This is a genomic window from Humitalea sp. 24SJ18S-53 (assembly GCF_050632385.1).
Taxonomy (GTDB): domain Bacteria; phylum Pseudomonadota; class Alphaproteobacteria; order Acetobacterales; family Acetobacteraceae; genus Humitalea.
This window is the reverse complement of sequence record NZ_CP192599.1, coordinates 57,672-285,291: the sequence shown is the minus strand read 5'-3', so window position 1 is coordinate 285,291 and position 227,620 is coordinate 57,672. Positions and strand designations below refer to the sequence as shown.

Here is a 227,620-nt window from a genome sequence, read left to right as displayed (position 1 = left end):
ATGGGCCGCGTTTCGTCAGCCTGGTCGCCGGGCTGGGCGGGCTGCTGGCGCTGCACCGGCTGTGCCGGGATGCGGCGGGGCGGGTACCGGCGCTGTTGGCGACGGCGATGGCGGCGTTTTCGATCCCGCTGCTGCCCTATCTGCATCTATTCGCCATGGAGTCCTTCGTCTTCGCGCTGGTCGCCTATGGCTGGTGGCGGGTGCGGCGGGCGGGGGAATCGGCTGCGGGCGATGTGCTGACGGCGCTGGTGCTGGTCGCCATTCCCTTTGTGCATCTGCGCGGGTCGGTGGTGGCGGCGGTGCTGTATGGCTTTTTGGTCTGGCCCAGCCTGGTGCGGCGCGATGCCGGGCGCCTGGCGCTGCTGGCGGTGCCGGGGGCGGCCGGGCTGGGGCTGCTGATCGCGATGAACCTGGCGGTGTACGGCGTCGTCACCGGGCCGGTGAATTCGGCGCGCCCTCCCCTGCCCTGGGGCTGGATCGAGGTCCTGCCCATGCAATTGTTCAACGTGCGGCACGGGTTGCTGGCCTATGCGCCGGTCTGGATCCTGGGCATGGCCGGGCTGATCGCCGGTGCCGTGTCGGGCAACCGGCTGGCGCGGCAGGGGCTGCTGCTGGCCCTGGTCGCGGCGCTGACCGGGGTCGGGGTCAATCCCGGCGAATGCTGGCCGGCGCGGTTCTGGGTGCTGTCGGTGCCGATGCTGACGGTCGGACTCGCCTTCTGGATTTCGCGCGAACGCGGCTGGGTGATGCGGGTCCCGGGCGCCGTGTTGGTGGCGCTGACCCTGGCCAATAGCGCGATGTTCTTCGCCGACCCGAACACCTTCCTGGACAACCGGCAGACCACCGTCACCTACCAACTGCTGTTCGACCGCGGCCTGCCGCTGCATTTTGGCCTGCTGCTGCCGGTCGAGATCGACCAGCCGGCGCAGGTCGCGACGGTGCGCGCCTTCCTGCTGGGTTTCGGGGCCTTGCTGGGGTTTGGCGTGCTGGCGGGTTTGCGTCCGGGCTGGCGCTGGGCGCTGCCGATGGTGCTGGTGCTGGCGGTGGGGGCGGAATTGGCGCGGGTCAGCGCCATGCCCGCCACGGGCTTCGCGCTGCGGCAGGGGGATGGCGGGGCGGAGGTGACGCTGGCCGCGCCGCAGCCGCTGCGGGCGCTGCAATTCGGGCGGGGGCTGGAGGCCTGGTACCTGGATCAGCTCCAGATCCTCGCGGTGCGGACGACGGGCGCCGATGGCGGCGCGCAGGCCGCCATGGGGCCGGCGAACCAGGTGGTCCCGCTACGCTGCGCCGGGGCGCTGGCCGCCGTCGCGCTGTCCAGCCCGACGGGGCTGGATGTGGCGGGGCAGACGGCGTTCCGGCTGCGGCTCTACGCGCCGGAGTCGGTGCTGGAACGCTGGGCGACGCGGCAGGGTATCGCCTGCTAGCCTCCTGGCCGCTTGCACCCATAGGGCGGCAGCCAGCAGAACCAGTCGATCCGCGTCCGCGCCGCCAGCGGCTGGGCCGGGCCGCGCTCCATCCCCGGCCAATCGGCCAGCGGCAGCACGAAATCCCGCCGCAGCCCGATCGCGCGAATGCCCGTGCCGAAGGGGACCAGCCGCATCTCATAGATATTGCGCATCGGCCCGGCGGCGTCGGTGATCGCCAGCGGCGCGAAGTAGGTTTCCGCCCAGCCGGGCGATGGCCCCGGCAGGTCCAGCGCCCGCACCGCCTGCCCGGGGGCGGCCGGCACGGCATCGATGCGGATGGCCAGGACCAGCAAGCCCGCCACGACCGCGCCCGCCGCCCAGGCGCGCGGCGCGGCCCGCAGCCCGCGCAGCCCGACCACGGCGATCAGCGCCAGCCCGGGCATGAACCACTTCCAGTAATGCACATTGCCGTAGCGCCAGAGCCCCGTCGGCAGCAGGTCGACATAGGCGACGTACAGCGCCAATTGCGCGACCACGACCAGGACCAGCAGGCGCATTGCCGACCCGGCCATCAGGGCGAAGGGCAGGCCGATGACGCTCAGCGCGATCCAGGGATGGCGGGCGATCAGCCCGGTGCCGTCGCCATACCAGCCGCGCGGTTCCACCAGCAGCACATAGGCTTTCCAGCCATAGGCATGCAGGTCGAAGCCCAGGGTCGCGGAATGCAGCATGTAGGGTGAGGCGGCGACACCATGGATCGCCACATGCACCGCGATCGCTGCAAGCCCGCCGGCCGCGCCGCCCGCCACCAGCCAGGCGACCCGGCGCAGGACCGCGCCGCGCTGGTCGGGCTGGCGCCACCACAGGGCTGCCTCGTGCAAGCCGACCACGGCCAGGATCAGGGCCGGCACCACGAGGTCGGAGGGCCGCAGCAGCAGCACCGCCGCCGGCAGCGCCCCCAGCAGCAGCGGGCGGGCGCGACCGGCCAGGTGATCGGCCGCCAGGACCAGCATGGCCCAGAGGCAGACGGCGGTGGGCGTGGTGCTCCAGGGCACCGCCCAGGCATCCAGCATCCGCCAGTCCAGGAGGGTCACGCCTGCAAAAACCGCCCCGGCCACCTGCGGCCCGACGCCGACGCGGCCGGCAAAAGCCATGAACAGCCGCGCCGTCGCCAGCAGGCAGGCGAGGTCCACGAAGAAGAACGGGTGCGTCCGGAAGGCGCGCGAGAACGGCGCGCCGAGCAGCGCGTAGCCCGGCGGATACCAATGCTCCGCCGAGGCCAGATTCCGCCCGGCAAAGGCCCGCAGCGACTTCAGGTAGAGCGACTGGTCCCACCAGCCCCACCAACCGAGCGGATAGTCGATATTGTTCCCCGGCAGCGCCGGATGGCCGAGGTAGGCCGCCACATAGGCAAGGACCAAGGCCGCCGCGAGCCAGCCAAGGCCGCGCGGCCAGACCAATGCCATCAGCCCAGGCACCGTTCCAGCATTTCGGCCGTCCGGCCATTGGCGATGGTGGCGGCCAGCGCGTTCCAGGCGGGGCTGCCGATGCGGGCGAAGGCGTGGTCGGCCCCCGGGTAGACATGCGCCGCGATCAGCGGATTGCCCGCGACCCCGGCCAGGATGGCGGCCTGGGCGGCGGGGGGGACGAACTTGTCCGCCTCGGCGATGTGCAGCAGCAGCGGTGCCGAGATCTTTGGGACATCGGCCAGCAAGCCCTCCAACCCGACGCCGTAGTAGGAGATGTTGCAATCGGCATCCGACCCGGTCGCCATCCTGAAGGCGAGCCTTCCGCCGAGGCAGAACCCCATGGTGCCGACGCGGCCATTGGCGCCCGGCAGCTTGCGGGCGACAGCAAGGGTGGCCGTCAGATCCTCGATCCCCTTGGCCTGGTCGAACTGCCCGAACAATTGGAAGGCGCGCGCCAGTTCGGGTTCCACCGTGTCGTTCAGGTCAAGCCCCGGCTCGATGCGCCAGAACAAATCGGGCGCCACGGCAAAATACCCCATGTCGGCGACCCAGTCGCAGAGCGCCCGCATCGCCTGGTTCACGCCAAAGATTTCCTGGATCAGCACCACGGTCCCGCCGCGCGGGGTTTTGGGTTCCGCCAGGTAGGCGCCGAAACTGCCGCTTCCGTCGGTGGCGGCGATGGTCAGTTGGGGCATGCGGGCTCTCCTGTCGGCTCTGGTCCAGTTTGCGACAGATGGGCGCCGGGGTCACGACAGGGGCGGCGTTTACAGGTTCTCCGGCGTGAAGGGCATTTTGCGCGGGCGGACGCCCAGCGCGTCATGAATGGCATTGGCGAGTGCGGCCACCGTTGGCCCGAAAGAGGGTTCGCCGGCGCCGAGGGGGCGTTCCTCGGGCCGGTCGATCAGCCGGACCTCGACCTTCGGGACCTCGGAAAAGCGCAGGATGGGGTAGGCGTCCCAGGTGTCGCTGGTGACGCGGCGGCGGTCGAAGCGGACGGCTTCCTTCAGCGCCTGGCTGGTGGCGTGGATGGCGCCGCCTTCCAATTGGTTGGTGGTGCCGTCGGGGTTCACGATCTCGCCCAGGTCGGCGGCGACCCAGAGGCGGCGGGCGCGGATGATGTCGGTGGCCTCGATCTCGGCCACCACGGCGCACCAGCCGCCGAGGTTCTTGTAGCGCGCGACGCCCATGCCCATCCCGAAGCCGTCGCGGCGGGCGCGGGTGGTCCAGCCCGCCATCTCGGCCGCGGCGCGCAGGACATCGGCGGCGCGGGTGTCATCCAGGTGGGCGAGGCGGAAGGCGAGAGGGTCCTGCCCCGCCTGGGCCGCCAGTTCATCCATGGTGGATTCGATGGCCCAGACGTTCAGCGGCGCGCCCAGGCCCCGCATCGCGGAGGTGCGGATCGGCATCGCCGTCACCCGGCGCTTGCCCACGCGCAGGTTGGGGATGCGGTAGAAGGGGATGGCGTTGCGATGCGCGCCGCCGCCGGTTTTTAGGGCGCCATCGATCGCGGTGGGTATGGCAAAGGGTTCGGCCAGGTTGGCGGCGGCCAGCAGGGTGGGCAGCGGCCCACGGCCGGGACGCGACGAATGGCCGTTGCTGGCGACGTCCAGCCGGAAGCCGGCGATGGCCCCGGCGGGGTCCAGGCCGGCCGAAACCTCCACCCGCATGGCGGAGGAGAAGGGCGACCAGCCCAGTTCATCGGCGCGCGTCCACATCAGCCGCACCGGCACGCCGGGGGCCGCGCGGGCGGCCAGGGCCGCATCCAGCGCCACGTCATCGGCGCCATTGTGGCCGTAGCAGCCGGCGCCCTCGGCATGGTGGATGAGGATCGCCTCCTCCGGCATCCGCAGCGCCTTGGCCAGGTCCATCCGCAAATTGTAGGGGCCCTGGGTGTGCGACCAGATTTCGACCGTGTCGCCATGCCATTGCGCGATGGCGCAGCACAGCCCGATGGAGGCATGCGCGACAGGCGGGCGGAAGAAGGTGGCGGTGACGCTGGGCGCGCCGGGTGCGTCGCCAAGTTCGGCGACCGGTTCCAGCGCGTCGGGGGCGTCGCGCAGCCAGTCGGACAGGGCGTGTTCGTCGGGCAGGGTGTCGCGCTCGGTCCAGATTGTGTCGCGTGCGAGCCGCGCCAGGGCGCGGTCCACCAAGTATTCGCTGGGTGCCAGCACGGCCAGGAAATCGCCGTCGCGGGCCAGGGTGGCGCCGGGTGGGGCGACCGGGTCGGCGGCCAGGGTCGCGCCGCGCGACGGCGGGCGCAGCACGCGGGCGGAGAGCATCCCCGGCATGCGGATGTCATGCAGGAAGCGCGCCTGGCCGAAAATCTTGGCGGGCAGATCGACGCGCGGAATGGCCTGGCCCGCGATGCGCCTTGCGGTGGCCGGCTTCGCGCGCGAACCGGGGGTTGCGTCGCAGTCCAGCAGGGCGCGATCGGCAAAAGCCCAATAGGAGCCGACCGGCCCGGACGGGCCGATGAAGGCGCCGTCCTCGACGCGCAGAGCCTCGACCGGGACGCCGGCCGATTGGGCGGCGACCTGCAAGAAAATGGCGCGAGCCTCGGCGCAGACATGGCGCAGGGCGGTGCCGCTGTTCTGCACCGACAGGCTGCCGGAGGTCACACCCTCATCCGGGCTGCCGGGGGTCGAGACGGCGCGCACCGCGACGCGGGACAAGGCCACGTCGAGTTCGTCCGCCGCGATCTGCGACAGCGCGGTCAGGATGCCCTGGCCGATCTCGACCTTGCCGGGGCTGATGGTGACGGTTCCGTCGCTGGCGATGTTCAGCCAGCGCGACAGACGGGGATTGGCGTCCAGGCTGCTGGGGAGGCTCATTCGGGCTGGATCCCGGCGATGCGGATATACTCGCGGCGCTTGTCGATATCGGCGCGCAATTGGGCGTCGTAATCGGCGATGCTCATCGCCGCGACCTCGGCACCCACGCGGGCGAAGGCTTCGCGCGTCGCCGGTTCGGCCAGGATGCGATTGATCTCGGCATGCAGGCGTTCGACGATCGGGCGCGGCGTCGCGACCGGCGCCATCACGCCGTTGAAGCCGATCATCTCATACCCCGGCAGGGTTTCGGCGACGGTCGGCACATCGGGCAGCAGGGCGGAGCGTTCGGTGCCGGTGGTCGCCAGGGGGCGGACGCGGCCGGACTGGATCAGCCCGGCCATGGTGGCGATGCCGTCGAACATCATCGGCACCTGGCCGCCGGCGATGGCGTTGCGGGCATCGCCCGACTGGCGGAAGGGGATGTGCTGCACCTCGATGCCCGCCATGTGGCGAAACACCTCAAAGGCGATGTGGTAGGGGGTGCCTGGCCCCGCCGAGGCGTAGTCCATCTGCCCCGGGCGCGCCTTGCACAGCGCGATCAGTTCGGGGAGCGTTCGCGCCGGCACGTCGGCATTCACCACCAGCACCTGCAAGGTGCGGTTCAGCGCCGCGACCGGGGCGAAGTCCCGCATCAGGATATAGGGGCGGTTGGGCATCAGGGTTTCGTTGGCGGTATGCGTCACTGTCAGCATCATCAGCGTGTGGCCGTCGGGCGGCGATTTCGCCACGAGGTCCGTGCCGATGATGCCGCCGCCGCCGGGCCGGTTCTCGACGACGAAGGGCTGGTTGAAGGCGCGGGACAGTGGGTCGGTCAGCAGCCTGGCAAAGGTATCGGCGCCGCCGCTGGCGCCGAAGGGGATGATGATCCGCACGCCGCGATTGGGCCAAGGCGCCGGCGCCTGCGCCATCGCCGCCTGCGGTAGTGCGGCGGCCAGGGCCGTGAGGACGGTGCGGCGTGTCGGCATGGCGTTTCTCTCCGATTGATTATGACAAATCTGGCACGAAGGCGCGGGGGCCGGAAGGCACTTGACGCAACATGCCTGGCTGAAACATGATCCGCTGATCAGGACCAAGTCCTGCAATGCGATACCAAAACATCGCTTCGGAGGATTGCCTTGTCCCAGACCCGCGCCGGCTTCGCGTTGGCCGTCGATATCGGCGGCACCTTCACCGACGTGGTCCTGCGCGGCCGCGACGGACGCGCCGTCACCGACAAGACCCTGACCACGCATACCAACCTGCTGGAGGGGTTTTTTCGCGCGGTGGATTTGGCGCTGGGCCGCGCGGGAGTCGCGCCCGCGCAGGTCGATGACGTGACGGTGCATGCGACCACCCTGGTCACCAACGCGGTGATCGAACGCCGCGGCCCGCCGACCGCGCTGCTGACGACCAAGGGTTTTTGCGATGTCCTGACCATCCGCAACGAACACCGCTACGACATGTTCGACCCCCAGATCGTGTTTCCGGAACCGCTGGTGCCGGATACGCTGACCTGGGGGCTGGACGAACGCATGTTTGCCGATGGCAGCGTGTCGCGCGGGGTCGATGTGGCGGAAGCGACCGGCATCGCGCTGGCGATGCGGGCGGCGGGCGTGCGCGCGGTCGGCATCTGCCTGCTGAACGCCTATCGCAACCCGGCCCATGAACGCGCGGCACGGGATGCGATCAACGCAGCGGCGCCGGAGATTCACGTGTCGCTGTCATCGGATGTGTCGCCGCAGATCCGCGAATATCCGCGGACCTCCACCACCGTGATGAACGCCTATACCCAGCCGCTGGTGGCGCCCTATCTGGATGCGCTGGCGGCGGAACTGACGCGGCGCGGCTTTCCGAACCGGCCGCTGATCATGCTGTCGAACGGCGGCGTCGTCGGCACGCGGGTCGCCGGTGCGTTTCCCGTGCGCATGATCGAAAGCGGCCCCGCCGCCGGTGCCCTGGCGGCGGTGCATTTCGCCGAGTTGCTGGGGCTGGACCGGCTGCTGTCCTTCGACATGGGCGGCACCACCGCAAAAGCCTGCCTGATCCTGGACCGCAAGCCGCTGGTCGCCGGTGATTTCGAGGTGGACCGCCGCTATCGCTTCAAGCCGGGCAGCGGGCTGCCGATCACCGTGCCATCGGTGGATATGATCGAGATCGGTGCCGGGGGCGGGTCCATCGCCCAGGTCGATGCGCTGGGCTTGCTGAAGGTCGGGCCGCGCAGCGCGGGGTCGGAGCCTGGCCCCGCCTGCTACGGGCGCGGCGGCAGCAACCCCACGGTCACCGATGCCGACGTGCTCTTGGGGCTGCTGGATGCCGAGCGCTTCCTGGGCGGCGACATGCCGCTGGATCGCACCGCCGCCGAGGCCGTGCTGGCGACGCTGGGCCAGGGCCTGGGCGTCGATGCCATCACCGCGGCGCGTGGTGTGTTCGAGGTTGTGTGCGAACAGATGGCCGGTGCCGCCCGCGCGCATGCCACCGACCGGGGCATCGACTGGCGTGGATTGCCGATGCTGGCCTTTGGTGGCGCGGGGCCGGTGCATGCGATGCGGGTCGCGGAATTGCTGGACTGCCGCAGCGTGGTCTTCCCGCCGATGGCCAGCGTCTTGTCGGCCTTTGGCACGCTGGTCAGCCCGGTGCGGCTGGACATGGTGCGCAGCATGCTGTCCGGGTTGGACACGCTGGATTGGGCCGCCGCGACCGCGCTGCATGACGCGATGGTCGCCGAGGGGCTGGGTGCCCTGGCCGAGGCGGGTGTCGCGGCATCGGCGGCGCAGTTCGCGCTATCGGCCGACCTGCGGTATCGCGGCCAACAGAATGAGGTGACGGCGGATATTCCCGCCGGCGTGCTGGCCGGGCGCGATGCCGCGACCCTGCGCGCGGTGTTCGAGGATGCGTATTTCCTCCTCTATGGCATCCGCCTGGATGATGTGCCGGTGGAGGTCGTCACCTGGCGCCTGTCGGTCAGCGGGCCGAACCCGGCATCGACCCCGCATCCCGCCCCCGGGGGCACGCCAGCGGCGCCACGCACGCATCGCCGCGTCGCGGTGGAAGCGGCAGCACCCAACATGCCGGTGTTCGATCGCGCATCCTTGGCCGTGGGGCAGCGTATCGCGGGGCCTGCGATCATCGAGGAACGCGAGACAACCTTGGTGATCCTGCGGGGGTGGGACGCCGCGGTGCATGCGTCGGGCGCCATCATCGCCACGCGGTCGGAAGGGTGAAGACCATGGACGGTATCGAGCTTGAAATCCTCTGGTCCAACCTGATCGCGACCGTGTCCGAACAGGCGCGCGCGCTGCAACGCATCGCCTTCAGCCCGATCGTGCGGGAGGCCGGGGATCTGGCGACCGCGCTGTTCGACCGGCACGGGCGGATGGTGGCGCAGGCGGTGACGGGCACGCCCGGGCATATCAACAGCCTGGCCGCCGCCGGCATTCATTTCGTGACGGCATTCCCGCCCGACACGCTGGCGCCGGGCGATGTGCTGATCACCAACGATCCCTGGCTGACGGCGGGGCATTTCTTCGACATCACGGTGATGACGCCGGTGTTTCGCGGCGGGCGCTGCATCGGCTTTTTCGGCAGCACGATCCATCACACGGATATCGGCGGCTATGGCGTCGGCGCCGGGGCGCGGGATGTGCACGAGGAGGGGCTGTGGATCCCGCTGGCGAAGCTCTACGAGAAGGGTGTGGCCAACACGCTGCTGCACGCGATCATCCGCCGCAATGTGCGCACGCCGGATCATGTGGCCGGCGATCTTTCGGCGCAGGTCGCATCGGGTCGCGTGGGGGCCGAGCGGCTGAATGCGCTCTGCGACCGCCATGACCTGTCCGACATCGAGGCGCTGGCCGACCAGGTCATCGCGCGATCGGAAGCCGCGACCCGCGCCAGCATCCGTGCGCTGAAGGGCGGCACCTTCCACGGTGAAAGCGTGTTTGACGTGCCGGGCGGGGAGAAGATCACCTTGCATGCGGCGGTGACGGTCGATCCCGTGGCGGGCGGCATCACCATCGACTTCGCGGGATCCTCGCCGCAGTCGGCCATCGGCATCAACGTGGTGCTGAACTACACGGCGGCCTATGCCAACTTTGCCATACGATCCTGCCTGGACCCCGACCTGCCCAATAATTTTGGCAGCCTGACGCCGGTGACGGTGATCGCGCCGGAGGGCAGTATCGTGAACTGCCGCTACCCGGCCCCGGTCAATGCGCGGCATGTGGTCGGCATGTATGTGCCGATGCCGGTGTTGAAGGCGTTGCACCAGGTCATGCCGGACCGGGTGCTGGCGGAGGGTTCGGGCGCGGTCTGGACCATCCAGATCCAGGGCCAGGACGACCAGGGGCGGGCCTTCACCTCGTCGATGTTCAACTATTCCGGCGGCATGGGCGCGCGGCGGGAAAAGCCCGGGCTGTCGGCCACCTGCTACCCGACCGGGGTCGCGGCGGTGCCGGTGGAGGTGCTGGAGGCCGCGATGCCCATCGTCTTCACGGCCAAGGAGTTGCGCCGCGGATCGGGCGGCGCCGGGCGGCAGCCTGGGGGGGATGGGCAGCGCATCGGCTACCGGATGCGCACCGCCGCCCCCTGGCTGCTGAACGTGGTCGCCAGCCGCACCGAACTGGGCCCCGAGGGGCTGGAGGGCGGGGCACCGGGCCAGGCCGGGCGCTTCCTGGTCAATGGCCAACCGCGCAGCGAAGCGCGCAAGATGCTGATGCAGCCGGACGACGACGTGCTGATGGAAACACCGGGCGGTGGCGGCTACGGTCAATAGCGACGCCCGGCAAGGGCGCGGGGGAGACACAAGAATGATCGCACGACGCGGCGCATTGCTGGGGATGCTGGCGGCCCCGGCCCTGGTCCATGCCCAGGGCTTCAACCGGCCCATCCGCTTCATCATCGGCTTTGGTGCCGGGGGGGCGGGCGACATCACCGTGCGGATGCTGGCCCCGCATATGCAGGCGGAGATCGGGCAGCCCATCGTGGTGGAAAACCGCCCCGGCGCAGGCGGCATCGTCAGCGCGGAAATGGTCGCGCGCGCGGCCCCCGATGGGCACACCATGTACCTGCTGACCACCAGCAACATGGCGGCCCCGGCATTCTACCGGACCATGCCCTTCGACGTGACCAAGGATTTCGCGCCCGTCGGGCGGATGGTCTGGTACGACCATGTCATCGCGGTCACGCCGACATTGGCCGTGCGGAACCTGACCGAGTTGATCGCGCTGGCGCGGCAACAGCAGGGGCGGTTGAACATCGCCTCGATCACCGCGGGCAATGCGCAGCATCTGGGCGTGGAATTGTTCCGCGCCATGGCGAATGCGCCGATGACCACCGTCACCTATCGCACCACGCCGGAACTGGTGAACGCGCTGGCGAGCGGGGAAGTCCAGGTCGCCGGCGAGCTCTTGGCGCCATTGCTGCCGCAGGTGGAGGCAGGACGGGTCAGGCTGCTGGCTGTCGCCGCGCCCACGCGCTTCCCAAACCTGCCGGACGTGCCGACCAGCGCGGAATCGGGCATGCCCGAGTATATCGGGCGGTCGTGGAACGCGATCGTCTTCCCCGCCAATACCCCGCGCCCGCTGGTCGATGCGATGAACCGCGCGATCCGCCGGGCGCTGGCGGTGCCGGATATCCGCACCCGGCTGCTGGACCTGGGCGGTGTGCCGGAGGCGTCCTCGCCGGAGGAACTCGGCGCGATGATCCCGGCCGAGGTCGCCGCCTGGGGCCGGATGGCGCAGCTCGCCGGGATCGAGAAGCAATGAGCGAGGCCGCACTGCGCGACGATCTGCTGCACGCCTATCATATTCTGGACGCGGATGGCCAGGCGAGCGGCATCGCGGGGCACCTGACGGCGCGGCTGCCGGGGGCGGATCGCTTCTGGTCGCATCGCTGGGGCGTGGGGTTTGACGAGGTCCGCGCCGATGGGCTGATCGAGGCGGATTTCGACCTGAAAACCTTGCGGGGCGAGGGTCGCGTCAACCCGACCCTTCATATCCATACGCGCATCTACCGCACGCGTCCGGATGTGACCTGCATCATCCACACCCATGGCAAGGCCGGCGTGGCCCTGGGCTGCACCGGCATGGTGCTGGAACCGATCACCCAGACGGGTGCGATCTTTTGCGACGACATTGCCTTGTTCGATGAGTTTCACGGCATCGTGCTGGACACGAACGAAGGCGATGCGATCGCCGCCGCCCTTGGCCCTCGTCGCGGCCTGTTGCTGAAGAACCATGGCGCGCTGGTGGTGGGCGCTTCGGTGGCCGAGGCCTGTATCGGCATGACCGTGCTGGAATGGGCCGCCGATGTGCAGTTGCGCGCCGCCGCGGCCGGGCCGCTGCAGCGGCTGGATGTCGCGGCCGCGGCGCAATCGAAGAAATTCCTGCTGGATGCCGACAATCTTGGCCTGCGTTGGGCATTCCTCAAACGAAAAATCGGCCGATCAAGGCCGTTCCTGGGAGCGAGCGCATGATCCGCCTGATCCTCTGTGCGCTGCTGATGGCAGCGCCCGCGATGGCGCAGACGCGCTATCCCGACCGTCCGATCCGCTGGATCATCGGCTTTGCCCCGGGCGGTGTCGGCGACACCACGGCCCGCCTGGTCGCGCCGAAATTGTCTGAGGCGCTGGGCCAGCCCGTGGTCATCGAAAACCGCCCCGGCGCGGGCGGCATCGCCGCCAGCGATACCGTGGCGCGCGCGACGCCGGATGGACACACGTTGTTGCTGGTGACGGCGACGGCGGCGACCGCGCCGCATCTGTTCCGTACCCTGCCCTATCACCCGATCAACGATTTTACCTTCGTCAGCCAGATCGCCTTCTTCGACCATATCATCGTGACGGGGGCGACCAGCCCGTTCCAGACCCTGCAGGACCTGATGACCAGCGCGCGGCAGAATCCGCGCAGCGTGAACCTGGGCTCGGTTTCCGCCGGCACGGCGCTGCATCTGTCGCTGGAATTGTTCCGCTCCATGTCGGGCATTCCGGCCGAGATCGTCACCTACCGCTCCACCGGCGAATTGTTGAATGCGGTTGCGACCAACGACATCCAGGCGGCGATGGAGGTCGCGGCCACCACCTTGACGCAGATTTCCGGTGGCCGTCTGCGGGCGCTGGCCGTCACCTCACCGGCGCGCATCCCGGTGCTGCCCGATGTGCCGACGGTGCGCGAAAGTGGTTTGCCCGACTACATCGTCCGCACCTGGAACGGCATGGCCGCGCCCGCGCGCACGCCGCGCCCGATCGTCGATCGGCTGAACGCGGAGGTGAACCGCATCATGGCGCTGCCTGAGATCCGCGACCGCCTGTTGCCGCTGGCCGTCACCCCGGCGGCCGGCACGCCCGAGGATCTGCGCGACCTGCTGGTGCAAGAAACCGCGCTCTGGGGCAATGTCATCACCGCTGCCGGTATCGAGAAGCAATAGGAGGCCCGCCATGCAGATCCCCACCATCGACTGGAACGCCATCCCCTGGACCACCGTCCGCCCCGGTGTCGAACGCAAGGGGTTTACCGGCGCGGGCGCGACCGTGGCGCTGCACCGCCTGCACCCGGGGCATGAACCCAAGCCGCACAATCACCCGAACGAACAGATCGTCTACATCATGGCCGGCACCATCGATTTCCATATCGAGGGCGAGGTGCATCGCCTGACCAGCGGCGGGTTGCTGGTGGTGCCGCCGAACGCGATGCACCACGGCGTGGTGGTCGGGGACGAGATCGTCCTGAACCTGGATGTCTTCACCCCGGCGCGGCCGGAATACGCATGAGCCTGTCGGTCCGCCTGGGCGGCATCACGCTGAAGAACCCGGTGATCGTCGGGGCCGGCGATCATGTGATGACGGCGGGCGGCATCCGTGCCGGGCTGGCGGCCGGCGCCGGGGCGGTGGTGGCGAAGTCGATCAACGAAAGTGAAGCGGCCAAGCGGCAACTCGACGGGTCGGACCATGTGCTGCTCGACAGCCGCTGGCAAAAGCTGCCGTGGGATTTCGCGCCGCCGCCCGATGCGATGGTCTTTGGCCGGTCGGGGCTGCACCAGATGGACAGCGATGCCTGGATCGCCGAGATCGCGGCGCTGGACCGGGAGGCCGCCAAACTCGGCGCCTATGTCATCGGATCGATCATCCTGGCGGATCTGGAGGTCGCGGCCGACCTGGCCGCGCGGATGCAGGCCGCCGGGCTGCGCGTGCTGGAATTGAACATCGGCGCGCCGCATGGCGATGAGGCTGTGCCGGGCGCCATCGTGCAGGAACGCGCCGCCGGCCGCGTCCGCGCCATCACCGAACGCATCCGCCGCGCCGTGACCATCCCGCTGTGGATCAAGCTGACCGGCCAGAGCGAAGACGCCGCCGCCCTGGCCCTCGCGGCCAAGGACGGCGGCGCCGATGCCGTCATCGTCATGGGCCGCTTCATGGCGCTGGTGCCGGATATCGAAACCCGCAAGCCCATGCTGGGCACGGCGGGCGCCATCGGCGGGCCGTGGTCGCTGGCGCTGACCTGCCGCTGGCTGGCGCAGGCGCGCAAGAAACTGGGGCCTGGTTATCCGTTGCTCGGCACCAATGGCGCGCGGGATGGGCTGGATGTGGTGCGCTTCATGCTGGCGGGCGCGCGGGCGGTGGAAATGACCAGCGCGGTAATGGCCGGCGGCTTTGGCGTGGTGTCGCAGGCGGTGCGGGAGATCGGCGATTATCTGGCCCGCACGGGTGGCACGGCGGAGGACCTGATCGGCGTGGCGGCCGATGCGCAGGTCGGCTACGGCGTGCAGCCGGATCGTCCGGGTTACTGGCGGGATTTCGTGCCGGTCGAATCCCGCGAATAGCGGTCCGACCCCAGGCGGCGGCTGATCGCGGCCGCGGCCTCGCGCAGCAACAGCAGTTGCGCGGGGGCTGGCGGGTCCTCGACGAATTGTTCCGATCCGACCAGGCCGATGCTGCCGACCAGCACGTCATCGGCGGCGAACAGGGGTGCTGCCAGGACGTTGATGCCCAGAAGGGTTTCCGACGGCGCGGTTTCCCACAGCCGGTCCCGCACCAGGGCCAGCCTTGCGCGGATCGCGGTCGCGTCGGTCATCGATGCGCGGGTCAGCGGGGCCAGCGTGCCGGAGAGGCTGCGTTCGCGCGCCTCGTCGCTCGCAAAAGCCAGCATCAGCCGCCCCTGCGCCGAGCAATGCGCGGGCGGGCGGTTGCCCGGTTTCACCGTGATGCTGACCTTGTTGTCGGCTTCCAGCGCATGCACCACCAGCGGCGCGGCGCCGGCCGGGACGGAGAGCAGCACGCTCTGCCCCGCGGCGTCGCGCAGGCGGTGCATCTCCGGTTCCGCGATGCGCTTGAGGTCGAATTGCTCGCCGGCCGCCTGGCCGATTTCGAACAGGCGCCAGGTCAGGTGGTAGCGTTCGGTCGCCGGGTCCTGCGCGACCAGGCCGGCCAGGCGCAGGGTCACCAGGTGGCGGTGCATGCGGCCCTTGGGTTCGCCCAGGGCGCGGGCGATGTCGGTCACGCGCAGGGGGGCGCCGGCCAGGGCCAAGGCCTCCAGCACGCGCACGGCGACCAGCACGGATTGCACGGCGACGGTGCGGCTTTCTGGCGTTTCGCTCATCCTATGGCGGCGATACCGCCCGTCAGGCGGGGCGTCCAGCGCCGATGAAGGCGGTGACATCGGCGACGACCGGCGCCGTGCCACGGAACAGCGGCATCATGGCCAGGATGGTGCCGACATGGCCGACGCCGGGATAGAGCCGCGTCTGCGCCTGGCCGCCGGCTTCCGCCACGCGGGCGGCCAGCGAGAGGGTGTTGCGCGGTTCGACCGTGGTGTCGTCGGTGCCGGTCGCCAGCAGCAGCGGCGGGGCGCCGGCATCGACGAAGGTGATGGGTTGGGTCTGGCGCTGGTCGCTGGCGCCGGAAAAAATCGCGCGGGTGCGGCGATACGCGGCCGGGTCGAAATCATAGGGGCCGGACAGGCCGATGGCGCCGGCCAGCCGCCCGCGATCGCCCCCGGCGGCCGCCAGGTAGGCCGGGTTCAGCGCCAGCATCAGCGCGATATGCGCGCCGGCGGAATGCCCGGCGACAAAGACCGGGCCGGCGTCCTGGCGCTGCGCCCAGGCCAGGGCGGCGGCGCCATCCTCGACAAAGCCGGGGAAGCCGACCTCGGGGAAGAGGCGGTAGTCGGGGATGATGACGCGGGCGCCCTGCGCGCAAAAGGCCTCGGCGACGAAGCGGTAGTCGGCGCGGGCGCCGCTACGCCAGCCGCCGCCATAGAAGAACACCACCAGCGGGCCGCGGGCGGCGGCGGGTTCGTAGATGTCGAGTTGCTGGCGCGACCCGGGACCATAGGCCGCTGTCCGCCGCCGCAGGTCGCCCTGCGGCACGGTCGCGTCCAGCACCCGCAGCGGCGAACAGGCGGTGGTCAGGGTGGCCCCCAGAAGGGCCGCGCGGCGGGACAGCATCATGGTGCCATTACGTGCGGGGTGGGCCGCCGGATGCAAAGCGTGCCTTCAGCGGGATCGCCGCCAGCGACAGCGCGGCCAGCCCCAGCAACGCCCCCAGGATCTGCGGGGTCAGGATGCTGCGCAAATCCAGCGTGCCGCCCGCATCCAGCACCGATCCCAGCCCCGCGCCCGACAGGCTGAACACCGCCGTCGCCGGCAGGATTCCGAAGAAGGTCGTCAGCGCATAGACCGGCAGGCGCACGCCGACGAAAGCCGGCACCAGGTTGACCAGGAAGAAGGGGAAGAGCGGCACCAGCCGCAGCACCAGCAGGTAGGACCAGGCGTTGCGCCTGATGCCCTCGGCCAGCGTTTTTGCGCGCGGGCCGAAGCGGTCCAGGGCGGCGGCGCCGAAGATCGCGCGGGCGAAGAGGAAGACCAGGATGGCACCGATGGTCGCCCCGATCGTCGTCAGCACCGTGCCGAGCAGCGCGCCGAACAGGAAGCCGCCCGCCAGGGTCAGGAACACCGCCCCTGGGACCGATAGCGCGACCGCGCCGATATAGACCGCGACATAAGCCAGCGCCGCGCCGACAAAATTCGCGGCGACCCATGCGGTCAAGGCCGCGCGATGGGTCCGCAAGGTGTCGAGCGACAGCCAATCCCCCGCCCCCGCCGCGCGCAGTGCCAGCACGATGGCGACGACAGCGACCGCGAGCCAAAGCCTGCGGTCGCGGATCATGCCGGGGTATTGCCATAGGCCTCGGCCATCTGCGCGATGTCGCGCAGTTTTTCGGCGAAGAGCGACCAGTCGTCGGCCTCGGCGATGGGGGCCCAGATCGCCTCGACCTCCTCGATCAGCAGCGTGCAGGGTTTTCCGCGGGCGAAGTAGGGGTGGTCCACCAGGCCTTCCGGCAAATAGCCATCCAGCGCGGCGCGGAAGGCGTCGAACCCGGCATAGGCATCGGTCGGGCGGCGCAGAGCCCCGCCGCGCCAGTCGAAGAAGGCCTGTTCATAGGGCACCTGGCTTTCCAGCAAGGCGTCGTGGAAGGCCAGCACCAAGGCGGCGTCGCGCGTTGGCCCCTGCGAACCGAGGCCAAGGCGGCGCAGCACCGCCGCGCGAAAGGCCGCGTGGAAGGCATCGGCGAAGCTGGCCAGTGCGGCTTCCAATCGCGGCTTCAGCGTTTCAGCCAGCGGCAGCAGGCAACCGCCCAGCCGCGCGAGGTTCCACACCAGCGTCTCCGGCTGCCGGCCGAAGGCGTAGAGCCCGCTGTGATCGAAATAGGCCGCCGTGAAATCGGGCTGATAGGTCGGCAGGAAGCGCCAGGGGCCGTAGTCGAAGGATTCCCCGGTGATGTTGATGTTGTCGGTGTTCAGCACGCCGTGGACGAAGCCCGCCGCCATCCATTGCGCGCCCATTTTTGCGACGCGGGCGCAGACCTCGGCGAAGAATGCCGCTGCACGATCCTCGACATCGTCCCGCCACACGTCGGGCATGTAGTTGCGGATGCTGTGGTCCATCAGCCGCAGCAATGCCCCGGCGTCGCCCAGATAGGCCTGGCGCTGGAAACTGCCGATGCGGATGTGCGAATGGCTGAGCCGCACCAACACGGCGGAGCGTGTCGGCGAAGGCTCGTCGCCGCGGCGCAGCGCCTCCCCCGTCTCGATCAGGCTGAAGGATTTGGAGGTCTCGACCCCCGCCGCTTCCAGCAGGCTGGTCGCCAGGACTTCGCGCACCCCGCCCTTGAGCGTCAGGCGGCCATCGGCGCCACGCGACCAGGGGGTCTGGCCGCTGCCCTTGGTGCCGAAATCCAGCAGCCGCCCGTCCACCAGGTCATGCGCCTGGGCGAACAGGAAGCCGCGCCCGTCGCCGAGGTCGGGGTTGTAGGACCGGAACTGGTGCCCGTGGTAGCGCAGCGCCAGAGGGGTTTCGAAACTGCCCGGCAGCGGCTTGAAACGACCAAAATGGTCGATCCATTCGGCGTCGGTCAGCCCGTCCAGCCCGACCCGGGCCGCCCAGCGCTGGTCGCGGTGGCGCAGGATATGGCTGGGGAAGACGGCGGGTTCGACGCGATCGAAAAAGGCGTCGCCCAGGTCGGCATGGCGGGTCGAGGCGCGGAGTATCGGCATGCCCGCCATGTAGGTGGCCGGGCCGCGCGGCGCTACGGGCCGCGCTGGCGGTCCAGGAAATCGCGGAAGGCGGCGAGCGCGGCCTCGCTGACGAAATGCTCGATGCCTTCGGCGTCGCCCTCCGCCGCTTCGCGCGGGACGCCGACCGCCAGCAGCAGTTCGACGACCAGCCGGTGGCGGTCGCGGACCCGTTCGGCCAGGGCCTGCCCGGCTTCGGTCAGGAAGACGCCGCGATAGGGCTTGGCATGGGCCAGGCCCTCCCGCTTCAGCCGGGCGATGGTGTTGACGGCGGTGGCATGGGCGACGCCCAGGCGGCGGGCGATGTCGATCGGGCGGGCCTCGCCCTCGGTCGCCAGCAGGTCGGCGATCAGTTCGACGTAATCCTCCAGCAGCGCGCCGGCCTGGGCGCGGCGGGCACGGGCGTGGCGGGCGGCCTCGGCGGGGCAGGTATCGATCTGCGGCTCGGTCATGCGGGGTGGCGGGGCGGTGTCGGTCACGGAATCCATGGCCCCAGAATGAGCCCCGGCCCCGGCCGGGGCAACCGCTCATTCCCTGGGCTTGCAAAAGTATAGCCGAGACTACATCCTGATGATGCTTCATGAAGCTATACCATCGCAGCGATTTGGGGGGCCTTGCCTGATGCCGTCTCGTGTTCTGGGAATGCTGCTCATCACGCTGCTGGCCACGGCGCCCGCCCTGGCCCAGGCCCCGCCCAAGCGGGTGGTCACCACCTTCACCATCCTGCAGGACATGGCGCAGAACGTCGCCGGCACCGCGGCCATCGTGGACAGCCTGACCGCCCCGGGCGCGGAGATCCACGAATACGAACCCACCCCGCTGGACGTGGTGAAGGCGCAGGCGGCCGACCTGGTGCTGTGGAACGGCATGGGGCTGGAACGCTGGTTCGAACGCTTCTTCACCCGCGTGCGGAATGTGCCGAGCGCGATCCTGACCGAGGGGATCGAGCCGATCGGCATCGCCGAGGGCCCCTACCTGCGCCAGCCCAACCCGCATGCCTGGATGTCGCCCGCCAATGCGGTGATCTATGTCGAGAACATCCGCCGTGCACTGGGGCGCATGGACCCGGCGAATGCCGCCGTCTTCGACGCCAATGCGGCGCGCTACACCGCCGAACTGCGGGCGCTGGACGGGCCGATGCGCGAACGCTTGGCCCGCATCCCGGCCGAACGCCGCTGGCTGGTCAGTTGCGAGGGGGCGTTTTCCTACCTCACGCGCGACTATGGGATGCGCGAACTCTACCTCTGGCCGATCAATGCGGAGGAAGAGGGCACCCCGCGCCAGATCCGCCGCGTGATCGACACGGTGCGGCGCGAACGCATCCCCGTGGTGTTCTGCGAAAGCACGGTGAACGAACGCCCGATGCGCCAGGTGGCGCGGGAGGCGGGGGCGCGCTTCGGCGGCGTGTTGTTCGTCGATAGCCTGAGCCCGCCCGACGGCCCTGCCCCGACCTTCCTGCGGCTGCTGGACCTGAACGCGACCCGCATCCTGGCGGGGTTCGCCGCCCGATGAGCGAGGCCCTTTCCGTCGATGTCTCAGGGCTGACCGTCGCCTATGCCAACGGCCACGTCGCCCTGCGCGACGCCAGTTTCCGGCTGGAGGCGGGCAGCGTCTGCGGCCTGGTGGGCATGAACGGCAGCGGCAAGTCCACCCTGTTCAAGGCGATCATGGGGCTGGTCGAACCGGCGGCCGGCACCGTGCGGATCGCGGGCGCGCCGGTGCGCCAGGCACAGCGGGCCAACTGGGTCGCCTATGTGCCGCAGTCCGAGGATGTGGACTGGGCCTTTCCGGTCAGTGTCGGCGATGTGGTGATGATGGGGCGCTACGGCTTCATGTCGATCCTGCGCCTGCCGCGCGCCGCCGACCGGGCGGCGGTGACCGAGGCGCTGAAGCGCGTCGGCATGCTGGACTTCCGCGACCGGCAGATCGGCGAATTGTCGGGCGGGCAGAAGAAGCGCGTCTTCCTGGCCCGCGCCCTGGCCCAGGGCGGGCGGGTCATCCTGCTGGACGAACCCTTCACCGGCGTCGATGTGACGACCGAGACGGCGATCATCCAATTGCTGCGCGGGCTGCGGGCGGAGGGGCGGATCGTGCTGGTGTCCACCCATGACCTCGGCTCGGTGCCGAATTTCTGCGACCAGGTGGTGTTGGTGAACCGCACCGTGCTCGCGGCCGGCCCGACCGATGAGGTGTTCACGGCCCAGAACCTGTCGCGCGCCTTTGGCGGCACCTTGCGCCAGCATAGCGTCGGCGCGCGGGCGGGCCAGGCGGCGACGGTGGTACTGACCGATGACGAGCGGCCCCTGGTGATCGCCCCCGATGGGCGGGTGCTGGGGCGGTTGGTGACCGACGCATGATCGAGGCGCTGCTGATCCCCTTCCAGTACGACTACATGCTCTCGGCCATGTGGGTCAGCGCCGTGGTCGGCGCGGCCTGCGGCTTGCTGTCCTGCTACGTCACGCTCAAGGGCTGGTCGCTGATGGGCGATGCGCTGTCGCATGCCGTGGTGCCGGGGGTGGTGATCGCCTGGGTCGTGGGGGCGCCATTCGCCGTGGGGGCCTTCGTCTCCGGCATGATGGCGGCGGGGGTGATGAGTTTCATCCGCAATCGGACCCGGCTGCGCGAGGATGCGGTGATCGGCATCGTCTTCACCAGTTTCTTCGGCGCGGGGCTGTTCCTGCTGTCGATCTTCCCGAGCAATTTGCGCCTGCGGACCATCGTCTTCGGCAATATCCTGGGGATCGCCGAGGCCGACGTGGTGCAGATGCTGATCGTCACCGGGGGCGTGCTGGCGGTGCTGGCGGTACGCGGGCGGGACCTGATGCTGGTGACCTTCGATCCGTCGCATGCCAAGGCCATTGGGCTGAACCCTGGCCTGTTGGGGGCGCTGCTGCTGTCCTTGCTGGCGGCCATGGCCGTCGCCGCGATGCAGACGGTGGGGGCGGTGCTGGTCATCGCCATGTTGGTGACGCCGGGGGCCACCGCCTATTTGCTGACCGACCGCTTCGGCAAGATGTGCGGCATCGCGGCGGGGCTGGGGGCGGGCACCTCCTTTGCCGGGGCTTACCTGTCCTACTTCCTCGATGGCTCCACCGGCGGGACGATCGTGGTGTTGCAGACCCTGTTCTTCCTGGCCGCGATGGCCTGGGCGCCGCGCCACGGGGTGATGGCGGCACGCCGTGCCCGGCGCGTCGCCATGACGCCGAGTGCCGCAGAATGAACTGGCTCCTCGCCCCGCTCAGCCACGGCTTCATGCTGGAGGCCCTGGCCGTCGGCACCCTGGTCGCCGTCACCTGCGCGCTGCTGTCCTGCTTCATCGTGCTGAAGGGCTGGTCGCTGATGGGGGATGCGATTTCCCACGCGATCCTGCCCGGCGTCGTGCTGGCCTGGCTGATCGGGTTGCCGCTCGCCATCGGGGCCTTTGCCGCCGGGCTGGTCTGCGCCATCGGATCGGGCATGGTGAAGACCCATAGCCGGGTGAAGGAAGACACGGCGATGGGCGTGGTCTTCACCGGCATGTTCGCGCTGGGCTTGCTGATGATCTCCCAGATCACGTCGGACCTGCACCTGAGCCACATCCTGTTCGGCAATATCCTGGGGATCGAGCGCGAGGACCTGATCCAGACCCTGGTGATCGGCGGCGTGGCGCTGGTCCTGATCGGCGTGATGTGGCGGGACCTGCAATTGTTCTGCTTCGACCCGGGGCATGCGCGATCCATCGGGATCAATGTCTCGCGGTTGCGGCTGATCCTTCTGGTGGTTCTGTCGGCGTCGATCGTGGCGGGGGTGCAAGCCGTTGGCGTGATCCTGGTGGTCGCGCTGCTGATCACGCCAGGCTGCATCGGCTATCTGCTGACGGATCGCTTTTCGCGGATGACGGCGATCGCCATGGGATCGGCGGCGCTGTCCAATATCGTCGGCATCTTCATCAGCTACCACGCCAATGCCTCGACCGCCGGGTCTATCGTGCTGGTGCTGTCGGGGTTGTTCGTGCTTGCCCTGGTGCTGGCGCCCCGGCATGGGCTGCTGGCGCTGGGCCGGGCGCGGCGGCGTGCCTTGGCGGCAAGCGCTTCCGAACCCACATAAGGCGCTGTCCTCGAAGGCGGATTTCGCGATGTCCCTTCTGACCCAATGGCGGCGGCTGCCGCAACTCGTGCGATTCATGGCACTCAACGGCGTGCTCGGGTTCGGCATCGCCGCGCTGTTCGTGGCCGGCTTGTTGGCGGCCAACCCCGGGGATGCCCGCAATCTGCTGCTGGCGGCAGCCGGGCATTGGTGGCCGGCCGCAGTGCTGTGGTTCTTCCTGGGCCTGACCTTTGGCGGCGTGCAAATGGGAGTTGCCGTGATGCTGCTGGCCGAGCGGCCCGCACCGCCGAAGAGCGGGCACCCCGCGCCGCTGGTGCCGGTGCGGGTCGCCGCTGGGCGACGGCGTTAGTGGTCTGGGAAGTAATGGGGGAGGTTGCGCTTTGAAAGGGGCTTCGCCCCTCTCAAACTCTCCCCACCAAGGGGCCGTGGCCCCTTGGAACCCACGAGACTTGGTAAAATAAAGAGAGGGGCGTCATTGGCGCTCCATTGGCGATGGAAATGCCACGCCCCTCTCTTTATTTTACCAATATTCCGCCGGTCCAGGGGCGGCGGCCCCTGGTGGGGGAGGTGTGGAGGGGGTGTTCAGACCGGAGAGATGCTTGACGGGTGTTCGGAGACATCCCTGACGGGTCCGATTATCGTTTCTGGCCCGGTGATGTCCACCTCACCCAGCCTGAAGCGCATGAAGTGCAGGCTCAGCACGCCATCCCGCCCCGTCGCACGCAGCGCGATGTCCAGCCCGGCGAAGGCCTGCGACAGCCCGACCATCCTGCCATGCAGCTTGAAGCAGCCATTCGGCCGCACCCGGCGCACCAGGTCGGTCTGGTAGTAGTCGGGCGTCGGCAGCACCTCGGGAAAGCCCTGGCTGCTGGGCCGGTAGCGGCTCGCCGGCACGTCCATGCCCAGCGCCTCATGCGGGCGCTGTTCGTTGTAGACTGGCCGCCAGGCGTTGAACGCCGCCTGGCAGTCGTCCAGGTCGGCGAAGCGCCGGCCCTGCAGCACCTCCACATCCAGCGTGCGGTGGAACCGCTCGTCCTTGCCTTGGGTCTGCGGATGCCGCGGCCGCCCATGCAGGGTCGCCACGCCCAGCCGCATCAGCCAGACCTCGAAGGCGCTGCGCTGCACCGCCAGCCTGCCGGTATGGCCCGTGGCGCCCCAGGGTGAGCCATTGTCGCACAGGATGGCGCCGGGCAGGCCATAGCGGCGGAACAGCGCGGTCAGCCGACCCTGGACCTCGATCAGCGTCTCGCCAGCACAGGCGGCGATGCCCAGGGCGTAGCGCGAATGATCGTCCAGCACGGTCAGCGGGTGGCAGCGCCGGCTGCCGGCCGGGATGTGGCCCTTGAAGTCCATCTGCCACAGCTCGTTCGGGGCTGGGCGTTCAAAGCGGGTCAGGGCGCGATGCCGCTCGGCCTTGATCGGGTCGATCTGGCCGGCACGGCGCAGCACCTGCGTCACCGTCGATGGCGCCGGCACCCCCTCCACGCCCAGGTCGCGCAGCCGCCGCGCCAGCTTGCGCCCGCCCCAGCGCGGGTGCGCCGCGCGCAGGGCAAGCAGCTGCGCCTCGATCTCGGGCGCCACCCGCCTGGGGCTGTCGTGCGGCCGGCGCGAGCGCTCCACGAGGCCCGCATCGCCAACCTCGCGGTGACGCCGCAACAGGGTGAAACCGCTCTGCCGGCTGATGCCAAAGCGACGGCATAACGCCGCCACGCTGACATCGCCGACGCTGGCCAGACGGACGAACTCCCGACGGGTGTCGATCACAGATAACGCCTTCCAGGGCATCGTCCCTCTCCCGAGAAACCAAGCCCAAAAGCGTCAAGCATGTCTCCGAACAGGCGTCAGGGATGTCTCCGGTCTGAACAAGGGGGCGAAGCCCTCTCCACGGCGCAACCGCCCCCATGACTTCCCAGCCTGCTAGACCTTGTCCACCAGCACCGGCGCGTGCAGCGTCTCGGCCTCGCGCTTCAGCCGCAGGTAGGAGCGTGCCGAGAAGGGCAGCATGCCGCCGTAGATAAGGCCAGCGGCGGCGAGGGCGGCCCAGGGTTCCGCGACCAGCAAGGCGACGTAGCCGCCGATGCCCAGCAGAAGCGGCAGCACGACCGCGCGCGGCACTTTGAAGTTCTTGAAGGACCAGGTGGGCAAGGTGCTGACCAGTAGCGCGCCGACGACCATCAGCACCAGTGCCACGAAGATCGGATGGCGCAGGGCCTGGGCCAGCCCCGGCATGCCCCAGCCTTCGGCCATCAGGCTGGCAAAGACGGGGAACATGACCAGCCCGGCCCCGGCGGGTGCCGGCACGCCGGTGAAGAAGGATTGCGCATAGGCGGGCTTGGGTGCGAGGCCCGGCACCGCCTCCAGCGCCGCGTTGAAGCGCGCCAGGCGCAGCGCCATGCAGACGGCGAAGAGCAGGCAGGGCACGAAGCCCAGGCCCGGTGTGCCGTGCAGCGTCCAGAGATACAGGATGAAGGCCGGCGCGACGCCGAAGGAGAGGAAATCCGCCAGGCTGTCGAATTCGGCGCCGAAGCGGCTGGTCGCCTTCAGCAGGCGCGCGAGGCGTCCGTCCAGCCCGTCGATGATGGCGGCCACGACGATCAGCGCGGCGGCGCGGTCCCAGCGCCCTTCCAGTGCGAAGCGCATGGCCACCAGCCCGGCGCAGAGTCCGCACAGAGTCATGATGTTCGGGATCAGCCGGTTGAACGACAGCCCGTCGAACCGCGGGCGCACCCGGCGATGGAAGCGGCGGAAGCGGCGCGGGCCGCCTTTCGGTTCGCTGCCTGGCGGGGCGGGGGCGGTCATGATGCGCGGCTTTCCAGCTCGGCGATCACCGTCTCCCCACCGATCATGGTCTGGCCGACGCTGACCAGGGGGCGGACGCCGACGGGCAGATAGACATCGGTACGGCTGCCGAACCGGATCAGGCCGAAGCGGGCGCCGGCCTCGGTCACATCGCCTTCGCGGGCGAAGCAGAGGATGCGGCGGGCGACGAGCCCCGCGATCTGCACCACCGTCAGGTCCCGCCCATCGGGCAGCGCGATGGCGACGGCGTTGCGTTCATTGTCCTCGCTGGCCTTGTCCATGTTGGCCGAGAGGAACTTGCCGTGGCGATAGGCGATGCGGCGCACTGTGCCTTCGACCGGCCAGCGGTTGATGTGCACATCCATGACCGACAGGAAGATCGCCACGCGCCAGCGGGTCTCGGGACCCATGCCCAGTTCGACAGGCGGCACGGCGGGGCCGACCAGGACCACGCGGCCGTCGGCGGGGGCGATCACCAGGCCGGGGCGTGCCGGGGGCGTCCGCTCCGGGTCGCGAAAGAAATACAGGCAGAAGGCGACGAAGGCGGCACCTGGCCAGAACAGCCAGCCGCCGGCGATCAGACCGCCGATCAGGGCGACGGCGGCGCCGCCCAGCAGGAAGGGGGTCGCGGCACGGTGCGGCGGCGCCAACACCATTTGAAGACTTTGCATAAGGGCCATGATCGCGGTTGATCCTCTGTTCATCCTGTCCGGTCAACCCTGAAGCGATGATGGACCGGAATTCCCACGGCGGCATGCCGCAAATCGCACTCCTGCAGCGTGGTGATGCCACAAGTGGGGGCAGCAGTGACGCCGCGGCCCTGCCGCTCGGCCCGTTCAAGGTGTTCGAGGATGGGCTCGTGTCGCCGCTAACGCCGGGGCTGGCGCCACGGTTGCGCTTCGCCTGGCGCGGCCAGGCCTGCCATGCGGCGCTGGGGGACGGGCTGCACCTGGGGGCCGATGTGGGGCGGCTGCCCTCCACCGCATCGGGCGCCGACCGGGCCGCGGTGTTTGCCGCCCTGCCGGGCCTGCGCGTGGCGCTGCCGGCGGGCTGCCGGCTGCGGCTGCTGCCCGACCACCGGCTGCGGGTGGAGACACGGGCGCCGCTCGAAGCGCCATCCTCCGCGGTCAGCATGGTCGCGGCGATGGTGCGCTTCGCGCTCGCGCTCGATCCCTGGCTGGATGAGATGGAGGGCTGCCTGGTGACCGAACCCTCCGGCCGGATCCATGCCCGCGCTTAAACGGACGTCAGCCGCCGGGCACGGCGAAGATCTGGCCCGGAAAGATTTTTGAAGGGTCGCGGATCTGGTCGCGGTTGGCCTGGTAGATGACCGTGTAGCGAATCCCGCGCCCATAGGTGTTGCGCGCGATGCGCCACAGGTTGTTGCCGGGCTGCACCACCACGCGGCCATCCGCCAGCCCCCCCTCCGGCAGGCTTTCGCGGGCGAAGGGCAGTTCGATGCGCGAGGCGACCGCGCCGGCATTCGCCATCTGGTCCAGCCGAAGGGTGTGGCGGCCGACGGCCGGAACCTCGGTGGGCGTCAGCGCCCAGCGCCCGTCCTGCCCGGCCACGGCATCACCGGCATGGCGCTGATCGACATAGACGCGGACCGGCGCCCCCGGGGGCGCGGTGCCGGCGAAACGGATGGCACCCGCGCTGTCGTAATCCACGATGTCGAGCCCGAGTCGCGCCGGGGCCGGGGCGCGACCGGGCGTTGCGGCCTCGGCCCCGCCTTGCAGCAAGCGGGGCGCCGCGGGGGCGGTGGAGGGCGTCAGCAAGGCGACGATCGGCGCCCGGGCCGCGGGGGCAGGATCGGCGCCCGCCGCGGGGGCGGCCTCAGCCACCGCATGGGGGGCCGCGGCATCGGGGATGACGATCAGCACGCTGTCCCGCCCGGCGATATCCCGCCCATCGACCAGGCGTGCATGCAGCGTCAACTCGCGGGCCCCGGCGGCCAGCGGTTCGGCGGGCAGGATGACCCATTCGCCGCGCGCGTCGGCGCGGGTGCGGCCAAGTTCGCGCCCGCCGTCGAGCAGGCGCACCTCCGCCCCCGGCGCGGCGCGGCCGGCGATGACGGCGGTGCCGCGCGCGCCAACGCGTGCGACATCGAAACTGGGCGGGGTTGGGGCCGGCTGGGCGGCCGCGGCTTGCGTCGCGGCACTGGCCTGGGGTGCCGGTGTCGCCGCGGCGGGGGCCGGGGTGGCCTGGGTTGCGGCGCTGGGGGTCACGGCGGGCTGCGCCACGGCGGGCGCCTCCGTCCGCGGGGTGCTGGGCGACGGCGCTGCCCGGGCGGGGGACTCGCGGGCGGCCAGCGGCTGGTCCGGCGCCACCGGCCGGCTTTGCGGCGCCAACAGATTCACCGGCGGCGGGGATGCGTCCCGCCCCGCGTACCAGACGGTGCCGGCCACGAGCGTGGCCACGCCGGCCAGCCCGAATCCAACCAATTTGCCGATGCCACCAGGAACCATCATGGGTCTGTAACTAGGCCCTCGAAGCCCCGGGCGACAAGGGCGACCTCGCGGTAAGCCCTCGGAATCCCGTGATTTCCCGTATCGAACGGGCCCGTGTCGCATCGGTGGCGCGCTCGTGTAGGCTTATTCCATCGTGCAACAGCGAAGGCGCCCAAGCGGATGGCAAGACAGACTGCGGCGGAAGCCGATGCGCAGGTGAAGGTTTGGGATCCGTGGGTGCGGATCACGCATTGGGGGATCGTCGGGCTGCTTGGCCTGTCCTGCTGGTCGGCCTGGACGCACCGGATGGACCTGCATGTCACATCCGGGCTGTGCATGCTGGGTTTGGTGGTGTTCCGGATCGTCTGGGGCATCATCGGATCGGAAAGCGCCCGCTTCACCCGCTTCCTGAAATCGCCGCTCGCCGCCATCAGGCACATTCGCCACATCGGGCGGCGGGAACCGGATACCGAACCTGGGCACAATGCGGCCGGTGGCTGGATGGTCGCGGCGATGCTGGGGTTGCTGCTGACGCAGGCGGTCAGCGGGCTGTTCACCGACGACCAGATTTTTACGCGCGGCCCCTTGGCCCGCAGCGTGCCGGGGGCGGTCAGCGACTGGTTTTCGTCACTCCATATCCGCGTGGTCTACGTGATCCTGGCAGCGACAGCGCTGCATGTCCTGGCCATCCTCCTGTACCGCGTCCTCAAGGGTCAGGATTTGGTGCGGCCGATGATCACCGGCGTGAAACGCATGCCGGCCTGGGCTGCGAACCACGCGCCGCGGATCGCCCCCGCCTGGCTCGGGGCGATCGTGCTGGCCATGTCGGCGGCGATTGTCGTCGGCCTCGCCAGATTGGGGTGATGCGATCGCGGTGGGTGGCTTTCGCCGGGCGGGGGTCCGCCCGGCGGGCCGTCCCGCCGTCAGCGCCCCCGGAAAGGCCGGTGGCACGCACCGCAGGCACCGCCCAGGGCCTGGAACGCCTGCGCCGTCGCCGCCGCATCGCCGGCATTGACCGTCGTGCGCAACGTGTGCGCGGCGGTCAAGGCATTGGCGGCCGCACGATCGAACCCGGCGCGATCGGTCCAGATCGCCGGCAAGGCGCGTGTCTCGCCCGTGCCGGATCCGGCCGGGAAGCGGGTTGGGAAATCGCTGAAGAAGGTCACGATCTCATCCACGCGCGGGCCCAGCGTTCGCACGTCGCCGCGTGCATCCACGACAAGCTTGATCGCCTCCATATTGGCACCCACCCGCTTCAGCCCGTCCTTGCGCGCTGCGATGATATCGGCCTGCGCCCATGCGGTGCCGCCGATGGCGGCCAGTCCCAAGCCCAGGGCGAGCGTCCAAACCTTCAACCGAGACTGCATGTGCGTTCCTTTGCCGAATGGGGTGGCGACAGGATTGCACGTTACGTGCCGCCCGCGCACCCCACGCCCGCCCCATTGGACAATAGGGCCGCCGCACCCTTGCCGCCCCGGCAACGCTTCGCTATAGCCCCCCCTGCGTTCGGCGGGCCTCACGGAGTGTAGCTCAGCCTGGTAGAGCACTGTGTTCGGGACGCAGGGGCCGGAGGTTCGAATCCTCTCACTCCGACCAAATCCGCCAAGCGCCAGCAACCCCGTCACGGTCTCCGTGGCGGGGTTTGCTTTTTGGCCCCTGCCCCGCCGCGCACTGTCGCCGCATTGCAACACTGTTGCCGGATTACGCCCAAATGGTGGGCGTTTAACTTGCGCTCGCACGGAAATTGCTAGGATATGCCGTCAAGTGAAGCACAAGAGAGGTACATGCCCATGAAGACGTCGTTTTTTCTGGCTGCTGCACTTTCCGCAGGCATGGCGCTGTCAGCGCCTGCCATGGCGCAGACCGAAGTCGCAGCGCTGGACTCGACGGTCACCGTCACCCCGGCCGCGGCCACCGACTACCTGTTTCGCGGCATCAGCCAGACGCGTAACCGCCCCGCCGGCCAGTTGACGGTCGATGTCGAGCATTCCTCGGGCGTCTATATCGGCGGCTTCCTGAGCAACGTCGCCTTCGTCGGGACGAATGCGCGGCAGGAACTGGATGGCTCGGCCGGCTATCGCTTCGCCCTGGGCGACCTGAAGCTCGACCTCGGCGCGACCTACTACGGCTACCCGGGCTATTCGAACGAGGGCAGCAGCGGCGCGCCCGGCCGGTTCAACGCCAACCCGCTCGACTTCTTCGAGGCCATTGCCCGCGCCAACTACACCGTGGGACCGGCCAAGCTGCTCGGCACCGTCGCCTATTCGCCCGGCTACTTCGGCGATTCGGGCACCGGCTGGTACATCGAGGGCGGCGTCGACCTCGCCCTGCCCTATGAATTCACCCTGTCGGGTCGCCTGGGCTACCAGTGGATCCAGAACAACGTGCAGTTCGGCGCGCCCGACTACCTGAACTTTGGCGTGTCGGTCAGCCGCGAAGTCTACGCCGGCTTCATCCTGTCGGTCGGCTACTACGGCACCGACGTCAGCGAGACGCAGTGCGGCGGGCTGAAGGTCTGCAACAACCGCTTCATGGCGGCGCTGTCGCGCCCGTTCTGAGCGGGTCGTCGCAACCGCACGATAGGGGGCGGGGCGGAGGGAAACCTCCCCCCGCCCTTTTTCTTGTGGCCCTCAGTCGACCTGGCTGACCGGCGCGCGGCGCGGATCGCGCACCGCCCAGGCGATCAGTTTCAGCACCGGCCAGGTCCAGGCGAAGCCGGCGACGCCGAAATACGTAAACTCGACGAACCACGGCAGCCCACGCACATGGTCGCCAAGCGCCACCACGATCGCGACATAGGCGGTGAAGCCGGCGAGGCCGGCGATGATGGCAATCCAGGTACGAGACATCCGCGCCACATGGCCCGATCCGGGGTTCGCGCCAAGCCCGCCCTTGGGCGCATCCACCGGCCGAGGTTGCGCCCGGCGGTGGCCCCGGCCTATGCCATAGGCGGAAAGACCCCCACGGCGGCCGGCAAGCCGTTGCGACTGAACGAGGAACATGGATGGCCGATGCGATGACCCCCGCGATGGACCAGCACATGGACATCAAGGCGCATATCCGGGGCATCCCGGATTTCCCGAAGCCCGGGATCCTGTTCTACGACATCTCGACCCTGCTGCGGCATGGGCCGGCCTGGCAGCATACCGTGGCGCGCCTGTCGGCCATGGTGGCACCGCACCGCCCGACCCTGCTGGCGGGGATCGAAAGCCGCGGCTTCCTGCTCGCGGCGCCGGTCGCGGCGGCGCTTGGCATCGGCTTCGTCATGCTGCGCAAGCCGCGCAAGCTGCCGGGGGCGACGATCGGCCTGTCCTATGCCCTGGAATACGGCACCGACCGGATCGAGATGCAGGCCGATGCCATCACCAAGGGGGATCGGGTCGTGCTGCTCGATGACCTGCTGGCGACCGGCGGGACCATGGCGGCCGGCGTTCGCCTGCTGCGCGAGGCCGGGGCCGAGGTGCCGCTGTGCGCCGCGCTGATCGAACTCACCTTCCTCGCGGGGCGGGCACGGCTCGACGCCCCGTTCGAAGCCTTGCTGGCCTATGATGACTAGCGCCAGGCAAGCCCACCTCTGCCGCGACAGGCACGGATGACCGGGCGGCGGGCGCTGCTGGCTGCGATCGCTGCGGCCACGGCCGCGCCCCCGCTTCATGCGCAGACGGCCGATTCCGCCGTGCTCATGATCCCCGGCCCCGAAGGCGGGGGCTTTGCCGTCATCGCCACCCGGGCGGCGGCGGGGCTTGCGCGCAACATGCCCCATGCCGTGGCGCTGCGGATCGAGGCATTGGGCGGCCCGGATGGCGTCACCGCCGCCAATCGGTTCGCGACCACCGATGGGCCGGACGGACGATCGCTGCTGCTGCTGCCGGGGGCCGCGACGCATGCCCGGATGGTCGGCGACACGCGCGTGCGGTTCGACCCATCCGGCTGGATTCCCCTGGTGGCGCTGGCCCAGCCTGTCTGGCTGGTCGGGCGGGGGCCACGGCCGAATGGCAGCAGCCGGCCGGTACGGGTCGCCATCTCGGCGCCGGACCAGGCGGATGCGGTCGCCATCTTCGTGCTCGACCTGCTGGGCGTGCCGGCGATCCCCGTCCCCGGCGGGGGGCAGGAGGCGGCCGAGGAGGCCTTTCGCACCGACCGCGCCGATGCGCTGATGATCTGCGGGCCGCGCCCGGCGTTGCGTGTGGCGGCGCTCGGTGCCGAACCCTGGGTCCGCTTCGATGCCGTGGCCGAAGCGGCACCGCCGGCCTTCGCCGATCTGACGGCGGGCATGCCGGCCTCGGCGCGTGATGCCGGGCTGGCCGGGGCGGCGGCGCTGCGGTCGCGTGGGCTTGTGGTGCTGCCGGCGCTGACACCGGCGGACCAGGCCGCCGCCTGGCGCCGCGCGGCACAACGCTTTGCCGAGGAAGACGCGCGGGAAGCCGTGGAGGCAGGGTTCCGGCTGCTGGGGCCGGTGGAGGCGACGGCGCTGTTCGCGTCGCTTTGCGCGACGCCGGATGCCATTTCGATCTGGCGGGACTGGGCGGCCCGGCGGTTTGGGGCCAGGGCCGGCTAGACCGCGATGCGTTCGCGTTCGCTCACGCATCGCGGTCTAGCTTGTTGTTTTGTCGCGTGATTCAGCCCTTCGGCGCATGCGCGCCTACGGCCATCACGCTCTAGACCGGCCTCACACCAGACCCAGGCGCAGGCCCAGCTTCCAGATCGGCTGGATCAACAGGTTGCACAGGACCACCCGCGTCAGGTGGAAGCCCAGCACCAGCGGCACCGCCAGGTCCAGCGCCTTGGCCGTGATCGCCATTTCCGGCATGCCGCCAGGCGCCATGCCCAGCACCACCGCCGTGGGCGGCAGCCCAAAGCCCCAGCCGAGCGGCACCGCCAGCACCGCCAGCAGCACCGACAAGGCAAGGGTCGACAGTATCGACGCGATCAGCAGGCGACGCGATCCCAGCAAAAAGCGCTTCGTCAGCTTCAGGCCGAGCGTCATGCCCATGCCGATCTGCGCCGCATCGACCAGCCAGAGCGGCAGGCCGGACGGCATCAGCCCAAGGGCGCTGAGCCCGATCGTCATGAAGCACGGCCCGAGCATCCATGGGTTCACGAAGCCCAACCTGTTCGCCAGCACGGCCACGGCCGTGCCCGCCGCCAAGAGCACCGGCAAGCCCCAGGCGGTGACGTCCGGGCGCGGCGCGGAAAAGGCCCCATCCGCGGCATGTGGCGCGATCAGCGAGATCAGCGGCGGAAACACCAGCACCACCAGCACCATGCGCAAGGTCTGCGACAAGGTGACGCTGGGCCCATGCGCCCCGGCGCGTTGGCCGAGCACCGCCATGACCACGATCCCGCCCGGCACCGCGCAGAAGAAGCCGGTGCGGGCGTCGGTATCGGCCAGCCACATGAACAGCCGCGCGACCAGCAGGCCGGAGGCGATGGTCACGACCCCCGCGACCACCAGCGCGGGCAAGGCCCCCACCACCGCGACCATCACCGGCCCCGTGAAGGTCTGGCCGAGGCCGAGGCCCAGCAGCACGAGGGAAATGGGACGCGCGCCGGGCGGTGCCTCGGCCTCTGTCCGCCAGATCAGCGCCGCGGTGGCGATCAGCGAGCCGATCATCCAGGGCAGCGGAATATGCAGCAGCGAGAACAGCAGGCCGCCCGCCACGGCGGCCGCCGTGGTGTAAAGCATCCGCGGCCAGGCGGGAGGGGCAGTCGTCGGATCAGCCATCGGGGCGGATCGTCCGGCGATTGCTGCGCCGCGTCAAACGACGCGGGCGCGGGTCAGACGCTGAAGGAGACGCGTTGACCCAGAAGCCCCGGCATGGAACCCGTCCCGCCCGATAGCAGCCCGAGGATCGGGTTGGTCGGGGCGGCGGAATCGACCTGGTTGAGGTAGCGCACCGTCAGCCGATCCATCGCCTTGGGGTCGCTGAATGTCGCGGGATCCAAGCGGCGCGTCAGGATCGCCTTCTGCTTGTCGTAGTCCAGCAGGCCAAATTGTTCCGGCAGCCCAAGGCCGCCACGCACCACCTCGGTCAGCGCCTTGTCGGACAGGATCTGCGGGATGCTGGTCACGGCGCCGATGGTGCGCTTGAAGTAAAGCGCCGCGCGCATGCCGGGGTTGGCATCGCCCGAGGCTTTTTCGAAGCGGTTCACCATCGCTTTCTGCAGGATGCTGTCCACCAGGGCGGTGCTGCCCAGCGGCGCGTCGCTGCGCCCGGCGAAGGCGGCCGCGAGCTGGGTGTAGCGCGGATCGGCCATGCGATTGGCGAAGCTTTTCTCATCGTCCAGCGGCTCGGTCATGAGCTTGCGCAGGATCGCCTTCTTGTCGATCTCGCCTTCCAACTGGAAGGCTTCGAGGACGACGGAAAGGCTGCGCCGGTCCTTCAGCAGATCCTCCACCGTGGTGATTTTGGTGGCGCGTTCGCGCAGGCGCTCGGCATCTGCGGTGTTCGTCTTGGTCTCAGTGAAGCGCGTCTGCAGCGCATCGCCGGTCCGCTTCATCACGGCCCAGGCAGCGGGGGCACCAAGACCGTCGAGCATCGCCTGCCTCTCCTCTGTGTCAGGCCGAGGTGGCGAGACGATCCGCCAGGCGCGCCGGCGGCGGCATGGGACGTTCGGCCAGGGCCTGTGATTCAAGTGCTTCGATCATGTCGCGATGCAGGGCCATCAGCGGTTCAAGGCTGGCGTCCGTGCCGATGCGGGCCATCGCCTCCTTCTGCGCCCAGAGCCCGAGCGAGACGAGATTGCCGCGCAGATCCTGCGGCAAGGCGTTGCCGGGCGACAGCAGCCCGGCCAGCAGGATGGCCCAGAGATGGTGCGTCTTGTGCAGCGCATTCGTGCGGGCGCGCAGATCTTCATTGGCGCCGGCCAGCAGTCCATTGACGAAGCGGAAGGCCCGAAGCTCCGTCTCCCGCGGCGTGGCGACTGCGACCTGCGTGGCGGCGTAGCGTCTGGCGGACATTGGCTTCCCTTTTTGGAACGGCCTGTTGGGGGTGGCCGGGGCGGCGCGAACGCCGCCCCGCCGTGGTTCAGCGGAACAGGCTCAAGAGGCCCTGGCTCTGCTGATTGGCGATGGACAGGGACTGCACCGCGAGCTGCTGCTTGGTCTGCAGGCTGTTCAGGCGGGCGCTTTCCTCGGCCAGGTCCGCATCGACCAGCGCGCCCATGCCTTCCTTGATCGAGTCGTTCAGCTTGGCGGTGAATTCCTGCAAGCCTTCGACCTGGCGCAGATTGGCGCCGAGGTTGGCCAGGCGCGTGCCCATCAGGTCGATCGCGCCCTCGACCGCGGTGATCGCCGCGGTGCCGCCCGGCACGGTGCCGGCGGTGGCGCCGGTGATGGTGGTCGTCATCGCCGTGGCATTGCCGGCCACGACCAATTCGCCCGCGCTGCTGAGGCTGGCACTCAAGCCGTTCTCCTGCATCTTGGTGATGAGGTTCGAGACCATGGTCAGCGGCGAATCCGTCCCCGTGAACTGCACGTCGAACACATCCGTCGTCGCATTCGGCTGGGCGGTCAGTGCGGCCGAACCATCGTTGAACTCGAAGATCATCGTGCGACCGCCGGAGGTCACGGTCACTTGCTCGGCATTCGCGGGCGCGAGGGTGGAGTCGAAGGTCAGCTTGCGCGCGCCGGTCGTGGCGGTCAGGCCCGTCAGCGTCAGGCCGGCCGCGGTGCTGTTGGTGCCGGTGATGGCGGTGCTGGTGCCCTGGATGTCGCGCACGACGTTCAGGTTGGTGCCGGTGACACCCGGCACGCCGCCGACGCCCGCGGTCAGCAGGTTCACGCCGTTGAAGGTGGCGGTGCGGGCGAAAGCGTCGATGTTCGCGAGGGAATTCGTGATCTGGGTGTTGATCTGCGTCACGTCCAGGCCCTGCTGCTGGCCCTGGGTCACGGTCTGCTTCAGCTTGCCGAGTTCGTTGCTGATCGAGGTCGCGGCGTCGCGTGCGACCGTCAGGGCCGACTTGCCGAAGGCCAGGCTGTCCTTGACCGCCGACATGGAATTCAGGTCGGCGCGCATGTTCTGCGCGATGGCGAAAACCGCCGGGTCGTCGTTGGCCTTGTTGACGCGCAAGCCGCTTTCGATGCGCGACTGGGTATTGCCCATGTCCTTGCCGATGGTGGTCAGCGAGCGGATGGCGGCCATGGCGGCGCCGTTGGTGTTGATGGAGGACATATGCCCTCTCCTCTTTCAGGCTGTTCGCACCGGACGACTGGACATCTTGTCCTCCCCCGGCGCGAGGGGCACGGATCCTCCCGCAACCCCCATCCCCATCACGGCGCCTGGCGCCCGATGGGATGCACGGTTTATGAGACCGTGAAGGTGAATCACTCCTTAAGGCGACACGGAATTCTCGCGCCCCGACTCGGTGATGGAGATACGCGATACAGCGCCATCACCGACCAGCACCGAAGCCTCGTGCTGCATCACCCGCCGCACCAGTTTCAGCGCCGCATACATGTCGTCGGTCTCCGCCAGGGTCAGCGCACGGTCGAGCATGGCACGCGCCAGGGTCGAGGTCGTGGCCACCTGGAAATCCGCGATCAGCTCCCGCAACTGATCCATGGCGCCGTCGCGATCCTCTTCCGATCCGACATAGGCGCATTGCAGCGCGAAATAGATCCGGCGCGCCGGCGTATTGGCCGATTCCGGGGACATCACCTGCTTTCCGAACAGAAACCGCGCGCGGGTGGTGAGTTCGATTCGCGTGCGGCTGCGGAAGCGCATGGAGGCCCCGTTCATCACCATCAAATCATCCTGACGCAGTTCGATCACCAGCGTGGACATGGTTCGATTTTCCTATCGGTCCTGGTCGTGCGGCCCCTGCGGACCACAATCCCGCCCCATGCCGCATCCTGCGGCGCTGGCGGCCCCGTGTGAGCCGCCCCCGATCCGAAGCGGCGGCCGACAGCCGCTGCCCGAATCGATTGGTGCCGGCCTCGAAGGCGCCGGCACCGGACCCCTGGAGTCCCGTTGCCGCGATTGAACACCACCCCGCCTAACCGTGTGTGAACGGCGGTTGCAACGTGGCGGGCGCCCCAGCCGGGGTCAGCGGAACAGGCTCAAGAGGCCCTGGCTCTGCTCATTGGCGATGGACAGCGATTGCACCGCCAACTGCTGCTTGGTCTGCAGGCTGTTCAGGCGGGCGCTTTCCTCGGCCAGGTCGGCGTCGATCAGCGCGCCCATGCCTTCCTTGATCGAGTCGTTCAGCTTGGCGGTGAATTCCTGCAAGCCTTCGACCTGGCGCAGGTTGGCGCCGAGGTTGGCGAGACGGGTGCCCATCAGGTCGATGGCGCCCTCGACGGCGGCGATCGCCTCGGTGCCACCCGGCACGACGCCCGCCGTGGCACCCGTGATGTCGGTCGTCAGCGCCGTGGCGGCACCACGGACGATCACCTGGCCCTGCGTATTGAGCTGGGCATCGATGCCCGCACCCTGCATGCGGGTCATCATGTTGGAGATCATGGTGAGCGGGCTGTCGGTCGCGACGAACTGGATGTCGAACACGGTCTGGGTCGCACTCGGCTGCGCGACCAGGGGCGCGGACCCGTCGTTGAATTCGAAGACATAGGTGCGGCCACCGGAGGTGACGGTCACCTGTTCGGCATTCGCGGGCGCCAGCGTGTTGTCGAAGGTCAGCGATCGCGCGCCGGTCGTCGTCGTCAAGGTCGCGATGGCAAGGCCGGCCGAGGTGCTGTTGGTCCCCGTGATCGCCGTGCGCGTGCCCTGGATGTCGCGCGTCACGTCAAGGTTGGTGCCGGTGACACCGGGCACGCCGCCGACACCCGCGGTCAGCAGGTTCACGCCGTTGAAGGTGGCCGATCGCGCAAAGGCGTCGATGTTCTGCAAGGAGTTGGTGATCTGGTTGTTGATCTGCGCCGTGTCCAGGCCCTGCTGCTGGCCCTGGGTCACCGTCTGCTTCAGCTTGCCGAGTTCGTTGCTGATCGAGGTCGCGGCATCGCGGGCGACCGTCAGTGCCGATTTGCCGAAGGCCAGGCTGTCCTTGACCGCCATCATGCCGTTCAGGTCGGCGCGCATGTTCTGCGCGATCGAGAAGACGGCGGGATCGTCATTGGCCTTGTTGACGCGCAAGCCGCTTTCGATACGGGACTGGGTATTGCCCATGTCCTTGCCGATGGTGGTCAGCGAACGGATGGCGGCCATCGCGGCGCCGTTGGTGTTGATGGAAGACACGGGCTTTCTCCTTTCTAGAGTGTGCGAACCGGATGGCTGGACGTTCTGTCCAGATCCGGCACGGGCACCGCGGGTTTTTCCGCAGCCCCTGATCCCGGTCGCAACGTCCTGCGCCTGACCGGATGTCCCGCAGGATGCGGGGGGGTTGGTAAATGCGCCGCTTACATGTCTTCAGCGTCAGCGCAGAAACTTCGTAAGCGACAACTCGGAAATCATCGACAGCGCCTTCCACGACGCCTCAAGCCGCGTCCGCGTGTCCTGCAGGGCGGTGAGCGTGGCGGCGAGGTCCACTTCCTCAATGTCGGAAAGCTGCAACTTGAGTTGGACGGCGACATCGGCGTGGCTTTCGGCCGCGCGATCCATCTGCTGTTCGGCCGCACCGAGCGCGCCCTGTTCCAAGGCCAGCGCGCTGGTCGACGAGTCCAGGCCACGCTGCACCGTATCCACGATGGCCAGGTAGTCCGCGCGCGTCAGCGGATCCTGTGCCTGGGCCGGCACAAGGGCCGCCAGGGTCATCAAGCCGCGCAACAGGTCGCGCGACCAGGCGCCCGCGGTTTCCCCGGTCGAGGCGCCGGGTGTCGCGTTGCGGGCGGCGAAAAGACCGCTCTCCACCACGATGCCATCAGCGACGGGGACGCCACGGCGTGCTTCGGTGGCGCCCGCGCCGGTGGTCTGGAAGACCGAGAAGGGCGTGACGCCGGCGGTGTTATCCTGCGCCGCCGCCAGGGTCGCGGCATTCACCGCGGCGGCGCCGCCCGGCACCAGCCCCGCCACGGCCGCCGCGATCTGCGTCGCCATGCCGGAGGCGAGAATCCCGCCAGGGTCCGGGACCGGTGGATTGCGAACATCGCTGCCACCCAGCACATACTCGCCGGCATAGGTATTGTTCAGCAGGCCCGCGACTTCGTGCAACGCGGCCTGCGCCCCGGCCGCGGTCGCGGCGATCCGCGTCGGGTCGCCATCCACCAGCAACAGCGCCTGGGCGCGGAAATCATTCGAGATGGCGGTCAGCCGTTCCAGCGTGTCCTGCCCGACCGCCGCGCGCCCGAGTGCGCGGTCGATCGCCTCGCCATAGGTATCGCCGCGCACCAGCGCGCCACGCAGGCTGATCGCGCGCGGGGCCTCCACGCCGAGGTCGCCATAGACATCGGCACGACGCCCCTCCGAAGACTGGCGCGAGAGCAACGCGACCTGGCGTTCCAACGCGCCGGCGCCCTCGGTCAGCCGGGCCAGCGGCCCCGGCGCCATGCCACCGAGCGCGATCATCGCACGGCCGCCAGCAGCGTGTCGTACATCGTCTGCACCGCCGACATGACGCGCGCATTGGCGGCATAGGCGGTCTGCAAGGAGACGAGGGAGGCCATCTCCCGATCCACGTCCACGCCCGATCGTTCGCCGGCGCGTGCCTCCAGCAGCGAGAGGAAGGCGTTGCCGGTGCTCAAGGCCTCGGTCGCGGCCAGGCGGTCCGCGCCATGGGCGGCGACGAGGTTGGCCGTCTGCTCCTGCAAGGTTCGCGCGCCGGACAGTGTCGAGGAGAGCGTCCCGTCCGGCCCCAGGCCGCTATTGGCGAATCCCGGATGTGGCACGCCCGGTGCGGATTCCGCGCCGAAGGCCTGGATATCCACGCGGGTCAGCAGGGTCGCGAAACCGGCGGGGCCGGCCGCCGGGTTCGGCGTGAAACCCGCGACGGCATGCGTGCCGTCGCGGGCCAGCGCCGGGTTGGCGATGATCGCGGGATTGACCCGCAGCGTCCCGGCCAGGCCGATCCACCCGCCGGTGGCATAGGGCAAGGCCGGGTCGGGCACCGCCCCCGCGCCATCGACGAAGAGTGCCAGGCCCTGGGCATTCAGCCGACCGGCCACATTGGCGGCGGCGACATCGACCTCCGCCTGTTGGCGCGGCAGCACGCTGTCGCGCAGCGCCACGTGTTCGGCCAGGGTGCCGCCCATCAGCCGGTTCGTGACATCGACGCCGCCCAGCATCACCCCCGGCAGGGTGCCGCCCGCGCCATGCCAGGTGCCTGGCGCCACCGTGGCGGGGGCCAGCGAAAAGGGATCCTGCCGCCCGTCGGTCGGCAGCACGGTGCCACCACGTGCGATCAACAGCACGCCACCATCCGCCTGGCGGATGGCCTTGAGTTCCAACACCTCCGACAAGCCGCCGATGGCGGTGTCGCGCTTGTCCTCCATGGCCGCGGTGGACAGGCCGCGTGATTGCAGGGATTGGATTTCGCGCGTCAGGACGCCAATGTCCCGCAATCCGCTGTTCAGGGTGGCGACGTCCCGCTGCATCGCATCCTGCGATTCCTGGCGTGCTGTCTGGATCGCATCGCCGACGGCGTTGAAGCGTTCGGCCAGATCATTCGCGGCGGCGACGACGGCATTCTGCCGTGGCGCGTCGGAGGGGTCGGCGCGCAGCGCGACAAAGGCCGCATGCAGCGACGCCGTCAGGTCGCCCGCCGAATCACCGCCCCCGCCATCGCCGCCCGGCGTGCCGTGCGCGGCCTCCACCGGGCGCAGGATCGCCTCGCGCACGGCGGCGGCGGCGCGGCTGGCGCGCGTCACCTCGATCTGGGTCTGGAGTGCGGCGTCCACGTCGCGCTGCGCCTGCAGGCTGCGCACGCCGAAGGACAGGCCATCGGCCGTCAGCGCCCGCCCTTCCACGGTCTTGCGCGTAAAGCCCGCGACGGCGGCGTTGGCGACGTTCTGCGACGCCGCGCCCAACTGGCGATTGACCAGCGCCAGGCCCGATTGGGAGGAGGTGAGTGCGACGTCGAGGCTCATGGATCACTCCTCCCGCGACCGGCTCATCGCCGCATGTTCAGCGTGTCCTGCAGCATCTCGTCCGCCGCGGTCACGATCCGGGTGTTCGCGGTATAGGCGCGCTGCGCCAGGATCAGCTTGCTGAACTCCGAGGCGATATCGACGTTCGAGCGTTCGACCGAACTGGTGACCAGCTTGCCCGCGCCGGAGGATCCGGCATCCACGATCCGCGCCTCGCCACTTTCGGTCGTGCGGGTAAAGGCCTGGCCATCCTGGCGTTGCAACTTGTCGGGATCGTTGAAGGCGACGACCGGGATGCGCGCGACGACGCGGTTTTCTCCGTTGTCGTAGTTCACGGCAAGATCGCCATTGTCGCGCAGCGACACGCCGGCGTAGGAACCGAGCGGCACGCCATCCTGGGCCAGGTTGCGCACGCTGTATTCGGTGCCGGCGAATTGCGTGACGCCACGGGATTCGCCACGCGCGCCGAGGTTCAAGGTCAGCGCCTGTGGCCCCTGGCCGAAATCGGCCGTGAGGCTGACGGTGGCGCTATCGCCGACGGCGACCATGGTGCTGTTGGTCATGTTCACCGCCGCGCCGAAGGATTCGATCGTGCCCGCCGCGGCGGGCGGCACACCACCGGGGCCGAAGTTGACCAGGATGCCGCGCGCCGGGGGTGCCACCTCTCCCGGCATGGTGATGCTGAGCGACCACTGGGTATTGCTGAGTTTGGTCCAGGCCAGCGTCGCCTGCTGCGGCCGGCCGAGCGCGTCATAGATCGGCACCTGGCCGGACACGGTCGCATCCGCCAACTGGGCCGGCGTCGGCAGCGCGGGTGCGGGCGCCAGGTCGGCCGGCAGGTTCGCCGAAAGATCGATCGTGCTGGTCGGCACCGGGTTGTAGACAAGGTCGCTGACGCGGATCGGCACCATCTGCGTGCGATCGGGGTCACCCGCCTGGTCAACGTTCCAACCCTGCAGGAAATTGCCTTGTCCGTTGACGAGGTAGCCGTCCTTGTCCATGCGGAAGTCGCCGGCGCGCGTGTAGTATTGCTGCGGATCGAATTGCACGACACCGCCATCTGAACCGCGCGATTGCACGACGGAGAAGAAACCCTGCCCGGCCACGGCCATGGCCAGGGGATTGTCGGTCTGCTGCACCGTGCCTTGAAGGCTGTTGGTATAGTCGGGCCGCGCCTCCACCGAACCGGGCATGCTGATGCGGCTGGTGGAGCGGGTCAGGTAGTTCACGAAATTCGTGTCGATCCGCTTGAAGCCGACCGTCTGGCTGTTCGCCACATTGTCCGACACATGGCCAAGCGCCTTGGATTGCGCCGTCAGGCCGCTGATCGCAGTGGTCATCGCGCCGAGCAGGGACATCGGTCTGGGCTCTCCATCTGGCTGAGCGCGTCGGCTGGGTGATGTGCCGGGCGGCTGCTGTCCGACGGGCAGTGCGAGGCGCGTGCCAGCCCAAACAGGCCAATGGGCGGGCGGGATTGCCGGGCGACCGGCAAGCCCTGCCGGGGTTCGGCCCGGACCTGCCGCCCCGCCGGCCTTCGTCAGTGGCCCGGCGGTTGCGAGGCCGGTTGGCGACACGGCCGGCCCCCAGCCAGCCCCCACCGATCAGGCGGAGCACCATGCAGGCCGAAGCCATCGCGAACACGCCCCCCAGGGACCCGTCCAGGCGGCCGCTCCCGGCCGACGACGCGACGAAGGCCGGGCGCTTCGACCAGGCCCTGACGGCGGCCCAGGCGCGTCGCGACGCATCGCCGGGGGAATCGGTGCCTCGGGAAGCCGGCAGCACGGCGGCGAACCCCGAAGCAGATCCGGCCCCGGCGCGAGGGGGTCAGCCGATGCAAGATCCGCCGGTCGCGGAGGAGGCCTGCCCGACGCCACCACCCGTGGCGTTGCAGATTGATGCTTTGCCGCCAAGCACCGCCGCCACGATCCCGGCGAATGGCGATGCCATGGTCGATGACCTGGCAGCCGATGCCGCACCGGGCGAAGCCGTGGCATCGCCGATCGCCGCGGAAGCCGCGACGATGCCGCCGATCCAAACGACCACATCGCCGACCATCGTCGCGACCGTCCTGTCCACGCCGGCGCCCTTGGTGGCGACATCGCCGGAGCCGCCGGGCGGCGACGCCACGCCAAGGCTGGCGAATGCGCGCCAGCCGCAGCCCCGGATGCATCCAGGCGCGGCGCCGGAGGCGCGTGCAAGCCCAGCCCCGCAGGACGGCGCCGGTCCGACGCCGCACGTAGGCGCCATCCCCCCCTCCGAAGCAGGTCCAGTCCCAACGCCGCAGGCCGGCGCCAACCCAGCGCCGCAGGCGGGGCCGGGCAGCCCGGTCGTTCCGAGCGATGGGGCCGCCATTGTCGCACCACCACCGACGGTCGGCCTGCACGTGGCGGCGCCCCCTGCAATCCAGGTCGCGCCAGTCGTGCCCGGCATGGCCACGCCGGCGGCGCGGGTCGTGGACTCCGCCGCCAGCGCGCCGTCCGAACCGAAGCCTTTGCTGGAAACCCATGCGGTCCGGAATGCCCCCCCGGACGCCCAGGCGGTCGCGGGAGCGGCGCCCGCCAGGGCGGCGAAGCCACCGCCCCCAGCAGCGCCCGAGGCCACGACCGCCGCGCCACCAGCCGACCTGCCACGCAGCATCGAGACCAAGGCGGCGGCACCCTCCGCGCCGCCATCCCCTCCCCCGGCCATCGCGGCACCGCCCGCCGATGCGGCCGCCACGGCGGTTCAGCCGCCGCTCGGCAATGGCGACATCCGCGTCACTGTCGATGTCGCCGGTGCCGCCCTGGCGGCGCCACCAACCGCCGCCCCGACCGAGGCGCCAGCCGCGCTCCGGCCCGAGCCCCCCCAGGCCGTCGTCCCCGCGGCGCTTCCAACCCCGCCCAGCACCATCACCGCGACCGAACGACCGATCGTCCGGCCGCCGCGCCAAACCCCGGCCGGGCAGATCGCCCCGGTCGCCATCGCCCTCTCGCTCGGCGGCGAGGCAGGGGGCGCGATCACCGTCAGCCTCGATCCGATCGAGCTGGGTCGGGTGGATGTAAGGGTGGAGCGGATGGGCGATCTTGCGACCGTGCAGGTGGTCGCCGACCGGCCCGAAACACTGCAACTGCTGCAGCGCGACCATGCCACGCTGGATCGCGCGCTGGCCGAGGCCGGCATCGGCGGCGGCGGGCGCAGCCTGTCCTTTTCGCTCGGTGGGGAGGGGCGCGGCGGGCAGGAGCGCCCTCGCCGTCCCTCGGGCGCGGCCATGACCATCGCCGGCGGGCCTGGCCCCGCACCGGACCAGCGCGGGGCCAGCCGGCCGCGTGCGCTTCTCGACATCGCCGTCTGACTTTCACGCAGGAGCTGACCATGGCCTCGACCATCACCACCGCCACCAACCTCGCCTCGACCGGCACCTCGGCGGCGGCGGCCCCGACCGCGAACCTGTTCGGTGACTTCAAGACCTTCCTGACGATGCTGACGACGCAGTTGCAGAACCAGGATCCGTCGTCGCCGCTCGACACCAACCAGATGACGCAGCAATTGGTGCAATTCGCCTCGGTCGAACAGCAGATCGGGATGAACCAGACCCTGGGCAGCCTGGTGTCGCTGCAGCAGACGGCGCAATTGACCGCCGCCGGGCCGCTGATCGGCCAGCGTGTGGAGATCAGCGGCGACAGGATGCCGTTGCAGGGCGGCACGGGCACGCTGCGCCTGCCGGCCGCCGGTGCCGCGACGCAGGCCCGCGTGCAGGTCAAGGACGCCGCATCGGGCCGCGCGCTGTTCGAAACCCAGGTGCCGCTGAGCGCGCAGCCACAGGACTGGGTCTGGAATGGCCAGGACGCGAACGGGCGGCAATTGGCCGATGGGGCTTACCAGGTCACCGTCAGCGGGCTTGGCGCCAATGGCGGCGCGGTGCCGTTGACGGCCACGATCATCGGCACCGCCACGGCGGCCGAACGCCAGGACAACGACCTGAAACTGTCGCTCGGCGCCGTCAGCGTCGGCTTCGACCAGGTGCGCGCCGTGCGCGGTCGATGAGCCACCCCCGGCGTTAACCTGCTGGCAAGCCCGGACCGGCATAATTTGCCGGTGGCGTCTTCTTGGCGCCGGATCGGGAGCATCTGCATGGACTCGGGTCCAGTGGAGTTTGGCGCAAAACGCGCCGGGACTGCGGCGGTGTCGCCGTGACCGCGCTGTTGGCGCAATTGCGGGGGCTGGGTGCGCTGCGCCTGGGCGTCATGGCGCTGGTCGGTGCCGGGGTGCTGGGCCTGGTCGTCTGGTTCGGATTGCGTGCCGGGCAGCCGCCGATGGCGTTGCTCTATGCCGAACTGGATGCGCGTGACGCCGGCCTGGTGGTGGCGGCGCTGGAACGCCAGCGCGTGCCCTATCGGCTGGCGGCCGGCGGCAGCCAGATCTGGGCGCCGGAGGAACAGGTCGCACGGCTGCGGCTGACCCTGGCGCGCGAAGGCATGCCGGCCGGCGGCAGCGTCGGCTACGAGATCTTCGATCGCGGCGAAAGCCTGACCACCACACCGTTCCAGCAGGACGTGAACCGCCTGCGCGCGCTGGAAGGCGAATTGTCGCGCACGATCCGTGGCCTTGCCGGGGTTCGCGCGGCCCGTGTGCATCTGGTGCTGCCGCGCCGCGAACCCTTTTCGCGCGAACGGGGTGAGGCGCAGGCGAGCGTGGTCCTGACCATGCAGGGATCGCAGCGGCTGGATCGCGAGGGTGTGCAGGCGGTGCTGCACCTGGTGTCCATGGCCGTGCCCGGGCTGCGATCACAAAGCGTGTCGATCGTGGACAGTCGTGGCGAATTGTTGGCGCGCGGTGGCCAGGCGTTGAATGGACCAGCCGGCGCGGCGAACCAGGAGGAAGTGCGCCGCGCGCTCGAGATGCGGCTGGCACGCGGGGTCGAGGAAATGCTGGAACGCAGCCTTGGCCCGGGCCGCGTGCGGGCGGAGGTCTCGGCGGAGATGGATTTCGACCGCAGCCAAACGGTCGAGGAACGCTTCGACGCCGAGAACCACGTGCCGCGCAGCGTGCAGAGCGTGACAGAACAGAACCGCAGCGGTGAAGGCGGCGCGGTTTCGGTCGCCACCCAATTGCCGGCGGGTGAAGCCCCGGGCGGCGGCACGCAGTCCCAGGAAAGCCGTTCGGAGGAAACCACCAACTACGAGATCGGTCGCGTGACGCGGAACACCCAGCGTGAACACCCGGTGGTGCGCAGGCTCTCCGTCGCGGTGCTGGTCGATGGGGTCTGGGAGCCGCAGACCGGCGGCACCCCGGCCTTTCGCGAACGCAATGCCGAGGAGTTGCAGCGCCTGACGTCGCTGGTGCGCAGCGCCGTGGGCTTCGACGAACGGCGCGGCGACCGCACGGAAGTGGTCTCGCTGCGCTTCGTCGAGCCGGGCGGCGCGGGGGCCGATGAACCGGCGGGCTTCCTCGGGCTGTCCTTTTCGCCGGCGACCATGGCGCGGCTGATCGAAACCGGTGTCTTCGCTGTCGTGGCATTGGTCGCCCTGCTGCTGGTCGCGCGGCCGGTGATGAGCAAGCTGACGGCCAGCCTGGCGCCGCGTGGCGCGCTGGAAGGGCCTGGCGGCGGCAGGGCGGGCGTGGCCGGTGCGGGGCCGGTCGGCGCCGTCACCGGCCCCGACGGCGTGACCTTGCTGCCAGGCGCCAACCCATCGGGCGACGCACAGGCCGAGGACGACGCGATGGTGCAGGTCGCGAACATCGCGGGGCAGATGCGGGCGTCATCCCTGGCGAAAATGGCGCGCCTGCTGGACGCCCACCCGGATGAGGCGCTTGGCGTCATCCGATCCTGGTTGCAGGCGGAGCAGACCACATGAGCAACGGGCGCATGAGCGGACCGCAGAAAGCCGCGGCCCTGATCCTGGCGCTGGGCGACGAGCATTCGACGATGCTGCTGTCACGCCTGCATGAGGATGAGATCCGCGACCTGTCCCAGGCGATGGCCAGCCTGGGCGCGGTCGAGGCCACGACGGTCGAGGCCCTGTGCCAGGAATTCGCCGAACGCCTGGGTGCGGCCGGATCGCTGGTCGGATCCTACGACACGACCGAACGCATGCTGATGCGCTCCCTGCCCAAGGATCGCGTCAACCAGATCATGGAGGAAATCCGTGGCCCCGCCGGACGCACGATGTGGGAGAAGCTCGGCAACGTCAGCGAGGCCGTGCTCGCGAACTACCTGAAGAACGAATACCCGCAGACCGTCGCGGTGGTCTTGTCCAAGGTGAAGCCGGATCATGCGGCGCGCGTATTGGCCCTGCTGCCGGAATCCTTCGCCATGGAAGTCGTCATGCGGATGCTGCGCATGGAGAACGTCCAGAAGGAAGCACTGGAAGGCGTCGAGCGCACCTTGAAGATGGAGTTTATGTCGAACCTGGCCCGCAGCAGCCGGCGGGATTCGCATGAGGTCATGGCCGAGATCTTCAACAACCTCGACCGCCAGGCCGAGACGCGGATCATGGGCGCGCTGGAGGAACGCAATCGCGATTCCGCCGATCGCATCCGCGGGTTGATGTTCACCTTCGACGATCTGCAACGGCTCGATGCCGCGGGGATCCAGGTCCTGCTGCGCGCGGTGGAAAAGGAACGGCTGATCGTCGCGCTGAAGGGGGCCAGCCAGGATCTGAAGGACCTGTTCCTGAAGAACATGAGCGAACGCGCCGGGAAAATGCTGCGTGACGACATCGCGGCCCTTGGCCCCGTGCGGTTGAAGGACGTGGACGAGGCGCAGGCGGCGATCGTCGTCGCGGCCAAGGACCTGGCCGCGCAAGGGCAGATCAAGTTGACCGAGGGTCGTGACGAGATGGTGGCCTGAGATGGATGGTTTTGCGAGTTTGACACTTGGCAGCGCGCGGCCCGTGGCGCGCGCGACGGCAAGCCTGCGCCTGGGGATGCCGCTGCCCGACCTGGCCCAGCCGGTGCCGCCGCCCGCGCCCGTGGTGGACCCGGACGCCTTCGACCTGGACGCCTTGCTGGAGGAGGTGCGGCATTCGGCGCGGGAGTCGGGCTTCGCCGCGGGGCATGCGGCCGGGCTGGCCGCCGCGCGCGAGGACACCGCGGCGCATATGGCCGCCACGATGGCCGTCGTTCAGGCGGGGTTGGCCGACCTCGCCACCGGCACCGCCGCGCAGGTCGAGGCCGATGCGACGGCGGTTGCCCGGCTGCTGTCGCGTGCCGTCGATGTCGCCCTGCCCTATGCCGCCGCGCGCGATGCGCCGGGCCAGGCGGCGCGTGCGGCAGCGGCGATGGTGGCGATGCTGTCGCCCGGACGCGTGGCCCGCTGCCTGGTGGCGGCGCCGCTGGCGGAGGAGGTCGCGGCGCTTCTGACGGCGCGCGGCATCGCGTTGCAGGTCGAGGGCGACGCCGCGATGGCACCGGGCGATGCCCGGCTGGTTTGGGATGGCGGCGCGCTGGAAAGCGTCTTGGCGCAGCGGCGCGCCGCCATTGACGAGGTTCTGATGGCCTTCGGTCTGACCGATCACGAGGAGAGCGCAGCATGAGCGGTACCGATGGCTTCCAACCCGTGGAGAATGCGGCGGAGACCCAGCGCGCAGCCCCCTCCGCGAACCGCGACCTGGAGGCGGTCTATGACATTCCCGTGCAGGTCAGCGCGGTGCTCGGCCGCGCCACCATGCAGGTCAGCCAGTTGCTGAAACTGGGTCGCGGCGCGGTGGTGGAACTGGACCGCAAACTTGGCGAAGCCGTCGACATCTACGTCAACAATCGGCTGATCGCGCGTGGTGAGGTGGTGATGGTGGAGGACAACCGCCTGGGTGTGACGATGACGGAAATCGTGAAGTCGGATCGCGGGCTGTGACTCGGCTGCTGATCATTGGCGGGCTGGAGGCCGAACTCGGCATTGCCGCCCGCATCGCGACCGCGCGCGGCGCCCGGCTGCGCCATGCCGAGGGCGTTACTGCCGGGCTGACCATCTTGCGGGCCGAAGGCGCGGACCTGATCCTGTGCGACCTGCGGCATGATGTGCCGTGGCTTGTGCAATCCCTGGCGGCCGAACGCATCGTCTGCCCGGTGGTCTGCTGCGGTACGGATGATGATTCCGATGCTGCGGTCGCGGCGATCGCTGCCGGCGCCAAGGAATTCCTGCCTCTGCCGCCCGATGCCGATCTGATCGCGGCAATGCTGGCGGCGGCGGCCGGCGAGTCCGACGCGCCGATCCACGCCGATCCGCTGATGGTGGCCCTGCTCGCCAAGGCCGCGACGATCGCGCGCGCCGAGGCATCCATCCTGATTGGCGGTGAAAGCGGCACGGGAAAGGAGGTGCTGGCGCGCTACATCCACAGCCACAGCAAGCGCGCGCGTGGGCCCTTCGTCGCGCTGAACTGCGCGGCGTTGCCGGAAGCCTTGCTGGAAAGCGAGTTGTTTGGGCACGAAAAGGGCGCCTTCACCGGCGCGGTCGCGGCCCGTCGCGGCAAGTTCGAACAGGCTGAACACGGCACGCTGCTGCTGGACGAGATCGGGGAAATGGACCCGCGCCTGCAAGCGAAACTATTGCGCGCGATTCAGGAACGCGAAGTCGATCGCCTGGGCGGCCAAGCGCCGGTTAAAATCGACGTCCGAATCCTCTGCGCGTCGCATCGCAACCTGGCGGCCGAAGTCGCGGCCGGGCGGTTCCGCGAAGACCTGTATTTCCGGCTGAACGTCATCGCGCTGCGCATCCCGCCCTTACGCGAACGACGCGGCGACATCCTGCCCTTGGCCGAGCATTTTTCCCTCCGCTACGCCGATGCCAATGGCCTGCCGCGCCGCCCCTTCGCGCCGCAGGTCCGCGCGGCGCTGCTGACGCATCCCTGGCCAGGCAATGTGCGGGAGTTGGAGAACGCGGTGCATCGCGCCGTGCTGCTGGCCGAGGATGATGAGATAGGCCCGGACGCCATCGAACTGCTGGGCGCCATCGAAGCCCCCGCGCCGGTTGGTGTGGCTGCGCCGCAACCGACTGCGGCACCGCCGCCCGTCACTGCGCTGGTCGGGCGCACGGTGGAGGCCGTCGAACGCGAGTTGATTTTGGAAACCCTGGGCCATTGCCTCGGCAATCGGACACGGGCGGCGGAGATCCTCGGCATCTCGATCCGCACCTTGCGCAACAAATTGCACGAATACCGCGCCGCCGGGATGGCCGTGCCGCCGGTGCCGGGACAGGGTCCCTTCGCGCCCCTGCCCGCGGGGTTCTGATCCGGCATGGGGACGATCGCGCTACCTGTCTGGCTTTCGCGTTCGATGCCCGGCAGCGACGTCGGGCTGGCGCTGGGTGTCATCGCGCTGGTCGTGATGCTGGTGGTGCCGCTGCCTGGCGTGTTGCTGGATGCGGGGCTGGCGGTGTCCTTCACCTTGGCGGTGCTGGTGCTGATGGTGGCGCTGTTCCTGAAGCGACCGCTTGAGTTCACGTCCTTCCCCACGATCCTGTTGCTCTCCACCTTGCTGCGCCTGGCGCTGAATGTCGCGACCACGCGCGCGATCCTGACCCAGGGGCATGAGGGACCGACGGCCGCGGGGCACGTCGTCGCGGCCTTTGGCGGGTTCCTGATGGGCGGCGATGTGTTGGTCGGCATGATCGTCTTCGCGATCCTGCTGATCGTGAACTTCATGGTGGTGACCAAGGGGTCCGGGCGCATCGCCGAAGTCGCCGCGCGCTTCAGCCTCGACGCCATGCCGGGCAAGCAGATGGCGATCGACGCCGATCTTTCGGCCGGGATGATCCAGGAGGATGAGGCGCGCCGTCGTCGCAAGGATCTGGAGGAGGAAAGCGCCTTCTTCGGCAGCATGGATGGTGCCGCGAAATTCGTGCGGGGCGATGCCATTGCCTCGGTCATCACGACCGCGATCAACCTGGTGTTTGGCATCGGCATCGGCGTGTTCCGCCACGGGCTGCCATTCGGCGATGCGATCACGACCTTTTCCGTGCTGACCATCGGCGATGGGCTGGTGTCGCAGATCCCGTCACTGCTGGTGTCGATCGCCGCCGGCATCGTGGTGACCAAGGGCGGCACCGATGGCACAGCGGACAAGGTGCTGGTCGCGCAATTGGGCGGTGGCGAGAAACCGTTGATGCTGGCGGCCGGCGCGTCTGTGTTGATGGCGCTGCTGCCGGGCATGCCGATGCTTCCCTTCCTGGCCATCGCCGGCATGGCCGCGGCGGGGTCTGTCGCCGCGAAGCGTGCCGTGGCCGAAGCCGCGCGGGTGGAGGAACCGCCGCCGCCACCGCCGTATGAAGCACCGATCTCCGACACCTTGCGGACCGATCCGCTGCGGCTTGAACTTGGCTATGGGCTGTTGTCACTGGCCGCCGGCGATGCACCGCGCTTGTCGGAACAGATCAAGGCCCTGCGCCGCACCATCGCGGCCGAGATGGGGTTTGTCCTGCCTTCCGTCCGGATCCAGGACAATCTGGAACTGCCGCCCGACCATTACGCGCTGAAGGTGAAGGAAATCGAGGCCGCGCGGGGCCGCCTGCGCCCTCCCCTGGTCCTAGCGATCGACCCCAGCGGCAATGCGCCCGACCTCCCCGGCGAACGCTGCCAGGAACCGACTTTTGGCCTTCCTGCCCTGTGGATCGAGGAAGTGCGGCGTGAGGAAGCCCTCGCGCGCGGCTTCACGGTGGTCGATTCCGCGGGCGTGCTGGCGACGCATCTGACCGAGATCGTGCGCGAAAACATGGCCGAGCTGCTCTCCTATGCGGAGACGCAAAAACTGCTCGATGAGATGCCGCGCGAGCACCAGAAGATCGTGCAGGATCTGATCCCGTCGCAGGTGACGGTGGGCGGCGTCCAGCGGGTGTTGCAGGCGTTGCTGGCCGAGCGTGTGTCGGTGCGCGACCTGCCGACGATCCTGGAAGGCATGCAGGAATCGGTCGCGTCCGGCGCGCGCGGCCTGGCGGCCATGACCGCCACCGTGCGGGCACGCCTGGCGCGGCAGATCAGCGATGCCGCGCGCGGCACAAACGGCTATGTGCCGCTGCTGGCGCTGTCGCCGGAATGGGAAGCGTCCTTCGCCGAATCGATGCTGGGCACGGGGGAAGACCGGCAACTGGCGATGGCGCCGTCGCAACTGCATGGCTTCATGCAGGCGGTGAAGGAAGCCTTCGACACGGCGGCGCGCAACGGCGAACATCCGGTGCTGGTGTGCAGCGCCAGCATTCGTGGTCATGTGCGCGCCATTGTCGAACGCTTCCGGCCCGCGACATCGGTTCTGGCACAGACGGAAATCCATCCGCGTGCGCGTATCCGCACCGTTGGCACGATCTAGCCGCTTGCCGTCTTCATCCCCCCGTAACGCCGGCAGGATCAAGGTCAGCCCATGCGGCTGAAAACCTTTCGCGCGTCGCGCATGGCCATCGCGATGGCGATGATCCGGGAGGAGATGGGCGAGGACGCCGTCATCCTCGGGTCCGCCCGCGTGACCGGCGGGGTCGAGGTGACGGCGGCGCTGGAACCGCCGCCGCCGGCGACCGCGTCCCGGCTGCGCTTCGCGGCCCTGCCCGATGGTATTTCGCGGCCGCTGCTTCTGCTGGGGCCGTATGGGGCGGGCAAGACGCTGACACTCGCCAAGCTCGCCGCGCGGCTGACCATGGCCGGCGCACGCCCCCTTCTGATCGCGGCCGATGCGGAAAAGGCTGGGGCGGTCGCGCAGTTGGACGCTTTTGCGCGCGTGCTGGGCCTGGGCTTGGTCGTAGCGGGAACACCCGCCGCGCTGGCCCGCGCCCTGGCCAATCGCGCTCCGGACCAACCCGTTCTGATCGACACCGCCGGCGCTGACCTGCTGGACCTGGCCGCCGCCGAACGCCTGGTATCGCTGCGCCGCATTGCGGAGGCCGATGTGGCCCTCGTGCTGCCGGCGGGACTGGATGCGCAGGAGGGTGCGGACATCGCCCGTGCCGCCCATGCCATCGGCGCACGCTGGATGGTGCCGACGCGGCTTGATGCGGTGCGCCGCTGGTCAGGCTGGCTGACGGCGGCCGAGGCAGCGCCCCTGGCACTCGACCAGGCCGGCATCGGCACCGGTGCCGCCGATGGCTTGACGCCCCTGACCCCCGACTGGCTGGCCGCACGGCTGCGGCTGCCCGACCCCCGCTGCAAGGCCGCCGCATGATCCCGCTTCCCATCCCCGCTGGCCGCGTGATCGCCATCGCCTCCGGCAAGGGGGGCGTGGGCAAGACCTGGTTCGCCATCACCCTGTCCCAGGCCCTGGCGCGGCAGGGGCGGCGGGTGGTGCTGGTCGATGGCGACCTGGGGTTGGCGAATGTCGATGTGCAACTCGGGCTGAATCCGCCGCATGGCCTGGCCGATGTCTTTGTCGGGCGGCTGGCGCTGGATGCGGCGCTGGTCGAAGCGGGGGGCGTGGCGGTCCTGGCCGGGTCCAGCGGCAGCGGGGCGCTGGCCGCCGTCGATCCCGCGCCGATGCTGGCGATCCTGCGGCAGGCCGCGATCGGGCATGATGATGTGGTGCTGGATTGCGGCGCCGGGCTGGATGCGACGCCGCGCCGGCTGTCGGCTGCGGCGGATGTGCTGCTGGTGCTGGCGACCGATGAGCCGACCAGCCTGACCGATGCCTATGCCGCGATGAAACTCGCCTGGCGGGATGCGCCGGGGCTGGATGTGCGGCTGGTCGTCAACCGCGCCGTCGATGTGCGGGGCGGTGAACGCACCCACGCCGCCCTGGCCGCCGCCGCGCGCAATTTTTTGCGCCGCGACCTGCCGCTGGCGGGGATCGTGCGGGCGGATACCAAGGTCCCGGACGCCATCCGGCACCAGACGGGGTTGCTGGTGCGCCACCCCGGATGCGCCGCCGCCGAGGATGTGGTCCGCATCGCCCGCGCGTTGTGACCTACCGCCGCAACACGAAGAGCGTGCCGGCGACGGGCACACCCTTCTCCTCACGCAGCACCGCATCCTGCTGGATCAGCACAGAAAAACCCGCGGCGGCCGCCAGGGCCGCGACATGCGCCGGCGCGTGGCGGTAGCGCATGCCTTCACCCAGGGCGAAGGGTGCCACGTCGCCGGTCTCGATACTGAACGCCGCGATGCCGCCCGGCACCAAGGCCACCGCGATCTGTTGCAGCGCGGGGCCGAGGTCGCCCAGGTAGTTCAACACATCGACCGCGGCCACCAGATCCCACCCGCCGGCCTGCGGGGGCAGGAAGGCCAGCAGGTCGGCAGCATGCAAGGCGGCGTAGAGGCCCCGCGCCTCGGCCAGCGCCAGCATGCGCGGCGACAGGTCCACACCCTCCATACGCGCGGCAAAGGGTGCCAGTACCAGCCCGGACAGACCGGTGCCGCAGCCCAGGTCGAGCACGCGCAGCGCCCGCGCCGGGGTAACGCCCGCCGCCGCCAGGGCCGCCGCCAGCAGGGATGGCGTGCGGTAGCCGAGGTTGCCTTCCAGATCGGCGTCGAAGCGCCCGGCGTATTGGTCGAACAGCCCGCGCACATAGGCGGCCGGGGCGCGGTCCGGCGCCTCCCCCGCGCCGAGGGCCGCCAGGAGGAAGCGCGCCTGGGCGGCCATGCCGGCGTCGCGCCCGGCGCGGGCCAGCGCTTCGGTCGCGGCCTGGCGGGCGCCCTCGGCATCGCCGGCTTCCCGCCGCGCATGGGCCAGGGCCAGTCGCGGTTCGGCGGCGCGCGGGGCCAGGGCGATGGCGCGGGTCAATGGTTCCACGGCGCCGGCCGCGTCCCCCTGCGCCGCCAGGGCCTGGCCCAGGTTGCGCCAGGCCACCGCATCGCGCGGGGCGCGGCGCAGGGCCGCTTGCAGGAATTTGACCGCGGCCGGCAACTGCCCCGCCTCGGCCAGGGTCGCGCCGAAATTGGCCAGGAAGACCGCGCTCTCCGGCCGGGCGCGGACCGCCGCATCGGCGAAGCGCAGGGCCAGGGCCACGTCGCCCTGCTGGCGCGCGGCAACCCCCAACAGGTTCAGCGCGTTCGGATCGCCAGGCCGCGCCTGCAAGGCCGCGCGATACTGCGCCACCGCCCCGGGCAGGTCGCCGGCTGCGTGGCGTTGCGTGCCGCTTTTCAAAAGGGCATCCGGGTCGGGTTGCGCCATGGCCAAGTCTCGGCAGATATGGGGTGTCGGGGGACCATGCACATGGACGGGTTTATCCGCCAAGGGCGCGACCTGCGCGCCGATCTGTGCCGGGGTTTCGCGCTCTGGGCCATTTTCGTGAACCATGTCCCGGGGAACTGGGTCGGCTACGTCACGCCCCGGAACTGGTCGCTGTCGGATGCGACCGAGGCCTTCGTGCTGCTGGCCGGCTACGCGGCGGGGCTGGCCTATGGGCGGCTGATGGACCGCCAGGGCTGGCCCTATGCCGCCAGTCGCGTGATCGGGCGCGTCTTCACGCTGTATGTGGCGCACATCTTCCTGTTGGTCGTCTTCACCGCCCAGGTCGGCTATTCGGCCGCGGCGCTGGACAGCATGGCCTATCTGGACGAGTTGCACCTCGATCCCTTCGCCGACAATGCCTATCGGGCGCTGCTCGAAGCCTTGCTGCTGCGCTACCAGCCGTCGTTCCTGAACATCCTGCCGCTGTATATCGTGTTGCTGGCGATGTTCGCGGCCGCCTTGCCGCTGCTGCGGCATGCCTGGGTGATGCTGGTTCTGTCGCTGGCGCTGTATGTGGTGGCGCGGGAATGGCCGCTGAGCCTGCCGGCCTGGGGTGGTGGCGGCTGGTTCTTCAACCCGCTCGCCTGGCAATTGCTGTTCTTCTGCGGCTGCGCCATCGGCTACCGGCCGCCGGGGGGTGTGCCGATGTCGATCCCCTGGCGCCCCTGGCTCGGGTTTTTGTGCGGGCTGCTGCTCGCGGCGGGCTTCGCGGCGGTGGTGCTGCTGTATTTTCGCTGGGATTGGGCGCAGGCGACATTGCCGGAAGCGGTCGCGGGCTTTCTCGCCACCATCGACAAGACCTCGCTGCACCCGATGCGGCTCGCCTCCATCCTGGCCCTGACCTACCTGTTCGCGCATGCGGTGCCGCCCGACGCCGCCTGGCTGCGCGCCGGCTGGGCCAAGCCCATGGTGGTGATGGGCCAGCAGGCGCTGCCGGTGTTCTGCGCCGGCATCGCCTTCAGCTTCATGGGCCGCCTGGCCCTGGAACAATCGGACCGGTTGGCGATGCAGGTCGCGGTGAACCTGGCCGGCGCCGTGGCGCTGGTGGCGGTCGGTATTCTCACAGCATGGTACGGCGCTGAAAAACGAGCCGAAAATCAGCGCATTGTGACGAAACCTGCCTTGTCCCCGACGACACTCGCGGATACCCCTTGATCATGCGCCAGCTCCTGATGCTGCCCCTTCTGATGCCATTGCTGTGGGGCGCGCCCGCCGCCGCGGCGACCGACTGCGTCAGCCCCCCCGAACTGATCGACAGCGGGCCGTTGCCCGGGGTCGCGGCCGGCATCACCAGCGGCACCTTGCGGGTGCTGGCGGTCGGATCCGCCTCCATCCTGGGGTTGGGCACCTCCAGCCCCGCCGCCGCCTGGCCGGTGCGGCTGGAGGCGGAGCTTCTGGCGCGGCTGCCGGGCAAGGCCGTCACCGTCGCCGTCATGGGCGGGCGCGGGCTGACCGCGACCGACCAACTGGCGCTGATCCGCGACGCCATCCGCCAGGTCCAGCCCAATGTCGTCATCTGGCAGGCCGCCGCCACCGAGGCGATGCGCGGCTTTGAAGTCGCCGAACTGGCCGATGCCCTGGCCCGCGGGCTGACCCGGCTGAAGGCCAGGCCCTTCCTCGATGCCGTGCTGGTCGATTTGCAGTTCAGCCGCTTCCTGCGCGCCAATGCCGATATCGAGCCCTATCGGGAGACGTTGCGCGTCGCCTCCGCCGCCCATGGCGCGCCGCTGTTTCGCCGCTACGACCTGATGCAGTCCTGGGCCGATGCCGGCTCGGTCGATGTGGAACGTGCGTCGCGCGCGACCCGGACGCAGGAGGTGGACCGGCTGAACGCCTGCCTCGCGCAGGCCTTCGCCAGTTTCCTGCTCGACGGCGCGCGCGACGCGGGCGCCATCATCGAAGGCGCGTCGCCTCCGTGATCGGCGGGGCCAGGTTCAGGGCCCCTTCCAACCGGTAGCCGAGGTCGAGGTTCGACCGGCGCACCCAGACCTGGCGCAGGTCGAACAGCGGCACGCTGCACCCAGCCTCCAGCACCTTGCGCTGCGCCGTGGCCCAAAGCGCCAGTTGCGCCGGCGCATTCGCCTCCTGCCGCGCGGCATCGATCTCGGCATCGGCGGCCGAGCAATGGGCGAAGTTCAGGCTTGTCGTCGGGCGCCCCGGGCTGCTGGCGCTGTGGTAGAACTGCGTCAGGTAGCTATCCGCGACCGGGTAACGGGCGGCGCCGTAGAAGGTGAGTTGCGACAGGTCCTGGCGGATCTGCTGGTGGTAGGTCGTGTGTTCGACGACCGACATGTCCAGCCGGATATTGGCGCGGCGCAACTGCGCCTGGATCACTTCCATGATCGGCTGCTGTGCCGAGATGTTCGAGACGACGGCGCGCAGGGCAAGCCCGTTGGGGTGCCCGGCCTCCACCAGCAGCGCGCGGGCGCGGGCCGGGTCGGCGTTGAAGCGCGGCACGTCGTCGGTCGAGCCGAGGTAGCCGGGTGGCACCGGGCTTGGCCACACGGTCGCGACATCGGTGCCGACGAAGCGCGCGATCGCCACCGGGTCCACCGCATACTGGATCGCCCGGCGCAACCGCGGGTCATTCAGCGGCGGCACGTTCGCGTTGATCAGCAAGGTGCGGAATTCGCCCGGGCCGAAGACTTCGACCACGACATTCGGCACCGCGCGCATCCGCTCAACCCAACGCTGTTCGCGTCGCCCATAGATCAGGTCGAGTTCGCCGGCGACGAAGGCCAGTTCGCGCGTCTGGTCCGATGTGATGAAGCGCACGTCGATCGCCCGCAGCGCGGGGCGACCGCGGAAATAAGTGTCGTTGGCCAGCAGCCGCCCGCTGCCGGCGCCGACACGCTCCAGCCGGAACGGCCCGGTGCCCGGCGGCTGTGCGCCGGTATCGGCCTGGCGGGAGACGACCATGCCGCCATGGTAATTCGCGAACATCCCCAGCGCGCCAGGCACCAGCGTGCGCAGCTTTACGCGCAATTGCAGCGGTCCCACGACCTCGATCGTTTCGATCACGCGGTAGTCGGCGGCGAAAGCCGAGCGTTGCGGATCGGCCGCGCGACGCAGGCTGAAGGCGACATCCTCGGCCGTCAGCGGCTGGCCGTCGTGGAACAACACGCCGGGGCGCAAGGTGAAGTCGAAGGTCAGCCCATCGGCGGAGACCGTGAAGCTGGACGCCAAGTCGGGTTCCAGCTTCGCGGGATCGGCCGATCCCGGCGGGAAGCGCACCATGCCGTCATACATCCAGCCGACGGTGCCTTTGTCCTGCGTCGAGGTCGCGCGATGCGGGTCCAGGCTGCCGGCATCCTGGCCGGCGACCCCCACGCGCAGCGTCTGCGCGGCAACGGGTGATGCCAAACCAAGCAAAAGAAGCAACATCAGGCGACGCATGGCGATGACCCCGGACAATGGTGGATTGTAGCCTCGCGCACCCTGCCCCATGCTGGCAAATCATGATGCAGCAGACTGACCGCTATGATGTTGCCGTGCTGGGCGGGGGAATGCTCGGATCGGCGATCGCGTATGGCTGTGCGGCCGGCGGCGCGCGCGTGGCGGTGCTGGATGAGGGCGATGTCGCGCTGCGTGCGGCGCGCGGCAATTTTGGCCTGGTCTGGAGCCAGGGCAAAGGCGACAGCATGCCCGCCTATGCCGCCTGGACGCGGCGCAGCCTGGCGGGCTGGAGCGATCTGGCGGAACGCATGTCCGGCCTCGCGGGCCGCGATGTCGGCTATCGCGCCGCCGGTGGGCTGGTGTTCTGCCTGGGCGAAGCGGAACTTTCGGCGCGACGGGAACAGGTGCTGCGCCAGCACAACCAGGGGTTCGACGGCGTGCGTATCCTGGATCGCCAGGCACTGCGCGACCTGATGCCCGGCTGCCCGCTGGGGCCGGAGGTCATCGGCGCCAGCTTCCAGCCGGCCGATGGGCATGCCGATCCGCTGACCTTGCTGCGCGGCTTCAAGGCGGGGCTGCTGGCCGCGGGGGCGGCCATGCTGAATGGCGCCCCGGTCACGCGCATCATCGCCGAGGACCAGGGTTTTTGCATCCAGCGCGCCGATGGCAGCGCCATCCACGCCCGCCGGATCGTCGTGGCGAGCGGCTTGGGCACGCCGGCATTGGCGGCGCAGATCGGATTGAACGTGCCGGTGCGCCCGGTGCGCGGCCAGAACATCGTGACCGAGCGCCTGGCTCCGATCCTGCCGCTGCCGGCCAGCGCGCTGCGCCAGACCACCAACGGCACCATCCAGATCGGCGTCACCAGCGAGGACGACGGCAGCTATGCCCCCATCACCCGCGCGGAAAACCTCGCCACCATGGCGGCGCGCGCAATTCGCGTGATCCCGGCATTGGCGCGGGCGAATATCGTCAGGACCTGGGGCGCGTTGCGGCCGATGACGCCGGATGGCTTTCCCGCCTATGCCGAGAGTGCGGTCTATCCGGGGGCCTTCGTCGCCGTCTGCCATTCGGCGGTGACCCTGGCTGCCGTGCATGCGGGGCCGCTGGCGGCCGGGATCCTGGCCGGGCGATTGCCCGATGAATTGGCGCCGCTGCACCCGCGCCGCTTTGACGAGAAGGACGCGCATGTTCCGGCGCACTGAACCGACCGATTGCATGATCACCTGGGATGGCGCGGCGCTGCCGGCGCGGGCCGGGGAGCCGCTGGCCGTCGCCTTGCTGGCCGCCGGTATCACGCATTTCCGCGACACGGCGGTATCGGGTACGGCGCGCGGGCCTCTGTGCCTGATGGGCGCCTGTTTCGATTGCCTGGTGCAGGTGGATGGCGAGGCGAATGTGCAGGCCTGCATGGTGACGGTGCATGCCGGCCTGCGTGCCGCACCGCAGCATGGCGCGCGCGACCTGGATGATGCGGCATGACACCGGATGTGCTGATCGTCGGCGCCGGCCCCGCCGGGATGGCGGCGGCGATCGCGGCGCGTGGCCAGGGCCTGTCGGTGCTGCTGCTGGACGAGAATCCGGCGCCCGGCGGCCAGGTGTTTCGCGCGCTGGACCGGCGCGAAGCGGCCGATGCGCAGGAACGGCAGGGCAAGGCGCTGCTCGCCGGTTTCGCCGCTTGTGGCGCCGAGGTCAGGCACGGCGCGGTGCTCTGGGCGGTCGAGGACGGGCCCCGCGTGTTCTGGAGCGAGCATGGCGCCGCACAATCGGCGACACCCGGCCGGCTGATGCTGGCGACGGGTGCCACGGAACGGCCGCTGCCGATCCCGGGCTGGACCCTGCCCGGCGTGATGGGCGTGGGGGCGGCGCAGATCGCGTTGAAAACCTCGGCGCTGGTGCCCGATGGCCAGGTCTGGATGGCGGGACAGGGGCCGCTGATGTGGCTTTATGCGGTGCAGGCGCTGAAGAAGGGCGGACGGATCGCCGGCATCATCGACCTGGCGCCGCCCGGGCTGGTGGGGCGTGCGATGCGCCACCTGCCGGCGGTTGTGCGTGGCGCCGACTACATCGCACGCGGGTTGCTGTGGCAGCGCAGCGTGAAACGCGCGGGCGTGCCGGTGTTCTCCGCGCGGGATGTCGCGGCCGAGGGGCGCGATCGCCTGGAGGCGGTCCGTTTCGACGGCCAGCGCAGGCCCGCAGACCTGCTGCTGCTGCATGATGGCGTGGTGCCCAATACCCAGGTCACCCGTGCGATCCAGGGCTGTCGCCATGAATGGGCCGAGGGTTCCTGGCGCCCGGTGCTGGACGCCTGGGGCAATACCAGCATTCCCGGCGTCATGGTCGCCGGAGATAGCGGCGGCATCGGCGGCGCCGTGGCGGCGGCGCTGTCCGGCACCTTGGCGGCGCTGGACGCGGCCAGGCAGTTGGGCCGCATGACCGAGCATCAGCGCGACGCGCTGGCCAATCCCACCCGCCTGGCGCGCGGGCGGCACTTGGCGATCCGCCCGTTGCTCGACGCGCTGTTTCCGCCGCGTCCCTTCGGCGCTGTCGCGGATACCACCATCCTGTGCCGGTGCGAGGAAGTGTCGGCCGGAAGGGTGCGGGAGGCTGTGGCGCTGGGCTGCCTCGGCGCCAACCAGGTCAAGGCGTTTTGCCGTGCGGGCATGGGTGCCTGCCAGGGCCGGGTCTGCGGCCCGGCGGTGCATGGCGCGATCGCGGCGGCGCGCGGCGTCGCGGGCGATGCGGTCGAACCCTTCCGCACGCGCTTTCCGACCAAACCGCTGACCCTGGGCGAACTTGCGGCGCTGCACGGATGAACAGGGCGATCATCATCGGCGCCGGGTTGCACGGGCTGTCCACGGCGCTGCATCTGGCGCGCGCCGGCTGGGATGTGACGGTGCTGGAGCGCCGGCATGCCGGGCGGCATTCGTCCGGCATCAATGCAGGGGGCGTGCGCCGCCTGGGACGCGATGTGCGGGAAATCGCGCTGTCGGTGATCGCGGCGGACATGTGGGCCAACATCACCGCCCTGGTCGGCGATGGTTGCGGCTTTGTCGCCACCGGCCAGGTGAAGGTCGCGGAATCCGCCGCCGACATGGTCAAGATCGAAGCCCGTGCCAAGCAGGTGCGCGACCTGGGCTGGCAGCACGAGGAAGTCGTGGACGCCGCCGAATTGCGCCGCCTGGTGCCGGCCATCGCGCCGCATGCGGTCGGCGCGCTGGTCACGCGCGATGACGGCGCGGCCGACCCGATGCGCACGGTCATGGCCTTTCGCGGCGCGGTGCTGCGGGCGGGCGCGACGCTGATCGAGGGCATCGCCGTGCATGGCATCGCCCCTGCCCCGGGCGGCGGGCTGGTCGTCGACACCGATCGTGGCCCGATGGAGGCCGATCGCGTCGCCAATTGCGCCGGGGCCTGGGCGCCGGGTCTGGCACGGCTGGCCGGCGAGGAGATGCCCGGCATCGCCAAGGCCAGCATGATGATCGTCACCGAGCGCGTCGCGCACTTCTGCGCGCCGACGGTGGGTTCTGCCTCACGCGCGCTGTCGTTCAAGCAGACGGCCGCCGGCAGCGTCGTGATCGGCGGCGGCCACCAGGGGCGCAACAACCTGGTCACCGAGACGAGCATCGTGGACTTCCGCAACCTGGCCAATGCCGCGCGCGTCGCGACCGAATTGTTCCCGCGCATGAAGGGCGTCCGGATGGTCCGGTCCTGGTGCGGGATCGAGGCGATGCCACCCGACCAGATCCCGGTGATCGGGGAAAGCACCACCTTGCCTGGGTTGTTCCATTCTTTTGGGTATTCCGGCCACGGCTTCCAACTCGCCCCGGCAGCCGGTGCGGCGGTCGCGGAACTGATGGCGCGCGGGGCGACCAACATGCCCATCGCGGCCTTCACCCAAACACGCTTCCACACAACGGCGAGGGCAGCATGACCCAGGCGGCGCTCGACGTTATTGGCCTGCGCACGGAATTCCGCATCAACGGCCATTGGCGCGCTGCGGTGGATGGCGTGTCGCTGACGGTGCAGCGCAACCAGACCCTGGCCGTCGTCGGCGAAAGCGGCTGCGGCAAGAGCGTCACGGCGCTGTCGATCATGGGGCTGGTGCAGCCGCCGGGCGGGCGCGTCGCCGCCGGGCAGATCATGCTGGATGGCGTCGACATCGCGCATCTGCCGGAAAAGCAGAAGGAGAAGCTGCGCGGCGATCGCATCGGCATGATCTTCCAGGAACCCATGACATCGCTGAATCCGGTGATGACCGTGGGCGACCAGGTGGCCGAGGTCCTGCGCGTGCATCGCGGCATATCCCGCAGCGAAGCCATGGCCCGTGCGCTGCAGTTGTTCGAGGAAGTGAAGATTCCCTCGGCCGCACAACGGCTGCGTGAGTATCCGCACCAGTTCTCGGGCGGCATGCGGCAGCGCGTGATGATCGCCATCGCCCTGGCCTGCGACCCCGCGGTGCTGCTGGCGGATGAGCCGACGACGGCATTGGATGTGACGATCCAGGCGCAGGTACTGGGGTTGCTGAACGACCTGAAGCAGCGTCACGACATGGCGGTGGTCTTCATCACCCACAACATGGGCGTCGTCGCGCAGATCGCCGACCGGGTCGCGGTGATGTACGCCGGCCAGGTGGTCGAGGAAGCCACCGTCGAAGCCATTTTTGCCGCACCCGCGCATCCCTATACGCGGGCGCTCTTCGCGGCGATCCCGCGGCTGGATCTGGTGGACCAGGAACTCGCCGCGATTCCGGGCCGCGTGCCGGCGCTGGATGCGATGCCGCCCGGCTGCCGCTTTGCCGATCGCTGCCCGATGCATGTCCCAGCCTGCGACGCGCCACAGGCGCTGCGCCCGATTGCCGAGGGGCATGCGGTGCGCTGCCACCTTGCACATGCCTAAGGAGCCGATGCCGTGACTCCGGTCCGTCTGCTCGATCAGGATCGCCCGGCGCTCACCTTGCAGGTCGATGGCGCGCCCATCGCGGCCAAGCAGGGCGACACCTTGCTGACCGCGATCCTGACGGCCGGGCTGCACCATCTGCGCACCAGCGAATTCGGCGACGGCCACCGCGCCGGGTTCTGCCTGATGGGCGCCTGCCAGGATTGCTGGATCGTCGTCGAGGGTCGCGGCGTGCAGCGCGCCTGCACCACCCTGGCCGAGCCCGGCATGCGGGTGACACGCCGATGAAGATCGCCGTCGTCGGTGCTGGCCCCGCCGGCGTGCGCGCCGTGGAACGCCTGGTGCGGGCCGGCCACCGGCCGATCTGGCTCGAGGAAGGCCCCGCCAGCGGCGGCCGCATCTACCAGCGCCCGCCCGCCGGCTTTTCGCGTGACCATCGCGCGCTTTATGGGTTCGAGGCGTCGCGCGCCGAAAATCTGCACGCCACGGCCGATGCCTTGCGCGCCGCCTGCGACTGGCGCCCGGACACGCTGGTCTGGAATATCCGCCGCACCGAAGCGGTGATCGATACCCTGGAACGCGGCACGACGCGGCGCAGTGAGGCGTTTGACGCCGCCATCCTCTGCACCGGGGCGATGGACCGCGTGATCCCCCTGCCCGGCTGGACCCTGCCCGGCGTGACCACGATGGGCGGCGCGCAGGTGGCGCTGAAGACGCAAGGGATCGCTATCGGGCGTCGCGTCGCCTTCGTCGGCACAGGGCCGCTGCTGTGGCTGGTTGCGGCGCAATACGCCAAGGCAGGGGCGGAGGTCGTCGCCGTCGTGGACACCACGCCCTTCGCGACAAAACTGCGCGCGACGCCGAGGTTGCTATGGAGCACGTCGACCTTCCTGAAGGGCCTCTACTACGTCGCCTGGCTGCGCGCGAAAGGGATTCCGATCTTTGAGGGCGCGGAGCCGGTGTCGATCCTGGGCGATGACGCCGTTGCGTCATTGCGCCTGCACGGCAAGGACATCGCCTGTGACGCGGTGGCCCTGGGTTGGGGATTGAAACCGGAGGCGCAACTGGCCGATCTGGCCGGCGTGCCGTTCCGCTTCGACGCGGTGCAGCACAATTGGGTGCCCGAACGCGACGCCGCCGGGCGCACCGCGCGGGCGGGCATCTACCTGGCCGGGGATGGCAGCGGCATCGGCGGCGCCGATGTCGCGGAACTGGCGGGGGCGCGCGCGGCGCTGGCGCTGCTGCAGGACCACGGACAGGCGACTGACCAGCAGGACATCGACGCGCTGGACCGCCGCCTGCGCCATCAGGCGCGCTTTCGCGCGGCGCTGGAGGCGGCCTTTCCCTTCCCCGCGCATCTCGCCCGGAGCATGCCCGACGACACGATCCTGTGCCGTTGCGAAAGCATCACCGCCGGCGAATTGCGTGCCGCCGCCGATGATGCATCGGCCCTGGGCGCGGCCCCCGAGGTGAACCGCGCCAAGGCCTTCAGCCGCATCGGCATGGGCCGCTGCCAGGGGCGCGTCTGCGGCCCGTCCGGGGCCGAGGTGCTGGCAGGCGCCCTGGGATGCAGCGTGGAACAGGTAGGCCGGCTGCGCGGACAGCCGCCGGTCAAACCCATTCCGTTGGCGCTCGCATGACGACCGCGGCCGATGTGCTGATCCTGGGCGGCGGCGGCGCCGGGTGTTCGGCGGCGCTGCACCTGGCCCGTCGCGGCGTGCGCGTCATCCTGTTGGAACGTGGCTTGGTCGGCAGCCAGGCCAGCGGCGTGAACCACGGCGGCGTGCGCCAGCAGGGCCGTCACCCCGCCGAGTTGCCGCTCGCCATCCGCGGCCGTCGCATGTGGGACGACATGGCAGCACTGGTCGGCACCAATGCCGAGTTTGAGGCGACCGGCCATCTGAAACTCGCACGCAACGCGACCGAGGAAGAGGACCTGTTGCGCTGGAACGCGATGGCGGCGGAATACGGGATCGTCCCGCGCATGATCGGCCGCAACGCGATCCGCGCGGACCATCCGTATTTCTCCGACAGCGTCATCGCCGGCAGCCTGCTGGAAGAAGATGGCTCGGCCAATCCGCGCCTGCTGACGCCGGCTTTTGCAAAGGCGGCGCGCGCGGCTGGTGCGACCTTGCTGGAACGGCACCCGGTCACCGGCATGACGCGGGCCGGCGATGGGTTCGTCGTGGAAGCGGGCGGGAAAACCTTCACCGCCCCGATCCTGCTGAACACCGCAGGCTTTTGGGGTGGCGAGGTCGCGGCGCAGTTTGGCGAGGTCGTGCCCGTCACGCCGCTCAGCCCCAACATGATGGTGACCGAACCGCTGCCATTGTTCTGCGCCCATAACCTGGGCGTGGTCGGCGGCGATGTGTATCTGCGCCAGATCTCGCGCGGGAACGTCATACTGGGTGGCGGCCGTGGTGAGAGCGATCCGGCGATCCCGGCATCGCGCCCGCTGCCGGCGCCGACGTTCTCGGCCATGGAACGCGCGATCGAGATCCTGCCGCACCTGGCCGGCGCGATGGTGATCCGGTCCTGGACCGGCATCGATGGCGGCCTGCCCGACGCCTTGCCGGTGATGGGGCCATCGCACACCACGCCCGGCTTGTTCCATGCCTTCGGTTTTTCTGGGCATGGCTTCATGCTCGGCCCGGTGGTGGGCGCGGTGCTCAGCGAGTTGGTTCTGGACGGGCGCACGGATGTTGCGCTGGAAGGCTTCGACATCGGCCGTTTCGCACGGCAGGATGCGCCAGAGGCCGATATTTGGAAGACGCGGTTGGAATGACCACGAACGGAGAGATGGCGATGCGGTTCAAGACAGCCCTGATGGCGGGCGCCTTCGCGCTGATGGCAAGTTTTGCCCAGGCCCAAACGGGTCCCACGCTCCGCGTCGGCATGGCGGCGCAGGACATCGGCCGCATCGATCCGCATTTCGCCGTCAGCACGCCGGATCGCGTGCTGGTGTCATGGATGTTCAACGGGCTGGTGCGCTTCAAGCCCGGTTCCATCGATCCGGCTGGGATCGAACCCGACCTCGCGCAATCCTGGGAAAGCAGCCCGGATGGCAAGGTTTGGACGTTTCGCCTGCGGCCCGGCGTAAAGTTTCACGGCAACTTTGGCGAACTGACCGCCGATGACGTGGTGTTCAGCCTGAACAAGGCGGCGAACCCGCAGACCTCCGCCTCCTCCGCCGATTTCCGCGCATTCCAGAGCGTCGAGGCGCTGGACCCGCTGACGGTGCGGATCACCCTGCGTGAAAACGTGCCGAGCCTGCTCGGCCTCGTCACCGCCTATGCCGGCGGCTACATCGTCAGCCGCCGCGCGGTCGAGGAACGCGGTGCCGATTTCAGCCGCAACCCGATCGGCACCGGCCCTTTTGCGTTGGACCGCGTGACGCCGAATCAATCGGCGGAACTCGTGGCCCATGCGGGGTATTTCCGCGGTGCGCCGCAGATCGGGCGCATCTCCTACCGCTTCATCCCCTCCGACGCGTCGCGCGACCTGGCATTCCAGGCGCGGGAACTCGACCTGAACTACGGCCGCGCCGACCAGGCCTGGGTGAACCGCACGAAGCAGGTGCCGAACACCGTGGTCGACGTGTTCGAACCGGGCGAGCTGACGATCCTCAATCTCAACACCTCGATGCCGCCCTTCAACGACATCCGCATCCGCCAGGCCTTTGCCCATGCGGTGAACCGGCCGGAAATGGTGCGCTGGCGCGGCCCGGACGTGAGCCGTGAAGGGCAGAGCCTGGTGCCGCGTGGCTACCTGGGCTTCACCGCCGACAATGGCTTGCTGCCCTTCGACCTGGCCCGCGCCCGCGCCTTGCTGGCCGAGGCTGGCCACCCGAATGGCATCACCATCCGCGCCATCCACACGCAATTGCCGGAAATGCTGAGCGGCATGCAGGTGATCCAGGCGCAGTTGCGCCGCGCGGGCATCACGCTCGACCTGCAGGTCGTGGAACACGCGACCTTCCACCAGCAAATCCGCCAGAACCTGTCGCCGCTGGTCTATTACGCGGCGGCGCGCTTCCCGATCGCGGATATCTACCTGTCGCAGTTCTTCCACAGCCGCAGCATCGTACAGACGCCCACGGCCGTGACGAACTTCAGCCATTGCAACGTGGCCGATGCGCAGATCGACGCGGCCCGGGTCGAGGTCGACCAGGCCTCGCAGATCCGCCTGTGGCATGAGGCGCAGCGCCTGCTGCTGCAGAATGTCTGCGGCGTACCGGTGATCGAGACGCTGCTGGTCTTCGCCCGTCGCGACAACCTCGACTACGGCTACGAACTGCGTGGCAGCATGAGCCTGGGTCCGTTGATCACGGAGACGACGCGGCTCCGCTGATGCTGGGATTCGTCCTGCGCCGCATTTTGGCGGCGCTCCCCACCTTGCTGGCGGTGCTGACGCTGGTGTTCCTGATCGTGCGGGTGATCCCGGGCGATCCGGCGCTGGTGATCCTGGGCGACCAGGCGACGCCGGAGGCCGCGGCCGCGCTGCGCACGCGGCTTGGCCTCGATCGTCCACTATGGACGCAGTATTTCGACTTCATCATCGCCGGCATGACCGGTGATTTCGGGCGCAGCATGGTCACGGGGCGCCCGATCCTTGAGGAAGTTTCAGCAGTGCTGCCGCACACGCTGGACCTGACCTTGGCGTCCATGGTGCTGGGCATCGCGATCGGCATTCCCGCCGGCATCGTCGCGGCACTCAACCGCAATGGCCCCGTGGACGTGGCGGCACGATTGCTGTCGCTGCTTGGACTGTCGTTTCCGGTCTTTGTCTCGGGCATCTTCCTGCTGCTGGCGTTTTCGCTGCACTGGCGGTTATTCCCGGTGATCGGCAACGCGGATTTGTCCGACCCGATCGACCGACTGCATAAACTCGTGCTGCCCGCTGCGACATTGGGCCTGGTCATGGCCGCCTACATCACGCGCGTGACGCGCAGCGCGATGCTGCAATCCCTTGGCGAGGACTACATCCGCACGGCCCGCGCCAAGGGGGTGCCCTGGCGCCGCGTGGTCTGGGTGCATGGCCTGCGCAACGCCTCGATCCCCGTCGTCACCGTGGTCGGGCTCTATGTCGGCATTCTGATCGGCAATAGCGTGCTGACCGAGATCGTCTTCAACCGCCCCGGTCTGGGCAAGATCATCGTCGGCGCGCTGAACCAGCGTGACTACACGATGTTGCAGGGGCTGATGGTCATCTACTGCTTTCTGATCGTGGTGGTGAACCTGGTCACCGACCTCCTCTATGGCGTCCTCGACCCGCGGGTGAAGGCATGAGCGCCGCCGCACTCCGTCGCGCCGGTTCGAAGGCGCTGGCGAACCCGACGACCTTCGCCGGGGCGCTGATCTGCCTGCTGATCCTGGCGGGCGCGGTCTTGGCGCCGTGGATCGCGCCCTTCGATCCCACCGACCAGAACATCATCGACCGGCTGCAACCGCCGGGCGGCGAATACCTGCTCGGCACCGACCAGTTCGGGCGCGACGTGTTGTCGCGGCTGTTGTGGGGGGCGCGGATCAGCCTGACCGTGTCGCTCGGCGCCATCGCGGCGGCGGCGGTGGTGGGCGGCACGATCGGCATGGTGTCGGGCTATATCGGCGGGCGGTTCGATCTGTTCGTGATGCAGGTGATGGACGTGTTGTTGTCCTTCCCGAGCCTGATCTTGGGGCTGATCGTCGTGGCCTTGCTGGGGCCGGATCTGGTCAACCTGGTCTTTGCCATCGCGCTGACCGCCATCGCGCCCTTCGCCCGCATCGCGCGGGCGCCGACCTTGGCGCTGAAGGAACGCGCCTTTGTCGAGGCCGGGCGCGCGCTCGGCTTTTCCCACACCCGCGTGCTGTTTCGCCACATCCTACCGAACATCCTGCCGGAGGTGATGGTGATGGTCAGCCTGTGGCTCGCGACCGCCGTGCGCGTCGAGGCTTCGCTGTCCTTCATCGGGCTCGGCGTGAAGCCGCCGACCGCGACCTGGGGCGGCATGACGCGCGATGGGTTCGAGAACATTCTCGATGCCCCCTGGCTCGCCATCGCGCCGGGTGTCGCGATCCTGCTGCTGGTATTGGGGCTCAACATGGTGGGCGACGGATTGCGCGACGCCACTGATCCGAAACTGCGCGGCGAATGACCGAGGCCCTTCTACAGGTTAAAGACCTGTCCAAGCATTTTTCGGTCACGCGCGGCTTCCCCAAGCGGCGCACCATCACGGTGCGCGCGGTCGACGGTATTTCCTTCGACATCCGCCCCGGCGAGGCCTTTGGCCTGGTCGGTGAATCCGGCTGCGGCAAATCCACCGCCGCCCGGGCGCTGCTGCGGCTGATCGAACCGGATTCCGGGCGCGTGCTGTATCGCGGGCAGGATGTGACGGCGGCGTCCGGCGGCGATCTCCGCGTGCTGCGGCGAAAAATGCAGATCGTGTTCCAGGATCCGTATTCGTCGCTGAATCCGCGGCAGACCATCGGCTCGGCCCTGATCGAACCGCTGACCCTGCATGGCATCGCGCGTGGTGCCGCGGCGCGCGACCGCGCGGCGGCGTTGCTGGAAGAAGTCGGCTTACCCCCGTCGGCACTGGACAAGTTTCCGCACGAATTTTCGGGCGGCCAGCGGCAGCGCATCGGCATCGCCCGGGCGCTGACGGTCGAACCGGAATTGATCGTCGCCGATGAACCCGTCTCCGCGCTGGACGTGTCGGTTCAGGCACAGGTGCTGCTGCTGCTGCGCGACCTGCAACGGCGGCGTGGCCTGTCATTCCTGTTTGTCAGCCACGATCTTTCGGTGGTGCGCTGGTTCTGCGACCGGGTGGCGGTGATGTACCTCGGGCGCATCGTGGAGCAGGGGCCGGTGGACCGCGTGCTGTCGGCGCCGATGCACCCCTATGCGCGAATGCTGCGCGATGCCTCGCCGGTGCCGGACCCGGCCTTGCGCGGCGCGCTGCCGCGGATCGTCGGCGAATTGCCATCGGCCGCCGCGCCGCCATCGGGCTGCCATTTCCATCCGCGCTGCCCGTCGGCGATGCCGCGTTGTTCGGTCGAATCACCTGGCTGGACCGGCGTGCCGGATGGTGGCGTCGCCTGCCATCTGTATGCGCCGGACCACGCCACCACCGCCTGAGGTCACGTTTCATGTGGGAACCAAGCCTGCGTTACCCCGATCCCGCCATTCGTGCGCTGGATCCGCGCTTCGCCGCCTATCACCTGCCGCTGGCCGGGATCGAGCGCCTGGCGACAGGCTTTGGTTGGGCCGAAGGGCCTGTCTGGTTCGGCGATGGGCGCTACCTGCTGTTCAGCGACGTGGCCGGCGACCGCATCGTGAAATGGGACGAGACCAATGGCGCCATCAGCACCTTCCGTGGGCCATCGAACTTCGCCAACGGCAATACGCGCGACCGCCAGGGCCGGCTGGTCACCTGCGAACATGGCGGGCCGCAGGGCGGCCGCCGCGTGGTGCGCACGGAATACGACGGCACGCAGACGGTGCTGGCCGATCGCTTCGATGGCAAGCGGCTGAACTCGCCGAATGACATCGTGGTGAAATCGGATGGCTCGATCTGGTTCACCGATCCGCCGTTCGGCATCGACAGTCATTACCTGGGGCTGATGGCGCCGCAGGAATTGCCGGCCTGCATCTATCGGATCGACGGCACGACCGGCGAGGTTCGGATGGTGGCAGATGACGCGTTGGGTCCGAACGGGCTCGCCTTTTCGCCCGACGAGAGCCTTTTGTACGTCGTCGAATCCCGCGCGACGCCGCGCGCCATCCGCGCCTATGATGTCGTGGACGGCGGGCTGCGTCGCGGGCGCACGCTGATCGATGCGGGGCCCGGCACGCCGGATGGCTTCCGGGTCGATGTGCACGGCAACCTCTGGTGCGGTTGGGGCATGGGCGTTAACGCTCTGGATGGCGTGCGTGTCTTCGCACCGGATGGCGTGCCGATCGGGCACATCTCATTGCCGGAACGCTGCGCGAACTTGTGCTTTGGCGGCAGGGGGCGCAGCCGGTTGTTCATGGCGGCCAGCCATTCGCTCTATGCTCTATATGTGAACACCCAAGGCGTGGCGGGGGGTTAGAGCGTGATGGCCGTAGGCGCGAATGCGCCGCAGGGCTGAATCACGCGACACAACAACAAGCTAGACCGCTATGCGTGAGCGAATGCGAACGCATCCCGCTCTAGCGCCCCGGGAACAGCACATCGAAGGTGCGTGCCCCAAGCCCCGGCTCCGCGGGCGCCAACCACGGCGATACCGCCAGCGTGGTCCGCGCATCGGCGACACCTTGCGCCCAGCGGTCGTGCATCGTGCGGCGGCTGAACTCATAATCCTTCGATTGGCCCAGCGGTTCGCCAGGGCGATAGATGATCTCCACGATGTCCATCGTCGTGACACAGCCGAAGGCATACAGGAACCGCGCCGCCGGCGTATGCCGCAGTTCGTCGGGCAGTTGTTGCCACAGCTCGTTGATGTTGTGCCGCAGGTCGTGCATCCGCGCCATCGTATCGGTCGCGGCCCTGGTGCGGCTGCTGTAGCGCACGTCCTTCGCGCGCTCCATCACCTCGTCCAGCGTCGTCGGCAAGGGCCCGCGCGAGGCGAAGAGATCGACCTGGAACGTCAACCGGCTGCGCCGCGGCACGGTCGTCAGCACATATTGCAGCGGCGTGTTGGAAACGAGGCCGCCGTCCCAATAGTGTTCGCCGTCGATCTCGACCGAGGGAAAGCCTGGCGGCAAGGCGCCGCTGGCCATGATGTGCTCCGCCCTGATCTGGATTTTTGAGTTGTCGAAATAGGCGAAGTTGCCGGTTCGCACATTCACCGCGCCGACGCTCAGCCGCATCTCGCGCGCGTTGATGCGGTCGAAATCGACCAGGCGTTCCAGCGTGCCCTTCAGCGCGGATGTGTCGTAGAAACTTGCCCCTTCGGGCGTCGCACTCCATCCCGTCAGCGGGCGCGGCGCGAAGAATCCGGACTGGCCCAGGATGAGCGCGGTGGCGGCGCCGATGTCGCGATTGGCGGCGTCGAAGGCGCCCAGCGGCCCGGCGGGCGTCGTCACCGTTTCCCAAAAGCGCCGCAGTCGTTCGACACGGTGTTCGGGCGCGTTGCCGGCGATGATCGCGGCGTTGATCGCGCCGATCGAAATCCCGGCCACCCAATCCGGCAGGTAGTCCGAACCGGCCAGCGCCTCATACACGCCAGCCTGGTAGCTGCCGAGCGCGCCGCCCCCCTGCAGGACCAGCGCGACGCGCTTGTCGTAGGTGCTGGGTCGGGGCCTGGGGTCCGACATGTGAAACGCTCCACAGCGGCCACCGGGCCGAATACGGGCTGCCCCGGCGCAAGGCCGGGGCAGCCTGCGCCGTGCTCAGCCCTTGGCCAGGGCCTCGCGCAGCTTGGTTTCCTGCTCCTCGGTCAGGTTGGTGCGCAGCACCGTGCCGCCGAAATGCGCCATCGCGGGCAGGACCTTGTCGGCCGTGACCTTGCGGACCAGGACGCAGAGCGCGGCCTGGCCTGGTGTCAGGGCCGTCGCCGCATCCTTCATGAACTTGTCATCAATGCCGACGTCGGTGAAACGGCCGCTCAACGCGCCCGCACCGGCACCGATCGCGGCCCCCAGCAGCGGGTTCAGGAACAGCAGGCCGACCAGCGCGCCCCACATCCCGCCCGATGCGGCGCCCGCCGCCGTCAGGTTGATCAACTGGTTCAGCTTGACCGTGCCGTCGTCATGCCGGACGGCGACCACGGCGTCGCCGAGTTCGACCAGGTATTCCTTTTGCAGCTCGAACAGCTTCTTCCGCGCGGCTTCCGCCGTCGCTTCGCTGTCATAGGCAATGATGATGAGATCGGCCAAGGCGTCCTCCTGTTGTTGGATGACCCAAATTAACACGGATCGGCATCGGCACCACATGGGCCGGCCAGGCCTGTCGGTCGCGGCACTTCGGCAGGCCGCTGGTCGGCGCGTCACCCGTCTGTTCCGCAAGCACGGCGCCAACCATGGGACGCCGCTCCCCCCCCCCTCGAACGCGTCGCTGCCTCAGGCGCCTCCGCCCGGCAGATACGCGGCGCCCACCGCGGCCAATGCCCCGGTCAGGGCACCCCGCCAGTCCGGCTGTTCCAGCATCTCGATCGCCACCCATCCGTTGTAACCAGCGCGCGCCAGGGCGGCGCCGGCGGCGGCATGGCCGGGAATCGGTTCGGCGAAATCCACCAGCTTCGGTTGTGCCGCGTGAAAATGCGCCAGCATATCGGCCCCCTCGGACACCGCCGCCGCGATGTCGCCACCGCCCAGCGCCACGCAGGCGGTATCCAGGTGCAGCCGCACAGCCGGGTGGCCGACATGCCGCACCAGGGCAAGGGCCGCCCGCCACGTCATCAGGAAATCCGAGCCATAGGCCGCCGGCACCGGCTCCATCGCCAGCACCAGCCCCGCGTCGGCCGCGACGGGCGCGAGCAGCGCCAGCCGCTCCGCCGCCAATTCCATCGCCGTGGCTGGTGTCAGCGCGCCGCGCAAGCGGTTGTGGGGCGCCCCGAACACCGCGGTCGAAACGCCCAGCGCCTGGCCCACCGCGCCGACCCTGCGCAGGTGGTCCACCATCGCGTCGAACCCTGCCGAATCGCCCAGCAACTGCGCCCGCGGCACGCCGAAAAAAATCGCCTGCAACGACGAAGGCACCAGCCCATGGACATCGAGGCGCGCGCGGTAGGCGGCCAGATCGGCGGGCGTCAGGGCATCCCATGGCGCCATGCGGGTCGGCGCGACCTCAACCCCGCGCGCGTCGCAGGCGGCCAGCAGCGCCAGGGCTTCCTCCAGCGCCTCCGCGGGCCAGGCGAGGTTGGAGACGGCGATCACGCCACGCGCCCGCCGGCGCCAAGCCGACCGGTCTCGGCCGGCATCTGGGCACGGGTCATGCCCTTGCCACCGTTGCCGGCCGCCGTGCGCGGCAGGACGCGTTCCAGGATCCGCGCGCCGAAAGAGAGTCTGTCGGCAGGTCGCGCCTGTGCATCAATCGCGCCGCGTCGTGAAAACACCGCTCGAATCCGGCTGATTCGTATGGTGTGGCGGGCGGAAGCCGTGTTCCGGCGTGACATCAAGGAGGCGTGACAAGGAATGGCCTTTCCTGGTGGTGCTCCGTTCGTTGCCAATCGGCAGCCAGCATTGGGCAGGGACCCGCCGTCAGATCTCGTTCTCGATTCGCGTGCGCGGAATGGTGTCGGCGGCCAGCGACTGGTGGGATACCAGCCTCAGGTCGATGCCCTTGCCGTTGAGCCACTGCTGCCAATCGGCGGACACCGAGGCGCAGTCATCGACCTCCTCGGGGATGATGCGTGGCCGGTTGTACACCACGCCGCGATCATGCAGGAATCTGTTGCGCTCACCGATATCCTCGATCTCGCGCGACTGCCGGATGAACCGCACCACTTCGGGCGAGGTGGTGTCGTAGAAGTGCGGCATCTGCGGTGAATTGCGGACGCCCACGTCCCACCCGAGCGTCACCACCTTGGACACGCCCATGTGCTCGGCCAGATAGAAGCCGATCTCGTACAGCACGCCTGGTCCCCATGGGCGATTGAGAGTCTTGGAGAACATGTAGTCGTCGAACTTGCGCGACAGTGCGAGTTGGTCGTCCCGGCTCGATGGCCGTGGGATATCCAGTGCGATGTCGCCATCCAGGAATACCGGCGGATCATTGCGACCGGATTCGCGAATCACGACGGGTCGCGCACGGGCGAATTCGTAGCTGCGGAAATTCCACGAGTTGAGGACCAGGAAATCGCCCTGCGTCGGCACGTAGTCCAGCGCCTGCTTCAAGGCCACGACCAGTTTTCCGGCCAGCAACTGGTCAAGCTGGTCGGCGGTATACTCGGCCAGGGATGGCCCGCAGCCCAGGATGAACATCGTCTCGCCGGCATAGGCCCCGTGCAGGGCCTCGAACTTCGCTTCGAGCGATGTTCCCGCATCGATCAGCAAGGGCCGCAGCGTTTCGGTCGTCGTGTGCATGCGCGATCCTGTTCAACTCATGGAAGGGCAAGTCTTGCCTGGTCAGGCGAGGGCCGGTTCGGCCAGGCCGGTAAGCGCCCGCAGCCGCTGCTCGATCTGGATGCGCGCCGCATCGGGAATCAGCCCACCGATCGCCACGCGCAGGCCGGACCGCAGCGTCGCCGTCGTGCGCGTGCCCTGCAACACCGTCCCCGGCGCAAGGTTCAAGACCGTACGGAAGCCGCCCCGCTTCAATGCGTCGTCAAGGGCCGCACCATCGGCGACGGACAGGCCGGGGCAGACGACGACGCCGGTGCGGGCCGCCTGCAGGCCCTGCTTGCCGATCATGCCGTGCGGTGGCCCGTTCACCCGGACATGCGCGAAATTGATGGCCGGTTCGCGCGCGACGATGTCGGAGACCGGGATGCAAGGCACACGTGCGACGAGTGAGCCGTCGCGTGCCGGCACCGCCGACCAGTCCGGGAGGTCGGGCATGGCGCTTGAGACCTGGCGTGCAACCCATTCTTCGGGGACGACACGCCCGCCGGGATGGGTCGGTGACTCGAAGCGGAACCAGACGGGGCCGCGCACCGCGCCGATCACGTTCGGCACGATCTGGTGGCAGTCCCCGCGCATGCCGTTGGTGGTGTAGTGCTGCCGCATCAGGTTGATGAGGCCCGGCATCGGCTCGACCGCGATCGTGCGCACCGGCACGCCCACGCGGCGTGCGATCGCCGTCGCACGCGCGGTCCAGACCCCCCAGGCGGCTCCAAGTTCGAGCACCGTGAAGCCCCCGGTGCAGACCGAGGCCGCCATGACGCAGGCGGCGTATTCGAATAGCAGGTCGCTGACGACTGGATGACTTGTCCGCAAGCGGCCAGGTTTCGCCGGCCGCAGCGTTGCGAAAAAACTGGCGTCGGTCCTGACGCCGAGGAAGTCGATGTGGAAGCGGCCGTTGGTCTGACCAGACCAGGGCGTGATGTCGCCGATGTCCATCATGGGTCAGGAGTACATCCGCAGTTCGATGGTGTTGAACAATTCGCGAAACACGACCTCGGACGAAAGGGTTCTGCGCGCGAAATGCGTTGCGGCCGCTTCAAGCACGCGGCGGCGTTCCGGGGATTGCAGCAAACCGCCGACGACCTCGGCCATCTGGGGCATCTCCGCCACGATCACGGCCTCTTCGGCCCCCCGCATGCCACGGATGCCGACGGAGGTTGTCACCGTCGCACGGCCGTTGCACAGGGCTTCGATCAGCTTGATGGAGACGCCGGTGCCGACGTCGACGGGGTTGATGACCACGGCGGCCTGATCGTAGACGGCCTGGAGATCATCCACCCGGCCAAGAATTTCGACCCCTGGGGGCGCATTGGTCAATGTGTCACCAACGGTGCCCACGACCCAAAGGCGCGCGTCCGGGACCTGGGCCCGCAGGGCGGGCCAGGCGTCGCGGATGAAGCGGGCAATACCCTCAAGGTTCGGGGCGTAATTGTTGCCGATGAACAGGACGACGGGCGCCGGCTCCGACGTTCGGGGCTCAGCGACCGCCTTCGCGCCGTGACCGCACAACACGACATTGTTGCGGCCAGATGCGCTGATGATCTCGTCCTTTTCATCAGGCTGGATCGCGATCAGGTAATCCGCGACGGCCCAGGCCGCGAGTTCCACGGTACGATCCGACTGCATGCTGTCGTCGCCGAACATCGCCGCGTGCAGTTCGCCGCGACGATATTGGATATCGACCGTATCGAGGATGCGACACACGCTTGGCGGCATCAGCGCGAGCGCGCCGGCGGTCCAGACGAAACTGGCGATCACCACGTCGGGGTTGAGCCGCGACAGGAGGAATGCCGCCACCGCATCGAAGCGATGATCGGTCCGGCGGGAGATCAGATCCTCCGCATTGTCCGGCCGCGGTTCGGACAGGGCCTGCCCGAGCGCCTCGCTGATGACCTGGCTGGTGTCGCCCAGCCCTGCTTCATCCAGGCAAAGAACGCACATTTGATCGAGGCTGCTCTCAGGCACGCCCAGCCTGATGTCGAATGCCGCGGCGACGGACGGAACGCGCTCGACGGTCGGATTCGCGCCGGATGCCCGATCGAGCAGGACGGTGCGAAAGCCCATCGTCCGGAGATACTGTGCCATCGCCAGCAACCGTGTCGGACCACCGCCGAAAGCACGGGACATGTCGCCGGGGAAAACAAAAGCGATGGTCGGATCGGCTGATGCAGCGCCCGCCGCCGCCAGCATCGCGTCGAACGGGTCCCGCAACGCCGATACGTGATACGAAGGTGACAATGGCTCGTCGATCTGGGGCAGGTTGGCCGCCGGGACCGACAGGACGGCATCGGCAACGACGCCGAGGCCGTCAACCAACCTGGCCTCGACGACGACGGGGCGCCCGGGCTGCAGTGTGACCGCGTCGCACCAGACCCATTTGCAGAATCGTGCGTCGCTGGCGCGTTCCAGCCCCAGGCCCGCCACCTGCTGCGGCTGGACCGTCGCGGTCCGGCGCTGCTCCACGCCATTGACCAGCACACGCACGCGGGCGGCGGCGAAATGGCCGTAGAAGGCGCCGCTGACCTCAAGATGGGCGTTGGTCGGCGCGTAGCGGAGAGCGTTGATCTGGCCGAAGCCCGCCGCCGGCACCGTCACAGGCATCTCGTGCACGACGTCGAACGTGTACAGGGTCGATGGCCGCCGGAAGGTCAGGGTGATCTTCGATTTCGGCCTCACGAAGACCTGGAAGAACAGGCCGGCCTCGGCGAAACGAAGCGGCAGCAGCAACTCGACCTTTTGCGAAGCTCCAGCATTCGCTTTGCGCGCCGGCAGGAAGCGCGCGGCGGGTTGCAGCGCGAGCCGCCTGCCGTCGATGACAACGCCATCCAATTCCGGCTGCCCCACGCCGACCACCCTGCCACGCACGCGCAGAGTCTGGCCGAGTGCCGTGATATCGATGCTTTCGACGGAAAAATCGGCATCGAAGTCCGTCGTTTCCGGAGAGATCGTCACGCCACGGGCGGCGCGCAGCACCCCGTCGATCTCGAGAAACACCCGCCCGAGGAACGGCGGCTTCCCCTTCGGCAGCGGCAAGCGGAATGAATAGCCGCAGGCGGGATCAGGGCATTCGCCTGGATTCTTCAGCAGATCCTGCCGCAGATCAAACGCCGTCGTGGCATCGATGACGTCGTCCCCATCCCAGGCAAAGCGCGGCGCAAGGGCCGCCAGTGCGTCATGGGCAAAGCCGCGGATGAAGGCTTCCTTCCGCGTACGGTTCAGCACGACCTCGCTCACAACCAGTCGCGGGGGCTTCGCGACGACGGTTTCCACGACTTTCTCGCTTTGCATCAGACCCGAATTCCCCCCGCCACGGCCAAGCCGGCCGTGGTCCCAACAGGCGCGCCGGCACCAGGTCGCTGACATGGAATGACCACATCAGTGACCATAAGAGACGATGCGCCAACCCGCCGTGGCATCGGCAGGATTGTCATGCTCGCGGCATCAAACATCACAGTTTTGATATCGTTATCAATAAATACACGGGAAATCTTGAACGCCACGCTCTGGAAACCGCTACCGAATGATCTGGCGCCAATCATGCGTGATTTTCCCGGGTCTATTCGCGAGTTGATACAACGGAATTGCGTCAACAGTTTGCACGTCAGTGTTGCATTGCGCGTAAGCGTTACCACCAACCCGGCGGCTTGTGCAACGCAGCAAACCTCCAGGCGCACGGGCATTTGGCATCATCGGCCGACGTTCTCGCAGCGCGACCGCCTCCCGGTTGCTGGTTGTCCGTGGCGAAGTTAAGAGCGATCATGCCGCGATCGAACGACAGGATGACTGGATGCTGTCCCTTTTCGGCGTGTCGCTGACGCGGCCAGCCCATGCGACGGGCGCCGTCGCGCGCGCCCGGGCTTTGGCATCGTGCTGAAACTTGCCTATGTCACGGCCGCCGACGCCGAGATCGCCGACACTTGGCTACAGCGGAACCTGAGCGAAGGCGGCAAGCCCGTCCTGCTGGCCGAGGCCGCCGATCTGGGTTTCCTGGAGGCCTTGGCACAGCGCTTCGGCCTGCAGCATTTCGTGCTGCCCGGCGCGCCGCACTGGCCCGAAGCCCTGTCGCTGCGGCCGTTGCTGGCACGGATCAACGATCGCGGCGCCGAAGCTGCCTTCCTCTGTGCACCTGTGCCTTTCGGCATGGTCTTTCGCAGCAACGAGATCGTTCCATCCTGGGTGGAACACTTCGGGGCCGTCCGGGTATTGCACGAACTCGGCGTACGCAATTTCGAGTTTGTCGCGGGCGACGCGACGCATCGCGCGCAAATTCCGTATCTCGTCGATAATTTGATCGACCGCCACAAGGGGCAGCGCGCCTTCATCGTCGGCAATGGCCCGTCGCTGCGGCAGACCGACATGTCCCTCTTGAAGGACGAGATCACCTTCGGCTCCAACCGCTGCTTCCTCGGCTATGAGGATTGGGGCTACGCGTTCAAATATTGGGGCATCTCCGACCGTCTCCAGATTGAGATGTACCAGGAGGAATACGAACAGGGCATCGATCGGGACTCGATCAAGTTTTTCCCCTTCGAGTATCTCAACTTCCTTCGCGTCACGAACGCCTGCCCGATTCCGGTCGTGTCGGACCTGCGCTTCGGAAGTCCGACATCGTTGCGCTTCCCCTATTTCGCGGAGACGCCGAGCACGGTGTTCAACGCCTTCACCGTGACAATCACGCTCATCCAGATCGCGGCGATGATGGGATGCAATCCCATCGTGCTGGTGGGCGTGGACCACAGCTACCCCATCGCGCGCGCCAAACGCCGCGGCCAGGGCGAAGCGGCGGCGATCAACCTGACCCCCCTTGTCCCGCCCGAGGATCTGGTGCGCCAAAGCAAGCTCGGCTGGGATTTCTGGGAGGGCAATGCCGCGACCGGGGCAACCCACTTCACCAATGCCTACAGCAGCAACAAGGTCTTCGTACCGCCCCGCACGGCCTGGGCGGAGACAGCCTTTGAATATTGCCGGCTCTGGGGCGAACGCTATGGCGTGCAGATCGTGAATGCGACGATCGGCACGCATCTGACGAGCCTGCGCCGGGTGGATTTCAATTCGCTCTGGAGGTGACCTCCACCCTGGTCGCATGCGAATCCGCGAACGAAAATCGCGACACGCCACCCACACCTGCAACCCACCCTGGCGGAAAAGCGGCCAGCGATGCAATCTGAGCACTCGCAACATATCCAGGCGGCGGCAACGCTCCCGCCCGTAAGACAGGAGACCGCGAGTCTGCGCCGCATCGTTGTCATCAGCCCGCATGCGCCGATGGCGTCGTCGCATGGCGACCGCGCCCGATCGCATCAATTGGCGGCGGCGCTTTCCGGCCAGGCAGAGGTCACGCAGATCGTCCTGGGGGATGTGCTGACCCCTGCGGCGCGGCGTGCGCTGCGCCAGCGCGATGTGGTCCTGCTGCCCCGCCGGCCGTTCCACCCCGAGGTCCTGGCGGCCATCCTCGCCGAGGGTCAGCTCCCCCCGGCCGTGCCAGGCCTGTTCGAGGTCCCGCCCGACGCCCCATGCACCGCCATGCCGGATGCCACGTGGGACCGGCTGGCCGATCCATCCGCCCTGTTGCGCCACGTGCTCAACCCCCGCCGCCTGGAAAGGCTGCTTGGCCGGCTTCGCAAGCTCGGGCCGCAGGTGGTGGTGCTGGGCGGGGATATCGCGGGATTGCTGGCGCCGCATGTGGCGGGGCTCGGACTGCCGGTCGTCTGGCGCGTCCACGCCCATGACGCCAGCTTGCACGCCGACGCGGCGGCGCTGCTGCCGGACGGCTACGCCAGGCGATGGCACCTGGCGGCCGCCCAGGCCTTCACGGCCGCGGTGCGGATCGCGGCCCCGCATGTCCGCCAGCTTTGGGTCGCGTCGGCCGAGGATGCGGCGCGCTTCGGCGACGACATCCCCCACGACCGGCTGTGGCTCGTGCCGGATGCACGTGACGTCGACCTGCCCGGGGCCTCGCCCGAAGGCCCGCCGGAACAGGACCCGATCGCCGCCGCCCTGAACGCGCTCGGCCTGCCAGCGGCGCGCCCATCCCGTGCGGCAAAACTGCTGCCGGACGGTGAGGTCGCGCGCTTCAATCCCCGGACCCGGCTGCTCGACTGGCGCTTCCTGGTGCAGGACGCGGGGCCTTTCGCCGTCGCGCGCGTCATCACCGACACCGGCGAAAGCCCCCCCAACGCCTTCGTCACGCTGCACCCACGGCGGCGCGGCCTGACGGAGGTCGAGGTCCTCGCGGTGCTGCCGCGGGGGCTGACCACGGCGCAGCTCGCCGTATCGGTATCCGGCGGCGAAGGCCTGCTGCATCGCCCGCCAGCCTCGATCCCCGAGGAAGGCGCCGGGCTGATGGTGATGACCCCGGTCGGCGGGCAGCAGGTGGAGGTCCTGGCCTGGACCGATACCGCCGATCCGCGGTTCGTGCCCGAGCTGACGGCATGGCCGGTGACGACCACGCAGGTTCCCGGCGCGACCGTGCTGCGGGGCCGGATCCGGCTGCCGAACACGACGCGCGCGGTCGGCATCACGCCCGCGCCCCCCGAAGACACCCCCGGCCCGGACGCCGGCGTCGGGCAGGTCATGCGCAGCCCGGTGCCATGGACGCGCACCCCGCCCACCAGCAGCCGGCGCCTGGCCGCGATGGCGAACCGCCACCGTGGCGAAACGGCGTGGCTGATCGGCAACGGCCCCGGCGTCCGGGTCGAGGATCTGGACGCCCTGGAAGGCCGGCTGACCTTCGGCTTCAACCGCTTCCACCTGGCCCACGGCAAGACCCGGCTGCGGCCGCGATACACGGTCACGGGCGACCCGCAGATGATCACGGATTTCGGGCAGGAGATCGTCGATGAATCGGGCGGCACCGTCTTCGTCGCCGATGGGATCCCGCCCGCGCTGACCGGCGATCACATCTGGGTTCGGCAGATGGGCATTTCCCCCCCGCTGTTTTCGACCCGCCCCGACCGCCAGGTGTCTACGGGCGGATCGTCGGTCTACGTCGCCATGCAGATCGGCTATCTGATGGGCGTGCGGCAGTTCTTCCTCTATGGCGCGGATTTCCGCTTCGCCTTCACGACGACGGACGGCGCCGATGGCGCGCGTGCCGCATCGGGCGACGGCAATCATTTCATCGACGGCTACCGGGGCGGACGCCCCTGGCACCCGCCGGACCTGCGCGACATAACCACGGCATTCCTGACGGCGCGGCGCGTGATGGAAATAGAGGGCGGCTTCATCCGAAATGCGAGTCGAGGCGGATTGCTGGAGATCTTCGACCGCCAGCCCTTCGAGTCAGCCCTTGCGATCCGCTAGCGCCTTGGCCTCGCCCCTATGATGGGCCCGCTTGGCCTGCGGGTGGCGGTGCTCTGCACGCTGCGCGCGGATGACGCGCTGGTGGGCCGCGCGCTCATGCTGGCCCATGCGGTGGCCGCGTCCGGCGGCGACGTGCATCTCATCACGGACACCGCCCCGGATCTTGCCGCCTTCGATCCGCTGGCCCCGGGCGGCGTCAGCCTGCACCGGCTGGGCGATCCCCTGACCGGCCTTGCGCAGTCCCGCTTCGACTGGGTGATCGTGGTGCCGCCCGTGGACCACCAGCCAGGCTTCGCCGCGGCCTGTGGCGCTTTCCTGGCGGCCGTGCCCACCAGGGTCGCCGTGCTGCACAGGACGATGCCCAGCGGGCCGCATGATCCGCGGCAATGGGATGACGCGCGGCGGCTGTGCCTGTCCGGTGCGCTCGTCCTGTCGGACAGCGACGCCGCCGACCGGCAGGCGCGCGCGTTTTACGCCGCGCGCGACGGGCGGATCCGGTTCGAGGCGTGGCGCACGCCGGTCAACACACTCGCCGCACGCGGCTGCCTGGATGAGCCGAAGGACGGCAGCATCCTGGCCATCCTGCCCGATGGCGCGACGGACGCGCCGATCCTGTCAGACATCCCGCCGGACCTCCTGTCCGGCCGGACCTTGCGCGTGGTCGGGGCGGAGCGGCTGTCGCCGGCCAGCCGCGATGCCATCGCCGCGCATGTCGCGACCGTGCCGGACGCCGTGCTGGAATGGCCCGGCCCGGCATCGCCCGCCGAGGCGTTTCGCCGCATGGCCGCGGCCCAGGCGGTCCTGTGCCCGGCCACGACGACGGCGGCCGATGCCGCCTATGCCGGCACCGAAAGCGTCTGCTTCCCTGCGCCGGACCTGCGCGAGGCGGGGCTGGCGGCGGCGACCCATGTCGCGACCGGTCCGCTTGCCGCCGCCCTGGCGGAGGCCTTGCGCCAACCGCCCCGGCAAAAAGCCCTTCGCGCCATGGTCGAACCGGGCTTTGGCTTCGATGATGCGGCACTGCGCCTGGCCGATATCCTGTTGCGCGGCGCGGCGGCGATCCCGGCCGGGCCACCGCGCCGGGCACCGCCCGCGATCTTCGGCCCGCCGACCGCCAGCGCCGCCGCCCCCGTCGCATCGCCATACCCGCCGCGCGTGATCGGATGCCGGCAGTTCGCCGGCGACGGCGTGCTCGCCACCCTGGTCGCGCCGGTGCCGCCCGGCACCAACGGCCTGCGTGCGGAGGATGCGCAGGGCAGCGCCATCGCGGCCGTATGGCGCGTCACCACGGATCCGGCCGGCGCTGCCACGATGACCTGCCACCTGATGCTGCCGGACGGGGGGCCGGTGACGGTCACGCCGCTCTGCGACGACCTGGCCTGCGCCCCGCCCATCGATTTCCAGCCCGCGCAGGTCACGCCGGCCGATCCCTGGCGGCCGACCCGCTCCGGCATCGAATCCGAGGCGGTGGCCGGCGACCATCGCATCATCACCGGTTGGGTGGTGGCGCAGGAACCGCTGGGCGGGCTGTTCCTCGCCCCCGACTGCCAGCGCTGGTTCGGTGTCTCGGCCTTCACGCCGCGGCCAAAGATCATGTCGAAGCACGGCGGCTATCCCGTCGCGAAAATCGGCTTCGAACTGCGCGTGCCGCTCGACGCCACCCCGCACAAGACCGAGGCCCGGCTGCTCTGCGTCGCGCGCGATGGCACCGCATTGGACCTCTTGGTCGGCTGGCCGCCGCTGCCCGCCGAAAGCGCCGCATCCCCGGTCGGAGCCGTGGCATGAATGACATGACCCCGCCCTTGGCCGCGCCCGATCCCGAGACCTTCAACCCCAGCCCGGATCGGCCACTGCGCGTCGCGATCTTCGTGACCAACCCCCCCGGGGTCTATGGCGGCGGCCGCCTGGCCGCCTTCATCCTGGCCCAATGCCTGGCCAGCGTCGGGGCCGATGTCGCCTTCGTCACCAATGCCAGGCCGGTCTTCTACGACGACCTCAAGCATTTCGGGCATCCGGGACAGGTCGGGCTTTTCGTCACCAGGGATTTCCACACCGGGCTTCCGGACGGTGCCTTCGACATCGTCGTCATCATCCCGGGGCAGTCGCAGGACCGCCTGTTCTACATCGGCGCCCGCGGCTTCGCCCGGCGCCGCGGCGCGCGCCCCGTACTGTTCAACTTCGAAACACCCAACTGGTTCAACGCGTCATCGCCCGAAGCGCGCAGCGAAGACATGTGGCTGGAATGGCGGCGCTGCACCGAGGATGGTTGCCTCGTCCTCAGCAACTCCCAGCAATCCATGCATTTCGCGCAGTCCTACTACACCGACTTCCCGGACAGCACGCGGTTCGACTACTGGCACCAGCCCATCAACGTGCAGGCCCTCGCCCGCGTCGAACCGCAGTATCGCGAGAACCGCGTGGTCTGCTTCATCCGTGCGCGCGACCCGCACAAGGGCGGCCAGGACATCATCGACGTCCTGTCGGAGGATCTGCGCGGCTGGACGCTCTGCCTGATCGTCGGCAGCGCCACGCTCGACGAAGACTACCGCGACGCGATCTTCGCGGCGGCGGAGCCCTTCGGGATCAATATCGAGATCCGGCCCCTCCTGTCCGACAACGACAAGTTCGTCGAACTCAAGCGCGCGCGCATGCTGCTCTACCCCTCCCGGTTCGAGGGCTATGGCCTGCCGCCGATCGAGGCGCTGTCCGCCGGCACGCCCTGCGTCTGCTACGACCTGCCGGTCTTCCGCGAGGTCTGTGGCGACGCCCTCGTCGCCGCCCCCGTGGCCGACGTCGATGCCCTGCGCGATGGGATACGGCGCGTCGTCGACTCCGCGGCGGGCGATTGGGACCACCTCCAGCAGGCGGTGGCCTCCGTCGCCAGCATCCAGGCCTGCGGTGTCACCGCACTCCGCTCGCTGAACGATTTCCTGCGGACCCCCGCCCTGCCCTTGTCCCTGGGCACCCGTGGCGACGAGAAATCGCCGGCGCCGAACGCCGCGAACATCATGCGCGGCGGCTGGAAATACCTGCGGGAGCCGGGCTCGGCCGTGATCCAGGGCTGGGTCGCGACGAGCACGCCGCTGATCAGGCTGGAAGCCTTCGTCGGCACGCGTCCCCTTTGGGTGCAATCCGGCGTCGCCCGGCCCGATGTCATGAAGCGGCTGAACACCTTTCCGGTGCAGGACCCCGGGATCAGCATTCATTTGGGCCAGGACGACCTGGCCGCGCTGGACGCGGCCGGCAAGGGCGGCGTGCTGCTGCGGATTGTGACCGCCGATGGCGTGGTCGCGGACACGCTGCAACCCAAATGGGTCGGTTCCGCGCCGGGCGCCCCCTTGTTGCCACCACCCCTGCCCGACCGGCCCGACCTGCCACCGATCGGTGAGATCACCCGCGCCAGTTGCGACGAATACGGCGTGGTCGAATTCGACGGATGGGCGCTGGCACGCCCGGGCATCGAGGTCATTCGCTTCTGGTCGGGCGACCAGTTGCTGGGCGAGACCGTGCCGAACCGGGTGAACACCGGCATCCACAATCGCCACCGCGCCTATGGCGACGCCTTCGCGGGGCTGCACCTGGCGGCGCGCCTGCCGGAGGTATGCCTGGCCGAGGTGCCGTGGCGGGCCGAATTCCTGCGCGGCGACGACATGGTCTTCGCCCGCGGCGGGCATACCACGCCGCTGCGGCGCGCGCAGGCGACGCTCGGTGCCGATGTCGCCCTGCTTCCCACAGGGTTCCTGACCGACCGGACCCGCCCGCCCGTCGTCGCCCTGGTCGTGACGGATGCGGGCTTGCTGCAACCCCTCGCGGGGGCCGCACGGCGGGCGCTGCTGGCGCATCTGCGCCGGGCCGGCCACGAGATCCTGCTGATCCTGCACGGCAACCCGCATCGCTTCGCCGATGACCTGCCGCGCTGGCAGGCCCTGGCCGATGCGATCATCCTGGCGAATCCCCTGACGCCGCATCCCGGCGATACGGCGCCGCGCGCCGCGTGGGACCTGTCGTCATCGGCGCTGGAGGCCGTGCTCGCGGGCCTCACCGGTTATCCGGGCCGGTTGCGGCTCGTGCTTGGCGATGGGATCGGGCTGGCGCCTGCCCTTGGTATCCTGCGGGCGCAGGGCGGGTTGGCGCGGGCCATCCTGGTCGAGGCGACGCCACCGGATGCGGCGCTGGACATGGCGAGGCAGGACGACACGCGCCTGCTGCGCTTTGGCGCGGGCGATGACGCGCTGACCATCGGCTTCGATGCGCCTGGCCTGGCGGCCGAGGTGTCGCCGATCGCCGACCCGGCGCTCGACAAGGGCCCGGTCGTGGCGATCGACGCGACGGGTCCCGCGGTCGATGCGGCGCTGTTGCGCCCGATCCTGGCCGCGGCGCGATCCTTCGTCAGGTTGAAGCGCGCGCGCCTGGCGGTGGTGATCGACGCGCCACCCTTGGCCGCCGGCGCACAGTTGCGCGCGCGGCTCGGCCTGCCGCCCGAATGCCTGCTGCTGTGGCCACAGGCGGTCGCGGCCGCAGCACCTGGCCGGATCGCGACACTGATCATTCCGGGCCGTCACCCAACCGAGGGGCCGGTCACGGCCCTGGCGATCGCCCGCGGTATTCCACTGCTCGTCTGGAAGCCGGAAACGGCGCGCCCCGGTTTGCTTTCGGCGTTCCGCGCCACGGCGAAGGGGCTTGTCCCATGCGACAGCCCCGCCGAGTCAGGCCAGCACCCCTATGCGGCCTTCGATGATTTCCTGAAGGACGCGGCGGGGCCCTGACGCCCGCCGCGTCATCGGGCTTCAGGCGACGGCGTATTCCGCCTTTCCGACCAGCATATCCACGACCGTGGTGATCCAGATCATGTGCAGGCTCTCGACGATGTTGTAGGCGCGGGAGCCCACCCAGAAGTCGATATCGGCCAGGGCGCGCAACTGGTTGTCTGCCGCGCTGCCGGTGAAGGTCACCACCTTCATCCCGCGTGACTTCGCGTATTTCGCGGCATTGACGGCGTTCTTCGAATTGCCGGAGACCGAGATCAACACCAGCACGTCGCCGTCATCGCCATAGAACTCGACGGCCTTCGCCATGAAGTTCTCATAACCGAAATCATTCGACAGGCAGGTGATCAGGTTCGGTTCGTTGAAATCAACCGCCCGGACCTGGCCCTGCTTGGTGAAATCGACCGCACCATGGGAGGAAATCGAGGCGCTGGCCCCGTTCCCGGCGAACATCAGCTTGTTCCGGCCTGCCCGCACCGTCAGACAAAGATCGTGGAAGGCGACGAGGCGCGTCTTGATCTCGTCGGACACCAGCAATTTTTGATAAAGCGCGTAGTAGTCCTCAAGCCATGGTTCCCAAGCCATCATAAGTCTCCGAAAGCGATCAAAAAATGATCGTGGGTTGTGATTTTCCGCAAGCGGTCAGCACATAAAGCGACGCCCCGGTTGGGTGCCGTTCATGCATTCCCGTTTTCTCTTGGTGCAAAAACCATGCTCGAAAGTGCCGCTACACGCAATGCGGGAAATTCCGTGGTCTCTACGCGATCCACACCCGCCGCACCGCGATCAGTTGAAGAGCCGTTGCGGCCCATCACTGACCCGGAAGAGTCCTCAACTGCACTTTTTGCACCGCTATAGACAACTCCCGATCGTCGCTCTTGCCGTGACGTTTCGGTGAATCCGTGCGGATTGAATCGATGTCCAACCGCATTGTGGCGGCGTGGTTGATATGGCCCACCGGCGGCACCGCGATCAGGACGATACCGCTCTCCTCCCGCAGCACCGTCACCACCGTCCATTCACCGCCATCCAGCGCGACCCTGGTGGCGCCGAGAACATCGGGCGCCCGCGTGTCGAGGATGTGTAGCCGGACCTCGATGGGCCCTTTCAGCTTCGGGATGAACAGCGACGCGCGCGGCAAGGGGCCAATCCAACGGAAGGTGCCGCCCTTGCTGCTCTTTTCCTTGGCGTAGAAGCCCTCGGTCGAAAGGGCCTCTTCCATCGGGACAACGGCCTCGGTCGGCAGCACGATCGCTTCGGCCACCACGGGCGCGATGGCGGGCTTCGCCTCGGTCGCGCCCTGTTGCGCGGAACGGGCCGCGACCACGGGCGAAATCGCCTCGCCGCCGTGCCACTGCCCGGCCTGCACCGCCATCAGCCGTGCCTCCAGCATCGCCATGCGTTGCAGCATCCAGCCTGCCGCATCCTCGGGGCTCAGCCCGGCCAGGTCGTCCACATAGGATTGCAGCACACGCCGCTGCAGCGCCTGGTCGAATGGCGAACCGACGGGATCGGCGTCTTTCCACGCGATCCGGCGCGACAGCGCCGCCGCCAGCGCGTTCGCGGCATCCTGGAGTGAAGGGCTGCTCATCCGTCTTTCGTTCGCCATCAGCCGAGTGAGAGGGTAACGTCACATAGATCAACGCCCTGGCCAACCGCCTGCCCGGCGGCCACGCTGACGACCAGGTCGACCATCTCGGGCACGTCGCGCAGCCGGTGCCCCAGGTTGATCGACGCGCCGGCGGCCAGGTCGAATGCCTCGGTCATCACCAATTGGCGGGTCAGCGTGCCAAGCACGTCGATCTGCATCCGGAACCCGGGCGCGTTCTGCGGCAGCGCCCTCAGCCGCCCGGTCAGGCGCCGGCGCCCGGCCAGGGCGATGCCATGCCACACGGCGATGGCCGCGCCGCCGGTGGTCGCGCTCAGCCGCAGGGTTCCCTCGGCCTCCGTCCGCGGCCAATCCGGTTCGATCCCTTCGAGCCGCAGCCGACCGGATGCCGCCAGATCCGACACACGCAGCGGGGCGCGGCGCAGCAGCGCTGCGGCGTCGCCGACGCCGTAGCCCGCCTTGCGCATGGCATCGCCGCAGATGTCGAGGAACAGCAGCTTCTCGGGCGTGCTCCAGGCGACATCGGCCAGCCCCGGCCCCGCCGTGGCCGGGTCCATGCCGCTGCGTTCCGGCCAGGCCTTCAGCAGGTGCTGCTGGATCCGGGCGGCAACCGCATCGTCGAACCGTGCGAAGGCGCCAAGCTTGGCCAGGCTTTCCGCCGGCGTGTTCAGCAAGGCGCGATGGCCCAGCACGATGACCTGCGACGGACAGGCCGCGCGAAGGGCGACCCCGGCTTCCATCGCGGCCGTCCAGGACAGGCAGTGCTGCACGAAGTCCAGCCTGGGCTCCGTGCGCAACCGGCTGTTGACGGTCTGCACGCCATCCCGATGCAGGATCACCACGCGCGCCTTGGGCAGCTGCGGCAGGATGAACCGCAAGCCGGGCATGATCCCGGCCTCGGGCAGCCATTCCGCGGCGCGCAGCACTTGCTTGCCCCGCTCCGGCCCCAGCAGGTCCTCCAGCAAGGCCCGGGTGACACGCGGGGTCAGCCCGCTGGGAGGCGTTGGACGCCCGATGGCGGCGGCGCGCCGCGCGGCATTGCCACCCGCGGCCGCCAGCGCCGCGATTCGCGCCAGCTCGGCCAAGACATCGCGCTGCGGCACCCCAACGCCCAGCGCCTCCGCCAGCACCGTGATCCCCGACCGTGCGGGCCCGACGACGAACAGCACCGGCGCATCAATCATCGGGGGGGCTCCTGCGGACGCCGGCTCAGGCCGCCGGTTCGTGTACCAGCGGGTAAAGCGCTTCCGCCAGGGCCAGGTCCTCGGCCGTCTTGATCACATGGCCGGCCAGGCGGTTGAGGCTGCTCAGCCCGACCTTGCCGGCGTAGGTCGCGCATTGACCCGCCGCGGCGGCGGCCATGTAGGTGCTGCTGCGCCAGCCGGTGATCGACCAGGTGACACGCCGCACGGGCGGCAGGTCCTGCGAGTTGGTCTTCTCGGCCAAGGTGAAGTTCACGGGTTCGCCGCGGCAAAAGGCCTCCAGCGGCTCGTCGACCACGCTGAGCATCACGTCGAAGTCGCCGGCGATCATCTCCTGCGTGAAGCGCGTCACCTCCGCCACCGTCAGCAGGGGCGCGATGGAATGCACCTGGAACAGCCGCTCGCAGGCGTGCTTCTCGAGGAATTCGGCGACGAACTGTTCGCTGGTCGCGACATGATTGGCCAGCTCCTCGGGGCGCTTGTGGAAATGCGCGCCCTCGGCCACGGCGATCTCGCCAAAGGTGTCGTGTTCGGAATTGACCCAGACCTCGTCGAACACCCCGGCGGCGAGGCATTTGCGGACGGCATGGGCCAGCAGCGGGACGCCGCGCAGCGGCATCAGGTTCTTCTGCTTCAGGCGCTGGCTGCCCATCCGCGCCGGGATCATTGCGATGTTCTTCATGGTCGCCTCGTCAGGGTGCCCAGGGGCTCAGGAATCCAAGCGGGTCGGTGGCCGCGGCCAGCCCCGCGATCGCGGCGCGGCCCATCGCCACCACCGCCTCATTCGCGCTACCGCCGATATGGGCGGTGGCGATGAAATTCGGCAGGTTCAACAATTCGCTGTCCTGCGGCGGTTCCGAGGCGAAGACGTCGAAACAGGCGGCCGACAAGGTGCCGTCCATCAGGGCGGCCTTTAGCGCGACCTCATCCACCAGCCCGCCGCGGGCCGTGTTGATCAGCACCGCGCCCTTGCGCATCGCGCCCAGGCGCGGGCCGTCGATCAAATTGGCTGTGTCCGGCGTCGCCGGGATGTGCAGCGAAATGACGTCCGACCCGGCGACCAGCGCGTCCAGGCCGACACTCTCCACGCCGGTTTCGGCGCAGAAGGCGGCGATATCGCGAATGTCATGCGCCAGCACGCGCACGCCCAGGGCCCGTAGCATGCGACCCAATTCGCGGCCGACATGCCCGCAGCCGATCAGCCCGACCGTGGCGTCCGAAATCTGCCGCCCCTGGTATTGGCGCCAGATGCCGCCGCGCACTTCGGTCTGCGACGTGCTGACGCCGCGCAAAGCCGCGATCATGAAACACAGGGCCAGTTCCGCGACCGAACGGCGGTTCACGCCGCCGGTCCAGCCGACCTTCACCCCATGCCTGGCCGCGGCCCGCAGGTCGACGTTGTCGAGACCCACGCCGTATTTGCTGATGACGCGCAGCCCCGGCAGGGCAGCAAAAACCTGGTCGGTGATCTTTTCCAGCGCCACGACCGCCTGGTCATGACCGTCCAGGAAGCCGATCAACTCGTCCCCGGCCAGCGTGCGGCCGGTGTCGTTGAAGGTGACGTTCGGATAGACCGCCGCCAACTCGCCCCGCAGGATCGGGTGCTTTGAAAAGGACCGCGACAGGACCGCCACGCGCGGCGCGTTGGGCAGCGCCATTCAGGCTTCGGCCGCGAAGCGCATGGACACCGAGGAGTCCAGCGCGGGGAAGCGGGCGGTGACCAGCGTGCCGGTCGGCACGTCGATGTATCCCGTGCAGCTCCCCGAAGCGATGAACTGCCCGGCCTTCAGCGCGTAGCCACGCGCCAGGGCGGTGCGCACGAAGGTCAGAAGCGGCCCGAAGGGCCCGCCGTCGATCACGGCGCCGCCGCCGGTTACGGGGTCGCTGCCCTCGATCTCCAGGATGACGGGCGCATCGGTCAACCGCGCGGGATCGCCGAGTTTCTGGCCCGGCCCAACCACGAAGGATCCAACCGCGCCGACATCGGCGACCAGGCCGAAACCGCCGTGTGCGCCAAGGCCGACGAAGCGCGAACCGGGGATCTCGATCGACGGATGGACGGTGTCGATCGCCGCGATCAGCCCCGCCTCGTCCAGCCCCGCATCAGCGGCCGTCAGGTCGCGCGCCAGGCGGAAAGCGTATTCGCTTTCGACGCCACGCTGGCGGGCGGCGACGAAGGGCACATCGCCGCCATCGGGATAGATGCGGCTTTGCGGTATCGTGCCGAAAAACTGGCGTGGCAGCCCCAGGGTTGCGCGCACCTGCGCGATGGTCGCGCCCAGCTTGAAGGCCCCGATCGGACCCAGCTTGGGCGCGATGGCATCGACAATCCGTTCGGCGCCCGCAAGGTCCGTGGGAATATCGCCGGGTGCAGGCTCCACCACGTTCCGGGTATCAAAAGCAGCCGCAATACGGGCTGCCAATGCAGTGTCGTGTATCAAGGCCGCCACTCGCTCTTCAACGTTGTATGATTGCCACGCCGCTCGCCTCTCTGTAAAGCACAGGGGTCCTTTAGCCCACCGGGGTGATCTGAATTGCCTCACGCCGATCCCGACAAAATTGTTTCGCTTTTGGCGACCGCGGGCGAAGCGGTCCGAATCACGCGGGACTACCTGCGGCAACAGCGACAACGCCGCAGTGCGCCGGCCTCACAACTGGGCCGCGACATCAAGCTGCATGAAGACGCCGAATCGGAAGCGATGATCCGGGCGTTTCTGCGCGACCGCGCCGATCTGCCCGTGCTGGGTGAAGAGGGCGGCTGGGCCGGCCCGATGCCCGCGACCGATGGCCTGCACTGGGTGCTCGATCCGCTGGACGGGTCGTTCAACTACTTTCGGGGCGTGCCGCTCTATGCCGTCTCCCTCGCATTGTGCCGTGGGCGGGAGCCTCTTCTTGGCGCGATCTACGACCCCGAGCGCGACGAACTCTTCGCCGGCGGCGCGGGGCTTGGCCTGCGCGTGAACGGAAACCTGGTCGCCCAGCCCGCGCCGGCCCGGCAGATGCTGGCAACCGGCTTCCCGGCCAAGACCGAGGTGGCGGTGACCCTGGCCCGCCTCGGCGATCTGACCGCGGATTGGACGAAGATCCGCATGCTGGGTGCCGCCGCGCTGTCCCTTGCCTGGGTCGCGGCAGGCCGCCTCGATGGTTACACCGAGAGTGGAATCATGTGGTGGGACGTGGCCGCCGGCCTTGCATTGGCCCAAGGCGCGGGTGCCAGCACCGTGCTGTGCGACCGCGTGGCCGAGCATTCCGTGAACGTGTTGGTCGAACGCTGACCTCTGGCCCACTGAAGCCCGGCCAGATGGGCAGACCATGATTGGAGCAAAGCATATGGCGCATAACGTCGGTATCATCGGTTTCGGCAAGATGGGCCAGACCCGCGCCGCGGCACTGCAAACGGATGGTCGCGCGACCGTGGTGAAGGTCTACGATCCCCATCCGCCGAAGGATGTGCCCTTCGCCATCGCTGCCTCCGCGCAGGAGATCATCGACGATCCCAAGATCGGCATCGTCTTCATCTGCGCGACCAACGACGTGAACAAGTCGCTGACCATCGCCGCCCTGAATGCCGGCAAGCATGTGTTCTGCGAGAAGCCGCCCGCGTTCACCGCCGACGACGTGCGCGAGATCATCGCGGCCGAACGCGCATCGCGGCGAGTGCTGATGTATGGCTTCAACCATCGCCATCACGGCGCCGTCGTGAAGATGAAACAGATCATCGACAGCGGCACCTACGGCCGCGTGATCTGGATGCGCGGCCGCTACGGCAAGAGCGTCGACGGCGACTACCTGAAGACCTGGCGCGCCGACCCGGAGCGCGCCGGCGGCGGCATCCTGCTCGACCAGGGCATCCATATGCTGGATCTGTTCCTGCACATGGGCGGCGTCCCCTTCGACGATGTGCATGCCTATGTGTCCAGCCGCTACTGGAACATTCCCGGCATGGAGGACAATGTCTTCGCCATCATGCGCAACAGCGACACGGGTATCGAGGTGTCGTTCCATTCCACCATGACGCAGTGGCGGCACCTGTTCTCGCTCGAAGTCTTCATGGAGCGTGGCTACTGCGTGCTCAACGGCCTGAAAACCTCCTCCGGCACCTATGGCGAGGAAGAACTGACCATCGCGAAGAACCGCGCCACCGCGCCGGCCGCGAATTTCGATACCGAGGAGCGGATGCACTTCGCCATCGACACGTCATGGGCGCGTGAGGCGGAGCATTTCATGGATGCCGTGTCGCTCGGCATGCCCGTCACCATGGGCAATTCGCAGCACGCGCTGGACGTGATGACCTTGATCGACCGTATCTACGCGCACAACCACACACTGGCGCCGAACCTGCACGAGAAGTTGCAGATCGTCGGCCACGCCGACTGACGAAAAGCGGCGGCGCCGGACCGCGCCGCCGCTCAGGTCACGCGCGTTCCTCCGCCATGTGCGAGGAGCCGCCGCTCAACAGCAGCGCCTTTTCCGCGGCCTCCGCGGCGCCGTCCAGGTCGCCCGCCTCGGCCCGCAGATTGGACAGTTCCACGTAAGGGCCCGCATCTTGCGGTGCGATCGCGATGGCCTGCATCAGGAATCCCTCGGCCGCGGCATGATCCTTGCGCCGCGACGCGATGACGGCGCGACGGCGCAGGATGTTGACGCTTCCGCCGGGCGTCAGCGCATGCGCCGTCTTGGCCGCATCCTCCGCGGCCTCAAACTCACCCCGCAGCAATCGCAGCCCGGACAGATCGAAGTGCAGGGCCGGCTCCTCCCGTGATATCGTCATTGCCTGCTCGAGCAAGGCCACGGCGCGTTCGTAATTCTGCCGGCGCCCTTCCAACATGCTGAGTTGGCGCAGGAAATGCGTCTCGGTCCCTGAACTGCGTGCGACGGCGGCCTCGGCGGCTTCCGCCGCATCATCCAGCCTGCCCTCTGCCTGACGCAGTGAGGCCAGGTCGAAGTGCGGCCCGGCATCGGCTGGCGCGGCAGCCATGGCCTGACGAAGATGCTGCTCGGCGACAGCGAAATTGCGCCGTCGTATCTCGATCCCGGCGAGGCGCCGCAGGGCCGCCACCGACGCTTGCGGGCTGCGGGCGACCTCGGCCTCGGCGGCTTCGGCCGCGGCATCCCATCGGCCCTGTCCCGCCCGAAGCCGGGCCAGGTCGGCGTAGGAGGCCGGCTCATCCGGCGCCACCGCGATCGCCTGCGTCAGGAGTGCTTCGGCCTCCGCGGCATTATTGCGGCGAGCTTCGATAAACGCACGGCGGCGCAAGAGGTCACTGGAAGGGTCGGTGTGCAGGGTCTGGGCAACCAGCGCAGCCGCGGCGGCACCATCGAGATCGCCCTGTGCCAGCCGCAGACTGGCAAGGTCCAAATGCACGTCAGGATCATTGGGCGCTTCCTCGATCGCCCGCTCAATAAGCAGGATCGCCCGCGCCGTGTTCTTGCGCTGTGCTTCGATCAAACCGAGCCGCCGCAGAAAGGCGGTCGCGATACCCTTGTTTCGCAGGAAGGCGTCCTCGGCTGCCTCCGCCGCCCCGTCCAGGTCACCTTCCGCCATCCGCAATCCGGACACGTCGAAGTATGGCCACGGATCATCGGGCGCGCGCGACGTTGCGTCACGCAAGACCTGCTCAGCCGCGGCAAGATTGCCGCGCTGCTGCTCAATCCTGGCAAGGCGACGCAATGCGGGCACATGTGTTTCGGTACTGCATGCGACAGCGGCTTTCGCGGCCGACGCGGCACCATCCAGGTCGCCGTGCGCCATGCGAAGCCCAGCCAACTCGTAGTGCAGGCCGGCATGGTCCGGCTCGTGCAAAATGGCCTTTTCCAGCGCCGCACGCGCCGCGCTGACGTTCTTGCGCTGTTCCTCGATGCGCGAAAGCCGGCGGTAGAGGGGGCTCAGCTTCGGCGCATTGGCCGCCTTCGCACGCTGAATGGCCGCCTCGGCTTCCGCCACTTCCGCCGCAAGGCGCTCCGCCGATGCGGCGACGACATGGACGACCTCATCGGCCCCGCCCACCGGCTCCATCCCCAACTGGCGCGCCATGCGCTGGCGTGCGGCGGGTTTCAGCGTTTCGTAGTCGTCGAGCAGCAGGCTCAGGCATTCCGGCGTCTGCACCGCGGCGGCTTCTTCCGCGGTCCAGCCCATCTGCTGCTTGCCCAGGCTGTGGATCAGGTTGCGCGTCAGGCGCCGGATCAGCACCCATTCCGTCACCTGGTGCGACAGCAGCGCGATCGTCGCCTGGTCGGCCGCCTGCGCGAACTCCGCCTCCAGCTCCGCCGCCAGGCGCGCGAAGGCCGCATAGCGGATGTTGACGAAAAGCTGGCGTGACGCGCGGTAGTAGCGCGCCGCGCGCCCGGCCAGGCCGCGTTCGGCCAATGCGTCGTCGTCCTCGACGATGATGATCTCCGGCGGCGTCGGCAGGCGCGGCCGTGGTGGCGCCGGCGGGGGTTTTGGCGCGGATGGCTTGGCGTCGTTCGGCGCGGTCGCCTCCTCGATCCGGGGCGCTGCCTTGGCCGGCGGCGGCTTCACCTCGCCGCGGGGCACGGGCCTGGGTGTCGAGGCATCCGTGATGCCAAGCTGCTGCATCAGATCCTGCAGGTCGGCCTTGATCTCCTGCAGGTAGTCTTCCGTCTCCGGCAGCATCGCATCGATGATGCGCTTCAACCAGGATGGGATATGCGCCCGCACGGCCTCGGCGAAGTCGGCGAAATGCACCTGGCGCTGGTCGCCGTCCTGGAAGCGCAGGAATTGCCGATAGACCTCGGGCTGCGCCCCGAAGGAGGCCGGCAGTTCGATCAGCACCGTGCACAGCCTGGCCGCGAAGGTGAAGCCGTAGGTCGGCGCTTCCAGCGCCCAGCGGCGCCCTTCCACCAGCGCATAGACCTCCCCGTCGGAGATCACCGCCCCCAGGCCGACCGGGTTCATCGCCGGCATCGGCCGGGTCGAATCCGCGGCGCGGAATCCGTAGTGCAGGATCAGCCCGGCTGGCGTCACGACCCGTTCCACCCGGTCGAAGAACGCCGCCCCGAGCGGCGGCGCGAAGACGGTTTCAACCCCGGCGACCGCGGCATCGAGCCGCAGTTCGACCCCCTCCGGCAGGCGGAAGAAGCGCCGGCTCAGGCTCTGCATCACCCAGTCGGCGGCGACCGGCGGGTTGTCGGCATAGGGTGCGGCGACCGTGTCCTGGTCGAGCGTGTTGCCCATCAGGATGACCTCGGTCCAGTCGTGGCCCAGGTCGTGTTCGCCCTCGGCCCGGCACAGGGCGGTGACATCGACGACCTCGAGCCCGCCCTGCACCCCCGGGGCGCTCTGCCGCAGACGGCCATAGACGCCGTTGCGCTGGCCGATGACGATCTGCGACACGCGGCCGTCCTGGCAGGAGCGGTACATCAGGCCGAACTTGTTGGACGCGAGCGAGGCGACCTTGGCCCCCATGCCGAAATTGCCGTCCAGCGCCACGGTCTTGAACAGCGAGGAGGACAGGTCGGAGATCTTCAGCAATTCCTCCGGTGACAATCCGCGGCCGGTGTTCCACAGCCGCAGCTTCATCGCGTCGCCGACCGAACAGGCGCTGATGCGGACCTGGGGCGCGGCCCCGGTGGCGCTGCGTGCCGCCTCCAGCGCGTTCACGACCAGTTCGCGCAGCATCATCGTCTTGGGGCAACGCTCGATCGTGGAGGCGACCATGAAGGCCTCATCGGCGATGCGCAGCGGGACGACGACGGTGTTGGGGTGCATCGGCAGCAGGTCTCCAAGTTTCGGCACCTTCGGGATGGGCCCGAAGGACTGGCGTAGCGTCTGTTGGGATTTCTTGGCGCGGCTTTGTAGCAAGCGTTCGCCTGAGCTTTTACCCTGTCCGTGCTTGGCGCGTCCACCGGATTGCCGTGTCGCGGGGCCACGACCACGTGACACGGAGCTGCCCCAAAAATACCACATGGACCGGCGGGTGAGGTGTTTGCGCCGCGACCTGGGGACCGGTCGCCCTTGACTGAGGATCAGGCCGCCGCGGTCCTTCGGGCAAGACGTTGCGCCAGACCGATGGGGCCGGATGTCGCGCCGGTGTATGTTTTATTGCCGGCGCCAATTTTTGCGATGACGGCGCCCGTCGCGCGACGTCCATTTTTGTGGCCCGGCTGGTGGTTTGCGGCGCTACACGCGGATCTGTCGCGACTTGCCCCGCTGCACGTTGGAGGCGGCGTCGACCTCGATGCGGATGAACCTGTGCGTCGGCGGACTCGGCGTGCTGTTTCCCTCAGGTCCAAGCATGGTGATGTTTCAGGACGCCAATGGCGGCAGCCGCGATTCAGATTCTGTCTGGCTCTCGGCCGGGCCTCGGTTGTGCTCGCGCGTCGTGGCCAGAAACCGGGGCTGACGCTGCCGGAAGACCTGCCTATCGTCTCGCCCGCACGCGTCCTCGGGGTGGGCCAGCCGCATCGGCGTCTCGACGACAAGATCGGGCACCGGACCTGGAGCAAGGCCACCTGATTCGCCAGAATCGCGACCTTCCGATTTCCCTGGGACTCTTCTAGACTGTGCGGTGAGCGAAACATTGTTCGCTGGCCGAACTTCTGCGACGGGAGGGCGTGTGGCGCGGCGCCTCGGGATCATCGTCAACCCGATTGCCGGCATGGGTGGCCGCGTGGGGCTGAAGGGCACCGACGGGGCTGAAACCCTGTTGCGCGCGCGCGCGCTGGGCGCGGAGCCGATTGCCGCGGCGCGTTGCCTGCGCGCCCTGCGCCGGTTGATCGCCGAGGCTCCCTGCCAGATTCTCGCGCCCCCCGGCGCCATGGGTGGCGCCGTCGCCGCTGACGCGGGGCTGGCACCGACGGCCATCGACCTGCCCACGCAGGACGCCACGAACGCCGAGGACACCCGCCTGGCCGCGACCCGGATGGCCGCGGCGGGGGTCGACCTGATCCTGTTCGCGGGCGGCGACGGCACCGCGCGCGACGTCCTGGCGGGCGTGGGGCTATCGGTGCCGATCCTGGGCGTCCCCACCGGCGTCAAAATGCAATCGGCCGTGTTCGGCACCAGCCCCGAAGCCGCCGGCAGCATCGCCGCGCGCTTCCTGCGCGACGGCCCTGGCCGCATCAGGCTGCGTGAGGCGGAGGTGATGGACCTCGACGAGGCCGCCCTGCGCCAGGGCCAGGTCGTCGCCCGCCTGTTCGGCACGGCGATGGTCCCCGATGACGGCCACAGCATGCAATCAGCCAAGGCACCGTCATTGCCTGACGATGATGATGCGCTGGATGCCCTGGCCCGGCGCGTGGCCCGCGAATGGCCGGAGGATCGCCTGCTGATCCTCGGCTGCGGCACCACCACACGGCGCCTCAAGCGCGCCCTGGGCTTCGAGGGAACCCTGCTGGGCGTGGACGCCATTCTGGGTGGATACCCCGTGGCACTGGATGTGTCGGAGGCGACCCTGCTGCACCTGCTGGAGCGCACGCCGCGGGCCGCCATCGCGGTCAGCCCGACCGGCGGCCAGGGCTTCCTGTTCGGGCGCGGCAACCAGCAGATCAGCCCCGAGGCGATCCGCCGCGTCGGCCGCGACGGCATCATGGTGCTGGCCGGCGCGCGGAAACTCCTGGGGCTGCGACCCACGGTCCTGCACGTCGACACCGGCGATATCGCGGTCGATGCCATGCTGGCCGGGCACATCGCCGTCCATACGGCGCCCGGGCGGCAGATGATCATGAAACTGGTGACCTGACGCATGGGAGCAGACTGATGACGGCACATCCCTGGATGGCCAATTCAACGCCGGCGGCGAAGGCCGCGATGCTGGAGGCGATCGGCGCGCCCGATATCGCGTCGCTCTTCGCGCAGATCCCGGCCGCGCATCGTTTTCGCGGCACGTTGGACCTCCCCGAGGCCATCCCATCGGAGGTCGCGCTGAAGCGCCACATGCTGGGACTGCTGCACAAGAATCGTTCGGCGGAGGAGAATCTCTCCTTCCTCGGCGCCGGCATCTGGCAGCATCACGTGCCCGCGGTGGTGGATGAGATCGCCGGCCGCAGCGAATTCCTGACGAATGTCTGGGGCACGCCGATGACCGACCATGGCCGCAACCAGGTCTGGTTCGAATTCTGCTCCCAACTCGGCGAATTGGTCGGCATGGAATTCGTCGGCCTGCCCGTCTATTCCTGGGGCTGCGCGGCCGGCCACGCGGCCCGCATGGCGGCACGCATCACGGGACGGCGCGAGATCCTGGTGCCGTCCGACATGGACCCCGAGCGCCTGGCGGTGCTGCGGCAATATTGCGAACCGGAGGGTTCGGCTGGGCATATCGCGGTCGTGCCGCTGTCCGCCGATCCGGCGACCGGCCTGCTGGATTTTAGCGATCTGGCCAGCAAACTCTCCCCCCGCACCGCTGCTGTCTATTTCGAGAATCCGGGGTTTCTCGGCGTCATCGAAACCCAGGGCGCGGAGATCGCGCGGCTGGCGCGCGCGGCGGGCGCGGAGACGATCGTGGGGGTCGATCCGATCTCCCTCGGCGTGCTGGCGCCACCGGCCGACTACGGTGCGGATATCGTGATCGGCACCATCCAGACCCTGGGGATCCACATGCTCTGCGGTGGTGGTGCCGGCGGCTTCCTGGCGACCCGCGACGAGGAACGCTACGCCCGCGAATACCCGACATTGAACATCTCCATCGCCCCGACCACGACACCGGGCGAATGGGGTTTTGGGCTCTGCCTGTCGCATCAATCGTCCTATGGCATGCGTGAGGAAGGCAAGGACTGGACCGGAAACTCCGTCTACCTGCATGCCATCGCCGCGGCCGCCTACATGACCTTGCTCGGCCCGCGCGGCTTTTTCGATATCGGCGAACGCATCCTGCAACGCACCGCCCATGCGGCGCGCGTTCTGGCGGCCGTTCCTGGCATTCGCGTGCGTTTTTCCGACGGTGTCTTCAAGGAACTCGTGGTGGATTTTTCCGCGACCGGCCGCAGCGTGGCCGACATCAACCGCGCACTGCTGGCGCGGGGTATCTTTGGCGGGCGCGACCTGTCGCCGGATTTTCCACGCTTCGGCCAATCCGCCCTCTACGCCTTCACCGAAATCCATACCGAGGAGGACACACAACGTCTGGCCACGGCACTGACGGAGATCCTGGCATGACCACCTCGCCCAGGCTCTACCACCAGGCCCGCTGGCATGAACCGGTGGTGATGGAATTGGGCGCGCCGGGCCGGCGCGGGTTACTGCTGCCGGCGGCGGAACCCGCCGTCGCCGCGACCGGCGATGCCGCCTCCCTCGTGCCCGCCGCCATGCGCCGCGCACGCCCACCCGCCCTGCCCGAGATGACGGAACACGACACCCTGCGCCACTACCTGCGCCTGTCGCAGCAGGTGCTGGGCATGGTCGGCATCAGCCTGTTTGGCACCTGCACGATGAAGTACAATCCGCGCCTGTCGGAAGCCCTCGGCTTGCGCCCGCAGATGGCCGACCTGCATCCGTTGCAGGATCCTTCGACCCTGCAAGGCGTCCTGGAAATCATGTGGCGCTTCGACCACATCCTGCGTGCGCTGTCGGGCATGGACCGCTTCACCTTCCAGGCCGCAGGCGGCGCCGATGCCGCCTATACCCATGTCTGCGTCACGCGCGGATGGCTTTCCGCGCGGGGCGAATTGGGTGTGCGGGATGAGATCATCACCTCCATCCAGTCCCACCCCTGCAACCCGGCCACGGCGGCCGCCGCCGGCTTCAAGGTGATCACCCTGCCGCTGGAGGAAGGCGGCTACCCTTCGCTCGATGCGCTCAAGGCCGCGCTGTCGCCGCGCACCGCCGCGCTGATGATCAACAACCCCGATGACATGGGCATCTACAACCCACAGATCGTGGAATGGGTGCGCCTGGTGAAGGAGGCGGGGGCGCTCGCCTTCTACGACCACGCCAACTTCAACGGCGTGATGGGCAAGATCCGCGCGCGGGACCTTGGGTTCGATGCCTGCATGTTCATGCTGCACAAGACCTTTGGCGGGCCGAAGGGCGGCGGTGGGCCGGCTGTCGGTGCCTATGGCTGCTCCGCCGAACTGGAACCCTTCCTGCCACGCCCCTTGGTCGGGCGCGCCGATGATGGGCGCTTCACGCTTGACGTCCCCGCCGACAGCGTCGGCAAGGTACGCGAATTCATGGGCAATGTGCATATCGTGATGCGCGCCTATGCCTGGGCACGCGGCATGGGCGCCGCCGGCATCCACGAGGCATCGGATCTGTCGGTGCTGGCCAACAACTACATGCAGAAGGGCCTGGCCGCGATCCGCGGCGTGGCCCTGTCCAACCCCGATGTCACGGCGCCGCGCATGGAGATGACGCGCTACGGCCTGGGCCCGCTGAAGCAGGACACCGGGCTGGGAGTCGTCGAGGTCGGCAACCGCATGACCGACTACGGCGTCGACGCGCCCTGGCTGTCGCACGAACCCTGGGTAGTGCCCGAACCTTTTACGCCGGAGGCCGGCGAACTCTGGTCGAAGGAAGACATCGACACCTGGGTCGCGGTGGTCGCGAAAGTTTGCGACGAGGCCTATACGACGCCGGACATCGTCCGCGACGCCCCCCACAACGCCGCCATCGGCAAGATCGACGCCGAGGCCTGCGAGGACCCCGCCCGCTGGGCCACCACCTGGCGCGCGTTCCAGCGCAAGCGGGCGTGATCCTCCGCTGGCATGGGCCGCAGGGGGCGCGCGACCTGGCCTTCCAGCCGGGCCAATCCCTGGCGGCCGCGCTGACCGCCGCCGGTATCCTGGCCTTGCGCCAGACCCGGCGCGACAGCCCGGGGCGCGGCCTCTTCTGCGGCATGGGCGTCTGCCAGGACTGCCTGGTGGTGGTCGATGGAGAGCCGAACCAACGCGCCTGCATGACCAAGGCACGCGCAGGCCAGCAGGTCGCGTGGCAGCCCTATCCGGCGGCGGCTGCGACCGTATCGGCCGGCCCGATGTCGGACCCTCCACCGGTCGAAGCCTGCGAATTGCTCATCCTGGGCGGCGGCGCCGCCGGCCTGTCCGCCGCCATCACGGCGCGCCGCTGCGGGCTGGACGTGGTGCTGGTCGACGAACGCGCCGTCGCCGGCGGGCAATACTACAAGCAAGCGGCGCCGGGAGTGACAGCACTCGACGCGCAAGCACGCGAAGGCGCGGCACTGGTCGCGGCCGCCGAAGCATCCGGCGCCACCATCCTGCGCGGCGCCGAGGCCTGGGGCGCTTTTTCCGCCGACCGCATCGCGATCTTCGACGGCAGCCGCACGCGCATGCTGGCCCCCGCCGCGCTGATCGTCGCGACCGGCGCGCAGGAGGCCGGATTGCCCCTGCCCGGCTGGACCTTGCCCGGGGTGATGACCACCGGCGCCGCGCAGACATTGTGGCGCAGCTATCGCGTCACCCCGGGCCGCCGCGTGCTGGTCGCCGGCAATGGCCCGCTGAACATGCAGGTCGCATTGGAACTGGCCGCCGCGGGCTGTCACATCGTCACCGTCGCCGAGGCTGCGCCCCTGACCAACGCCGCTGCGACACTCGCGATGCTGCGCGCCGATCCGGGGTTGGCCCTGCGCGGTGCCGGACTGCTGGCACGCATGCGGCGGCACGGCATCCCGCTGCGGCGGGGCACGCACCTGCTGCGCGTGGACCAGCACGGCACCGCCCTGCGCGCGACCTTGGCGGACAACACATCCTTCAACGTGGATGCAGTGCTGATGGGCTACGGCTTCCAGCCCGCGAACGAGGTGCTGCGCGCCCTGGGTGCCGCGCATGACCACGATGCCGCGCGCGGGCACCTGGTCACCCGGCGCGACGCCGATGGGATGACAACGGTCGATGGCGTCTATGCGGCCGGCGATTGCGCCGGGCTTGGCGGCGCCCCGGCCGCGCGGGAGGAAGGCATCATCGCCGCCCTCGCCGTCGCGCGCCGCCTGGGTCGCACCCCACCCGCCGATAGGCGCGCCATCGCGCGCCTGGCCCGCCACCGCCGCTTCCAGGCCGCCCTATGGCGCTTTTTTGCTGCCCCACACCCCGGCGTTTCCCTTGCCGATGACACCACGCTGATCTGCCGCTGCGAGGAAGTGACCAAGGCCGAGATCGCCACCGCAATGGCCGATGGCACCCCCTCGATCGGCGAAGTCAAGCGCCGCACCCGCTGCGGCATGGGCCGCTGCCAGGGGCGCACCTGCGCCCCCATCCTTGCGGCCTGGTTGGCCGAGACGCAGGGCCGGCCGCTCGACGGCATGGCACTCTTCGCACCCCAGGCGCCGATCAAGCCCGTCGCCATCGCCGACATCGCCGCGCGATGATCTCCGCCGAGATCGACATCGCCGTGATCGGCGGCGGCATCGTCGGCATCTGCGCGGCGCTGGAATTGGCACGCGACGGCCGCGGCGTGCTGGTGCTCGACGACGGGCGGCACAGCGGCACCACGGCCAATGCCGGCAGCCTGCATGTGCAGATGCAAAGCCGCTTCTTGCGCCTGTATCCGGACCAGGTGCCGGGGCTGGAAGCGTCGTTGCCGCTGTATGTCGCGGCCGCGCGGCTTTGGGCGCGGCTGGCGCAGGATCTCGGCACCGACATCGAACTGCGCGCGACGGGCGGGCTGATGGTGGCCGAGGATGCGGCCTCGCTCGGCTTCCTCGCCGCCAAATGCGCGCGTGAGGCAGCGCTGGGCTTGCGCGTGCACATGCTGGGCGCGGCGGAACTGGCGCGCATCGCGCCCTACCTCGGCCCTGCCGTCATCGGCGCGGAGCTGTGCGAGGACGAGGGCAAGCTGAACCCCCTGCTGGCCAATGAGGCGCTGCGCCGCGCGGCACTGGCGGCCGGCGTGGTGCATGCGACCGAAACCCGCGTGACCGCGCTGCGCGCATCCGGGCCGGGCTGGGTGCTGGAAACCCCGCGTGGTGTGGTGCGTGCGGGCCGGGTGCTGCTGGCGGCCGGTGCCGGCACCGGGGCGCTGGCCGCGATGGTCGGCCTGCCTGTGCCGACGGTGGCGGAGCCGCTGCACATGAATGTCACCGAAGCCACCGCGCCGCTGATCGGCCACCTGGTGCAGCACGCCGAACGCATGATCACGATGAAGCAACTCGCCGCCGGCCAGGTGGTGATCGGTGGCGGCTGGCCCGCGCGCCTGGCGCCGGGGAATGGCCAGCCGCAGGTCGAGGCTTCCAGCCTGTTCGGCAACCTCGGCCTGGCGCAGCACCTGGTGCCCCGCGTCGGCCGGCTGCGCCTGATCCGCACCTGGGCCGGGGTGAACACCACGGCCGACGGCCAATGCATCCTGGGCGCGGCACCGGGGCGGCCGGGGCTGTTCTTCGCCGTGCCGGGGGATGCCGGCTACACGCTCGGCCCGCTGGTCGGGCGCATGGCGGCGGCGGCGATGCAGGGGCGGGACGCGGGCTTCGACATCGCGCGTTTTTCCGCCGCGCGATTTGGTTAGATCAGCCCAGGGCCGCCCGGATGCGCGACGCGGCGTCCAGCATCTCCGGCAGGAAGCGCAGGCGCAGATCATCCATCGGCACGCGGCTGGTCGGGCCACAAATGTTGATGGCACCCAGGGTCACGCCATCGCGATCCCGCACCGGCACCGACAGCGATCGCAGCCCCAGTTCCAACTCCTCATCCACCAGCGACCAGCCTTGGCGACGCGCCTGCTCCACCTGTTCGCGCAGCAGCGGCTTCGACGTGATCGTCCGCGGCGTGCGCGCCACCGGCACGCTGTCGTCCAGCACCCGATCCGCCGCAGCCGGCGACAGCCCGGCGAGCAACACGCGCCCGACCGAGGTGCAATACGCGGGCGTCTTGCTGCCGACCCGCAGGCCCACATTCACCAGGTGCAGCGACGACGGAATGTGCAGCACGTAGAGCACCTCGCCACCCTCCAGCACCGCGCCGTAGCAGCTTTCGCCCAGCCTCTCCGACACCTGCGCCAGGATGGGGCGGGCGACATCCCAGACGCTGGCGGCCGCCAGGATGGATTGTCCGAGTTCGAGCAATTTCGGCGTCAACGCGAAGCGCTTTCCATCGGACACCGCATAACCCGCCTGCACCAGCGTCAGCAGGAAGCGCCGGGCGCTGGCGCGCGACAGGCCGGTGGCCTCGGCCACCTCGCTCAGCGTCATGCGAGGGCGGCTGCGGCTGAACGCCTTCAGCACCTCGAACAGCCGCAGGACGGCGTGGATGATCTCCCGGTCGCCTTCACGTGGCTCAGTGTCGGGCAGGATGGGGGCGTGCTGATCCATGGGTCTTCCGATGTTCGTTCAGCGAACACTTTAACGAAAACCGCCCGCTCTGCGAATAGGCCCTTGTTCGCCGGGAAGGCATCATGTTCACTCTGCGGCACTGTGTTCGCACAGCAGCACGGCTGCTGGCAACGCCATTGGAGGGAGAGCCGGCCATGTCGATCCGCAGCACCGAGCATCTGACGCGCCGCAGCCTGGGCGGCCTGGCCCTGGGGGCCGCGGCGGCCGCACCCGGCTTCGCACAGGCCCAGGCGCCCACCACCCTGCGCTGGTGGTCGCCCCAGACCGCCCCCGCGCAACGCGAAGCCTACAACTTCCAGATCCGCACCTTCGAGGAAGCCAACCCCGGCGTGCGCGTGGTCTTCGAAGCCACGAGCGACGAGGGCTACCCGGCACAGATGGCCGCCGCCTTCGCCTCCGGCCAGGTGCCCTCGGTCGTCACGCACCTGCCGTCCTTCGCCGTCGCGACCTATTGGGACAACGGGCTGCTGGAACCGTTCAACGACGTGATCCAGGCTATCGGCCCGCAGAATTTCTACGAGGGCGCCAACCGCGTCTATGAAATCACCCCGGGCCAATATGCCGGCACCGGCATCGGCAATTCCGCGGCCAATATGCTGTGGATGCGGCGCGACCTGATGGAGCGCGCGAACATCGCCGCGGCCCCGCGCACCTGGGAGCAGTTGCGCGACGCCTGCCGCCGGATGCAGGGCGGTGGCGTCTTCGGTGCGCCATTGCCCTTCGCACGCAATTCGATGACCAGCCTGATCTTCGTCTGCTTCGTGCATGGCGCCGGCGGCCAGGTCTTCACGCCCGATCTGCAGGTCGCGGTGGACACCGACGCCTTCCGCAACGCGCTGGAATTCTACAAGTCGATGCGGGAATTCTGCCCGCCCGGCGCCAATGCCTATTCCTGGGGCGACAGCCTGACCGCCTTCGTCGCCGGCGCCACCGCCACCGGCATCTACGCCGGCCGCGTGATCGCCAATGTCGCGGCGCAGAACCCGCGCATCGCGCCCTTCGTCACCTGCCACGACTACCCGACCATATCGGCCGAGGTGCCGGCCTGGACCTTCAACGACTTCCCCTCGGTGATGATCCCGAAGGTCGCGCCGAACATCCCGCTGGCCAAGCGTTTCGCAGCACATCTGTTCCGCGCCGATGGCTATATCCGCCAGCTGCACGCGGCCCCCGGCCATGTGCTGCCGGTGTTGAAGACGATTTCCGCGATGCCGGAATACCAGGCCAACCCGCTGATCCAGGCCAATCGCGCCGCGGTCGACCTGATGAGCGAAAGGGCCGCCGCGGGCCACAACCTCGGCTGGGAAAGCAACACCCATCGCCCCAATACCAAGGCCGGCCAGATCATCGCGAGCCATGTCTTGGCCGAGGCGGTGCAACGCTATGTCATCAACAACGAACCGATGGCCCAGGTGGTATCGACGACCGCGCAACGGCTTGAGCAGTTGATGCGCGGCTGATGCCCGCGCCAAGCGCGGCCGGGCGAACGAATCCGCTCGACCGCAAGGATGCCTTGCTCGGCGTGATGCTGATCGCGCCGACAGTGCTGATCTTCTGTGCCGTGATCGTCTATCCGCTGGTGTCGGCGCTGTATCTCAGCCTGTTCCGCATCTTCACGCCGACCTTGCAGGGCAGTTTCGTCGGGCTGTCGAACTACACCGACCTTGCGGCATCGCCGGAGTTCTGGCGATCGCTGGTCAATACGGCGGTCTGGACGGTGCTGACCCTGACCTTGCAGATCGTCTTCGGTGTGGCCGCGGCGCTGATGCTGAACCAGGCGATGGTGATGCGCAGCCTGGCGCGCAGCCTGATCCTGTTTCCCTATTTCGTGTCCACCGTGGTCGCCGTCCTGGTCTGGCGATGGCTGTTCAACGACCTTTATGGAATCCTGAACCATCTCGCGATATGGACGGGCATCCTGTCCATGCCGCTCGACTGGTTGGGCAGCATGCCCAATGCGATGGTCAGCATCGTGCTGGTTGGGGCGTGGAAATACTTCCCCTTCGTCGTGATCGCCGTGCTGGCGCGGCTGCAAACCATTCCGGAACCGCTCTACGAAGCAGCGCGGATCGACGGCGCCGGCGCCTGGGGTCGCTTCACCGACGTCACCCTGCCGCAGTTGAAGGAGGTCCTTCTTGTCGTCATCCTTCTGCGCGCAATCTGGGATTTCAAGGAATTCGACCTGATCTACCTGCTGACCGGCGGCGGCCCGGTCATCGCGACGCAGACCCTGCCGCTGATGGTCTACAAGGAAGCTTTTGGCTTGAACGACATGGGGCGGGCCAGCGCCGTCGCGGTGGCGATGATGCTGGTCATGCTGGGGTTCATGCTGCTCTACCTGCGCGTGTCGCGCGATGGAGAGCGCAAGTGAAACGCAGTATGCTCGGCCGCATCGCCTTCAACCTGCTGGCCTGGTCGGTGGTCTTCGTCACCGCCTTCCCATTGGTCTGGATGGTGATCACCTCCATCAAGCCGCAGTTCGAACTCTTCCGCATGCCGCCGACCTTCTGGCCCGAAAGCGTGACCTTCGAACATTACATCCGGCTGCTGACCGAAACCCCGTTCCTGCTCTACATGCGCAACTCGCTGATCCTGTCCACCGCCACGACCATCCTGGTCGTCGCGGTCGCGACCCTGGGGGCGCATAGCCTGGTCCGCTTCCGCTATCGCGGTCGCGAGGCCCTGGCGCGGCTCGTGCTGTTCACCTACCTGCTGCCATCGGTCGTGCTGCTGCTGCCGCTGTACCTGATGATGGTATGGCTCGGCGTCGCCAATTCACTGCTGAGCCTGGTGATCGCCTACACCACCTTCGCCCTACCCTATGCGCTTTGGCTCCTGCGGAGTTTCATGCAGGGTATTCCCGATGACCTGGAAGCCGCGGCGCTGGTCGATGGGGCCACGCGGATGGGCGCCTTCTTCGACGTGATCCTGCCGCAGGCGCTGCCCGGCATCATCTCCACATCCTTGTTCACCTTCATCCTGTCCTGGAACGAATACCTCTACGCGCTGGTGCTGGTGAACACTGACAGCGCGCGCCCCCTGACGACCGGTGTCATGTCCATGCTGGTCAGCGCCTTCAACATCGAATGGTCCCTTCTGATGGCAGCCTCCGTCATGATGAGCCTGCCGCTCATCATCATCTTCGCTTTCCTGCAAAGCTATCTGACGCGCGGCTTCGGTGCTGGTGGTGTGAAGGGATGAGCGATACCCAATACGAAGTGCGATTCGACGGCGTCCAGAAAGCCTTTGGCGAATCCTATGCCGTGCGCGACCTGAACCTGACCATCGCGGGCGGTGAATTCGTCAGCCTGCTCGGCCCATCCGGCTGTGGCAAGACCACGACCCTGCGGATGTTGGCGGGGTTGGAATTCCCCACGGAAGGCCAAATCTCGATCGGTGGCCGCGTGGTGAATGAGGTCGCGCCCGGCGCGCGCGACATTGCCATGGTGTTCCAATCCTACGCGCTCTACCCACATATGACGGTCGCCGAGAACATCGCCTATCCGCTGAAGAAGCGCGGGGTCGAAAAGTCCGAACGCGGCCGTCGCGTCGCCGAGGTCGCCGACACCCTGCAACTGGGCGCCCTGCTCGCACGCAAGCCCCGTCAGCTTTCGGGCGGCCAGCAGCAACGTGTCGCACTTGGCCGCGCCCTGGTGCGCGATCCGCGCGTGTTCCTGCTGGACGAACCGCTGTCGAACCTCGACGCCAAGCTGCGCCACCATATGCGCGCCGAGTTGGTGGAATTGCATCGCCGTCTTGGCCGGACCTTCGTCTACGTCACGCATGACCAGCTTGAGGCGATGACCATGTCCAACCGCATCGCCGTAATGCATGAGGGCGTGCTCCAGCAATTCGGCACGCCATCCGATGTCTACGAACGCCCCGCGAACCTGTTCGTCGCGGGCTTCATCGGATCGCCCGGAATGAGCCTGCTGAAAGGCGAGGCGCGCGACGGCGCCTTCCGCAACCCGGCGGTGACCCTGCGCCTGCTGCAAGCGTCGGCATGCCAGGCCATGGTGCTCGGCATCCGGCCGGAGGATGTCATCCTCGGCCAAGGCCCCTTCACCGCCCGCATCCGCCTGGTCGAACCCACGGGCCACGAACAGATCGTCGCACTCGACCTGCCGGGCGGCGAGGCATTGACCGCGCGCGCAGCCCCCGACATGACCCTGCGCGCCGGCGAAACACTTGCCTGGGGCGTGCGCATCCCGCGCCTGCACATGTTCGATGCCGCCAGCGGCAACCGCCTGGCCGTCACACTCGCCGAATGAACAAGAGGAGAGTCTTCATGGACCGCAACAGCGTGAACTGGGCCGGGCCGATGCCCGCCGTCACGACCCCCTTCGACGCCAGCGGCGCCGTCGATCGCGATGGCTTCACCGCCAACATCAGCCGGCTGCTGGATGAAGGCGCGACCGGCGTGGTCGCCTGCGGCTGCACGGGCGAATTCTGGACGCTGTCGGCCGATGACCGCCGCACCCTCTACACGGCCACCGTCGAGGCGACGCGGGGCCGTGGCACCGCCATCGTCGGCGTCGGCTGCGTCAGCGCGGCGGAGACGCTGGCCTATGCGCGCATGGCCGCCGATGCGGGCGCCGATGGCGTGCTGGTGTTGCCGCCCTATTTCGTGAAGCTGACCGATGACGAGATCTTTGCCCATTTCGCCACCGTCTCGGCGGGGTCGCCGCTGCCGATCATGGCCTACAACATCCCCGGCAATGCGGTGAATGCGATCTCGCCCGCGCTCGCCGACCGCCTGGCCGCGCTCGACAAGATCGTGGCGATCAAGGAAAGCAGTGGCGACTGGAACAATTTCTACGCCACGCTGATTGCGGTGAAGGATCGGCTGCGCGTGTTCTGCGGCCCCTCCTCGGTCTTTGGCGTGCCCGCCGTCACCTTGGGCGCCGATGGCACCGTGGATTGCTTCCCGAATGTCTGGCGCGGCTGCACCGATCTTTTCCATGCCGCCAAGGCGGGACGCATGGAGGAAGCCGCGGCCCTGCAAGCGACCTGCCGCCTGCTGACCGATCTGTTCGTGACCGAGGGCCGCACGATCTACCCGGCGACCAAGGCCGCGATGGACCACCTCGGCTTCCCCGGCGGCGGCTCGCCCCGGCCGCCGCTGCAACCCTGCGTCGGTGAACCGCTGGAGGGGCTGAAGCGCGGCCTCGCGGCCCTCGGGATCGGAAGCTAGACCATGGACCTCGGGATACGCGGCAAGCAGGCCATCGTCTGCGCCGCCAGCAAGGGCTTGGGGCGCGCCTGCGCCGAAAGCCTCGCACGCGAAGGCTGCGACCTGACGCTCATCGCCCGCACCCTCGAACCGCTGGAACAGGCCGCGGCCGAGTTGCGCGCGCAGCACGGCGTGCGCGTCACCATCGTCGCCGGTGACGTGAACACCGCCGCGGGGCGCGACGCCTTGCTCGCCGCCTGCCCCGCCGCCGATATCCTGGTGACCAGCCCCGGCACGCGCCAGGTTCCCGGCGATTTCCGCACATGGGAGGAGGCCGAATGGCGCCGCTGGTGGGACGAACATTTCTACTCCGCCATCGACCTGATCCGCCGCACCGCGCCCGGCATGTGCGACCGCAAGTTCGGCCGCATCGCCAATATCAGTGTTTCCTTCATCAAGTTCCCGCAGGTCGGCTTCGCGCATAGCCATTCGGCGCGGGCGGGGCTGGCCGCCGCCATCGCCTCGATCGGGCGCGAATTGATCGGCCATAACGTCACCATCAACAGCGTCTGCCCCGGGCTGTTCGACACGGATGCGCTGCGCACCAATCTGCACGGCCATGCCAAGCGCGGCGGCGTGACCTATGAGGCGATCGTGGAAGATCGCCTCAAGGGCTGCCCCGCCGGGCGCTTCGCCGATCCGATCGAATGCGGCGACCTGGTGGCCTATCTTTGCAGCGCGCAGGCGGGCTTCATGACGTCGCAGAACATCGTCAATGATGGCGGTGTCTACCAGGGGCTGTTCTGACCATGCTGGAGCCCGCCGGCCGCGTCGTCGCCCTCTCCGGTGCCTCGCGCGGGCTCGGCGCCGCCATCGCCCGCCGGTTGCATGGGGAGGGCTATGCGCTGGCCCTGGGTGTACGCGACCCCAAGGCCTCGGCGACGCGCCTGGCGCTGCAAGGCGGCGCCGCCGTCACCTTCCATCGTTTCGACGCCACCAACCCGGCCGATGCGCCCGCCTGGATCGAGGCCGCTGTCGCTGCGCACGGTCGGCTGGATGCGCTGGTGAACAATGCCGGCATCCTGCGCCCCGTCACCTTCGACAACCCGAACGAAGCCGCGCTGGACGCGATGTGGGAGGTCAACGTCAAGGCCCCCTTCCGCACCATCCGCGCCGCCCTCCCGCATCTGCGCGCCGCGGGGCATGGGCGCGTGGTGAACATCGCCTCCACCGACGGCAAGCGTATCCGCGATGTCAGCGTGTCCATCGGCTACGCCATGTCGAAACACGCGCTGGTGGCGCTGACCCATGCGGCGCGTTTCGCGGGGCATGAGGCCGGGGTACGCGCGACCGCCCTCTGCCCCGGTGCCATCGATACCGAGCTTCTGGCCGGCATCCCCGGCGTCACGCCCGGCCCCGGGCGCCTGCAACCCGACACGGTCGCCGAGATCGTCAGCCTGCTGCTGCGCCTGCCGGACCAGGCGCATGTCGCGGAGATGATCGTCAACACCAGGCTCGAATCCACGCTCTGAGGAGACACCGCAATGCCCGATTTCCGCGTCGCAGCCTCGACCTTTCCCTTCCTGTATTCCCATTCCGGCCTCGGCGCCCTGCAGCACCTGGCGTCGCAGGGCTACCGCAATTTCGAGATGATGATCTTTCCGCCGCACCTCTGGCCGGCGGAGATGACCCCCGCCTCCAAGCGCGAACTCCGCGACTGGCTGGATGGCGAAGGTGGCGCGATCACCTCCTTCTGCTACCCGCTGCTCGACAACAATCCGAACAGTACCTGCCCGATCATGCGGCGCTACACGCTCGATAGGTACAAGGAGGCGATCGACCTCGCCGCCTTCGTCGGCTGCCCGCTGGTCTGCGCCATTCCCGGCCCGGTGAACTCGCTGATCAACCCGCCCGTGCCCTGGATGCGCGACTGGTTCGTGCGCGGCATGCAGGAACTGGTCGCCCATGCGAAGGGGTCGGGCACCGAGGTGATCCTGGAGAACGTGCCCTTCACCTTCCTGCCCACGGCGAAGGACATGCTGGACGTGGCGAATGAGATCGACGCATCCGTCGGCATCAACTTCGATGTTTGCAACAGCGCCTATATCCGCGAGGATGTGGTCGGCGCCATCCGCATGCTCGGTGCGCGCATCAAGAACGTGCATATCTCCGACACCGGGTTCGAGGCCTTCAAGCACGACCGCCTCGGCACCGGGATCGTCCAGCCCGGCCCCGCCGCGGCCGCCCTGCGGGACATCGGCTACCAAGGGCTGACCGTCCTGGAGATCATCACCGACGCGGCGCAACCCGGCACCGATCCCGATGGCGACCTGGCGGCCAGCCACGATATCCTGGCGGCCCATGGTTGGGAGAAGCGGCCAGGCTGACAGCCAGGTGGGGCCGAAACGGCCCTGCCCAAAAAAAAGCCGCTTGGCCGGCCGGCCCGATCCTGTAGCGTCCGTGCATCGTGAGAGTGCAGCCAGGAGCTTCAGCATGACCGAAGACGACCTTCGTCACTTGATCGGCCGCGTAAAGCAGGGCCGGCTGTCGCGGCGCGGCTTTGTGCGCCGGTTGGCGGCGGTCGGGCTGACGGCACCGATGGCGACGCAGATCCTGGCGATCGCCGGCGCCGCCCCGGCGGCGGCGCAGAGCGTCCCCGCCTACCGGCCGACGCGGCGCGGCGGCGGCGGCGCGCTGAAAATCCTGTTCTGGCAAGCCGCCACCCTGCTCAACCCGCATTTCGCCACCGGCACCACCAACCAGGAAGGCAGCCGCGTCTATTACGAGGCGCTGGCAGGCTGGGCCGGGGATGGCACGCTGCACCCGATCCTTGCGGCGGAAATCCCGTCCCTGGAAAACGGCGGGCTTGCCGCCGATGGCCGTTCGGTGACCTGGAAGCTGAAGCGCGGCGTGCAATGGCACGATGGCCAGCCCTTCACCGCCGATGACGTCGTGTTCAACTGGGAATACGCGCGCAACCCCGCCACCGCTGCGGTCACCGCCGGCACCTATCGCGACCTGACCGTCGTCAAGGTGGATGATTTCACGATCAGGGTGGAGTTCCAACAGCCGACGCCATTCTGGGCCAGCGCCTATGTCGGCTCGCAAGGGATGATCATCCCGAAGCATCTCTTCCAGGCCTATAACGGCGCCAATTCGCGCGATGCGCCGACCAACCTGCGCCCGGTCGGCACCGGCGCCTACCGCCATGTGAGCTTCACGCCCGGCGACACCATCCGCGCCGAGTTGAACCCCAATTACCACATGGACAACCGCCCCTATTTCGACACGCTGGAGATCAAGGGCGGCGGCGATGCCACATCCGCCGCACGCGCTGTCCTGCAAACCGCCGACTACGACTATGCCTGGAACCTGGCGGTGGAGGATGACATCCTCAAGCGGCTGGAGGAGGCGGGGCGCGGTAAGGTCAACATCGTCCCGGGCGGCGGGCTTGAATTCGTCCAGCTCAACGTCACCGATCCGAACGTGGTGGTGGATGGCGAACGATCCAGCATCACCACCACCCACCCCGCCTTCTCCGACCCAGCCGTGCGCCAGGCGATGGCGCTGCTGGTCGACCGCAATGCGCTGGAACAGTTCATCTACGGCCGCGGCGGCCCGGCCGTGGCGAATTACCTGAACAATCCGCCGCGCTTCCGCTCACCCAACATGCGTTGGGAATTCAGCGTCCAGAAGGCGAACGAGATCCTGGATGCAGCGGGCTGGGCGCGTGGGCGGGATAATATCCGCGCGAAGAACGGCGTGCGGTTGCGTTTCGTCTTCCAGACCTCGGTCAACACACCGCGCCAGCGCACCCAGGCGGTGATGAAGCAGGCGGCGCAACGGGCCGGCATCGACCTGGAACTGAAGTCGGTCACCGCCTCGGTGTTCTTCTCCTCGGACGTCGCCAATCCGGACACCTACACAAAATTCTACGCCGACGTGCAGATGTACACGACCACCATGCCGCAGGCCGATCCACAGGTGTTCATGAACCAGTATGTGTCGTGGGAGATTTCGTCCAAGGCCAACAACTGGCAGGGCCGCAACATCGTCCGCTGGCGCAATGCCGATTACGACGCGGCCTTCCGTGCGGCCGAGGGCGAGTTGGACCCGATCAAGCGCGCGGCCCTGTTCATTCGCATGAACGACCTTGTCGTCGGCAGCAACCACATCATCCCGCTGGTCGGCCGGCCCACCGTCAGCGGCAGCCTGAACACGCTGCACCCGGTGTTGAGCGGCTGGGACAATACCCTCTGGCTGATCGCCGACTGGTATCGCGACGCCTGAGTGGCGCAATACCTCCTCCGGCGGCTGTTGATCGCGATCCCGAGCCTGCTCGGGATCAGCGTCGTCCTGTTCACCGTGCTGGCGCTGGCCCCCGGCGATCCGTTCGAGGAATTGGCGACCAACCCCGCCATTCCGCCCGATGTCCGCGCCGCCCTGCGCGCCAGCCTGGGCATCGATGACCCCGTCTACCTGCGCTACTTTCGCTGGCTGGCGGCGATGTTGCAGGGCAACTGGGGGTTCTCCTTCGTCAGCCGGGTGAACGTCGACCAACTCATCCTGCAACGGCTGCCGACGACCTTGCTGATCATCGGCGCCTCGCAGATTTTGGCATTGGCCATCGCGCTGCCGGTCGGCGTATTTTCCGCGACGCGGCCGTATTCGGTCTTCGACCAGATCGCCAATACGCTGGCCTTCATCGGCTTCTCGCTGCCCACCTTCTTCACGGGGCTGCTGATGATCCTGTTGTTTTCGATCACGCTTGGCTGGCTGCCCTTCGTCTATCGCGCCGACATCGATGCCAGCGGCTGGCGCTGGTGGTGGGAACATGTGCGGCAGGCGATCATGCCGGTCCTTGTGCTCGGCCTGTTCCAGGGCGCGGCCTGGACGCGCTTCGTGCGCTCCGCGGTGCTGGACGTGGCGCGACTGGACCATGTCACCACGGCCCGATCCAAAGGCCTGCCCGAAGGGCGCGTCGTCACCCGCCATGTCGTGCGCAACGCGCTGATCCCGGTCGTCACCTTGGTCGCCTTGCAGATGCCCGCGGTCTTCGGCGGCGCCATCGTGACCGAGCAGATTTTCCGCGTCCCCGGCATCGGCTCGCTGCTGATCAGCGCGATCCTGGCCAATGACACACCCGTCATCATGGCAGTCACCTTCGTCTTTGCCTGCCTCGTGATCTTCTTCAACCTCATGGCGGATGTGCTCTATGGCTGGCTCGATCCTCGCATCAGCTACAGCTAGCCGCGCCACGGCGCGCCGCCCGTCGGTGACGCCGTGGCGCGAAGCCTGGCGACGGTTCCGCAAGCACCGCATGGCCGTCGCCAGCGGTGCGATTTTGGGAATGATGATCCTGGGCGTGGTCTTCGGCCCCTTGATCTGGACCTTGCCGATCGACGAGATCGATTTTTCGGCCCGCTTGCAGGGACCATCGCTCGAACACCCCTTCGGCACCGACGATCTCGGCCAGGATATCCTGGCGCGCGTGCTCTATGGCGGACGCATATCCCTTGCCGTCGGCTTCGCCGCCATGGCCGTCGCGGTCATCGTCGGCACCTTCGTCGGTGCCGTCGCCGGCATGTCGCGTGGGCGGGTCGATACCGCGCTGATGTGGCTGACCGACCTGTTTCTCTCGCTGCCCGAACTGCCGCTACTCCTGCTGATCATCTACCTGTTCCGCGACGGGCTGACCAAGGTGGTGGGGCAGGAGATGGGTGTCTTCCTCCTCATCGTCATCGTCATCGGCGGCTTCCGCTGGATGCCCGTCGCGCGCCTGGTCCGCGCGCAGTTCTTCTCCCTGCGTGAAAAGGAATTCGTCGAGGCCGCACGCGCCCTCGGCGCCTCCCCCACCCGCATCGTCATGCAACACATCCTGCCGAACTCCCTGGGCCCGGTGATCGTGGCCGCGTCGATCGACGTGGCGGCGGCCATCATCGCGGAATCGACACTGTCCTTCCTGGGGCTCGGCTTTCCACCGGACACGCCGACCTGGGGCCGACTGCTGTTCGACGCCAAGGACAATCTGGATTTCGCGCCGCATTGGGCCATCTTCCCCGGACTGGCCATCTTCCTGACCGTGCTGACGATCAACTTCGTCGGTGATGGGCTGCGCGACGCCCTGGACCCAAGGCGCGTCACGTGAGGCTATTGGAGATCAAAGGCCTAAAAGTTTACTTCAAGACGGATGACGGCATGGTCCGCGCCGTGGATGGCGTGGACCTCGCCATCGATCGCGGCGAAACCCTGTCGGTCGTCGGCGAATCCGGCTGCGGCAAGACCGTCACGGCGATGACCGTGCTCAAACTCATCGCCATGCCACCCGGCCGCATCGTCGCCGGCCAGGTGTTGTTCGAGGGTCGCGACCTTGTCCCGCTCCCTGCCGAAGACATGCGCCGCATCCGATCAAAAGACATCGGCATCGTCTTCCAGGAACCGATGACCTCGCTGAACCCGGTCTACACGGTCGGCCAACAGATCGCCGAAACGATCCGCCAGCACGAGGGGCTGTCACGCCGCGCCGCCCTGTCGCGCGCCGCCGACATGCTGAAGCTGGTGCAGATCCCCAACCCCGAACGCCGCGTGAATGACTACCCGCACCAGTTTTCCGGCGGCATGCGCCAGCGCGTGATGATCGCCATGGCGCTGTCCTGCAACCCGAAACTGCTGATCGCGGACGAACCGACCACCGCGCTCGACGTGACCATCCAGGCGCAGATCCTGGAACTGCTGAACGAGATGAAGCAGCGCCTGGGCATGGCGGTGCTGCTGATCACCCATGCCATGGGCGTCGTCGCCGAAACCGCCCAGCGCGTCATCGTCATGTACGCCGGCAAGGTGGTCGAGGAAGCGACGGTGGAATCCCTCTTCGCCACCCCCCGCCATCCCTATACCCAGGGGCTGATCCGCTCGATCCCTCGCATCGACCTCGCCGCCACCACGCATACAAGGCTGGAGGCGATCCCCGGCTCCGTCCCCAGCCTGCTGGACCCACCCATCGGCTGCCGCTTCGCCGCGCGCTGCCGCCAGGCCATTCCCGAATGCACCACCGCGGAACCGCCGCTGCGGGAGGTCGCACCCGGGCACAAGGTCGCCTGCATCCTGGCGGGAGGCATCGCCGCATGACGGACCCCCTCCTCAGCGTGCGCGATCTGCAAAAGCGCTTCCCCGTGAAAGGCGGCTTGCTACGCCGCACGGTGGACCAGGTGCATGCCGTCAGCGGCGTCAGCTTCGACATCGCCTCCGGCGAAACCCTGGGCCTGGTCGGTGAATCCGGCTGCGGCAAATCCACCACCGGCCGGCTGATCCTGCGGCTGATCGAACCCAGTTCCGGCCAGGTCTGGTTCCAGGGGCGCGATGTCACCGCACTGGACCCCACCCAGCTCGGCACCCTGCGCAGGGACATGCAGATCATCTTCCAGGACCCTTTTGCCTCGTTGAACCCACGCATGACCGTGGGCGCGATCGTGGCCGAGGCGCTGATCATCCACGGCCTGGCCAAATCGCGGCAGGACCGCGAGGACCGGGTGGTGGAATTGCTGGAAACCGTCGGGCTGAACGCCGACCACATGCGCCGCTTCCCGCATGAATTTTCCGGTGGGCAGCGCCAGCGCATCGGCATCGCCCGTGCGCTCGCCGTCTCACCAAAACTGGTGGTCTGCGACGAACCCGTCAGCGCGCTGGATGTCTCGATCCAGGCGCAGGTGGTGAACCTGCTGGAGGATCTGCAGCAGAAATTCGGCCTGACCTATCTGTTCATCGCGCATGATTTGTCGGTGGTCGAACACATCAGCGACCGGGTCGCGGTCATGTATCTCGGCCGCATCGTGGAGGTCGCCTCCGCACGCGACCTCTACACCACGCCGCTGCATCCCTACACGGAAGCGCTGCTATCGGCCGTGCCGATCCCCGACCCGACCGTGAAGCGCAAACGCATCATGCTGCAAGGCGATGTGCCGAACCCGATGCACCCGCCTTCGGGCTGCCACTTCCACACGCGCTGCCCGATCGCCCAGGCCCACCCCTGCCGCAGCGAGGCCCCGCCCCTGCGCGAAGTGCAGCCCGGGCACTGGGTCGCCTGCCACCTGCGCGGCTGACCTCAGCTATCGAGCACCAGCCCCAATTCGCGGATCAACGTGCCCCAGATCGCCGTCTCGCTCTGGATCAGCGCGGCGAAGGACGCCGAATCCCCCGGCAGCGGCGTCAGCCCGATCGCGCGCAAGCGGTCGGCCACCGCCGGGTCATTGACCGCCGCCCTGATCGCCGCACCCAGCCGCGCCACGATCGCATCCGGCGTGCCAGCCGGCGCCATCACCCCCTGCCAGGAATATATGTCATTGCCCGGGAACCCGGCCTCGGCCAGCGTTTGCAGGTCAGGCAGCAGCGACATGCGCGTGGGCGCCGTCGCCGCCAGCGGCCGCAAGCGCCCCGCTTCGAAATGCGGCGCGCCGGAGGCGTAGTCGATGAACATCGCATCGGCGACCCCGGCCACCAGGTCCTGCACCGCCGGCGCGCCGCCGCGATAGGGAACATGCGTCAAGGTCAGGTTCAGGTTCCTTCCAAACCGCTCCGTCGCCAGGTGCGACGGCGACCCGATCCCCGGTGAGGCGAAATTCAACCGCCCCGGCTGGGCCCGCGCCATCGCCACCAACTCGGCCACGCTGCGCGGCGCCAGCGTGGGGCTGACCGCCAGGACGAAATTGAACGTCGCGGTGGTGCAGACGGGCTTGAGGTCCTTGATCGGATCATAGGGCAGCCGCCGGAAGCCCGCCGGGTTGATGATCAGCGCCGTCATATCGGCCGACAGCACCGTGTAGCCATCCGGCGCGGCGCGCGCGACCGCCTCGGTCGCGATCACCGTCGCCCCGCCCGGGCGGTTCTCCACCAGCACGGTCTGGCCCAGCGGCCCGGAAATCGCGGCGGCGATCGTGCGCGCGAGGAAGTCGGACCCGCCGCCGGGCGCATAGGGCACTACCCAGCGCAGCGGGCGTGTCGGCCAGGCCTGTGCCATGACGGGCAGCGGCAGGGCGGCGATGGAGGTGCCGAGTGCACGGCGGGAAAAACGAGGGGACATGCTGCCGGTCCTTCATGGGATCGCCAGCCGCGGCGCGGCCTGGCCCTGCTGACAGCATCCGCCCGGAAGCCGGGGCTTCGCAAGATGCCGCAGCCGGCGGCGAAGCCTTGGCTCAGCCGCCCAGCGCGGCCTGTTCGATCGCCGCGATGTCGATGCGCTTCATCTCCATCATCGCGGCAAAAACGCGCCTGGCGCGGGCGGGGTCCGGGTCGCCCAGCAGCGCGGTCAATTGCCGCGGCACGATCTGCCACGACAGGCCGAAGCGATCCTTGACCCAGCCGCATTGCTCGGCCTCGGGCACGCTCGACAGCGCATCGCTCAGGCGCTCCACCTCGGCCTGGGTCTCGACGGGTATCTGGAACGAAACCGCCTCGGTGAACTTGAACATCGGGCCGCCGTTGAGCCCGAGGAACGGCCGGCCCAACAGCGTGACATCCACCGTCAGCACATCGCCGGCCTTGCCGGACGGGTAGTCGCTGGGGGCGCGGAGGACGGCATCGACATGGCTGTCGGGCAACAGCGACGCGTAGAATCGCGCCGCTTCCTCGGCGTTGCCGTCGAACCACAGGCAGGGGGTGATGGTCTTGGGCATGTGTGTTCTCCCTTCGATCAAACCTTGCGTTTGCCGACAAGCCCAACGCGCGCGCCCTGCGGGTCCTGCGCCACGAGGGAGAAGCCGCCACCCGGGATCGCCATCGGTTCCTGCAGGATCATCCCGCCGCCCGCGGCAAGCCGGCTTGCGGCATCGTCGATGTCGGGCACGTGGAAGTAATATTGCCAGGCCTTGGCGCCCCCGGGCACCACCGGCATCACCGCGCCGAGGTTGATCTCGCCTGCGTGCAAAAACTGGTAGTCGCCCAGCGGCCCCATCGGCATCGCGCCCTTCTGCCGCCAGCCGAACATGTCGCCATAGAATGTGATCGCGGCCGCCGGATCGGGGCTGGAGAGTTCGGCCCAGACACAATGCCCGACCGATGCGTCGCCCTGCATGAAGGCGTTGCTGCGGGCGTCGCTCGCCCCGCGCATGACGTAGAAGGGCACGCCATGCGGATCGGCGACCATCGCGATGCGGCCGACATCCGGGATCGACATCGCGGGCATCAGCACCGCGCCGCCCGCCGCCGTGATGCCGGCGACGCTGCGATCGACGTCATCGACGCCGACATAGCCCAGCCAGGTCGGCCCACCCGCCATCCCATCCGGCATCTTCATCAGCCCGCCGACCTGCTGGCCGTCCGGGGCGGTGATGATGCGGTAGTCCATGCCCTCCATCCCGGCGGACGCGACGGTCCAGCCCATCACGTCGCTGTAGAAGGCCTGCGCCGCATCGGGCTCCGTCGTCAGCAGTTCGAACCAGATGAATTCGCCTTGTGCATTGGGCATGGTCGCGCCTCCTCCAGGGTCTTCAGGCCCCGAGGAGCCCCTTGGCCTTGCAGTCTGCCCATGATAGTTATAAAAAACAACTATCACGTTAGCTAAAATGACCGCTGGTGAACAAGGGTTGGACAAGCGCTGGTATGACGATGCCTGCGGCACGGCCCTGGCCCTCGAACTGGTCGGGGAGCGCTGGTCGCTGCTGATCATCCGCGAGTTGATGTTCGGCGGCCGGCGCTTCTCCGAACTGCGCGCGGGGCTGCCGGGCATCAGCGCCAATATCCTGACGGCGCGGCTTGAGCGCATGGAGCGCGTCGGCATCCTGCATCGACGCAGACTGCCCCCCCCCGCGTCGGTGCAGGTCTATGAACTGACCCCCTGGGGCCATGAGGCCGAGGCCGTGTTGCAGGTCCTTGGCCGCTGGGCGACCCGGTCGCCGCTGCACGACCCGACCTTGCCGCTGTCGGCCGCATCGATCGTGATGTCGTTCCGCACGATGTATGCGCCGGACCGTGCACGGCGAGAGGCCGCGACGATCGGCTTGCGTTTCGGCACCGAAGGTTTCGTGCTGGCCTTTGGCCCCGACGGGTTTCACGCGCGCCGGGCCGAGCCGGAGGATTGCGCCCTGACCATCAAGACCAATCCCAGCCCGCTCGCCTCCGTCGTCTACGGCGGCCGCCCGGTCGCGGATGCCGAGGCAGCGGGGGACCTGACGCTGACCGGCGACCGCGCGCTGTTCGACCGCTTCGTCACCTGGTTCCCGCTGCCGGACAAGGTCAGGTAACGGGCGCGGCGCGGGCGAAGAGGCGCGAACGGAAACTTGGCGGACCCGACACGATTCGAACGTGCGACCTCTGCCTTCGGAGGGCAGCGCTCTATCCAGCTGAGCTACGGGTCCCGCGCAGGCTACCTAGCCCGCCACGCCGCCCCAGGGAAGCCCCGCCGCGACCGCGTAACCCATGATTCACCCCAGGCACCGCAGAGTGGCGCCTGAAACCTTGGTGAATGGCATGATCCGCGCTGCAAGCACGCAACCAAACAGCCGCGCGACGGACCCAAGGCCAGGCATCACGCCGCGCACGGACCGCCGCCGCCAGGATCCCGGTGCCCATGCCTTGCGGCGCGCCATCACCGCCTGCGGCCTCGGCTTCGCGCTGCTGGCCGCGCTGGCCATCGGCGCGACCTGGACCTTCGCGCAGATCCAACAGGACCACGCCCGCTTCATCGGCACCATCAGCCTGGCCAACGACCAGCGCGTCCAGGCGCACCGGATCGGCGCCCTGGCGGCTGAGGCGACGCCCGACCCGGTCGCCATCGCCACGGCGGCGCAGCGCTTCGCCACCGCCCATGCCGGCCTGACGGCTGGCCCGGCCGCCCCGGCCCAGGCCACCCCGGCCCTTGCCGCGCATTACATGACGGGCGAATCCTCCTTCGACAGCCTGGCCCAGGCCTTCCTGCGCGAAGCCCAGGCACTCGACGATCCCGATGCACTGCGCCGACTTGCCATCGGCCCCATCGCCGCCGCCGTCGCCACGGCGATCGAACTGCATACGGAGGCCGCGACGGCCAGCGAGGCCCTGGCCCAGCAGCGCCATGACATGGCCATGCTGCTGATGCTGCTGGCCCTCATCGCCGTGGCGATGCTGGTGATCACCCCCCTCGTCCGGCACGTCGCGTCCCTGGCCAGCCGGCTGGACCGGGAGGCGACGCTGGATCCGCTGACCGGCCTGCTCAACCGCCGCGCCATCTCGACCGCGCTGGACAGCGCCATGGCCGCCGGGCTGACGGTGGCGGTCCTGTCGGTGGACCTGGACTGGTTCAAGGAAACGAACGAGGCGGAAGGCCACGCCGGCGGCGACGCGCTGCTCTGCGCCGCGGCCGAGCGCATCCGCGGCGCCGTCCGGCGGGAAGACGTGGTGGGCCGCCTCGGCGGCGATGAATTCGTCGCTGTCCTCATCGGCGTGGATGATCATCTGCTGGCCGAAGGCGTCGCCGAACGGCTGTGCGACGCCCTGCACCAACCCGTCCGGCATGAGGGACGCCTGCTGCGCCTCGGCGCCACGCTCGGCGTCGCCGTCTCGCCCCTGGATGCGACCAGCCCCGCCGTGCTGATGCGCGCCGCCGATGATGCGCTGCTGCGCACCAAACGCGCCTCCCGCGGCGGCTATGGCCGCGCCACGCCGACCGACACCGCCCGGATCGAACGCGACGCGGCCATCCTGCGCGCCATGGGGGCGGGCGAAGGCGCGCTGGAGGGGCTGGACATCCATCTCCAGCCCATCGTCTCCCTGGCCGACCCGGCCACCGTGCTGGCCTTCGAAGCACTGGCCCGCTGGACCACCCCCGCACTCGGCGACGTCTCGCCCGAGGAATTCATCCCCGTCGCCCAGCGCATCGGCCGCCTGCCCTGGCTCGGCGCCCAGGTGCGCGGCGCCGCCCTGCGCGGCTTCGCGCAACTCCGCGCCGCGGGGCTGCCGTCGCCGCTGCTCGCCTTCAACCTCTCGGCCGCCGAAATCATGCGCGGCGACGTGGTCGAGGCGATCGAGCAGGATGTCGCCGCCGCCGGCCTCTCCCTCGCCTGTATCGAGATCGAGATCACCGAGGAAATCCTGCTCGACCGCGTCAGCAGCAAGACCCTCGACCAACTGGCCGCCCTGCGCGGGCGCGGCGCGCGGCTGGCGCTCGATGATTTCGGCACCGGCAATTCGGGCCTGGCGCAACTGCTCCGCCTGCCGCTCGACAAGGTGAAGCTGGACCGCACCTTCATCCGCGGCCTGGGCTCCGATCGCCGCGCGGAGGAGGTGGTGCGCGCCACCCTGTCGATGGCCCGCAGCCTTGGCCTCGACGTGGTCGCCGAAGGCGTCGAGACGGAAGCCCAGGCCGCCACGCTGCGCGCCCTTGGCTGCACCGCCGCCCAGGGCTTCCTGTATGCGCAGCCGATGGACCTGGCCGCGTTGCAGGCCTGGCTCGCCACCCCGACCGCCAGCGTTGTCGTCCCGCTGCGCAGCGTCGCGCGAATGGGCTGAAACAGCACGCTTCCACCCACCCGCGGTCGTCCCTATGCTGACGACCATTGGCGGGGAGCAACACAGATGGACGGCCCAACAGGCGCCAATACCCAGGCCGCCCAACTCGAAGCCCTTTATGCGGAAATGCGCCCGCGCTCCCTCTACCCGCTGTGGGAGGTGCTGGCGGCGCTCGTCACCCCCACCCCCCGTTCGCCATCGCAAACCCATCGCTGGACCTATGCCGAGGCCCGCGCCTGGCTGCTGCGCGCCGGTGACCTGATCAGCGCCGAACAGGCCGAACGCCGGGTGCTGATCCTGGAAAACCCCGGCCTGCCCGGCACCTCCGCCGTCACCCCCAGCCTCTACGCCGGGCTGCAACTGATCCTGCCGGGTGAGGTCGCGCCCTGCCACCGGCACACCCAATGCGCCCTGCGCTTCGTCATGGAGGGGTCGGGCGCCACCACCTCGGTCGATGGCGAACCGGCGGTGATGCACCCCTTCGACCTGGTGCTGACGCCGAACTGGCAATGGCACGACCACGGCAACCCCTCGGCCGGCCCGATGATCTGGCTGGACGGGCTGGACATCCCGACCGTGCGCCATTTCGACGCCTCCTTCGCCGAGAAACTGGACCTGCCCGCCCATCCGCCGACGGCGCCCGCCGGCGACACCGCCGCCCGCTACGGCCACAACCTTCGCCCCTTCCGCGGCAGCACCGCCGCGCGCCGCCCCGCCGCGCTGCCGCTGTTCCACTACCCGCACGATTCCTGGCGCCAAAGCCTGCTGGCTCTGGCCGCCGCCGAGGCGCCGGACCCGCACCTGGGCCACGCCCTGGAATTCCTGAACCCGGCCGATGGCGGCCCGATCATGCCGACCATCGCGGCCCATGTGCGCCACCTGCCCGCCGGCTTCACCACCCTGCCCCGCCGCGCCACCGACGGCACCGTTTTCGTGGTGGTCGAAGGCCATGGCACGGCGGTCGTGGACGGCGAGGAAACCCCCCTGGCCGAACGCGATATCCTCGTGGTGCCGTCCTGGCGGTCCCTGACGCTCCAGGCCGGCAGCCGATTGATCCTCTTCGGTTATTCCGACCGCGCCGCGCAGGAAAAGCTCGGGCTGTTCCGTGAATCAAAGGCACATAATCCGTAATTAGGCTTATTTTCTTGACCTAGGCGTTTCGTCATGGCAGACGCGTGCCATGACCCAACGCGCCCCGCACCCGATCCCGCCCCGTCCCTTCTTCATCGCGGGCGCGATCGCGCTGCTGCCCAGCCTCGGCTGGGCGCAGGAGGCAACGCCACGAACCAACCCGCTGAACCTGGTCGCCGTGGTCGTCGTCGTGCTGGTCGCGGCCCTGCTGCTGCTCGGCCTCGCCTTTTTCCTGCGGCGCCTGCAGGTCGAAGGCAGCGCCCTGGTCCGCCAGGCCGACATGACCGCCGAACGCCTGGCCGCCTGGCGCGAGATGCAGGCCGGCCTGCCCGACGGCAGCATCCGCGCCGCGCTCTCCATCTTCATCGTCGCCGTCGGCATGCTGGCGCTGCTGACCTCCACCTGGATCGGCCTGCCCAGCACGGGTGAAATCGGCACCATCATCGGCAGCGTCCTCGGCTTCTATTTTGGCGCCCGCCAGGCCGGCGGCGATGCGTCCGGCACGCTGGCCCGCACCGTGGGCGACCTGACCGCCGACAACCGCAGCCAGCGCACCGCCGCCGACACCGCCACCGCCCGCGCGGTCGATGCCGAAGCCCGCGCCGCGACGGCCCCCGCCCAGGTCGCCGCCGCCGCCGAGGCGACCGGCTTCCTGTCCCGCGCGACCGATTTGCTGGAAATCGCCCGCCTCGGCGCCCAGGTCGCCATCCCGCTGCTCGGCGCCACCCCCCGCACCACCGCCGCCGTCGCCGCGATCGACGACGGGCTGGCCGCAGCCCGTGGCGCCGCCGCCGGCGATCCGGCCGCCATGGCCAGTGCCGCGGGTGCCGCGGCCCATGCGCTGGATGCCGCCTTTGGCCCCGACCACCCGCTGGCCGCGGTGCTGGGCGATGCGCTGGGCGGGTTGCGCGGCGGCTTGTCGGCGGCGCCGCTGCTGGGTGCTGCCCTCGGTGGCCCGCCTGGCCTGCTGGTCGCGGTCGGGCTGGGCGCCATCCAGGCATTGTCGGCCGGGCATGAGTCCTATGAACGCTGGAAGGCCCGGGTGCTCGACCGCCCCTTTACCCCCGCCTTGTTTCCCCCCGGGGCGATGGATGCGGCGGTGCTGCTCTCCGCCCTCGACTCCTCCGGCGCATTCGCCCGCGCCTTCCTGGTCCCCGTGCCGGCCGAGGCCCGCCTGCCCCGCGCCCGCGCCGTCGCCGACGCCGCCCGCCTGGATGACGCGGCGGCCCGCACCGCCCTTCTCGCCCTGGCGCCGCGCCAGGATTTCGCCAGCGACGATGCTTTTTCGGTGGGGCTGCACGCCTATCGCAAGCGGCTGCTGGATGCGCTGCCGGGGCCGGATATCGCGATCGACCTCGGCCCTGTGTTGGGCGCCGGGGCGCCACGGGTGGCCGGCACGGCGCTGGGCGATGCGCTGGCCAGCGCCCGCGCGCTGCCGGGCGGATCGGGGCTGGATGCCGCGGTCATGGCACTGCTGGGCCTGGCCGCGCAGCCCGACACCACCCCGGCGCGGATGGCGGCGCTGCTGACACGGCTGCTGCCCGTCGCCGAAACCATCGCGGCGACCCGGTCATGACGCCGCGCGTCACCCCCCTGCTCGCCCTGGTGCTCGCGGGCTGCCTAGCCAGCCAGCTCGACACGATGAAGGACCGCCAGGCCGCCGGCGACCTGCCCGCACTGGCGGCGACACCGGTCGATTGCAGCGGCCCCGACCCTGTCTGCGCCCAGGCGCAGACCCTGCGGGCCGAAGCCTGCCTGCGCCTCGGCCAGCACGCCTGCGCCGAAGCGGGCTATGCCGCCGCCCTCGCCGCCCTGCCCACGACCGCCCCGGCCAGCCAACGCCGCGTGGTCCTGGCGGGGCTGGCCGCCGCCGCCATGGCCCGGCGCGACGCGGGCCAAGCGTCGCCCGACGCGCAACTCGCCGCCGGCATGGCGCTGCTGGCGCTGGACCCCTCCGACCCGATCGGCTGCACCCATGCGCGCTCGGCCCGGTTGGCGCTGGCGCTGCTCGGCCCCGCCGGGCCAGCGCGCTGCGCCGAATTGGCCGCCGCCCCCGCCTGCGCCGCCAATCCCGCGCTGGACCGCCAGATCGCCGCCCAATCCGCCGCCTGCCGGAGCATCGCGCCATGACCGCCACCACCCTGCCCCCGCTCACCCGTGCCCTGCGCCTGTCCCAGCCGATGCAGCGCGGCGCCGATGTGGTCGCGATGCAGACCAGGCTGCTGCTGTCCGGGGGGCGGGCGGCCGCCGTGCTGCGGATGGTGGACGGACTGTTCGGCCCGGCCACCGCACGCGCCGTCGCGGCCTTCCAATCCGATACCGGGCTTGCGGCGGATGGCATCGTCGGCCCGGCCACCTGGGCGCGGCTGTTCCTGCCCGCCGATGCCCCGCCGCAGGCACTGGCCGCCGCCGCGCACGCGGTCGCGCGCGCCGGCTCCCCAACGGCACTGCTCGCCGATCTCGCCCCCTTGCGGGCGTTCCACGCGCGCTTCGACGGCGGCGCCCGCTGGCGCCTGGGTGCCATGGGGGTCGAGGTCGAGGACCAGCCGATCCCGCTCACCACAGCCCAGTCCCGCCGTGTCCGCGCCGTGCTGGCCGATTGGTTCCCGATCCCGCTGCGCGCCGAAGCCCGCCGCACCGGCCTGCCGATCGAATTGCTGGTCGCCTGCCTCTGCACGGAATCGGCCGGCGCCGCGGCCGATGCGGCGGCCGCGGCGAATGCGGAACGGCATGAACCCGGCTTCCGCTCCTACGACGCCACACCGCATCGCGTCTCCATCGGCTGCATGCAGACGCTGGTCTCGACCGCCGCCGAGGTCTTGGGCCGCCCGGTCAGCGCGGCCGACCTACGCGATCCGGCCGTGTCGATCGCCGCCGGCGCCGCCTACATCGCGTCCCAGGCGGCACGCACCCGGCTGGACCCGCCGGTCGTCGCCTGCGCCTACAATTCCGGCGGGGTGTATCAGCAGGAGGGGCCGGACAACCGCTGGCGGATGCGGCAATTCCCGATCGGCACCGGACGCCACGCGGATCGCTTCATCGGCTTCTTCAATGCGACCGTGGCGCTGCTGCGGGCGGAACCCGGGCTGGCGGGCGGGGCGCCGGCCTTTTTCGCGTGACAGTCAGCGGCGCGCCATCTCGTAGTAGAAGCAGGCTTCCTGCCGCTGCCGAGAGGGGCACCAGATGTGCCCGGGGCCAAGCAGCCTGGCCTTGAGATGCGTCAGCAGCGACAGCGACGCCGTATTGTCGCCCTGCACCGCAGCCCGCAGCGCCTGCACCGGCAGGGAGGCAAAGACAAGCGCCACCGCCTCGGCCGCCGCATCGCGCATCAGGCCGCGCCCCTGGAAGGCTTCGCCCATCCAGTAGGTCAGCATGGCAAACCCCTGTTCCTGCGGCGGCATCTCGGCGCTGAACCAGCCCATGGGGCGATCGGTGGCGGGGTCGGCCAGGACCAGGCCCAAGGCCAGGCCAAGCCCCGATGCGGCCAGCAGGGCGGCGGCGCGCCCGCGGGAAAATGTCGGGTCGCAAGGAAAGGGCCAGGATGCGAGGCGCGCCGAAATCCCAGGCGTTATCATACGCGCGATCTCTTCGGCGTCACTCTCCCGAACAACGCGCAACACGCCGTGTGCCTGTCGCGTTCCGGTCATTTTCAGGACGCTTGCAACCATACGGTGAATCTGCCCGAAACCCTCTATCGGAGCAACCGTTCCAATAGCGCCAAGGCACGCGACCCGCGCGGTGCGTCAAACATGCGCGCCAAGGCAAATGGGCCGTGCCGCACCCGCGCCCGCAGATCGCTGAACGTGTCGAAGCCGGCCCGGCCATGATACCGGCCAAAGCCCGACCCGCCGGCGCCACCAAAGCCCAATCCTGGCCAGGCAACATGGTCGACGCAGCGCCCGACCGTGATGGCCCCGGCGCGGACGCCGGCGGCAATGGCGGCTTCCTCGGCACGGGTCGGGCCGAACAGGGCGATGGACAGCGGCGCCGGCCGGGCGCGCAGCCAGGCCATGGCGGCGGCAAGGTCGGCCAGAACCTCCACACCCAGGATGGGGCCGAATTTTTCCGTCATGGTCGCCGGATGGCCGGCGGGCCAGCGCGCCAGGATGATCGGCTGGGTGCCCGGGGCGGGCGCCGCCAAGGCATCAGCCTCCGCGCCATCGAGCAGGGCCGCGACCCGCGCCGCCCCCTGGCCCAGCAGCGCCGTGGTGGCGCTGACCGGGCCGGCGGCGCGGCAGGCGGCGGCAAAATCCTCGGCCCGGTGGCCGATCAGCAGCACGGTGTCCGGGGCGACGCAGGTCTGGCCGGCGTTCAACGTCTTGCCGGCCAGGATAGCCTGGGCGGCGCGCAAAAGATCGGCGCCGGGCAGCACGATCGCCGGGCATTGCCCGCCGAGTTCCAGGGTCAGGGGGGTCAATGTGTCCGAAGCCGCCGCCATCACCCGACGCCCGACCGCGGCCCCACCTGTGAAGACCAGATGATCCCAGGGTTGGGCGGCGAAATCGGCGGCGACCTCCGGGCCGCCCAGGATGGTGCGGCAGAAGTCCGGTCCGGGCGCCTCGGCCAATATGTCCGAAAGCAGCAAAGCCACGCGTGGAGCCAGTTCGGAGGGCTTGATGACCACCCGGTTGCCGGCCGCCAGCGCATCGACAGCGGGCCAGAGGCAAAGCTGCAACGGGTAGTTCCACGGCCCCATCACCCCGACCACGCCCTTCGGCACCGGCTCCACCCAGGCCCGCGCCGGCCAGAAGGGAAAGGGCACGCCGGCGCGGCGCGGTCGCGCCCACCAGCCAAGCCAGCGGCGGGCGTGCCGGGCGCCCTGGACCACGGTCAGCACGTCGCCCAGCAGGGTTTCCACCCGGTCGCGCCCGCCGAAATCGGCGGCGGCGGCGACGGCGATGTCTTCGGCGCGGCGCAGCAGAACGGCCTCAAGCCCGCGCAGCGCGGCGCGACGCTCGGCCAGGCTTGGGCGGCCGGGGATGGCGCGCAGGGCGCCGAGGGCTTCGGCGGCGGTCACAGCGTGCGGGCCGCGGCCTGGCCGCTGCGGACGGCGGCCTCGATCGTCGCGGGCAGGTCAGGGTCGGTCCAGTCGCCGGCCAGGGCCAGGTTGGTCAGCGGCTTGCGCGGCGGCAGAGGGCGCGGGCCGGGGCGGTGGCGCGGGGTGGCGCGGCGTTCCTTGATGGCGCGGCAGCCGGGCGGCTTGATCGGCCATTCGCCGGGAATGCCAAAGGCCGCTACGGCGCGCAGGATTTCGCCCCAGGCGCGGGGGGCGAGGGTTTCGACGGGTTGGTCGGTCTCGGCATCGGCGGCGCTGACGGTCACGGCGATCCCTCCGGGGCGGACCAGCACCCATTGGCACAGCCCGCCGAGCAGGCCCAGGAACCGTACCGGCCCCGGCACGCCATGGGCGAAGTGCAGGTTCAGGATGGGGGCGTGGTCTTGCGGCGCGGGCAGGCCGGGCAGCAGGCGCTGCGCCTCCCACGGTGGCAGGGCGAGCAGCACGGCGTCGGTGGGGGAAAGGGCGATGCGGTCCTCGGCGAAGACCAGGGCGGTGGCGCGGCCATCGGTGCTTTCGATCCCGCGCAACCGGGCGCCGAAGGTGACGGGCACGCCCCGCGCGGCCAGCGCCGCCAGCGCCGGGGCAACCAGCCCGGGGCCGAGGCCCTCGGCCGCGACGAACAGCCTGGCGGTCGCCGGCGTCGCCGCCCCGCGCAGCACGGCGCCGAGCAGGCGGGTGGAGGCCTCGGCGGCCGGGGTGTTCAGCGCGGCGATGGTCAGCGGTTCGACAAAGCCGCGCAGCAAGGCGGGGTGTGCGACGAAGGCATCGGCGACCGGGCGGTCCGGGCCGGGCAGCAGCAGGCGCAGCAGGGCGGCGACCCCGCCGAGGTCCAGCCCGGCCGGGCGGCGCGACGCCCGCCACCAGCCCAGGCCGGACAGAGCCACCCGACGCGGTACGCCATCGGCGAGGTCGAGCACCGGCAGGCCATCCGGCTCCGGCTCCACCCAGTGCTGCCGCGCCCCGATGGCATCGAGGAAGGCCAGCGCGGCGCGGTTGCCGCCGATCAGCGCGTGGGTGCCGTTGTCGCCGCCATCGGCCAGGGCGCGGCAGCGGCCGCCCGCCAGGGGGGCGGCTTCCCAGACGCGGAGCTCTCGCCCCGGCAGGGCCAAGGCCCCGGCGAGACCCGCGACGCCGGCGCCGATCACATGGACGGTCACGCCCGGGCCATGGGCCAGCCATAGGCCCAGGCCGCCATGCGGGCTTTTTCCGTGGCCGTCAGCCGGGGCCGCGTGCGGGGGGGCGCGAAGCCACGGGCGATCAGCCGCGCCAGCAGCCGGCGGTAGCCCCACATCATGATCCGCGCCGGCAAGAGCGCAGCGGGCGTGCCCATCGCGGCCAGCGCGGCATCGGCGGCGGCGAAGCCGGCCTCGGCCTGGCGCGCCAGCGCCGCCGCGGCCTCCGGCACCGACGGCAAGGCGAGCAGGACGGAGGCCGGTGCGTGAGGATCGGCACCTGGCAGCAGCGACAGCGGCAGGTAAAGCCGGTCGCGCAACGCATCCTCGTCGAGGTCGCGCAGGATGTTCACGAGTTGCAATGTGCGGCCGAGCGCCAGGCCAAACTCCCCTGCCCCGGGCGCGCCAAAAATCCGCACGGCCATGGCGCCGACGCTGCCCGCGACCCGTCGGCAATACAGGTCGAGCGCAACTTGATCGGCGATGCGGACGCGGGGTTCGGCATCGGTTTCCATACCGGCGATCATCGCCTCGCATTCACTCGGCTGCAGGTCATAGGCAACGCGCGCCGCCGCCAGTTCACGCGACAGGGCGCAGTCGGAGGCGACGAGTTTCCGGCGCCACGCGGCCAGGGCCAGCCGCCGCTCGGACAGCGGCATCGCCCCATCGGCGATGTCATCGACCGCGCGGCAGAAGGCATAGACGGCGTGCAGGGCGCGGCGCCGCGTGACGGGCAGCACCGCCATGCCGGCCGTGAAGGACGAACCCGCCCGGGCCACGCGCGCGCGCACCACGGCGGCATCCCTTGGCGGGAAAGGTGCGGCAGCCAAGGCTTTCAACGCATCGGGCTTGGTCAGCGCGACCCGGCCCAGCAGCGGATCCGCCGCCCGCAACCGTGCCAGCAGCCGCCGCGCACAGCCAAGCGTCACGGCCGATTCCAGCGCCAGCCGGCGCGATGCCAGGCGGCGCGGCAGGCCGGCGGCGGTTTCCAACGCCGCCTCGACCCGGTCCAGTGCGGCGTCCAGCACCGGGCGGCGTGCACCGGCATCGGCGAAGAAACGCTGCTCGCCGCCCGCCTCGGCCATCCAGTTTTCCGGCAGGTAGATGCGGCCCAGCGTGACGCGGTCGGGGCCGAGGTCCTGGAGATGGTTCAGCACCTGCAATGCGGTGCAGAGCGCATCGACATCGGCGCCCAAGGGTTCGCCATGCAGTCGCAGCAGCATGCGCCCGACCGGCACGGCGGAACGGGCGCAGTAGTCTTCAAGCGCCGCCCAATCGGCGTAGCGCGCCTGCACCGCATCCTGGCGGAAGGCGCCGAGCATGGCCCGCGCTTCCCCGGTCCCGGCGCCGGTCGCGTGCAGCCCCGCGGCCTCGGGCAGGGCGGAGTGGGGGTCGTCGAGCCCAGCCTCCATCGCATCGAGCCGGCGGAGTTTCTCGGCGGGCTGCATGGCGGCATCGTCCGCGATGTCGTCGGCGGTGCGGACGAAGCAGTAGAAGGCCAGGATCTTTGGCCGCAGTGCTGGCGCGATCAGCCATGACGCAACCGGAAAATTCTCGCTGTCGGGGCCCCGCGTGGGGGGGCCGGCCGCGACGGTCTGCCGCATGCTCACGCGGCCCCGTTGGCCGGGTAGGCGCGCCCTTTCCAGCCGGCGGACAGGCCCAGCGCACCGCGCACCAGGGCCGTCCACTGGATTGCCAGCGCCACGGCCACGCAGACCGGGTGCAGCGGCACCGTCCACCAGGGTTCGCGCGCCCAGAGCGTGATCGCCCCCCGCGCCGCATAGGTCAGCGCCAGTGCGAGGATCGCCTGCGGTGCCGGCAGCAGGAACCAGGGCCACAGATGCGCGCCGGCCAGCAGGATGGTCCAGATCGGCAAGCCGACCGGGGTCGCCATGCCTTCGCGGGCATTTTTCAAGAAGCCTTTCCAGGACTGGAGAAAACCATCATACATGCTGCAGGTCGCGAGCGGTGCGGCGCGCACAACCTCGGTCCGCATGCCCTGCGTTCGCATCCGCCGGGCCAGCGCCAAGCCATCATGCAGCACACCGCGCACCGCCGCATGACCACCGGCGGCGTCGTAGGCGCGACGTTCCACCAGCACCAGCTGCCCGCATGCGGCGGCCAGGGCGGGGTGGCGGGTGAAGGCACGGCCGCCGCCCGGCAGGTAACCGACCAGCAAGTAGTTGATCAGCGGGACCGTCACGCCTTCGCCAAGGGTGCCGATGGCCTGGCGCGGGACGCCCGTGACCATCCCAAGGTTCTGGCGCAGGGCATGCGCCGCCATGGCGGCGGCCGCTTGCGGCGCCAGGCGCACATCGGCGTCGATGAACAACAGATGGGTACCGGCCGCTGCCTCGGCCAGGCGGGCACAGGCATGGACCTTGCCGGTCCAACCCGGCGGCAGCGCGGGGCTGGAAAGAAGTCGCACGCGCGGATCGATCGCGGCGATGGCGTGCACGACCTCGGGCGTGGCGTCGGTGCTGCCGTCGTCCATCACCAGGACTTCGACGGCGACATCCTGGCTGGCCAGGGCAGCGTGCAGGCAGGCTGCGATGTTCGCGGCCTCGTCGCGCGCGGGAATCAGGACCGACACAAGCACGCTGGCGGGCGGCGTGCCCTTGGGCGTGCGCAGCATCGCGAGGTTGATCGCCCCGAGCACAGCCGGGATCAGCGCGAGTTCCCAGGCCAGGGGCAACAGGTCGATCATCGCGCCCCCGGATCGTGGCGCGGGTCGAAGCCGCGACCGCCCAGCAGCGCCTTCGTGCGCCGCCAGACGTCGTAGATGCCGCCCATGCCTTGCCGCCCCTGTTGCAGGGTGACGAAGCGCGCGGGGTCGCGCGACTGCGCGTCCTCGGCCAGGCGATCCATCGTGGCGTGCAGCGCGGCACCGAGCGCGTCGGCCCTGTCGTCGCGGCCCATGGCGCGCAGGACGGTGCCGGGGATGGGGTCGCCAAAAGCGCCCAGGAGTTCCGCCTTGGGTTCGGCCCAGAATGGATATTCCAGGGCCAGGGGAACGAAGGTCGCGGCCTCGGCGATCTCCGGCAGGCGCACCAGGCCGGGGCTGATCGGCTGCGGCCGCACGCGCGGATCGACGAAGCGGCCCGGCGCGTTCATCCACAGCATGTGGCTGGGCTTTGCCAGGATGGCGCCCGCCGTGTGCAGGAAGCCGACGGCGCCACGGGCGGAACCCTGTTCCACGGGAAATGCACCGAACCGCTTCATGAAGCCGTATCGGGCGAAGGCCTCGGCATCCATGGGCACAAAGATCGGCCGGGGATGGAACAGCCGCTTCGCCAGCAGTGGAAACATCACCCCGTCCCACCAGGACGGATGGTTGGCGAAGATGACCAGCGGCGTGCCGGGCGCAACCTTCGGCATGCCCCAGGATGCGATGCGCATGGCCCGCATGCCGCTCGCCGCGCGCTGCGCGAACATGAAGCAGAAAAAGCGGAAATACGCGTTGGAGCGGAAGGCGACGGGATCATACGATCCCGCCGGCACCGGCTTGGGCAACGGCGCGCCCCCGTCCATGGGCTATTCGGCCGCCATCGCTGGCAGATCCTGTTCGCGACGGCCGGCCAAATCGGCGGCCTCGCCCATGCCGGTGCCACCATGATCGCGGTCCAGGCTATCGGCGGCGATCCAGCCGGACATCATGACCATCGGCATCCCAGGCCCCGGATGCGCGGCACCGCCCGCGAGGTAGAGGCCCCGCACGGCCTTGGACCGGTTCCCTGGCTTGAAGGCGCCCATGAAGGACCCGTGGCTGGCCAGCCCGTAGATGGCGCCGTCCAGCACCTTGTAGCGATTGTGGATATCGACCGGGGTCAGGTGACGCTCGGTCACGATGCGGCTTTCGATGTCCTCCAGCCCGGCCGTGCGCTTCAGCTTGTCGAGAATCTTTTGGCGGTAGGCCGGGAACATCCGGTTCCAGTCGTGATGCTTGCGCAGGTAGGGCGTGTGAACGAGCACATACAAAGCCTCGCCACCCTCCGGCGCGACCGATGGGTCGGAGCCCGACGGCGCCGCCAGATAAGCCGTCGGGTCGGGGGCGGGTTCGCCCTGCTTGTAGATCGCGTCGAACTCTTCCTCCGCGTCGCGGGAGAAGACGAAGTCGTGGTGCGCCAGATGGTCGTAGCGCTTGTTCAGCCCAAGGTAGAGCACGACGCCGCTGCACGCGGGCTCGTGTTTCGCGCGGCTGTATTTTTTCGCGGGCTCACCGCCCACGAGTTCGGTGTAGGTGCGGATCGCGTCCATGTTGGAGATCACGGCATCGCAGGCAAAACGCTCGCCGCCGGCGGTGACGCTTTTCACCGCGCCATTGGCGATTTCCATCGCCGTCACTTCGGTGCTGGGCCGCAGGTCGGCGCCCAATTCGCGCGCGAGTTTCTCCAACCCCTCGGCCACGGCGCGGGTGCCGCCGACCGGATACCAGACGCCTTCCGACGACTGCATGTCGCCGATCGAACACAGCACCGCCGGCGCGAGATAGGGGCTGGAGCCGACATACTGGCAGAAATGGTCCAGCATCTGCGCCAAGCGTTCATCCGGCACCTTGCCGCGGATGATCTTGGCCACCGTCTGGCCCATGCGCAGCGCCAGCACATCCTTCAGCGTGTTCGGCTGCAGGTTCTGCTTCCAGTCGATGGTGTCGGTCACACCCTCGACCGATTTCCAGAAGAAGAATTTTTCCGAGACACCATGCAGGTGCTTCGCGATGCGCTGGAAGGATTTGTAGCCCTCACCCACACCCTTGCCCGGAGCAAAGGTTTCCATCGCGGCGGCACCGGCCTCGGCGCCTTCCATCAGGTCGACGCGGCTGTCGTCCTCGAAGAAGCAGCGCCATTGCGGGTCCAGGCGGATCAGCGGGATCGCATCCTGTTGCCGGCGACCGGCCTCGGCCACGATCCGGCGCAGCACGCGCGGCACGGTCAGGATGGTCGGCCCCATGTCGAAGCGGAAGCCGCCCGTGCCGGCCGGGTTCGGCAGGTTCAGCACGGCAGCCTTGCCGCCCAACCATTCGTTCTTGTCGAACAGCGTGACCTGGTGGCCACGCGCCTGCGCGACGACGGCAGCGGCGAGCCCCGCGAGGCCGCCACCGATCACGACGACTTTGGCACCCATCGTAGCGTTCCCTCTCTAGTCCGCGGCCAAGGAACGTGGCGGCGCCGCCGTCAGCGGCGCGTCGGCCACGCCGAGGTCTTCCATCAGGAGGTTCGCGGTGATCCGCGCCCCTTCGTAAATCACTGGCAGCCCACTGCCGGGATGTGTGCCGCCACCGACGAGATACACGCCCGGCACTTCCGCGAAGCGGTTGCGCGGGCGGAAGGACAGCATCTGCCCCAGATCATGCGTCAGGTTGAAAGTCGCGCCGTAGCCGACGGCGAATTCATCCTGCCAATCCTGCGGCGTCACGATCTTCTCGTAGCGGATGCGCGGCCGCAGATCGCCAAGACCCAGCGCGGCGAGACGATCGAGCGCCAATTCGCGATAGCGCGCGGTTTCCGCCGCCCAATCGGCGTGGTTCCGCAAATTCGGCACCGGCACCAGCAGGTACAGCGTGGAATGCCCGGGCGGCGCCATCGAGGCATCGGTCGCGCAGGCGTTCTGCAGATACAGCGACGGCACCGGCGGGATGATGCCACCCTCGACCTGCGCGATATTGCCCTTGTAATCCTCGGACAACAGGACCGTGTGATGCGCCAGGTCCAGCGATCCCTCGATGCCCAGGTAGAGCATGAAGGTCGAACAGGAATAGCGCGCATCGGCGATGCGCTTGTCGTTCCAGCCTTTGCGCAGGCTGTTCGGCAGGAGTTTCGGCACGGCATGCGCGAAATCCGCGTTGACGACGACAGCATCCATCGCGATCGCGCGGCCGTTGACCTCGACACCCGTGGCGCGGCGGCCGGCGGTGGTGATCCGGTCCACCGGCGTGTCGTAGCGGATATCGACGCCCATGTCGGTCGCGACCCGGGCCATGGCGGATGACACCGCGCCGCAGCCGCCAACCGGGTGGAACACGCCGTGCTCGTATTCCAGGAACGACAGGATGGTGAACAGGCTCGGGCAACGGAACGGGCTCATGCCCAGGTATTTGGTCTGGAATGAGAAGGCCAGCCGCACCCGAGCGTCGGAGAAATACCGGTTCAGATCGGAATCCACCGTCAAATGCGGCTTCATCAGATGCAGCGCCTTGAGCATGTCCTTCTGCAGCCATTCGGCATGGCTGTTGAACGAACGCTCCAGCAACGGGCGGAAGGCGCCGAGCTTGGCGCGGTTGGCGGACATGAAGCTCGGGAAGCCCGCGGCGTCGGCCGGCGACAGCTTGGCGATCTCGGCCTGCATCCGCGCGACGTCGGGGGTCGCGTCGAGCACGGTGCCGTCCCCTTCGAACACCAGGCGATACAGCGGGTCGAGGCGGATCAGTTCGACCTCATCCTCCAACCGCCGGCCGCAGGCGGCGAAGACTTCGGCAAGGATGCGCGGATAGAGGAAAAAGGTCGGCCCAAGGTCGAAGCGGTAGCCCTCGGGCGTCGTCAAGGTGCGGGTGCGGCCGCCGGGCACGCTGTCCTTTTCGAACAGGGTCACCTTAACGCCACGCGCGGCCAGCAACATGGCGGCGGCAAGCCCCCCCGGCCCGGCGCCGATCACGGCCACGTGGCTGCGCGGGCCTTGCAGCGCGGGTGCGGAGAGGGGGGCGTTCATCGGCTGTATCGAAGGGTCATCACGCTCCTAGTTGCGCCCTCGGGCGCAAGGCGCAAGGGCGGGATCGTGCGGTCATGCGGCACGGGCATCCTCGGCGCCGGCCAGGGCGCGGGGCAGCAGGCGCCGGATGTAGAAATCGCTGGTCGATGCATGGGCGGGATCGGCCGCGGCGGCCCGCGCGACCATGCCGGCGCCGAGCACCCAGCCACAGGCATCGAGGAAGGGCGCTGCCCCCCCTGGCCCGCCGGTCCCGAGCATATGGGGGATGGCCTGTTCCACTGCCGCGGCGGCGGGGCCGATGGCGGGCGCGGCGGCAACGGCTTCGGCCAGCAGGACCCGCAGCAGGGCGCCGCCGTCGCGCGGCAGTTTGCGGCCCACCAGATCCAGCGCCTGGATGCCGTTGGTGCCTTCGTAGATCGGCGCGATCCGGGAATCCCGCAGCACCTGGGCGGCGCCAGCATCCTCGCAAAAGCCCATCCCGCCATGCACCTGCACGCCCAGGCTGGCATTCGCCACGCCGCGATCGGTGCACCAGGATTTGACGATGGGGGTCAGCAGGGCGAGGCGGGCGTCGGCGTCCGCATCGCCCAATAGAGCCGCGCGGTCGAGGCAGGCGGCGGCCTCCAGCGCCAGCAGCCGCCCAGCCAGGGTCACGCTGCGCATTTCGGCCAGCATGCGGGCGACATCGGGGAAGGTCGCGATGACGCGGCCGCCCTGTTCGCGCCCGGCCGCATAGGCTTCGGCCAGGGCCAGCGCACGGGCGCCCTGCCCCACGCCCTGGACGGCCACGCCCAGGCGGGCGGCGTTCATCATGGCGAACATGGCAGGCAGGCCGCGGTTGGCTTCGCCGATCAACTCGGCCTCGGCGCCGTCGAACAGCATGATGCAGGTCGGGCTGGCGTGGATGCCCATCTTGTGTTCGACGCCGCCACAGGCGACGCCGTTGCGGCTCCCGTCCGGCATGGTCTTTGGCGCGGCGAAAAGGCTGATGCCGCGCGAGCCCTCCGGCGCGCCCGGAAGGCGGGCCAGCACCAGGTGCAGGATGTTTTCGGCCAGGTCGTGGTCGCCCCAGGTGATGAACACCTTCTGGCCGAACAGCCGATAGCCGCCATTGCCATCGGGTTCGGCACGCGTGCGGACCGTGGACAGGTCGCTGCCGGCCTGGGGTTCGGTCAGGCACATGGTCCCGGTCCAGCGGCCGGCGGCCAATTCCGGCAGCCAGCGCGCCGCCTGGTCCGGCGTCGCGTGGTGGGCCAGCAGTTCGACGGCACCGGCCGTCAGCATCGGGCCGAGGGTGAAGGCCATGTCGGCGGCGCTGCACAATTCCTGCACCGCCGACCACAGCGCATGCGGCAACCCCTGCCCGCCATGGGCGACCGGGGCCGCGAGGGATTGCCAGCCGCTTTCGATCCATTGCCCGTAGAGCGGGCCGTAATGCGGTGGCACGCGGACCACGCCGTTTTCCAGCCGCGTGCCGTGGCGGTCGGCCTCCTGCCAGCCGGGGGCGATGGCCTCGGCGGCGAAGCGTTCGGCTTCGCGGATCACGGCCTCGATGTCCGCGGCCTCCAGCGGCGCGCCCGCGGCGGCGGTCAGGCCGGGCAGGTCGACGATCCGCGTCAGCCCCAGGATCAGGTCGTCGGCGGCGCTGGTCATGCCCAATTCCTTCGCAATGCCGGCGAGGGCGGCGCCTGGCCGGCAGCCCAAGCGGGCAGGTCCGGGTCACCGCCAGCCAGGGCGAGGCCCAGGAGCGCGCCGAACTTGAAGCCATGGCCGGAGAAGCCGGACATCACCCAGGTGTCGGGGCCCAGCGGTTCCACCACGAAACGCTCCCTTGGTTCCACGTCGTAGTAGCACGCCTGGCCGCCCAAGACCCGGTAAGCGCCGAAGTCGCGCAGGCGGGGGCGGACGAAGGCCAGGACCTCCTCGATTTCGGCGGGGGTGGCGGCGCGGTCGTCCTCGGCATCGCCGGCGAGGGAGAAGCGATGGTCGCCGACCTTCAGCGGCGTGCCGGCGACGGGAGGGACGGCGTAGAAGCCGCCTTTGTCCGCCTCGTCGAAGGACGGCAGGTCGAGCAGCATGGGCGATGTGTCCCAGAGCCCCGGCGGGGGTTCGAGATAGGCCAGCACCTGGCGGGACGCGGTGACGCGGGCGGCGATGCCGGACAGCAGGCGCGGCGCCCAGGGCCCCGCGGCGACGATCAGGCGGTCGGCGGTGCGGGTGCTGCCGTCGGAGCGGCGCAGGGTCGCGCGGGCGGCATCGACCTCGGTTACGCGGGCCCGCTCGAACACCACGCCGCGTGCGGCCAGATGCGCGGCCAGCGCCGCCACGATCCGGTCGGCCAGCAGGACTCCGCCCGGGGCCAAGGCATAGGCGGCGAACAGGTGTTCGGGGGCCAGCGCGGGGCAGAGGGCCAAGGTTTCGGCGGGCGTCAGGTCACGCACCGGGCGACCGTCATCCAGCAGGGTCTTGCGGCCCTCGGCATAGCGGGCGCCGCCATCGGCAGACAGCACCAGCACCCCGGTCGGCACATGCAGCACTTGGCCGAGGTCGGCCCACAGCAGGTCCCAGGCCAGGTAGGCATCATCGACCATCCGCATGTAGCCGGCGTCGGTGCCATAGGCGTGGCGGATCAGCCGATGATGGTCCACCGAGGCACCGCGTGGATTGGGGATCGGGTCCTGGTCGATCACCCGGACGGACCATCCCGCGCGGCAAAAACCCCAGGCCGCCGAAAGGCCCATGATGCCGCCGCCGAGGATCAGAACTGTTTTCATGGCCGCATGATCGCCCGCCCCGGGCGGGTTGTGAACCGGGGGGCGTCGTTGACAGGAATCGTATCGCCGGCCGAGGCTTTTGCCATGACGACACAGAACCTGCCGCGCCGGGCGCTTGGCGCCCTGGCCCTGATGCCCCTTGCCGCCCAGGCGCAGGAGGCTTGGCCGACGCGCCAGGTCTCGATCGTGGTCGGCGTGGCGCCCGGCGGCACGGCCGATTTGGCCGCCAGGCTGCTGGCGCAGGAACTGCCCCGAGCCCTGGGCACGACGCGGCCCTTCGTCGTGGAAAACCGCCCGGGTGCCGCGACGCAGATCGGCACGGATCTGGTCGCCAAATCCGCGCCCGATGGGCAGAGTTTGCTGGTGGCGGGTGCCCCCTTCGCGATCAACCCGGGGCTGTTCCCCCGCTTGCCCTATGACCCCGTGGCCGATTTCGCGCCGGTGACCTTGCTGGTGCGCGGCGGGCTGTTCCTGCTGGTGCCGGCCAATTCGCCATCACGCGATGTGGCCGGGTTCCTGGCCACGGCGCGGGCACGCAACGGGGTGAACGTGGCCAGCGCCGGCAATGCCTCCATGAGCCACATGGCGCTCGAACTCCTGGCGGCGCGGGCTAACGTCACGCTGACGCATGTGCCCTATCGCGGCAGCGGGCCGGCGATCCCGGACCTGATCTCCGGCACCGTGGAGGCGATGTTCGAAAACCCCTCGACCGCGCTGCCGCTGGTGCGGGAGGGGCGGCTGCGCGCGCTGGCCTTTACCGGCGCGACCCGGAGCGACGCGCTGCCCGACGTGCCGACCCTGGCCGAAGCCGCCGGCCTGCCGGGTTTTGCTGCGGAGAACTGGTTTGGCCTGTTCGCCCGCGCCGGCACGCCGGAGCCCATTCTGGACCGTCTGCACACGGCCACGGTCGCGGTGCTGGCCCGCCCCGACATCGCCGAACGCTTCGCGCGCGATGGGGTGACGGTGGCGCCGATGTCGCGCAGCGACTACGCTGCGTTCATTCGCAACGAAATGACGGTCTGGGCCGAGATCATCCGTGCCCGCGGCATCACCCCAGGCTGAGAGGCCCCCAATGGCTGGCTACGCACGCACCGAAGCAAAGCAACACGCGCGCACTCACTTGCGCGGGATCTGGTGCGCGGCGCTGACGCCCTTCGTCCCTGGCACGCTGGCCTTCGATGAGGACGGGTTCCGCGCCAACCTGCGGCATTGGTTCGCCGACCTGGGGATCGATGGCGTCTTCGTCGCCGGCAAGCAGGGCGAGTTCTTCGCCATGAGCATCGCCGAACGCAAACGCGCCTGCGAAATCGCGGTGGAGGTCGCCCGCGCCTGCGGCACCCGCACCATCATGTCTGTCAGCGACCAGAACCTGGACACGGTGCTGGAACTGGCACGCCATGCCGAAGCGGCGGGTGCCGACTACATCGTCGTGCATGCGCCGGTGCTGCATTTCGTCCATGACCGGGACGAGATCCTTTGGGAATACTACCGCCGCGTGTCCGAAGCCGTGAACATCGGCATCGCGCTGTGGAGCCACCCCGACAGCGGATACCTGATGTCGCCGCAACTCTGCGCACGGTTGGCGACGCTGCCGAATGTCGTGGCGATCAAGTATTCGGTCGAACGCGCGATGTATGCGGAACTGACCCGCCTGGCCGGTGACACGCTGATCGTGTCGACCGCCAGCGAGGAAGAATGGCTGGACAACATTCTGGACCTTGATTGGCAAGTCTATCTTTGCTCCTCACCGCCCTATCTGTTGCAGACGGCGGCGGACCGGCGGATGCGGGACTATACCGACCTCGCTTTTGCAGGTCGGGCGGAGGAGGCGCGGCGGGTGTCGGCCAGCCTGCAGCCGGTGCGCCAGGCGCTGAAATCCACTCGCCCCGGCGGCAAGCCGCAGAGTCACCAGAAATACTGGCAATCCCTGCTGGGCCAGGTCGGCGGCGCGGTGCGGCCGCCGATGCTGGAACTGACCGAGGCTGAAAAGGCGGCGACGCGGGAGGCGTTCCTGCGCTGCGGGCTGGCGCCCTTGTCCGCCGCGGCGGAGTAGCCGGCTACATCGCCCGCAGCAGGGTGATCCGGCCAGCCATGCTGTCGCCGGGCGCCAGCACGTCCATCGCGCCATAGGGCGCGAAGCGCGGCCGGTTCAGCACATCGGGCACATGGCTGACCGGCTCCACGCACAGCACCGGCAGATGCGGTGGGGCGTAGAGTTGCATGTTGCCAGCCCAGGCACCGGTCGCGCCCAGCACAAACCCGTCGATCCGCGCCCGCCCATCCCAGCCGGACCAATGCGTGTCGTGGCCGAGCAAAGCGGCCTCGCCACCATCGATGCCGGCGGTGGGTTCGACGGCGTCCGGCAGGTTACGGCTGTCGCGAACAAACCGATGCGTGGCGGTGAAGGCCAGGTGCGTGGACGGCGTACGCACGAACCACGGATGCCAGCCGATCCCAAACGGCAGCGCCGTGGCGCCGAGGTTTGTCAGGGCTAGCATCAACGACAGCCCCTCGTGGTCGAGTGCCACATCGAGCACGGCCCGGCACGGCAGGGGCGCCGTCATCGATTCCACCGTCAGCCGTGCCGTCTGCGCCGTCGTCGACACCACGCGCCATGGCTGGTCGCGTAGAAACCCGTGGATCGCCGTTCCATCCGCCGGGCGATTCACCGGCGCCGTGCCAAGCGCGCCAACCCGCCCGCCATCCAGCCGGTTGGTCCAGGGCGCCATCCAGAAGGCACCGGCCATCGCGGTATTGGGGTCGGCGCCATCCGGCACCGGCGCCAGCACATCGCGCCCATCGCAGGTCAGCCGGGCCATGGCCGCGCCCTGTTCGGGCAGCAGCCGCGCGGCCCAGCCGCCCGCCGTCAGGTAGAGGCTCATTCCAGCGAAAAGGCGTCGCGCGGGGACGGGGCGCTGCGGGAATACTCGATGGCGGTATACGCGCCGCCCTGGTAGCGCTCGATCACCGGATCGCCGCTGAGGATGCCACCGACCTCGGCCGCGTAATCCTCCGAGGTATCCTGCGGTGCCCAGCCGATGCGGTCGCGGTGGTCCTGCCCCCAAAACGTGCGCGGGTTGGCCGATGCGGCCCAGATCACCGCATGCCCGGTCTTCGGTGCCGTCACCGCGGCCTGGCACAGGCGGATCAGGTCGGCATAGGACAACCAGGTGGCCAGCATCCGCGCGTCGATCGGCTTGGGGAAGCAGGAACCGATGCGCAGGTTCACGTTCTCGACGCCGTGCTTGTCCCAGTACATGCGGCCCATGAGTTCGCCATAGGCCTTGGACAGGCCGTAGTAGCCATCGGGGCGGAAGTCGCAGTCCACGTCGATTTTCGGCTGGTTGCCGGAGGGGCGTTCGTGGAAGCCGATGCTGTGGTTCGACGAGGCGAAAATCACCCTGGCGCCTTCGCGCCGGGCGGCTTCGTAGATGTGGTAGAGGCCGCGCAGATTGGGGCCCAAAACTTCCTCATACGGCCGCTCCACGCTCACCCCGCCGAAATGCAGGATCGCGCCGCAGCCTTCGGCCTGCCGCACCACGGCCAGGCTTTCGTTCAGGTCGCATTTCACGAATTGCGCGCGCGGCGGCAGCGCATCCGGGAAGGGCGTGATGTCGGTCAAGCGCAGGGTCCAGCCGGCGGCGGCCAATTCACGCGCGAGCGCCCGGCCCAGGTTGCCGGAAGCGCCCGTCAGCAGGACGGGTTTTTGGGGAATGGTCATGGCGGTCAGCCTCCGTAATCAAGAAACAGCCGCGGCAACGTCAGCGACATGGCGGGCCAATAGGTGGTGAGCATCAGTGCCACCAGGATTGCTCCGTAGAAAGGCCAGATGGTCTTCATCACCGTCTCGATCGGAATTTTCCCGATCGCGCAGCCGACGAAAAGCACCGCGCCCACCGGCGGCGTGCACAGCCCCAGGCCGAGGTTCATCATCATCACCATGCCGAATTGCACGGGATCCATGCCGATGGCGATCACCACCGGCAGGAAGATCGGCGTGGTGATCAGGATCAGCGCCGCCATGTCCATCACGCAGCCCAGCAGCAGCAGGCAGATGTTGATCATCAGCAGGATGACGATGGGGTTGTCGCTGATCGACAGCATCCCCGCGGTCAGCAGGTCCGCCAGCCGATAGACGGCCAGCAGATAGGCAAAGGCGGTCGCGGTGCCGACCAGCATGAAGACCACGGCGGTGGTCCGGACACTGCCCTTCACCGCGATGACGAAGTTGTCCCAGGTCAGGCTTCGGTAAACCATGATCGTCACCAGCACGGCCCAGATGGCGCCGAAGGCCGCCGATTCGGTCACCGTGAAAATGCCCGACAAGACGCCGCCCAGGATGATCACCGCCGTCAGCAGGCCGGGCAGCGCGTCGATCGCGGTCCAGGCCAGGTGGCGGAAACCCTGCCAGGCCTCGGCCGGGTAGCCGCGGCGCACCGCCATGACATAGGCGGCGATGGCCAGGAACAGGCACATCGTGATGCCCGGGACGATACCGGCGATGAACAGGGCGGTCACCGAAATGCCGCCGCCCGCCGCCAGCGAATACAAGATCATGTTGTGGCTGGGCGGGATCAGGATGCCCGCGATGCTGCTGGTGACGGTCAGCGACACGGCATAGTCGACGCCATAGCCCTTGGCCTTCATCGCCGGGATCAGGATGGTGCCGGTGGCGGAGGTATCGGCCACCGCAGAACCCGAAATCCCACCGAAGAGCATGGAGGTGGAGACATCGACCATGCCAAGCCCGCCACGCATCCAGCCGACGCAGCCGGAGGCCAGAGCGACCAGGCGCCGCGCGATGCCGCCATGCAGCATGATCTCGCCGGCAAAAATGAAGAAGGGGATGGCGAGCAGCGAGAACATGCTCATCCCCGACGTCATCTGCTGGAAGGCCACGGCGGGATTGATGCCTTCGTAGATGAAGCCAACCACCGCGGCGATGCCGAGCACGAAGCCGACCGGAACGCCCGCCACGACACCGAAGAAGAAAATAGCGAAAAGGATGATCAGGCCAGGTTCCACAGGCTGCCTACTCCAGGAAGGCCGCCGCCACGCCACGCTTTTCAGGCGCGTCCGGCGACAGGATGTCGAGCAGCACCTGCTCCAGGGCAAACAATGCGATCAGCGCACCGCTGATCATCAGCGGCGCATAGGTCCAGGCCTGGCTGATGCCGAGCAGGGGAATGCGAAAGTTCCTGACCCCATCGACCAATTCCCAGGACCAGAAGGCCATGGCCAGGCCGAACAACCCCACCACCGTGTCGCAGCCGACCGCGATCCAGCGCTGCGCATTCGGCGGCAGGCTTTCGCGAAAGCCCAGCACCGACAGGTGGAAGCGTTCCCGCACGCCGACCGCGGCAACCGGCAGGGCGATGAACAGGATGGCCAAGGTCGCCGCGCGTTCCACCCAGGTGGGCGTGTCGTTCAGGACGTAGCGGCCGAAGACCATCCAGCCCATCATCACGATCAGGGCGACCAGGGCGACCGAAGCCGCCCCGATCATGATCCGCGACAGGAACTCAAGCGCTGCGGAAAACGCCCTCACGGGGTTTCGCGGATGGCCTGAACCATCCGGGCCAGGCGCGGGTCGGCGGCATACTTCGCATAGACCGGCGCCATCAGGTTGGACCAGGGCGTGCGGTCGGTGATCTCGATCACCGTCACGCCCGCCGCGGTCACCCGCGCGCGGGATTCCGTTTCCCGCGCGGCCCAGAGCTCACGCTGATAGGTCGCCGAATCCAGGGCGGCCTGGCGCACGATCGCCTTGTCGGCGTCGCTCAGCCGCGCCCAGCGCTGGCGGGACACGGCCAGCACTTCCGGCACGTTGGAATGCTCGGTGGTGGTGTAGAATCGCGCGACCTCGAAGTGGCGGGTGCTTTCGTAGGACGGCCAGTTGTTCTCGGCCCCGTCGATCACGCCTGATTGCAGGCTGGTGAAGACCTCGCCAAACGGCAGCGGCGTCGCATTGGCGCCCAGTGCGCGCATGATGTCGATCCACAGGTCCGAGGTCTGCACGCGGATCTTCATCCCCTGCAGGTCGGCCGGCACGCGGACCGGGCGGCGGGTGTACATGCTGCGGGCGCCGGCGTCGTACCAGGCCAGGGCGATGATGCCGATGCCGTCCAGGTCGCGGGCGATTTCCTCCCCACCCACGCCGGCCATCACGCGGTGCGAATGCCCGACATCCCGGAACAGGAAGGGCAATGTCACGACATTGGTCGAGGGGGCGAGGTTGTTGAACGGGCTGAGGTTGAAGTTCCCGAAGTCGATGGCGCCGAGGCGCATCTGCTGGATCGCCTCATCCTGCTGGCCGAGCGTCGCCGAGTGGTAGGTGCGCAGGCGAATGCGATTGTTTGTGCGCTGGGCGACCAACTCGCCGAAGCGGTCCATGCCGCGGCCGTTCGGATAATCGGCGGCGTGGATGTTCCAGCCGCGCCATTCCTGGGCCAGGCCCGGGGTCGCGGACAGGCCGACGGCGGCAACAGCCGCCAGCAAGGCTGTGCGGAAGCGAGTCAGCATGAAAGTTTCCCCTTGATGATATTTTTCTAACGCCAGCGTGGCCCGCGTCGCGCTGGTGTGTCAAACGCGCAACGTCACAGGAGCCACTCGATGCCCCATTCCATCGCCGCCGCCGCCGACGCCCTGGCCAGCGGCGCCACCACCGCGCGGAGCCTGGCCGAAGCAGCGCTTGCCCGCATCGCCGATCCGGCGGGCGAGGGCGCCCGCGCCTTCGTCCAGGTCCAGGCCAAGGCGGCCCTGGCCGCCGCCGACGCGATGGACGGTTTGCGCGCCCACGGCAGGGCGCCGTCGCGATTCGCCGGCATCCCGATCAGCGTGAAGGATCTGTTCGACCAGGCGGGCCAGGTCACCGCCGCCGGCAGCGTGGTGCTGGCCGACGCCCCGCCCGCCGCGACGACGGCGCCCGCGGTGGCGCGACTGGAACGGTTGGGCTTCGTCGTGCTCGGCCGCACGAATATGGTGGAATTCGCCTTCAGCGGGTTGGGCGTGAATCCGCATTTCGGCACGCCGCTGTCGCCGTGGGATCGTGCGACGGGACGATGCCCTGGGGGGTCATCCTCGGGCGCCGGGGTCGCTGTCGCGGATGGGATGGGGTTTGCGGCGCTCGGGTCCGACACCGGCGGGTCCTGTCGCGTGCCGGCGGCGCTGTGCGGGGTGGTCGGCTACAAACCAACGGCCAAACGCGTGCCGATCACGAACGTCGTCCCGCTGTCGCAGAGCCTGGATTCCATCGGCCCCCTGGCCCGCACGGTCGCGTGCTGCGCGGTGATCCATGCCGGCATGGCGGGCGATGACCAGCCGGCGGCGCCGGCCGCGCTGCCGCTGGCCGGGCTGCGGCTGGGCCTGCCGCGCGGCACCTACCTGACCGATGGCATGGATGCGACCGTGGCCGCGACGTTTGACGCGGCCCTGGCCCGGTTGTCGGCCGCGGGGGCGTTGATCGTGCCGCTAGACCTGCCGGAACTGGCGGATATCCCTGCGGTGAATGCGACCGGCGGCTTCGCGGCGAGCGAGGCCTGGGCGCTGCATCGCGACATCATCGCCCGGGGTCGCGACCGCTACGACCCGCGGATTCTGGCGCGCATCCTGCGCGGCGAACGGATGACCTCGACCGACTATATCGCGCTGGTCGCAGCCCGCGCCGCGCTGATCGCCGCCATCGCGCCGCGCACCGCGCCCTTCGATGCGGTGGTGCTGCCGACCTGCCCGATCGTGCCGCCGGCCCTGGCCGAGGTGGCCGAGGAACGTGACTACAACCGCATCAACATGGCGCTGCTGCGGAATACCTCGGTCGGGAACTTCCTGGACCGCTGCTCGATCTCGCTGCCCTGCCACCGCCCGGGCGAGGCGCCGGTCGGGCTGATGCTGATGGGCGAACATGATGGCGATGCGCGTCTGTTCGCCGTCGCGGCGGCGGTGGAGGCCGGGTTGGCCTAAGCCCCCACGCGCAGCAAGCCGGGGCCGTGGCGTTTCAGCCAGGTCTCGGCCTGGGCGCGGTGCGGCGACATGGTGTTCAGCAGCGCCCAGAAATGCACGCCATGGTTCATGTGGCGGATATGCGCGACTTCATGCGCCGCGACGTAGTCCAGCACCCAATCGGGGGCCAGCAGCAGCCGCCATGAGAAGGCCAAGGTGCGGTCGGCGGCGCAGGATCCCCAGCGGGTGCGCGTGTCCTTCAGCCGGATCGCATGGGGCACGACGCTGATGGCTGTGGCGTGGTGCGCGACGCGGACGGCCAAGCGACGGCCCGCCTCGGCGCGGAGGAAATCGGCGGTGCGGCGGGCCAGGAAGGTTTCGTCGCCGGTGACCACCAGGGTCTGGCCATGCAGGAAGGCGCCGCCGCGCTCGTCCGGCGCATGGATGATCTCATGCGGCAGGCCGCCGATCGGCACCATCGCCCCCGGCACGAAGGGGCAGGCGGGCGCCAGGGCACGCAGGCGCTGGGTGATCCAGCGTGCATGGGTTTGCAGCAGGGCCAGCCCCGCCTTGCGGCTGCCGCGGGTTGGCAGGGTGACCAGGACCGCGCCCTCGGCGGCATCGATGCGCAGCGACACGCGGCGGGCGCGGGCGCTGCGCTGCCAGACGACCTGCACATCCACCGGCGGTGCCAGCGGGTCGGGTGCCAGAGGGAGGGTTTCCCGGGTCGATTCGTCGGGCATGGGCATACCCTGCCCACAAGCGCGCACGGCAATCAACCGTGCGCGTGGGGCATCACGCGATCAGCGGAATGGGATCGCGTACATCAGGCCGCCACGGGTCCAGATGTCGTTCCGACCGCGGGAGAGTTTCAGCGGGCTGGCCTGGCCGACGTTGCGTTCGAAGATCTCGCCGTAGTTGCCCACGGCACGGATCGCCGCCAGCGCCCAATTGTTCGCCAAGCCCATCCGCTGGCCGAAGTCACCGGTATTGCCGAGCAGGCGCTGCACCGTCGCATCACGGCTGTCGCGCGACTGGGCTTCGGCGGTGGCCGAGGTCACGCCATATTCCTCGGCTTCGACCAGGGCGTAGTGAACCCATTGGATGATATTGGTCCATTGGTCGTCGGCATTGCGGGTGAAGGGGCCGAGGGGTTCCTTGCTGATCAATTCCTCCAGCACGATGTAGTCGGCCGGATTGCGCGCGATGGTGCCGACCACGCCGGCAAGCGCCGAGGCATCCTGCGTCATCGCATCGCAGCGCCCAGCGAAGAAGGCGTCATACATCGTATCAACCCGTTCGAAGACCACGGGGCGGAAGGCGATATTGCGGGCACGGAAGGTGTCGGTCAGGTTGAGTTCGTGGGTCGTGCCCTGCGCCACGCAGATCGTCGCGCCATCCAATTGCTGCACCCGCGCGACGCCGGCATCGCGGCGGATCACAAAACCCTGGCCGTCGTAGAAATTGACCGGCCCCTGCGACAGTCCCAGCGTGTTGTCGCGCAGGAAGGTCTGTGTGCTGTTGCGGAACAACACATCGATCTCGCCCGATTGCAGGGCGGCAAAGCGTGCCTGGGCGGTTAGCGGAACGAAGCGGACCTTGGTCGCATCGCCCAGCACGGCGGCGGCCACGGCGCGGCAATAATCGGCGTCGATGCCGCGATACTCGCCGCGGCTATCGGGTGCGGAGAAACCCGCGAAGCCGGCCGAAACGCCACAGATCAGGGTGCCGCGCGACTTGACGGTATCGAGCGTCGCGGCGTGCGCGCCCAGGCTGCCGAACAGCAGCGCGAGGGCGGGGAGGATGTGTCGCATGGGATGTGTCTCCTTCAACGTGGCAGGTCGGCAAGCACGGCAATGGTCGCATCGCCCAGGCGATCCACCATCGCGTCGATCTGGGCGGCGGTGCTGATGTAGGGCGGCGCCAGGATCACATGGTCGCCGCGGGTGCCATCCACCGTGCCGCCCATGGGGTAGCAGGCGAGGCCGCGGTCGAAGGCAGCTTGCTTGATCCGTTCGTTCACTTTCAACGCCGGATCGAAGGGCGCCTTGGTGGCGCGGTCGGCGACCAGCTCGATCGCCTGGAACAGCCCGCGCCCGCGGATGTCACCGATGTGGCGATGGTTGCCGAAGCGTTCGGTCAGGCGTTCGGCCATCAGCGCCCCCATGGCGCGGACATTGGCCAGCAAATCCTCATCGACAATCACCTGCTGCACGGCGAGCGCGGCCGCGCAGGCGACCGGATGTGCCTGGTAGGTGTGGCCGTGCTTGAACGTGCCGGAGCCGTCGCGCAATGCGGCGACAATCCTGCCTGAGACAAGGATGCCCCCGATCGGCTGGTATCCGCCGCCCAGGCCCTTGGCGATCACCTGGACGTCGGGCGCGACGCCTTCGGCTTCCCAGCCATGCAAGGTGCCGCAGCGGCCCATGCCGCTCATCACCTCGTCCAGCAGCAGAAGCGCGCCGTGGCGGTCGCAGACCGCGCGCATCGCGGCGAAGTAGCCGGGGACAGCGGTGACGCAGCCGAGCGTCGCACCGACCACCGTCTCGGCGCAGAAGGCCGCGACATTCTGGGGCCCGAGGCGTTGGAATTCAGCCTCCAGTTCGGCCGCGAGACGCGCGACGTAATCGGCATCGCTCTCGGCATCGCCGCGTTCGCGATAGGCGTAGCAGGGGGCCACATGCGAAAAGATATCGGCCAGCATCGGCGCATAGGGCGCCCGCCGCGTGGCATTGCCGCCCGCCGCCAGTGCCCCCAACGTGTTGCCGTGATAGGATTGCCGCCGGGCGATGAAACGCGTGCGCTCCGGCTGGCCGATCTCGAGGAAATACTGGCGCGCGATCTTCAGCGCCGCCTCCATGCCCTCGCTGCCGGAGGAGACGAAGTAGGCGTGGGTCAGCCCGCCGGGTGCGTGGCCCACCAGCATGTCGGCCAGGGCTTCGGCGGGTTCGCAGGAAAACAGGCTGGTATGCGCGTAACAGAGTTGGTCGATCTGCGCCTTCATCGCGGCGATCACGTGCGGATGCCCGTGCCCGAGGCAGGCGACGGCGGCGCCGCCCGAACCATCGATGACCTCCCGCCCCGTCGCGTCGCGCAGCATCACGCCATGGCCGGAGACGGCAATGGCGGGATCGGCGCGCAGGTTGCGATGCACGATGTGGCTGGTCATGCGACAGAATCCTCGGGCAGGTAGGCGGCGAAACGGTCGAGCAGGTTTTCGCTGGCGCGCAGCGCGGCCAGCGCATCGGCACCGCCGGCCGCGAAGACGCTGGCGGCCAAGGCCTGCGCCAGCGCGACGGCGGCGGTCAGGCTGGGGAAAAAGGCCGGCGTGGCGGTGGCGAAGGGCAGGACGTGGTCGACCCCGGCGGTGATCGGCGCATCGGCGCGATCGGCCAGCACGACAATACGCAACCGCGCATCGCGTGCCGCCGCCAGGGTCATCAGGCTGGCGCGGGAATAGGGTGCGAAGCCCACCAGGACCAGCGCGTCGCCTGGGCGAAAGGCCGCGAGGTCCAGGTCCAGCGCGCCCTCCCCATCCAGCAGCAGCGGATCGGTGCGGAACAGGCGCAGTTGGTAGTGCAGCAGGCTTGCAACGGCCCGGCAGGACCGGAAGCCGGCGACGTGAATGCGCGGCGCAAGGTGCAGGGTGGCCGCGGCCGCTTGCAGGGCGGCCGGGTTCAGGTCGGCGACATTGCCGACATCGGCCACCAGCACGGCCGCCGCATCCTCGGCACGCGGCCGGGCGGAATAGGGCGCGGGGACTGGTCGCTGCTCGGCGATCGCCGCATCGCGCAAGGCATCCCAGCCGTCAAAGCCAAGCGCCTGTGCCAGCCTGGTGAAACTGGCGGGCGAGGCCCCAGCCTCGGCCGCCAGGCTGCGCATTGGGCGGGTCGCGACCTCGAACGGGTGCGCCGCCAAATGCCGCCCGGCCGCGGCCAAGGCGGGGGGCAGGTTGGGCAGGGCGCGGTTGAGCCGGTCGGCGAGCATGAAACAACTGTTTCACGCATCGCGCCGTCATGCAACAGTCGTTTCAGGCCGGCGGCGGCCGTAAGACGGTAATGCCAAGCAGCCCGGCTTCCCGACCCACCCATTGCTCGCTGCGGTAGATGCCGCCGGTCTGCGGATCGCCCCAGAAACGGTTGGTGAAGTTGAAGCCGCTGCCGTTGCAGCCTTCTTCGACCAGCAGCACGTCGCCGTCGATCCGGCCGCGCAGCGTGCATTCAAGCGACACGCCGAAGCGCATCGAGGCCGGATCCCGGTCTGGCGTCATCAGGTCGACGAGGCGCCGCGACGAGGCGAGACGCCCGACCAGCGCCAGCGGTTCGTCCAGCGGGTCAGGCCCGTCGAACCGCGTTGCCGCGACCCATACCGCAAGCCCCGCGGTCGCCACCACGCGCGCGCCATCGGTCGCGACCACGACGCCATCGCGCGTGCGCCACAGCCGGGATTCACCATTCTGTTGCAGCAGCAGCGCGACGGCCGGGCGGCTGCCGACCGCCAGGGACAAGGCGGGTCCATCGACTTCGGGGGGGCCGAAGCGGTCGTCGGCGGGGACAGGGGCGGCACAGCCGGCCAGCAGCAAAAGCGCTGCCAGCGGCCGCCAACGCCTCACTGCGTCGCCCACACAATCCGGTGGATGAAGGCGACATCGGCGAGATCGAAACTGTAGTTGGGATGCGCCGGATTCAGGCTGGCCAGTTCGATCCGCTTGGCGGATTGGCGGACCAGTTCCTTGGCCAGGACCTCACCTTCCCGGGTGCGGACCACGACGCGATCGCCACGGCGAACGGGGGCGCCGGGCGAGACGATCACCAGGTCACCGTCGCGGAACACGGGCTCCATGCTGTCGCCGTGGATTTCGAGGGCATAGGCGTGCGGGTCGGGCACTTCCGGCACGCTGATCTCGTCCCACGAACCGCCGACGGGATAGCCGCCGTCGTCGAAAAACCCCTCACCGCCCGCCTGGGCCATGCCGATCAGCGGAATGCGCCGGCCGGTCATCGCCCGACGGCCGCCGCCCGCGCCGCTGCTGGTGCCGGAAACAAGGGAGGCGAAGGATTCCAGCGGCGCGCCGATGGCGTTCAACACCTTCGCCACGCTTTCGGTCGATGGCCAGCGCGCGCGCCCATCCGGCCCCGTTCGCTTGGACGGGTTGAAGGCAGTGGGGTCGAGGCCGGCGCGCCGGGCGAGGCCCGAGGCACTGAGTCCATGTTCGGCGGCGAGCGCATCAAGCGCGCGCCAAACGTCTTCGTGTCGCATGGACGCATTATCCTAGGCTGACAACCCCAATACAAGGAGATAATAGACCTATTTATGCCTTGACACCTAGGATTATGTGTTTAGAGAACAGCCATCCCAACCCCCTGGGACGCACCGGAGCCCCCGCCATGCCGAACCCCGCCCCCCGCGCCGCACCGACCCGCCGCCTGCATTCGCTCGATCGGGCGGTGCCCTTCCATTCGGCGGAAGAAGCCTGGTTCTGGACCATGGCGGCGCTGACCGCGCGACGCGATGGCGCGCAACTGGGCGCCGGGCGCGGCGAGATGCTGCGCCCTTGCGAGCCGGATGACGTCATCGTCGTGCTCGACCGCCTGTACCGTCAGCGGCGCATCGACCTGGCCCATGCCCGCGTCATGCGGGCCTGGGGCGAAAAGCACAGCGTGCCCGACGAACGCTTCGCCCCGGAGCGTGCCGATGCACGGTTGTGGAAGGAAGCGATGCAGCGCCTGGACTGGCCGCTGCGGGTCAAGGGCATCGTCGCCGGCGACGGCATCTTCCCGCGCCCGGAAGAGGCAAACCCTTGTGTTCCACTCTCATCTTTCGGACCGAATCGTCGGTGACACAGCACGCCTCACATCGGCGCCTGCCGGAGCCCGCTGTCTTCCTGGGCTTCGGCGGCGGCACCAGCCAGGCATGGCAACGCCTGCTGGCGCCAGGCTTCCGGCATTGCTTTGCCGGGCTGCGCGATGCCGATGGCTGGACGGTGGTCGATCCGCTGTCGGGGCGGCTGCACATCACGCGCCTTGGCGTGGATGCCGACTACGATCTCCCGGCATTGTGGACCCGTGCGGGCTTCGTCGTGCTGGGCCCTTTCACCCCGGCCGAGGCCATCGCCACGCCACTGCCGGGGCTGCTGCCGCTGACCTGCGTCAGCGTTTGCCGCGCTTTGCTTGGTCCCGGTGCGCCCTTTGCACTGACCCCGCAGGGCTTGTTCAAGCGGTTGATTTCCTATGATCAAAACCCTAGGAAAAAAACCTTGACTATTTTGCCGACCTAGGCTATTTCACCTCTCGCCAAGGGGATAGTTGCGCCCCGCGGCTTCCTCCACTCCCCCCCCCTCCGCGATCACCCGCACGGTCCATCCCCCGGGCCGTGCGGCGTTTCGCCCCAACTGGAGCGTCGAGCCGCATGGGTGGCCTCATCAAAGCCCCGAAGCCGGTCGCCATCGCGGCGGCCGAGCCCCCGCCGCCCGTCACGGCACCGCCGCCGGACCAGGCGGCGACGCAGGCCCGTGCCGCCAGCACGGCCCGCGCCCGCAATGGCCTGGCCGGCACCATCGCCACATCCGCCCGCGGGGTCCTGGACCCACTGCCCGTGGCGCCGCGCAAATCGCTTCTGGGGGAATAGCGCCATGACCCCGGAAACCCTTCTGCTGCGCCACCAGGCGGCGCTCGACCGGCGCCGCCCGTGGGAGGCGACCTGGCAGGATTGCCGCGACCACGTCCTGGCGCGCACGCCCGGCCAGGGCGGGCCGGCGCTGTTCGACGGCACCGCCGCCGATGCCGCCGAACAACTGGCCGCATCGCTTCTGGCTGAGCTGACGCCACCCTGGTCGCGCTGGTTCGGGCTGCAGCCGACGCGCGGCATGGCCGATACGCCTGGGCTGTCGGAGTTGTTGGAAGACGCGTCGGAAACCCTGGCGGGGCATCTGGATCGCGGCGGGCTGTCGTTGGCCATGCACCAGGCGTTCCTGGATCTGGTCGTTTGCGGCACGGGTGTGCTGCTGGTCGAGGAAGCGCCGCCCGGCGAATTGTCCGCCCTGCGGCTGACCGCCGTGCCGCTGTCGGAAACGGTGCTGGAGGACAGTGGGTCCGGGCGCCTGGACACGATCTATCGCAGCGCCGGGCTGACGCCGGATGCGATCCGGCAACGCTTTCCCAAGGCCGTGTTGCCCAAGGCGCTGACAGAGAGCAAGGGCGAACCGCCGCGCCTGCCGGTACTGGAAGCCGTCTGGCCAGATGGCCGTGGCGCCTTCCGCTTCGCCGCCGTCCTGGCCATTCCGGGCCAGGCACCATTGCTGCTGGCCGATGGGGAATTCGCTGAATCCCCCTTCATCGCCTTCCGCTGGCTGGTGGCGCCGGGCGAGACCTACGGCCGCGGCCCGGTGATGAAGGCGCTGCCGGATATCCGCACTGCCAACAAGGTTGTCGAACTGATCCTGAAGAACGCCTCCATCGCCGCGACCGGCATCTGGCAGGCCGATGACGATGGGGTGTTGAATCCAGCGACGGTGCGGCTGGTACCCGGGGCGATCATCCCCAAGGCGCCAGGTTCGGCGGGGCTGACGCCGCTGGCGGCGCCGGGCAACTTCGATGTCTCCAACCTCGTTCTTGACGATTTGCGATCTCGCATCCGCACCGCTTTGCTGGCGGACCGGCTGAGCCCGAAACCCGGCCAGGACCGCACCGCGACCGAGGTGCTGGAACGCAGCGCCGAAACCGCCCGCACCTTGGGTGCCTGCTACGGGCGGCTGCAGCACGAATTGCTGTCGCCGCTGGTGGTGCGGTCGCTCGGCGTGCTGCGCCGGCGCGGTGAGGTGCCGCCCATCCTGTTGGATGGGCAGGAGGTGCGGCTCGCCTATCGCAGCCCGCTCGCGCGGCTGCAGGCGCGGGCCGATGCCGCCAATACCGCGCTGTTCCTGCAATCGGCGGCGGCACTCGGGCCCGCCGGCCTGGCGCAGATCGATGCCGCCGCCGCCGCGCGTTTCCTGGCCCGCACGCTGGATGTGCCGGACTCCATCCTGACACCCCTTTCGGAGAGCCCTTCCGCATGAGCGAGAACCTGATCACCGCCGAACTCGAAACGCCCGTCGTCATGAGCGACGCGGTTTCGACCGGCAGCCAGATCCCGGCCAAGTTCAAGGACCCGGTGACCGGGGCGGTGCGCATCGACGCGCTGCTGAAATCCTACCTGGAGTTGGAACGCCGCCTGTCGCAGCGTTTCGCGCCGCCGGCCGATGATGCGGCACCGGAGGAGATCGCGCGCTTCCGCGCCGCGATGGGCATTCCCGAAGCGCCGGAGGGCTACGAGATCGCAGCCCCCTGCGAACAATGCGCGCCCGATCCCGCAATCAATGCGCGACTGCACGCCGCGGGGTTCACGCCGTCGCAGGCGCAACTGGTCTACGACCTGGCGGCGGAACGTCTGCTGCCGGTGATCGCCGAGGCCGCCGCGCAATACGAGGCCGACCGCCAGCGCGACCGGCTGATCGCGCATTTCGGTGGTGAGGATCGCTACCGCGCCATCGCCCGGCAACTCGCCGCCTGGGGCCGCGCCAACCTGCCGCCGGCGGTGTTCGACGCGATGGCCGGCACGTCCGAGGGCGTGATCGCGCTGTCGGGCATGATGGACCGCAAGGAACCCATGATCGGGCGCCAGGCGGATGCACCCCAGGCGATGGATGAAACCGGCCTGCGCCAGATGATGCGCGACCCGCGCTACTGGCAGAAGCGGGAGCCGGAATTCGTGAACCGCGTCACCGAAGGTTTCCGCCGCCTCGTCGGCGGCTGACCCCACTTCCGTCCGCACAAAACCTGGTCGCCATGACGGCGGCCGGGCGTGCGGACGCACGCGTTCGGCGGCGCCTGCCTGGCCCAACCGCCGATGACGCGAATCCCCTCCCCGCAATCCGCCTGCCGGAGACTTTTCGCATGACCATCGACCTCGCCTTCGCAAAGCAGTTCGAATCCGAAGTGAAGGATGCCTACCAGCGCCAGGGCAGCAAGCTGCGCCAGACCGTGCGCAGCAAGAGCGACGTGAAGGGCGCCAGCACCGTCTTCCCGAAAGTCGGCCGCGGCACCGCCGCCGCCAAGGCGCGCAACGGCGTCGTACCGGTGATGAACCTGCAATACTCGAACGCCGAATGCTTCCTGCAGGACTACTACGCCGGCGAATGGGTGGACCGGCTGGACGAGATCAAGACCAACATGGAGGAGCGCCAGGTCGTCGCCAATGCCGGCGCCTATGCGCTGGGTCGCAAGACCGATGAGCTGATCATCGCCGCCCTGGACACGGCGACGGCCGAAGCGGTCGGCACCGCCCCCGGCACCACCGACGCCGATGGCCTGACCAAGGAGAAGGTGCTGCTCGCCTTCGAAACCCTGGGTGCCGCCGATGTGCCGGATGACGGCCAGCGCTATGCCGTGGTCGGCTGGAAGCAGTGGAGCCAGTTGCTGCAGATCCAGGAATTCGCCGACAGCCGCTATATCGGCGACGCCGATCTGCCGTGGAAGGGCGCGCAGGCCAAGTCCTGGCTGGGCGCGATGTGGATGCCGCATTCGGGCCTGACCAAGAGCGGCGCGCTGCGGTTCTGCTACTTCTTCCACAAGACCGCGGTGGGCCATGCCTCGGCGCAGGATGTGGTGACCGATGTGTCCTGGCACGGCGACCATGCCGCGCACTTCATCCTGAACATGATGAGCCAGGGCGCGGTGTTGATCGACGGCGCTGGCGTCGTGCGGATGCGCGCCGCGGAATAGTCGCTTCTGCCGCCTCCCCCGGGTGCGTCGCACCCGGGGGATTGTGCCCCCCATCCCAGGAGACAACGACATGGCGCTTTCTGCGCTCGTCCTCTGTTCGCGCGCGCTGTTGAAGCTCGGCGCAGCGCCCGTCGCCAGCCTGGAGGAAGGCACCGCCGAGGCGGAGATCGCGGCCAACCTCTACCCCCATGTGCGTGACGCCATGCTGTCGGCCCACCCGTGGTCATTTGCCTCGGGCCAGGTGACGCTGCCGCGTTTGGCCGCGACGCCTGTCGCCGACTACGCGCATGCATTTCAACTGCCCGCAGGGTTCTTGCGCGCGCTGTCGGCTGGCAGCGGTGGTGCGGGGCGCGGAATCTCCTATCGTATCCACGAAAATCGGCTGCACGCCGATGCCGAGACGGTGACGCTGACCTACGTCTTTCGGCCGGAGGAGACGGATTTCCCGCCCTTCTTCACCGAAGCGCTGGTGGCGCGGCTCGCCGCTGAATTCTGCCTGCCGCTGACCGAATCGACCGGGCGTGCCGAGGCGTTGTATCGCTTGGCCGAACAGTCGCTGCGCGCAGCCCGGCTGGCCGATAGCCAGCAGGCGACGACCAAGGCGCTGGAAGGCTTCCCGCTGATCATGGCGCGGGGCTGAGCCATGCCTAGTTTCAAGCGCATCAAATCCAGTTTCACGGCGGGCGAGCTGGCGCCGGAACTGCTCGGCCGTGGCGATCTGCGCGCGTATGAAAACGGCGCGCGGCGGCTGCGGAATGTGGTGATCCAGGCCACGGGTGGCGTCGCGCGCCGGGCGGGGCTGCGGCATGTCGCGATCCTGCCTGGTGCGGCGCGGCTCATCGCCTTCGAATTCAACACCGAGCAGACCTATCTGCTGGTGCTGACCGCATCGCGCATGCAGGTCTTCCTGAATGATGCCGAGGTCGCCAGCGTCACCGGCCCCTGGACAGAGGCGATGCTGCCGCAGCTTGCCTTCACGCAGAATGCCGACACGCTAATCCTGCTGCATCCCGACATGCCGCCGCAGCGCATCACGCGCAGCGGGCATACGGCCTGGACGGTGCAGGGCTTCGGCTTCAGCCGCCTGCCATGGGCCCGGTTCGCGCCGACCGATATCGAGATTTCGACCGATGGCACGTCAGGCTCGGTGACGGTCACCGCATCGGCCGCCGTGTTTCGGCCGGAGCATGTCGGTGCGCTGCTGCGGATGGCGGGCAAGCAGATGGTCATCACGGGTTATACAAATCCCGTACTGGTTACGGCGACGGTGCAGGACACGCTGACGGACAGCGCGGCCACGACGGACTGGCATGAAAGCGCCTTCAGTGCTGCGCATGGCTGGCCCACCACCGCCTGCTTCCACCAGGACCGCCTGGTGCTTGGCGGATCGCGCGACCTGCCGAACCGGCTGTGGCTGTCGCGGTCGGGGGATCTGACTGACTTCGACCTCGGCAACGGCCTCGATGACCAGGGGATCGAATTCTCGCTGCTGTCGGACCAGGTCAATGCGATCCGTGGCGTGTTCAGCGGTCGGCATCTCCAGGTCTTCACCTCCGGCGCCGAATGGATGGTCAGTGGCGATCCGCTGACGCCATCATCGATGCAATTGACCCGGCAGACCCGCATGGGCAGCCCGATCGATCGCATCGTGCCGCCGGTGGATGTCGATGGCAGCACCGTCTTCGTCGCCCGCAGCAATCGCGCGGTGCATGAATTCGCCTATACCGACGTGCAGCAGGCGTATCAGGCGAACGATCTGGCGCTGGTCGCGAAACACCTGGTCGCGACGCCAATGTCGATGGCCTACGACCAGACCACGCGACTGCTGCACATCGTCATGCTGGATGGCAGCATGGCGACGCTGACGTTGTTCCGCACCGAACAGGTGACGGCCTGGACACGCCAGGACACCGCCGGCGCATTCCGCGCGGTGGCAGAGTTGGATGGCGCCGTCTACGTCACCGTGGAACGCTTCGGGTCGCTGCGGCTGGAACGCTTCGATGCGACGCTGGCGGCCGATGCGGCATTGCATGGTGCCTCGGGCGTTGCGCAGGATTCCTGGTCGGGGCTTGCGCATCTCGAAGGCCAGGTCGTGACGGTGCTCGCCGATGGTGCCCCGCGCGGGACCGCCACCGTCGTGGGCGGCGCCGTCGCGGTCGATCCGCCGGCAACCAGCGTCCAGGCCGGCCTGGCCTTTCTGCACGAGGTCGAACCCCTGCCGCCCGAAGCCGCCACCCCGGTCGGCGCCCGCACCGGCCCGCTGCGGCTGGTGGCGGCGACCTTCCGGCTGCTGGAGACGGCGGCGCTGGAGGTGGATCTCGGCCGCGGCCTGCAACCCGTGCCGTTCCGCCGCATGGACACGCCGATGCTGGACGCGGCGCCGCCGCGCTTCACCGGCGACATCTCGCTGCGCGCCTTCGGCTGGCACCGCACCTTGGCCGAGCCGCTGTGGCGCATCGTCGGCGAAACGCCGCTGCCCTTCACGCTGCTTTCCGTCACGACCGAAATAAGGATGCCCGACTGATGGCCGCTATCGCCCCCGTCGCGACGTTGATCGGGACCGGCGTCTCGCTCTACGCCGCGAACCGCCAGCAACAGACGCAATCGGCGCAGAACAAGCTGCAGGTGCAGCAGGCGCAAAACGATGCGACCCAGCGCCAGGCGCAGTTGACGGCCCAATCGGCCGCCGATGCGCGCGACCGGCAGGGCACATTGGACCGCACCCTTGCCTCGACCCGCGCGCGGCTGGCTGCGGCCGGCGTCAGCCCCGACCAGGGCTCCGCCGCCGCCATCACCGCGGGCATGGCCGAGGACGCAGCCCAGGCCCAGGCCGACAGCAACGCCGCCTTCCAGGCGCGGCTGTCGTCCGGACGGCGCTCGTTGCTGAACAACGACGGCTCGCTAACCACATGGCTGCGCGCCGGCCAGAGTTTCGGCGGCGCGGTGCGCTCGCTTCTCGACTGATCCCTCCGCCCCGCACACGACAGGATACCCCGATGGCCGAGCACATCCGCATCGGCGACGTCGCACCGCGCGTGCAATACGCGGCCGATGGCGCCCAGAACGCCTTTACCTACCCCTTCCCGATCTTCGATGCCGAGGATCTGGAGGTCATGATCGCCGGGCAATCCGCGCCGGCCGGCTATATCATCACCGGCGCCGGCGTGTCGGAAGGCGGCAGCGTCGTCTTCGCCGCGCCGCCGGCCGCGGGCGCGCTGATCACCCTGCGCCGCCGCGTACGCGTCGAACGGGTGACGGACTTCCAGCCCAATGGGCTGCTGCGCGCCAATGCATTGAACGACGAGTTGGATCGCCAGGTCGCGGGGTTGCAAGACCTCGGCGATGAAGTGGGCACGAGTTTGCGGCTACATCCCTCCGAAGCCCCCGGCGGCACGGTGCTGCCACTGCGCGCCGTACGGGCCAACCAGCTTTTGGGCTTCGACAGCAATGGCGCCGTCACGGTGCTGCCGCGCAGTGCTGCGACGATGACCAGCCCCTTCCTAGGCGCCATTCCGCGCACGGTGGAGGACAAGCTCGCCGAACGCCTCTCCGCCCGCGACTTCGGCACGCTTGCCGATGGCATCAGCGACGATGGCCCGGCCCTACAGGCGGCGATGAACGCCGCTGCCAGCGCCGGCAAGCTGCTGGAGATCGGCGAAGGCACGCATCGCACCACCATGCCGCTGCTGCTCGGCGGTGCGGCGGCGGGCCTGTTGATGAAGGGGTCGATCCTCTACGCCGGCCCCGACGGCAGCACGGCGCTGACGCTGGGCGACGGCGCCGCCGTGCGCAACGCGGTCAAATCCTACACCGGGCTGCGGGTGACACGCGCCACCATCTGCGACTGGACCAATGAAGCAGACATCGGAATCGTCGCGCGCAACCTCGACAGCAGCATCCTCGAAGTCCGCCAGGTCGAAGGCTTCACCATCGGCATCCGCACCCTGGGCGTCGAGCGTGGGTTCGAGGACAGCCAGGTCTTCCTTGGCCGCATCGTGAACAATCATATCGGGCTGGATGTGCGGACCGAAACGGCGGCGGCGTGGAACACATCCGTCCGCTACTATGGTGGGCATTTCGCCCAGGCCTTTGCCGTCCACACCGACAAGGACCGCTATGGCGTGCGCTTCTCGGCAGCACCAGGGGCCTATGTCGCGCACAACCGGCATGTCTTCGACGGCCCTGCCTTCGAGTTGCAGTCCCGTGACCGGCCAATTGCCGGCGTGCCCTTCCTGATGGAGGTGAACAGCCGCGCGGTGATCGTGCGCAACATGCGAATGGAGGGCTGCGACCAATACGTCGCCCGCCACACCGCAGGCGCCCAGGACCATGTCTACGAAGTCGCCTGGGCCAGCCAGGGCTACGGCGTCGAGGTCGAGTACCCGCCCAGCGCCACGCGCACCGGCGCCGTCATTCGCCGCCACCACCAGGCGATCGCGCACCGGGAATCGGTCCGCGAACTCGCCTCGGTCCCGAACATGCGCGCGGCCTCGATCCGCTGGAATGCGACCGAGGTCGGCTTCGAGAAACTCGCGATGCTGTCCACAAACGTCAGCGGCACCCCGACCACGCTGTCCCATTTCGCCTTCCCCGCGCTGGACAGCATCAACCTGACCGATCACGGCGCCGTTCTGGTCGGCGGCCGCGGCATCGGCTTCGTCGTGGACAGCAGGGCCTGCCGCGACTTCGCGCTGGCCGTGGACGCCGATTCACCGCGACTGATCGTGCAGGCCTTCGACGCCTCGATGACGCTGCTGACCGATGCCGCCGGCCAGATGGTGCGGGCCAGCGGGCAGACCATGCAGTTCTCGCCCGGCGCGCGCTGGTGGCAGGGCACGTCGGACATGAACGACACCAACCTGACCCGCTTGCAGACGGTGCACCTGGAACCGCAGGTCGCCTATGCCATCATCGGCATCGGCCGCCTGACCAGTGATTTCGAGGTCCGGTCGATGCGGCTTGCCTGCGATCCGGCCTTCTCGCCATCGGTGCTGTATGGCCAGCCCGGCCTGCCGCATGGCGTGCGCGAACTGATCGCGGAGATGGCCTGGGACCCCGCCTCCGTCGCCGGCGGTGCCTCCGCCACGCTGAATGTTTCCGTGCCTGGCGCAAGGCCTGGCGATTTCTGCCAGGCGGCCTTCAGCCTGGCGACCAGCGGCATGGTCTTCCTGGCGCAGATCGGCGCGACCGATGTGGTCACGGTCACTGCCTGGAACCGGTCGGGCGTCGCGATCGACCTGGCCGCCGGCACCGTGCGCGTCCGCGTGACAAAGGCATGACGGCGAACCTGCTCGTGACGCGCGAGGAGTTGGAGCGCGCGGTCGCCGTCGTGGTCAGGGACTACGGCACGTTCATCGGCAAGGGCTCGCCGGAGCCCCACGACGACCCGAAGGTCTTTGCCACCTGGCACACCTCGGCCCGCGCCGCGCTGGGGCATCTGGAACAGTTGATGAAGGTCATCAAGGCCGCTGGTGGCGAGCCGTCGGACGAGGCCGCGGAGATCCTGGCACAGGCCCTGAACGCCTTGGGCACCCCAGAGGATGAGGAGGATCGGGAGGATGGCGGAACCTGACCTGGACGTCTTCGCCTGGGTCTGGAACGCCCGCCATGGGCAGACCCTGCCGCGACTGCACCGGCGCATGGCGCGCTGGTTGCAGGCGCGCCGAAGCGGTGACGACCATCACCTGCTGCTGCAAGCCTTCCGTGGCGCCGGAAAATCGACGCTGGTCGGGCTGCATTGCGCCTGGTTGCTCGCGCGGCAGCCGGATACCCGCATCCTGGTGCTGGCCGCCGACCACGCGCTGGCGACCAAGATGGTGGCCAGCGTGCGGCGCATCATCGAACGCCATCCCTTGTGTGCTCATCTACGGCAAAGCGTGCCGGAAGCCTGGGCCGCGGATCGCTTCACGGTGCGTCGCCCGGGTGCGCTGCGCGATCCGTCGATGCTGGCGGCCGGCATCGATGGCAACATCACCGGCAGTCGCGCCGACCTGATCATCGGCGACGATGTGGAAGTCGCGGGCAATTGCGACACACCGGGCAAGCGTGCCTCGTTGCGGGAACGGTTGACCGAAGCGGAATTCGTGCTCGCGCCCGGCGGCACCTTGCTCCTTGTCGGCACGCCGCATACGGCCGAGACGCTCTACGACCCGACGGGCTTCGTCGCAGGCTACCAGATCCTGCGCATTCCCCTGCTGGACGCGCGCGGCCGCAACGCCTGGTCGGAACGCTTCACCGAAGCCCACGTCGCGGCGCTGCGGCAACGCGTCGGTCCGATCGAGTTCCGCCGCCAGATGCAGTTGGAGGCGGTGCCGCCGGAGGCCGCGCGCCTCGACCCCGCGACGCTCATTCGCTACGCGGAGGAAACCGACTACGCCGAGGCCGGTGGCCGGCCCGTCCTGCGACTGATGGGCCGCCGGCTGGTTTCGGGCGGCGGGCATTGGGATCCGGCCTTTGGTCGCCCGGGGCGGGGCGATGGCTCGGTCCTCGCGGCCTGCTACGTGGATGGCGAGGGCAACCACTACCTGCATCGGCTGCACTGGCTGACGCATGACCCCGACGCGGTCGTCGATCCCGCGACCCAGCAATGCGCCTCGGTCGCGCGCATCGCGCGTGACCTGCTGTTGCCGGCCGTGCGGGTCGAAACCAACGGCATCGGTCGCTTCTTGCCGGCCATCCTGCGGCAGGAAATGGCCCGCGCCGGGGCGGCCTGCGCAGTGGTGGAGGTGTCGCACCGCGAAGCCAAGTCCAAGCGCATCTTGGGTGCGCTGGACCCGGTCATGGCGGCGCGGCGGCTGCACATCCACGCCCAGGCGGCCAGCCCGCGCTTCCTGGCCGAAATGTCCGAATGGCGGCCGGATTCGCCGGGCGCGACCGATGATGCGCTGGATGCCCTGGCCGGGTGCCTCGCGGCCGAACCGGTGCGCATCGCGCGCCTGCCACCGGCGCCAGCCGGTCCAGGCTGGCGGGGAAACTAGACCATTTTCCGTTCGCAAGGGCTCACGTCAAACGGTCTAGTCGTTTGTTTTGTCGCATTTTCCGATTCGTCAGGTGAGTCCACCTGACTTGAAAATGCTTCAGGCAGCGCTCCGCAGTTTCAGCACTTCGCTTTCGTGCCGGGCGGAGCCTGCCTCGGTCAGCCACCAGCGATCGTCACCGCGCTGTTCGGTCAGCCCCATGCCGGCCAGCCGTCGCAGGCAGGGACCGTCCTTCAACCCGTCCGGCCGACCGGCGATGCGCGTCTGATGCAGGCGGTGCAACGCCGAACGGCAACAGGTTTCCAAATACGGTTCGTTCCACATGACCCCGTTCCGTTCCATGGCCGCAATCTGGTGACCGTGGCGCGCCCCAACAAGCACAGAACCATGACGAGGGACACGATGAACCCCACCGATCCACAGTTTCTGGCCCAGTTCGCCAATGCGCCGCTGACCGCGGCCCTGGTCTGGCTCATCTACCACCTTCGCCGCGATCTGGGCGACCGCATCGCGACGCGTGGGGGCGATGCCCCGGCCCCACCGACCGCGGCGGAATCGGACGCGTTGGCCCGCACGCGCGACGAGCTGTCGGCCTTCAAGGTCGAGGTCGCGCGCACCTACGTCCCGCTGTCGCTGATCCGCGACGTGGACCAGCGCCTCACCTCCCACTTGTTGCGGATCGAGGAGAAGCTGGACGAGGTCAATCGCACCGCCACCGCCACGGCGCATTTCTACGCCCAGGCACCGATCCGCGGCGGCGACAAGCGCTGACGCCTGTTGTAGCAAACGTGGCATGACGATGATCCACACCCTGGTCCGCGCGCCCGATTGGGCTGCGGCCGAACAGGCCGGCGCCTATGCCGGCAGCGCCGACGACCGGCGCGACGGCTACCTGCATTTTTCCGATGGCGCGCAGGTCCGGGCGAGTGCGGCAAAGCACCGCGCGGGCCTGCCCGACCTGCTGCTGGTCAGCGCCGATGATGCGGCACTCGGCGCGGCGCTGGTCTGGGAACCGGCGGCCGGCGGATCGCGGCCGGGGCTGTTTCCGCATCTCTACGGCCCCCTGCCGATGGCCGCCGTGCGCCGGGTCGTGGCGCTGCCGCTCGATGCGAAGGGGCTGCATGTGTTCCCGGAGGACATTGCCTGATGCGCTTTTCGCCCGGGCATGCGCCTTTCCTCTTCGCGCTGATCGTCGCCGGCATCCAGACCTTCATCATTTCCGCGATTTCAGTCGGCGCCGGCATGGCGCCCGATTTCGACGGCTACCTGGCCCGATGGATGCGCGCCTGGGCGATGTCCTGGGCGATCGCCTTCCCGATCCTGACCGTGCTGGCGCCCCTCGTGCGGCGCTTTGTCACGCGGATTACGGCGCCTTCCTGACCTTGCGCTGACTCATCCAGCACGCCAGGACGATCACGACGGCGCCGACCAGGGTCCAGACCCCCGGCCAGTGGTGCCAGATCAGCACGTCGAACAGCACCGCCCAGACCAGCGCCGAATATTCCAGCGGCGCCAGCCGCGCCGCCGTCGCGTGGCGAAACGCCAACGCGAGGCAAATATTCGCGACCCCAGCGAGAACGCCGTTGGCCATCAGCGCGAGCAGGTCCTTCGTCGGCGCCGGCCGCCAATCGGCGATCGCAAAAGGCAGCAGCACCGACACCGCCAGCACGGCCGGCCAGACCACCAGCCGCGCGAATCCGCCCTCGTGCCGCAGGCCGCGATTGGAGGTCATCACCACCGCGTGGCAGATCGTGCCGATGAAGGCATAGAGGTAGGACAGCCAGAGCCCGCCCGCGCGCAGGTCCGGCAACATGGCGATCACCACCCCGCCGAAGCCGACCGCGGCCCAGCCCCAGGCGGCGGCGCGCATTTTTTCCCGCAGCACGACGACCGCCAGACCCAGCGTCATGAAGGGCGCGGTGAAAAAGACCAGGTACCCATCCGCCAGGGGCAGCGAGCGGAAAGCCAGGAAGAAGAACACCGCCGCCCCCAGCATCCCGGCCGCCCGCGCCAAGGTGCGCGCCGGGTAGGCGGTGGCGATCGGTCCGCCCGCGCCCGGCCAAACCGCCCGCGCCGTCAACAGCAGCGTCAGCAAAACGAGGTGACGGATCAGGACAACCTGCTCCACGGGGTATGTCCCGGAGAGGTTTTTTGAGTTCGCGTCCAGCACCGCGAAAAGGCCGAGGCCGGCCAGCATGAGCAGGGTGGCGCGCACGGCGCCGGGTGTGCGTTGCGAACGGCCTCCGGTCAACCGGCCTTCCCGCGCCGCCCCACCTCGGGCAAACACCCCGGCGATGATCCCCGCCCTCGCCTCCGCCCTGATGCCCCTGATCCGGGGCCTCGACCCCGAAACCGCCCATGGCCTCGCGCTGAAGGCGCTGTCCTGGGGCCTCGCGGGCCGCGACTCCACGCCGGACGACCCTGTCCTGGCGACCCGCGCCTTTGGGTTGGCGTTCCGCAACCCCCTCGGCCTGGCCGCCGGCTTCGACAAGGATGCAGCGGCGGTGCTGCCGCTGATGCGCCTGGGCTTCGGCCATGTGGAGGCCGGCAGCGTCACCCCCCGCGCCCAGCCCGGCAATCCGCGCCCCCGCCTGTTCCGGCTGGAGGAAGACCGCTCTGTCATCAACCGCATGGGCATGAACGGCTTGGGGATCGACGTGTTCTGCCAGCGCCTCGCCGCCCTGCCGCGCCCCTTGCCGGCGGTGGTCGGCGCCAATCTTGGGATCAACAAGGAAGGCAGCGACCCCGAACGCGACTACCCGGCGATGACCCGCGCACTGACCGGCATCGCCGACTACGTCGTGGTCAATGTCAGCAGCCCGAACACCCCGGGCCTGCGCGATTTGCAGGGTGAGGCGCGGCTGATCGCCATCCTGGACGCGATGGCAGCCTCGGCCCCCGCCATGCCCATCCTGGTGAAGCTGGCGCCCGATTTGTCCGAAGACGCGATTCCCGCGCTGGTCGAGGCCTGCATCGCCCGCGGCATCGCCGGGCTCATCCTGACCAACACGACGATCGAGCGACCGGCCAGCCTGCGCAGCCCGCAGGCCCCGGAAGCGGGCGGGCTGTCGGGGCCGCCGCTTTTCGCGCCCTCCACCGCCATGCTGCGCCAGGTCTATCGCCTGTCGGCCGGGCGGCTGACCCTGATCGGCTGCGGCGGTGTCGGCAGCGCGGAACAGGCCTATGCGAAGATCCGGGCCGGGGCGTCGCTGGTGCAATTCTACGCGGCCTTCGCCTATGACGGGCCGGCACTGGTGCCGCGGATGAAGACGGGCCTGGCCGCGCTGTTGCGGCGGGATGGGTTTGCGACGGTGGCCGATGCGGTGGGGGTCGATGCGTGATGCAGATTCTGGACGGGATTGAATCGCTCGCCGATCGCTACGACGGCTTTATCTTGGACCTTTGGGGCGTCGTGCATGACGGACGCACGCCCTATGCCGGCGTCATCCATGCGCTGGCCACCTTGCAGACCATGGGCAAGAAGGTCGCCTTCCTGTCCAACGCGCCCCGCCGGTCCTGGTTCGTCGCCGACATGCTGGCGCGGATGGACATCGGCGCCGCGCTGTATGACGGCATCATGACCAGCGGCGAATTGACGCGGAACTACCTGCTGCGCCGCGATTTGCCGTTCTTCGCCGCCCTCGGCACCCACGCCTTCCACATCGGCCCCGGGCGCGACCTGAGCGTCGCCGAGGGGCTGGACATCGTCCTGAGCAAATCCGCCACCGGCGCCGAGTTCGTCCTGAACACCGGCCCGGAGCCGGAGGCCGGGAACAACGACGCCCGCGCTTATATCCCTGCGCTGAAGGCCGCCGCCGCCCGCCGCCTGCCGATGATCTGCGTGAACCCCGACCGAGAGGTGATGGTCGCCGGCGAACGCCTGATCGCCGCCGGCGCCCTGGCCGATATCTACACCGACCTGGGCGGCGGCCCGGTGTTCGAGGTCGGCAAGCCCGACCCCCAGGTCTATCCGCCGGTCCTGGCCATGCTGGGCATCACCGACCGGTCCCGCGTGCTGGCCATCGGCGACAGCCCGCGCACCGACCTGGCTGGCGCGCAGGCGGCCGGGATCGACGCGCTCTGGGCGCTGACCGGCCTGGCCGAAGCCTCCCACGGCCGGCCCGACCCAGGCGCCCTGGCGGCCGAGGCGGCCGCCGCCGGCGTCGCCCCGATCGCGGCCCTGACCGGCCTGCGCTGGTAGCCACCACCGCGGAGCGGCTTGCACTCGGAACGACAGAGTCCGATCCTGGCCGTATGCAACGCGACGCGCACGGCCTTCCTGTCACCCTGTCCTCGGCCGAGGCAGCAACCGCCTTCGATGCGGTGGTCTCGGCCTACCTGGCCTATGCCCAGGACGCGCCCCAAAAGCTGAAGGCCTTTGTCGCGCTGGATCCGGAGGCGCCCTTCGCCGGCATCCTGCGCGGCAGTTTCGCCATGCTGACCTACAATGCCGCGGCCCTGCCCTCGGCCCGCAAGTCCGCGGCCCTGGCCGTGGCGGCCGGCGGCACGCCGCGCGAACGTGCCCATGCCGGCGCCCTGTCGGCCTGGGCGGATGGCGAGTCCGACCAGGCCCTGGCGATCTGGGAAGCCATCCTGGCCGAACACCCGACCGATGCGCTGGCGGTCCGGCTGCATCATTTCGTCGCCTTCTGGCTCGGCCGCGGCCCGCAGATGGCGGCGGCGATCGAACGCGTGGGGCCGCATTGGGACCGGGACCTGACCCATTGGGCCTCCTACCTCGCCTGCCGTTGCTTCGCCTTCGAGGAAGTGGGCCGCTACGCCGAAGCCGAGGCCGCGGGCCGCCGCGCCGTCGAACTGGTGCCGACCGATGTCTGGGCCGCGCATGGCGTGGCGCATGTGCTAGAAATGCAGGGCCGCCGGGGTGAGGGCATCGCCTGGCTCGACGGGCTGGAACCGCAATGGCAGGGCGCCAACAGCATCCGCCACCATCTGCTGTGGCATCGCGCGCTGTTCCACCACGAACGCGGCGACCGGGCGGCGGTGCTGCGGCTCTACGACGAAGGCTTCCGCAACCTGAACAGCCCGCTGACCCAGGCGCTGCCGGATATGTTCGTCGATATCCAGAACGCGGCATCGATGCTGTTCCGCCTGTCGCTGCAAGGCGTCGATGTCGGCGACCGCTGGACCGAACTGGCCGACAAGGCGGAAGGCCGGCTGGACGACACGCAATCGGCCTTCACCCTGCCGCATTGGATGATGGCGCTCGGCGCCACCGGCCGCTTCCACCAGGCGGCCCACCTGCTGCACGCGGTCGCCGAGGCCGCGCGCGGCACCGGCACCAATGCCGCCATCCTTGCGCGCAGCGGGCTGCCGGCCTGCCGCGCCGTGCTGCACCACGCGCGCGGCGAACATGAACAGGCGGTGGCGGCGCTGCGGCCCGCCCTGTCCACCTTGGGCGAACTCGGCGGCAGCCACGCGCAGCAGGCGGTGCTGGAGATCCTGTTCCTCGACAGCGCCGCCAAGGCCGGGCTGACCGAGGATGCACGAACCCTGCTGGAGCGGGCCGCCGGCCGCTGCCCGGTGCCCCCGGCGCGACGGGTCGATTACGCCGCTATCGCACGGCAGGTCGCGCACTGATGGCACTGCCCCTGGAGGGCCTGCGGGTCCTGGATTTCGGCCATACCATCATGGGCCCGTCCTGCGGCGTCATCCTGGCCGACCTGGGCTGCGAGGTGATCCGCATCGAACCGCCCGGCGGCGACCGCACGCGCCGGCTGGTCGGTTTTGGCGTCGGCTTCTTCCCGACCTTCAACCGCAACAAGAAGTCCTTTGCCGTCGACCTGAAGGATCCGCGCGGCATCGCGGTGTTGAAGAAACTGGTCGAAACCGCCGATGGGCTGATCGAGAACTTTGCCCCCGGCACGATGGAACGGCTGGGGCTGGACTACGACACGCTGGCCGCGATCAACCCGCGCCTCGTCTATTGCACGCTCAAGGGCTACCTGCCCGGCCCCTATGAAAACCTGCCCGCCTTGGACGAGGTGGTGCAGATGCAGGGTGGCCTCGCCTTCATGACCGGCCCGCCCGGCCGCCCGTTGCGCGCCGGGGCCAGCGTCGTGGACATCATGGGCGGCATGTTCGGCGTCATCGGCATGCAGGCCGCTTGGCGCGAACGCGAGGCGACCGGCAAGGGCCAGAAGGTCGCGGCCAGTCTTTTCGAAAGCGTCGCCTTCCTGGTCGCCCAGCACATGGCCGCCGGCGCGATCAGCGGCCAACCGGTGCCGCCGATGACCGAACGGCGCACCACCTGGGCGATCTACGACGTTTTTGCCGCGCGGGACGGGCAGGTCTTCGTTGGCGTGGTCAGCGACCAGCACTGGCTGCGGCTGGTGCAGCAATTCCCGGCCCTGGCCGACCTGGGCGCCGATCCGTTGCTGGCCACCAACGCGCAGCGCGTCGCCGCGCGGGATCGCGTGATGCCGCGGCTGAACGCCCTGTTCGGCGGGATGGCGGTGGATGAGGTCGTGTCCGGCTGCAACGCCGCCCTGATCCCGGTCGCCCCGGTCAACCGCCCGGAGGACCTGTTCACCGACCCGCATCTGCTGGCCGGCGGGGTGATGGCCGCCCACGCGCTGGCGCCAGGTGTGACCGCCGACCTGCCGCTGACCCCCGTCCGCATGGCGTCCGGCCCCTTGCCGCTGCGCCGCCAGGCGCCACGCTCGGGCCAGGACACCGCCGACCTGATGGCGGAACTTGGGCTGGATGCGGCCGAACTTGCCGCGGCTGGCGTCGTGGAGGTGTGATGCTCCTGCTCTGCCTCGCGGCCCTGCTCTGGGTCGGGGTGCATGTCGGCGTGGCGGGGTCGCCGTTGCGCGGCCTGCTGGTCGCGCGCCTGGGGGAGGGCTGGTTTCGCGGGGTCTTCTCGGTCGGGTCGGTCATCGCCATCGCGCTGCTGGTCAGCGCCTGGCGGGCCGCCTTGCCGGAGACGATGGTGTTCTGGACCGCCTCGGCCGGCTACTGCTGGATCATGGCGGGCGTGATGCTGCTTGCCTTTGTCTTTTTCTTCGCCTCCGTCACCGCGCCCAATCCGACGGCGGTGGCGGCGGATACGGCCCTGGCGGCCGAACCGCGCGGCATCACCCGGATCACACGGCACCCGATGCTGTGGTCTTTCACGCTCTGGGCGCTGCTGCACGCGGGGGCGAATGGCGACAGCGCCAGCCTGGTATTCTTCGCGGCTTTTGCGGTCACCGCGCTGCTGGGCATGCCGTCGATCGACGCCAAGCTGCGGGCGCGGCGGCCGGCGGCCTGGGCGGGCTTTTCCGCCACCACATCGATCATCCCCTTCGCCGCCATCGCGGCGGGGCGCAACCGGCTTGCCGTCCGGGAAATCGGCTGGCTGGCGCCGCTGCTGGCCGTGATCGCCTGGGCCGTGCTGCTGCACTTCCATCGTGGTATTTTCGGCGTGCCGGCGCTGGTCTTCGGTTAAGCCCGGGTTGACCCGCGCCGGGTGAATAGCCATCCCTCCGCGGCATTTTGCCGTCGGCCTGGGGAATATTCATGTCTGCTTCCGTCATTGCCGCCGACAACACGCGATCGGCCGTGTCGCGGCTGGTCGCGCACGATCTGTTCCAGCGCATCGTCATCGGCCTGATCCTGCTGAACGCGGTGACGCTGGGGCTGGAGACCAGCGAGACCCTGATGGCGACCGGATGGGGCGATGTGCTGCATGCCCTGGACCGTGCGCTGTTGTGGCTCTTCACCATCGAACTGGGCTTGCGGATCTATGCGCACCGGGCGGCGTTCTTCCGCGACCCCTGGGGCATCTTCGACCTGCTGGTGGTCAGCATCGCCTGGGTTCCCTCCAGCGGGCCGCTGGCCGTGCTGCGCGCCTTGCGGGTGCTGCGGGTCCTGCGACTGCTCAGCGTGGTGCCGTCGCTGCGCAATGTGGTGGAGGCGATGCTCAAGGCGCTGCCCGGCATGGGCAGCATCCTGCTGCTGATGATCCTGATCTTCTACGTCTTTGCCGTCATGGCCACGAAACTCTACGGCGATGCGGTGCCCGATGCCTTCGGCACGCTCGGCGCCAGCCTGTTCACTCTGTTCCAACTCATGACCCTGGATGACTGGGCCAATATCGTGAAGCCGGCGATGGAGCACGATCCCTGGGCCCTGCTGTTCTTCATGCCCTTCATCGTGGTCAGCACCTTCGTCGTGCTGAACCTGTTCATCGGCGTGATCGTCGAAAGCATCCAGACCCTGCGCGAGGATCGCACGGCGGATACCGACGCCAGCGACAAGAACGCCGTGCTGGTCGAGTTGCGCGCCCTGCGAGCGGAGATCGCAGCCCTGCGCGAACAGCGCTGACCCCACGGCTTGCCCCCGCCCACGCCGGAGGATACCGAGGACCAGGACCCACCAACCGGACCGCCCATGCCCAAACAGACACCCGTGATGCTCGTGATCCTCGATGGCTGGGGCTTCCGGCCCGGTTGCGCCGACAATGCCGTGGCCCTGGCGGCGACGCCGTGCTTCGACGCGCTATGGGCCGCGGGGCCACGCGCCTATCTGCGGACCTGCGGGCCGGATGTCGGGCTGCCGGTCGGACAGATGGGCAATTCGGAAGTCGGGCACCTGAACCTCGGCGCCGGGCGCGTGGTGATGCAGGATCTGCCGCGCATCGATGCCGCCATCGCCGATGGATCGCTGGCGAGGCTGCCAGCGCTGGTGGCGCTGATCGCGGCGATCAAGGCGCGCGGCGGCACCTGCCATCTGGCGGGGCTGCTGTCGCAAGGCGGCGTGCACAGCCACCAGCGCCACGCCATCGCGCTGGCCCGGGCGATCACCGCGGCCGGCGTGCCGGTCGTGGTGCATGGCTGGACCGACGGGCGCGACTGCGCGCCCGATGCCGCGACGCGGGACCTGCCGGCCTTCCTGGCGGACCTGCCACCGGGCGCCCGCCTGGGGAGCCTGACCGGGCGCTATTTCGCCATGGACCGCGACAACCGCTGGGAACGGGTGGCGCAGGCTTGGCGCGCCATGGCGATCGCCGACGCCCCGCGCATCGCCGACCCGATGCAGGCCATCGCCCAAAATACCGCCGCCGGCCGCAGCGACGAATTCGTTCCCGCCCATGTCATCGGCGACTACACCGGCATGGCCGATGGCGACGGGCTGCTGTGCTTCAACTTCCGCGCCGACCGCGTGCGGGAAATCATGGCGCCACTGGTCGATCCGGGCTTTGCCGGCTTCCCCCGGCCGCGCGTGCCGGCGCTGTCGGCCGCCGCCGGCATGACGCAGTATTCCGTGGAGCTCGACGCCTTCCAGGCGACGCTTTTCGCGCCGCAATCGATGGATGGGCTGTTGGGGGAAACCGTCGCGGCCGCGGGGCTGACGCAACTCCGCATGGCGGAGACGGAAAAATACCCGCACGTCACCTATTTCCTGAACGGTGGCGACGAGACGCTGCTGCCCGGCGAGGCCCGCGTCATGGTGCCATCGCCAAAAGTCGCGACTTACGACCTGCAACCGGAGATGAGCGCGCCCGAACTGGCCGCCAAGGCCGAGGCCGCGATCCGCGCCCAGGCCCATGACCTGATCGTGCTGAACTTCGCCAATGCCGACATGGTCGGCCACACCGGCAGCCTGGCCGCGGCGATCAAGGCGGTGGAGGCCGTGGATGCGGGCCTGTCACGCATCGTCGCCGCCATCCGCGACACCGGCGGCGCGCTGCTGGTCACCGCCGACCACGGCAATGCGGAAACCATGCGCGACCCCGTGACCGGCGGGGCGCATACCTCGCACACGCTGAACGTCGTGCCTTGCGTGTTGGTCGGTGGCCCGGCCGGTGCGACCCTGGCCGATGGCCGGCTGGCCGATGTCGCGCCGACCTTGCTGGCCCTGCTTGGGCTGCCGCAGCCGGCGCAGATGACCGGGCGGTCGTTGATCCGGGGTTAGTCCAGCAACTCTGCCGGGGCGGCGTAATCCGTCTCATACAAATGCACCGACTGCGGCCGGCCTGGCTGCCAGTCGGGGTCATCCCAGGCGATCATTTTTCCGGGGTTGAGCAGGCCCTTGGGGTCGGCCGCGCGCTTGAATTCCAGTTGCCGCGCATCGACGCGCTTCATCCCGCCTTCTTCCAGCGTGAAGGTGTGCGGGTTGAAGATGGGGGCGCCGGCGGCCTCATGGATCGCGATGATCTCGGCCAGGCGTTCCTCGGTCGTGAAGCGCACGAGTTGCAGGCCGAAACAGCAGACGGCGCCGCCGAAGCGCACGAATTCCAGATGGATCGGCACCTCATCGCCAAAAATCGCTTCCATCTTCGCCACCAGCGCCAGATGGTCCGGCGCCGGAAACAGCGTTTGCAGATAGGTGATCGACTTGTCGGTCTTCAGCGCCTGCAAGGTCGTGTGGTTCCAGGAGTGTTCGTAGAGCGGCACCGGCGCGTCATCCGACGCGATGCGGTGCAGTTCCGTCCCGCCATGCCCGGCGATGATCGCGGGCATCAGGTCCATGAAGGGTTCTGCGATCATCATTAGCGCGATCGACTGCCCTGGCGGCACGGCCGCGCCCAAATTCTTGAAATGATCCTGCGCCACGGGGGCCGCGATCACGCAGGCCAGTTTCTTCGCCACCCCATCCATGCGGCAGATCGCATCGGCGAAGCCCGCGGCCGCGCCGAGCGTCGGAAAGGCCACGACCAGGTCCATCCACTCCCAGACCGGTGCCAGGGGAAGTTCGACTTCGGTGATGATCCCGTTGGTGCCATAGGCGTGGTTCACCTGCTGCACATCGTCCCCGCGCAGTTCCAGCACGCGCGGTTCGGCTTCGCAGGTGATCACGCGCAATCCCAAAATGTTCCCCGGTTCGCGCAGGATGCCATAGGTCGTGCTGCCGATGCCGGACGACCCGCCGGCGATGAAGCCGCCGATGGTCGCGGTGCGCTTGGTGCTGGGGTGGAAGCGCAATTCGCCGCCGACGGCCTGGCGCGTCTGCGCATCCAGGTCGATGAGCTTCACCCCGGCCTGCGCCCGCACCACGCCGGGCTTGCACCACACCACCTGGTCCAGCCCCGACAGGTCCAGCACCACGCCGCCCGCCAGCGGCATCGCCTGGCCGTAGTTGCCCGTGCCCGCACCGCGCGCCGTCACCGCCACGCCATGCGTGTGCGCGGCGCCGAGGACCGCGATCACCTCGGCCTCCGACCGCACCGCCACCACGGCCTCGCCGGTCACCCTGTTCAACTGGCGTTTCAGCACCGGCGAATACCAGAAGAAGTCGCGGCTTTTCTGGCGCACCAGGGCGGGGTCGGTGATCCAGTCCAATGTGGGGGTTTCGGCCATCATGGCGGCGAGGCTCATGCGCGATCCTCCTCGAAGGATTTCATCTTGCCGGGGTTCAGCAGCCCCAGCGGATCGACCATCTTCTTGAAGCCCAACTGGTCGCCCGGGACGCGGCGGTAGCCGCTGCCTTCTTCGATGGTCACGACATGCGGGTTGGCGATGCCGCAACCCTCGGCCTCGAAGCCCGCGATGATCTCGTAGAGCCGCGCCTCATTCGTCCAGCGGATCACCGGCAGGGCCGACATCGTCAGGCGCCCGCCGAAGCGCACGCATTCGGTGTGCATCCAGAGTTCGTCGGGGAAGCGTGCGCGGACGGCGGAAAGGGACTCCAGCGTGCCCTCGAACGGAAAGCGGCATTGCAGGTAGGTGACGCCGCGATCGCGCTTCAGCACCTGCAAGGTCGTGTGGTTCCAGCAGTATTCGTAGAAGGGGGTCGCGGCGGGATCGGCCTCGGCCGCCGCCATGCCTTGGTCGGCGAAGATCGTTCCGCGATGATCCCCGACCAGGTCGCGCAGCGCGACCATGCCCGCGGGCGTGATGCTGGTCAGCAGCAGCGCCTGGCCGGCCGGTGTCTCAAGTCCCTTGAAGAAGGGCGGCAGCCGCGCGTCAAACACCGCGCACATCTTCTTGGCGATGCCATCCGCATGCGCCAGCGCCCAGGCACAGCGCGCCGCATCGTCGAAATCGGCAAAGGCCACCGCCACATCCCGCCAATCCTGCGCGGGCGTCAGCGGCAGCCGGATGCGGGTGATGATGCCCGTGGTGCCATAGGTGCGATTGACCGGCGATGCCCGATCACCATCCAGATCCAGGATCGCAGGCGGGTCCTGCATCGTCGCGACCCGCACGCCCAATAGATTGCCGCGTTCGCGCAAAGTGCCGTGGTGCAGCCCGCCCACGCCCGCGCCGCCACCCGCGACAAAGCCGCCGATCGTCGCGGTACGCTTGGTGCTGGGCCAAAGCCGCAACTCCCACCCCTGCGGCCGCGCCCAGGCGTCGATATCCACCATCCTGGCACCTGGCTCGACCTCGGCCACGCCGTCGCGCAGGGAGAGGAGGCCTGTCATCCCCGACAGGTCCATCACCACGCCGCCCTGCATCGGCACGCATTGCCCATAGTTGCCGGTGCCGCCGCCGCGCGCGGTGACCGGCATCCCGGCGGCGCGGGCCGCGGCCAGGATGCGCAAGACCTCCGCCTCATCCTTCGGGCGCGCCAGCAGGTCGGCGCATTTGCCGTCCAGCAGCGCCTTCAGGATCGGCGAGTACCAGTAGAAGTCGCGCGATTTTTGGCGCAGCAGCGCGCGGTCCGTGCTGGTCTCGATGCCGCCGAGATCAAGCATCCAGATCGGGCGCGTGCCGCAGCCAGGACGCCGTGTCGAACCGCCAGACCTGGGTCCAGAGCTCGGCCATCCGCTGCCCCGCGAAGTCCAAAATCTTGTGGCCGGTTTCGACCGTCGCCAGGGTGGCATCGCCCGCGGCACCGGCCGGGTCCAGGTCCTGCGCCATCCAGCCGATCGGCACGCCGGCTTCGGGCGACAGCAGGGGCGCCTCGTTTTCGAACCGCATGGCGCGGCTCGCAAAGTTGCGGGCGAGGGACATGTCCACGCGCTCCGGCTTCAGCGCCAGCATCAGCGCGGTTTCGACGTGTCCTGCATGGATGCCGTAGCGGCTTTCGATGTCGGAGATCAGCCCGGCCGGCTTGCCCAGCCGCGACCATTGGCAATTCACCGCGAACATCGCGTGCTTGATCCGCATGCGGCGGGCGGCGATGTCCAGGATCTGCGGCTGGCCGCCGTGGCTGTTGACGAAGACCAGCTTGCGCACCCCGGCGCGGGCCACGCTGTCGCCGATCTCGGTGACCACGGCCAGCAGGGTTTCCGGCGTCAGGGTGAGGGTCCCCGGGAAGGCCAGGTGTTCCACCGACAGGCCCACGCGCTGCGTCGGCAACACCAGCACCGGCACCTCGGGCGCGAGGAAATCGAGCGCGCGGGCGACCACGCCCTCGTTGATCGTCGTGTCCACCGATACCGGCAGATGCGGGCCATGCTGTTCGATGCTGGCGACCGGGACGATGGCGACCGTATCGGCCGGCAGGTCGCGGAACGCGGGCCAGGGCAGGTCGGCCCAGAAACGAGAAGGGAGTGCGGTCATGGGGCGATGTCTTCCGTGCCAGTCAGCCCCTGGATGTAGCAGCGGCCGCCGGACGGTGCACCCCGTGAGCGATTGCTCAAAACGGCATCACACCGCCCAGATCGGCGCCAGGGCACCGCCCAGCCGGCGCCCCAGGCCGCGTCTTGCCCCTTGCGCCGCGCGCCCCCGTCGCGCGACCTCTACGTCAGATCAGGAGGCCCCCGATGCTCGTGACCCAAACCCCGCTACTCCAGCATTTCTGGTATCCGGTGATGCCGGTGGCTGATCTGGCGGAAGGCCCAAAGCCCTTTCGCCTGCTGGGCCGCGACCTGGTGCTGTGGATCGATGGCGAGGGCCAGCCCGCGGCCCTGGACGACCGCTGCTGCCACCGCCTGGCAAGGCTGTCCAAGGGGTTTTATGCCAATGGCGTGCTGGCCTGCGGCTACCACGGCTGGGAATACGACCGGCAGGGCGTCGTGGTCCGCGTGCCGCAGCGCCCGGTGGACCGCCAGGGCCGCACCAGCATGGGCGTCACCAGCCATCGCGCCGACATCCGCTACGGCTACGTCTGGGTCGCGCTGGCCGATCCGCTGACCGCGATCCCGGAGTTCGAGGAAGAACCCGCGGGCTTCCGCCAGATCTTCGAATTCTACGAACCCTGGTCCTGCGCCGGGCTCAGGTTGATGGAAAATTCATTCGACAACGCACATTTTGCCTTCGTGCATCGGGCATCCTTCGGCGACCAGGGCCATCCCGAACCCGCCAAGCTGGAGATCGACGAATTCCCCGACGGCTTCCTGTTCCGCTCCGAAGTCCCGGTCCGCAACCCGGAGGCCCAGAAGGCACTGCTGAACATGGACAGCGACACCACCGTGCGCCACATGCGGGCGCGCTGGTATGCGCCCTTCCTGCGCAAGCTGCGGATCACCTACCCCAACGGGTTGATCCACAGCATCGTCACGGCGGCGACCCCGATCGACGACCAGCATTCCATGGTCTGCCAATGGGTCTATCGCAGCGATACCGAAGCCGATGCGCCGGCGGAAAACGTCATCGCCTTCGACCGCGTGGTGACCAGCGAGGACAAGGAGATCCTGGAATCCACCACCTGGGATGTGCCGCTGGACCAGACCGGGGTCGAGATGAACATGCCCTCCGACAAGCCTGGCGTCATGATGCGCCGCATCCTGCTGCGCCTGATCGACGAGTATCAGGCCCAACAACCGGTCGCGGCCGAATAGCGGCGGAAAGCATCCTTTCACGCAATGGTTGTAGGCCGGGCCTTCCCCGGCACCCCGGCTTGCTGGCATCCTGTGCCGACCGTCATTTGGCCAGCCTGAGGATTTTCTGACCCATGACCCCAGAGTCCCTCGCCAAAAGCGGCGATATGTCGATCGATCCAGGCCCCAGCCCCGCACCGCCGCGTGGCCTGGATGCAGAATCCCTGCGTGCCGACATCATCGAAAAACTGACCTATGCCGTCGGCAAGAACCTGGTCGCGGCCAATCAGCGCGACTGGTTCATGGCGACCGCGCTGGCCGTGCGCGACCGCATCCTGGACCACTGGCTGCCGCAAACGCGGGAGGCCTATAACCAGGGCCGCAAGCAGGTCTATTACCTCTCCCTGGAATTCCTCATCGGCCGGCTGCTGGCGGACAACGTCAACAACCTGAACATGACCGAGGCGGTGACCGAGGCGCTGGCCTCGCTCGGCGCGGATTATGAAGCGGTGCGCGGGCAGGAACCCGATGCGGCGCTGGGCAATGGCGGGCTTGGGCGCCTGGCCGCCTGCTACATGGAAAGCATGGCGAGCCTGGCCATCCCCGCCTTCGGCTACGGCATCCGCTATGAGAACGGGCTGTTCCGCCAGGCCATCGTCAATGGCGTACAGCAGGAATTCCCCGAGGATTGGCTGGCCTTCGGCAACCCCTGGGAATTCGCCCGGCCGGAGATCGCCTATACGATCGGCTTCGGCGGCAAGGTGGAAGCGGAGGAGAATGCCGACGACCTCGGCCCCCGCACCTGGACCCCGGCCGAAACGGTGGATGCCGTCGCCTATGACACGCCCGTCGTCGGCTGGCGCGGCAAGCAGGTGAACACCTTGCGCCTGTGGTCCGCACGCGGCCCCGAAATCCTGCGCCTGGAATCCTTCAACGCCGGCGACCACGTCGGCGCGCTGGCCGACCGCATGCGGGTGGAGGCGGTGAGCAAGGTGCTCTACCCCTCCGACGAAACCCCCTCCGGCCTGGAATTGCGGCTGCGGCAGGAATTTTTCTTCGCCTCCGCGTCGTTGCAGGACCTGGTGAAGCGGCACATCCGCGTCTTCGGCAGCATCGCGTCCCTGCCGGACAAGGTGTCGATCCAGCTCAACGACACCCATCCGGCGGTGTCCATCGCCGAATTGATGCGCATCCTGGTCGATGGCCACGCCATCCCCTGGGCCGAGGCCTGGGACATCACGCGCAACACCTTTTCCTACACCAACCACACCCTGTTGCCGGAGGCACTGGAAACCTGGCCGGTGCCGCTGATGGAACGGCTGCTGCCGCGCCAGATGCAGATCATCTACATGATCAACGCGCTGCACCTGGATGAGGTGAACAAGGCGCATCCCCATGATGGGCGGTTGCTATCCTCCGTCTCCCTGATCGAGGAAAGCCACGGCCGCCGCGTCCGCATGGGGCATCTGGCGGTGGTCGGGTCGCATAAGGTGAACGGCGTGTCCGGGCTGCATTCGGATTTGCTGAAGAAGACGGTGTTCAGCGACTTCAACATGCTGTTCCCGGGCCGTCTGGTGAACGTGACCAACGGCATCACCTTCCGCCGCTGGCTGCACCAGGCGAACCCCGCGCTGACGAAGCTGCTGGTCGAAGCGGTAGGGCCGGAGGTGCTCGACAACCCCTATGCGCTGGAAAAACTGCGCCCGCTGGCCTCCGATCCGACGTTCCAGAAAAAATTCGCTGCCGTGAAGCGCGCCAACAAGGTGACCTTGGCGGCGCTGGTTCAGGAAAGGGTCGGCACGCGCATCGACCCGGACGCGCTATTCGATATCCAGATCAAGCGCATCCACGAATACAAGCGCCAATTGCTGAACGTGATGGAGACGATCGCGCTCTATGACGCGATCCGCGCCGACCCCATGCGCGACTGGTCGCCGCGGGTGAAGATCTTTGCGGGCAAGGCAGCGGCCTCTTACCATCAGGCCAAGCTGATCATCCGCCTGGCGAATGATGTGGCGCGCGTCGTGAACAACGATCCCGGCGTGCGTGGGCGGCTGAAGGTGGTGTTCCTGCCGAACTACAATGTCTCGCTGGCCGAACGCATCATCCCGGCGGCCGACCTGTCGGAACAGATCTCGACCGCGGGCATGGAGGCTTCCGGCACCGGCAACATGAAGCTGGCGCTGAACGGCGCGCTGACGATCGGCACGATGGATGGCGCCAATGTCGAAATCCACGAACATGTCGGCGCCGACAACATCTTCATCTTCGGCCTGACCACCGAAGAAGTCGCCGAACGCCGTCGCAAGGGCTACGACAGCGGCCCGGTGATCGCGCGCAGCCCGAAGCTGGAACAGGTGCTGGACCAGATCGAGGGCGGCGTCTTCTCGCCAGGCGATCGCGACCGCTATCGCCCGCTGACCCAGGCGATGCGGCATGGCGACTACTTCCTCGTCACCGCCGATTTCGACAGCTACTGGGATGCGCAGCGCCGCGTCGGCGAACGCTGGCACAACCCCTCCGCCTGGTGGCGGTCCAGCATCCTGAACACGGCCAATATGGGCTGGTTCTCCTCCGACCGCAGCATCGCCGACTACGCCCGGGATATCTGGAATATCCCGGTGGGTGGCTGAGCGCCCCGCCGTGACCGGCTGGCGGCTTCCGGCAGCAGAGGTCACGGCCCTGGCGCAGGCGCGCCACGCGGATCCTTTTGCTGTGCTCGGCCCGCATGCGGCGGGCGGCGGCACCGTCATCCGCGCGGTCCTGCCGGGTGCCGAAACCGCCGAGGCCGTTCCCGATGATGGCACCCCTGCGATCCCGCTGGACCGACGCGACGCGGCCGGGGTTTTCGAGGGGTTTTCGCCGGATCGCGCCCCGGGCTTCGCCTACCGCCTGCACGCCCGTCGCGGCGCCGACACCTGGTCGCTGCGCGATGCCTATGCGTTTGGGCCGACGCTGGGGCCGCTCGACGATCATCTGCTGATCGAGGGCACGCATCGCGGCCTCGCCGAACGCCTGGGCGCGCATCCCTGCCTGCATGAAACCGTCGCGGGCGTGCGCTTCGCCGTCTGGGCGCCACATGCCAAGCGTGTCTCGGTCGTGGGCGACTGGAACCGCTGGGACGGACGGGCGCATCCGATGCGCAAGCGCGTGGACAGCGGCGTGTGGGAGATTTTCCTCCCCGACCTCGGCCCCGGCGACCGCTACAAATACGAACTCGTCGGCCCCGACGACGTGGTGCTGCCGCTGAAGGCCGATCCCTTCGCCAGTGCCGCCGAACTGCGCCCGGCCAATGCCTCCATCGTCTCACCCCCCCTGCCGATCCCACCGCCGCCGCCCTCCCCCAAGGGTGACGCGCGCAAAAAACCGATGTCGATCTACGAGGTGCACCTGGGTTCCTGGCGGCGCGGACCAGGCGGCCGGTTCCTGACCTGGGATGAATTGGCCGAGACACTGGTGCCCTATGCCGCCGACCTGGGCTTCACACACCTCGAACTGCTGCCGATCACCGAATACCCTTTCGATGGGTCCTGGGGGTATCAGCCGACCGGGCTCTTCGCGCCGACCGCGCGGTTTGGCGATCCGGCCGGCTGCATCCGCTTCATCGCCGCCGCGCGGGCGGCGGGGCTGGGCGTGCTGCTGGATTGGGTGCCGGCGCATTTCCCAGATGATGCCTTTGGCCTCGCGAAATTCGACGGCACGGCCCTCTACGAACACCCCGACCCACGGCGCGGCAGCCACCCCGAATGGGGCACGCTGATCTACGACTGGGGCCGGCGCGAGGTCTCCAACATGCTCATCGCCAGCGCGCTGCACTGGCTGGCGCGGCTGGACGGGCTGCGGGTCGATGCCGTCGCCTCGATGCTCTACCTCGACTACGCACGGGAGGAGGGCGAATGGGCGCCCAACCCCGACGGATCGAACCACAACGCCGACGCCGTCGCCTTCATCAAGCACCTGAACACCGTGATCGCCGAGGAGTTCCCCGACGCGCTCATCATGGCCGAGGAATCCACCGCCTGGGCCGGCGTCACGCGCCCAGTGCCGCAAGGGGGCTTGGGCTTCGGGTTCAAGTGGAACCTCGGCTGGATGCACGACACGCTGGACTTTTTCTCCCGCGATCCCGTGCATCGCCAGCATCACCACAATGAACTGACCTTTGGCCTGCTCTACGCCTGGAACGAAGCCTTCGTCCTGCCGTTGAGCCATGATGAGGTGGTCCACGGAAAATCCAGCCTGATCGGCCGTATGCCGGGCGATGACTGGCAGCGCTTTGCCGGGCTGCGGTCGCTGTTCGGCTGGATGTGGGGGCATCCCGGAAAAAAACTGCTCTTCATGGGGGGCGAGTTCGCGCAGCGCCGCGAATGGGATTTTGCCGCCGAACTGCAATGGGACCTGCTGGCCTATGCCCCGCACCAGGGCATGCAGGCGCTGGTACGCGACCTGAACGGGCTGCACCGCAGCCTGCCCGCACTCCACGCGCGCGACCACGACCCCGAAGGGTTCCGCTGGATCGTGGTCGAGGACCGCAGCCAATCCGTCTTCGCCTGGGCCCGCTTTGGCGAGGAGAACGACGCCCCCGTCGTCGTCATCTGCAACCTGACCCCGACGCCCCGCAAAAACTACCGCATCGGCCTGCCCCGCGCCGGCCGCTGGCGCCAGGTGCTGAACAGCGATGACGGCGCCTATGGCGGCAGCGGGTTGGGCAATCCCGGCCCGATCCTGGCCGTCCCGACCCCAAGCCACGGCATGCCGGCATCCGTGGAACTTTTGCTACCACCGCTCGCAGCATTGTTTTTGCTATGGGAGGGCGCGTGACGCCGGGTTAGCGTGACATCCGAAACTTTCAGGCACCCACTATGGCCCGCACCGCCGCGCTCGGTCCCCCTCTGGCTCGTCATGCCATGGCTTATGTCCTGGCGGGGGGGCGCGGAACACGGCTGATGGAATTGACCGACCGCCGCGCCAAGCCCGCGGTCTTCTTCGGCGGCAAGTCGCGCATCATCGATTTCGCACTATCGAATGCGCTGAACTCCGGCATCCGCCGCATCGGCGTCGCGACGCAATACAAGGCGCATAGCCTGATCCGCCACATGCAGCGTGGCTGGACTTTCTTGCGCCCGGAACGGAACGAATCCTTCGATATCCTGCCCGCCAGCCAGCGCGTGTCAGAGGACGCCTGGTATGCCGGCACCGCCGATGCCGTGTTCCAGAACATCGACATCATCGACTCCTACAAGCCGGAATTCATGGTCATCCTGGCCGGCGACCACGTCTACAAGATGGACTACGAGTCCATGTTGCAGCAGCACGCCGACAGCCGCGCCGACGTCACCGTCGCCTGCCACGCCGTGCCGCTGGCCGAGGCCACGGGTTTTGGTGTCATGGCCGTGGACGCGGCCAATCGCATCGTCGATTTCGTCGAAAAACCCGCCGAACCGCCGCCCATGCCGGACAATCCGGACATGTCGCTGGCCAGCATGGGCATCTATGTCTTCAACACCAAGGTGCTGATGGACTACCTGCGCGAAGACGCGGCCGACCCGCAGTCGTCGCGCGATTTCGGCAAGGACATCATCCCGAAGATCGTCAAGGCGGGCCGCGCCGTCGCCCATCCCTTCACCAAATCCTGCGTGCGCAGCAGCATGGAATCCGCGCCCTATTGGAAGGACGTCGGCACCCTGGATGCCTATTGGGAAGCGAATATCGCACTGACCGATGTGGTGCCCGACCTCGACCTCTTCGACCGCGACTGGCCGATCTGGACCAACAGCGAACTGACGCCGCCGGCCAAGTTCGTGCATGACGTGCCAGGCCGCCGTGGCGAGGCGATTTCGTCCCTCGTCTCCGGCGGCTGCATCATCTCCGGCGCCGCGGTGTGGCGCAGCCTGCTGTTCACCAATGTCCGCGCGCATTCCTGGGCGCAGATCAGCGGTTCGTTGATCCTGCCCGGCGCCGATGTCGGACGCCATGCGCGGCTGACCAACTGCATCGTGGACAGCGGCGTGCGCATCCCCAACGGGCTGGTCGTGGGTGAGGATCCGGAGGATGACGCCCGCCGCTTCCGCCGCACCGATCGCGGCATCGTCCTGATCACCCAGACGATGCTGGACCGGCTCGTCGACTGATGCAGGTCCTGTCGGTGGTGCCGGAGGTGTTTCCGCTGGTGAAGACCGGCGGGTTGGCCGATGTCGCCGGCGCCCTGCCGGCCGCGCTGGCACCGCATGGCATCGCGATGACCACGCTGGTGCCGGGCTACCCCGCCGTCATGGCGGCATTGCCGGCCGATGCCGAGGCGCATGACCTGGGCATGATGTTCGGCGGCGAGGCACGGGTCCTGGCGGCGACGGCACGGGGGCTCGCGGTCTTCGTGCTCGACGCGCCGCATCTTTTCGCGCGCCCGGGCGGGCCTTACGCCGGGCCGGATGGCGCCGACTGGGGCGACAATGCGCTGCGTTTCGCGGCATTGGGTGCGGCCGGCAATGCCATCGCGCGGGGCGCCATCCCGGGCTTTGCCCCGGCCGTGATGCATGCGCATGACTGGCAGGGCGGCATGGCCATCGCCTACCTGCATTACGGTGGCCCCCCGCGCGCGGCATCGGTGTTCACGGTGCACAACCTGGCGTTCCAGGGGCAGTTCGACGCGGGTATCCTGCCGCGCCTCGGCCTGCCGGCGCATGCCTTCTCGGTCGATGGGATCGAGCATTGGGGGCGCGTCGGCTACCTCAAGGCCGGGCTGGCGCTGGCCGATCGCGTCACCACCGTGTCACCGACCTATGCCGCCGAAATCCGCACGCCCGATGGCGGGATGGGGCTGGACGGGCTGTTGCGCGCACGGGCCGGTGTCGTGCGCGGCATCCTGAACGGGTTGGACACCGATGTCTGGAACCCCGCGACGGACAGGCACCTGGCCGCGACCTATGACGCCACCGATCCGCGCCCGCGCGCGGCCAACAAGGCGGCCTTGCAGGCGCGCCTGGGGCTGAACCGCGACCCGCGCGCACCGCTGTTCGGCGTGGTCAGCCGGCTGTCCTGGCAGAAGGGGCTGGACCTGCTGCCCGCCGCCCTGCCGGCGCTGCTGGGCGCAGGCGGGCAGCTCGCGCTGCTGGGCGCCGGCGACAGGCCGATCGAGGATGCCGTCAACGCCGCGGCCGCCGCCCATCCCGGGCGCATCGGCACCTCCTTCGCGATGGATGAGGGCCTGGCCCATCTGATCCAGGCCGGTTGCGATGCGCTGCTGGTGCCGTCGCGGTTCGAGCCTTGCGGCCTGACGCAGCTTTCGGCGCTGCGCTATGGCGCGGTCCCGGTGGCCGCCCGCACCGGCGGCTTGGCCGACACGATCATCGACGCGAATGAGGCAGCGCTGGCGATGGGCCAGGGCACCGGCATCGTCTTCTCCCCCACCAATGCCGAAATGCTGGAGGCCGCGATCCTGCGCACCATCAGCCTGTACCGCCAGCCGCGCATCTGGAAGCGTCTGCAACGCAACGCGATGCGCGGCGATGTCTCCTGGACCAGGCCCGCCGCCGCCTATGCCGCCCTGTATCGGGAGATCGCTGGCTGATGCGGGTCACGCCCGGGCGGGCGAGGCCGCTCGGCGTCCGGCCCGACGCGACCGGCTGCAATGTCGCGGTGCATGCGCCGGGCGACGTATGGTTCTGCATCTTCGACGATACCGACGCGGAAGTCGCACGGTTTCGCCTGCCGGGGCGGCACGGCGATGTGGCCCATGGCCATGTCGCGGGGCTTGGCATCGGCGCGCGCTATGGGCTGCGGGTGGCGGGCGACAAGCGGCTGCTGATCGACCCCTATGCGACGCGGCTGGACCGCGTGCCGCGCCTGGACCCGCGCATGTTCGACGCGGATGCCGACAGCGCCCCCGCCTGCCCCAAGGGCATCGTCGAAGCGCCCTTTCCGAACACCCCGCCGCTGGCAAGGGGCGATGCGCCGCGCGTCATCCTGGAACTGCATGTGCGCGGTTTCACCATGACGCATCCCGGTATTCCGCCCGGCCTGCGCAGCACCTTCGCCGGGCTCGCGCATCCGGCGGCTATCGCGCATCTGGTGGGTTTGGGCATCACCCATGTCGAACTGCTGCCCTGCGCCGCCTGGATCGAGGAACGGCACCTGCCGCCGCTCGGCCTGACCAATTACTGGGGCTACAACCCCATCGCCTTCCTGGCCCCCGACCCACGCCTGGCGCCGGGCGGGATGGCCGAAGTGCGCGCCGCCATCGCCGCCCTGCACGCGGCCGGCATCGGCGTGCTGCTCGACGTCGTCTTCAACCATACCGGTGAGGGCGATGCGCAAGGCCCGACCCTGTCGCTGCGCGGCCTGGATGCGGCGGGCTACTACCGGCTGGATTCGACCGGCCGGCTGGTCGATGACGCGGGCTGCGGCAATACGCTGGCCTGCGACCGGCCGGCCGTCGTGCGGCTGGTGATGGATGCGCTGCGGCATTGGGCTGGTGCCGGGGTGGATGGGTTTCGCTTCGACCTCGCGACCACGCTCGGCCGAGGGCCGGATGGCTTTTCCCCCGACGCGCCGCTGCTGACGGCGATGGCGCAGGATCCGTTGCTGCACGACCGCCTGCTGATCATGGAACCCTGGGACATCGGGTTCTTGGGCTATCAACTCGGCGCCTTCCGCGCCGGGCAGCCGGAATGGAACGACCGCTTTCGCCAGGACGTCCGCCGCTTCTGGCGCGGTGATCGCGGCATGTTGGGCGCGCTGGCGACGCGCCTATCCGGCAGCCCCGATATCTTTGCCGGCCGCCACCGCCCGGCGACGGACAGCCTGAATTTCATCACCGCCCACGATGGGTTTTCGCTGGCCGACCTCGTTGCCTTCACGACCAAGCACAATGCGGCGAATGGCGAATCCAACCGCGACGGCACCGACGACAACGCCTCCTGGAACGGCGGCGCCGAGGGCCCGACCGACGACCCCGCCATCCTGGCCCGCCGTCGCGCCGATGCGCGCGCGCTGCTGATGACCTTGCTGACCGCACGCGGCACGCCAATGCTGTCGATGGGCGATGAGGCCGGGCGCAGCCAGGGCGGCAACAACAACGCCTATGCCCAGGACAATGCGACATCCTGGTTCGACTGGCAGGGCATGGACAGCGACCTGGTGGCCTTCACCGCCAGGCTGGTCGCGGCGCGCCTGGCGCATCCTGCGCTGCATGGCGCGAAATGGCTGACGGGGGTGGCCCAGGATGTCGCCTGGTTGCGCGCCGATGGCACGGCGATGGCCGAAGCCGATTGGGACAGCCGCACCCTGCTCGTCGCCCTGTTCGATGCCGCGGCCGATGACCGCGTGCTGGTGGCCATCCAGGGCACGCCCACCACGACCGAGGCGACACTTCCCCCGCCCCGCCCCGGCCGCCGCTGGACCCTGGTCGCCGACAGCAGCGACCCCAGGCGGCAAGGGCCCGTCGCCGGGCATCGCCTGGCCTTGCCGCCACACAGCATGCTTTTGCTGGCCGAGACGATCAGCGACGCCCCGCGCCCCGACGACGACGCGCTGGCACGCCTGGCCGCGGCGGCCGGCATCTCGCCCGAATGGTGGGGCTTTGACGGCACCCGCCACGCGGTGCCGGACGACACCGCCCGCGCCATCCTGCATGCCATGCGCCTGCCCGCCGGCACCGCCGCCGAGGCGCGCGACAGCCTGGCGCACCTCGCCCAGGACCGCGACCACCGCCCTCTCCCCGCCAGTGCGGTGCTGCGCGCCGGCGGGCACCTGGCGCTGGTCGTGCCCGAGGGCCGCCGCGATGGCATCACCATCCAGCGCGCCGATGGCGGCACCGAACACCACCTGCTGCATCCCTGGGAATTGCCCGCCGCGGAGCGCATCGCCGCCGACGGCGCCCGCATCCGGCTGCACCTGTGGCCGCTGCCGCCGCTGCCGGCGGGGCGGCATGTGCTGCGCCTGGACAGCGCACCGGACGCCTCCTGCCTCCTGACCCTGGCCCCGTCGCGCGGTTTCTGGCCCGAAGCACTGGCGGATGGCGGGCGGCGCTTTGGCATCGCGGCGCAGCTCTACACGCTGCGCGACGGGCTCGATCGCGGCATGGGCGACCTGGCGACCCTCGCCACCATGGCACGCGCCACGGCGGCGACCGGGGCCGCCGTGCTGGGGTTGAACCCGCTGCACATGCTGTTCCCGCAGGACCGCGACAGGGCCAGCCCCTACCACCCCTCCGACCGGCGTTTCCTGGACCCGATGCTGATCGGCCTCGGCCCCGCCCATCCGGGCGGCGCGCTGGTGGATTACCCCGCCGTCTGGCAGGCCCGGCGCGCCGCGCTGGAAGCGGGTTTCGCCCCGGAAGACCCGGGCTTCGCCGCCTTCCGCACGGCGGGTGGCGCGGCGCTGGAGCACTTCGCGACCTTCCAGGCCATCGCCGAAACCGCCCTGGGGGCCGATTGGCGGCGCTGGCCGGCGGCGCTGCGCGACCGTGACCCGGCCGGACTGGCGGAATTCGCGGCCCAGCATGGGTCGCGCGTCGCCTTCCACGCCTGGCTGCAGTTCCGCGCAGATACCGACCTCGGGGCCGCCGCCGCGTCGGGGCTGGAGATCGGGCTCTACCGCGACCTGGCCGTCGGCTGCGCGCCCGATGGCGTCGAAGCCTGGGCCAACCAGGCCGGGCTGCTGAAGGGCCTGTCGATCGGTGCGCCGCCGGATGCCTTCGCCGCCAATGGCCAGGTCTGGGCCCTGCCCCCGCCCGATCCCTTGGCCGAGGCGCGCGAGGGCCACGCCAGTTTCGCCGCCCTGCTCGCCGCCAATATGCGCCATGCGGGTGCCCTGCGGATCGACCATGTGCTGGGGCTGCGGCGGTTGTTCCTGATGCCCGATGGGGCGCGCGGGCAGGATGGCGCCTATCTGGACCGCCCGCTCGATGACCTGCTGGGCCATGTCGCGCTGGAAAGCCAGGCGGCGCGCTGCCTCGTGGTCGGCGAGGACCTGGGCACCGTGCCGGACGGCATGGCCGAGGCCCTGGCCGGTGCCGGCGTGCTCTCCACCCGCGTCCTGCTGTTCGAACGCGACGGCGCCACCTTCCGCCAACCCGCGACGCTGCCCGCCAATGCCGCCGTGCATGTCATGACCCATGACCTGCCGACCCTGGTCGGCTGGTGGCAGGGTGCGGATATCGCCGAACGCAAGGCCATCGGGCTGGACGCCAGCGATGACCGGGCCGCCGACAAGGCCGCCCTGCTGGTGATGCTGGTGGAAGCCGGGCTTTGGGCGGGCGAGGCAGACCCAGCCATGACCCCCGCCCTTGCTGCCGCCATCCACGCGGCCATCGCCGGCAGCGACGCCGCCCTGGCCTTCGTCCAGGCCGACGACCTGGTGCGGGAGACCATGGCGGTGAACCTGCCCGGCACGGACCGGGAGCGCCCGAACTGGCGCCGCCGGCTCTCCGTGCCGGTCGACGGCCTGGCCACGACGCCCTATGGCGCCGCGATCCTGGCCGCGATGCGAAAACTCAGGCCGTGACGCCCCACTTGCGGCCGATGTCGTCAAAGAAGCCGCTGGCCTGACGGATCACGATCCAGGCGTTCAGGAAATTCACGAAGACCGGGTCGTTGATGGTCAGGAAGGCCATCGGGATCGGGTTGCGCGGCTGGGTGGTGAAGAGCGACACCAGTTGCGGGTATTCGCGCGTCAGGAAGGCGGCCTCGATCAGGCTGCTCATGGTCGCATCGACGCGGCCGCTCAAAAGTTCCTGCCAGTCGCGCGCCGGGCTTTCGACACGGCGCAGGGTGGCCTGCGGCAGCGCCTGCTGGACGAATTGTTCCATCGTGGTGCCAAGGTTGGTCCCGATGGTGACGCCGCGCGCATTCAGCGCGTTCCAGTCGGCGAACTTGTTCGCATCCTGGCGCCGCACCAGCGGCACGAAGGCATTGCGGCCCCAGGGCGTGGTGAAGGACGCGGCCATCGCCCGCGCGACACTCATCGACGTGCCGGTGAACACCGCGTCGTATTGATCGGCCTGCAAGCCGTTGATCAGGGTGCGCCAATCGGTGGCGACGAATTCGGCGCGGACGTTCATGTCGCGCGCCAATTGTTCGGCGGCCTCGATCTGATGCCCGGCATAGGCACGGGTCGCGGGGTCGCGGAAGGACATCGGGTTGAAGTCGCCCGTGGTGCCGAAGCGGATGCGGCCGGCGGCCTGGATCACCTCCAGACGTCCCCGGCCGGCCGCTTGCGCCTGCACGGGCGTGGCCGCCATGGCGAAGGGTACCCCCAGCAGGGCGGCGGCAGAAAGGTCACGACGGTTCATGGCGAAAAGGCCCTTTTGATCCCGCGCCGGTTGCGCCCGGTGCCGATAGCGCGAGATACGATCATGCACCGGTTTCTGAAAGGGTTGCGATGATAGCGCGCTTCTGGCCGGTCCTGCTGGCATTGCCCCTGATGGGCTGCGGCGGGACCTGGGCCTGGCATATCGTGAACCCGGCCGATCCGCGCGGGGCCGCCAACCTGTGGTTCCTGCTGTCGGGCTTCACGGCAACCATCCCGCTGTCGCTGGCCGCCATGGGCGCATCGCTGGTCATGGGGTTTTTCATCTGCATGGCGGGGTTTTCCAGCATGCGGCCGTTGCGCTGGCTGAACCGCGGCTGGGTGGAATTGTTCCGGGCGGTGCCGATCCTGGTGATGCTGCTCTGGGCCTATTACGGGCTGCCGGTCGTGCTGGATGTGCGGCTGTCGGTGTTTACCGCCGCGGTGATCGCCATCGCGGTCTGCGATTCCGCCTTCGAGGCCGAAATCCTGCGCGCCGGCATCCAGTCGGTCGAATTGGGACAACGCGAGGCGGCGATGGCGTTGGGCCTGTCGCGCTGGCACGTCATGCGCTTCATCGTGCTGCCGCAGGCGATCCGCCGCGTGCTGCCGCCGATCGCGAACCAGTTCATCTATGTCGTGAAAATGTCGTCGCTGGCCAGCGTCATCGGCTTTCCGGAACTGACCAGGAAGGCGAATGAACTGGTGGTGACGGTGTTCCGGCCGCTGGAACTCTACAGCATCCTGATCCTGGAATACCTGGTGCTGATCCTGGCGATTTCTTTTGCCGTGCGCGCATTGGAACGGCGCATGGGTGCGGACCAGCGGCTGAGCGCGGAACGCTAGAACGCCGCCATCCGCCCGCGCACGGTATCGAGAAACGCCATGCGCCGGCGCAGATCGGCCCGGTTCATGTCATACAGCGCGATGTAGTCCACCGACGCCTTCGCCCCGGTGATCATGTACAGGTACCGCGTCACCGCTTTGCGCGGCGGATCGCCGATCATCAGCGCGGTCCAGCGCGGCCGGCCATAGGTGCTGATGCCGGCGATTTTCTTGATATGCGTGAGCGCCGGCCGCGCGATGCCATCCTCGCCCAGGGTGAAGGACACGCCAGGCAGCAGCACGCGGTCGAACCAACCCTTCAGGATGGCGGGCAGGCCAAAGCACCAGGTGGGGTAGGAGAGCACCAGCGCCTCGGCCGCCTCCAGCCGCAGCACGTAGGCCTCGACCGGCCCTCGGTTATCGGGCACGGCGTGGTAGTTGCGACGTTCCTCGGCCGACAGGACCGGGTTGAAGTTTTCCGCATAGAGGTCGCAAAAATCCACCTCATGGCCCGCCGCCAGCAGTCCATCCAACGCGGATTGCTTGATGGCGGCGTGAAAACTCTCGGCCAGCGGATGGGCGTAGAGGTAGAGGATCCTCACCGACCGCCGCCGGCGATGATCGCGCGATCCTCGGGCGTCAATTCGACCGGGGTGCCGTTGCGGATCAGTTCGGCAAAGCCCTCATTCGGCGTCATCATGGTCAGGCAATAGAGCTTTTCCGCCCCGGTGTTCACCACGACATGCTCGGTGCCGGGGCGCAGGACGAAGGAATCGCCAGGCCCGATCGGCATGGTCTCACCGCCTGCCTTGGCGATGCCGGTGCCGGACAGGACGAAGAAACATTCCTCCGCCTCGGCATGCGTATTGGGCGGGGTGGCGCCGCCGGGCAGGAAGATTTCGACGACCAGGGTGAAGCTCACCCCATCGGCGATGGGATCGAAAATGCAGGCAAAATAGTTCTGGTCCTTGGGCGAGATTCGGAAACCGCGCAGATCGGCGGCACGGCGGGACAGGACGGGGGCGGGCATCATGCGTCGAGGGCCTCTGTTGCAGGGAGACGGGCCAGGAGGGATCATGCGGTATGCAGATCCTTGTCATCTATTGCCACCCGCGCGGCGACAGCTTTTGTGCGGCCCAGCGGGATGTCGTGACCACCAGTTTGCAGGCGGCGGGGCACACAGTCACGCTGCGTGACCTCTATGCCGAGGGTTTTTCGCCCGCTCTCTCGGCCGAAGAACGCGGCCGCTACCATGACGTGCCCGACAACCTGCTGGGCATCGAGGACCACGTCGCCGATCTGCGCGCGGCCGAGGCGCTGGTGCTGGTCTATCCCACCTGGTGGTACGGGCTGCCGGCGATGCTGAAGGGCTGGCTGGACCGGATCTGGGCGCCAGGCGTGGCGTTTTCGCTGGGCGAGGGCGCGATCCAACCCGCCCTGACCAACATCCGGCGCATCGCGGTGGTGACGAGTTACGGATCGCCGCTGTGGCTGCTGTGGTTCATTGGCTGGGGCGACTACCGGTTGTTTTCGCGCGGCATCCGGCGGCTGTGTGCCAAGGGCTGCCGGCTGGACTGGCTGTACCTGCATGCGATGGACCGGCGCACGCGGCCGGAACTGACCCGGCACCTGGACCGCGTGCGCGCGCATTTTTCGCGCTGGTGATCAGCCGGCGAAACCGGTGACGGAATCCAGTTCCGCGTAATCGGGCACGGTCGCATCCAGCACCTTTCCGGCGCGCAGCACCACGCGGTCGTGCCAGGGGCGGCTCTGCAACTCCGTCGCCATACGGGCGCGCGTCAGCACCAGGTCGGCCACCGCCCCGACCCGCAACACCCCGGCGTCAAAACCGCAAACCTCGGCCGGCACGCGCGATACCGCCGCCGGCCAGGCGCCGACCGGATGGTCCAGATGCAGGATGCGCGTCGCCTCGCGCAGCACCTCCAGCATGTCCAGGTCGCCATAGGCATAGAAGGGATCGCGGGTATTATCCGATGCGAAGGACACGGCCACCCCGGCCGCCGCCAATTCATGCACCAGCGTCACGCCGCGCCAGCGCGGGGTGCGGTGGGGCACGCGGTCCTGCAGATACATGTTGCACATCGGCAGCACGACGATGGCGATGCCGGCATCGGCGACGGCCTTGACCGTCTCGATGGCGTAGTCTTCAGACTGCATCGACAGGGCGCAGCAATGACCGCATTGGATGCGACCCTTGAACCCGCGGCGCATGGCGGTCAGCGCGATTTCACGCAAAGCACGCGCGCCGGTTTCGCCGCTTTCATCGACGTGCAGGTCCATATCCAACCCGCGCGCCTCAGCCAGGTCGAAGAAGCGGTCCAGCATGGGCTGGAATTCATCGGGCATCGCGTCATGCACGCCGCCGGTCAGGCGCGTGACCATGCCGAGAATACCGCCGTATTGGGCGACGGTATCGGCGATCATCGTGCCCTCATCTCCCCAGAACCGGTCCAGCGGCGCGATGCTGCTCGCTTGCAAGGCGATGCGCTCGGCCCAGGCATCGCGCAGGCGGGAAAACATCGCCCAGGTGACGGGGGCGTGTTCGGCATAGGTGTCCAGATGCGTGCGGATCGCGACCGTGCCATGGGCCAGCGCACAGCGCAGGGCGAAATCGGCGCGGGCGGTCATGTCCTCCGGCGTCCAGCGCCCGGTGCGGTCGGCCATGACGGCGGTGAGCGCCCCCAAAAAGCTGCCGTCCACATTCGGCGCCCGCGGCCAGATGTGCCCCTTGTCGATATGGGTGTGGGCATCGACGAAGCCGGGGAAGACGATACCGCCGCGCAAATCCTGCCCCTCGGCTGCGCTGCCCAGGGGGGCGAGCGCCGCGATGCGCCCGTCCTCGATGCGGATATCCAGGCGCAAGAAACCATCCTGGTCGGCGGGTTCGGCAAACCCATCTACCACCGCGCCATGCGCGCGGCCATTCGTCAGCCAAAAATCCGTCATGACTTGTCCCGTTTCAAGGCGCTCTCATGCCAGGAGCGCAGCAGCAGATGCGACAGCAGCGACAGCGCCAGGAAGATCGCGATCCCGGTCGCCGACACCAGCACCAATGCCGCGAACATGCGCGGAATCTGCAACTGGTACCCGGCCTCCAGAATCCGATAGGCCAGGCCCGAGGCCCGCCCCCCCGTCCCCGCCACGAATTCCGCGACGATCGCGCCGATCAGCGACAGCCCCCCGGCGATCCGCAGCCCGGCCAAAAAGTATGGCATCGACGATGGCAGCCGCAGCCGCCACAGCACTTGCCAGCGCGACGCGCGATACAGCCGGAACAGGTCCAGCAGATTATGGTCCGCGCTGTTCAACCCCAGGGTCGTATTCGACAGGATCGGAAAAAAGGCCACGATCCAGGCGCAGATCAGCAGCACCAGCCGGACGTCATCCACCCAGATGATGATCAGCGGCGCGATGGCGACAATCGGCGTCACCTGCAAGATCACCGCATAGGGGAACAGCGACAATTCGATGATGCGCGATTGCGCGAACAGGATCGCGATGAGCAACCCCAGCACCGCCGCCGCGATCAGCGCGGCAAAGGTGATTTGCAAGGTGATGCCCAGGCTGACCGCCAACGACGACCAGTCCCGCACCAGGGTCTGCGCGATCAGGATGGGGCCTGGCAGGATATAGGTCGGGACCTCCTTCACCCGCACCGCGATTTCCCAGCCGGCCAAGGCCAGGATGCCGATGATCATGGGCGCGATGATGCGCAGCCAGCCTTCACCGGTCAGCCCTCCAAAGGTCTTTTCGGCCGGCGGCGGGCCGACGATATCGCTCATGCCGCCATCGCCTGGTGCAAGGCGTGGGACACGTCCCGCGTGTGGGACGCATAGATCGCGGAGGTCCGATACTCCTCACCCCGCGGATAAGGTTCGGCCACGTCCAGGTCCGCGACCACCCGCCCCGGCCGCGCGCCCATCACCACGACGCGGCGGGACAGATAGACGCTTTCGAACACCGAATGCGTGACGAAGACGACGGTGAATTTCTGGGCCTCCCACAGGGTCAGCAGGTCGTTGTTCAGCCGGAAGCGGGTGATCTCGTCCAGCGCGGCGAAGGGTTCGTCCATCAGCAGCAGCCGCGGCTTCGTCACCAGGCCGCGCGCGATGGACACGCGCATGCGCATCCCCCCCGACAGGGCGCGCGGATAGGATTTTTCAAAGCCTTTCAACCCGACGCTGGCCAATGCCTCGGCCGCCCGCGCCTCGGCTTCCGACCGCCCGACGCCCAACAGGTCCAGCGGCAGCCGCACATTCTTTTGGGCCGTCGCCCAGGGCATCAGGGTCGGTTCCTGAAAGACGAAGCCCAGCGCCTCCGGCCCCGCGCCACCCGATACGGTGATGTCGCCTTCACTGGGCGGGATCAGCCCCGCGATCATCCGCAGCAGCGTGGATTTGCCGCAGCCGGATGGCCCCAGCAGCGACACGAAATCCCCATGCCCCACGGAGAAGTCGACCTTCTGCACCGCCAGCGTCCCGTTGGCGTAGCGCTTGGCCACGCCGTCGAGTTGGATCGCGGGGCTAAACCCCGACACGCTGGTTCACGAAATCCAGGCTATAGGCGCGCTTGACGTCCAGCCCCGGCGGATTGACGCCGACCGATACCAGGGTCTGGTAGAAGCGTTCCCAGCGCGCGTCGCTCATCGCGCCAATGCCCAGGGTCAGCGCATCGCCGGACCGCACGATGCCGTTCTCGTTCATCACCCGCACCGCATAGGCGATCTTGGCGTCGTCCATTTCCGGATTGTCGCGCTTGATCAGATCATTGGCGGCGCCGACATCCTGGCCGGCCATGTATTGCGTCCAGCCCTCGATCGTCGCGGTCACGAAACGCTGCACCAAATCCTTCTTCTCGGTCACCATGCGGCGGCTGACGTCGATGGTGGTCTGGTAGGTTTCAAACCCGGCATCGGCAATCAGATGCACCTTCGGCGTCACCCCCGCCTGCATCGCGGAATAAGGTTCGGAGGACAGGAACCCCTGCTGGATCGCATTCCGATCGGCCAGGAAGGGCTGGATGTTGAATGTGTAGGGACGGATCTGTTCGTCCGTGTAGCCGAATTTCGCACGCAGGAACGGCCAGTAGGTCACCCTTCCGGCGGCGCCGATCATGATCGGCTTGCCGCGCATCGCCTCGAACGTGTCGTTGCCGGCGTTGGGATGCGCCATCAGGATCTGCAGATCCTTCTGCATGATCGCCCCGATGGTCAGGAACGGCAGGTTCTCCCGCACGTAGGAGATCGCCTGGAAGCCGTTCGACATGATGAAATCGACCCGCCCCGCCAGCAGCACCTGCGCCGGGTTCTGCTGCGGGCCGCCCATCCGCAGGTCCAGGTCGATGCCATGGCGGCGGTAGATGCCGGCCGCGAGCGCCTGATAATAGCCGCCATGCTCGGCCTGCGCCCGCCAGTTGGTCTGGAAGGACACGCGGTCCAGCGTCTGCGCCGACACCCGGGCACCCGCCACGGGCACAAGGGCGGAGGCGAGCGTGCCGCCCAACAGCGCGCGACGTTCGATCCGGAACTTGGTCGGCATGGCTTGGCTCCCGGCTTTGGACCTTGATGGCACACCCGGATGGGGGTTCGCCAGCATCTGGCATCTGGCGCCCGGCCGGCAAGGACGCGCCACCGGGCCGCCACGCCTGGCCGGGGCTTGGCTGCCGCCAGGATGGGCAGCGGTGCCGCAAGTTCGGGCATCGGGGGCGCCGTTTATCCCCGACACCGCCCCCCGCCCCCTTCCGCCCGGGCCTGGACCCGGGCAAATCTGCGGCGTGACACATCTCATTCTCGATACACTCACCAAACGCTACGGCACCGCGACGGCCGTCTCCGGCCTGACGCTGGAGGTCGCGCGCGGCGAATGCATCGCCCTGCTCGGCCCCTCGGGCTGCGGCAAGACGACCACCCTGCGCATGGTCGCGGGCTTCATCGCACCGGATGCCGGGGGCATCACCCTGGGCGACCGGCGCATCGAACGCGACCCGCCGCACCGCCGCGCCATCGGCATGGTGTTCCAGGCCTATGCCCTGTTCCCGCATATGACGGTCGCCGGCAACGTGGTCTTCGGGCTGGAAATGCGCCACGTCGGCCGGGCGGAACGCGACCGCCGGGTGGCGGCGGCGCTGGACATGGTGGGGCTTGCCGCGCTGGCCGACCGCTGGCCGTCGCAATTGTCGGGCGGGCAGCAACAGCGCGTCGCCCTGGCCCGGGCGCTGGTCACCGAACCCGACCTGCTGCTGCTGGACGAACCGCTGTCCAACCTCGACGCCTCCCTGCGCGGAGAGATGCGGTCGGAGATCGACCGCCTGCGCCGCCGCCTCGGCATCACCACCCTGTTCGTGACCCACGACCAGGAGGAAGCCCTGGCCCTGGCCGACCGGATCGCGGTGATGCAGGCCGGGCGCCTGGTCGAATGCGCCGATCCGCGCAGCCTGTCGGAACACCCGCGCGACGTGTTTACCGCCAGTTTCCTGGGCGCGCGCAGCGTCATCCCCCTGCCCGCCGCCGGGATTTCCATGGCGACACCCCCCGGCGCCTCCCACCTCGTGCTGCGCGCTGCCCGGTTGCAGTTGCTGCCGGCCGGGGCCTCGACCGACGCACCCTTTTCCGTCCCCGCCGTGGTTGCCGAAGCCGCCTGGCTGGGCGACACCATCGGCTATGAGGTCACCGCCGGGCCGCACCGCATCCGCGTGATCCGCCCCACGACCGAGGCCGCTTTTGCCCCGGGCCAGCCGGTGCGGGTTGCGGGTTGGCCGGACGCCATTGCCTGGATCGAAACATCCCAAGGAGTCGCATCATGACCCTCACCATCTCCCGCCGCGGGGCGCTCGGCACGGCGCTGGCCGCCCCGGTCATCTGGGGCCAGAACGCCGTCGCGCAGATCCGCCGTGGCGATGAACTGACCGTCGGCATCTGGGGCGGCATGCAGGAACGCATCGTGCGCGAATTCTGCGTGGCCCCGCTCGAACAGCAATACGGCGTGAAGATCAATTTCGTCCTGGGCGGCACGCCGGAACGCCGGGCCCGCGCCTATGCCGAACGCGGCCGGCCGTCCTTCGACCTCGTCTACCTGAACATCTTCGAAAGCCGCCAGGCGGTGAAGGATGGCGTGACGCAGGAGGTCAACAACAACGTCCCGAACGCCGCGAACCTCTACCCGGTGGCACGGCTCGGCGGCTACGGCGTCGCGATCAACCCGGTCACCATCGTCTATGACCGCCGCAAGGTCGCCGCCCCCATGACCTCCTGGCGCGATTTCTGGCGCGATGACCTGAAGGGCAAGGTGATCTGGCCGTCCTACCCGGGCGCGCAGGGCACCGCGGCCTTGCTGATGGCGGCAAAAATCTTTGGTGGCAGCGAGACCAACATCGACCCGGCCTTCACCAACATCGCGGCGCTGAAGCCCTTTGCCGCGATCCAGGGCAGCCAGGACCAGCTCTACGCGATGTTCGACCAGGAAGTCGGGGCCGCTTCGGTCGAATTCGGCTCCTTCACCCGGCAATATGCGGAAACCCGCAACCCGAACATCGTGATCGCCGACCCGACCGAGGGCCAGGCCCTTGCCACCAACGTCGCCTGCATCACCGTCGGCACCCAGAAGCAGGCGCTGGCCGAGGCCTGGGTGAACCTGCACCTGGCACCCGCCTGCCAGCGCGCCTATGCCGAGCGCATCTACTACTCGCCCACCGTCAACAACGTGGACCTGCCGCCCGATCTTGCCGCCAAGCTGGTGATCGGGCAGGAGGCGGTCGGCAAGTTGGTCGATTTCGACTGGGATGTGGTGATCCGCAACCAGCCGCGTTGGTCCAGCCGTTTCACGCGGGAGATCGCCGGCTGATGCAGAAGCAGGGCAGCGGCCCTCTGGGCGCGCTGCCCTACACACTGTGGCTGCTGGCGGCGTTTGCCGCCCCGCTGGCCGCGGTCGCGTTGATGAGCGTGCAGGACAGCCCCGAACCTTTCGCGCCGCTGTCCTTCATCCCAGCCGGCACGCAATACGCGGAACTGCTGGGCGACAGTTTCTACGTCCGCACCTTCCTCAACACGCTGCTGATGGGCGCCGTGGTCACCGCGATTTCGGCGGTGCTCGCCTATCCGGTCGCGCTGTGGCTGACGCGCCTGCCGGCCAGGTGGCGCCCACTGGGCTTCGCCTGCGTGCTGGTGCCGCTGCTGACGAATGTGGTGGTGCGATCCCTCGGCATCATCCTGCTGCTGTCGCCGACGGGTTTCATCGCCCAAGGCGTGATGGGGCTTGGCTTTCCGCGCCCCAACATGCTCTTCGGCTGGTTCGCGGTCGGGCTGTCGCTGACCCAGGTCTTCATGCCCTTCCTGGTGCTGGCGCTGTATGACGTGCTGGAGGGCCAGGACCGCCGCCTGCCCGAAGCCGCCGCCGGCCTGGGCGCCGGCCCCGCCATGATCTTTTTGCGCGTGACGCTCCCGCTTTCACTGCAAGGGCTGCGCGCCGGGCTGACCGTGGTCTTCCTGCTGGCCTCCACCGCCTATGTCTCCGCGACGCTGGTCGGGGGGCGAAAAGTCTATGTCTCGGCCATGGTCGTCTACAAAGAAGGCCTGGAGATCCTGAACTACCCGCTGGCCTCGGCGCTGGCGGTGTTGATGATGGCCGCCTCGGTCGCCGCGGCCTTCCTGATTTCCTTCGTCGTCGGGCGGTTCACGCCCTGGATCGGGCAGCGCCGGCCCGGCAGGCCGCTGGTGCTGCCGCGCGCGGTCGAGACCGTGCTGGAGGCGATCGCCCCCTGGGTCAGCCGCGCACTGCTGGGCATCGGGCTGTTCCTGCTGCTCTTCCCCTTGATCCTGGTCGCCGTCGCCTCGGTGAACGACACGCCGCAGGCGTCGGTCGCGCAGTTCCGCGGCTTCACCTGGCGCTGGTATGCGATGATCCTGGAAAACGATCGCTACCTCAGCGACGCCTGGACCAGCGCGAAACTGGCGGCGGGGGCGGTTGCGCTGTCGCTGGCGATCTCGCTCCCTGCCGCCTTCGCGCTGGTGCGCGGCGGGTTCCGGGGCCGCGACGCGCTGGGGGCGGGGCTGATGCTACCGCTGGCGCTGCCCGGCATCGCCATCGGGCTGGGCATGCTGAAGCTGCTGCAATGGTTTTCGGCCATTCCGCCGTTCATCGGCATGCTGGCGGTGCATGTGGTGCTGGTCGCGCCCTTTACCCTGGCGATGCTGCGGGCCTCGGTCGCCGCATTGGACCGGGCGTTGGAGGAAGCCGCCGGCGGCTTGGGCGCAGCGCCCTGGCGCGTGTTCCAGCGGGTGGTGCTGCCGCAACTGGCACCCGGCATCTTCGTCGCGGGGCTGCTGGGCTTCCTGATTTCCTTCGGCGAGGTGACGGTGACCGCCTTCCTCACCACCGCGCGGCTGCAGACCCTGCCGGTGCGGATCTATGCCGAGGCTGCGTTCAGCCTGGAAAACACGGTCAACGCGATCAGCACGCTGACCATCCTGCTGACGGTGGCGTTGCTGCTGATCGTCAATCGCTTCGTCGCACTCGACCGCGTCTGGAAGCGGTAAGGGGGCGGGGCTTTCGGCCCCACCCCCCTTTTCACGCGATCAGTTGGTGCGGGTGGTGCTGGGCACGGCGGGGACGGCGGCCTGCGGGCGTGGCGTCGCCGGCGTGGCGGCCGTCCCCGGCTGGGCCGGGCGGGCGGCAGGGGCAGCCTGCTGCACGGCGGCTGCCGGGGCGCGCGCGACCGGGGCGGCCACGGTCGGGGCGGTCACGGTCGGCGTCGCCGGGCGGGCGGCGGCCGGCGGTGTCGCCGGGAGTGTCGTCGCCGTCTGGGCAAAGGCCGGCGCAGCAAGCAGCAACCCCAGGGTCGCGGCGGACATCGTGGTCTTCAGAATCTGGCGCATGTGATGGGCCTCCTTTTCCTTGTGCCCACACACAAGATGCCCAGCCGCCGCGTCCAACGAAGGGCGCCGGCAAGGTGCTTTCGCGGCGGGCATGGCCGCGCGAAGGCGACCAAGGCGGCTTGCCATGATCCGCGTCAGCGAACCGCCTGCGCCACCACCGCCAGCGACGCCGCCGAAATGCTGATCTGGCCCAGCACCTGCGTCAGGTCGCGGATAAAACCCCAGGTTTCGTAGGGTGAGGGATCCTGCGGCACCACGACCAGTGACCCCGGCGGCACGGGCGGGCCGCCCTGCTGCCAGCTACCGAGGCCGGCCGGCACGCTCTGCCCGTTCGGCAGCACGACAAAGGCCCGCGACGGGTCGGCAAAGCGCTGCTGCCCGCCGGCACCGCGCACGTATTCCGACGCGCGCCAGCCGGTGGTGAATTGCAGGCTGCTGGCGTTCAGCACCGCGCCGACCACCGTCACCTCATTTGGCCGCTTCGGGATCGCGATCAGGTCACCGGGTTCCAGCAGCACATCCAGGTCCGGCCGCGCCGCCAGCACCACGGGATTGGCCTCCACCACCATTCGCCCTGCGGCCCTTGCGTCGCGCAGGGCCGAGGCCAGTTCGCGCCCCGCGGTGATCGCGCTGCCCAGATCCACGCCGCCCGCCCTGCTGCCCGCGACGGCCTGGCCGGCGGCGACCTGGATCAGGCTTTGCTCCAACTGCTGCGCGGTCCGGTTGAACCCGTCCTGCTGCCGTATCCGCACGCTTTCGCGGGTAAACACCGCGCCATAGGCATAGGCCTGTGGCGTCAGCCCCCCCGCCCGCAGCAGGATCTCTGACAGGCGTTCGCCGCGCCGGATGTCATAGACCCCCGGCCGCACGACCTCACCCGCCAGGGTCACCGGCCCAATGTCACGGTCACCAAAGCCACGCGGCACCCGCACCGCATCGCGCGGCGACAGGCGGATGGCAGCAAAATTGCGGCTGCGCAGGTCCAGGATCGTGCGTTGCAGCGGGATCGCGCCCGATTGCTCCAGCGGTTCGCGCGCCATCTCCACCGCCGCCAGATCGGCCGTGTCGCTGACCCCGCCCGCGGCGGCCAGGACCTGGTCCAGCCCGGTGTCGTCCAGGATCGGGTAGAGCCCCGGCAGCCGCACCTCCCCCGTCAGCAGCACCGCGTTGTCGAGCAGGAACGGCAGCAGCGCCGGGTAGTCGATGAACAATTGCGGACAGGGCGGTTCGCCGATGTCCGGGAAGCCGGCGCCACGCGCATGGGCAAAGCGCTGCGGGCTGGACCGCGCCGCGATCGCCAACCCCATCAGCGCCGGGCAACTGAGCGACGGCACCGCCCCCGCAGCGGCGGCAACCGGCGTGACCACCCCAGGGGCCTCGCCACGCACCGCGCGTTGGACCGGGGGGCTGGACAGCCACAGCACATCCGGCTGCGACAGGATGATGACCTCATCAGCCTCCCGCAGCGGCTGGTCGGCGCGTGACGACAGCACACGCCCCAGGTCGAAGCCGATGAACTGCCGCACGCGCGTTGCCGGATCCACCCGCCAGATCACGCCCATCCGCACATAGGGATCGACCCGCACCACCCGCGAATCAGCCAGCAAGCCGCGCAGGCTGGACCCACGCCCCGCCGCGCGCGTCAGCGGCACGGCGACGTGCCCGGCCAGCCGCATCGCGCCCGATTGCACATCGGCCCCCGGCTGCACCAGCACGGCATCGCCGCGCCGGATGGAGCCTCCGGCGCCGATCTCACTGAACGACCGCCGCCCACTGCCGTCGGTGCCCTGCAACAGGAAGCGATTGCCGGATGGGCGCAGCGGATCGCCCGCCAGGCGCAGCATCGACCCCAGCGGCACAGCCAGCACCCCGGCCGGCAATTCGTAGATCGCGGGACGCGTCACCTCACCGGCAATCGCGACCACGCCACCCAGGGCCGGCACGATCACCCGCTCGCCCTCGCGCAGGGAGATGTCGGGATTGCCGGCCTCACCGGCCAGCAGAGGATACAGGTCCACGACACGGCTGCCGCGCGGGCCCTCGACGCGGATCGCGCGCAGGCTTCCGGTCTTCCGCACGCCGCCGGCCGCCGCCAGCGCGTCGAGCACCGTGGCCAGGGCGGGCAGCGGCTGCACGCCGGGGCGCACGACCTCGCCGGCCGTGAAGACGCCCATCTGCCGCACCTGGCCGATGGAAACGAAGGCCTCCGACCCGCCCAGTTCGCGCTGTACCCGCGCCTCGATCTCCGCGCGCAAGTCCCGCAGCGTGCGGCCGGCGGCGGGGAACGGAGGCAGGTCGGGCAGCAGCAAGGTGCCGTCGCGGGTGACCCGCAGCGCATAGGCGTTGCGCGTGCGGCCGCGGATCGACACCAGCACTTCATCGTCGCGGCCGATGATGTAGTCATCCGGCAGCGCGCCGACGGCCGGCGCCTGCAAGGTCATGCCGCGAAACGTGTCGTAGCCGAATTGCCGCAGCGGCGACTCAAGCCGCGCGGCGAAAAACGCCTCGGTGCCGGAAAGCGGTTCGCCGGCCAGGGGAAGTTGCGGCTGCGCATAGATCGCGGCGGGCGGCAGCGCCGCGGGGGCGGGGGCAGCAAAGGTTGGCGCCGGCGGGGCCTGCGGCATGCCGCCCCGGCCGCCGGCCGCATCCAGGATGCGTTGCAGGATTTCCTGCTGCGTCTGCGCCGGCAGGCTGGGCAGCGGCTGGCCGCCCGGCAAGGTCGTCGGCAGTTGCGGCGGCCCGAGGAAGCCCCCCCCCGGCAAGGGCCCCGGCGCCGGTTGCGCCCCAGCCTGATTCGTCGCCAGGACCGCGAGACCCGCGACCCAGCACCCCAGCAACAGCCCCCCGCGCCCAAGCATCCCCACGGAGCCCCCGAATCTTTCCGTTCGTCACAACTCTGACGCGATCACGGAAACGTGTGCAGCACCCATGGTTATGTCCTACAATCACGCGTGATGTCCAACCGACGTGCCAGCGCCCAGGTTTTTGTTCCGAAGGATGCGTCGAAGCCACAGCGCGACGGGGCGCTGCGCCGCGCGATGCTGCGGGCCGATGCCGCCTGGCGGCTGGGCTTTTGGCCGATCGGGCATTTTGCCTGGCACCGGCTTGCGGGTGGCCGCCTGGCCGATGCGGCGACGCCGGCCGGGCCTTTCCTGGCGAGTGCGGCGGCGGCGGGGCCGGCGCCCGCCCGCGACTGGCATGGGCCCTTCGACCCCGCGGCCCCGGCCCATTCCATCGACCTGTTCGCAGCGGGCGACGTGCGCCCGGTCTGGGAACGCAACCGCCTGGGCGAACTCGCATCGCTGGCGCAGTGCGACCTGGCCGCCGCCGAATCGCTGCTGGCCGGCTGGGTCGCGGCCAATCCGCCGTTCCGCGGCCCGAACTGGGCCTGCGGCCAGGAAGCGGCCCTGCGCGTGCTGCACCTGGGGCTGGCGCTTGGCCTGCTGGACCAGGACCCCAGCCCGGGGATGCGCGACCTGGTCACGCTGCATTCACGACGCATCGCGCAGAATCCCGCCTATGCGATGGCGCAGGACAACAACCACCCGATCAGCGAGGCCGCCGGCCTCTTCGCCTGCGGCCTGCTGTTGCGTGACGGGGCCATGACGGTGCTGGGGTCGCGGCGCCTGTCGCGCGCGGTCGGGCGGCTGGTCGCGCCCTGCGGCAACTTCGCCCCGGTGTCGCCGCACTACCAAAGGCTTTTGCTGGACGTGCTCTGGGCGGCCGAATGGCTGCGGCAGCGCCATGGCGCGCCGGCATTCGCCGCCCCGTTCCGGGACCGCGCGGCGGCGGCGACGCGCTGGCTCGCGCGCCTGGCCTGCCCCGATACCGGCGCCCTGCCCCGCATCGGCCATTGCGACGGCTCCGCCTTCGCCGACCTGGCCAACACCGGCCCCGACGACGCCCGCGCTAGCATTTTGCGCGCGACGGCCATCTTCGGCGCGACGGCGCCCGACGCCGATTGGATCGCGGAGGGCCTGCGCGGCTGGTCCAGCGCCGGCGCCCGCGCCGTGCTCCGCACGGGCCCGATCCGCTTCCGCCCCGCCCATGCCGACCTGCTGCACCTGGATTTGTGGGACGGCCCGGTCCCGATCCTGCGCGACGGCGGCACCGGCGCCTACAATCCCGCCCCGGCCGACCGCTGGTGGCTGGACCATTTGCCCGGCACCGCCGCCCACAACACCATCGCCTTCGACGGCCAGGACCAGATGCCCCGCGCCGGGCGCTTTTTGTTCGCCCGCTGGCCGCGCACCAAGACCCTGCCGGACGGCGCCGCGATCACCGATCACGCCGGCCGCCGCCACGAACGCCGCATCGCCGCCACCGGCCGCGCCTGGCGCGTCGAGGACCGCATCTCCGGCCCCTTCGCCGATGCCGTGCTGCGCTGGCGGCTTGGCCCCGGCGCCTGGGCCGCCACCCCCGATGGTGCCGAGGCCCCCCACGCCCGGCTGCGCCTGTCGGCCGACGCCCCCTGCACCGTCGCCATCGAACAGGGCTGGGCCAGCCCCGCCTATGGCGTGGTCGAACCCGCCGCCGTAGTGACGTTGCGCGCCCGCGCGCCGGTCCACCGCCTGGTGACCGAGATCCTGTTGCCCGACGGAACCCCAAGCGACGGGACCCCGGGCTGATGCCCCTCGATGTGCTGATCCGCGCGGTCTGGGCGATGCGGGGGCGGCTGCTGCTGATCTGCGTGGTGCTCTATGGCGCGGCGGCCGGGCTGGTGCTGAGTTGGCCGCGCGCCTACCTCGCCTCCGCCGTCGTCGCGCCGGCCGAAGGCTCGGGGCTGGCGGTCTCCACGCTGATCGCACCGATCAACCTGCAGTCCGGCAGCGGACTGCTCGACACGCGGCCGACCGGCAATTTCGCGATCTACCTGGCAGCACTTCGCAGCCCGGAGGCCGCGGCGATGCTGGCCGCCACCACGCCGATCCTGGCCGATATGTCGGCCCGGCGCGCGACCGGGGCGCTGGGCTGGATCCGCGGCCTGACCGGCATGCGGATGACCGCCGACCAGGATGACGTGCAGGCCTATCTGGAACGGCGGCTATCGGTGACCCAATCCCTGGTCGCGACCACCTGGAACCTGGAGTTGCCGCATGGCGACCGGGCCATGGCGCTGGACCTGCTGACCCGCCTGCTGGCCTTTGGCGAGGCGCATGTGCGCGCCGACCTGTCGGCCATGGCCGAACGGCGGCTGGCCGCGCTGGAAGCCCGCGCGGCGACCGAACGGGACGTGTTCCAGCGCACGCCGCTCTATGAACTCCTGGCCCAGCACCAGCGCGCCCTGGCGGTGCTGCGGTCGGATGAGGCTGTAGCGGCGCGGCTGGTATCGTTGCCGATGGCGGAACTGCGCGCCTCCGTCCCGAACCGGATGCTGATCCTGGTGCTGTTGTTCATCGCCGTCCCCGTCGCCGTGCTGGTCGGCGCCGGCTGCCTGGTGCTGCTGCGCACGCCGGATGGCCCCCCGGGGGACGGGCATCGGGGGGCCGCCCCCGCCCCGTGACCCCCCCAGCCTCCGCCTGGCCCTTCGTCGCCCGCCCGGGCCTGGCCGTCATCGCCGCCGTGCCCCTGGCCGCGATGCATTTTGGCGGGGCGCTGAAATCGGCGCCGGTGGTATCGGCGGTGCCCTTCGACATCACCATCCTGGCGGGCGCCGTGGCCATCCCGGCCCTGGCACTGCTCGCCTCCGGCCGGCGGTGGCACGTGTCGCGCGCCGTGGCGTTGCCAATCGGGGCGGCGGCGGGGCTGTGGCTGTGGTTCACCATCGCCGGGCTCTGGAGCGGTTCGGGCGCTGTCCTCTCGGCCAAGTTGCGGGAGATGGTGCTGCTCGGCCCAGCGATGCTGCTGGCCGGTGTCGTCGTGGCCGGCGATCCGCGCGCGCTGGCGGCGTTCTCGCGGGCCACGCTGGCGATCGGCGTGCTGGTCGGGGCGGCCGTCGCCTGGGGGCTGCTGGTCGGGGGCGTGGTGCTGGGCGGGGCGCTGGACGTGCGGCCGGACGCGGTGCGGGTGCAGTACCAGATCACCGGGCTTGCCATCGCCTCGGCCGCCGCCCTGGCGGCGCTGGCGGCGGCGCGGCGGGCCGGGGGGCCACGGATGCTCTGGCTGGGGCTGACGGCCTGCCTGGCGGCGGCGGCGCTGCTGCCGGGCGGGCGCGCCGGGCTTTTGGGGCTGGCGCTGGCGGTGACCCTGGCGCCGGCCGTGTTGTTCTGGGCCCAGGCGCGGCCGCGGGCGGCGCTGGGCTGGGTCGCGCTGGCGCTGGTGGGCGGTGGCGCGGGGCTGGCGATCCTGTTCCTGGACCCCGAACGCGCGGCCGGGTTCCGCACCCTGGAACGCTTCACCCAAGGCGGGCTGGATGCCTCCGCGCGGCCCTGGCTTTGGGCGGCGGCGCTGCGCTGGGCGGGGGAGACGCTGCCCTTCGGCCTCGGCACCGCGGGGTTTCCCATCGCGGCGGGGTTTGGCGAATGGCGCGGGCGGTATCCGCACAATCACGTGCTGGAAGCCTTCGCCGAAGGCGGGTTGCCCGGGCTGTTCCTGTGGCTCGGCTGTTTTGGCGGCGCGGTCGTGGGGGCGGTGGCGCGGCTGCCGCGTGTCACCCCGCAGCGGGCGGCGATGGTGGTGGCGCTGACCGTGCCGGTGGCGGTGTCGGTGCTGGTCTCCACGGATCTCGGCAATCGCATGGCCTGGCTGGCGGTCGGGCTGCTGATCGGGTTGGGGGTGGAGTCCACGCCGCAGCAGGCGGGGCCGGTGGATGTATAATTCTTACGGCAAACGCACGCTGGATGTTGCGATAGCGCTCGTCGTGCTTGTTCTGTTCGCCCCCGTCCTAAGCGGCATCGCCCTGGCCGTGGCCCTGGCCCTGGGCCGGCCGGTGCTGTTCCGCCAAGTGCGGGCCGGGCGCGATGGCGTGCCCTTCACCGTGCTGAAGTTCCGCTCGATGCGCGACGCCGCGCCGGGCCTCCCGTCCGATGATGCCGCGCGCATCACGCCCTTCGGCCGGCGCTTTCGCGCCAGCGGCCTGGACGAACTGCCGCAACTGCTGAACGTGCTGCGTGGGGAGATGAGCCTGATCGGCCCGCGCCCGCTGCTGCTGGACTACACGGCCCGCTACAGCCCGCGCCAGGCGCTGCGCTTGCGGGTGCGGCCTGGCCTGGCCGGCGCCGCCCAGGCGATGGGCCGCAACGCCCCGCCCTGGCCCGTGCGGCTGGAGGCTGATGCCGCCTATGCCGCCACGCCCCCCACCCTGGCCGGCGATGCGCGGGCGCTGCTGGGCAGCCTGCGCGTGCTGCTGTCGGGGCGCGGGGCGACCGCGCCAGGGCACGCGACCACGCCGCCTTTCGAGGGCGAGTGAAAACCTTCCTTCCGATGTCACCAATACGTGTGTTTAGGAAAAAATTTTACCTTTGGTTGCAAAACTGACTTGCTCTAATTCTCACGAAGAGTTGATCTAAAACGGTCGGGCTCCCCGACGGATCGCCACTGAAGGCTCACACCATGGCTCTGCGCCTGTTGCCCAACGCCGCCCCTGTGCCGATCCCACTGCCACAAGAAACCTCTGTCATCCCCTTCCCGGGCAAGACCTACCCGCGGTTGCACCTATCCCCGCCGCACCTGGCCGGCGGCGAGATCGAGGCGCTGCGCGACACGCTGGATTCCGGCTGGGTCGCCCCCGCCGGCCCGATGCCGATCGCGTTCGAGGCCACTGTCGGCGTCGCCACCGGCTTCAGCCATGTGGCCGGCGTCGCCTCCGGCACCGCCGCATTGCACCTCGGCTACCGGGTGCTGGACTTGGCCCCGGGGGATGAGGTCTGGACCTCCACCCTCACCTTCGTCGCGACCATCGCGCCCGCCGTGCAGATGGGTGCGGTGCCGCGTTTCCTGGACGTGGACGCGACCTCCTGGACGATGGACCCCGATGTGCTGCGCGTGGCCCTGGCCGCCGCGGCGGCGCGCGGGCGCCTGCCGCGGGTGGTGGTGCCGGTCGATCTCTACGGCCAATGCAGCGACATGGACGCCATCGTCTCGATCTGTGAACGCTGGGGCGTGCCGGTGATGTCCGACAGCGCCGAGGCGCTGGGCGCCACCCAGCGGGGCAAGCCCGCCGGTTCGGGTGCCAAGATCGCCGTCTTCTCCTTCAACGGAAACAAGATCATCACCGCCGGCGGTGGCGGCGTGCTGTGTTCCGAGGATGAGCGGCTTGTCGCCCGCGCGCGTTTCCTGGCCAGCCAGGCCAAGGAAGCCTCGGCGCATTACCAGCATGAGACGACGGGGTATTCCTACGGCCTGTCGTCGGTCCTCGCGGCCGTGGGCCTCGCGCAGTTGGTCGCGTTGGAATCCCGGGTAAACGCACGCCGCGCGATTTTCGCGCGCTATGTCGAAGGCCTCGCGGATCTGCCCGGCGTGTCCTTCATGCCCGAGCCCAACTGGGGCCGTTCCACGCGCTGGCTCACGGCGATGCTGATCGACCCGCGCGCCTTTGGCGCCGAACGCGAAACAGTGCGCCGCGCGCTGGACGCCGTCGGCATCGAAAGCCGCCCGGTGTGGAAACCACTGCACCTGCAACCGACCTTTCGCGGCGCGCCGCTCTTCGGCCCCGGCATCGCGACCGGGTTGTTCGAACGTGGTCTGTGCCTGCCCTCCGGCAGCGGCATGGAGCCATCGCAGCAGGCCCGCGTCATCGACACGATCCGCGCCTGCTGGCGCGGGTAGATGGGCCTGCGCATCCTCTACCTGCATCAGCATTTCTCGATGCCGGAGGGGGCGACCGCCACCCGCGCCTTTGCCATGAGCCGGGCGCTCGCCGCCGCCGGGCATAAGGTCACCGTCGCCTGCGGCGCCTATGACGGCGCCCGCACCGGGCTGGACGGCCCCTGGCGCCAGGGCCGCCGCCAGGGCCGCGTCGGTGCGGTCGAGGTGGTCGAATTCGCCGTCCGCTCCGGCAATGCCCAGGGATTGTTGGGGCGCACGGCCGGGTTTCTGCATTTCGCCGCGCGGGCGGCGTCACTGGCGACCGCCGAAAACTGGGATCTGGTGATCGCGTCATCGACGCCGCTGACCGTGGCGCTGCCGGCGCTCTGGGCCAGGCGGCGGCGCGGGACGCCCTTCCTGTTCGAGATCCGCGACCCCTGGCCCGAACTGCCGCGCGCCCTGGGCGGCGTGCCGCGCCCCATCCTGGCGGCGATGGAACCGCTGGCCGATGCCGCCTGCCGTCAGGCCGTCGCGGTCATCGCGCTCAGCGACGGCATGGCCGATACCGCCATCGCCCGTGGCGCCAACCCTGCCGCCGTGCATGTCGTGCCCAACGGCTGCGACCTGGACCTGTTCGGCCCGCAGATCACCCCCTGGCGCCCGGCCGAGGCGCAATCCTGGGAAGTCTTGGCCGTCTATGCCGGAGCGCATGGGCGCGCCAACGGGCTTGGCCTGTTGCTCGACGCCGCCACGATCCTGCGCGATCGCGGCGAAACGCGCGTGCGGATCGTCCTTGTCGGCGATGGCGCGCAAAAACCCGCCCTGGCGGCGGCGGCGCGCGCGCTGCCCAACGTCACCCTGCTGGATGCGATGCCAAAAACCCGGCTGGCCGGGCTGCTGGCCGGCAGCCAGATCGGGCTGCAATGCCTGGCGCCCGTGCCGGAATTCGCCGAATGGACGGCGCCCAACAAGCTGATGGACTACCTGGCCGCCGGCCTGCCGGTCATCGCCAATATGCAGGGCCGCGCCGCGCGTATCCTGGCCGATGGCCCCTGTGGCATTGCCACCCCGCCCGCCGATGCCGCCGCCATGGCCGATGCACTGGCGGCCCTGGCCGCCGATCCGGAACGCCGCCGCGCCATGGGCCTCGCCGGCCGCAACCAGGCCGTCCGCCGCTGGGACCGCCGGTTGCTGGCGCGGGATTTTGTCGCGGTCGTCGAAGCCGCCGCGGGGCTTTCCCCCGCCAGGGCGGCGGCATGAGCCTTCCGGTCATCCACCTGGTCGTCGCGGCCCGGCCCAACCTGCCAAAGATCGCCGCCCTGTGGCACGCCCTGGCCGAGGCCCCGCCCATCTGCCGCCCCCTGATCCTGCACACCGGCCAGCACCACGACGCCGCGATGTTCGGCCAGCATCTCGCCGACCTTGACCTGCCTGCCCCGCATATCGCGCTCGGCGTCGCCGCCGGGGCTGGGCACGCGGCATTGACCGGCCAGACGATGATGGCGGCCGAGGCCGTCTGGCGCCGCGATCCGCCCGCCCTGGTCGTCGTCGCGGGCGATGTGGACGGCACGCTGGCGGCGGCGCTGGCGGCCCGCAAACTCGGCCTGCATGTCGCGCATCTGGAGGCCGGGCTGCGCTCCGGCGACCGGCTGATGCCGGAGGAAGTGAACCGCTGCGCGGTCGATGCCGTCTCCGACATCCTGTGGGCGCCGGATCGCGCGACGGCGCAGCGCCTGGTCGATGCGGGGCATCCGCGCGGCGCTGTGCGCGCCGTCGGCAATGCCATGGTGGACAGTATTTTTCGCGCCAGGCAGCGGGCCTTGGCGCAGCCCCTGCCCGCGGGGCTGATGCTTGGCGGCTATGGGCTCGTCACCCTGCACCGCCCGTCGAATGTGGACGACCCGGCGGTGCTGGCGGCGCTGCTGGCGGCGCTGGGCGATGCGGCCCGGCACATCCCGCTGGTCTGGCCGGTGCATCCGCGCACCGCGCAACGCCTGGGCGACACGCCCTTGCCGCCGGGGGTGATGCGCCTGCCACCGCAGGGTTACCTGGCCTTCGCCGGCCTCCTGGCCCAGGCCCGCTTCACCGCGACCGACAGCGGCGGCGTGCAGGAGGAGGCGACCGCCCTCGGCATCCCCTGCCTGACCCTGCGCGACACCACCGAACGCCCGGTGACGCTGGAAGCCGGGGGCAACCGGCTGGTGACGCCGGCGGGGCTGGCCGCGGCGGTGGCAGCCCTGCTCGCCACCCCGGCAAATCCACCGCAGAAAATCCCGCTATGGGACGGCCGCGCCGGCGCCCGCATGGTCGCGCATCTGCGTGAGGTCCTGGGCAGCATGGCGATGGCCGCATGACCGCGCCGCTGGTCGTGATGCTGTCGGCGGCCCACCCGCCGGATGACGTGCGGGTGGTGCGCAAGGAAGGCGCCGCCCTGGCCGCCGCCGGCTGGCGGGTCGCGCATATCGCCCCTTCGGCCAAGCCGGTGCCCGATGCGGTCGCGGGTGTGACCCTGCGCCCCTACACGCGCAAACCCGGCTGGATGGGGCGGCTGCGCGGCATTCCGGCCCTGGCCCGGCTGGCGGCCGCGTCGGGCGCGGCGGTGCTGCATGCCTCCGAACCCGACGCCTGGTTCGCCGCGATCCTGGCGGCCCGCCGCAGCGGCGCGCGCGTGGTGATCGACGTGCATGAACACTACCCGTCACGGCTGGACGATCGCCTGCCGCCCGCCCTGCGGCCGATCGCGCGCGGGGCGATCCGCTTGGCCTGCCGCATCGCGGCGCGCGGCGCCGATGCCGTGGTCGTCGCCAAGGATGGGCTGGACGCCGATTTCGCCGTGCCTGGCCGCACCGTCGCCGTGCGGAACTACGCCGCCATGCCCGCCATCGCCCCGCGCGTGCACACCGACGCGCCGCTGCGGTTGCTGCACCTCGGCGCGCTCGGTGCATCGCGCGGCGCGCTGCTGCTGCCGGATGTGCTGGCGCAATCGCCGCCGGGCACCACGCTGACCCTGGTGGGCCGCTTCACCGACGACAGCCAGGCCGCTTTTTTCGCCCGCGCGGAGGCGCTGGGCGTCGCCGACCGCATCCGCCTGACCGGCTGGATGCCGGCCGAAGCCGCCCTGGCCGAAACCGCGCAACACGACATCGGCCTGGTGCTGTTCCAGCCCGGCGTCGAAAACCACCGCCTGGCCCTGCCGCACAAGCTGTTCGACTGCATGGCCGCCGGCCTGCCGGTCATCGCGCCCGGCTTCGCCGAGGAAGTCGCCGCCGTCATCCGCACCGCCCGCTGCGGCGTGCTGGTGGATGTGGCCGACACGGCCGATGTCGCCCGCGCCATCGCCGAGTTGCAAAGCCCCACCTGGCGGCAAATGCTGGGCGACGCCGGGCGCGCCGCCGTCACCGGACGTTTCGGGTGGAAGGCCGAGGCCGCGCGGCTGGTGGCCCTCTACGCCCGGCTGGCGCCGCTGGCCAAGAACCCGCCGCCCGCGATCAACAGCGCCGCGGCACCGATCCGCGCATCGAACACCGCCGCCCCGCTGGCCACCAGAAGCAAGGTGGACGCCAGCGGCACGGCATAGGCCAGCGCCCCCAGCAACCGCGGGTCACCGCGCTTCATGCCCACGTCCCACAGGAAGAACGCCGCCCCCACCGGCCCCAGGCCCAGCAGCACCACGGCGCCCCATTGCGCGGCGCTTGGCGGCATCCAGGTCTCGAAGGCCAGGTGCGCGCCCCCCGCCAGCAGCGCCGTGCCGAGGCAGAAGCCCGCCACAGCCTCGGTCGGCACCGCCGCCATGCGGCGCGACGTGACCGAATAGACCGCCCAGACAACGGCCGCCGCGACCGCGCAGACCAGCCCCAATCCACTGCCCACGGGCAAGGTCGCCCCCGCGCCGATCAGCACCGCACACCCCAAAAACCCAAGCCCCGTGCCGAAAAAATGCCGCGCCGACAGCCGCATCCCCAGGACCGGCGCCGACAGCAGCACGATCAGCAAGGGCCACAGATAGTTCAGCAGATTGGCGGTGACGGGCGGCGCCCAGGCGATCGCGGCGAAATACAGCGCGTGATAGCCGAACAGCCCCCCCACCCCATGCACCCAGGCCAGCGGCGGCTGGCGCAGCGCGCCGAGGCTTTTCCTCGCCGCCAATACGACGATGCCGACCGCGCCGCCCACGGCAAAAGCCAGCGCCGTGACCTGCAAGGGGGGCAAGGGCGCGGCCCAGGCGCCGAGCAGGGCCAGGAAAGCCCAGAGCGCGAGTGCCCCGGTTCCGGCCAGCGTCGCGGGCTTCATGCCAGCCCGCGCGCGCCCTCGGTCAACAGGCGCCGGTAGAGCGGCACGGCCTCCGCCAATTCGGCCAGCGCCACGCATTCGTGCGGCGTATGCGCCGTCGCCGTGGTGCCCGGCCCCAGGATCACGCAGGGCGCCAGGACCGACAATTCGCTCGCATCCGTACCAAAGGGCACCGTCGCGGTGGCGCGCCCGCTGGCGGCGACGGCCAGCGCGATCAACGGGTGGTCGGCCGGCAGTTCCGGCGGCGTGCCCTCGCGCGCCATGTGCAGCGCGATCCCGGCGCGATCCGCCGCCGCCTGCACGGCAGCCAGGATGGGCGACGGGTCGATGCCGCGGCTGTAGCGGAATTTTATGCGCGCGGTGGCGACGGGCACGGTCACGTTTACCGCCGTGCCATGGTTGTCGATGATGATGTTGAAATCGGAAAACACCGGGCTGTAGCCCGCATCATGCCAGGCCGGATCGTCGCGCAGCGTTTCGAAGATCGTCTTCATCTCGGCCAGAAACGGGATCAGCGCCCAATTCGCATTCCGCCCGATGCCCAGCGAGGAATGCGCCTGCACCCCCGACGCGACCGCCGTGAAGGCGATATGCGCCCGATGCCCGCGCACCGGCACAAGCCCGGTCGGTTCCGCGACGATGATGCCCGCCAGTTTCGCATCCCGCGCCAGCGTGGATTGTTCCACGATGATGCGGGCACCCTCCTTGGTGGTTTCCTCATCCGTGGTGATCAGCAGGGTGACGGGCACGTCGGCGGACAGCCCGCGCGCGGCGATGACGCAGGCCGCGACCTGGCCCTTCATGTCGACCGAACCAAGCCCATGCAGCACGCCCGCGTCGTCCACGCGGGCGGACCAGGGATCATCGGTCCAGCCCGTGTCCGGCACCGTGTCCATGTGCCCCGACAGCGCCAGCCCGCCAGGCCCGCCGCGATGCGCCACCAGGCAGCGTTTCGCGACGCCATTGGCATCGGTGAAATCGAGCCGTTCGATAGCAAACCCCGGCAGTTCAGCCTCCAGCCGTTCCGCGACGGGCAGGTTGGACAGGCTGCTACGGCTGTCGATGCGGATCAGGTCGGCGGCGAGCCGTGCCGTGGCGTCATGGTCGGTCATGCGCCCGGTATCCCTTGCCGGACGCGCGGCGGCAAGCGAGGGTCCGCCCCATGCATGCCTATCTCGACCCCCGCACAGGGCGCACCTATCCCCTCGATGTCCCGCGCTGGCGCGGCGATGACGGCAGCCCGTTGACCATCACCGACCTGCCGGGGATCGGCCGGGACGATATCGAACGCGGCACCCGGTCCATCTGGCGCTATCGCGCCGCCCTGCCGATGCAGCCGGCGACGCGGATCACCCTGGGCGAAGGCTGCACCCCGCTGATCGAGGCCCGCATCGGCGCGGCCACGGCGTTGCTGAAATGCGAATGGTTCATGCCGAGCGGATCCTTCAAGGACCGCGGTGCATCGGTCATGCTGTCGCTGCTGCGCGACCAGGGCATTTCCGCCGTGCTGGAGGATTCCTCCGGCAATGGCGGCGCCGCCGTCGCCACCTATGCCGCCGCCGGCGGCATGGCCGCGACGATCTTCGTGCCGTCCAGCACCAGCCCCGCGAAAACCGTGCAAGCGCGGGCGGCCGGGGCGGCGATCACCCTGGTCCCCGGCTCCCGCCAGGACTGCGCCGACGCGGCGCTCGCCGAGGCGGCGCGCATCTTCTACGCCAGCCACAATTGGCAGGCGTTCTTCCTGCAGGGCACAAAAACCCTGGCCTATGAACTCTGGGAAGACCTGGGGTTCCGGGCACCGGACAATGTGATCGTGCCCTGCGGCGCCGGGTCCAACGTGCTCGGCTGCTTCATCGGTTTCTCCGAACTGCTGGCCGCCGGGCAGATCGCGAAAATGCCGCGCATCTTTGCCGCCCAGCCCGCCGCCTGCGGCCCCCTCGCCCGCGCCCACCTGGGCTTGCCGCCTGAAGCCGCCCGCCCGACCATCGCCGAGGGCACGGCCATCGCCCAGCCGATCCGCGTGCCCGAAGTCCTGCACGCCCTGCGCGCCAGCCAGGGTGGCGGCGTGCTGCTGGAAGAGGCCGAGATCTCCGCCGCCACGCGCGCCCTGGCCCAGCGGGGATTCTACGTCGAACCGACCTGCGCCCAGGCCGCCGCCGCCTTCGAACGCCTGCTGGCGGCAAAGACCATCGCGCCCACCGACACGACCGTTGTCGTGCTGACGGGCACCGGCCTGAAAGCGACACCCCGCCACGCCGAAATCCTGGGGATCGACCTGTGACGCTCGACGATCTGCCGACCCCCTGCCTGGTGCTGGACCTCGGCATCCTGCGCCAGAACCTCGCCCATATGGCCGCCGCCGTGGCCCGCCATCCGGGCGTGGTGCTGCGCCCGCACCTGAAAACCGCCAAATGCGTCGAGGTCGCGCGCCTGGCCGCCCCCGATGGCGGCCCCGTCACCGTCTCGACCCTGGCCGAAGCCGAGGCCTTTTGGGCCGCCGGCTACCATGACCAGATCTACGCCGTCGGCATCACGCCGCAGAAACTGGACCGCGTGGCGGCGCTGCCCGGGGTCAACATCATCACCGATGATGTGGCGGTCGCCCGCGCCATCGCCGCCCACCCCGGCCCGCTGTCGGCGCTGATCGAGGTCGATGTCGGCGAACATCGCGGCGGCGTCGGCCCCGATGATGACGCGCTGCTGGCCATCGCCGCGGCGCTCGGCCCGCGCCTGGCCGGGGTCATCACCCATGCCGGGCATTCCTACGCCGGACGGTCGGATGCCGACATGGCGGCCACCGCCGCCATCGAACATGCCGGGATCACCCGCGCCGCGACCCGGCTGCGCGACGCGGGGCATCAGGTCGGGATCGTCTCGCTCGGCTCCTCCCCCACCGCGCTGCACGCCAGGACATTGGCGGGCGTTACCGAGGTGCGCGCCGGCGTCTACATGTTCGGCGACCTGTTCCAGGCGCAGATCGGCACGCACGCCGATGCCGATATCGCGCTGACCGTGCTGACCAGCGTGGTCGGCCGCCGCCCCGGCGTGCTGCTGCTGGATGCCGGCGCCATCGCGCTGTCGAAGGACCGCAGCACCGCCGCCCCCGGCTTGCGCGACGACGGCTTTGGGCTGGTCTGGGACCTGGACGGCAAGCCCAGCCTGGGTCGGGTCGTCATCGAACGGGCCTACCAGGAACACGGCGTGGCGGTCGGCGCACCCGATCTTCCGATCGGCACCCGCCTGCGGGTCGCGCCCAACCATACCTGCCTGACGGCGGCCGCGCATGAAGGCTACGCGGTGGTCGATGGCGGGCGTGAGGTGATCGGGACCTGGGCGCGAATCAACGGCTGGTAGGGCTGCAACCGGCGGCGTCGGATCGGTGTTGGAGGGGGATGTGGTCCGAACCGGAGAAGATGATGAGCCCGACCGAGAACATCCGCGCCTCCGACTTGCCCAATCCCCCGCCGCCCGTCGAAGCCCCGCCGACCGACCTGCCTGACGCGCCGGCGCCGCCGATCGAATTGCCGCCGCCGCCCACCCCAGGCGGGCCGCCGCCCCCGCCGCAGATGCGCCGCGTTTTTCACATGGCACCCAGCATCCTTTCGTCGCCATGACGCACCCGTAATCGCGGGGCCACCGCGGGTTAGGTAACGCTAGCGCATGCGTGGATCTCGGAAGGGATGCACTCATGACGCGCCGCCTGCTGTCGCTCCTGTATATTCAGGTTCTCATCGCCATCGTGCTCGGCATCGCCGTCGGCGTGCTTTGGCCGGAGACGGGCACGGCGCTGAAGCCGCTCGGCGATGCCTTCATCAAACTGATCAAGTTCGTCATCGCTCCGGTGGTGTTCTGCACCGTCGTGCATGGCATCGCCGGCGCGCGCGACGCCGGCAAGGTCGGCCGCGTGGGCCTGAAGGCGATCGTCTATTTCGAGGTCGTGTCCACCTTCGCCCTCGTCCTTGGCCTGCTGGTGGCCAAGACGTTCCGCACGGGTGAGGGTTTTCACCTCGACATGTCCGGTCTCGATGGGCGCTCGGTGCAAGGCTTCGTCCAACAGGCGGAGCATCAGAGCGTCACCGACCACCTGATGAAGATCATCCCGGATAGTTTCGTCGGCGCCTTCACCGGCGGTGACCTGCTGCAGGTGCTGTTTGTCGCGATCCTGACCGGCTTCGCCATCACCGCGCTGCCGGACAGGATGCGAGAGGCCGCGACCGGGGCGGTCGATACGCTGTCGGCGATCTTCTTCGGCATCGTGCGCATCGTGGTGAAGGCAGCCCCCATCGGCGCCTTCGGTGCGATGGGCTTCACCATCGGCTCCTACGGGTTCACCGCGCTGCTGCGGCTCGGTGAACTCGTGGCGACCTTCTACCTGACCGCGTTGCTCTTCGTGCTGATCGTGCTGGGCGGCATCGCGCGCTTCTGCGGCTTTTCGATCCTTCGCTTCCTGGCCTACATCAAGGAGGAGTTGCTGATCGTCCTCGGCACCAGCAGCAGCGAAAGCGTGCTGGCGCAGTTGATGGATAAACTGAAACGCGCGGGCTGCGCGCCACAGGTGGTCGGGCTGACGGTGCCGCTGGGCTATTCGTTCAACCTCGACGGCACCAACATCTACATGACGCTTGCGACCATGTTCCTCGCCTATGCGACCGACACGGAACTGACGCTGGGGCAGGAGATGACGATCCTGCTGGTGGCGATGCTGACGTCCAAAGGCGCCTCCGGCGTCGCGGGGGCGGGCTTCGTGACCCTGGCCGCCACGCTTTCGGTGATTCCGACGATCCCGATCGGCGCCCTGGCGATCCTGATCGGCATCGACAAGTTCATGAGCGAAGTGCGCGCCCTGACCAACCTGGTCGGCAATGGCGTGGCCTGCATCGCCGTCAGCAAATGGGAAGGCGCGCTAGACCATGCGGCGTTGGACGCCGCCATGGCCGGCAATCCCCGGCCTTTGCCGGAGGATCGCGTCATCGCCTAGACCGCGATGCGTTCGCATTCGCTCACGCATCGCGGTCTAGCTTGTTGTTTTGTCGCGTGATTCAGCCCTGCAGCGCATTCGCGCCTACGGCCATCACGCTCTAATCCGCGCTGATCCGCGCGGCCCGGGCGATCGCCTGCCAAGCCATCGCGGTGCTTTCGACATAGGCCTGCATCCGGTCCTCTGGCACCAGGATCGGGTCCACGAAGGCATTGCGCAGCCGTTCGTCCTGCGCCGGGGTGCGGATCGCTGCCATCGCCTGCTTCAGGCGGGTCGCGACCGGCGCCGGAATGCGTCGCGGCGCGAAGATGCCGAACCAGATCCCCATGTCGTAATCGGGGAGGCCCGATTCCTTCAAGGTCGGCACGTCCGGCAGGGCGGAGGCCCGCTGTGCCGTGGTCACCGCCAGGGCGCGAAACGTCCCGGCACGGATATGCGCGGTTGATGTCGCCGGCGTGTCGAATCCGAAATCCACGTCATTCGCCAGCATGGCCGCGACCAGCGGCGCCGAGCCGCGATAGGGCACATGCGTCGCCTCGATGCCGAAATCCTGCAGGAAGCGCAGCGCCGACAGATGCGACGAACTGCCGTTGCCGACGGAGCCATAGACCAGCGGCCGGGCCTTCGCCTCCGCCACCAGTTCGGCCACCGTGGTCGCGCGCACCCGGCGCGGCAGGACGGACAGAACGTTCGCCGCCTCCCCCGTAATGCCGACAGGCACGAGATCGCGCAGCGCATCGATGCCGGAAGCGGTGTAGAGGATCGGATTCACCCCGAACAAAGCCGTGGTGCCCAGCATCAGCGTATAGCCATCGGGCTCCGCCTGCACCGCCGCCTGGGTGCCGATATTGCCCCCGGCGCCGGCCCGGTTTTCCACGACCACCGCCTGGCCCAGTTCACGCCCCAGCGGGTCGGCGACCAGGCGCCCCACGATGTCGGTGACCCCGCCGGGCGGGTAGGTGACGATCAGCCGCAAGGGCCGGCTCGGCGCCCAAGTGGTGGGTTGCGCGTGCAGGGCGGGGGCCGCCAGCAGGGCGGGAAGCGCCAATGTGGCGCGGCGGGTGAAAGGCATGGTCGTCTCCGGCGGGTCTTGCGTGCCCGTGCGGCCAGCATAGGCAGCGCGCGCGCCGGCGGCGAATGCTACCGCGGGCGATCCGGATACGCCCGCGCTGGCCGTGCCTTGTAGGCCGGCAGCGACCAGCCGCGCAGGATCGCCGCCGCCCGCAGCGCGAAACCCGCCAGCATGCCAATCCCGACCGCGACATCCCGGCCCGCGCCCGCGTGATACAGCACCACAAACACCAGCGCGCCGAGGGCGGCGGCGGTCGCATAGATCTCCCGCCGCAGCATCAGCGGCATTTCGGCGCAGATCACATCGCGCAGCACGCCGCCGAAGGTCGCGGTGATGGTGCCCATCAGCACGGCCGCCCAGGGGTTGGCGCCGAAACGCTGCGCCGCCTCCGCCCCCAGCACGGCAAACAGCGCCATCCCGATGGCATCGGCCCAGACCAGCACGATGAAACGGCGTTCGACCAGATGCGCGCCGAAGAAGGTCAGCAGCGCCAGCCCAACCGCCAACCCGACAAAGCCCGGCGTCTGCAGCCAGAATACCGGCACCCCAAGCATCAGGTCGCGCACCGTGCCGCCGCCAAAGGCCGTGACCGCGGCGATCAGGATGAAGCCGACAGGGTCCAACTGCTTGCGCGACGCGGTCAGCGCCCCGGCCACGGCGAAGGCGGCACACCCGGCCCAGTTCAGGACCGCGATCAGGAGGTCGAAAGCGTCCACCTATTCGGCGGCAACCGCGCGGGGGGCGGCCGCCCGCGCCCGCGCCGCCCCATTGCCCAACCCGGCGCAGAACAGCGACAGCCCCAGCAGCACCACCACGACCGGCAGCAGCAGATGCGGATAGCCCGCATCCAGCAGTAGCCCCATCGGCACCGGCATGACGGCACTGCCCAGCGGCAGGCCGGAGGAGACGAAGCCAAACACCTTGCCAACCTGCCCCGGCGGCGCGGCGTTGCGCAGCATCACGTCGCGCGGCGTGCGGCTGGACCCCATCATCAACCCCGCGACCAGCGCCACGCCCACCGGCAGCCAGCCCGGCATCGGCACCGTGCTCAGCGACAGGATCAGCACCATGGCACCCAGGGTCAGCCCGATGACGAAGGGCATGTGCCTGGTCGACCGGTCGACGAACCAACCGCCGATCAGCGTGCCGCCCGTGGCGCCAGTCATGTAGCCGGTCAGGATCATCGACGCGATCGCCAGCGGCGTGTCCCAAAGCTCACCCATCACGGTGATGATGAAGGCGGTGAAGCCCGACCCAGCCATGGCCGACAGCAGGAAGAAGGCGAAGAACAGCAGGATCGGCCGCGTCAGCAACAGGTCGCGGCCGGAAATGGCCGGCCCGGTGTCGCGCGCCTTGGGCTGGTCCGTCAGGATGCGGGACTTCCACAGGATGGCGGCCACGACGGGCACGCCCAATAGCCCGACGACCAGCAGCGCCCCGCGCCAGTCCATCACCAGCAGCAGCATCGCGATCACCGGCGGCGCCGTCGCGAAGCCGAGGTTGCCCGTGAAGGTATGCAGCGAAAACGCCCGCCCCATGCGGGACTTGTCCACGCTGCCCGCCAGGATCGCGTAATCGGCCGGATGGATCACGCTATTGCCGATGCCCGACAGCACCGCCAAGGCCAGGATGACCCAATAGGACGGCGCGAAGGCCATCCCCGCGATCGACAGCGCCATCAGCAAGGTGCCGCCAACCAGGAAGGGCCGCGCCCCGTACTTGTCCACCATGAAGCCGACCGGCGTCTGGCCGAGTGCCGTCACCGTGCTCATCAACGCGATCGACAGCCCCAGGGTGCCGAAGGAAACGTCGAACTCCTCACGCCAGACCAGGAACAGCGGCGGCAAGGTCAGCATGTAGAAATGCGACAGGTAGTGGCCCATGCCGATCAGGCCAACGATGGCCCAATCCTTGTGCGGCGGGGCCGTTTCGGCCGGGGGTGCGGCGGTGTCCATGCTGGCAGCCGGGTCCTAGGGCGCGATCCGCGACGGCGGAATCGCCGAAGCGGTGAAGCATTCGTTCAGCGGACGCAAGGTCGTTTCCGTTTCGGCGGCCACGACGCAAGGTGTCATAGAACGTCTCTGCTCCCGGCCATCGCCCCGGTCAACGATGGCCCGGCCGCGTGTTCGCGAATGATGGCGATCAACGGTTCCACCACCTGGGTCCGCCCCGCGGCATCGCCGAACAGCGCCATTTCCGCGGTGCCGAGCGGCGGCAGGCCGGCCAGTTCGACCACGCCCTCCGGCATGCCGGACCGGCCCAGCACCATCGCCGCCAGCCCGGCCTGGGCGGCGGCGGCGATGCCCAAGAGGCTGGGGGAGACGAAGGTGATCTCGAATTCCAGCCCCGCCCGGGCCAGCGCGGCCAGGGCGCGGTCGCGGAACATGCAGCCCTGCGGCAGCATGGCGACCGGGATCGGCCGCCCCGCCGGCGGGGACCAGCCGGGGGCGGCCGCCCAGACCACGGGCTCGGTCCAGATCGCGCGGCCTTCGGTTTCGCCATCGCGGCGCTTGCCCAGCACCAGGTCGAGGGTCCCCGCCGCCTCGGCCGCGCGCAATTCATGGCTGCGCCCGACCTCCACCTCCAGCCGCAGGTCCGGGAAGGTCGCAGAAAACCTCGCCAGCACCGGGGCCAGGCTGCGCGGGATGAAATGATCGGCGACGCCCAGGCGCAGCCGCCCGGTGACCGGCGGCGCGATCAGCCGCCGCACCGCCTCGTCATTCATCGCCAGCATGCGGCGGGCGTAGGCGAGGAGGGTCTCCCCCTCCCGCGTCAATTCGCTGCGGCGGGAGGTGCGGGCCAGGACCGGCTTGCCCAGCACATCCTCCAGCCGCTTCACCTTCAGGCTGACGGCCGATTGGGTCAGCCCCAGCGCCTGGCCGGCCGCGGTGAAGCCGCCGCGCTCGGCGACCTGCACGAAGCAGCGCAGCAGGTCGAGGTCGAGGTCAGGGACACGCATCCGCCCCAGGTCGGCGCATCGCGGGCCGGCGTCAACCGGCCCGCGTCACGCATCTCGCATCAGGCGTTGTCGTCGAAGCCGCCGCCATCGTCGTAGCCACCGGCCGCGTCATCATAGCCGCCACCCTGGTCGTCGTAGCCGCCGGAGGCGTCATTGCCCTGGTTGCCGGCATCGCCCTGCGTCCCCGCCGGATCGGTCCAGGGCGAGGAGGTCGGCACCGCATCCTGGCCAAAGCCGCCACCCGTCGTCGCCGCGGCGGCAGCCCCCCCGCCGCCCATCATGCCCATCAGCGCATTGCCCAGCACCAGGCCGCCGGCGACACCGGCCGCCGTCATCAGCGCGGTGCCGAGGAAGCCCGACCCGCCGCGCTGCTGCTGGAACATGCCCGGATTGCCGCCGGGCGGCATCATCGGCTGCGGCCGGGGCGGCATCATGGGCTGCTGGCGGTTGCCACCGCCGAACATGCCGCCGAACAACCCGCCACGCTGCGGCGCCTGGGCCTGCTGCGACATGCCCTGCAACTGCCATTCCAGGTCCTGGATGCGGTTCTGCGCCTCGACCAGCGCCGCTTCGGTGACGAAGGCGGTCTGGGTCAGGCGGTAGCGCGCCTCCGGGTAGCGGTTGAACAGTTCGAACAACAGGTTGTCCGCGTCACGATCGATCGGCGGCAGGGCCTGCTGCGGTGTCGGCGTGCTCGGCACGCTGCCCCAGGGGCTCGCGGCCGGGCGTGCCTGCTGCACGCCGGCGACCCGTTCCACGAAGGCGGTGATGATGCGGCGTTCTTCGTCGTTCATGGTCTGCGTCCCTTGCTGGCACCCGGCGGCCTGGGGGCCGGGAAAAATGAACCTCTGTCCATGTGGACCTTCACGAAGGGTCTATCAAGCGGGCGGCACGGATCGTCATCAGATCGTCGGGGGCAGGCCCAGGCGGCGCCATTCGATGACCGGGCAGCGATCCATCGCCACCACCACCCCGGCCGCCCGCGCCCGCGCCGCGGCGGCCTCATCCACCACGCCGAGTTGCAGCCACACCGACCGCGCGCCCAGGCTGACGGCCGCATCCACCACCGCCCCGGCATCGGCGCTGCGGCGGAACACGTCCACCATGTCCAGCGGCAGGGCCTCCTCCAACCCCGCCACAGTGGTGCCGCCCGGCAGCGGCCGCCCGGCCATGGCCGGGTTCACCGGCGTCACCGCATAGCCCCGCGCCACCAGGAAGGCCGAAACCCCGAAGGACGCGCGTCCCGGGCGGTCCGAGGCGCCGACCACGGCGATACGCCGGGTGGTGAGCAGGAGCTGGCGGATATCCGCGTCGGTCAGGGCATCGATCGTCATGCGCCGCAGACTGCCGGGCGCCATCGCCCAGGGGAAGGCACCCGGGCCTTCACCCCCCGTCAACCGCCGCGATGCGAGGCTACGCCCCGGCGGGGCTGATCCCGCGATGACCACAGCCGCCCCCGAAGCGGGGCGGGACGAAAGGCAGAATGCCGATGTCCAGCCATCACGATTCCGCGCCCGCCGCGGGTCTCGGCGCCGCCGGGGGCACCGCCTGGGCGGGGGCCGACGCCACTTGGCTGGCGGCATTGCGGGCCGAATGGGCCGGGCCGCCCGGCGCGCCGGTGCCGGTGGATGCATGGGGCCAGCCGGGCTGGGCGGATGCCGCCTTCGGCCAGATCGGCGCGACACTGCCCAAGGACGCGCAGACCAGCGCCCC

Annotated in this window: 208 protein-coding genes, 2 tRNA genes and 1 pseudogene (2 of these 211 only partly in view); 123 read left to right on the top strand and 88 right to left on the bottom strand. The window is 69.3% G+C overall.

The window, feature by feature from the left end; genetic code table 11:
- Positions 1-1,424: the 3' portion of a hypothetical protein gene (locus tag ACQW02_RS01340; RefSeq protein WP_431283479.1), read on the top strand. It extends 298 nt beyond the left edge of the window; the window shows 1,424 of its 1,722 coding nt (coding positions 299-1,722); its start codon lies beyond the left edge, outside the window; it ends in the stop codon at positions 1,422-1,424.
- On the opposite strand, the gene ACQW02_RS01335 is transcribed toward ACQW02_RS01340, so the two are convergent.
- From ACQW02_RS01335 to ACQW02_RS01320, 4 genes are all read right to left on the bottom strand, one after another.
- Positions 1,421-2,872: a hypothetical protein gene (locus tag ACQW02_RS01335; RefSeq protein ID WP_431283478.1), complete on the bottom strand. Its 1,452-nt coding sequence runs from the start codon at positions 2,870-2,872 to the stop codon at positions 1,421-1,423. The two genes, ACQW02_RS01340 and ACQW02_RS01335, sit on opposite strands and share 4 nt — an antisense overlap.
- Complete coding sequence (locus ACQW02_RS01330; RefSeq protein WP_431283477.1) at positions 2,872-3,570, bottom strand: dienelactone hydrolase family protein; 699 nt, start codon at positions 3,568-3,570, stop codon at positions 2,872-2,874. The genes ACQW02_RS01335 and ACQW02_RS01330 overlap by 1 nt, the downstream gene beginning before the upstream one ends.
- Positions 3,571-3,639: 69 nt before the next feature.
- Positions 3,640-5,706 carry a molybdopterin cofactor-binding domain-containing protein gene (locus ACQW02_RS01325; RefSeq protein ID WP_431283476.1) on the bottom strand — a complete coding sequence of 689 codons (2,067 nt, stop codon included), beginning with the start codon at positions 5,704-5,706 and terminating at the stop codon, positions 3,640-3,642.
- A complete protein-coding gene (locus ACQW02_RS01320; protein WP_431283475.1) occupies positions 5,703-6,671 on the bottom strand; it encodes a tripartite tricarboxylate transporter substrate binding protein in 969 nt (322 codons plus the stop codon). Before ACQW02_RS01320 ends, ACQW02_RS01325 begins: the two co-directional genes overlap by 4 nt.
- A gap of 150 nt (positions 6,672-6,821) precedes the next feature.
- On the opposite strand from ACQW02_RS01320, the gene ACQW02_RS01315 reads away from it, so the two are divergent.
- The 7 genes from ACQW02_RS01315 to ACQW02_RS01285 are packed head-to-tail and all read left to right on the top strand — an operon-like array spanning position 6,822 to position 14,499.
- Positions 6,822-8,906, top strand: coding sequence for a hydantoinase/oxoprolinase family protein (locus tag ACQW02_RS01315; RefSeq protein ID WP_431283474.1), 2,085 nt, complete (start codon positions 6,822-6,824; stop codon positions 8,904-8,906).
- 5 nt (positions 8,907-8,911) lie between these two features.
- Positions 8,912-10,456 (top strand): hydantoinase B/oxoprolinase family protein, encoded by a 1,545-nt coding sequence (locus ACQW02_RS01310; RefSeq protein WP_431283473.1) that lies wholly within the window; start codon positions 8,912-8,914, stop codon positions 10,454-10,456.
- A 34-nt stretch (positions 10,457-10,490) separates the two neighbouring features.
- Positions 10,491-11,447 (top strand): Bug family tripartite tricarboxylate transporter substrate binding protein, encoded by a 957-nt coding sequence (locus ACQW02_RS01305; RefSeq protein ID WP_431283472.1) that lies wholly within the window; start codon positions 10,491-10,493, stop codon positions 11,445-11,447.
- A complete protein-coding gene (locus ACQW02_RS01300; RefSeq protein ID WP_431283471.1) occupies positions 11,444-12,157 on the top strand; it encodes a class II aldolase/adducin family protein in 714 nt (237 codons plus the stop codon). Before ACQW02_RS01305 ends, ACQW02_RS01300 begins: the two co-directional genes overlap by 4 nt.
- Positions 12,154-13,107, top strand: coding sequence for a Bug family tripartite tricarboxylate transporter substrate binding protein (locus ACQW02_RS01295; RefSeq protein WP_431283470.1), 954 nt, complete (start codon positions 12,154-12,156; stop codon positions 13,105-13,107). The genes ACQW02_RS01300 and ACQW02_RS01295 overlap by 4 nt, the downstream gene beginning before the upstream one ends.
- Positions 13,108-13,117: 10 nt before the next feature.
- Positions 13,118-13,450: a cupin domain-containing protein gene (locus ACQW02_RS01290; RefSeq protein ID WP_431283469.1), complete on the top strand. Its 333-nt coding sequence runs from the start codon at positions 13,118-13,120 to the stop codon at positions 13,448-13,450.
- Positions 13,447-14,499, top strand: coding sequence for a dihydroorotate dehydrogenase (locus ACQW02_RS01285; RefSeq protein WP_431283468.1), 1,053 nt, complete (start codon positions 13,447-13,449; stop codon positions 14,497-14,499). The genes ACQW02_RS01290 and ACQW02_RS01285 overlap by 4 nt, the downstream gene beginning before the upstream one ends.
- On the opposite strand, the gene ACQW02_RS01280 is transcribed toward ACQW02_RS01285, so the two are convergent.
- Genes ACQW02_RS01280 through mntR form a run of 5 tightly spaced genes read right to left on the bottom strand, consistent with a single transcriptional unit; the run spans position 14,460 to position 18,701 of the window.
- Positions 14,460-15,275: an IclR family transcriptional regulator gene (locus tag ACQW02_RS01280; RefSeq protein WP_431283467.1), complete on the bottom strand. Its 816-nt coding sequence runs from the start codon at positions 15,273-15,275 to the stop codon at positions 14,460-14,462. The two genes, ACQW02_RS01285 and ACQW02_RS01280, sit on opposite strands and share 40 nt — an antisense overlap.
- Positions 15,276-15,297: 22 nt before the next feature.
- On the bottom strand, positions 15,298-16,125 hold the full coding sequence (locus tag ACQW02_RS01275) for an alpha/beta hydrolase (protein ID WP_431283466.1): 828 nt from the start codon (positions 16,123-16,125) through the stop codon (positions 15,298-15,300).
- A 7-nt stretch (positions 16,126-16,132) separates the two neighbouring features.
- Positions 16,133-16,843: a TVP38/TMEM64 family protein gene (locus ACQW02_RS01270; RefSeq protein WP_431283465.1), complete on the bottom strand. Its 711-nt coding sequence runs from the start codon at positions 16,841-16,843 to the stop codon at positions 16,133-16,135.
- Positions 16,840-18,231 carry a protein adenylyltransferase SelO gene (locus ACQW02_RS01265; RefSeq protein WP_431283464.1) on the bottom strand — a complete coding sequence of 464 codons (1,392 nt, stop codon included), beginning with the start codon at positions 18,229-18,231 and terminating at the stop codon, positions 16,840-16,842. The genes ACQW02_RS01270 and ACQW02_RS01265 overlap by 4 nt, the downstream gene beginning before the upstream one ends.
- Positions 18,232-18,263: 32 nt before the next feature.
- The gene (gene mntR / locus ACQW02_RS01260) at positions 18,264-18,701 is read right to left on the bottom strand and encodes a manganese-binding transcriptional regulator MntR (protein WP_431285990.1); all 438 of its coding nucleotides are present in this window, start codon (positions 18,699-18,701) and stop codon (positions 18,264-18,266) included.
- A gap of 169 nt (positions 18,702-18,870) precedes the next feature.
- Between mntR and ACQW02_RS01255 the strand changes: the two genes are divergently transcribed.
- Genes ACQW02_RS01255 through ACQW02_RS01235 form a run of 5 tightly spaced genes read left to right on the top strand, consistent with a single transcriptional unit; the run spans position 18,871 to position 22,684 of the window.
- Complete coding sequence (locus tag ACQW02_RS01255; protein ID WP_431283463.1) at positions 18,871-19,761, top strand: metal ABC transporter substrate-binding protein; 891 nt, start codon at positions 18,871-18,873, stop codon at positions 19,759-19,761.
- Positions 19,758-20,606 (top strand): metal ABC transporter ATP-binding protein, encoded by an 849-nt coding sequence (locus ACQW02_RS01250; RefSeq protein ID WP_431283462.1) that lies wholly within the window; start codon positions 19,758-19,760, stop codon positions 20,604-20,606. Before ACQW02_RS01255 ends, ACQW02_RS01250 begins: the two co-directional genes overlap by 4 nt.
- A complete protein-coding gene (locus ACQW02_RS01245; RefSeq protein WP_431283461.1) occupies positions 20,603-21,469 on the top strand; it encodes a metal ABC transporter permease in 867 nt (288 codons plus the stop codon). The genes ACQW02_RS01250 and ACQW02_RS01245 overlap by 4 nt, the downstream gene beginning before the upstream one ends.
- On the top strand, positions 21,466-22,335 hold the full coding sequence (locus ACQW02_RS01240; RefSeq protein ID WP_431283460.1) for a metal ABC transporter permease: 870 nt from the start codon (positions 21,466-21,468) through the stop codon (positions 22,333-22,335). Before ACQW02_RS01245 ends, ACQW02_RS01240 begins: the two co-directional genes overlap by 4 nt.
- 28 nt (positions 22,336-22,363) lie before the next feature.
- Positions 22,364-22,684, top strand: coding sequence for a hypothetical protein (locus ACQW02_RS01235; RefSeq protein ID WP_431283459.1), 321 nt, complete (start codon positions 22,364-22,366; stop codon positions 22,682-22,684).
- 233 nt (positions 22,685-22,917) lie between these two features.
- Here the strand turns inward: ACQW02_RS01235 and ACQW02_RS01230 are convergent, their stop codons facing one another.
- From ACQW02_RS01230 to ACQW02_RS01220, 3 genes are all read right to left on the bottom strand, one after another.
- A complete protein-coding gene (locus ACQW02_RS01230; protein ID WP_431282423.1) occupies positions 22,918-24,099 on the bottom strand; it encodes an IS481 family transposase in 1,182 nt (393 codons plus the stop codon).
- A gap of 153 nt (positions 24,100-24,252) precedes the next feature.
- Positions 24,253-25,134: a CDP-alcohol phosphatidyltransferase family protein gene (locus ACQW02_RS01225; protein ID WP_431283458.1), complete on the bottom strand. Its 882-nt coding sequence runs from the start codon at positions 25,132-25,134 to the stop codon at positions 24,253-24,255.
- Positions 25,131-25,814, bottom strand: coding sequence for a phosphatidylserine decarboxylase (locus ACQW02_RS01220; protein WP_431283457.1), 684 nt, complete (start codon positions 25,812-25,814; stop codon positions 25,131-25,133). The genes ACQW02_RS01225 and ACQW02_RS01220 overlap by 4 nt, the downstream gene beginning before the upstream one ends.
- Before the next feature lie 74 nt (positions 25,815-25,888).
- Here ACQW02_RS01220 and ACQW02_RS01215 point away from each other — a divergent pair, with 74 nt between their 5' ends.
- Complete coding sequence (locus ACQW02_RS01215) at positions 25,889-26,374, top strand: hypothetical protein (RefSeq protein WP_431283456.1); 486 nt, start codon at positions 25,889-25,891, stop codon at positions 26,372-26,374.
- 7 nt (positions 26,375-26,381) lie between these two features.
- On the opposite strand, the gene ACQW02_RS01210 is transcribed toward ACQW02_RS01215, so the two are convergent.
- The gene (locus tag ACQW02_RS01210; RefSeq protein ID WP_431283455.1) at positions 26,382-27,554 is read right to left on the bottom strand and encodes a LysM peptidoglycan-binding domain-containing protein; all 1,173 of its coding nucleotides are present in this window, start codon (positions 27,552-27,554) and stop codon (positions 26,382-26,384) included.
- Positions 27,555-27,764: 210 nt separating this feature from the next.
- Between ACQW02_RS01210 and ACQW02_RS01205 the strand changes: the two genes are divergently transcribed.
- Positions 27,765-28,448 (top strand): cytochrome b/b6 domain-containing protein, encoded by a 684-nt coding sequence (locus ACQW02_RS01205; protein ID WP_431283454.1) that lies wholly within the window; start codon positions 27,765-27,767, stop codon positions 28,446-28,448.
- A 59-nt stretch (positions 28,449-28,507) separates the two neighbouring features.
- Here ACQW02_RS01205 and ACQW02_RS01200 read toward each other — a convergent pair whose 3' ends face one another.
- Positions 28,508-28,951: a c-type cytochrome gene (locus ACQW02_RS01200; protein WP_431283453.1), complete on the bottom strand. Its 444-nt coding sequence runs from the start codon at positions 28,949-28,951 to the stop codon at positions 28,508-28,510.
- Between the two features lie 152 nt (positions 28,952-29,103).
- On the opposite strand from ACQW02_RS01200, the gene ACQW02_RS01195 reads away from it, so the two are divergent.
- Together ACQW02_RS01195 and ACQW02_RS01190 are read left to right on the top strand one after the other, a co-directional pair.
- Positions 29,104-29,180: transfer RNA gene (locus ACQW02_RS01195), tRNA-Pro, on the top strand.
- A gap of 257 nt (positions 29,181-29,437) precedes the next feature.
- Positions 29,438-30,142 (top strand): TorF family putative porin, encoded by a 705-nt coding sequence (locus tag ACQW02_RS01190; RefSeq protein WP_431283452.1) that lies wholly within the window; start codon positions 29,438-29,440, stop codon positions 30,140-30,142.
- Positions 30,143-30,214: 72 nt separating this feature from the next.
- Here the strand turns inward: ACQW02_RS01190 and ACQW02_RS01185 are convergent, their stop codons facing one another.
- Positions 30,215-30,433 (bottom strand): DUF2842 domain-containing protein, encoded by a 219-nt coding sequence (locus tag ACQW02_RS01185; RefSeq protein WP_431283451.1) that lies wholly within the window; start codon positions 30,431-30,433, stop codon positions 30,215-30,217.
- 191 nt (positions 30,434-30,624) lie between these two features.
- Here ACQW02_RS01185 and ACQW02_RS01180 point away from each other — a divergent pair, with 191 nt between their 5' ends.
- Together ACQW02_RS01180 and ACQW02_RS01175 are read left to right on the top strand one after the other, a co-directional pair.
- Entirely contained in the window at positions 30,625-31,140 is a 516-nt protein-coding gene (locus ACQW02_RS01180) for an adenine phosphoribosyltransferase (RefSeq protein ID WP_431285989.1), read from the top strand.
- A gap of 36 nt (positions 31,141-31,176) precedes the next feature.
- Entirely contained in the window at positions 31,177-32,142 is a 966-nt protein-coding gene (locus ACQW02_RS01175; RefSeq protein ID WP_431283450.1) for a hypothetical protein, read from the top strand.
- Between the two features lie 111 nt (positions 32,143-32,253).
- Here ACQW02_RS01175 and ACQW02_RS01170 read toward each other — a convergent pair whose 3' ends face one another.
- From ACQW02_RS01170 to flgE, 9 genes are all read right to left on the bottom strand, one after another.
- The gene (locus ACQW02_RS01170) at positions 32,254-33,309 is read right to left on the bottom strand and encodes an AbrB family transcriptional regulator (RefSeq protein WP_431283449.1); all 1,056 of its coding nucleotides are present in this window, start codon (positions 33,307-33,309) and stop codon (positions 32,254-32,256) included.
- A 53-nt stretch (positions 33,310-33,362) separates the two neighbouring features.
- Entirely contained in the window at positions 33,363-34,124 is a 762-nt protein-coding gene (locus ACQW02_RS01165; RefSeq protein ID WP_431283448.1) for a DUF1217 domain-containing protein, read from the bottom strand.
- Positions 34,125-34,143: 19 nt separating this feature from the next.
- Positions 34,144-34,545 (bottom strand): flagellar biosynthesis regulator FlaF, encoded by a 402-nt coding sequence (locus ACQW02_RS01160; protein WP_431283447.1) that lies wholly within the window; start codon positions 34,543-34,545, stop codon positions 34,144-34,146.
- Between the two features lie 67 nt (positions 34,546-34,612).
- Positions 34,613-35,758: a flagellin gene (locus ACQW02_RS01155; RefSeq protein WP_431283446.1), complete on the bottom strand. Its 1,146-nt coding sequence runs from the start codon at positions 35,756-35,758 to the stop codon at positions 34,613-34,615.
- A gap of 159 nt (positions 35,759-35,917) precedes the next feature.
- On the bottom strand, positions 35,918-36,370 hold the full coding sequence (locus tag ACQW02_RS01150) for a flagellar biosynthesis repressor FlbT (RefSeq protein ID WP_431283445.1): 453 nt from the start codon (positions 36,368-36,370) through the stop codon (positions 35,918-35,920).
- A gap of 261 nt (positions 36,371-36,631) precedes the next feature.
- The gene (locus ACQW02_RS01145) at positions 36,632-37,777 is read right to left on the bottom strand and encodes a flagellin (protein ID WP_431283444.1); all 1,146 of its coding nucleotides are present in this window, start codon (positions 37,775-37,777) and stop codon (positions 36,632-36,634) included.
- 177 nt (positions 37,778-37,954) lie between these two features.
- Positions 37,955-39,043 carry a flagellin gene (locus tag ACQW02_RS01140; RefSeq protein WP_431283443.1) on the bottom strand — a complete coding sequence of 363 codons (1,089 nt, stop codon included), beginning with the start codon at positions 39,041-39,043 and terminating at the stop codon, positions 37,955-37,957.
- Entirely contained in the window at positions 39,040-40,560 is a 1,521-nt protein-coding gene (locus tag ACQW02_RS01135; protein ID WP_431283442.1) for a flagellar hook-associated protein FlgK, read from the bottom strand. The genes ACQW02_RS01140 and ACQW02_RS01135 overlap by 4 nt, the downstream gene beginning before the upstream one ends.
- Before the next feature lie 23 nt (positions 40,561-40,583).
- On the bottom strand, positions 40,584-41,918 hold the full coding sequence (gene flgE, locus ACQW02_RS01130) for a flagellar hook protein FlgE (RefSeq protein WP_431283441.1): 1,335 nt from the start codon (positions 41,916-41,918) through the stop codon (positions 40,584-40,586).
- A 257-nt stretch (positions 41,919-42,175) separates the two neighbouring features.
- Between flgE and ACQW02_RS01125 the strand changes: the two genes are divergently transcribed.
- The 10 genes from ACQW02_RS01125 to ACQW02_RS01080 all read left to right on the top strand — a co-directional run bounded on the left by ACQW02_RS01125 (position 42,176) and on the right by ACQW02_RS01080 (position 53,411).
- Positions 42,176-43,891 (top strand): flagellar hook-length control protein FliK, encoded by a 1,716-nt coding sequence (locus ACQW02_RS01125; RefSeq protein ID WP_431283440.1) that lies wholly within the window; start codon positions 42,176-42,178, stop codon positions 43,889-43,891.
- A 20-nt stretch (positions 43,892-43,911) separates the two neighbouring features.
- Entirely contained in the window at positions 43,912-44,583 is a 672-nt protein-coding gene (locus tag ACQW02_RS01120) for a flagellar hook assembly protein FlgD (protein WP_431283439.1), read from the top strand.
- A 146-nt stretch (positions 44,584-44,729) separates the two neighbouring features.
- Positions 44,730-46,394 carry a flagellar basal-body MS-ring/collar protein FliF gene (gene fliF, locus ACQW02_RS01115; RefSeq protein WP_431283438.1) on the top strand — a complete coding sequence of 555 codons (1,665 nt, stop codon included), beginning with the start codon at positions 44,730-44,732 and terminating at the stop codon, positions 46,392-46,394.
- Complete coding sequence (gene fliG, locus ACQW02_RS01110; RefSeq protein ID WP_431283437.1) at positions 46,391-47,389, top strand: flagellar motor switch protein FliG; 999 nt, start codon at positions 46,391-46,393, stop codon at positions 47,387-47,389. Before fliF ends, fliG begins: the two co-directional genes overlap by 4 nt.
- A 19-nt stretch (positions 47,390-47,408) precedes the next feature.
- The gene (locus tag ACQW02_RS01105; protein ID WP_431283436.1) at positions 47,409-48,074 is read left to right on the top strand and encodes a hypothetical protein; all 666 of its coding nucleotides are present in this window, start codon (positions 47,409-47,411) and stop codon (positions 48,072-48,074) included.
- Positions 48,071-48,391, top strand: coding sequence for a flagellar motor switch protein FliN (gene fliN / locus ACQW02_RS01100; RefSeq protein WP_431283435.1), 321 nt, complete (start codon positions 48,071-48,073; stop codon positions 48,389-48,391). Before ACQW02_RS01105 ends, fliN begins: the two co-directional genes overlap by 4 nt.
- Positions 48,388-49,764 carry a sigma-54 interaction domain-containing protein gene (locus ACQW02_RS01095; protein WP_431283434.1) on the top strand — a complete coding sequence of 459 codons (1,377 nt, stop codon included), beginning with the start codon at positions 48,388-48,390 and terminating at the stop codon, positions 49,762-49,764. Before fliN ends, ACQW02_RS01095 begins: the two co-directional genes overlap by 4 nt.
- A 45-nt stretch (positions 49,765-49,809) precedes the next feature.
- Complete coding sequence (flhA, locus tag ACQW02_RS01090) at positions 49,810-51,834, top strand: flagellar biosynthesis protein FlhA (protein WP_431283433.1); 2,025 nt, start codon at positions 49,810-49,812, stop codon at positions 51,832-51,834.
- A gap of 51 nt (positions 51,835-51,885) precedes the next feature.
- Positions 51,886-52,677, top strand: a complete 792-nt coding sequence (locus ACQW02_RS01085) for a hypothetical protein (RefSeq protein ID WP_431283432.1) — start codon at positions 51,886-51,888, stop codon at positions 52,675-52,677.
- Positions 52,674-53,411: an AAA family ATPase gene (locus tag ACQW02_RS01080; RefSeq protein WP_431283431.1), complete on the top strand. Its 738-nt coding sequence runs from the start codon at positions 52,674-52,676 to the stop codon at positions 53,409-53,411. The genes ACQW02_RS01085 and ACQW02_RS01080 overlap by 4 nt, the downstream gene beginning before the upstream one ends.
- Before the next feature lies 1 nt (position 53,412).
- On the opposite strand, the gene ACQW02_RS01075 is transcribed toward ACQW02_RS01080, so the two are convergent.
- Positions 53,413-54,618: a methyltransferase domain-containing protein gene (locus tag ACQW02_RS01075; RefSeq protein ID WP_431283430.1), complete on the bottom strand. Its 1,206-nt coding sequence runs from the start codon at positions 54,616-54,618 to the stop codon at positions 53,413-53,415.
- Between the two features lie 42 nt (positions 54,619-54,660).
- On the opposite strand from ACQW02_RS01075, the gene ACQW02_RS01070 reads away from it, so the two are divergent.
- Together ACQW02_RS01070 and ACQW02_RS01065 are read left to right on the top strand one after the other, a co-directional pair.
- A complete protein-coding gene (locus ACQW02_RS01070) occupies positions 54,661-55,833 on the top strand; it encodes an OpgC family protein (RefSeq protein ID WP_431283429.1) in 1,173 nt (390 codons plus the stop codon).
- Between the two features lie 2 nt (positions 55,834-55,835).
- Positions 55,836-56,597 (top strand): SGNH/GDSL hydrolase family protein, encoded by a 762-nt coding sequence (locus ACQW02_RS01065; protein ID WP_431283428.1) that lies wholly within the window; start codon positions 55,836-55,838, stop codon positions 56,595-56,597.
- Here the strand turns inward: ACQW02_RS01065 and ACQW02_RS01060 are convergent.
- Positions 56,572-58,062, bottom strand: coding sequence for an ABC transporter substrate-binding protein (locus tag ACQW02_RS01060; RefSeq protein ID WP_431283427.1), 1,491 nt, complete (start codon positions 58,060-58,062; stop codon positions 56,572-56,574). The genes ACQW02_RS01065 and ACQW02_RS01060 overlap by 26 nt on opposite strands.
- A gap of 74 nt (positions 58,063-58,136) precedes the next feature.
- Between ACQW02_RS01060 and ACQW02_RS01055 the strand changes: the two genes are divergently transcribed.
- The 13 genes from ACQW02_RS01055 to ACQW02_RS00995 are packed head-to-tail and all read left to right on the top strand — an operon-like array spanning position 58,137 to position 71,045.
- Positions 58,137-59,279 carry an NAD(P)/FAD-dependent oxidoreductase gene (locus tag ACQW02_RS01055; RefSeq protein WP_431283426.1) on the top strand — a complete coding sequence of 381 codons (1,143 nt, stop codon included), beginning with the start codon at positions 58,137-58,139 and terminating at the stop codon, positions 59,277-59,279.
- Positions 59,263-59,556: a (2Fe-2S)-binding protein gene (locus ACQW02_RS01050; protein ID WP_431283425.1), complete on the top strand. Its 294-nt coding sequence runs from the start codon at positions 59,263-59,265 to the stop codon at positions 59,554-59,556. The genes ACQW02_RS01055 and ACQW02_RS01050 overlap by 17 nt, the downstream gene beginning before the upstream one ends.
- Positions 59,553-60,890 carry an NAD(P)/FAD-dependent oxidoreductase gene (locus tag ACQW02_RS01045; protein WP_431283424.1) on the top strand — a complete coding sequence of 446 codons (1,338 nt, stop codon included), beginning with the start codon at positions 59,553-59,555 and terminating at the stop codon, positions 60,888-60,890. Before ACQW02_RS01050 ends, ACQW02_RS01045 begins: the two co-directional genes overlap by 4 nt.
- Complete coding sequence (locus ACQW02_RS01040; protein WP_431283423.1) at positions 60,887-62,008, top strand: NAD(P)/FAD-dependent oxidoreductase; 1,122 nt, start codon at positions 60,887-60,889, stop codon at positions 62,006-62,008. The genes ACQW02_RS01045 and ACQW02_RS01040 overlap by 4 nt, the downstream gene beginning before the upstream one ends.
- Entirely contained in the window at positions 62,005-62,973 is a 969-nt protein-coding gene (locus ACQW02_RS01035) for an ABC transporter ATP-binding protein (protein ID WP_431283422.1), read from the top strand. The genes ACQW02_RS01040 and ACQW02_RS01035 overlap by 4 nt, the downstream gene beginning before the upstream one ends.
- A gap of 12 nt (positions 62,974-62,985) precedes the next feature.
- A complete protein-coding gene (locus ACQW02_RS01030; protein ID WP_431283421.1) occupies positions 62,986-63,261 on the top strand; it encodes a (2Fe-2S)-binding protein in 276 nt (91 codons plus the stop codon).
- Positions 63,258-64,613, top strand: coding sequence for an FAD-dependent oxidoreductase (locus ACQW02_RS01025; protein ID WP_431283420.1), 1,356 nt, complete (start codon positions 63,258-63,260; stop codon positions 64,611-64,613). The genes ACQW02_RS01030 and ACQW02_RS01025 overlap by 4 nt, the downstream gene beginning before the upstream one ends.
- Positions 64,610-65,758: an NAD(P)/FAD-dependent oxidoreductase gene (locus ACQW02_RS01020; RefSeq protein WP_431283419.1), complete on the top strand. Its 1,149-nt coding sequence runs from the start codon at positions 64,610-64,612 to the stop codon at positions 65,756-65,758. Before ACQW02_RS01025 ends, ACQW02_RS01020 begins: the two co-directional genes overlap by 4 nt.
- Positions 65,755-67,323 carry an ABC transporter substrate-binding protein gene (locus ACQW02_RS01015; RefSeq protein WP_431283418.1) on the top strand — a complete coding sequence of 523 codons (1,569 nt, stop codon included), beginning with the start codon at positions 65,755-65,757 and terminating at the stop codon, positions 67,321-67,323. The genes ACQW02_RS01020 and ACQW02_RS01015 overlap by 4 nt, the downstream gene beginning before the upstream one ends.
- Positions 67,323-68,261, top strand: a complete 939-nt coding sequence (locus ACQW02_RS01010; RefSeq protein WP_431283417.1) for an ABC transporter permease — start codon at positions 67,323-67,325, stop codon at positions 68,259-68,261. Before ACQW02_RS01015 ends, ACQW02_RS01010 begins: the two co-directional genes overlap by 1 nt.
- Positions 68,258-69,106: an ABC transporter permease gene (locus ACQW02_RS01005; RefSeq protein WP_431283416.1), complete on the top strand. Its 849-nt coding sequence runs from the start codon at positions 68,258-68,260 to the stop codon at positions 69,104-69,106. Before ACQW02_RS01010 ends, ACQW02_RS01005 begins: the two co-directional genes overlap by 4 nt.
- The gene (locus tag ACQW02_RS01000) at positions 69,103-70,089 is read left to right on the top strand and encodes an ABC transporter ATP-binding protein (RefSeq protein ID WP_431283415.1); all 987 of its coding nucleotides are present in this window, start codon (positions 69,103-69,105) and stop codon (positions 70,087-70,089) included. The genes ACQW02_RS01005 and ACQW02_RS01000 overlap by 4 nt, the downstream gene beginning before the upstream one ends.
- A gap of 11 nt (positions 70,090-70,100) precedes the next feature.
- Complete coding sequence (locus ACQW02_RS00995; RefSeq protein ID WP_431283414.1) at positions 70,101-71,045, top strand: SMP-30/gluconolactonase/LRE family protein; 945 nt, start codon at positions 70,101-70,103, stop codon at positions 71,043-71,045.
- A gap of 100 nt (positions 71,046-71,145) precedes the next feature.
- Here ACQW02_RS00995 and ACQW02_RS00990 read toward each other — a convergent pair whose 3' ends face one another.
- From ACQW02_RS00990 to ACQW02_RS00960, 7 genes are all read right to left on the bottom strand, one after another.
- Positions 71,146-72,252, bottom strand: coding sequence for a DUF3734 domain-containing protein (locus ACQW02_RS00990; protein WP_431283413.1), 1,107 nt, complete (start codon positions 72,250-72,252; stop codon positions 71,146-71,148).
- 75 nt (positions 72,253-72,327) lie between these two features.
- On the bottom strand, positions 72,328-72,813 hold the full coding sequence (locus ACQW02_RS00985) for a DUF1269 domain-containing protein (RefSeq protein WP_431283412.1): 486 nt from the start codon (positions 72,811-72,813) through the stop codon (positions 72,328-72,330).
- A 183-nt stretch (positions 72,814-72,996) separates the two neighbouring features.
- Complete coding sequence (locus ACQW02_RS00980; protein ID WP_431283411.1) at positions 72,997-73,812, bottom strand: sugar phosphate isomerase/epimerase family protein; 816 nt, start codon at positions 73,810-73,812, stop codon at positions 72,997-72,999.
- A gap of 324 nt (positions 73,813-74,136) precedes the next feature.
- A complete protein-coding gene (locus ACQW02_RS00975; RefSeq protein WP_431283410.1) occupies positions 74,137-74,961 on the bottom strand; it encodes a hypothetical protein in 825 nt (274 codons plus the stop codon).
- Between the two features lie 42 nt (positions 74,962-75,003).
- Positions 75,004-75,939 carry a hypothetical protein gene (locus ACQW02_RS00970; protein WP_431283409.1) on the bottom strand — a complete coding sequence of 312 codons (936 nt, stop codon included), beginning with the start codon at positions 75,937-75,939 and terminating at the stop codon, positions 75,004-75,006.
- Positions 75,940-75,942: 3 nt separating this feature from the next.
- Entirely contained in the window at positions 75,943-78,288 is a 2,346-nt protein-coding gene (locus ACQW02_RS00965) for a glycosyltransferase (RefSeq protein WP_431283408.1), read from the bottom strand.
- The gene (locus ACQW02_RS00960) at positions 78,288-78,680 is read right to left on the bottom strand and encodes a hypothetical protein (protein ID WP_431283407.1); all 393 of its coding nucleotides are present in this window, start codon (positions 78,678-78,680) and stop codon (positions 78,288-78,290) included. Before ACQW02_RS00960 ends, ACQW02_RS00965 begins: the two co-directional genes overlap by 1 nt.
- 187 nt (positions 78,681-78,867) lie before the next feature.
- Between ACQW02_RS00960 and ACQW02_RS00955 the strand changes: the two genes are divergently transcribed.
- The 4 genes from ACQW02_RS00955 (at position 78,868) to ACQW02_RS00940 (ending at position 87,068) form a co-directional block, all read left to right on the top strand.
- Positions 78,868-80,067: a hypothetical protein gene (locus tag ACQW02_RS00955; RefSeq protein ID WP_431283406.1), complete on the top strand. Its 1,200-nt coding sequence runs from the start codon at positions 78,868-78,870 to the stop codon at positions 80,065-80,067.
- A gap of 198 nt (positions 80,068-80,265) precedes the next feature.
- Entirely contained in the window at positions 80,266-82,302 is a 2,037-nt protein-coding gene (locus ACQW02_RS00950; protein ID WP_431283405.1) for a hypothetical protein, read from the top strand.
- Between the two features lie 18 nt (positions 82,303-82,320).
- Positions 82,321-84,087, top strand: a complete 1,767-nt coding sequence (locus tag ACQW02_RS00945; protein WP_431283404.1) for a hypothetical protein — start codon at positions 82,321-82,323, stop codon at positions 84,085-84,087.
- On the top strand, positions 84,084-87,068 hold the full coding sequence (locus tag ACQW02_RS00940) for a glycosyltransferase (protein ID WP_431283403.1): 2,985 nt from the start codon (positions 84,084-84,086) through the stop codon (positions 87,066-87,068). Before ACQW02_RS00945 ends, ACQW02_RS00940 begins: the two co-directional genes overlap by 4 nt.
- Positions 87,069-87,089: 21 nt before the next feature.
- On the opposite strand, the gene ACQW02_RS00935 is transcribed toward ACQW02_RS00940, so the two are convergent.
- The 6 genes from ACQW02_RS00935 to ACQW02_RS00910 all read right to left on the bottom strand — a co-directional run bounded on the left by ACQW02_RS00935 (position 87,090) and on the right by ACQW02_RS00910 (position 92,263).
- Positions 87,090-87,653 carry a D-sedoheptulose-7-phosphate isomerase gene (locus ACQW02_RS00935; RefSeq protein ID WP_431283402.1) on the bottom strand — a complete coding sequence of 188 codons (564 nt, stop codon included), beginning with the start codon at positions 87,651-87,653 and terminating at the stop codon, positions 87,090-87,092.
- 226 nt (positions 87,654-87,879) lie between these two features.
- Positions 87,880-88,659 (bottom strand): hypothetical protein, encoded by a 780-nt coding sequence (locus ACQW02_RS00930; RefSeq protein WP_431283401.1) that lies wholly within the window; start codon positions 88,657-88,659, stop codon positions 87,880-87,882.
- A gap of 17 nt (positions 88,660-88,676) precedes the next feature.
- Complete coding sequence (locus tag ACQW02_RS00925; protein ID WP_431283400.1) at positions 88,677-89,861, bottom strand: sulfotransferase; 1,185 nt, start codon at positions 89,859-89,861, stop codon at positions 88,677-88,679.
- 25 nt (positions 89,862-89,886) lie between these two features.
- Positions 89,887-90,561, bottom strand: a complete 675-nt coding sequence (locus ACQW02_RS00920) for a cytidylyltransferase domain-containing protein (protein ID WP_431283399.1) — start codon at positions 90,559-90,561, stop codon at positions 89,887-89,889.
- Between the two features lie 10 nt (positions 90,562-90,571).
- Positions 90,572-91,537, bottom strand: coding sequence for a phosphoglycerate dehydrogenase (locus tag ACQW02_RS00915; protein ID WP_431283398.1), 966 nt, complete (start codon positions 91,535-91,537; stop codon positions 90,572-90,574).
- Entirely contained in the window at positions 91,538-92,263 is a 726-nt protein-coding gene (locus tag ACQW02_RS00910) for a 2-keto-4-pentenoate hydratase (protein ID WP_431283397.1), read from the bottom strand.
- A 315-nt stretch (positions 92,264-92,578) separates the two neighbouring features.
- Between ACQW02_RS00910 and ACQW02_RS00905 the strand changes: the two genes are divergently transcribed.
- Positions 92,579-93,154 carry an inositol monophosphatase family protein gene (locus tag ACQW02_RS00905; protein WP_431283396.1) on the top strand — a complete coding sequence of 192 codons (576 nt, stop codon included), beginning with the start codon at positions 92,579-92,581 and terminating at the stop codon, positions 93,152-93,154.
- A gap of 55 nt (positions 93,155-93,209) precedes the next feature.
- The gene (locus ACQW02_RS00900; protein ID WP_431283395.1) at positions 93,210-94,256 is read left to right on the top strand and encodes a Gfo/Idh/MocA family protein; all 1,047 of its coding nucleotides are present in this window, start codon (positions 93,210-93,212) and stop codon (positions 94,254-94,256) included.
- A 37-nt stretch (positions 94,257-94,293) separates the two neighbouring features.
- Here the strand turns inward: ACQW02_RS00900 and ACQW02_RS00895 are convergent, their stop codons facing one another.
- Entirely contained in the window at positions 94,294-97,608 is a 3,315-nt protein-coding gene (locus ACQW02_RS00895) for a tetratricopeptide repeat protein (protein ID WP_431283394.1), read from the bottom strand.
- An 847-nt stretch (positions 97,609-98,455) separates the two neighbouring features.
- Here ACQW02_RS00895 and ACQW02_RS00890 point away from each other — a divergent pair.
- The 5 genes from ACQW02_RS00890 to ACQW02_RS00870 are packed head-to-tail and all read left to right on the top strand — an operon-like array spanning position 98,456 to position 105,288.
- Complete coding sequence (locus tag ACQW02_RS00890) at positions 98,456-99,580, top strand: ATP-NAD kinase family protein (RefSeq protein WP_431283393.1); 1,125 nt, start codon at positions 98,456-98,458, stop codon at positions 99,578-99,580.
- A gap of 17 nt (positions 99,581-99,597) precedes the next feature.
- Positions 99,598-100,992 carry an aminomethyl-transferring glycine dehydrogenase subunit GcvPA gene (gene gcvPA, locus ACQW02_RS00885; protein ID WP_431283392.1) on the top strand — a complete coding sequence of 465 codons (1,395 nt, stop codon included), beginning with the start codon at positions 99,598-99,600 and terminating at the stop codon, positions 100,990-100,992.
- Positions 100,989-102,527 carry an aminomethyl-transferring glycine dehydrogenase subunit GcvPB gene (gene gcvPB / locus ACQW02_RS00880; protein WP_431283391.1) on the top strand — a complete coding sequence of 513 codons (1,539 nt, stop codon included), beginning with the start codon at positions 100,989-100,991 and terminating at the stop codon, positions 102,525-102,527. Before gcvPA ends, gcvPB begins: the two co-directional genes overlap by 4 nt.
- Positions 102,524-104,155, top strand: coding sequence for an FAD-dependent oxidoreductase (locus ACQW02_RS00875; protein ID WP_431283390.1), 1,632 nt, complete (start codon positions 102,524-102,526; stop codon positions 104,153-104,155). Before gcvPB ends, ACQW02_RS00875 begins: the two co-directional genes overlap by 4 nt.
- Positions 104,152-105,288, top strand: coding sequence for an NAD(P)/FAD-dependent oxidoreductase (locus ACQW02_RS00870; RefSeq protein WP_431283389.1), 1,137 nt, complete (start codon positions 104,152-104,154; stop codon positions 105,286-105,288). The genes ACQW02_RS00875 and ACQW02_RS00870 overlap by 4 nt, the downstream gene beginning before the upstream one ends.
- Before the next feature lies 1 nt (position 105,289).
- On the opposite strand, the gene ACQW02_RS00865 is transcribed toward ACQW02_RS00870, so the two are convergent.
- Positions 105,290-106,090 (bottom strand): IclR family transcriptional regulator domain-containing protein, encoded by an 801-nt coding sequence (locus ACQW02_RS00865; RefSeq protein WP_431283388.1) that lies wholly within the window; start codon positions 106,088-106,090, stop codon positions 105,290-105,292.
- A gap of 155 nt (positions 106,091-106,245) precedes the next feature.
- Between ACQW02_RS00865 and ACQW02_RS00860 the strand changes: the two genes are divergently transcribed.
- The 13 genes from ACQW02_RS00860 (at position 106,246) to ACQW02_RS00800 (ending at position 119,383) form a co-directional block, all read left to right on the top strand.
- The gene (locus ACQW02_RS00860) at positions 106,246-107,571 is read left to right on the top strand and encodes an ABC transporter substrate-binding protein (protein ID WP_431283387.1); all 1,326 of its coding nucleotides are present in this window, start codon (positions 106,246-106,248) and stop codon (positions 107,569-107,571) included.
- A complete protein-coding gene (locus ACQW02_RS00855) occupies positions 107,571-108,482 on the top strand; it encodes a carbohydrate ABC transporter permease (protein ID WP_431283386.1) in 912 nt (303 codons plus the stop codon). The genes ACQW02_RS00860 and ACQW02_RS00855 overlap by 1 nt, the downstream gene beginning before the upstream one ends.
- A complete protein-coding gene (locus ACQW02_RS00850; protein ID WP_431283385.1) occupies positions 108,479-109,312 on the top strand; it encodes a carbohydrate ABC transporter permease in 834 nt (277 codons plus the stop codon). The genes ACQW02_RS00855 and ACQW02_RS00850 overlap by 4 nt, the downstream gene beginning before the upstream one ends.
- Entirely contained in the window at positions 109,309-110,382 is a 1,074-nt protein-coding gene (locus ACQW02_RS00845) for an ABC transporter ATP-binding protein (RefSeq protein ID WP_431283384.1), read from the top strand. Before ACQW02_RS00850 ends, ACQW02_RS00845 begins: the two co-directional genes overlap by 4 nt.
- A 17-nt stretch (positions 110,383-110,399) precedes the next feature.
- Positions 110,400-111,305 carry a dihydrodipicolinate synthase family protein gene (locus ACQW02_RS00840; RefSeq protein ID WP_431283383.1) on the top strand — a complete coding sequence of 302 codons (906 nt, stop codon included), beginning with the start codon at positions 110,400-110,402 and terminating at the stop codon, positions 111,303-111,305.
- A 3-nt stretch (positions 111,306-111,308) separates the two neighbouring features.
- Positions 111,309-112,091 carry an SDR family oxidoreductase gene (locus ACQW02_RS00835; RefSeq protein ID WP_431283382.1) on the top strand — a complete coding sequence of 261 codons (783 nt, stop codon included), beginning with the start codon at positions 111,309-111,311 and terminating at the stop codon, positions 112,089-112,091.
- Positions 112,092-112,093: 2 nt separating this feature from the next.
- Positions 112,094-112,816, top strand: a complete 723-nt coding sequence (locus ACQW02_RS00830) for an SDR family oxidoreductase (RefSeq protein ID WP_431283381.1) — start codon at positions 112,094-112,096, stop codon at positions 112,814-112,816.
- Between the two features lie 12 nt (positions 112,817-112,828).
- Entirely contained in the window at positions 112,829-113,671 is an 843-nt protein-coding gene (locus ACQW02_RS00825) for a sugar phosphate isomerase/epimerase family protein (RefSeq protein ID WP_431283380.1), read from the top strand.
- 106 nt (positions 113,672-113,777) lie between these two features.
- The gene (locus ACQW02_RS00820; protein ID WP_431283379.1) at positions 113,778-115,574 is read left to right on the top strand and encodes a peptide ABC transporter substrate-binding protein; all 1,797 of its coding nucleotides are present in this window, start codon (positions 113,778-113,780) and stop codon (positions 115,572-115,574) included.
- Positions 115,575-116,534: an ABC transporter permease gene (locus tag ACQW02_RS00815; protein WP_431283378.1), complete on the top strand. Its 960-nt coding sequence runs from the start codon at positions 115,575-115,577 to the stop codon at positions 116,532-116,534. It begins immediately after the preceding gene.
- The gene (locus ACQW02_RS00810; RefSeq protein ID WP_431283377.1) at positions 116,500-117,432 is read left to right on the top strand and encodes an ABC transporter permease; all 933 of its coding nucleotides are present in this window, start codon (positions 116,500-116,502) and stop codon (positions 117,430-117,432) included. Before ACQW02_RS00815 ends, ACQW02_RS00810 begins: the two co-directional genes overlap by 35 nt.
- A gap of 50 nt (positions 117,433-117,482) precedes the next feature.
- On the top strand, positions 117,483-118,412 hold the full coding sequence (locus ACQW02_RS00805; protein ID WP_431283376.1) for an ABC transporter ATP-binding protein: 930 nt from the start codon (positions 117,483-117,485) through the stop codon (positions 118,410-118,412).
- Positions 118,409-119,383: an ABC transporter ATP-binding protein gene (locus ACQW02_RS00800; protein ID WP_431283375.1), complete on the top strand. Its 975-nt coding sequence runs from the start codon at positions 118,409-118,411 to the stop codon at positions 119,381-119,383. Before ACQW02_RS00805 ends, ACQW02_RS00800 begins: the two co-directional genes overlap by 4 nt.
- 2 nt (positions 119,384-119,385) lie before the next feature.
- Here ACQW02_RS00800 and ACQW02_RS00795 read toward each other — a convergent pair whose 3' ends face one another.
- The 3 genes from ACQW02_RS00795 to ACQW02_RS00785 all read right to left on the bottom strand — a co-directional run bounded on the left by ACQW02_RS00795 (position 119,386) and on the right by ACQW02_RS00785 (position 121,743).
- A complete protein-coding gene (locus ACQW02_RS00795) occupies positions 119,386-120,360 on the bottom strand; it encodes a Bug family tripartite tricarboxylate transporter substrate binding protein (protein ID WP_431283374.1) in 975 nt (324 codons plus the stop codon).
- Between the two features lie 112 nt (positions 120,361-120,472).
- Positions 120,473-120,952, bottom strand: a complete 480-nt coding sequence (locus ACQW02_RS00790) for a VOC family protein (RefSeq protein WP_431283373.1) — start codon at positions 120,950-120,952, stop codon at positions 120,473-120,475.
- Between the two features lie 17 nt (positions 120,953-120,969).
- Positions 120,970-121,743, bottom strand: coding sequence for a VOC family protein (locus tag ACQW02_RS00785; RefSeq protein WP_431283372.1), 774 nt, complete (start codon positions 121,741-121,743; stop codon positions 120,970-120,972).
- 97 nt (positions 121,744-121,840) lie between these two features.
- Here ACQW02_RS00785 and ACQW02_RS00780 point away from each other — a divergent pair, with 97 nt between their 5' ends.
- Positions 121,841-122,518 (top strand): winged helix-turn-helix transcriptional regulator, encoded by a 678-nt coding sequence (locus ACQW02_RS00780; protein ID WP_431283371.1) that lies wholly within the window; start codon positions 121,841-121,843, stop codon positions 122,516-122,518.
- Positions 122,519-122,555: 37 nt separating this feature from the next.
- Here the strand turns inward: ACQW02_RS00780 and ACQW02_RS00775 are convergent.
- Positions 122,556-122,632 (bottom strand) — tRNA-Arg (locus ACQW02_RS00775).
- Positions 122,633-122,744: 112 nt separating this feature from the next.
- Here ACQW02_RS00775 and ACQW02_RS00770 point away from each other — a divergent pair.
- From ACQW02_RS00770 to ACQW02_RS00750, 5 genes are all read left to right on the top strand, one after another.
- Positions 122,745-124,760 (top strand): putative bifunctional diguanylate cyclase/phosphodiesterase, encoded by a 2,016-nt coding sequence (locus tag ACQW02_RS00770; RefSeq protein WP_431283370.1) that lies wholly within the window; start codon positions 122,745-122,747, stop codon positions 124,758-124,760.
- Between the two features lie 66 nt (positions 124,761-124,826).
- Positions 124,827-125,891: a gentisate 1,2-dioxygenase gene (gtdA, locus tag ACQW02_RS00765; RefSeq protein ID WP_431283369.1), complete on the top strand. Its 1,065-nt coding sequence runs from the start codon at positions 124,827-124,829 to the stop codon at positions 125,889-125,891.
- Between the two features lie 49 nt (positions 125,892-125,940).
- Positions 125,941-127,467 carry a hypothetical protein gene (locus tag ACQW02_RS00760; RefSeq protein WP_431283368.1) on the top strand — a complete coding sequence of 509 codons (1,527 nt, stop codon included), beginning with the start codon at positions 125,941-125,943 and terminating at the stop codon, positions 127,465-127,467.
- The gene (locus tag ACQW02_RS00755) at positions 127,464-128,021 is read left to right on the top strand and encodes a hypothetical protein (protein ID WP_431283367.1); all 558 of its coding nucleotides are present in this window, start codon (positions 127,464-127,466) and stop codon (positions 128,019-128,021) included. Before ACQW02_RS00760 ends, ACQW02_RS00755 begins: the two co-directional genes overlap by 4 nt.
- The gene (locus ACQW02_RS00750; protein WP_431283366.1) at positions 128,018-129,010 is read left to right on the top strand and encodes a peptidoglycan-binding protein; all 993 of its coding nucleotides are present in this window, start codon (positions 128,018-128,020) and stop codon (positions 129,008-129,010) included. Before ACQW02_RS00755 ends, ACQW02_RS00750 begins: the two co-directional genes overlap by 4 nt.
- Positions 129,011-129,013: 3 nt before the next feature.
- Here ACQW02_RS00750 and ACQW02_RS00745 read toward each other — a convergent pair whose 3' ends face one another.
- The 10 genes from ACQW02_RS00745 to ACQW02_RS00700 all read right to left on the bottom strand — a co-directional run bounded on the left by ACQW02_RS00745 (position 129,014) and on the right by ACQW02_RS00700 (position 141,601).
- Complete coding sequence (locus ACQW02_RS00745; RefSeq protein ID WP_431283365.1) at positions 129,014-129,466, bottom strand: GNAT family N-acetyltransferase; 453 nt, start codon at positions 129,464-129,466, stop codon at positions 129,014-129,016.
- 116 nt (positions 129,467-129,582) lie between these two features.
- Complete coding sequence (locus ACQW02_RS00740; RefSeq protein WP_431283364.1) at positions 129,583-130,908, bottom strand: aldehyde dehydrogenase family protein; 1,326 nt, start codon at positions 130,906-130,908, stop codon at positions 129,583-129,585.
- Positions 130,905-132,107, bottom strand: a complete 1,203-nt coding sequence (locus ACQW02_RS00735; RefSeq protein ID WP_431283363.1) for a hydroxysqualene dehydroxylase — start codon at positions 132,105-132,107, stop codon at positions 130,905-130,907. Before ACQW02_RS00735 ends, ACQW02_RS00740 begins: the two co-directional genes overlap by 4 nt.
- Positions 132,104-133,726 carry a squalene/phytoene synthase family protein gene (locus ACQW02_RS00730; RefSeq protein WP_431283362.1) on the bottom strand — a complete coding sequence of 541 codons (1,623 nt, stop codon included), beginning with the start codon at positions 133,724-133,726 and terminating at the stop codon, positions 132,104-132,106. Before ACQW02_RS00730 ends, ACQW02_RS00735 begins: the two co-directional genes overlap by 4 nt.
- 2 nt (positions 133,727-133,728) lie before the next feature.
- Positions 133,729-134,829: a glycosyltransferase gene (locus ACQW02_RS00725; RefSeq protein ID WP_431283361.1), complete on the bottom strand. Its 1,101-nt coding sequence runs from the start codon at positions 134,827-134,829 to the stop codon at positions 133,729-133,731.
- Positions 134,826-135,653 (bottom strand): lysophospholipid acyltransferase family protein, encoded by an 828-nt coding sequence (locus tag ACQW02_RS00720; RefSeq protein ID WP_431283360.1) that lies wholly within the window; start codon positions 135,651-135,653, stop codon positions 134,826-134,828. Before ACQW02_RS00720 ends, ACQW02_RS00725 begins: the two co-directional genes overlap by 4 nt.
- Before the next feature lie 3 nt (positions 135,654-135,656).
- Complete coding sequence (locus tag ACQW02_RS00715; protein WP_431283359.1) at positions 135,657-137,246, bottom strand: phytoene desaturase family protein; 1,590 nt, start codon at positions 137,244-137,246, stop codon at positions 135,657-135,659.
- Positions 137,247-137,261: 15 nt separating this feature from the next.
- Complete coding sequence (gene crtI / locus ACQW02_RS00710; RefSeq protein WP_431283358.1) at positions 137,262-138,827, bottom strand: phytoene desaturase family protein; 1,566 nt, start codon at positions 138,825-138,827, stop codon at positions 137,262-137,264.
- A 72-nt stretch (positions 138,828-138,899) separates the two neighbouring features.
- Entirely contained in the window at positions 138,900-140,480 is a 1,581-nt protein-coding gene (locus ACQW02_RS00705) for an acyl-CoA dehydrogenase family protein (protein ID WP_431283357.1), read from the bottom strand.
- A complete protein-coding gene (locus ACQW02_RS00700) occupies positions 140,477-141,601 on the bottom strand; it encodes an FAD-dependent oxidoreductase (RefSeq protein WP_431283356.1) in 1,125 nt (374 codons plus the stop codon). The genes ACQW02_RS00705 and ACQW02_RS00700 overlap by 4 nt, the downstream gene beginning before the upstream one ends.
- Positions 141,602-141,685: 84 nt before the next feature.
- On the opposite strand from ACQW02_RS00700, the gene ACQW02_RS00695 reads away from it, so the two are divergent.
- Both ACQW02_RS00695 and ACQW02_RS00690 read left to right on the top strand, forming a co-directional pair.
- Complete coding sequence (locus ACQW02_RS00695; protein WP_431283355.1) at positions 141,686-142,663, top strand: Bug family tripartite tricarboxylate transporter substrate binding protein; 978 nt, start codon at positions 141,686-141,688, stop codon at positions 142,661-142,663.
- 10 nt (positions 142,664-142,673) lie between these two features.
- On the top strand, positions 142,674-143,654 hold the full coding sequence (locus tag ACQW02_RS00690; protein ID WP_431283354.1) for a dihydrodipicolinate synthase family protein: 981 nt from the start codon (positions 142,674-142,676) through the stop codon (positions 143,652-143,654).
- Between the two features lie 4 nt (positions 143,655-143,658).
- Here ACQW02_RS00690 and ACQW02_RS00685 read toward each other — a convergent pair whose 3' ends face one another.
- From ACQW02_RS00685 to ACQW02_RS00665, 5 genes are read right to left on the bottom strand one after another with little or no spacing between them, the layout of a single operon-like run.
- Positions 143,659-144,483 (bottom strand): aldose epimerase, encoded by an 825-nt coding sequence (locus ACQW02_RS00685; RefSeq protein ID WP_431283353.1) that lies wholly within the window; start codon positions 144,481-144,483, stop codon positions 143,659-143,661.
- Positions 144,480-145,322: an NAD-dependent epimerase/dehydratase family protein gene (locus ACQW02_RS00680; protein WP_431283352.1), complete on the bottom strand. Its 843-nt coding sequence runs from the start codon at positions 145,320-145,322 to the stop codon at positions 144,480-144,482. The genes ACQW02_RS00685 and ACQW02_RS00680 overlap by 4 nt, the downstream gene beginning before the upstream one ends.
- Positions 145,323-145,327: 5 nt before the next feature.
- Positions 145,328-146,626: a TRAP transporter large permease gene (locus tag ACQW02_RS00675; protein ID WP_431283351.1), complete on the bottom strand. Its 1,299-nt coding sequence runs from the start codon at positions 146,624-146,626 to the stop codon at positions 145,328-145,330.
- Positions 146,627-146,633: 7 nt separating this feature from the next.
- A complete protein-coding gene (locus ACQW02_RS00670) occupies positions 146,634-147,149 on the bottom strand; it encodes a TRAP transporter small permease (protein WP_431283350.1) in 516 nt (171 codons plus the stop codon).
- Positions 147,146-148,123, bottom strand: coding sequence for a TRAP transporter substrate-binding protein (locus ACQW02_RS00665; RefSeq protein ID WP_431283349.1), 978 nt, complete (start codon positions 148,121-148,123; stop codon positions 147,146-147,148). Before ACQW02_RS00665 ends, ACQW02_RS00670 begins: the two co-directional genes overlap by 4 nt.
- A 90-nt stretch (positions 148,124-148,213) precedes the next feature.
- On the opposite strand from ACQW02_RS00665, the gene ACQW02_RS00660 reads away from it, so the two are divergent.
- Complete coding sequence (locus tag ACQW02_RS00660) at positions 148,214-149,560, top strand: amidase (protein ID WP_431283348.1); 1,347 nt, start codon at positions 148,214-148,216, stop codon at positions 149,558-149,560.
- On the opposite strand, the gene ACQW02_RS00655 is transcribed toward ACQW02_RS00660, so the two are convergent.
- From ACQW02_RS00655 to ACQW02_RS00630, 6 genes are read right to left on the bottom strand one after another with little or no spacing between them, the layout of a single operon-like run.
- A complete protein-coding gene (locus tag ACQW02_RS00655) occupies positions 149,557-150,282 on the bottom strand; it encodes a M48 family metallopeptidase (protein ID WP_431283347.1) in 726 nt (241 codons plus the stop codon). The genes ACQW02_RS00660 and ACQW02_RS00655 overlap by 4 nt on opposite strands.
- Positions 150,283-150,342: 60 nt before the next feature.
- Complete coding sequence (locus tag ACQW02_RS00650) at positions 150,343-151,353, bottom strand: amino acid ABC transporter substrate-binding protein (RefSeq protein WP_431283346.1); 1,011 nt, start codon at positions 151,351-151,353, stop codon at positions 150,343-150,345.
- 14 nt (positions 151,354-151,367) lie between these two features.
- Positions 151,368-152,708, bottom strand: coding sequence for an aspartate aminotransferase family protein (locus ACQW02_RS00645; protein WP_431283345.1), 1,341 nt, complete (start codon positions 152,706-152,708; stop codon positions 151,368-151,370).
- Positions 152,705-153,526, bottom strand: a complete 822-nt coding sequence (locus ACQW02_RS00640) for a MurR/RpiR family transcriptional regulator (RefSeq protein ID WP_431283344.1) — start codon at positions 153,524-153,526, stop codon at positions 152,705-152,707. The genes ACQW02_RS00645 and ACQW02_RS00640 overlap by 4 nt, the downstream gene beginning before the upstream one ends.
- A 43-nt stretch (positions 153,527-153,569) precedes the next feature.
- Positions 153,570-154,151, bottom strand: coding sequence for a YjbF family lipoprotein (locus tag ACQW02_RS00635; protein ID WP_431283343.1), 582 nt, complete (start codon positions 154,149-154,151; stop codon positions 153,570-153,572).
- Positions 154,148-154,798: a S24 family peptidase gene (locus ACQW02_RS00630; protein WP_431283342.1), complete on the bottom strand. Its 651-nt coding sequence runs from the start codon at positions 154,796-154,798 to the stop codon at positions 154,148-154,150. Before ACQW02_RS00630 ends, ACQW02_RS00635 begins: the two co-directional genes overlap by 4 nt.
- A gap of 128 nt (positions 154,799-154,926) precedes the next feature.
- Between ACQW02_RS00630 and ACQW02_RS00625 the strand changes: the two genes are divergently transcribed.
- From ACQW02_RS00625 to terL, 12 genes are all read left to right on the top strand, one after another.
- Positions 154,927-155,379, top strand: coding sequence for a hypothetical protein (locus ACQW02_RS00625; RefSeq protein ID WP_431283341.1), 453 nt, complete (start codon positions 154,927-154,929; stop codon positions 155,377-155,379).
- A complete protein-coding gene (locus ACQW02_RS00620) occupies positions 155,376-155,816 on the top strand; it encodes a hypothetical protein (protein WP_431283340.1) in 441 nt (146 codons plus the stop codon). The genes ACQW02_RS00625 and ACQW02_RS00620 overlap by 4 nt, the downstream gene beginning before the upstream one ends.
- A 131-nt stretch (positions 155,817-155,947) precedes the next feature.
- Positions 155,948-156,166: a hypothetical protein gene (locus ACQW02_RS00615; RefSeq protein WP_431283339.1), complete on the top strand. Its 219-nt coding sequence runs from the start codon at positions 155,948-155,950 to the stop codon at positions 156,164-156,166.
- A 4-nt stretch (positions 156,167-156,170) separates the two neighbouring features.
- On the top strand, positions 156,171-157,592 hold the full coding sequence (locus ACQW02_RS00610) for a portal protein (RefSeq protein WP_431283338.1): 1,422 nt from the start codon (positions 156,171-156,173) through the stop codon (positions 157,590-157,592).
- On the top strand, positions 157,589-158,329 hold the full coding sequence (locus ACQW02_RS00605) for a capsid assembly protein (protein ID WP_431283337.1): 741 nt from the start codon (positions 157,589-157,591) through the stop codon (positions 158,327-158,329). The genes ACQW02_RS00610 and ACQW02_RS00605 overlap by 4 nt, the downstream gene beginning before the upstream one ends.
- 140 nt (positions 158,330-158,469) lie before the next feature.
- Complete coding sequence (locus ACQW02_RS00600; protein WP_431283336.1) at positions 158,470-159,297, top strand: phage capsid protein; 828 nt, start codon at positions 158,470-158,472, stop codon at positions 159,295-159,297.
- Between the two features lie 70 nt (positions 159,298-159,367).
- Complete coding sequence (locus ACQW02_RS00595; protein WP_431283335.1) at positions 159,368-159,937, top strand: hypothetical protein; 570 nt, start codon at positions 159,368-159,370, stop codon at positions 159,935-159,937.
- Positions 159,938-159,940: 3 nt separating this feature from the next.
- Positions 159,941-161,821 (top strand): hypothetical protein, encoded by a 1,881-nt coding sequence (locus tag ACQW02_RS00590; protein ID WP_431283334.1) that lies wholly within the window; start codon positions 159,941-159,943, stop codon positions 161,819-161,821.
- Positions 161,821-162,261: a hypothetical protein gene (locus ACQW02_RS00585; protein WP_431283333.1), complete on the top strand. Its 441-nt coding sequence runs from the start codon at positions 161,821-161,823 to the stop codon at positions 162,259-162,261. The genes ACQW02_RS00590 and ACQW02_RS00585 overlap by 1 nt, the downstream gene beginning before the upstream one ends.
- A 32-nt stretch (positions 162,262-162,293) precedes the next feature.
- Positions 162,294-164,576 carry a phage tail fiber protein gene (locus ACQW02_RS00580; RefSeq protein ID WP_431283332.1) on the top strand — a complete coding sequence of 761 codons (2,283 nt, stop codon included), beginning with the start codon at positions 162,294-162,296 and terminating at the stop codon, positions 164,574-164,576.
- On the top strand, positions 164,573-164,869 hold the full coding sequence (locus ACQW02_RS00575; RefSeq protein WP_431283331.1) for a hypothetical protein: 297 nt from the start codon (positions 164,573-164,575) through the stop codon (positions 164,867-164,869). Before ACQW02_RS00580 ends, ACQW02_RS00575 begins: the two co-directional genes overlap by 4 nt.
- Positions 164,856-166,274 (top strand): phage terminase large subunit, encoded by a 1,419-nt coding sequence (gene terL, locus ACQW02_RS00570; protein ID WP_431283330.1) that lies wholly within the window; start codon positions 164,856-164,858, stop codon positions 166,272-166,274. Before ACQW02_RS00575 ends, terL begins: the two co-directional genes overlap by 14 nt.
- A gap of 99 nt (positions 166,275-166,373) precedes the next feature.
- On the opposite strand, the gene ACQW02_RS00565 is transcribed toward terL, so the two are convergent.
- A complete protein-coding gene (locus tag ACQW02_RS00565; protein WP_431283329.1) occupies positions 166,374-166,598 on the bottom strand; it encodes a hypothetical protein in 225 nt (74 codons plus the stop codon).
- A gap of 78 nt (positions 166,599-166,676) precedes the next feature.
- Between ACQW02_RS00565 and ACQW02_RS00560 the strand changes: the two genes are divergently transcribed.
- The 3 genes from ACQW02_RS00560 to ACQW02_RS00550 are packed head-to-tail and all read left to right on the top strand — an operon-like array spanning position 166,677 to position 167,654.
- Positions 166,677-167,045 (top strand): hypothetical protein, encoded by a 369-nt coding sequence (locus tag ACQW02_RS00560; RefSeq protein WP_431283328.1) that lies wholly within the window; start codon positions 166,677-166,679, stop codon positions 167,043-167,045.
- A gap of 22 nt (positions 167,046-167,067) precedes the next feature.
- The gene (locus ACQW02_RS00555; protein WP_431283327.1) at positions 167,068-167,421 is read left to right on the top strand and encodes a DUF952 domain-containing protein; all 354 of its coding nucleotides are present in this window, start codon (positions 167,068-167,070) and stop codon (positions 167,419-167,421) included.
- Positions 167,421-167,654, top strand: a complete 234-nt coding sequence (locus tag ACQW02_RS00550; RefSeq protein WP_431283326.1) for a DUF2798 domain-containing protein — start codon at positions 167,421-167,423, stop codon at positions 167,652-167,654. The genes ACQW02_RS00555 and ACQW02_RS00550 overlap by 1 nt, the downstream gene beginning before the upstream one ends.
- On the opposite strand, the gene ACQW02_RS00545 is transcribed toward ACQW02_RS00550, so the two are convergent.
- Positions 167,638-168,525 (bottom strand): DMT family transporter, encoded by an 888-nt coding sequence (locus tag ACQW02_RS00545; RefSeq protein ID WP_431283325.1) that lies wholly within the window; start codon positions 168,523-168,525, stop codon positions 167,638-167,640. The genes ACQW02_RS00550 and ACQW02_RS00545 overlap by 17 nt on opposite strands.
- A 43-nt stretch (positions 168,526-168,568) precedes the next feature.
- On the opposite strand from ACQW02_RS00545, the gene ACQW02_RS00540 reads away from it, so the two are divergent.
- The 7 genes from ACQW02_RS00540 to gpmI all read left to right on the top strand — a co-directional run bounded on the left by ACQW02_RS00540 (position 168,569) and on the right by gpmI (position 176,192).
- On the top strand, positions 168,569-169,615 hold the full coding sequence (locus ACQW02_RS00540; protein ID WP_431283324.1) for a quinone-dependent dihydroorotate dehydrogenase: 1,047 nt from the start codon (positions 168,569-168,571) through the stop codon (positions 169,613-169,615).
- Positions 169,615-170,475 carry a TIGR01459 family HAD-type hydrolase gene (locus tag ACQW02_RS00535; protein ID WP_431285988.1) on the top strand — a complete coding sequence of 287 codons (861 nt, stop codon included), beginning with the start codon at positions 169,615-169,617 and terminating at the stop codon, positions 170,473-170,475. Before ACQW02_RS00540 ends, ACQW02_RS00535 begins: the two co-directional genes overlap by 1 nt.
- Positions 170,476-170,528: 53 nt before the next feature.
- Complete coding sequence (locus ACQW02_RS00530; RefSeq protein ID WP_431283323.1) at positions 170,529-171,872, top strand: tetratricopeptide repeat protein; 1,344 nt, start codon at positions 170,529-170,531, stop codon at positions 171,870-171,872.
- On the top strand, positions 171,872-173,038 hold the full coding sequence (locus ACQW02_RS00525) for a CaiB/BaiF CoA transferase family protein (protein WP_431283322.1): 1,167 nt from the start codon (positions 171,872-171,874) through the stop codon (positions 173,036-173,038). The genes ACQW02_RS00530 and ACQW02_RS00525 overlap by 1 nt, the downstream gene beginning before the upstream one ends.
- Entirely contained in the window at positions 173,038-173,724 is a 687-nt protein-coding gene (locus tag ACQW02_RS00520; protein WP_431283321.1) for an NnrU family protein, read from the top strand. The genes ACQW02_RS00525 and ACQW02_RS00520 overlap by 1 nt, the downstream gene beginning before the upstream one ends.
- A gap of 71 nt (positions 173,725-173,795) precedes the next feature.
- Entirely contained in the window at positions 173,796-174,602 is an 807-nt protein-coding gene (locus tag ACQW02_RS00515; protein WP_431283320.1) for an ion transporter, read from the top strand.
- A gap of 66 nt (positions 174,603-174,668) precedes the next feature.
- Positions 174,669-176,192, top strand: coding sequence for a 2,3-bisphosphoglycerate-independent phosphoglycerate mutase (gene gpmI, locus ACQW02_RS00510; protein WP_431283319.1), 1,524 nt, complete (start codon positions 174,669-174,671; stop codon positions 176,190-176,192).
- Here the strand turns inward: gpmI and ACQW02_RS00505 are convergent.
- The 3 genes from ACQW02_RS00505 to ACQW02_RS00495 are packed head-to-tail and all read right to left on the bottom strand — an operon-like array spanning position 176,189 to position 179,728.
- Positions 176,189-177,595 (bottom strand): FAD-binding oxidoreductase, encoded by a 1,407-nt coding sequence (locus ACQW02_RS00505; RefSeq protein ID WP_431283318.1) that lies wholly within the window; start codon positions 177,593-177,595, stop codon positions 176,189-176,191. The two genes, gpmI and ACQW02_RS00505, sit on opposite strands and share 4 nt — an antisense overlap.
- Positions 177,592-178,917 (bottom strand): FAD-binding oxidoreductase, encoded by a 1,326-nt coding sequence (locus ACQW02_RS00500; RefSeq protein WP_431283317.1) that lies wholly within the window; start codon positions 178,915-178,917, stop codon positions 177,592-177,594. Before ACQW02_RS00500 ends, ACQW02_RS00505 begins: the two co-directional genes overlap by 4 nt.
- Positions 178,910-179,728: a creatininase family protein gene (locus ACQW02_RS00495; RefSeq protein ID WP_431283316.1), complete on the bottom strand. Its 819-nt coding sequence runs from the start codon at positions 179,726-179,728 to the stop codon at positions 178,910-178,912. The genes ACQW02_RS00500 and ACQW02_RS00495 overlap by 8 nt, the downstream gene beginning before the upstream one ends.
- A 203-nt stretch (positions 179,729-179,931) precedes the next feature.
- Between ACQW02_RS00495 and ACQW02_RS00490 the strand changes: the two genes are divergently transcribed.
- From ACQW02_RS00490 to glgX, 6 genes are all read left to right on the top strand, one after another.
- Positions 179,932-180,948, top strand: a complete 1,017-nt coding sequence (locus ACQW02_RS00490) for a Rieske 2Fe-2S domain-containing protein (protein WP_431283315.1) — start codon at positions 179,932-179,934, stop codon at positions 180,946-180,948.
- Between the two features lie 113 nt (positions 180,949-181,061).
- Complete coding sequence (locus ACQW02_RS00485) at positions 181,062-183,560, top strand: glycogen/starch/alpha-glucan phosphorylase (protein ID WP_431283314.1); 2,499 nt, start codon at positions 181,062-181,064, stop codon at positions 183,558-183,560.
- Positions 183,553-185,745 (top strand): 1,4-alpha-glucan branching protein GlgB, encoded by a 2,193-nt coding sequence (gene glgB / locus ACQW02_RS00480; RefSeq protein ID WP_431283313.1) that lies wholly within the window; start codon positions 183,553-183,555, stop codon positions 185,743-185,745. The genes ACQW02_RS00485 and glgB overlap by 8 nt, the downstream gene beginning before the upstream one ends.
- 86 nt (positions 185,746-185,831) lie before the next feature.
- On the top strand, positions 185,832-187,055 hold the full coding sequence (gene glgC / locus ACQW02_RS00475; protein ID WP_431283312.1) for a glucose-1-phosphate adenylyltransferase: 1,224 nt from the start codon (positions 185,832-185,834) through the stop codon (positions 187,053-187,055).
- Positions 187,055-188,491 carry a glycogen synthase GlgA gene (glgA, locus tag ACQW02_RS00470; RefSeq protein WP_431283311.1) on the top strand — a complete coding sequence of 479 codons (1,437 nt, stop codon included), beginning with the start codon at positions 187,055-187,057 and terminating at the stop codon, positions 188,489-188,491. The genes glgC and glgA overlap by 1 nt, the downstream gene beginning before the upstream one ends.
- On the top strand, positions 188,491-192,426 hold the full coding sequence (gene glgX, locus ACQW02_RS00465) for a glycogen debranching protein GlgX (RefSeq protein ID WP_431283310.1): 3,936 nt from the start codon (positions 188,491-188,493) through the stop codon (positions 192,424-192,426). Before glgA ends, glgX begins: the two co-directional genes overlap by 1 nt.
- Here glgX and ACQW02_RS00460 read toward each other — a convergent pair.
- Positions 192,416-193,213: a transporter substrate-binding domain-containing protein gene (locus ACQW02_RS00460; protein ID WP_431283309.1), complete on the bottom strand. Its 798-nt coding sequence runs from the start codon at positions 193,211-193,213 to the stop codon at positions 192,416-192,418. The genes glgX and ACQW02_RS00460 overlap by 11 nt on opposite strands.
- An 89-nt stretch (positions 193,214-193,302) precedes the next feature.
- Here ACQW02_RS00460 and ACQW02_RS00455 point away from each other — a divergent pair, with 89 nt between their 5' ends.
- Entirely contained in the window at positions 193,303-194,055 is a 753-nt protein-coding gene (locus ACQW02_RS00455; RefSeq protein ID WP_431283308.1) for an amino acid ABC transporter permease, read from the top strand.
- Here ACQW02_RS00455 and ACQW02_RS00450 read toward each other — a convergent pair.
- A complete protein-coding gene (locus ACQW02_RS00450) occupies positions 194,052-194,636 on the bottom strand; it encodes an NAD(P)H-dependent oxidoreductase (protein ID WP_431283307.1) in 585 nt (194 codons plus the stop codon). The two genes, ACQW02_RS00455 and ACQW02_RS00450, sit on opposite strands and share 4 nt — an antisense overlap.
- Positions 194,633-195,067, bottom strand: coding sequence for a cupin domain-containing protein (locus ACQW02_RS00445; protein ID WP_431283306.1), 435 nt, complete (start codon positions 195,065-195,067; stop codon positions 194,633-194,635). Before ACQW02_RS00445 ends, ACQW02_RS00450 begins: the two co-directional genes overlap by 4 nt.
- 50 nt (positions 195,068-195,117) lie before the next feature.
- Between ACQW02_RS00445 and ACQW02_RS00440 the strand changes: the two genes are divergently transcribed.
- Positions 195,118-195,699 carry an NAD(P)H-dependent oxidoreductase gene (locus ACQW02_RS00440; protein WP_431283305.1) on the top strand — a complete coding sequence of 194 codons (582 nt, stop codon included), beginning with the start codon at positions 195,118-195,120 and terminating at the stop codon, positions 195,697-195,699.
- Here ACQW02_RS00440 and ACQW02_RS00435 read toward each other — a convergent pair whose 3' ends face one another.
- The 4 genes from ACQW02_RS00435 to ACQW02_RS00420 are packed head-to-tail and all read right to left on the bottom strand — an operon-like array spanning position 195,700 to position 199,592.
- Entirely contained in the window at positions 195,700-197,001 is a 1,302-nt protein-coding gene (locus tag ACQW02_RS00435; RefSeq protein ID WP_431283304.1) for a cytosine deaminase, read from the bottom strand.
- Entirely contained in the window at positions 196,998-197,837 is an 840-nt protein-coding gene (locus tag ACQW02_RS00430) for an ABC transporter permease (RefSeq protein ID WP_431283303.1), read from the bottom strand. The genes ACQW02_RS00435 and ACQW02_RS00430 overlap by 4 nt, the downstream gene beginning before the upstream one ends.
- On the bottom strand, positions 197,834-198,592 hold the full coding sequence (locus ACQW02_RS00425) for an ABC transporter ATP-binding protein (protein ID WP_431283302.1): 759 nt from the start codon (positions 198,590-198,592) through the stop codon (positions 197,834-197,836). The genes ACQW02_RS00430 and ACQW02_RS00425 overlap by 4 nt, the downstream gene beginning before the upstream one ends.
- Positions 198,579-199,592 carry an ABC transporter substrate-binding protein gene (locus ACQW02_RS00420; RefSeq protein WP_431283301.1) on the bottom strand — a complete coding sequence of 338 codons (1,014 nt, stop codon included), beginning with the start codon at positions 199,590-199,592 and terminating at the stop codon, positions 198,579-198,581. The genes ACQW02_RS00425 and ACQW02_RS00420 overlap by 14 nt, the downstream gene beginning before the upstream one ends.
- 235 nt (positions 199,593-199,827) lie before the next feature.
- Here ACQW02_RS00420 and ACQW02_RS00415 point away from each other — a divergent pair, with 235 nt between their 5' ends.
- From ACQW02_RS00415 to ACQW02_RS00405, 3 genes are read left to right on the top strand one after another with little or no spacing between them, the layout of a single operon-like run.
- A complete protein-coding gene (locus ACQW02_RS00415; RefSeq protein WP_431283300.1) occupies positions 199,828-200,856 on the top strand; it encodes an ABC transporter ATP-binding protein in 1,029 nt (342 codons plus the stop codon).
- Positions 200,853-201,893 (top strand): extracellular solute-binding protein, encoded by a 1,041-nt coding sequence (locus ACQW02_RS00410; protein WP_431283299.1) that lies wholly within the window; start codon positions 200,853-200,855, stop codon positions 201,891-201,893. Before ACQW02_RS00415 ends, ACQW02_RS00410 begins: the two co-directional genes overlap by 4 nt.
- On the top strand, positions 201,893-203,584 hold the full coding sequence (locus ACQW02_RS00405; RefSeq protein ID WP_431283298.1) for an ABC transporter permease: 1,692 nt from the start codon (positions 201,893-201,895) through the stop codon (positions 203,582-203,584). The genes ACQW02_RS00410 and ACQW02_RS00405 overlap by 1 nt, the downstream gene beginning before the upstream one ends.
- A gap of 39 nt (positions 203,585-203,623) precedes the next feature.
- On the opposite strand, the gene ACQW02_RS00400 is transcribed toward ACQW02_RS00405, so the two are convergent.
- Entirely contained in the window at positions 203,624-203,923 is a 300-nt protein-coding gene (locus ACQW02_RS00400; RefSeq protein ID WP_431283297.1) for a hypothetical protein, read from the bottom strand.
- 134 nt (positions 203,924-204,057) lie between these two features.
- Positions 204,058-206,781 carry an SLBB domain-containing protein gene (locus ACQW02_RS00395; RefSeq protein WP_431283296.1) on the bottom strand — a complete coding sequence of 908 codons (2,724 nt, stop codon included), beginning with the start codon at positions 206,779-206,781 and terminating at the stop codon, positions 204,058-204,060.
- A gap of 96 nt (positions 206,782-206,877) precedes the next feature.
- On the opposite strand from ACQW02_RS00395, the gene ACQW02_RS00390 reads away from it, so the two are divergent.
- The 8 genes and pseudogenes from ACQW02_RS00390 to ACQW02_RS00355 all read left to right on the top strand — a co-directional run.
- Positions 206,878-208,551 carry a heparinase II/III family protein gene (locus ACQW02_RS00390; RefSeq protein ID WP_431283295.1) on the top strand — a complete coding sequence of 558 codons (1,674 nt, stop codon included), beginning with the start codon at positions 206,878-206,880 and terminating at the stop codon, positions 208,549-208,551.
- Positions 208,551-209,426 (top strand): hypothetical protein, encoded by an 876-nt coding sequence (locus tag ACQW02_RS00385; RefSeq protein WP_431283294.1) that lies wholly within the window; start codon positions 208,551-208,553, stop codon positions 209,424-209,426. The genes ACQW02_RS00390 and ACQW02_RS00385 overlap by 1 nt, the downstream gene beginning before the upstream one ends.
- A complete protein-coding gene (locus ACQW02_RS00380; RefSeq protein WP_431283293.1) occupies positions 209,423-210,679 on the top strand; it encodes an O-antigen ligase family protein in 1,257 nt (418 codons plus the stop codon). The genes ACQW02_RS00385 and ACQW02_RS00380 overlap by 4 nt, the downstream gene beginning before the upstream one ends.
- Positions 210,680-210,722: 43 nt before the next feature.
- A complete protein-coding gene (locus ACQW02_RS00375) occupies positions 210,723-211,271 on the top strand; it encodes a sugar transferase (protein WP_431283292.1) in 549 nt (182 codons plus the stop codon).
- A 143-nt stretch (positions 211,272-211,414) separates the two neighbouring features.
- Entirely contained in the window at positions 211,415-212,629 is a 1,215-nt protein-coding gene (locus tag ACQW02_RS00370; protein WP_431283291.1) for a DegT/DnrJ/EryC1/StrS family aminotransferase, read from the top strand.
- A complete protein-coding gene (locus ACQW02_RS00365) occupies positions 212,630-213,868 on the top strand; it encodes a glycosyltransferase family 4 protein (RefSeq protein ID WP_431283290.1) in 1,239 nt (412 codons plus the stop codon).
- Positions 213,865-214,962: a non-hydrolyzing UDP-N-acetylglucosamine 2-epimerase gene (gene wecB, locus ACQW02_RS00360; protein ID WP_431283289.1), complete on the top strand. Its 1,098-nt coding sequence runs from the start codon at positions 213,865-213,867 to the stop codon at positions 214,960-214,962. Before ACQW02_RS00365 ends, wecB begins: the two co-directional genes overlap by 4 nt.
- A pseudogene (locus ACQW02_RS00355) lies at positions 214,959-215,894 on the top strand (glycosyltransferase); the annotation flags it as partial. The gene wecB and the pseudogene ACQW02_RS00355, both read left to right, overlap by 4 nt.
- 158 nt (positions 215,895-216,052) lie before the next feature.
- Here the strand turns inward: ACQW02_RS00355 and yddG are convergent.
- The gene (gene yddG / locus ACQW02_RS00350) at positions 216,053-216,898 is read right to left on the bottom strand and encodes an aromatic amino acid exporter YddG (RefSeq protein WP_431283288.1); all 846 of its coding nucleotides are present in this window, start codon (positions 216,896-216,898) and stop codon (positions 216,053-216,055) included.
- Complete coding sequence (locus ACQW02_RS00345) at positions 216,895-218,010, bottom strand: M20 family metallopeptidase (protein WP_431283287.1); 1,116 nt, start codon at positions 218,008-218,010, stop codon at positions 216,895-216,897. Before ACQW02_RS00345 ends, yddG begins: the two co-directional genes overlap by 4 nt.
- Before the next feature lie 50 nt (positions 218,011-218,060).
- Here ACQW02_RS00345 and ACQW02_RS00340 point away from each other — a divergent pair, with 50 nt between their 5' ends.
- The 4 genes from ACQW02_RS00340 to dctA all read left to right on the top strand — a co-directional run bounded on the left by ACQW02_RS00340 (position 218,061) and on the right by dctA (position 221,876).
- A complete protein-coding gene (locus tag ACQW02_RS00340; RefSeq protein ID WP_431283286.1) occupies positions 218,061-219,179 on the top strand; it encodes a threonine synthase in 1,119 nt (372 codons plus the stop codon).
- Positions 219,176-220,252: an alanine racemase gene (locus ACQW02_RS00335; protein WP_431283285.1), complete on the top strand. Its 1,077-nt coding sequence runs from the start codon at positions 219,176-219,178 to the stop codon at positions 220,250-220,252. Before ACQW02_RS00340 ends, ACQW02_RS00335 begins: the two co-directional genes overlap by 4 nt.
- Positions 220,253-220,314: 62 nt before the next feature.
- On the top strand, positions 220,315-220,512 hold the full coding sequence (locus ACQW02_RS00330) for a hypothetical protein (protein WP_431283284.1): 198 nt from the start codon (positions 220,315-220,317) through the stop codon (positions 220,510-220,512).
- Between the two features lie 74 nt (positions 220,513-220,586).
- Positions 220,587-221,876 (top strand): C4-dicarboxylate transporter DctA, encoded by a 1,290-nt coding sequence (gene dctA, locus ACQW02_RS00325; protein WP_431283283.1) that lies wholly within the window; start codon positions 220,587-220,589, stop codon positions 221,874-221,876.
- Between the two features lie 100 nt (positions 221,877-221,976).
- Here dctA and ACQW02_RS00320 read toward each other — a convergent pair whose 3' ends face one another.
- The 6 genes from ACQW02_RS00320 to ACQW02_RS00295 all read right to left on the bottom strand — a co-directional run bounded on the left by ACQW02_RS00320 (position 221,977) and on the right by ACQW02_RS00295 (position 227,241).
- On the bottom strand, positions 221,977-222,948 hold the full coding sequence (locus ACQW02_RS00320; protein WP_431283282.1) for a Bug family tripartite tricarboxylate transporter substrate binding protein: 972 nt from the start codon (positions 222,946-222,948) through the stop codon (positions 221,977-221,979).
- Positions 222,949-223,016: 68 nt separating this feature from the next.
- Positions 223,017-223,664, bottom strand: coding sequence for a trimeric intracellular cation channel family protein (locus tag ACQW02_RS00315; RefSeq protein ID WP_431283281.1), 648 nt, complete (start codon positions 223,662-223,664; stop codon positions 223,017-223,019).
- Positions 223,665-224,903, bottom strand: coding sequence for an MFS transporter (locus tag ACQW02_RS00310; protein ID WP_431283280.1), 1,239 nt, complete (start codon positions 224,901-224,903; stop codon positions 223,665-223,667).
- A 113-nt stretch (positions 224,904-225,016) separates the two neighbouring features.
- Positions 225,017-225,907, bottom strand: coding sequence for a LysR family transcriptional regulator (locus ACQW02_RS00305; RefSeq protein WP_431283279.1), 891 nt, complete (start codon positions 225,905-225,907; stop codon positions 225,017-225,019).
- 59 nt (positions 225,908-225,966) lie between these two features.
- Positions 225,967-226,701, bottom strand: a complete 735-nt coding sequence (locus ACQW02_RS00300) for a DUF2076 domain-containing protein (protein ID WP_431283278.1) — start codon at positions 226,699-226,701, stop codon at positions 225,967-225,969.
- Positions 226,702-226,809: 108 nt separating this feature from the next.
- Entirely contained in the window at positions 226,810-227,241 is a 432-nt protein-coding gene (locus ACQW02_RS00295) for a CoA-binding protein (protein ID WP_431283277.1), read from the bottom strand.
- Positions 227,242-227,396: 155 nt separating this feature from the next.
- Between ACQW02_RS00295 and ACQW02_RS00290 the strand changes: the two genes are divergently transcribed.
- Positions 227,397-227,620, top strand: partial view of a hypothetical protein gene (locus ACQW02_RS00290; RefSeq protein ID WP_431283276.1) — the 5' portion only. The gene runs 82 nt beyond the window's last position; the window shows 224 of its 306 coding nt (coding positions 1-224); the start codon lies at positions 227,397-227,399; its stop codon lies beyond the right edge, outside the window.

Coding starts and splice junctions, on each gene's coding strand:
- ACQW02_RS01335 (WP_431283478.1), bottom strand. CDS start 2,872: ATGGCATTGGTCTGGCCGCGCGGCCTTGGCTGGCTCGCGGCGGCCTTG.
- ACQW02_RS01330 (WP_431283477.1), bottom strand. CDS start 3,570: ATGCCCCAACTGACCATCGCCGCCACCGACGGAAGCGGCAGTTTCGGC.
- ACQW02_RS01325 (WP_431283476.1), bottom strand. CDS start 5,706: ATGAGCCTCCCCAGCAGCCTGGACGCCAATCCCCGTCTGTCGCGCTGG.
- ACQW02_RS01320 (WP_431283475.1), bottom strand. CDS start 6,671: ATGCCGACACGCCGCACCGTCCTCACGGCCCTGGCCGCCGCACTACCG.
- ACQW02_RS01310 (WP_431283473.1), top strand. CDS start 8,912: ATGGACGGTATCGAGCTTGAAATCCTCTGGTCCAACCTGATCGCGACC.
- ACQW02_RS01305 (WP_431283472.1), top strand. CDS start 10,491: ATGATCGCACGACGCGGCGCATTGCTGGGGATGCTGGCGGCCCCGGCC.
- ACQW02_RS01300 (WP_431283471.1), top strand. CDS start 11,444: ATGAGCGAGGCCGCACTGCGCGACGATCTGCTGCACGCCTATCATATT.
- ACQW02_RS01295 (WP_431283470.1), top strand. CDS start 12,154: ATGATCCGCCTGATCCTCTGTGCGCTGCTGATGGCAGCGCCCGCGATG.
- ACQW02_RS01290 (WP_431283469.1), top strand. CDS start 13,118: ATGCAGATCCCCACCATCGACTGGAACGCCATCCCCTGGACCACCGTC.
- ACQW02_RS01285 (WP_431283468.1), top strand. CDS start 13,447: ATGAGCCTGTCGGTCCGCCTGGGCGGCATCACGCTGAAGAACCCGGTG.
- ACQW02_RS01280 (WP_431283467.1), bottom strand. CDS start 15,275: ATGAGCGAAACGCCAGAAAGCCGCACCGTCGCCGTGCAATCCGTGCTG.
- ACQW02_RS01275 (WP_431283466.1), bottom strand. CDS start 16,125: ATGATGCTGTCCCGCCGCGCGGCCCTTCTGGGGGCCACCCTGACCACC.
- ACQW02_RS01270 (WP_431283465.1), bottom strand. CDS start 16,843: ATGATCCGCGACCGCAGGCTTTGGCTCGCGGTCGCTGTCGTCGCCATC.
- ACQW02_RS01265 (WP_431283464.1), bottom strand. CDS start 18,231: ATGCCGATACTCCGCGCCTCGACCCGCCATGCCGACCTGGGCGACGCC.
- mntR (WP_431285990.1), bottom strand. CDS start 18,701: ATGACCGAGCCGCAGATCGATACCTGCCCCGCCGAGGCCGCCCGCCAC.
- ACQW02_RS01255 (WP_431283463.1), top strand. CDS start 18,871: ATGCCGTCTCGTGTTCTGGGAATGCTGCTCATCACGCTGCTGGCCACG.
- ACQW02_RS01250 (WP_431283462.1), top strand. CDS start 19,758: ATGAGCGAGGCCCTTTCCGTCGATGTCTCAGGGCTGACCGTCGCCTAT.
- ACQW02_RS01245 (WP_431283461.1), top strand. CDS start 20,603: ATGATCGAGGCGCTGCTGATCCCCTTCCAGTACGACTACATGCTCTCG.
- ACQW02_RS01240 (WP_431283460.1), top strand. CDS start 21,466: ATGAACTGGCTCCTCGCCCCGCTCAGCCACGGCTTCATGCTGGAGGCC.
- ACQW02_RS01235 (WP_431283459.1), top strand. CDS start 22,364: ATGTCCCTTCTGACCCAATGGCGGCGGCTGCCGCAACTCGTGCGATTC.
- ACQW02_RS01225 (WP_431283458.1), bottom strand. CDS start 25,134: ATGACCGCCCCCGCCCCGCCAGGCAGCGAACCGAAAGGCGGCCCGCGC.
- ACQW02_RS01220 (WP_431283457.1), bottom strand. CDS start 25,814: ATGGCCCTTATGCAAAGTCTTCAAATGGTGTTGGCGCCGCCGCACCGT.
- ACQW02_RS01215 (WP_431283456.1), top strand. CDS start 25,889: ATGCCGCAAATCGCACTCCTGCAGCGTGGTGATGCCACAAGTGGGGGC.
- ACQW02_RS01205 (WP_431283454.1), top strand. CDS start 27,765: ATGGCAAGACAGACTGCGGCGGAAGCCGATGCGCAGGTGAAGGTTTGG.
- ACQW02_RS01200 (WP_431283453.1), bottom strand. CDS start 28,951: ATGCAGTCTCGGTTGAAGGTTTGGACGCTCGCCCTGGGCTTGGGACTG.
- ACQW02_RS01190 (WP_431283452.1), top strand. CDS start 29,438: ATGGCGCAGACCGAAGTCGCAGCGCTGGACTCGACGGTCACCGTCACC.
- ACQW02_RS01185 (WP_431283451.1), bottom strand. CDS start 30,433: ATGTCTCGTACCTGGATTGCCATCATCGCCGGCCTCGCCGGCTTCACC.
- ACQW02_RS01180 (WP_431285989.1), top strand. CDS start 30,625: ATGGACATCAAGGCGCATATCCGGGGCATCCCGGATTTCCCGAAGCCC.
- ACQW02_RS01175 (WP_431283450.1), top strand. CDS start 31,177: ATGACCGGGCGGCGGGCGCTGCTGGCTGCGATCGCTGCGGCCACGGCC.
- ACQW02_RS01170 (WP_431283449.1), bottom strand. CDS start 33,309: ATGGCTGATCCGACGACTGCCCCTCCCGCCTGGCCGCGGATGCTTTAC.
- ACQW02_RS01165 (WP_431283448.1), bottom strand. CDS start 34,124: ATGCTCGACGGTCTTGGTGCCCCCGCTGCCTGGGCCGTGATGAAGCGG.
- ACQW02_RS01160 (WP_431283447.1), bottom strand. CDS start 34,545: ATGTCCGCCAGACGCTACGCCGCCACGCAGGTCGCAGTCGCCACGCCG.
- ACQW02_RS01155 (WP_431283446.1), bottom strand. CDS start 35,758: ATGTCCTCCATCAACACCAACGGCGCCGCCATGGCCGCCATCCGCTCG.
- ACQW02_RS01150 (WP_431283445.1), bottom strand. CDS start 36,370: ATGTCCACGCTGGTGATCGAACTGCGTCAGGATGATTTGATGGTGATG.
- ACQW02_RS01140 (WP_431283443.1), bottom strand. CDS start 39,043: ATGATCGCGCTCGGTGGCATGGCGCCGGGGCCGCTGGCCCGGCTGACC.
- ACQW02_RS01135 (WP_431283442.1), bottom strand. CDS start 40,560: ATGAGCCTCGACGTCGCACTCACCTCCTCCCAATCGGGCCTGGCGCTG.
- flgE (WP_431283441.1), bottom strand. CDS start 41,918: ATGTCCCTGCTCGGCGCGATGACCACTGCGATCAGCGGCCTGACGGCG.
- ACQW02_RS01125 (WP_431283440.1), top strand. CDS start 42,176: ATGCAGGCCGAAGCCATCGCGAACACGCCCCCCAGGGACCCGTCCAGG.
- ACQW02_RS01120 (WP_431283439.1), top strand. CDS start 43,912: ATGGCCTCGACCATCACCACCGCCACCAACCTCGCCTCGACCGGCACC.
- fliG (WP_431283437.1), top strand. CDS start 46,391: ATGAGCAACGGGCGCATGAGCGGACCGCAGAAAGCCGCGGCCCTGATC.
- fliN (WP_431283435.1), top strand. CDS start 48,071: ATGAGCGGTACCGATGGCTTCCAACCCGTGGAGAATGCGGCGGAGACC.
- flhA (WP_431283433.1), top strand. CDS start 49,810: ATGCCCGGCAGCGACGTCGGGCTGGCGCTGGGTGTCATCGCGCTGGTC.
- ACQW02_RS01085 (WP_431283432.1), top strand. CDS start 51,886: ATGCGGCTGAAAACCTTTCGCGCGTCGCGCATGGCCATCGCGATGGCG.
- ACQW02_RS01080 (WP_431283431.1), top strand. CDS start 52,674: ATGATCCCGCTTCCCATCCCCGCTGGCCGCGTGATCGCCATCGCCTCC.
- ACQW02_RS01075 (WP_431283430.1), bottom strand. CDS start 54,618: ATGGCGCAACCCGACCCGGATGCCCTTTTGAAAAGCGGCACGCAACGC.
- ACQW02_RS01070 (WP_431283429.1), top strand. CDS start 54,661: ATGGACGGGTTTATCCGCCAAGGGCGCGACCTGCGCGCCGATCTGTGC.
- ACQW02_RS01065 (WP_431283428.1), top strand. CDS start 55,836: ATGCGCCAGCTCCTGATGCTGCCCCTTCTGATGCCATTGCTGTGGGGC.
- ACQW02_RS01060 (WP_431283427.1), bottom strand. CDS start 58,062: ATGTTGCTTCTTTTGCTTGGTTTGGCATCACCCGTTGCCGCGCAGACG.
- ACQW02_RS01055 (WP_431283426.1), top strand. CDS start 58,137: ATGATGCAGCAGACTGACCGCTATGATGTTGCCGTGCTGGGCGGGGGA.
- ACQW02_RS01050 (WP_431283425.1), top strand. CDS start 59,263: ATGTTCCGGCGCACTGAACCGACCGATTGCATGATCACCTGGGATGGC.
- ACQW02_RS01045 (WP_431283424.1), top strand. CDS start 59,553: ATGACACCGGATGTGCTGATCGTCGGCGCCGGCCCCGCCGGGATGGCG.
- ACQW02_RS01040 (WP_431283423.1), top strand. CDS start 60,887: ATGAACAGGGCGATCATCATCGGCGCCGGGTTGCACGGGCTGTCCACG.
- ACQW02_RS01035 (WP_431283422.1), top strand. CDS start 62,005: ATGACCCAGGCGGCGCTCGACGTTATTGGCCTGCGCACGGAATTCCGC.
- ACQW02_RS01025 (WP_431283420.1), top strand. CDS start 63,258: ATGAAGATCGCCGTCGTCGGTGCTGGCCCCGCCGGCGTGCGCGCCGTG.
- ACQW02_RS01020 (WP_431283419.1), top strand. CDS start 64,610: ATGACGACCGCGGCCGATGTGCTGATCCTGGGCGGCGGCGGCGCCGGG.
- ACQW02_RS01015 (WP_431283418.1), top strand. CDS start 65,755: ATGACCACGAACGGAGAGATGGCGATGCGGTTCAAGACAGCCCTGATG.
- ACQW02_RS01010 (WP_431283417.1), top strand. CDS start 67,323: ATGCTGGGATTCGTCCTGCGCCGCATTTTGGCGGCGCTCCCCACCTTG.
- ACQW02_RS01005 (WP_431283416.1), top strand. CDS start 68,258: ATGAGCGCCGCCGCACTCCGTCGCGCCGGTTCGAAGGCGCTGGCGAAC.
- ACQW02_RS01000 (WP_431283415.1), top strand. CDS start 69,103: ATGACCGAGGCCCTTCTACAGGTTAAAGACCTGTCCAAGCATTTTTCG.
- ACQW02_RS00995 (WP_431283414.1), top strand. CDS start 70,101: ATGTGGGAACCAAGCCTGCGTTACCCCGATCCCGCCATTCGTGCGCTG.
- ACQW02_RS00990 (WP_431283413.1), bottom strand. CDS start 72,252: ATGTCGGACCCCAGGCCCCGACCCAGCACCTACGACAAGCGCGTCGCG.
- ACQW02_RS00975 (WP_431283410.1), bottom strand. CDS start 74,961: ATGCACACGACGACCGAAACGCTGCGGCCCTTGCTGATCGATGCGGGA.
- ACQW02_RS00970 (WP_431283409.1), bottom strand. CDS start 75,939: ATGATGGACATCGGCGACATCACGCCCTGGTCTGGTCAGACCAACGGC.
- ACQW02_RS00965 (WP_431283408.1), bottom strand. CDS start 78,288: ATGCAAAGCGAGAAAGTCGTGGAAACCGTCGTCGCGAAGCCCCCGCGA.
- ACQW02_RS00960 (WP_431283407.1), bottom strand. CDS start 78,680: ATGCCCGTGCGCCTGGAGGTTTGCTGCGTTGCACAAGCCGCCGGGTTG.
- ACQW02_RS00950 (WP_431283405.1), top strand. CDS start 80,266: ATGGCGTCGTCGCATGGCGACCGCGCCCGATCGCATCAATTGGCGGCG.
- ACQW02_RS00945 (WP_431283404.1), top strand. CDS start 82,321: ATGATGGGCCCGCTTGGCCTGCGGGTGGCGGTGCTCTGCACGCTGCGC.
- ACQW02_RS00940 (WP_431283403.1), top strand. CDS start 84,084: ATGAATGACATGACCCCGCCCTTGGCCGCGCCCGATCCCGAGACCTTC.
- ACQW02_RS00935 (WP_431283402.1), bottom strand. CDS start 87,653: ATGGCTTGGGAACCATGGCTTGAGGACTACTACGCGCTTTATCAAAAA.
- ACQW02_RS00930 (WP_431283401.1), bottom strand. CDS start 88,659: ATGAGCAGCCCTTCACTCCAGGATGCCGCGAACGCGCTGGCGGCGGCG.
- ACQW02_RS00925 (WP_431283400.1), bottom strand. CDS start 89,861: ATGATTGATGCGCCGGTGCTGTTCGTCGTCGGGCCCGCACGGTCGGGG.
- ACQW02_RS00920 (WP_431283399.1), bottom strand. CDS start 90,561: ATGAAGAACATCGCAATGATCCCGGCGCGGATGGGCAGCCAGCGCCTG.
- ACQW02_RS00915 (WP_431283398.1), bottom strand. CDS start 91,537: ATGGCGCTGCCCAACGCGCCGCGCGTGGCGGTCCTGTCGCGGTCCTTT.
- ACQW02_RS00905 (WP_431283396.1), top strand. CDS start 92,579: ATGATCCGGGCGTTTCTGCGCGACCGCGCCGATCTGCCCGTGCTGGGT.
- ACQW02_RS00900 (WP_431283395.1), top strand. CDS start 93,210: ATGGCGCATAACGTCGGTATCATCGGTTTCGGCAAGATGGGCCAGACC.
- ACQW02_RS00895 (WP_431283394.1), bottom strand. CDS start 97,608: ATGCACCCCAACACCGTCGTCGTCCCGCTGCGCATCGCCGATGAGGCC.
- gcvPA (WP_431283392.1), top strand. CDS start 99,598: ATGACGGCACATCCCTGGATGGCCAATTCAACGCCGGCGGCGAAGGCC.
- gcvPB (WP_431283391.1), top strand. CDS start 100,989: ATGACCACCTCGCCCAGGCTCTACCACCAGGCCCGCTGGCATGAACCG.
- ACQW02_RS00870 (WP_431283389.1), top strand. CDS start 104,152: ATGATCTCCGCCGAGATCGACATCGCCGTGATCGGCGGCGGCATCGTC.
- ACQW02_RS00865 (WP_431283388.1), bottom strand. CDS start 106,090: ATGGATCAGCACGCCCCCATCCTGCCCGACACTGAGCCACGTGAAGGC.
- ACQW02_RS00860 (WP_431283387.1), top strand. CDS start 106,246: ATGTCGATCCGCAGCACCGAGCATCTGACGCGCCGCAGCCTGGGCGGC.
- ACQW02_RS00855 (WP_431283386.1), top strand. CDS start 107,571: ATGCCCGCGCCAAGCGCGGCCGGGCGAACGAATCCGCTCGACCGCAAG.
- ACQW02_RS00845 (WP_431283384.1), top strand. CDS start 109,309: ATGAGCGATACCCAATACGAAGTGCGATTCGACGGCGTCCAGAAAGCC.
- ACQW02_RS00840 (WP_431283383.1), top strand. CDS start 110,400: ATGGACCGCAACAGCGTGAACTGGGCCGGGCCGATGCCCGCCGTCACG.
- ACQW02_RS00835 (WP_431283382.1), top strand. CDS start 111,309: ATGGACCTCGGGATACGCGGCAAGCAGGCCATCGTCTGCGCCGCCAGC.
- ACQW02_RS00830 (WP_431283381.1), top strand. CDS start 112,094: ATGCTGGAGCCCGCCGGCCGCGTCGTCGCCCTCTCCGGTGCCTCGCGC.
- ACQW02_RS00825 (WP_431283380.1), top strand. CDS start 112,829: ATGCCCGATTTCCGCGTCGCAGCCTCGACCTTTCCCTTCCTGTATTCC.
- ACQW02_RS00820 (WP_431283379.1), top strand. CDS start 113,778: ATGACCGAAGACGACCTTCGTCACTTGATCGGCCGCGTAAAGCAGGGC.
- ACQW02_RS00810 (WP_431283377.1), top strand. CDS start 116,500: ATGGCTGGCTCGATCCTCGCATCAGCTACAGCTAGCCGCGCCACGGCG.
- ACQW02_RS00805 (WP_431283376.1), top strand. CDS start 117,483: ATGGTCCGCGCCGTGGATGGCGTGGACCTCGCCATCGATCGCGGCGAA.
- ACQW02_RS00800 (WP_431283375.1), top strand. CDS start 118,409: ATGACGGACCCCCTCCTCAGCGTGCGCGATCTGCAAAAGCGCTTCCCC.
- ACQW02_RS00795 (WP_431283374.1), bottom strand. CDS start 120,360: ATGTCCCCTCGTTTTTCCCGCCGTGCACTCGGCACCTCCATCGCCGCC.
- ACQW02_RS00790 (WP_431283373.1), bottom strand. CDS start 120,952: ATGCCCAAGACCATCACCCCCTGCCTGTGGTTCGACGGCAACGCCGAG.
- ACQW02_RS00785 (WP_431283372.1), bottom strand. CDS start 121,743: ATGCCCAATGCACAAGGCGAATTCATCTGGTTCGAACTGCTGACGACG.
- ACQW02_RS00780 (WP_431283371.1), top strand. CDS start 121,841: ATGACCGCTGGTGAACAAGGGTTGGACAAGCGCTGGTATGACGATGCC.
- ACQW02_RS00770 (WP_431283370.1), top strand. CDS start 122,745: ATGATCCGCGCTGCAAGCACGCAACCAAACAGCCGCGCGACGGACCCA.
- gtdA (WP_431283369.1), top strand. CDS start 124,827: ATGGACGGCCCAACAGGCGCCAATACCCAGGCCGCCCAACTCGAAGCC.
- ACQW02_RS00760 (WP_431283368.1), top strand. CDS start 125,941: ATGACCCAACGCGCCCCGCACCCGATCCCGCCCCGTCCCTTCTTCATC.
- ACQW02_RS00755 (WP_431283367.1), top strand. CDS start 127,464: ATGACGCCGCGCGTCACCCCCCTGCTCGCCCTGGTGCTCGCGGGCTGC.
- ACQW02_RS00750 (WP_431283366.1), top strand. CDS start 128,018: ATGACCGCCACCACCCTGCCCCCGCTCACCCGTGCCCTGCGCCTGTCC.
- ACQW02_RS00745 (WP_431283365.1), bottom strand. CDS start 129,466: ATGATAACGCCTGGGATTTCGGCGCGCCTCGCATCCTGGCCCTTTCCT.
- ACQW02_RS00730 (WP_431283362.1), bottom strand. CDS start 133,726: ATGCGGCAGACCGTCGCGGCCGGCCCCCCCACGCGGGGCCCCGACAGC.
- ACQW02_RS00725 (WP_431283361.1), bottom strand. CDS start 134,829: ATGATCGACCTGTTGCCCCTGGCCTGGGAACTCGCGCTGATCCCGGCT.
- ACQW02_RS00720 (WP_431283360.1), bottom strand. CDS start 135,653: ATGGACGGGGGCGCGCCGTTGCCCAAGCCGGTGCCGGCGGGATCGTAT.
- ACQW02_RS00715 (WP_431283359.1), bottom strand. CDS start 137,246: ATGGGTGCCAAAGTCGTCGTGATCGGTGGCGGCCTCGCGGGGCTCGCC.
- crtI (WP_431283358.1), bottom strand. CDS start 138,827: ATGAACGCCCCCCTCTCCGCACCCGCGCTGCAAGGCCCGCGCAGCCAC.
- ACQW02_RS00705 (WP_431283357.1), bottom strand. CDS start 140,480: ATGACCAGCGCCGCCGACGACCTGATCCTGGGGCTGACGCGGATCGTC.
- ACQW02_RS00700 (WP_431283356.1), bottom strand. CDS start 141,601: ATGAAAACAGTTCTGATCCTCGGCGGCGGCATCATGGGCCTTTCGGCG.
- ACQW02_RS00695 (WP_431283355.1), top strand. CDS start 141,686: ATGACGACACAGAACCTGCCGCGCCGGGCGCTTGGCGCCCTGGCCCTG.
- ACQW02_RS00690 (WP_431283354.1), top strand. CDS start 142,674: ATGGCTGGCTACGCACGCACCGAAGCAAAGCAACACGCGCGCACTCAC.
- ACQW02_RS00685 (WP_431283353.1), bottom strand. CDS start 144,483: ATGAGCCTCTACCTGACGGCGGGCGGCTGGGCCGCGCGGCTGCTGCCC.
- ACQW02_RS00680 (WP_431283352.1), bottom strand. CDS start 145,322: ATGACCATTCCCCAAAAACCCGTCCTGCTGACGGGCGCTTCCGGCAAC.
- ACQW02_RS00665 (WP_431283349.1), bottom strand. CDS start 148,123: ATGCTGACTCGCTTCCGCACAGCCTTGCTGGCGGCTGTTGCCGCCGTC.
- ACQW02_RS00660 (WP_431283348.1), top strand. CDS start 148,214: ATGCCCCATTCCATCGCCGCCGCCGCCGACGCCCTGGCCAGCGGCGCC.
- ACQW02_RS00655 (WP_431283347.1), bottom strand. CDS start 150,282: ATGCCCGACGAATCGACCCGGGAAACCCTCCCTCTGGCACCCGACCCG.
- ACQW02_RS00650 (WP_431283346.1), bottom strand. CDS start 151,353: ATGCGACACATCCTCCCCGCCCTCGCGCTGCTGTTCGGCAGCCTGGGC.
- ACQW02_RS00645 (WP_431283345.1), bottom strand. CDS start 152,708: ATGACCAGCCACATCGTGCATCGCAACCTGCGCGCCGATCCCGCCATT.
- ACQW02_RS00640 (WP_431283344.1), bottom strand. CDS start 153,526: ATGCTCGCCGACCGGCTCAACCGCGCCCTGCCCAACCTGCCCCCCGCC.
- ACQW02_RS00630 (WP_431283342.1), bottom strand. CDS start 154,798: ATGCGACACGAAGACGTTTGGCGCGCGCTTGATGCGCTCGCCGCCGAA.
- ACQW02_RS00625 (WP_431283341.1), top strand. CDS start 154,927: ATGCCGAACCCCGCCCCCCGCGCCGCACCGACCCGCCGCCTGCATTCG.
- ACQW02_RS00615 (WP_431283339.1), top strand. CDS start 155,948: ATGGGTGGCCTCATCAAAGCCCCGAAGCCGGTCGCCATCGCGGCGGCC.
- ACQW02_RS00610 (WP_431283338.1), top strand. CDS start 156,171: ATGACCCCGGAAACCCTTCTGCTGCGCCACCAGGCGGCGCTCGACCGG.
- ACQW02_RS00605 (WP_431283337.1), top strand. CDS start 157,589: ATGAGCGAGAACCTGATCACCGCCGAACTCGAAACGCCCGTCGTCATG.
- ACQW02_RS00600 (WP_431283336.1), top strand. CDS start 158,470: ATGACCATCGACCTCGCCTTCGCAAAGCAGTTCGAATCCGAAGTGAAG.
- ACQW02_RS00595 (WP_431283335.1), top strand. CDS start 159,368: ATGGCGCTTTCTGCGCTCGTCCTCTGTTCGCGCGCGCTGTTGAAGCTC.
- ACQW02_RS00590 (WP_431283334.1), top strand. CDS start 159,941: ATGCCTAGTTTCAAGCGCATCAAATCCAGTTTCACGGCGGGCGAGCTG.
- ACQW02_RS00585 (WP_431283333.1), top strand. CDS start 161,821: ATGGCCGCTATCGCCCCCGTCGCGACGTTGATCGGGACCGGCGTCTCG.
- ACQW02_RS00580 (WP_431283332.1), top strand. CDS start 162,294: ATGGCCGAGCACATCCGCATCGGCGACGTCGCACCGCGCGTGCAATAC.
- ACQW02_RS00575 (WP_431283331.1), top strand. CDS start 164,573: ATGACGGCGAACCTGCTCGTGACGCGCGAGGAGTTGGAGCGCGCGGTC.
- terL (WP_431283330.1), top strand. CDS start 164,856: ATGGCGGAACCTGACCTGGACGTCTTCGCCTGGGTCTGGAACGCCCGC.
- ACQW02_RS00565 (WP_431283329.1), bottom strand. CDS start 166,598: ATGTGGAACGAACCGTATTTGGAAACCTGTTGCCGTTCGGCGTTGCAC.
- ACQW02_RS00560 (WP_431283328.1), top strand. CDS start 166,677: ATGAACCCCACCGATCCACAGTTTCTGGCCCAGTTCGCCAATGCGCCG.
- ACQW02_RS00555 (WP_431283327.1), top strand. CDS start 167,068: ATGACGATGATCCACACCCTGGTCCGCGCGCCCGATTGGGCTGCGGCC.
- ACQW02_RS00550 (WP_431283326.1), top strand. CDS start 167,421: ATGCGCTTTTCGCCCGGGCATGCGCCTTTCCTCTTCGCGCTGATCGTC.
- ACQW02_RS00540 (WP_431283324.1), top strand. CDS start 168,569: ATGATCCCCGCCCTCGCCTCCGCCCTGATGCCCCTGATCCGGGGCCTC.
- ACQW02_RS00535 (WP_431285988.1), top strand. CDS start 169,615: ATGCAGATTCTGGACGGGATTGAATCGCTCGCCGATCGCTACGACGGC.
- ACQW02_RS00530 (WP_431283323.1), top strand. CDS start 170,529: ATGCAACGCGACGCGCACGGCCTTCCTGTCACCCTGTCCTCGGCCGAG.
- ACQW02_RS00525 (WP_431283322.1), top strand. CDS start 171,872: ATGGCACTGCCCCTGGAGGGCCTGCGGGTCCTGGATTTCGGCCATACC.
- ACQW02_RS00520 (WP_431283321.1), top strand. CDS start 173,038: ATGCTCCTGCTCTGCCTCGCGGCCCTGCTCTGGGTCGGGGTGCATGTC.
- ACQW02_RS00515 (WP_431283320.1), top strand. CDS start 173,796: ATGTCTGCTTCCGTCATTGCCGCCGACAACACGCGATCGGCCGTGTCG.
- gpmI (WP_431283319.1), top strand. CDS start 174,669: ATGCCCAAACAGACACCCGTGATGCTCGTGATCCTCGATGGCTGGGGC.
- ACQW02_RS00505 (WP_431283318.1), bottom strand. CDS start 177,595: ATGAGCCTCGCCGCCATGATGGCCGAAACCCCCACATTGGACTGGATC.
- ACQW02_RS00500 (WP_431283317.1), bottom strand. CDS start 178,917: ATGCTTGATCTCGGCGGCATCGAGACCAGCACGGACCGCGCGCTGCTG.
- ACQW02_RS00495 (WP_431283316.1), bottom strand. CDS start 179,728: ATGACCGCACTCCCTTCTCGTTTCTGGGCCGACCTGCCCTGGCCCGCG.
- ACQW02_RS00490 (WP_431283315.1), top strand. CDS start 179,932: ATGCTCGTGACCCAAACCCCGCTACTCCAGCATTTCTGGTATCCGGTG.
- ACQW02_RS00485 (WP_431283314.1), top strand. CDS start 181,062: ATGACCCCAGAGTCCCTCGCCAAAAGCGGCGATATGTCGATCGATCCA.
- glgC (WP_431283312.1), top strand. CDS start 185,832: ATGGCTTATGTCCTGGCGGGGGGGCGCGGAACACGGCTGATGGAATTG.
- glgA (WP_431283311.1), top strand. CDS start 187,055: ATGCAGGTCCTGTCGGTGGTGCCGGAGGTGTTTCCGCTGGTGAAGACC.
- glgX (WP_431283310.1), top strand. CDS start 188,491: ATGCGGGTCACGCCCGGGCGGGCGAGGCCGCTCGGCGTCCGGCCCGAC.
- ACQW02_RS00460 (WP_431283309.1), bottom strand. CDS start 193,213: ATGAACCGTCGTGACCTTTCTGCCGCCGCCCTGCTGGGGGTACCCTTC.
- ACQW02_RS00455 (WP_431283308.1), top strand. CDS start 193,303: ATGATAGCGCGCTTCTGGCCGGTCCTGCTGGCATTGCCCCTGATGGGC.
- ACQW02_RS00445 (WP_431283306.1), bottom strand. CDS start 195,067: ATGATGCCCGCCCCCGTCCTGTCCCGCCGTGCCGCCGATCTGCGCGGT.
- ACQW02_RS00440 (WP_431283305.1), top strand. CDS start 195,118: ATGCAGATCCTTGTCATCTATTGCCACCCGCGCGGCGACAGCTTTTGT.
- ACQW02_RS00435 (WP_431283304.1), bottom strand. CDS start 197,001: ATGACGGATTTTTGGCTGACGAATGGCCGCGCGCATGGCGCGGTGGTA.
- ACQW02_RS00430 (WP_431283303.1), bottom strand. CDS start 197,837: ATGAGCGATATCGTCGGCCCGCCGCCGGCCGAAAAGACCTTTGGAGGG.
- ACQW02_RS00420 (WP_431283301.1), bottom strand. CDS start 199,592: ATGCCGACCAAGTTCCGGATCGAACGTCGCGCGCTGTTGGGCGGCACG.
- ACQW02_RS00410 (WP_431283299.1), top strand. CDS start 200,853: ATGACCCTCACCATCTCCCGCCGCGGGGCGCTCGGCACGGCGCTGGCC.
- ACQW02_RS00405 (WP_431283298.1), top strand. CDS start 201,893: ATGCAGAAGCAGGGCAGCGGCCCTCTGGGCGCGCTGCCCTACACACTG.
- ACQW02_RS00400 (WP_431283297.1), bottom strand. CDS start 203,923: ATGCGCCAGATTCTGAAGACCACGATGTCCGCCGCGACCCTGGGGTTG.
- ACQW02_RS00395 (WP_431283296.1), bottom strand. CDS start 206,781: ATGCTTGGGCGCGGGGGGCTGTTGCTGGGGTGCTGGGTCGCGGGTCTC.
- ACQW02_RS00390 (WP_431283295.1), top strand. CDS start 206,878: ATGTCCAACCGACGTGCCAGCGCCCAGGTTTTTGTTCCGAAGGATGCG.
- ACQW02_RS00385 (WP_431283294.1), top strand. CDS start 208,551: ATGCCCCTCGATGTGCTGATCCGCGCGGTCTGGGCGATGCGGGGGCGG.
- ACQW02_RS00370 (WP_431283291.1), top strand. CDS start 211,415: ATGGCTCTGCGCCTGTTGCCCAACGCCGCCCCTGTGCCGATCCCACTG.
- ACQW02_RS00365 (WP_431283290.1), top strand. CDS start 212,630: ATGGGCCTGCGCATCCTCTACCTGCATCAGCATTTCTCGATGCCGGAG.
- wecB (WP_431283289.1), top strand. CDS start 213,865: ATGAGCCTTCCGGTCATCCACCTGGTCGTCGCGGCCCGGCCCAACCTG.
- yddG (WP_431283288.1), bottom strand. CDS start 216,898: ATGAAGCCCGCGACGCTGGCCGGAACCGGGGCACTCGCGCTCTGGGCT.
- ACQW02_RS00345 (WP_431283287.1), bottom strand. CDS start 218,010: ATGACCGACCATGACGCCACGGCACGGCTCGCCGCCGACCTGATCCGC.
- ACQW02_RS00340 (WP_431283286.1), top strand. CDS start 218,061: ATGCATGCCTATCTCGACCCCCGCACAGGGCGCACCTATCCCCTCGAT.
- ACQW02_RS00330 (WP_431283284.1), top strand. CDS start 220,315: ATGAGCCCGACCGAGAACATCCGCGCCTCCGACTTGCCCAATCCCCCG.
- dctA (WP_431283283.1), top strand. CDS start 220,587: ATGACGCGCCGCCTGCTGTCGCTCCTGTATATTCAGGTTCTCATCGCC.
- ACQW02_RS00320 (WP_431283282.1), bottom strand. CDS start 222,948: ATGCCTTTCACCCGCCGCGCCACATTGGCGCTTCCCGCCCTGCTGGCG.
- ACQW02_RS00310 (WP_431283280.1), bottom strand. CDS start 224,903: ATGGACACCGCCGCACCCCCGGCCGAAACGGCCCCGCCGCACAAGGAT.
- ACQW02_RS00305 (WP_431283279.1), bottom strand. CDS start 225,907: ATGCGTGTCCCTGACCTCGACCTCGACCTGCTGCGCTGCTTCGTGCAG.
- ACQW02_RS00300 (WP_431283278.1), bottom strand. CDS start 226,701: ATGAACGACGAAGAACGCCGCATCATCACCGCCTTCGTGGAACGGGTC.
- ACQW02_RS00295 (WP_431283277.1), bottom strand. CDS start 227,241: ATGACGATCGATGCCCTGACCGACGCGGATATCCGCCAGCTCCTGCTC.